The sequence below is a fragment of the Acinetobacter legionensis genome (assembly GCF_048552295.1).
In the GTDB taxonomy this organism is placed as follows: Bacteria; Pseudomonadota; Gammaproteobacteria; order Pseudomonadales; family Moraxellaceae; genus Acinetobacter.
Genome location: NZ_JBIMCW010000003.1, coordinates 57,672 through 274,837 on the forward strand (window position 1 = coordinate 57,672; position 217,166 = coordinate 274,837).

Sequence of the window (217,166 nt, forward strand, 5' to 3'; positions counted from 1 at the left end):
CATCCAAAAGAGCAGCAATCCGCTGATACTCCAACATCTACGCAAGCGGACCAAAGCCGACCTGCTAGTGGTTTAACTTTTAATGAAATGCCAAATGAAGATACCCGCTACGTCACTATAGAAACCGACTCGGTAGATGAAAATGAAACATTACTGTTGGCACTACAAACACGTTTATTAAAAGCCAATTTTGAGTTTATAGAAAAAGACAGTGGTAGCTCTTGGTCTGAAAATGATTGTTCTCTGAATAGGGTGATTCAAGTAAAAGGTGAGGGCATCCGCTCTTATAAGGCAATCAGTAAAGTTAAGTTAGGTGATGAAAAACAATATCGCCCAGATTTTGTTTTGCTGGTTTTTGCTTTTAAGGATGAACAGCTTGCTGAGCAAAGTTTTCAAATGCTTAAGTCTGCTGTCTATTCAGCAGGAGGATACTGTAATGGTAAATCTCCTGAAACCATCGTTAGAAATGGTAATGAAATATTTTACTTTACCACTCGCGAAGAAGCATTTAGATCATATATTGATGATTATGCGAAGTTTATCCATGAGTTTAAACCTGAGCAAATTGATTCAAAAATATAGGATGGTTTAAAGTGACTAGAACAGCTCAGATTTTTATTGTTTTGGCGAGTTTTCTAATCTATGGATGCCAAGCCCAAGTTAAAGTTGATGAAAATTTTATTAAGCAGTTCAGCCCAGAAATACGCCCTCAAGTGATCTCGATATGTGAACAATATGATTCTAATGATCAGGTTCAAGGGATTTATTTTAGTCGCTATGCATTTGGTTTATATACCTTTATTGGAATAAAAAACAACAGATTTGAAGTATTAAGTTTTGATGATGTCAAGAACTCTCCTATAGATAAAGTTTCAGATATTGAATTGCAAACGGGTCAATATATAAAACGAAATGACCAAATCATTTTAAAAACGGAAAAATTGAATAAGTCAGACCCCTTGGCAAATCAAAGTGCAGATTTTGAAAACTTTATATATTTGCAAAACGCTCAGAGTGCATTTTTAATTAAAGATATTGAGGATGTAGCCAGTTCAATGTCATGGTCACAAACGATGGGAAGTGCACGTTCACAATTTAAGAAGATTTATTGTCATATTCAGGATTATCATCATTATAAAGGTGATGAAGAACCATCACCATCTTATCAAGCATTACCTGAACGCTTTAAAGCGCTTGTGTTTGAGCAACCTTTGCATTTGACAATAAAGTCTGCGGAAGACATTTCTAAGTCATTAGAGCGAAATGATGATTCCGAAACAGTAATAGAGCAAACAGTTCAAATTCTAAGTGGAAATACTCAGAAGTTATTTATGAATCAGCCAATCTGTATTATTCAAGGGCAAGGAAAAGGATTGTATGGATACATAAATCAACCGAGTCAGCCCCTTACTAAGGCATGGATGAGTTTTGAGCGAGGTGCGAGTATGGGAATTGCCAGACAAGGGGATATCATTTCAACTTCATACCAAGAATGTAAATCTTTAAACTAAAAATCCATGCGAAATTTAATCTCAACCAAGTGAAAGCCGAATTGGCTTTTTACTGGGCCATGAAGTACACGTTCAGCAGCGGTAAATACAAGTTTATCAATCACAGGAACAAGCTGTCCTTTTTTTACTTCGCCCAGTTCACCACCACGTTTTGCTGAATTACATGTGGAATGCTGTTTGGCCACTTTGGCAAAATCAGCGCCATCATGGATCTTCTTCTTGAGTTGTTCAGCCAAGTCCTTATCTTTGACGAGAATATGTCGAACGATTGCAGTTTTCATTTACTCTTTCCTCGTGGTTTTTGGGGGATGCTCTTCGCGATCTTTAATGGCTGGCATTGTGGGCAAAACACACTGGCTCTTTGTCCTAACTTTAAATTTTCTAAAGTGGTTTCACAGTTAATGCACATCTCACCCGCACGTCCATAAGCCAATAAGGTCTGCTGAAAGTAGCCATTCTCACCCATGGCATTGCTATAGTCTCTTAAGGTTGACCCACCCAAATCAATCGCTTGCTTTAAAATTCGTTTAATTTCGATGACCAATTTTTGAATTTGCGCTTTCGTCAAACTCGAAGCAGGCTGTGCAGGGTGAATCCCTAAATTAAATAAGCTTTCAGTTGCGTAAATATTACCTACACCCACAACAATATGATTATCCATGATTGCAACTTTTGTGCCGACATTTTTATTTTTAAACTTTTCTGCTAAATATTCGGCATGAAATTCATCACTCAATGGTTCAGGCCCTAAAGTATCAATCAATTTTGTTTGGCTTTCCTCATTCAGCCAAATGATACAACCAAAGCGTCGGGGATCATGATAGCGCAGCTGTGTGTCTTCAAATTGAATGATCAGATGGTCATGCTTTCTAAGCGCTTCATGTTCATCACAGATTCTAAAACTCCCTGACATACCCAAGTGCCATAACATGCTATGGGTTTCAAACTCTGCCAAAATATATTTTGAACGACGTGTTAAGCGAACGAGTTTCTGACCTTGAAGTTGTTGAATATCTTCGGGAATTGGCCAGCGTAACCGTGACTCACGTACTTGAACATGAAGAACTTTCTGGTCAATCAGGGGGAGTAAACTGTTTTTTGTTGTTTCAACTTCTGGTAATTCAGGCATGTACTTGTCACATTGGTGTGAGGACTGAATATTGTATGCAAGAATTGGATTGCATTAAAGGGCGGTTCTGTTGAGCCTACGACTTTAGGTTGAAATTATAGAGAGGATCGTTGAATAAGATTGAAATGTTATTCCTAAGCCATTGTTATATAATATAAAGTTTATTAATAAAATAAAGTTTTCCAATTGATAAAAAATATCTGATAGTTATATGTAAAAAAATGTGTAAATTTCTAGTGAATTGTTTGCTGAAATAATTCTTTTTATCTCGATATTTCAGGAAAAATAGTCATTTTAAAGCTGGAACTTTCTATTAAATTTAGATAGTTAAAGTGATTGAGAGTTGGCTGGTTTATCTTTATTCGTTTTGTTCCTGATTAGGCTTTCCCATGAAAAAAATTGCTTATCCTTTATTGGCAATCTCTGTATATAGCATAATGTCTTTTGCCTCAGCTGAAGATGCGTTTAATTTACATGGCTCGACCATGACGGGTGACTGGAATGGGAGTCGGACTGAATTTGCAGAAAAGGGAATCAAATTTGATGGCACGATTGCCATGGACAGTTCATATCTCGCTGAGGGTGGTTATGATGCGCACCAAGCGCCAACATTTGCGACACAATTCGGACTGGGTACAACTTTAGATATGGGGAAGCTGGCGGGTTGGAATGATGTGGCTATTCGTGCTTTAGTTACAGCACGTCAAGGTGAAAGTACTTCACTCAGAGGTATCCAAGCACCAGATGCACCTCAGTGGGCAAACTCGCAAGCCAATTGGGGCCGTGGTAATTCGGGGAGCCGTCTCAGCGAATTATATATAGAAAAGAATTTTAAGGATCAAGGACTAAGCCTGCGTTTAGGTCGTATGGGTTTAGGTACTGAATTCAATACCATGGCTTGTGATTTCCAAGGCAATGCATTTTGTGCAGCACAGATGGGGAAATGGCAAGGTAAGCTTTGGTATAACACACCAGTCTCACAATGGGGCGCACGCTTAAAATATCACATCAATCCTGAACTATTTGCACAAGTGGGGGTGTTTGAATACAACCCTGATAATGCTTTAGAGCGACAAGGCTGGAATTTGGATACAAAGCATGCCGATGGTGTAAATATTCTTTCTGAAGTGGTGTGGTCACCTAAGCAGGGTGTGAATGATTTACCAGGCAGTTATCGTATTGGTACGCTTTACAATACTGCTGATGAGGCTCAAAATCAGTACGATGTTGCTTATAAAGCAGGAACTAAGGCTGAAGATCGTACATACGGCGGTTGGTTTGCGTTTGAACAGCAGTTGACTTCAACTGGGATAGGAAAACGTGGTTTACACAGTTTTGGTAACTTCACCATTCATGATCGTACGACGACAGCCGTAAATGATTCACAGCAACTTGGTCTAAAATACTATGGTCTGTTTGATAGTCAACCAAACGATATTCTAGGTCTAGCTGTAAATCGAGTACATTTGAACGATCGGTATACTAACTATGTGAATAGTGCTCGTTCAGGAACAAATTTAAGACAGTTGAATGAAGATGCAGAGTATAATGTTGAGTTGAACTACTCATATTACCCTGCCAAATGGTTCATGCTTCGTCCTTTAGTGCAGTATGTGGTACATCCTGGTGCAACCAATCAGGTGGACAATGCATTTGTCGTTGGCTTGGGGTCTAAAATTATTTTTTAATACAACTCGAGGACACTTTTATGCAAAGAGTGAAACATCTAAAAATTAATACAACACTACTTTGCTTAACGGTATGTATCACACAGAGCTTATATGCTGAAGTGGAATCTCAAGATTCCACTCAGCAGCATTCTACTCAGCAACTTCCAACCATCAAAATTGAAGCTACACGTTCTGATACCAACATATTAAATACCCCGGCATCGGTATATAGAGTCGATCAACAACAAAATCAAAATAATATTGGGGTAAACCTCACTGAAACACTCAAGGGAATCCCAGGGTTACAGCTCAATAATCGTGAAAATTATGCCCAAGACTTACAACTGTCTATGCGCGGTTTTGGCGCACGCTCAACTTTTGGAGTCCGTGGGATACGTCTTTATGTCGATGGGATTCCTGCGACGATGCCAGACGGACAAGGCCAAACTTCAAATATTGATTTAACGAGTTTAGATCATATTGAAGTGCTAGGTGGGCCATTTTCATCACTGTATGGAAACTCCTCTGGGGGCACGATTCTCACCACGACCAAAGAAGGAACAGGCCGTGATTCGGTAGAGTTAGGTTATTCAGGTGGAAGTAACAATAAAGGCCGTGCTGACATCACCTTACAAGGTGGTGCAGATAAAGCCAATGAACCAAGCTATGTGATCAGTTCTTCTTATTTTGATACTGATGGCTATCGTGATCACAGTGCCGCAAGAAAAGTGTTGAGCAATGCCAAACTCACGTGGGACTTAGATGATGGTTCTAAGATCAATTGGCTGATCAATCATGTGGATATTTCCGCTGATGATCCACAAGGTTTGACACGCGAGCAATGGAAGCAAAATCCTAAACAGGTCAATGACAGTAAAAATATCTATGACGTTCGTAAAGATATTAATCAAACACAAACAGGTATCAATTGGACTAAGCCCCTGAATGATCATCAAGAGCTTTATAGTATGGCTTATATTGGTCATCGTGAAGTGACTCAATACCAGTCCATTCCAAGTTCTGCTCAAAAGAATCCACGTCATGCTGGTGGGGTGATTGATTTCGAACGAGACTTTTATGGCACTGATTTACGTTGGACTGGCAAAGACTTATTACCGAATACACGGATCAGTGTAGGCGTGGCTTATGATGCAATGAATGAAGACCGCCAAGGGTATGAGAATTTTAATGCCAATGGCCAATATGGGGTAAAAGGCAACTTGCGCCGTGATGAACGAAATACTTTATGGAATTTAGATCCTTATCTTCAGGCATCTTGGCAGTTTTTGCCGACTGTACGTCTAGATACAGGGTTACGCTATAGCAATGTTCATTATGAGTCAAAAGATCACTATATTATTGGTTTGAATGGCGATGATAGTGGTCAAACCGATTATAACAAATTGCTTCCATCGGCTGCTTTGACATGGGAAATTACTCCTGAGATCAGCAGTTATCTCAGTTATGCTAAAGGCTTTGAAACACCAACCTTTACCGAAATGGCCTATCCAACACAAGGCACGGCAGGGATTAATTTTGCGCTTAAACCTTCAACCAGTGATAACTATGAGCTTGGTTTAAAAGCACAAAATCGCCTAGGTAATTTTACTGCTGCAGTTTTCCAAAGTAATACTCAAGATGATATCGTTTCTGCGGGGACACTCAATGGACGTGCAACCTATCAAAATGCAGATAAAACACTGCGCCAAGGTGTAGAGCTGTCATGGAATAAAAAGCTGTGGAAGAATTTAACGGCTCAAGCTAGTTATAGCTTGCTTGATGCTACATTTGATGCAGACATTCCCAACAGTGATCCTAAAAAAGTCATCCAAAGTGGCAATTACATTCCTGGTATTGCAAAAAATCAAGCCTTTGTATCTTTCGGTTGGTTGCCTGAGCAGGGCTTTAACGCAGGTGTAGATGTTCGTTATATGGATAAAATCTATGTAGACGATCTCAATACAGATACTGCACCAAGTTATACAGTAACCAGTATGAATGTCGGTTATATCTGGAAAAACAATGATTGGAAAGTGCGTAGTTTTGCTCGAGTCGATAATTTATTCGATAAAAATTATGTTGGTTCAGTCATTGTAAATGATGGTAATAGTCGATTCTTTGAACCTGCTGATGGTATTAACTGGAGTGCAGGACTCAGTATCACTAAACAGTTCTAATTCATTGGGAAAATAATTTATGTCTGCTCAACCAAAGTTATTTGAATCTATTCAATTTGGTTCACTCTCCCTCAGCAATAAAATTATTATTGCACCAATGTGTCAATACTCAGCAACAGATCAGGGTGAAGTGACTTATTGGCATGAACAACAATGGGCAAGTTACGCTTTGTCAGGTGCGAGCTTATGTATTATTGAGGCGACAGCGGTTCAAGCCGAAGGGCGGATCAGTTATGCTGATGTGGGACTTTGGAATGATACCCAACGAGATCAAATCAAAGCTTTACTCAATAAGGTAAAAAGCATTGCTCCAACACCTTTTGCTATTCAGCTTGCGCATGCAGGTCGTAAAGCTTCGACTGAAAAGCCTTGGTTGGTGAAGCAGGGGAAAGGTCAGATTGCGCCTGACCATGAACACGGATGGCAAACTGTATCAGCCAGCGGTATTGCTTTTAGCCCGAATGATATTGCACCGCATGAATTAACCATTGATGAAATTAAAACAATTATTCAAGACTTTGCGCAAGCGGCGATTCGTGCAGTAGATGCTGGTTTTTCATTGATTGAAATTCATGCGGCGCATGGGTATTTACTACATCAATTTATGTCACCACTGTCTAACCAGCGAACTGATGAATATGGTGGAAGTTTTGAAAATCGTATTCGTTTTACATTAGAAGTTTTTCAAGCCATTCGAGCAGTTGTGCCAACTGACTACCCTGTAGGTGTACGTATTTCTGCAACTGACTGGATGGATGCAGAAAATAGCTGGAATGTTGAATCAAGCATTGGCTTATCAAAAGCTTTAGCGCAACTTGGTGCTGCTTATATCCATGTATCTTCTGCGGGATTGCATATTCAACAAGATATTAAAGTGGCTGCAAATTACCAAGTGCCTTTTGCAAATGCGATTAAAAAGCAGGTGAATATTCCTGTAATAACAGTGGGCTTAATTACCGAAGCTGAGCAAGCTGAACAGATTCTTCAAGATGCTGAAGCAGATGCAATTGCATTGGCAAGAGCGATTTTATATGACCCACGCTGGCCTTGGCATGCTGCAGCAAAATTGGGTGCAAAAATCTCGATTGCACCACAATATTTACGTTGTCAGCCGCATGGAATCAAAGATCTGTTCTCAGCATATTGATGGCATAACAGTTTTGATTCACTCATTATTCTTTAAACGTATTTAAACTTAATAAAGATATATTCTAGGATATATCTTTATTTGTATGATCTGGAAAAGGAACGGCTTGAATGATTTTTTCGGTAATTTTTCCAGTATTTTTCCTGTTATTTTTGGGTTTTATATCTGTCAAAATCCAATTGATCTCTAAAGAGCAAATTACTGCAATTGGTGCTTTTGTAATCAAAATTGCATTGCCTGCTTTATTACTTCATGCACTGGCTGCAAAAGATTTACATGAGATTTGGTATCCTGCCTATTTCTTTGTTTATACAGGGGTTACTTTTACTCTATTTATTTTGGCCTTTATTTTAGGGCAAAAGCTTTTTAACAATCATTTTACCCATGCTTCTGTGTTTTCACTTGGCGCATCAATGTCCAATACTGGGTTACTGGGCGCAGCAATTTTGACTTTGCTGATGGGTAGTGAAGCCATGATTTATATTTCACTGATTGTTATCATTGAAAGCGTATTTCTTGTACCGCTGATGTTAACCTTGGCAGAAATAGGGCGACAAAGACAAGCCAATTTAGCCGCTATTTTAAAAACAACATTTCTGACTTTATTAAAAAATCCATTGTTCTTGTCAGTGATGATTGGCATGAGCTGTGCGATCTTCGAAATTCAAATTCCACATGTATTAGACCAAGTATTTGCCTTGTTAGGTCAGACTGCCTCACCTTTAGCGTTATTTATTATTGGTGGTGGAATGGTTGGGATTACGATTCAATCACTTAATCTACAAACCATTTATTTGGTGGTTTCTAAAAATATCTGTATGCCGATATTGGTCTATTTAGGCTTGACTCATTTAACCGACTTGGATCAAAAGATGATTTATGCAGGTACCTTGATTGCTGCTTTGCCTATGCCCTCTATATTTGGAATTTTTGGGCAAGTCTATGGTTTAAATGAAAAAGCACTGACACCATTGATGATTAGTACTTTACTGAGTTTTATTGTGGTGAGTGTTTTGATTGGTGTTTGGTGGTAAAAAATACTCTCTTGCGAGAGTATTTTTTAAGAACTGCTTATTTTTTTGCTGGTGCTTTGGGAGCAGGTGTTTTGCCTTTTTCAGCAATTAGTTTGTTTACAACATCCAAAGACTCTTTTGCCTTAGGCACATTATTTTTAGCAAGTTCTGAGAAAATCTTTTGTGCTTCTGGCAGATTTTGATCAATGATATTGCCATTGGTCAGCATATTTCCGACAGCCATCAATGCTGGAATATATCCTTTTTTAGCTAAATCTTGGATTGATTTTAAACCTTGATTAACTGCTGATGCATTTTTTTTCTTTAAGCCATCGGTGATGTCATACAGCGCTTTCGCATGAATTGCAGGTGCAAAATCTTTTTTCACTAAAGGATCAAGTTTTTGTAAGCCGAGTTTATCAGATGCAGGTGTACCTTCAGAAAATAATAAAACAGCCAATTCCACGGTAGCATCATCAAATCCTTGAGCAGAGGACTTCTCTAAGTATTCACGGACTTTCTTTTCATCTTTGGCTAAGCCCAATTGACCTACTGCATAGCTTTGCGCCAAGACATAGCTTGCAACAGAATAGCCTTTTGCTGAAGCATCTTGATAATATTTCAAAGCTTTCTTATCGTCTTTGGTTGTACCTTGTCCCGTTTGGGTTAAATAGCCTAAGTTATATAATGCTTGCGCATTGCCAGCCTTTGCAAGACGTTCAAGTTCTTGATACGCCGCAGGATAGTTTTTTGCTTGAATTAGCTCTTGTGCTTTGGCAAATGTAGGGTCAATGTTCGCTTTAGCTGTATCTGCTGCAAATGCAGAAATACATGAAAAGCTGAGTAGTGTAGCGAATAGAATTTTTTTCATTTTGACGATATACCTTGTTTTAATTTCAACATAATTCCATTTATGGTGTGAGAACATTGTTGAGGACGTTTTTATCATAATTTGAAAATTATAAATGTAAACATGCCTATTGTATAAGTTAGTGTATTTAAATTTTAATTTATTTATAAATAAGAAAGAATTAAGGATATTTTAACAACATTAAAGCCTAGAGAAATTTTTTATTCTCTAGGCTGTGGGCTGTTATTTTACTGCTTTGAGGAGTAATTCAATTTCGCCTGCTTCACGTGCCCCTGAAATACGGGTGCCATCTTGTAAGAAGAATGTTGGTGTACCATCGACTTCGAGTGATTTTGCTAAAGCAATATTTTTCTCAATTGGGTTCGTACATAACTTGTTTGAAGTCGGTTGTTTCTTATCAATTAAATAGTCTTCCCACGCTTGGTACTGGTTTTTAGAGCACCAGATTTGCTGTGAAATACTTTCAGCATTTGGATGTAAACGGGTAATTGGGTATAAAAATAAGTAAACGGTTAAGTTGTCGATATTTTTTAATTCTTTTTCAAGATGTTGGCAATATGGACAGTCAGGATCACTAAATACGTAGATTACACGTTCACCTTTACCTTTGACATGCTTAATGGCTTGTTTCAAAGGTAATGATTTTACATCAATACTTTTTAGCGCTTGCATACGTTCTTCAGTCAGATTTTTTTGTTCTTTAAGATCAATTAAATTGCCGACAAAGAAATATTTTGCTTCTTCATTGGTATAAACAATACGCCCACCCATATAGACTTCATAAACATCTTTAATTGGTGAGTTTTGTACCGATTTCACCTGAATCTCAGGATATTTGGTTTTTAAGTTTTGCTGTAAAGTCTGAATATCTGCATGTGCAGAAGAAAAGGTAAAAAGACCCAAAGTCAGAAGAGATAACCAGATTTTCATGTTAAAGCTCAAAATAATAATGTGGATATTGTGCACTCAATAAAGATCAAAAATATATTGAGATCATGTAATTGCCAATGCGATATTCAGTTGATACCACGCTTAATTTCGTATTGTATTCTGGATACCATGGCGTGTTAACTCATTTCTGAGTTGTTGGATATATTGATTTAATTCTACTTGTGAGTCACTCCGTAAGCGTAATTGCGTACTAAAATTAAAGATTCTGCTGCGTTTTCCATTACGCTGTAAAATTTGAAAGTGCCCAATATAAGCTCCATTCGCTATTGTCATACGGGTACTAAATTCAACGCATGTGATCTGATCTAAAGGGTACGAGGTCATCATCAAATTACTGACGATCAGTTTATGGTTACGTATATAAAATGGGGCAAAATTTAAATTAAACCGTTTAAATATCCACATCAGCATACTCAAAAAGGCTACGAAAATGATCGGAACAAACAAACCCCAATATTTGTCTGAGCGGTTAGTTGTCTCTACTTCGAGCAATTCTGTGTGTTTGGCTTCAACAATCTTTTGCTCATCAATCCATTGTCGAATATCGTCAGTGCGTGGTTGAGTTCTCAGTAAATTTTGAATCGTTTGTGGGTCGCGAATATGATAAATCGTGGCCTTAACCAGTTGGCTATTTCCTAACTGATCAAAATAGTAAAACGCATTGCCATTTTTCCATACACTGCCATAGTTGTAATTTACATCCCCAAGTTTTTGCCATGAGGAATGAAGTGGTTCAGCTAATTTTAGAATATGGGTGGATTTGGAAGAGGCTGATCCTTTATTGCTGCGATATTCACTGGCTTGTAGATAGAGAAGCTGTGTGCCATCAGAAAAAATCAGCGGTGCGATTTCTTTAAATGCTTTGCCTAAAAATGGACTATCACCTGCGCGACGCATTTTTTTCTTATTCAGATCAAAATAATAAATCCCTGTGTCGTTATAAAACAAAGCATGGTTAATATGATCGCCATGTTTGCTTAAGAGATGATAAGGCGCATATTGAGGATCAAAGGCAAATTCGTTGACATAGACCATACCATCGACAGGATTGAGCAAATAATATTGGTTATTTAAACCGTCTATTTCAATACTATAAAGCTTTCCATTGTCTTTTAAATCGAGCAGGGTGTTATTGTAATAGACGTTTTTTCCATCCGCTCGATAGGCATAGTTACGTTCACCTAAGACAAGTTTGAGTTGGTCTGGATTGGCTCCTGAAAGTAATTTCCCTTGAAAATAGGTGAATGTCCCATTACTTGCCGTATCATTTCCGGAATTGACACGATAAGGCAGATTGCCTGATCCAAGTTTAAAATAGGGGTGGAGATAACTTTGTGGTTTTGAAGCTAGGGCAAAATTTTGTTGCATGATTTGCCATACTTCTCGAAGCGCACTTAAATCTTTATTTCGTTCGGTGGAGGGGGAGCAATACCAAGTGTCTTTTCCAGCAGTAAAATAACCATCGCCAATGGTCTTCACCTGTTGAGGTTGCACACCTTTTAGGATGATATTGCCACAATAGACATGTAGTTTATCTGCACCTAGTTGTCGGTATTGGTAATTATCATTGGGTAAATAAAAACTTTGAATATCTGCTTCTGGGATCAAATAATCACCATTGCTGGGTACAGCGGCATAGATTTGGTTGTTATATTTTTCAAATATCCCAAGTTTTTCTGTAGTCGCAGTAAAAGGAATCTCATCTGAATTTGAGTCAGAAAATCTAAATATAAAACTAAAGCTGAACAGAAGCGCGCATATCACTAAGATAAGCATGAAGGTTTTAAGGATAGAAAATACTTTTAGTGGATTCTGCATCATTTATTTTATTGTTAAATATTGATCGGGTTGAGTTATGGCAATTTAAGGTTGTTTCGTCATCATTTTGATTATGAATTGGTCATACAGATTGATGGCAACGACTTTAGCATTTAAGGCAAATAGGGTTGCATAGCCTCTGTTAAAATTTCAATTAACTCTTCATCCATATAGTGATAATCGTCTGGAATATCCAATACCATGACTTTTTTATGTTGTAACTGGTTGGGGAATTTCTCTTTGATATTTTGTTTATGTTTTTGCTCCATGACAAAAATCATATCTGCCCAAGCAATATCTTTGACAGAAATACGATGTTTGGCGTGTTTACTTGTTCCAGCGGAACGTGTGGAAATGCCATAGCCCACTGCAAAGACACGCTCGGCAGTGGGGCTACGCCATTGGTTACGACTACAAATAAAAAGGGTATTCAATCAGCAGTCTTCCAAAAATCATATTGTGCTTGTTTTCGTCTTTTGGCAGAAGAAATACGTGGATATTCAATTCTTAATTGTTTCGAGCGAGATCTTTTTAACGATCTGTTCCAAAGTAATTTCCAGTCTTTTTCTGGTTTCCAAAGGGTTGAAGTATGTCTGCAATCTCGACCACGGTGTAAATAATTTACCTTACGTCTCCAAGCGCGATTGCGGTTTAATTCATTTTCAAAATATTGTTGTGTAATGTCCATAGATAAAACTCATGAGTTGATCGGGTTCAGCAGCCGCGATAACACATGATTGGGCTATTTTATAAGTATTTATCGGGTTAAACAAGCTGAATGATTTTGATAATGTTTATTTAGAGCCATTTTAAAGGCAATGAAAAGGGTATAATTCTGGCTAAATAGAACGTGCGAGTAGATGATGTTTATTAAAGGCATTAGACGTAATTATGACAAAGTCAGCCAAGATGACAGTATTGCTGATGAAGATAAGATAGATGCTTTGTTGATCAAACTGGGTGGTGAGTTTCTTGTCAGTAAGGATGACCGTGTTTATATTTTTGAAAAGGATGGTCAGACGGCAAAGTTTGATGCAAAACATGCACGAGCATTTCATTTTAAGGATTATTTGTGTAAAGACATGAATAAATTATTTCATGGGTTTTAATATCCATTGAAAATTAGTGAACTGTTCAATTGGGCTATAAAAATATTTTAAGCACTTGGATGAGCCCTCTACCTCTGTATTGATGGTGGTTAGGGCTTTCTAAAGTAATAACTTTTGATGTTGTCATTGTTTATTTTCTTAGTTCTGTTTTTTGATGCGCTGTGTGCCGTAGAATGAGAGTGAATGCTTTAATCCACTGCAAGGATACATTCGGAGCTTGGCTAAAAACAATATAAAACAATGGCTTGTATCTAGATGATCTTTGTATTTTTCTAGCAAAATTATTTGACTATATACTCGTGCTTCAAGTTATATAATATAAAAAAGAAGGCTGTTTTTCCTAAGATTAATCGAGACGTATCTATGATGAAAGTACTGTCAATCTTATTCATAAGTTTAGTTTGTTCAATGGGGATTTTAGCTCAACAGCCAAATCTTGTGCCTCAGCAGGTTAAGTTAAAAAATGGGAAGCGCTTTTCTTTAAATCTTCCAGCAAATTACGAAATTATTCCAGCGGCTGAGGGCTTAAAGCGAGTTCGTTTTTTTAGCAAAGCTCCTGATGGCAGAATGTTTGTAACAGATATGCACGATTTGACTGATAATAAAAAAGGCATCGTTTATATTTTGGATGAATGGAACCCTGAAACGGGAAAATTCGGCAAAATTATTCCTTATATGACGGGGTTGAAGAATCCTAATTCAGTTCAATTTTATACAGATTCTTCAGGACAAGATTGGTTGTATTTAGCGGAAACTAATCAACTGACCCGACGAAAATTTACCAAAGGTGAAATTAAACCAACCGATAAAGCCGAAGTTTTAGTAACTTTTCCTGACTACGGTTTAAGTTATAAATATGGTGGTTGGCATCTAACGCGAACAATTGCTGTGGGTGGGAACGGGAAAATTTATGTTTCTGTCGGCTCAAGCTGCAATGCTTGTACCGAGAAAGAAAAAGTTCGGGCAACAGTATTAGAAATGAATCCCGATGGTTCGCAACAAAAGATTTTTGCTACAGGTTTACGCAATGCAGTCGGTTTGAAATGGGTTGGTAATTTTTTATTTGCCACCAATCAAGGTGTGGATCATTTGGGTAAAAATAAGCCTGATGAAACTTTTTATGCACTCAAACGTGATGCAGATTATGGCTGGGCTTCATGTTATTCGTCGAATGGAAAAATTTTGGCAGATCCAAAATTTAAACGTCCGTCAGCTTGCAAAAATGTATTGCCTCCTTATGCCTATTTCCCAGCGCATTCATCTGCACTTGGTTTTGACTATTTTGATCATCCCGATACGGATGACACCATCAAAAATTCTTTTTTAGTTGCTTTACATGGTTCTACCGATGCCACAATTGGTCATGGCTATAAAATTGTCATTATGCGTAAAGGGCAAAAACTACAGACATTTATGGATGGTTTTTTAGTGGGCAAAAATATCTATGGTCGCCCTTGTGATATTTATCGAGTAGATGAAAATTCATTTTATTTCTCTGATGATAAGAGCGGTGTGATTTATTATGTTCGGCAAAAAGCATCTTCCTAAATTTTGAACTTTTCTAAAAATTTAGGCGTTAGTTAAAAGAACATGGCTGAGAATAAAAAATTCAGGTGAAAGTAAAAATATAAATTGTCGATAAATCTTTGGAAGCAGTATTAGACCGGAAAGTATTCATCTATGAAAATGAAGCTAACCAATTGCTAATGTTAAAGTTGTTTTGATTGACTCAATCATTTTATTCTCTAAATAAACCTACAAGGTTGTAGGTTTATTATTGTAGACAATTTTGAGAAATTACTGCGGTCTCGCCACATCACCACTTAAGCTTTCAGGTAATGCTAAAACAGTCACATCTAACTCTTCTAAAGCATCAGGACGGGCAACCACAAGCGCAATATAACCATTTTCAAATGCTGCACTATTTACCACTTGAACACCTTTATTCAATTGTTCAGCTTGAGCAGGGGCAGAACCTGTACCTTGAATGACATGTAACCATGCTTTTGGTTTTGCCTTAAACCAGAGGCGTGCAATCACTTCCTGACCAAGATAACAGCCTTTGTCATAATTAATTCCTTCACGTTGGTGTAAGCGTAATTCTTGTGGTTGAAATACATGTTCAATAGCTTGATTTATATAAGCCTGACCAGTTTGAATTGCAGCGATTTGCCATACTGAAATATTGGTTTCTGTAGCAGAAAAATCAGTCGTTGAACCATTCAATGTTGGAAAAACTTGTCCAGTTTCTTCAAGCTTCATTTTAGAAAAAGCGCCGTATTTTTTAATATGTTTGGCAAATTCTTCGGCTTGATCTTGAGTCGTAACAATCTCTAAATGTTCAGGATTAATTTTTTTAAGCCATAAGCCAAAATGGATACGACCTTTAAGATCACAAATCGCAGTGTATTGGGTGATATTTTCAGCCAAAGCTTCAACGTTTACAGTCACTTGACCTTGTAGAAATTTGATTGCATCAACACCAATCAAGGTAAATGAGGAGAAAGCTAGATCGCTCATGAATTGCTCGCTTATCTTAAATCTAATACTAAAGAATTAATGTTATTTTCCGCTATTTTTCAAAAAAAAGCAGATTTAGTGCAAATATTTTAATGAAGTTGTTACTAAATATTTCAAAAACCCCTGTTTTTATATCTAAGTGTATGAAATATAAACGATTTGGGAAATGGGTTTTCGACAGTGTACTATGCCAATCATTAGACACGCAGTACAAAATGATGCAAGAGGCACAAAACTAATGAATAACAACTATCGTAAACCACTGCAAGGTACCCAGCTCGAATACTTCGATGTGCGTCAAGCCGTAGAAGACATCCAGCAAGGCGCATATGCAAAACTTCCATACACTTCAAAAGTCTTGGCTGAACAGCTGGTACGCCGTTGTGATCCAGCCATTCTCGAACAGTCTTTAAGAGAACTGATTAATCGTAAACAAGACCATGATTTCCCTTGGTATCCAGCACGTGTGGTATGTCACGACATCCTTGGACAGACGGCATTAGTCGACCTTGCAGGTTTACGTGATGCGATTGCAGATCAAGGCGGTGACCCTGCTAAAGTTAATCCTGTTGTACCAACACAGTTGATCGTTGACCACTCATTGGCGGTGGAATACGGTGGCTTTGATCCAGATGCATTTGAAAAAAACCGTGCTGTAGAAGACCGTCGTAATGAAGACCGTTTTCACTTTATTGAATGGACCAAAACAGCGTTTGAAAATGTCGATGTGATCCCAGCAGGGAATGGCATCATGCACCAAATCAACTTGGAGAAAATGTCTCCAGTGATTCAAAACCGTGAAGGTATCGCATTTCCAGATACTTGTGTCGGTACCGATTCACATACGCCACATACAGATGCGTTGGGTGTAATTTCTATCGGTGTTGGTGGTTTGGAAGCTGAAAATGTCATGCTGGGTCGTGCATCTTGGATGCGTCTTCCAGACATAATTGGTGTGGAATTGGTGGGACAGCGTAAAGCTGGTATCACGGCAACAGATATCGTTTTAGCGCTGACAGAATTCTTGCGTAAAGAACGTGTAGTGGGTGCATATTTAGAATTCTTTGGTGAAGGTGCGGACAGTATGTCTGTAGGAGATCGTGCAACGATTTCCAATATGACTCCAGAATATGGCGCAACTGCGGCAATGTTCTATATCGACCAGAACACCATTGATTATTTAACCTTGACTGGTCGTGAATCAGACCAAATCAAATTGGTAGAAAGTTATGCCAAAGAAATTGGTCTTTGGGCATCAGATATGCAACAAGCAGAATACCCTCGGGTACTTCGTTTCGATCTTTCAACCGTAACACGTAATATTGCAGGTCCATCAAACCCACATGCACGTGTATCAACAGCAGATTTAAAAGAAAAAGGTATTGCAGGCGTGGTTGAAAACCGTACTGATGGTTTAATGCCTGATGGTGCAATCATTATTGCCGCGATTACCTCTTGTACCAATACCTCAAACCCTCGTAATACAGTTGCTGCGGGTTTGTTGGCGCGTAAAGCAAATGAATTGGGCTTAGTGCGTAAACCTTGGGTGAAATCATCATTTGCACCAGGTTCTAAAGCTGCTGCACTTTACCTTGAAGAAGCTGGCGTACTTGAGGATTTAGAAAAGCTTGGTTTTGGTATCGTGGCCTACGCATGTACGACGTGTAACGGTATGTCTGGTGCTTTAGATCCAAAGATTCAGCAAGAAATTATTGATCGTGATTTGTATGCCACTGCGGTACTTTCAGGTAACCGTAACTTTGATGGTCGTATTCATCCTTATGCAAAACAAGCATTCTTGGCTTCACCCCCGTTGGTGGTGGCTTATGCAATTGCAGGCACAATTCGTTTTGATATTGAAACGGATTCATTGGGCAATGACAAAGACGGTAATCCAGTTTATCTAAAAGACGTTTGGCCATCTGATGCTGAAATTGATGCGTTGGTTAAAGAGTCTGTAAAACCAGAACAGTTCCGTAAAGTGTATATCCCGATGTTTGATTTGGGTGTGACAGAAAAATCAGAAAGCCCGTTATACGATTGGCGTCCGCAAAGTACTTATATTCGCCGTCCACCGTATTGGGAAGGGGCTTTGGCTGCACCACGTACATTGTCAAATATGCGTCCACTTGCAATCTTACCTGACAACATCACCACGGATCATTTATCACCATCGAATGCAATTATGATGGATTCGGCAGCGGGTGAATATCTGCATAAAATGGGCGTACCTGAAGAAGACTTTAACTCGTATGCAACGCATCGTGGTGACCATTTGACCGCGCAACGTGCAACTTTTGCCAACCCAAAACTGTTTAATGAAATGGTGGTTCGTTCTGACGGTACCATTAAGCAAGGTTCTAAAGCGCGTGTTGAGCCAGAAGGCGAAGTGATGCGTATGTGGGAAGCAATTGAGATTTATATGAATCGTAAGCAACCACTGATCATCATTGCTGGTAAGGATTATGGTCAAGGCTCTAGCCGTGACTGGGCTGCGAAAGGTGTTCGTCTTGCTGGGGTTGAAGCGATTGTGGCTGAAGGCTTTGAGCGTATCCACCGTACTAACCTTGTTGGTATGGGGGTGTTACCACTTGAGTTTAAAGCGGGCACTGACCGTAAAACCTTAAAGCTTGATGGTACTGAGCTGTATAGTGTGATTGGCAATATTGCACCACGTACAGACTTAACTTTGGTGATTGAGCGTGCCACGGTTGATGGTAAGAATGAAGTGATTGAAGTTCCTGTAACTTGTCGTTTGGATACTGAAGAAGAAGTGCATGTGTATGAAGCGGGTGGGGTATTACAACGCTTTGCACAGGATTTCTTGGAAGGGCAAGTGGCTTAATTGAATTCTATTCTTTAAATCCTCCCCCAACCCTCCTTTGAAAAAGGAGGGAGTTCTTCTCTTTTTAAAGATGAGAAGTATTACTTCGCAGGGGGGGCGATTAAGGAAAAAAGGAATTGAAATTGTTGAAAAAAATCCCTACTGTTCAGTGGGGTTTTTATTTGGGGAATAAAATGTCTTTATTACGAAAAACTCAAAGTGATACGGTAAATTCTGATGAATCAATCACAGCTGAGCGTCTTTTAAACGTATTGTCACAGATGCCTGATGATTTTTATGAGGAAGAAAGAACAGATGAACCACCTCAAGAAAGAGAAGAGCTTTAAATGGTTTGCGCTATTTAATGATTAAGCAGTAGCTCTCAAAAACCATAAATTTCTCTTTTGAAATCATTTCTTGCAAAAATGACACCATCATTTTTAGAAATAGACAGTAGACATACATCAAAATATGGCTATACTTTATTCACCATTTCTAAAACCTATGGAGAACAAAAATGGTTACTGCTGGCGAAAAACCCGGAACAGGCTTCTATTTTTGTGTCCAATGCGGACATCGCACTTACTTAGAAATTGGTACAGATCGTTTACCCCAGTGTACCAAATGCCTTGGCAATCAATTTAAAAAATAAGATTGCTAAGCCGCACAGATAAAACAGATACTCCCTGTTTTAAGCAAAAGCCCTATCCAGTGATAGGGCTTTTTGTTAATTTAATAATAGTTGAAAAGATAACGAGAAAAAGGCAGATAAATCATTATGGAAACAATCCTGAGTTTATGTATTGGCATTGGTTTAAGTGCCGCCTGCGGTTTTCGTGTATTTGTACCGTTATTGGTGATGAGTGTTGCATCACTGATGGGCTGGTTTGAGCCAATGAAAGGTTTTGAGTGGTTAGCGATACCATCGGTATGTATTGGTTTAGCTGTCGCGACTATTTGTGAAATTGGCGCGTACTATATTCCTTGGGTCGACAATGCTTTAGATACTATTGCCACGCCAGCAGCGATGGTGGCTGGAACATTAACCACCATGGCGGTCAGTACAGGTGAAATGTCACAGTTTGCAAGTTGGGCGGCTGCGATTATCGTTGGTGGTGGTACAGCAACAGCTGTACAAATGGGCACGGTTGCGGTTCGTGGTGTATCTACTGCAACGACAGGTGGAATAGCCAATCCTTTGGTGTCTACAGGTGAATGGATTGGGGCAATCGTGGTATCGGTATTATCACTTATCGTTCCTGTATTGGTGGTGATTGTTGGTATTATTTTGATGGTGCTAGCGGTTCGCTGGTTAAGAAAGAAAAAACAAGAAAGCGTTGTTCATCCATTGTAGTTAGTGTGTTTTAGCATTTGTGAAACAAGTGTTTATCAAGATTAAAAGAGGATAATGACTCAATTCAATTGGGTTGAGTCATTAAATTGGATTAAGTGTTTTCTGTTTTTTGACATAAAATTTGATTCACTCTAAATCGAATACAAAGACAAATTTCCCCAACAATAAATCAATAAAAGAGAGATTGATTTTTGCACCTTAAAGGCATACTTTTGTTATGGGATTGATAAAAACATCGTTTTTATGGATTTAATCTCAAGGTCTTTTTAAGAGTATTGGGGGAAACTTTTATGATGGACAAATTTATTATCAATGTAAATGCGCAAGTCAATGGTGTATACGAGGTACACAATGCAAGCAAAGCTTGTGAGCATTTACCTAAGGCGGAAAATCAAAATCTACTGGGATTTTTTGCGACAAGTGAGCTGGCAATTAAACGAGCAAAGATGAATTGGCCTCGTGAAAAAATCAAGGGATGTATTTGCTGTTGTTAAGAAGCTCATAGCCTTTAACCATCACCAATTTTACCTGCAGTTCCATCTTTATGTGGTGGATCTGCATAACATTAAAAGGAATAGAGCGTATATCTATTCAATTGAAATGTATATTTTAAACGTCAATTGTTTGAAGTCACGATGAAAGCTTATGCTGACTCATCGTTTTAAAAATAACTTGGGGATTAAAAGTATGCTGATACTTTTTACTGTTTGATATAAAAATAGAAAAATTAATAAAAACTTCATCAATAAATAATCTGATTTTTGTGATGTGTATTTGATAAAAAGTAATAAATTTTAATGATTTAACATAAATATTTGTTTTAAAACAAAAATATAAATGCTATTAATAGCTCATAATATAAACATCACATGGATAGGTGAGAACAATGAGAAAGTTCGAGGTCGAGATCAATTTGCCTGCACAAGATATCGTATCATTTGAGGTAGAGGACATTGAGCAAATTCGTGCAAAATTTTATGCGATCAATTGGCGCCGTTTATTCCTGACGCAGGGGCAAGTTGAAAATTCTGATATTTCCTTTGCTGTACAGGACACGGAGACAGAACTTTATTTACATATCCAGTTAAATACACACTCGAGTAAAGCAGACCCTGTTTTTCAGATCGATAGCAATATTCAACTGGTTGTTGAAAGTAAAGAATTTTTGGGGCTTTTAACACGTAAAAAGAAATATGATGTGGTGTATAAAAACTTAAACCAATCACAAGTTTCAGAACAGCTCAGCTTATTCCTAAACGGTCAAATCGACGAGATGACAGAACAATATCGACAATTGATGCATAAAAAAATGCTACAAGAGCATCGTTTGGCATAACGACTAGAGATTGACATCTTCTATATAAAATAAGGAAGCTTGAGCTTCCTTCTTGATCTGTAAAAAAGAATAAACGGGCTTGATTGTTTGACCAAGAGATAAAATACACCTAGTGCATATAAAAATTAAATATAGTGATAAATTTTACAATTTGTAATTTAAAATCAATGATTAATTTATAATTTTTTTATTGGAGTCGCTATTAATTTTAAAGAGTGTTGTTACACTACAAATAGATTTTAAGGGTATGCGTTATAAAATAATGAACAAGTTTGAAATTCAAATTCAGTATCCTAATCACGCCGATGAGCGTGAGATGGAGCAAGAGAGCGATTTAGACATTGCTGAGATATTGGCGAAATTTGAAAGTATCAGTTGGCGCCGTCAACGCGTTTTGCAATTACAATTGGATGGTCGAAACACTATTTTTACAGTGTTGAACTCAGCGTCAGAAGCATTTTTAAAAATTACATTAAATGCTTATGCAAAAAGTGAGAATTTTGAATTTAAGATAGAAAGCAATATCAAATTGATTTTCCCACAACGCGAATTGTTTGGCTTGATGACACGAAAAAATAAAGAAGTATTTGCAATCAAACACAGTACACTTGAACAGGTAAAAGCGAGTTTAACTGCATTTTTAAATCAGGATACCCAAGGCTTGGAAGATATTTTGCGTGATAGTAAAACAACCTCGCTAAAAGATGCGCCTTAAGTTAGCAGATTAAAGCGTGTGATCATTGAAATAGAATGACTAAAATGCAAATTTATAAATTTGCATTTTTTTTAAAATTTATGCAATAAAAAATCATTAAATAAGCTTTGTTGAAAAATTTTCTTTATTAAGTAACTTTTAAAGGAAAATTTTCCTAAAAAATAAAAAAATTAATCTATCTTAGGAAAATAATCCCGAGTCGATTTGGCTAATATTTATCTCAAGGATGTAAGGGATCGAAAAGAGTAGATTGCTGCCAGTTGCGTACAACGTGAGTGCAGTACTTACCCACAAGGTCTCGATTCGGCTTAGGACGCTATAAACCATAAGTTTATAGGCAATAGGATTAAAACTTACCAAGTTTTAATAGTTGAAGTAAACCAGAGTTGTTTTCCCACTCATCCTGAAAAATTCGATAAAAATAATGTGAAAATCTCAAATTAGATTCATCAATTAAGCCTATTCAAAACATCAGAAAAATACATTAAAGCAAAATGATTTCATCTCAGCATCCCATTAAAATAAGTTCTATACTTTATTCAAATAATGAAAGATATTGAAACCAAACAATGATAAAGAGTAGTGTAATGAATGATAAAAATGAAAATCATATTTGCTTAATATGTAATCAAACTTTTTCACATGCGAATGTTGTTCCGCTCGGGGCTATACGTAAGGTTATTACTGAAGAAATTGCACGAGATTTTCCCAATTGGTCTGCGCAGGATTATATTTGTAAATTAGATTTAACCAAATATCGTATGCAGTATGTGCAATCTTTGCTTCAATCGGAGCAGGGGGAGGTGTCAAACCTAGAGTATGAAGTGCTTAATAGTATGCAACAGCATGAATTAATAACAAAAAATACTGAAACACAACTTGAAAAAAAATGGACCATTGGGGAAAGGCTCGCAGATAAAATTGCAACTTTTGGCGGAAGTTGGACGTTTTTAATTTGTTTTATGCTCTTTTTAGTTGTTTGGATTTTATTAAACACAGTTGTGATCGTAAAACAACCTGCTGATCCTTATCCGTTTATTCTATTAAATCTTATTTTATCTTGTCTTGCTGCAGTACAAGCACCAATTATTATGATGAGTCAAAACCGTCAAGAAGCCAAAGATCGTATACGCTCCCAAAATGATTATCAAGTCAATTTAAAAGCTGAATTAGAAATCCGTCATTTACATGAAAAAATAGATCATTTACTCATTCATCAGTGGGATAAACTGGCAAAAATTCAGGAAATTCAATTGGATTTATTATCAGAAATGAATAAAAGAGAAGTAAAAAAGGGCGAGTGAAAGATTAAAAATACAGAAAAAGCTTTTGAGCGTTACGGCTCTTTTGAGTTGGTGGCTTTGTTGATAAGAACAGAAATATATTCTCGATTTTTTAAATGAGTTTGCAATAAAAAATCATTTTAGAAATATAAAAGATAAAAAATCCTTAGATTGTGATTGATTTTGGAAAATAATTCTAAATTTCACGAGAAAATCTTAATCTTAGGAAAATAATTCCGAACCGATTTCGTTAATATTTATCTCAAGGATGTAAGGGATCGAAAAGAGTAGATTGCTACCAGTTACGTACAACGTGAGTGTAGTACTTACCCACAAGGTCTCGATTCGGCTTAGGACGCTATAAATCAGAAGTTTATAGGCAATAGGATTAAAACTTACAAAGTTTTAATAGTTGAAGTAAACCAGAGTTGTTTTCCCGCTCATCCTGAAAAATTCCATGAAAATTATACCGTAAAATTCCATTTATTTGATCTCATTAACTTACCGACAAAGCAATTAAGAAATTATCAATAAGAAGCTAAAAATCATACAGATTGTTAAGATGCCGCAGTATAGGTATGCATTAATGTACCGACCTAGAGCAAGCCATAAATGGCAATTCATACAATTATATGAATAGAGATAAGTTTCAATATTTTATTCGCTCACGGCAGAATTTTAATCTGTAATTATTTCATTACTTAAATAACTTCTTTTGGGGATTCCATTAGTAGATCTGCTGCAAGTGAATACTGATCAATAGCCTATAAATATTTTACTTCTAATGTGGTGATTAAGGTTTCTAACAGCAATAACACATCGGCTTTCTTGCGTGCATCAATAAAAAACACAGGTAAATTTAGATCGCGTTCCATCAACCATTGACGGTATTGGTGCGTTGGCTTATTCATATCATCATCGATATGGGTGACTCCAATCACAATGTTTTCACCATACTGTTTAAAAATATTGAGGTAGTATTCAAGTTCATCTAAGGGTGTTGCTAAGCTATGATCAATCAACAAAATCGTACCAATCGCGCCTTTGCATATCACGCCCCACATAAAGTCAAAGCGACCTTGTCCTGGTGTGCCATACAGCCCAACTTTACTGCCATCATCAAGGGTTACTTCGCCATAATCGATTCCCACGGTTGTGTTTAGTTTTTTATGGCTACGATCATCGGTGTTAAATGCTTCTGTTGCTAATACAGGTATTTCTGATAAAGATTTAATCGCTTCAGTTTTACCTGCCCCCATTGAACCAGCAAAAACAATTTTGTACTTCTGAATAATCATCGTAGATTTATCCCTTAAAATTTAAATCGACTTTTTAATTTGTTAAAAAAGCTTTTTAAAATCCCTTTTTCTTCCGTTTGCTCAGTATCACTTGGTGTTTTATCAAATCGACTTTCTTTTGCTGAAATCAGTTCAGCGTTATGGATGGCTAAATTCGCAGCAACAAAGTGTTGCACGGTTGCGACTGGAATGTTGAGTTTGTCTGAGACATGTTGGATTTCTGCCCCAGAAATAAAGCATGCACTTAGTTGTAGCAGTAATTTCTTATCCAACTCATTGGGTTGAATCCAAAATTTGAGACGATAATGTTTATCAGCTTCAGGTACAGTAATTAAATTGGGATTTGTCCAAATCAGGTTAAATAACCAATTTTCTAAATTGAATTGTCGTTTACGTGAAACTTTTATAAAATCCGCAGTGACTGCTGCCGTATAGTGTATCGAGCGATCTGTTTGGTATTCTTCACGAGTTGCTTCAAGCCATGCCAGATGCGCATGATGGTCGATAATCGCAATCGTGCCGAGATGATCATTTAAAATGACTTTACGACTGTCGTGATGGAAAAGCGCTGCAAAAAAATCAATTTCTTTGATTTCAAGTTGATCATCAGCTTCATCATCTGAAATTTGGCTAAGTTCAGATTGTTCTATTTCAGTCTTATGCAGTAATTTGATGTTGACCCAGTTTTTCAGTGTGAATTCGTCATAAATAGGGATGCAGAGTAAATTATCTTCAGCACTTTCTTTATGTTCACTATGTTTTGAAATTTTCAAATAAGGAATATTTTTATTTTGGATAATATTCTGGATATTATTGTTTTCAAAAAACTGCTCATTGATCAAAATACATTTTATATTTTGATCTGAAACACTTGTCCAATTTATACCAATATTGGTTGGTAAAATTTTTCTAAGCCTTATTTTAAGATCGTCAGAGGTGGTTAAACCTAAGCCTGAAATTGCGATATTGATACATTGATTGTTCATAATATCACTTATCTAATATTAAAAAATTAAAGTGTAAACTGTTTTTTAACGGTCGTAATTAGTTTAAGTTAACGCTAGATTTGTTCTTTTTCCAGTAAAATCATTTTTTTAATGTTTAATTGCTTGGCATTTAATCAGTATATTTCTTACATTATTATCCTCCTGTGTAAACTGTTAATTTTTCTTAAAGTTTAGAGAGTTTCATTGCTTTAAATTAACATTAGTTATTATAAAAAATCTATCTCAAAGTTAAATAAATTGCTTAGTTATTTTTATCAATAAAAGCTTAACTTAATAGTAAATTAAATATTTATTATGTTTGTGCATGTTTTATCATTTATAATATTATTACTGTGATTTTAATCACATGAAATGATTAAAATTACTTAAGTATTTTTTACATGAAAAAAAGCGATCATTTCGATCGCTTTTTATAATTTTTGATTATCAAACTAAATTAAGCAAAAAGCTTCGTCGCTGCTTCAAAAAGAATATATAAAACCACAAGTGCTACCACAGGTTCTGCAATTTTAGCCCAAGTTGGATTTGCGGTTTCGGTTACTATGACTTCTTTGTGATCAGTATGAAGATCTACTTTTTGAACATTGACCATTTGATTAAACTCCTTCATCGTTTCATCTAATGATATCTCTTCTTCAGGCACAGGTTGAGAGCCAATCAGTTCGGTTAGTTCGTTTGTTGACCAAACCCAATCTTTTGCCTGACCCGATAGGTGCTCAATTTGCCCAATCACTAATTCTCGAAGACCTCGCTTACCTAAACTTCCTGCTGTTTCAAGTTGCTTTAATTCAGCAAGCTGTAGTTCAAGAATTTCCGTTGTTACGGGTTCAAGTATAGATTTATCTAAACTGGATTTATTCTGAGTAGAGGTGGTGAGGTGTCGAGAAATTTCTTGGCTGTATAACTGATCTTGCGAAAGAATTTCTTGATATAAAGCATCATCATCCTTACGCCATAGCGTAATGAGTTTACCCAAGGTTAAAGCATTGAGTTCTTCAATATGTGCAATACGTTGGGCAGGCTCTAATTGAGATAATAGCTGAGGCTTTTGAATCTTTATCTGCTCAGCAAAGTATTGTACGAGATCAAAAGCCATTCAGTTCTCCTTGTTCTATTCTAAAATTCTTAAACTTGGTTTTTTCTTTGGTGCCTCAGTTTTAGTTTCTACTTCTTCACTTGTATTTGATTCTAAAACATCTTCATCAATTTGCACATTGGCATATTCATCTGGATCAAAGAATAATCCTTGTCCATTTTCACGTGCATACAAGCCTAATACCGCATTTATAGGCACATAAATATCTTTGGATGCGCCGCTAAAACGAGCAGAGAAGGTAATTGCTTCATTGGTCATATTTAACATATGTACAGAATGTGGTGCGATGTTCAATACAATTTGTCCATCTTGTACAAATTGTTGTGGTACATCGGTATAGGGTTTAGTTGCGTCAACAAGTAAGTATGGCGTTAAATTGTTGTCGCAAATCCATTCATATATTGCGCGTGCAAGGTATGGTCGAGTTGGGGTTAAGTTCAATTCTTGTTCAGACATTAAAAAATACTCTATTGATTTGCGATCTAGAATTTTGCCAAAAATTCACTATATCTGTGTTTCTCTTTAAAAGTCATCGACTTTAAAAAAGCAGGGCGGCTAAAAATCCGTTGGCAATATAATAAAATTGGACGAGATTGCTGTTTCGGTAATTCAATTCCCATATGTTTTAACCGTATGAAAATTGGCGCTAACATGCAATCTAAAATTGTAAAGTTTTCAGACATAAAATAAGGATAATGTTGAAACAGTGGGGTCAGGGATACCAAAGTATCTTTTAATTGTTTTTGTGCATTCTTTTTTGCAGCTTCATTAAGTGTATCTGGGTGGCGTAGCATAATGTCTGCAAGTTTAAGCCAATCTTGTTCAAAGCGCCAAATATACTGTCTTTGCTCTGCGCGTGGTGCTGGGGCATCCGCATAAAGTTTGTTTTGTCGATAACGGTCATCTAAGTATTCAGAAATAATACTAGTATTAAACAGCTTTAAATCGTTTTCAATCAGCATAGGTAGTTGATTATATGGATTTAAACTGGCTAAATCTTCATCATCTTCTTCGGCAATGATTAAGGTATGTTTAATTTGTTTTTCTACAAGAAGAAATCTAATCCAATGTGAACGAAAGTCATCCTCGTGGCTATACAATGTAATCCCTTGTTGAGGCGCATTTTCGACAGGCATATTCCAAAAACTAAGTGAAGTGAATAGAGTAGAATACTAAAAATAGACAATAAAATCATCTTAACTTTAATAAGCTTATGGTGGGTATTGCTATCAAATAGATAGGAAACAAGGATAAACCTATGAATTTAATAAATAAGCACAGTAAATTGGCGTTGGCATTGCTGTTAATGATGGGTATTTCAAATACATATGCAAAGATGCAACCTTTGGATACTCAAGTACAAGAGGCTGCCACTGAAGCAATCGAAGCTGCAGGAGCAGAAGTGGCTGGAGGAGGAACCTTATGTAGTGCTGATGAGGCCTGTGATGTTGCGTCTGCTGCTTCTGAAGAAGAAATGTATGGTGGGATCAAACAAGAATATGTTGTAAAAGGTTGTAAGGTGACGATCTACAATGATGGACCCGTGAAAATGGTCAATGTAAAGACCGATAAGCCGTGTAATGCACCGCTTCCGAAAGATCATAAGTTCTCTAAGGAAACTCGAACTTATCAGGAAAATGGCTGTACGATTACAGAATCAAAAGCTGCCGATGGGATTTCTGACGCTGTCATGGACTGCTCTAAACGAGATAAAACAAAATAACTTCAAATAGTTAACCCATAAAAAAACCTCGGCAAATGCCGAGGTTTTTTGTCCGATTCGGTAAACGAATTAACGTTTAGAGAATTGAGGACGTTTACGAGCTTTACGTAAACCAAGTTTCTTACGTTCAACTTCACGAGCATCACGAGTAACGAAACCAGCTTGACGAAGAGCAGGTTTTAAAGTCTCATCAGAAGCGATCAATGCACGAGTAATACCGTGACGGATAGCGCCTGCTTGACCACCGATACCACCACCAGCAACAGTGATGTAAAGGTCAAATTTTTCAGTAACTTCTAAAAGCTCAAGTGGTTGACGAACAACCATACGAGCAGTTTCACGACCGAAATACTGTTCAAGAGTGCGGTTGTTGATTACGAGTTTACCAGTACCAGCTGATAGGAAAACACGTGCAGTTGCGGTCTTACGGCGACCTGTACCATAGTTAGTAGCCATGTGCTGTATCCCTTAGATGTCCAAAACTTGTGGCTGTTGAGCAGTATGAGGATGCTCAGTACCAGCGTACACTTTCATTTTCTTGATCATCGCGTAACCAAGAGGACCTTTTGGCAACATGCCTTTTACAGCACGTTCGAAGATTTCTTCTGGTTTGTGAGCAACTAATTTTTCAAAATTAGTTTCACGAATACCACCAGGGAAACCAGTGTGGCGATAGTATTTCTTATCAAGTGATTTTTTACCAGTCACTTGTACTTGTTCAGCATTGATCACAACGATGTAGTCACCAGTGTCAACGTGAGGCGTATAAGAAGTTTTGTGTTTACCGCGTAAACGACGAGCGATTTCAGTCGCAAGGCGACCTAAAGTTTTGCCAGAAGCATCAACAACATACCAGTCGTGTTGAACTTCAGCTGGCTTAGCGCTGAGAGTTTTCATTAAACCACTACCTATTATAGTTGGTTTGGACTATGGAATCTGTCCAAACAAAAAGGAGTGCGAATTCTATCTGAAAAGAGTTAGAGTCGCAATTGAAATATTGAATTTCAAGCGCATCATTATATTGATAAACGTAGCCAAAAGCAAAGCTTAGTTTGGATAAAATGTTGTAAGGTTTTCTGATTTATATTGGAATTGTGACGGACTTCATGAATAATAAAAGTGATATAAAGAAAATAAGTCAGGCAAAAATGAAAATAATAAATTCAATAAAATTCCTTCTACTGATATTGGGTGGAGGCAACTTAAACCTTAGTTTTGCTCAAGCTGATTTGCTGGATCAGGCATCATCTTTACCGAAACTTCATCCAAGTGCTCCTGTGCATTATCAAAATCAAGCTGATCTTGGAGACAGGATTATCTCTGTTCAATGGATGACGGAAGATTTTTCTACAGAATTAAAAGGCGGTGTGGCTGTCACTTGCCAGCCTTTCGGTATTCAAGCGACTACAAAAGATATTGTTGCAGGCTCAACGATTCCACTTACGCTATATGATCCAGAAAATGACAATAGAGACGAATATAAATTAAAAGGGACTGTTGGTGCGGATGGTATCGCAAGAGTAGTTTTTGACTTGTGTGAACCAGAAGCATTTCATGATTTTATTACAGCGCCAAATGAAAAGGTGATACCGTCTAAAATCGTTGAAAGCAAACTTGCTCAAAAAAATCAAATACAGATCCCGTTTTCTTTAAAGTCAAACCAGTTAAAACAAAGTCAATTAAATAAATCCCAGTTCAATCAATTGAATTCAATAAAAACAGAAGAAAATGAAAAAATAAAACAAGTAGGAACAACCAACGAAGAAAAAGCAGCAAGAAAACAACAGCAAGGAGAACCTGTTACGATTCTGGATGCGAAATGGATGACGGTCGATTTTAGTGAAGAAATTCAATCCGCATATCCTTGCCAAGCGGTTGGATTACTTATTCAAACACAACATATCCCTATTGGTGAGGAAGTCGATGCTGTCGTGCAATGGGGGGATGATGATGATAAAAGCCGAAGTGGCGAATATACAGTCTATGGAAAAGTTGAATCAGACCATCGAGTCAGAATAATCTTTGATCAACATATTGCCCCATCCAAGTGTGGGAAAGAGGTTGAATCGATGTTTGATTTCTCTGAGATTGATCAACAGCAAGCTCAACCAGAAACTCGGCCAGCGTCTAAAAGTCAGCTCTAAAGCATTTTAAGTTTCCATCATCTAAGTCTGATGAAATATAAAAATTGTTTGCAATGGTCTTATATAGGTGGTTTGAGAAATATTTTTGGTTCATTTTTTACGTGATTTAGTTATATTCGATATAAAAAATGAACTTGAATTGGAAATGATAATTTAGAACCGATGTATACTGTCTATGCAAGGTCTATTAAAAGAGTTCTAGATGCTTCCTTTATATATAACCAGTGGTGAGCCTGCTGGCATTGGCCCAGATATTTGTTTAGATTTGGCAGATCGTATTGATGATCGTCCAGTTGTTGTATTGGCTGATATCAATATGTTGAGGGATCGTGCCAAAATTTTAAACAAAAGTGTTCAGCTCATTGAGTATAAAGGACAGACGGAGCGTTTGGCTCAAGGTCAAGTCTATATTGAACATGTTCCTTTAGCTGTAGATGTTATTTTAGGGGAGTTAAACCCACAAAACTCTGCATATGTGATCGAGCAATTGCGTCGAACTGCGTACTATGCGATGCGCGGGCTGAGTGTTGGTGTTGCTACAGCGCCAGTACAAAAGTCAATTATCAATGATGCAGGGATCCACTTCAGTGGCCATACAGAATATTACCAAGAGTTTGCGGGTGTGGAGCGTGTGGTTATGATGCTTGCAACAAAAACGTTAAGAGTCGCTTTAGTGACCACCCATTTACCATTGCGGGATGTTGCAGATGCCATTACCAAACAACGTCTCTATCAGGTGATTGATATTCTGATTCATGATTTAAAAACAAAATTTAAAATTAATCATCCGCGTATTTTGGTGTGTGGTTTAAATCCTCATGCAGGTGAAGGTGGTTATTTAGGTCATGAAGAAATTGATACGATTAATCCTGTACTTGAAAGTTATCGAGCGCAAGGCATAGACATGAGTTTAAGTATGCCTGCTGATACTTTATTTACTGTGGATCATTTAAAAGGTACTGATGCTGTTTTAGCGATGTATCACGATCAGGGGTTACCTGTGTTAAAATCGCAGGGATTTGGCGAAGCCATTAATATTACTTTAGGTTTACCTTTTATTCGGACCTCGGTCGATCATGGTACTGCGCTCTCCCTTGCAGGTACAGGCCTTGCAAAAAGTTCAAGTTTGCATGTCGCTGTCGATTTAGCACTTGATCTAGCTCGTTCGAATTAAGTTGTAAACAACCTTATTTATCACGTTGGATATTTTTTATGTATCAAATTAATGCCTTAAACCCAAAAGATGAAGGGCATCATACGCGCAAGCGTTTTGGACAAAACTTCTTACATGACCAACGTGTGATTGCCAAAATTGTTCGTTCTGTCGCCCCGCGAGCAGGAGAAAATATTGTTGAAATTGGGCCAGGTTTAGCTGCTTTAACTTCGCCTTTAAATGGTGAATGTGATGCTTTGACTGTGCTAGAGCTGGATCGTGACTTGGCAGCAGGCTTACCGGGTCGAGTACCACATCCTGAACGTCTAACTATCATTGAAACTGATGCATTAAAATATGATTTTACTGAATTATTTCAGGAAGGTCGTCCTTTACGTGTAGTCGGAAACCTACCTTATAATATTTCAACACCTTTGCTTTTTCATCTCTTGGAATTTGGTGACAAAGTCAAAGACATGCATTTTATGTTGCAAAAAGAAGTGGTTGATCGTATTACAGCATCTCCAAACACCAAAGAGTATGGTCGTTTGTCAGTCATGATTCAATACTTTTGCAAACCTACTTTCTTGTTTGAAGTACCACCGGGATCATTCAATCCACCACCAAAAGTAACGTCTGCGGTATTTCGTTTAGAGCCATATGCAACTAAACCGATTGTTGCTAAAAGTGAAAAAGCTTTGGCACGTTTAGTATCGCATGTGTTTACACAACGCCGAAAAACATTACGTAATAGCTTAAAAGGCATGTTGGTTGAAGACGGTTTTGAAAATGCTGGTGTAGATCCAATGGCACGTCCAGAAACCTTAACATTGGCTCAGTTTGTTGCATTATCTGACCAAATGGTGGCTTAAATGGCACTGGAAAAAGTTAGATATAATTATGTGATTGGCGACGTACAAGGGTGTTTTGAAGCACTGAAAGCACTACTCAAAGAAATCCAATTCGATGCTGATCAAGATTTTATTTGGTTTGCGGGCGATTTAATCGCCCGTGGTGAAAATTCAGTGGGTGCAATACGTTTTATCAAAAAATTATGCGAACAAGGCAATGCTGCAACAGTCCTTGGTAATCATGATTTAAATCTGCTGGCGGTTGCACGTGGGATTAAAAAGCTCAAAGAAAAAGACCATATTGCTGATGTCATTCATGCTTTAGAAAGTGATGAATTGATTGATTGGTTACGTAAACAGCCTTTGTGCTTATTTCCCAATGAAAAGACGATTTTGACTCATGCGGGTATTCCGAATATTTGGGGTGCGGAAAAGACCGTAGCGTTGGCCAAAGAAGTGGAAGCAGTCTTAGCGCATGATGACTTTACTGTGCTTGATTCATTTCTGAAAGAGATGTATGGCACTGAGCCAGATTTATGGGTAGATGATTTACAAGGTCATGCTCGCTTACGCTGTATTACCAATTATTTAACCCGTATGCGTTTGACCGATGCCCAAGGTCGTTTAGAGTTTAGCTTTAAAGATGCTTTAGATGAGCCGATGCCAGTCGGTTTTCAGCCATGGTTCAAATTTGAATCGCAGACAGCAAAAACTCATCAGATCGTTTTTGGACATTGGGCAGCGTTGCAAGGTGAGCGCATCAATGCTCAAATCCAAAATGTCGATGGTGGGTGTGTTTGGGGGCATCAACTGCTGGCTTATCGACTAGAGGATCAAAAACTTTTCAGTGTAGATAACCCTTTTTTTTGATATGAATAAAGCCACAAGATGTGGCTTTATTTTTTGGCAATGTCACGAGATTCAAGCATAATATCAATGCGCCATTTTAAATGATTTTAATCTTTTAACTGGCGAATTCATCTACCAATTGAAAAGTAAATTATTCTTGTCGAATCCAAGTCTGACTTCGACCAATGAGTGAAATACCAAGATAGCCACGTAAGGTCAGGCGGTTTCCACTTGCATTTAAGCGGGCTTTACCGTGATAAATTTTTCCTCCGCGAGGATCCAGAACTTCGCCACCAATATAGTTGTTTGGATTATTTGGATCAGCTTTTAACTTTTGTAAAATGGTTAAGCCAATAATCGGTTTATTGGTAAAGGGTGCGGGGCAATTGCGGCATTGTGTTAAAACCGTTTCTCCGGGTGCGGGAAAATCTTTAATGATTTTACCGACATAAGTATCATCTTTTTGTTTCTCGATTTGAATATGTGCACGCACATAACCTGTTTTATCATCGACAGTGCGCCATGTGCCAGTAATGTCAGCTGCATGTGTCCAGCTGATCATTCCCAGTAGCATACAACTGAAAATTCCTTTTTTCATAAGCATACCTATTTTCTTTTAAGTTTAAATGTTGTGATCTGTGAATAAGGCCTTATTCACGAATCCAAGTTTGACTACGACCGAGCGCAGACACTCCAACATAACCTCTTAACATCAAGCGATTACCGTTTGAGTTGAGTTTGGCTTTCATGGAATAAATTTTACCTGTAAGTGGATCGATAATTTTTCCACCGACATAGTCTTCATCACTGGTTTGTTTGAGATTTTTAAGAACATCCATACCTAAAATGGGTTTATTGGTATAAGGCGCTGGACAGTCTATACAGGTTTCTTTTGGGGTATAACCAGGACGCGGGGTAATTTTGATGATTTTACCAGTATATGTGCCATTGGCTTCTTTGCGTATTTCAAGCACAGCTTTAGAAGAGCCAGTTTTATCATCGATATTTTTCCAAATACCAGTGATATCTTTTGCCATACTGCTACAGCTTAAAACAGAAAATAATGTCCCTAAGATGAACTTATTAAACCTCATTTATTGATTCCTTATCAAAATGGGGGAAAGAATAGTTCATCTTAAGCTGAATAATTACTCTAGGCAATCATGTGAAAAGTAAAATAAATCACATTTATTTTATAAAAAGTATAAAAGTTGGCAACCAGATGGCTGTGAACACCGCATTTACTGCCATTCCAAAGGCTGCATAACGACCTGCAACCGCTCCACGTTGCCAAGCTTGGGCCGTTCCGATGGCATGTGCAGCCAGTCCTAAAGCCAAGCCAGATGCGCGTTCATCATTAATATTACGTAAAATAATCGATGAAAATGCTGCCCCAATCACGCCCGATAAAATTACGATCAAAATCACTAATGTGACTGGTGAGTGCAGTAAAGTTGCAATATTAATTGCAATTGGCGTTGTCACAGCACGTGTGGCAAAGGCCATAATGGTCGGTTCTGACATATGCAGTAAATAAGCTAAGCTCATAGGTAATGCAACAGCACTGATACTGGCAAAGACCAAGATCCCTACGACAGATTTCAGTGGTAAATCATCATAACGCATTGCGGCTAATGGAATAGCCAATGCCACAGTGACATAACCGAGTAGGTGGCTAAATAGACCATTCATATCGGTATTGTATTTTTCGTAAGGAATTTTAAAGATCATTAAAATTCCAATCACAAAAAACATGCCAATAACCAGAAGCGGAATTTGAGGAAAGCGTTTATTAATTGGTTTCGCTGCCAAGTAGGCAATTAGTGTGATTAAAAAACCAGTGATTACACTTAACATATCAGCCTCCTATAGCCACTTCTTCGCCATTTTTGCATAAATCCAGAGTGGAATCAGTGTACTGACAAACATCACAACCAGGAATAAGGGGATCTCTTTTCCCATACTGACCAGCATGATTAATGAACCCGCACATATCGGTAGGAAAGCAAATCCACTTTCTCTCATTAATTTATTGTTGGTATCGACCAGACGGGCAGGGATTTTCTTGAATCTACGCCATAAAACCAACACAAATAGTAGGCTGAGTAGACCTGTTAAATTGCCCAATTCAGGATGATTAAATTGTGACATCACTAACACAGAAGCTTCACGAAAGAAGATGATAAGTCCTATTGTGAAGATCCATGCTTGCCAATCGATACCTTTTAACTGATCCATGTGTGTTTATTTATAAAAATTGATCTTTCACGTTTTAACCGATTTAGCGCTTTATTTCAAACTCTTCTAACGGTCTTTTAAATTGTTCTGCCTTATTTCCAAGTATTTCAACGAGTGGTATATGTGCCTGATTGATGAGCTGTTCCAGTTTTTGTGGTGCCATGGCAACCACCAATTGTAGGTTGCCTTCATCGTCATAATGTTCAGATTCGATGACGTTAAGATCGTAAAGTTGATTTTTTAACTTACCATAAGCGGGTTTTAATTGTAGTTCAAAACGTTGAATTTGGCCCATCAAACATTCATGTACCGCTTTACGTAACAGGTCTAAACCTTGTTGTGTATGGGCTGAAACATAAACACGCTCAGGTTGGTGCGGTTTGGCATAAATGATTTTGGCTTCTTCTCCGCTTTGATCGATCTTGTTATAAACTCTTAATATTGGAACATCTGCGCCAATTTCATTTAACACCGTTTCTACGGCATCAATTTGTTCCATGACATCAGGACTACTCGAATCGATGATATGTAGCAGTAAAGTGGCTTCTAAAGTTTCTTCCAAAGTTGCCTTAAAGGATTCGACTAAAGAATGAGCTAGATTGCGCACAAAACCAACAGTGTCTGCAAGAACAAGCGTGCCAATACCATCCCAATCTAAACGGCGTAAGGTTGGGTCAAGTGTGGCAAATAATTGATCTGCTGCATAAACATCACTATTTGCCAAAATATTAAAAAGTGTTGATTTGCCTGCGTTGGTATAACCGACTAAAGACACAGTTGGAATATTGGCTTTTTGGCGAGCAGCACGGCCTTGAATACGTGTTTTTCGGACTTTTTCTAGACGATCTTTGAGCTGTTCCATACGGATGCGTAATAGACGTCGATCTGTTTCAAGTAAGGTTTCACCTGGTCCACGTAGACCAATACCACCTTTCTGACTGTCTAGATTGCTACGACTACGGACTAAACGTGATGAAAGGTGATCTAACTGAGCCAATTCAACTTGTAGTTTACCTTCATGGGTACGGGCACGTTGCGCAAAAATATCAAGAATCAAACCTGTACGGTCGATCACACGACATTTTAAAATACGTTCTAAATTGCGTTCCTGAGCGGGCGATAGTGCTTGGTCAAAAATGACCAATTCCACTTCATCTGCCTCAACTTGCTCAGCAATTTCTTCTGCTTTACCTGAACCAATAAAAAACTTAGGGTCGGGTTTAATCCGTTGTACGCTTAAATGCTCTAATATATCCGCGCCCGCAGATTTAGCCAGTAATCGAAATTCTTCTGCATCAAGATCTTCTAAGATTTGAACATTCACACTGACTAAAATGGTTTTTTCACCACCTTGATTTTGATCAAAGTATTCCACAGATTGTAAAACTCAGACATTAGATTAGAAAAATCATTCTAAAGGATATTCTGTGTTAAATCCTTAGCCGTATGCAAAGTATTGGAATAAATTTATAACTATTTGAATTTGTTTTAAAATGTTTATTTATATTTCTCTAGTGATTTTTTAGATGTTCTGAAAAAGCTAGCTGCGTGATTGATACTCCATCTTCTTATAATTTAGGATTGTGCTTATCTGAATATTCATTTAGCAAAGTTAATCAGGGTTAATGTCATCTATGATGAATGCAAGTTGGTTTAGATATGTATACAATAGTGCCAGTTTAATATGAAATACATTTTGTTTAGTGAATATCTATGACTCAACAACAAGCAATCAAAAAGTCAAAACCATCGAAATTAAGCGCTTTATCTAAAGTCTTTTTGTACAGTAAAAAACTGGTATCAGGAACATCTGCTGTTGCAGAAGGCTTTTATCTGGTTTACCGCCATCAACTCTATAAAGATCCCAATAATCCTAAAAATACCCGTTATGTTCAATATTTTTGTCGCCGGCTAAGTGAAGTATTTAATGTTGATGTACGTGTACATGGCGATATTCCTCGTGAACCTGCATTGTGGGTGAGTAACCATATTTCATGGTTGGATATTGCTGTTTTAGGTTCTGGGGCAAGGGTATTCTTTTTAGCGAAAGCTGAAATTGAAAAATGGCCAGTTTTTGGCAATTTGGCTAAAGGTGGTGGAACCCTATTTATTAAACGTGGTTCAGGGGATTCGGTGCGTATTCGAGAGCAAATCGCTGAGTTCTTAAGTAAAGATATTCCAGTTTTGTTTTTCCCTGAAGCAACGACCACCGATGGTTCAAAAGTCAAAAAAGTACATGGTCGGATCTTAGGTGCAGCGATTGAAGCTAAGAAACCCGTACAAGTGTGTGTGATTTGCTATGTAAATCAACATGGGAAATTAGATACCGTGGTGCCTTTTATTGGCGAAACCACATTTGTTGAACATGTTCAAGCTGTGCTGGAAATGCCAAAGGTTGTGGCGCATCTCAAAACCTTTCCTGCGATTGCAACAGAAGGGCATACAGTTGAAAGCCTGACTCAACAAGTGCAAGTGATGATGCAAAAAGGCTTGGAAGATCTACAGAAAGAAGTCCTAACAGATTGACGATCTATTCAAAATGATGTTTCTGACTGTTTTGAATAGCTCAAAAGCTGTCTGCAAGAGTGTGTAGGTTTATAAAATATCTTTATTTTTTATCAGAATAGATAATCATGATTTTTACTCAGCAAGCCAACATATTTGTCTCTGGAGCAGATTCACAACGAGGATTGTTCGAAAAAGCAAAAAATAATAAGTGAGGACGATTGATTCTAGATTCAAAAATACAGTGAAGGCATTATTGTTTCTCAACGATTTTACCAGAGATGGCTATCGCATTTGTCGGCATGGATGCCGCCGTTGGTCAAGGGCGATAAGGATTGCCCCTTTGACAAACATGAGCAAAAACAAAGCACGGCTTTGTTTGCAGCGTAAGTTTTGGCATTGCCCGAGAAAAGTAGAGCATCGCTTATGCAAATTGATCGAAACTTTTCTCAAAATATAAGGCAGTGAATACACCTTATATTATGCGATTTTTCATGAATTGTATTACTTTGCTTATTCAGTGCTTATACCATATCTATGAAACTATTCAGGATTACATAAAGCCCTCAATCGGCAACCAAGAAATCACCTTAATTCCTGCTTTTTGCCACCACTTCATTTTTGGTTCTTTTCTTAAAGTGACAATACCTTGAGGTGTTTCTTTGAGCCAATTGATTTTATTCTGTGAATCTAGAACCAACTTATAAGCATATTTTTTTAAATTATCGTCCATGGTTTTATGTACAGCAATTGCCAACGGTGGACTGTTGATAATGACGCCAATTTCAGTATTTAAGTTGGCTGAACGTGGGTCGAAATTAAATGAACCAATAAATACTTGCTTATTATCCACAGCCATCAGTTTGGCATGCAAGCTAGAACGGCTTAAGCCCTTTAAACTGACTTTGGCTTTCTTTGAGATTTCTTCTGAATTGGCATAGAGATTCTCCTCAGAAACGGCAGGCAGGAACTCATAAAGCTCGACACCATTTTTTAATAAGTTATCTCGATATTTTGCATAAAATGCATGCACCAATGCGACATCATTGGCTTTAAATGAATTGGTCAGGATACGTACTTTGACGCCTTCATCTGCCAGCTCAACCAGTTTCTTTGCGCCTTTTTTTTGCGGAACAAAATAAGCAGAGATCAGATCGACATTTTGAGTTGGGATATCTAAGCGTTTCACCATTTGGAAGTTGAGATGCTGTTCTTTTTTTGCCTTGGCCTGAATTTTATCAGGGGCATCTTTGACCACCTCTGCTTTGACCCAATCAAGTTGAATATTCTGATTGAGCCACTGATCAAAAGCATGCGTACGATTACTTAAATTTAAATAATTTTGAACCGTAATTTCTTGGTAATGGTGGGTTAATTGTTCTTTTAGGCTGTCATAACGTAAGGTGTAGGTACTGTGATTGACAATATTTCTTACCGGATAAGCATAGCTATGATTCCAATATTCATCAAAAGAATGGGTAATATCATCTACCGCTTGGCCTACAAGCATGACATCAACATCTGAAAATTGATAATTGTCACTAACATTGTAATATTGATTACTCATATTACGTCCGCCAATTAATGAAATCTGATTATCAGCAGTAAATGTTTTATTATGCATACGACGATTAATACGTTTTAAATCCAGCACCATATCGATTGGACGAATACTTCTAAAACGGTAAGGGTTAAATAATTTTACTTCTATGTTTGGGTGTTGATCTAAGGCGAGATAAACCCCTTCCATTTGTTTAGCATTATTATCATCGATCAGTAAACGAACTTTAACACCGCGATCTGCGGCTTCAATAATTTTGTATAAAGCCAATGAGCCAATTTTGTCATTGTCCCAAATGTAATATTGCAAATCTAATGTTTTTTGTGCTTTTTCAATCAAATTGATGCGTGCTGCGATTGCTTCCAGCGGATCATACAGAACGTGATAACCAGTTAACTCTGGATTTTGCGCTTTTAATGGGGAAATAATTTGTGCTAAAGGGGTGTCTTTGGTTTCTATATCGTAAGCATATTCGGGTTTAATATTTTCTTGTCGAGGTAGAGTTGAACAGGCAGAAAGGCTGAGTAAGAGGCAAGAACCGATCATCACCCAAAATTTTGACACATGGTGATTGTGAGCTTTTTGCTGTAATTGGGTATTACGATTGATCGTTCTTTGCATAATATTTTCTAAGATTTCTCAGAGCTAGAGTATAATTGCCTGAGGATATATTGACAATTCATTGATGTTTGCTGAAATGCAATCCATTTATGAAATGCCAATATCCCCTTTTCAAAAGATAAATAGAGAGATGACAAGTACATACACAGTACTTGAGAGATTGAATATGTTTCCAACCCTAACCGTTACATCAATTTTTTATCTCTGCTTCATTGTGCTTGCAATATGGGGAATGAGCCAAGCATGGTTAAGTCAATCTAGAACTGAAACGATCCATCCTTTTAAGTCTTTCGTCCATTTACTCGCATTCTACCTATCTTATTTATTAATTCCGTTGTTATTTTTTAGCATTTATGCAGGTTACATCGGAAAATTCTCATTACATGAAAGTATTTTTGTTTTTTTGCTCAGTGCATTACTGATTTATGCTCGTTTTATTGAACCACATACAGTTCATGTTCAGCATATGGGTTATTGTTTGGGACAAGAGAAAACATTTACTCAACCGATTAAAGTTGCGCTGCTTGCTGATTTACATATCGGACTATTTTCTGGACATGAGCGTCAGCTGAAAACAATTGTCAAAAAAATTAATTTAGCTCAACCCGATTTTGTTGTAGTTGCGGGAGATTGGACCTATGAGCCTGAAAATAAATTGGTTGAAGAGTTGGCGATCTTAAAAGAGATTGAAGCTCCTATTTATTCAGTGAATGGCAATCATGATGAGCAATATCCGGGACCACCGATTCAAGGGTTATTGGCAAAAGCTTTAGCAGCCAATAATGTTATGGATATTGAAGGTAAAATTGTTGAATTTGATGATTTTCGTTTAATCGGTGTGGGTGATTTATGGGCAGGTAAAGCGGATATGCGCTATATGCCTGACTTACCTCAAGACAAACCGTGGTTAATTTTGTCACATAACCCCGATACGGTAGATATGGTTCCGCAATTACCTACACGTCCGCTGATGCTGTCTGGGCATACACATGGCGGGCAAGTTGAATTGCCGTGGTTGACCAGCTATGTGATGAAAAAAGTGTCTATCCTCGGTCATAAACGTGGTTTATATCAGCATGAAAATGCCGATGTATTTGTCAGTGTCGGTACCGGTATGGTGGGTGTACCTTTTCGGTTTAGAGTACCACCAACTATTGATATTATTGAGCTGAGTTAATTTTCATACTGATCAATCATGTTTTAAAATCGTAAAAGGCTGCAATCCCAATCAAAACAAGAAACCCAATCAATAACAGCATGCTGCTGGACATATTCTGATGACTCAAGTCTTCCACCCCTGAGGTTTGAACCGAAGCGTAAGTAGGGCTTGTTGAATCATAAGATGAAGACTTTGCTTGTGATGAGGTATTTTGCGTCTGTCCTTGTATAAAGTTTTCGGCAAATTTGGATAAAGCATCTGGTTGAGTCAAATCGATTTGGAATTGTTTTTTGATCTCTTGCCAGTCGGGATGTTGATCATTGATTTCAATGGTTTTACCATCCTGATGGGGCATTTTCACCGTACTAGATGAAAAGTTGAATTGAAAAGATTTGCTTTCATTTTTTATATTTGGTATTTCGCCCGATAAAATTTGAGGGTTTGCTTTAAAAGCATGAAGCGCATCGGGTGATTCATGTAGGATGCGGACTAAATTTTGTGCTGCGGTAGGATCTAGTTGAAGTTGTGCAATAAGGAATTGTTCTGCTGGTTCTATTTGATGGTATTTAAGTAGATCAAGCAATGCTTGTAATTATATTTGATTCAATGGGTAGATGCTTACCCCGAATAATTTAAGTGATGAGAACAAGAGCTTTTAGTCGAAAGGCTTTCTTTTGACTGTTTTAAACTTTATTAGACATTTTGCATTGCATATTCAATCTTATTGCTGTGTTAAATTTTATCGCGGCGTTGCATTTTATTGCTTGATAAAAAATTGATATGCAAGCACAGCAACAATCGCAATAACAATAAGCATAAAAATAGGTAAGCCTTTTTTCTGGGTTTGATCTTCAATACCGACCGGTTGTGTTGTCACGCTGGATGGGCGGGGAATTGAATGAATATTATGTGTCGAATTGACAGCGCTATCACGTGCTTTGGCTTTCATTGCAGCAATGTAGTCAGCAGCCGAATCATATGTTTCACCTTGCGTAAAATGATGCATAATTTCATTCCAGTCAGGATGATGTTCATCTATCAACACTTTTTGATGATCTTGATCTAACACATAGATTTCGCCAGTTTCAAAATTTGACTGAATTGCCTTATAGCGTGGATGCTGACTATCATAAAAATCATCATCGAACTGAAATTGATTGATTGCTAAATGAGGATTTTCAGTGAGCTGTTCTACAAAGTCTTTGGCATCTTTTAGCCCAAGGTTTGAATTTTCCATGACCAGTTTAATCGCTTCAATTTTACGATTTTGTTGAATCAGGACAAGAATGTCTTGTTGTGGAGTTTGCAATTGTATATCACGAGAAATAACACTTTGGGCAGTATCTGAAAATGCAAAGTCGTATGAGTTTTCTGTCAGGTTTTCTACATAATCCTTCGCGTCTTTCAAGCCTAAGTCTGAGTGGTCTTTGACCCATTTAACTGCTTCAACTTTACGACCTTGTTGAATCAGTAAAAGAATTTCTTGTCGTTGTTGTTGGCTAAAGTCTGGCATCATGCACCTGTCATTATTAGTTTAATCGTCAATGAATATAGGTTAACAATAGATATGAGTTTTATTAATCATAGAATTAATTCAATTTTTATTACAAATTGACGTCAAATAAAAGTAGTAATTTGTGTGCGAATGGGCAATATTTTAAAACTGTCATAAAACTTTGATATTGTAAACTCATAATATTTATAACCTTAAAAGAGGGCTTAGCCATGACTCGTGATTTTGAAAAATTCCCAGAAGATGATAACGGTAATCTACTTTGGCAAATGCACGAAGATGGTGATGATTTGGAAGAGGTACATGAAATCGAGTTTTCTGTGTATTTTAAAACACAAGAACTTGCTGAAAAATGTGCAATTTATCTTTTACACGAAGAGCAAAAAGTTTCACTGTATTTGGACGAAGAAGTACAGCCAAATGAATGGGTGATTACAATTTATGTTCATCTTCTTCCAGACTACGAAGACATTGTGGATTTAGAGCAATGGTTTACTAAAATTGCTGAGCAGTTTGAAGGTGAGTATGATGGTTGGGGATGCACAACCTATATATTTGATGATGAAGACGATGAGGAATAGATGACTGATATTGTTTTAAAAGCATATCCTTGTTGATCTGCTTTTTTAAGTTTCAGACTACTCAAACCATACATATGAAAGCTTTATACAGCGCTAAACTTGATTTTCAACAAGAATAATAGTCAAGGATATGAGTATGAGTAACACGGTAAAATTGCATCGCGTTTTTAGTGCACCACCAGAGCGAGTCTATAAAGCATTCTTAGACCCAGACGCGATTGTAAAATGGATGCCACCCCATGGATTTACCGCAAAACTTTACCAAATGGATGCGAAAGTTGGCGGTTCTTATCGGATGTCTTTTACCAATTTTTCTACAGGTTCAACTCATTCATTTGGTGGAACTTACGCGGAGCTTATTCCAAACCAGCGCATACGATATTTTGATCGCTTTGATAATCCCGAATTAGCTGGAGATATTGAAGTGATCATTGAAATAAAAGGGGTGCTTGTCGGAACTGAAGTCAATATTACCCAGTCAGGCATCCCCAAAGTGATTCCTGTTGAAGCCTGTTACTTGGGATGGCAAGAGTCTTTGCAGTTACTTGGGTTATTGGTCAATCCAACCATTCCAGACCAATAAAATAGTGCTAGTGAAATAATGAAAATAATCGTTTTCGAGAGCAAATGGTGCACCGCTATCCTCAACAATAAGTGGGCAATTCAATCATCGATTGTCTAGATTGCGTAAGCAAGTATAAGATAGTGCTATGTTTTTAGTGCAACAGCTAAGGTGGGGCGTGCATATTTATTGTTACTCCAGTATTACCTTGTGAAAGGATATTTCTCATTATTTAGAATCACTTCGGTTAAGTACAACTCCAGTTTGGAAAAATAATGACGATTTATAGTAAGCGGATTTATGATGCTGTTTCAGAAACAGATGGTAAAAGGATTCTCGTTGATCGCTTATGGCCACGCGGTATCAAAAAAGAAGATGCTAAGATTGACTTATGGCCAAAAGACGTTACACCATCTAATCAACTGAGAAAATGGTATCACGAGGATATAGAAAGCCGTTGGGATGAATTTCAAAAACGATATCGGGTTGAATTATCTCAGGTTACAGTATCGTTAGATGAATTGCGGAAACTTACAGCACAAGGTTCTATAACCTTATTAACGGCGGCCAAAAATCAAGGTCGAAATCATGTCAGTGTTTTGCTGGATGTGTTAAATCCTAAAGCTTAGTTTAATGATCGCGGTTGATTTTTAAATTATTCCTTATATTTATTATGGTTTTTAAGTTGATGAAAAATCTTAAAATGCTATGATTGTGATTTGATCCTAAGCTGAGCTTATTATGTCGTTGCCCCATTGTCCGAAATGTAATTCAGAATACACCTATCAAGATAGTGATTTATTGATTTGCCCAGAATGTAGCTATGAATGGAAAGATGGTGAGCAAGTAACAGCAGATGACAACGTGACGATTAAAGATGCTGTTGGAAATATCTTGGCAGATGGCGACTCAGTGACGGTGATTAAAGATTTAAAAATTAAAGGTTCTTCTTCAGTGGTTAAGGTAGGAACGAAAGTCAAAAGTATTCGGTTACTTGTAGACAGTAATGATGGTCATGATATTGATTGTAAAATCGATGGGATTGGTCCAATGAAATTGAAATCAGAATTTGTGAAAAAAGCTTAATTTCTTAGGCTCATACATGATCACAGTATAATGACTGTGATCATTTTTAGTAGCTATCATTTTCTCGAATAATAATTTTTGAGGTTAGTTCTGCTTTGGAGCGAACGCCCAACTTTTTCATTAAATTTGCTTTATGTACTTCTATGGTCCGGTGTGATAGCTCTAATTTCCGGGCAATTTCTTTACAGGTAAACCCATTGACAATCAATTGGGTAATTTCAGATTCACGTTTTGTGAGTTTTTGCTTAGAAGATAACACCTGATCTTTTCGTTCAAAATGCCAGACCATTAATTTAAATGGATCTTCAGGCGTCAATGTTTGCCCATGAGTATGTGTCCAAAAGATTTCGCCATTTTTGTGCTGCATAAAACGCTGATCGGAATAGTAATGGCTTTTTTTTAACAGTAAACTTTGTAATGCATCATTGCCAACTTTTTCATAATCCTCAAGGCTAGGAAAAATTTTCACAATAGATTGCTCGATCAATTCCCCACGCTCATAGCCAAACAAAGTGGCAAATGCAGAATTCATTTCCATCATATGTCTATAACTTAATACAACGATCGGTGCAGGGCTAAAATCAAATGCGATTTTATTATAGTTCATAATAAGCATCCTTACTTAGTATAATAATAAATATAGCGAGCTAGATGGAAATAACAAGTATTAAACCGTTATTTTTTTATAATATGATGAAAATTAAATAGATTATTTTGATATGGCTATGTATATAAATTTAGTATTTTAAATACTATGCAATGTATCACATTTTTTATATTTAACTTTAGTCTATATTTAGGTTTTTAATATAACTAGTTGTATTTGCTTTATTTGTTTTATTTTTAAAACTACTTAAGTAATTAAGGGTGTTGACTGAAAAAAGCAATTGATTCACATTGATGATGAGAAGCCTGTAGGTTATTTAGAATTTTTTATCAAAATAAATCAATATTAATCTTGGCTGCTTATTTTAACTTGTTTATGTAAAAAGAATGAGCTCACCTTAATTAATATAATCAGGATAGATTATCTCTAAGGTGATGAATGGATGACAATACTAAAAATTGGGCGAGGTAGCGATGGAGCACATACAAGGATCAGGTCCTCAACAACAGAAAAAATCTTCACACCGTTTAGCAGGTATATCCAGCATGGTGGGAACGACAATTGAATGGTATGACTTTTTTATTTACGGTGCAGCCGCAGCGTTGATTTTCAATAAATTGTTTTTCCCAAATCTTGATCCATTAACAGGCGTACTGGCTGCATTTGCCACATACGCAGTTGGTTTTATTGGACGTCCGTTGGGAGGTATTATCTTTGGTCATTTCGGGGACAAAATTGGTCGAAAAACAATGTTGCTCACTACCCTGATTATGATGGGGATTCCTACCGTTTTAATTGGCCTATTGCCAACCTACGAAAGTATTGGATATTGGGCGACCTTTTTTCTGGTGATTTTACGCTTTGTTCAAGGTATGGCAATGGGTGGCGAGTGGGGTGGTGCCGTGTTGATGGCTGTGGAGCATGCACCTGAAGGCGGTAAAGGCTTTTGGGGGAGTTTACCGCAAGCGAGTGCCGGTGGTGGTTTAATGTTGGCCTCTATCGCACTGGGGTTGGTTTCACTTTTACCCGAAGCAAGTCTATTTAGTTGGGGCTGGCGTTTGCCTTTCCTTGCCAGCATTTTATTGTTAGGTGTGGGGTGGTATATCCGTGTCAAAGTACCTGAGTCACCAGATTTTGAAAAAGTAAAACAACAAGCACAAGAAGTTAAAGTTCCAGCAATGCAGGTCTTTAAAAATCATCCGCGTGAATTACTCACGATTATCTTTGCCCGTGCTGCTGAAAATGCATGGTTCTATATTGCTTCAACTTTTGCCTTAGCCTATACCACAACCAAGTTAGGTATTCCTCGCCAAGATATTTTGTTTGCAACGATTTGTGGTGCAGGCTTAATCATGGTGATGACGCCATTGTGTGGACATCTATCCGACAAAGTGGGGCAGCGGAATATGTTTATGTTTGGTCTAGTGGTCCTTGCATTGTATTGCTATCCGTTCTTTAGCATGCTGGATACCAAAGATCCTGTGTTGGTCTGGACCGCAATTGTTTTAGCAATCGGCGTGGTGTTTCCGATTATGTATGCGCCACAGTCTCAGTTGTTTGCTCGACAGTTCCCTGCCGAAATTCGCTACAGTGGCATCTCGATTTCAGTTCAATTTGCAGGCGTGTTAGGCGGTGGATTAGCGCCATTGATCGCCACCAAACTACTCAGTATTGGTAATGGTAGTCCTCATTTGATTGTTATCTACATCGTAAGTATGGCGATTTTCGCAATCTTCTGTAGCTTGTTTATGAAGCGTGATGATCTCAGCCTAGCGCGACATCATAAAACGGTTAAAAGCAAATTGTCTGTTTAGAGTAGATGATTGATTTAAAGAAAATCATTGCAATCAATGATCAAATTTACAACACTTAATTTTTAGGAATAAATATGAATATTTCCTTTATTGGTCTTGGGAATATGGGGCTTCCTATGGCTAAAAATTTGCTCAGTGCACAGTGGAAGGTGACAGGCTTAGATTTATCCCCCGAGGCTGTTGCAGCATTTAAATCCTTGGGTGGTGTAGCCGTAGATCACAAGCACGTTCTTCAAGATGCAGATGTTGTGATCACCATGTTACCCAACTCAGAAAGTGTCAGAAATTTTTATCTTGGTGATCAAGGTATTTTAAAAAGTTTAAAAAAGGGTTCGTTGATTATTGATTGTTCGTCGATTGCAGCTTTAACAAGCCGAGAAGTCTCAAAGTTTGCAGAATCTATGGGAGTCGACTGTGTAGATGCACCTGTTTCAGGTGGAACTTTAGCTGCCCAAGCAGCAAGCTTGACCTTTATGGTGGGTGGTTCAAAGCTGCAGTTTGAGCGAGCGAAATCTATTTTAGAGAAAATGGGTAAAAATATTTTTCATGCTGGAGAACATGGTGCAGGGCAGATTGCCAAAGCCAGTAATAACATGCTGCTGGCAATCAATATGATTGGTACCAGTGAAGCTTTGAATCTGGCAATGCGACATGGTTTAGATCCCAAAGTCATGTCTGAGATTATTCAAAACAGTTCCGGGGCAAATTGGTGTGTGGAGAAATATAATCCTGTCCCAGATGTTTTGGAAAATGTGCCTTCAAGTCAAGGTTATATTGCGGGCTTTATGACCGATTTAATGTTGAAAGATTTGGGATTATCCCTAGATGCAGCATCCGAAGTCGATGCACAGGTGAGTTTAGGAACATTGGCTCAAACGATTTATAGTAAGCATAGTCAAAGTGGTCATGGAAAGACCGACTTCAGTAGTATTTTTAATTTAGTTTCAGTCGCAACGTGAAGGAAAAATCAGGATGAGTACTTTAATCGGACATTATATTTCAGGTCGTCATATCACAGAAACTCAACATTCAGGCCCAGTATTTAATCCCTCTACAGGTGAAGAAATAGCACGTTGTGCTTATGGCGATGCAACAGTGATTGATACTGCCGTAAAAGCTGCGACATCAGCAAATGCAAAAAAATGGGCAAAAGCTTCACATGCTACACGCTTGCAAGTTCTTTTTAAATTACGTGAGTTAATGATTGCCAAAACATCTGAATTAGCAGAAATCATTGGTCGTGAACATGGCAAAACTATTGCCGATGCAATCGGTGAAATTGGCCGTGCGATTGAAGGAATTGAATTTGCTTGTAATGCCCCACAGATTACTAAGGGCGAATATGCACGTAATGTTGCTGGCGAAATCGATGTGTTTTCTGTACGTGTTCCTGTGGGTGTGGTGGGCTGTATTACCCCGTTTAATTTCCCCATCATGATTCCTGCTGTTATGATGGCAATGGCTGTGTCTGTGGGTAATTCAATTGTTTGGAAACCATCTGAAAAAGTGCCTTCGGCTGCATTATTTTTTGCAGAGTTATGGAAAGAAGCTGGTCTTCCAGATGATGTATTTAATGTTGTACAAGGGGATAAAACCGCAGTCGATGCATTACTTGAACATCCTGAAATCGCAGCTGTGAGCTTTGTGGGTTCTACACAGATTGGTGAATATGTTTACCAAAAAGGCACCTCACATAACAAACGTGTTGCCGCATTTACAGGCGGGAAAAATCACATGGTGGTGATGCCTGATGCCGATCTTGAAGCGGCTGCAAATGCCTTTGTTTCAGCAGGGTTTGGATCAGCAAGTCAACGTTGTATGGCGGTGTCATTGCTCATTCCCGTCGGTGCTGAAACGGCAGATCGCTTACGTCAACGTATTGTGGAAAAAATCAATGCATTGAAAGTTGGCGCATATAATGATCCAACTGCAGATTTTGGTGCGGTGATTAGTGCGCAATCGCAACAGTCTGTTTTAAAGGCGATTGATCAATGTATTGCAGATGGTGCTGAGTTGGTATTAGATGGTCGTGATTTTAAACATCCAGAGTATTCAAATGGCTATTATATTGGGCCAACTCTATTTGATTATTTGTCTACAGATATGGATTTTTATCAACAAGAGGTTTTTGGCCCAGCGCGAGGAATTTTACGCGTCAATAGTTTAGATGAGGCAATTGCTGTGACCAATAGCCATGAATATGGCAATGGTTCGGTGATTTTTACCCGTGATGGAAAGTCAGCACATCGCTTCTTTATGGAAGTTGAGTCGGGCATGATTGGTGTTAATGTGCCTGTACCACTCCCAGTGAGTTATTTTAACTTTGGTGGTTTGCGACGTTCAAAATTTGGTGAGTCGCATTTATATGGTCCAGATGCCGCTCGTTTCTATACGAAGTTAAAATCTGTTTCACAAAAATGGCCTGATCCTGAAGAACAAGATCAAGCCATTTCTTTGGCATTTAAAATCACTTAATTGATTGAATGCTTATGATCAGCCAGCAGATGCTGGCTTGTTTAGATGTGAGTGAAAGTCAGATATATTGAGTATTGTGTTCTTTATAATGTTGCACTATGAATAAAACGTCTTGAAACATTGCATAGATCAAGGGCTCAAAGCTGCAAGTCGATTGTACTGTGCAGCTTTGTTCATCCCTTAAATATTATTGGCTTGCTGCAATTCCGATTTTTTTAACATTTAATCGTTGTGCGGCTGCCATCACCATTGCTACATCCTTATATTCAGTGAGTTTATCTGGCTGGACTTTAATCGGATCTTGATCTGATTTCTGTGCAACACCAGCAAATAAAACGTCTAGCGCTTGTTTATTTTCAACAGCTTGATCATTCCAAAAGATTTTACCTTGAGGGTCAATACGTAAGGTGACTGGCACAGGTGGCTTCTCATTGGTAGGTGGTGGTGCACCATTGGGCAAGTCAATATTGATCGCATTATTTGGAATTGGGATGGTGATAATAAACATAATCAACAACACCAGCATCACATCAATAAGTGGTGTCATATTGACATCTAACATCACATCATCATCGTCTTTATTGGCACCGACATTCATAGCCATAAGCTGTTCCTTTTCTCGATTATGGTGCGGCAACTGGTGTCGTGACAAAAGCGATTTTGCCGATACCTGCTTGCTTGGTAGCACTGATTACTTCATCAATCGCTTCAAATTTTGTTACTTGATCACCACGAATATGTACTTCTGGTTGTGGGCGTTTTGCTGCTTCAGCCTGTAAACGATTGATCAATGTATTTTTATCTGCGATATACTTTTCGTTCCAAAAAATATCCCCCGCTTTATTGACAGCGATTTGCACATTAATTGGTTTAGTGACATAAGGTGTATTTTTTTCCTCAGGCAATTTGACTGGAACCGTGTGAATTGCAACAGGGACAGTGATTAAAAATATAATCAGTAAAACCAGCATAATATCCACCAAAGGTGTGGTATTAATCGCAGAAATCACATCATCTTCGTCACTGTCTGAATTGACTGTCATGCTCATAACTGATCCCTCATTTATTTAGCATCACTACTGTTTTTGATCTCACCACTGAGTAAAACAGTATGTAAGTCAGAACCAAAAGTACGTACATTATCTAATACTGCTTTATTGCGGCGGGTGAGCCAGTTATAACCAAGTACCGCAGGCACTGCTACAGCGAGACCGATTGCTGTCATGATCAGTGCTTCGCCTACAGGTCCAGCAACTTTATCAATAGAGGCCTGACCCGAAATCCCAATTGCAGTAAGTGCATGATAGATTCCCCAAACTGTACCGAATAAACCTACGAATGGTGCGGTAGAACCAACCGTTGCAAGAAATGCTAAACCACCACTTAAGTGGCTTTGAATTTTATCAATTGCCCGTTGAATCGACATTGTGACCCAAGTGTTAAAGTCGATACGCTCAAGTAGGTTTCCACCATGTTTTTTGGTTGAGTTAATGCCTTTTTCAGCAATAAAACGGTAGGCACTTGCTTCGCCTAGTGTTCCCGCAGCGCCGTCAATTGATGCAGCATCCCAAAATTTGGCTTCAACCTCTTTACCCTGACGTTTAATTTTTGCCTGCTGAATAAACTTGGTTACCATGATGTACCATGTTCCAATCGACATCAGGACCAAGATAAATAGGGTTGATTTAGCAACAATATCACCTTCGCGCCATAGTGCTTCTAAACCGTAAGGGTTGTGTACAGCTTGTGTTGTTGCTGGTTTAGGTGGTGGTGTATGGGCTTCACTTGTTGTTGTATTTGTTGCCGTTACAGTCGCAGGTGTTGCAGTGGTTTCTTCTGCAAATACACCAGATACAGGCAGTAGGGTGCTTACAGTTAAAATGCCAACTGAAGCAAATAGTCGTACAGATTTGAGCGCTTTATTCATCATTTATCTCCAAATTTTTATTTAATTGATTAATTCAGTACAAATTCATAAGGTATGTCATACCAAGAATCTTGAGGTTCACCATTCTTTAATGCAGGTTTAAACTTACATAAACTAAAAGCTTTCGAGGCAGCTTTATCTAAGCTTTTACTCCCACTCGATTTTTTTACTTTGGCCTCTTTAACCTTTCCATCACTACCCACAAATACCGAAATAAGGACCTCACCTTGTTCTTCGTTTTGTAAAGATTCACGTGGGTAATCAGGGGTTTTACAACCCGCTTCTCCACTCGACACACCGCGTGTTTCACCTGTTGGTTTTGCTTTTGCAGGCTCAGGTTTTGGTGTTGTTTCTGGCTTTGGCGTCGGGGTTGGTGTCGGCTCAGGACTTTCTGAGGTCTTAGGCGTTGCTGTGGGTGTAGCCGGCTGCTTTGGTGTTGCTGTCGGTTTTTCCATTGGTTTTTCAGTCTGCTTTGGATCTGGCGTTTTCAAAACTTTCTGCACCAACTTTGGTAGTTCTGGTGGTTTTTCAATGGGTTTAGGTTTTTCTGGTTCAGGTTTTTTGTCCTGAATAATCAGTAATTCAACAGGTTCATCCGCTGGTTTTTCAACTGTTTTAGATAAACCCGTAATCAAGCCATAGAGAATGATTAGATGCAGTAAGATGACTGCTCCAATCCCGATCAGGCGTTTGGAAGAATTATTTTCTAATTCTGAAAAATTCTTGCCCATTGCTACTCCTGAAATGAGAGACAAACAATAAATAGTAAAAGAGAGACGATAAAAAATTCTGTTCAATTCTTTTGTTTGGCTAAGTGAATGAATCAATTACGCAAACACCATGACAAGGCTTAGATAATGTTTGCGAAATGCCCAATTAGAATTTGTAAGTTGCTCTGACGTAATATGCGCGACCTGTTGGGTCTGCATAGCTAGAGTCATAACCGTATTGGAAGTTATCAGTCACGTTGGATGCAGGTGGATCTTGGTCAAAAATATTTTTGATCCCGCCAGTGAGTTCTAAGTTCTTAAATCCGCTATAAGTGCCCGCAATGTTATAAAGGATGTAATCACTGACTCGATGGTTATCATATTTGGCTTCACCAATAGAATTTGAGTCTTTATAACCACGGCTAAATTGTTGCTCAAAGATCATTTTCCAGTTGTCATAACTCCAATTGACATTGGCAACATGTTTCCAGCGAGAATAGACTTGCTGGTTATAATAGCTACCTGTACGGCTGACCCATTCCCCGCCTTTTTCTTCTTGTTTGTCATATTTGATGACATAGGTTCCATCAATACCAAAACCAAAACGCCCTGTTTTAGTTACAGGCGTGAGATAGTTCAAACTTAAATCAACTCCTTGGGTTTTAATTCCACCCATATTGATCAAAGTGGTACTCACATATTTGATCCGCCCATCTGCATCACGGACAAATAAACTTGAATATTTGCTTGGGTCAGCAAAAATAATTGAATCGGTAATTGCATCAATCAGGTTGTCTACTTTGATGTTGTAGTAATCTGCTGTAAATACTAGATTTTTGATTGGCTCAAACACCAGTCCAGCAGTATAAGATGTTGACTCTTCAGCTTTTAAGTCGGGATTCCCACCTTGCATACGCTTAAATTGGACATTACATTCAGTTTGGTATTGTGGTGAAGTTGCAGTACCACCGGGGCAGAGCACAGGGTCATTGTATTTCGAACCTGTAAAGGTTTGGCTTTGCGGTGAGTTGATGTCATATAAGCTGGGTGCACGAAAACCTGTGCTGTATGAGGTACGGAACATCAATTGCTTTAACGGTTCCCAACGTAAAGCAACTTTTGGATTGAAGGTATCGCCAAAATCACTATAGTCATCATAACGTGCTGCGAGCTGCGCTTCTAAATTGGCTAAAATCGGGATATGTAATTCTGTGAATACTGCAGATATATCTCGATCACCCTTACTCACAGGTTTATCTGGATCTATACCGCTACCAGGCACTTGTCTGACGATCTCAGCATTAATTTTTTGATCCCAATTTTGTTTGGTAAAACTACCACCTAAGGCAAATCCAACGTCACCCGCAGGCAGTGTATAGATTGGACGAGATACAGTGACATCAAAAGAGGTTGAGTCTAAGCTGGCTTTATTGGTATCCCCATTGACTTCAAAAGATTTCCAAATATTAGCATCGGCTGAAGGGCCAAATGGATTGAGTGAACCGTCGTTTAAAGCAGCTTGAACTTTACTTTGATTGAGGTAACCCGCATTAAAGCTATCGGTTGCTTCACTTTTTGCATAGGTTAAGCCTGCATTGATATCCCAACCATAGGCTTCACCCTCAATTCCTGCAAATGCACGATGTGAGTCATTGGTTGTTTTGCCTGAACGGTTTCCCCCTTGTGAACGCAGATAGAGTTGTAAATCTCCATTGCTGAGTCCATTCACTGCGGGGACAATACCTTTGCCTGGATAATATTGACTTGTCGAAGGAAGCGTGACTGAACGGCTATATACATCAGGCGCAATCGAAGTAGTAACTTCGTTACGTGAGAAGATATATTCTCCAATCAGATTAAATTTATCTGAAAGTTTAAAGGTTCCGCGGCCAAGTGCTGAAATTGTTTCAACTTCTGGAGTAATTCCAATCAGTGCTTGGGTATTGAGATAACATAAGCCGCCATCTGCAGCGACATTTGGTGTGTTATTACAATTTGTATTGCCGTATGGATTTGCCAAAATATTGTTTTTGGGATCAAAAATATTTGCTGGGAAAGCATTTGCTGAGCTGGCATCTAAACCGAGCTCAGGAATTACACCACCACGGCGACTGATCTTGCGGTCTTTTGCCATGATATTGTTGCTTCTACGATAATCGACCACACCGTAAACATTAAAGCCTTGTTCATCTAGATTGCCATAGCCCCCAAAGATGGAAATATCTTGTTTATCACCACCACTGGCTTCGGGCTGAGTCGCTCCCACACTGATGTTGAGACCTTCAAAGGATTTTTTGGTAATAAAATTGATGACACCACCAATTGCATCGGCACCATAAACCGCTGATGCGCCATCACGGAGGACTTCGATACGTTCAACCATTGCCATTGGAATAATATTAAGGTTGGTGGTTGATGTACTAAATGGGCTATAAGCCAGACGACGACCATTCAATAAGACCAGAGTTTTATCTGTGCCTAATCCACGTAAATTGGCTGATGAACCCTCGGTATTACTTGCACCCACATTTTGAGATGTAGAAAAACCAGCTTGGTTAGAACTGACTTTGGTCAGTGCTTCTTCGACAGTGGTTACCCCTTGTTTGGCTAGATCTTCACCTTTAATAATCGTAATGGGTGAAGCACTTTGAGCTGCAACACCTTTAATTGAAGACCCTGTAACTGTGACTTTGGCTACTTTTGTTGGCTGTGTTTTTTCTTCAGTTTCTGCTGCATGCGCTAGCGATAGCCACATCATACTTAGACTAAGCGTACTCAACTTTAGTAAGGTTTTCCCCATCGTTGGCGATCCCACAGTGCAAACATTTTTGTTTACTTTCATATTTTCAGACATCCGTTTTTTTTTGTACTTAGCGATATTGCTGCATTGCTTTCTAGCAATTCAAGTGCCAACTATCTAATTATATGTTTTAAAAATATACAAAAAAATGATAAGAATTTACGTGACTAGTGTTTAATCTCCTTATTCATCCGTGACTTGATGGTAGAAAAATAAGTTTGGAAGTCGTCTTAATTAATGTTAATACAATATGAAGTTGTGATTAAAAAACACGCTGATGGCTTTAATTATTCTTTATATTTATTTGTTATTTAAAGACTTTAACTATATCTAATGAATCGTATAACTATTAATTATGACTTTGTTTTTATTATTAATTATTTTAAATCAAAAGATTAAGTGAATATTTATAGTGTTTGATAAAATAAGTGATCAATTTTGGAACGTGTGTGTACTTAAATTGTGCATTATGAGTAGTTCTGATAAATGATATCTGAATTTAATATTTAGGCTGGGGTGGAAGATGACGATAGGATGTCAATCATAGATATTCATAGAATTAATGTGATTTTATTACGGTAAAAATAAATAAAATTTAGAAGGGGTAATCGTAGTGGCATGATATTCGCTTTGCATTTAATACTGTTATATCGTTCAATTTTTCACTATTGTTAATTTAACGTTCTGGTTCGGCACCAAAGCAGCAATCTACAGGATGATGGTGTTGCCAGTATTCTGTTTAAATAATTTGATGAATAAAAATACATAGGTGTGAATTTGGAATTCAAGCTTTTACAACTTGCGTTGTTGGTCGGTGCAATGAGTTACGGGGAAATGGCGATTGCGAAAACGCCTGCACAACCGAATAAAATCCTGAATTTGGCTTTTGAAGCACCAGATGATGGTTTCGATATGGTGAAAACCTATAATTTCTATAGTGGGAATATTGCAGAGGCGATATTTGAACCTTTATTAAAATATGATTATCTGGCTCGTCCTGTGGTATTGGTGCCCAATACGGCACAAGCATTGCCAAAAATAGAACAAGAGGGCAAGGTCTATACTTTTAAAATTAAGCCAGGCATTTATTTTACCGATGATGCTGCGTTTAAAGGCAAACGACGTGAGCTGACTGCTCAGGATTATATTTACTCTATTCAACGTGTGAGTGATCCGAAAAACCATTCGCCTACCTATTCTTTTATTGATGGCAAAATTCAAGGTTTAGAGCAAGTAGTTGCCAATGCGAAAAAGACAGGCAAGTTTAATTATGATGCGCCCATTTCAGGGCTTAAAGCTTTAGACAAATACACTCTACAATTCACCTTAACCCGTGCAGATTATAATTTCCCTTATATTTTGGCCTATGTCACTTTTAGCGGAACAGCGCGTGAAGTTGTTGAGTTTTATGGTGATCGTATCGGGCAGCATCCTGTAGGTACAGGTGCTTACCAACTGAGTAAATACGTGCCACGTAGTAAAATTGAGCTGGTGGCAAACCCTGACTATCGTGGCTTTATTTGGAATTATAAATCGACAGGTACGGCATGGGATAACCAACTTGTCAAAGAGATGTCGGGTAAAAAAATGCCTCAAGTCGGTAAGGTTGTCGTGAGTATTATTGAGGAAGAACAGTCAAGGTGGTTGGCGTTTAAGTCAGGCCAATTGGATTTTGACAAATTAACCTCAAATGCGGTTCCTCAGGCTTTAAACGGCACACAATTAAAACCAGAACTTAAACAACAGGGCATTCAACATTTTCCCAATAAAGACCCTGAAATCACCTATACCATGTTCAATATGAAAGATCCGATTGTGGGAGGTTATAGTCTAGACAAAATAGCGCTACGTCGGGCCATTACGCTGGCATACAACCAACAAGAAGCGATTAAGCAACTTTATAAAGGTCAAGCGGTTAGGGCTGAAATGTTGGTACCAGATGGGGTGCAAGGGCACAATGCTCAATATAGAAGTAGTATTGCCTATAACCCGTTATTGGCCAATAAATTACTGGATCGATTTGGTTATAAGAAAGGCAAAGATGGTTATCGAACTTTACCCAACGGGCAGCCGCTTACCCTGAAATATAATACGGAAAATAGCTCAAGCTCAGTCATTCATTCTGAGTTATGGAAGAAAAACTTAGATGCTATTGGAGTGCGTGTTGAATTTAAGGTCAGTAATTTTGCCGATAACTTAAAAGAAGCCATGCAGTGTAAACATATGATTTGGGGTGGGGCATGGATTGCTGATTTTCCTGAAGGAGAAAATTTTGCCCAATTGCTTTATGGTCCGAACTCAGGCAAAGGAAATTTAAGTTGCTATCAATCTAAAGCTTATGATGCACTGTATCAGCAAGCTTTAACTTTACCGCCACAACAACGAACGCCATTTTATGAAAAAATCAGTCGGCAGATAGAGGCAGATAACCCTTGGATTATTCATAGTACCCGTATTCGTAATTGGCTGTTGCAACCACAAGTTCAAGGCTATAAAGCACATCCAATGATCAATACCGTTTGGCAATACCTTGATGTTCAGCCAGCTAAAAAATAACCTGATGAAGTTGAATAAAATGATGAAGGATGATTTAAATCAAAAGTTAAAGCAGATTGGGGTTAGTGCATTATTGGGGGGCATGCTCCTGACAGTCACAATGAATGTATTTGCCAAAAGTCCAGCGGATCCAAATAAAGTTTTACGTTATGTTTTCCCAGTTGCAGAAACGGGTTTTGACCCAGCAGGTACCCAAGATCTTTATTCTGCACATGTACATAATTCAATATTTGAAGGCTTATATACCTATGATTATTTGGCATCACCCGCCAAATTAGTACCACGTACCGCGGTGGGCCTGCCTGAAGTCAGTGCTGATGGTTTAACCTATACTTTTAAAATTCAAAAAGGTATTTATTTTGCCAAAGATCCTGTATTTAAAGGCAAAGCCCGTGAATTAACCGCGCAAGACTATGTTTATTCTTATAAGCGGTTGTTAGACCCAAGTTTGCACTCGCCCAATAGTTGGTTGTTTGATGACAAAATTCTAGGCATGGACAAAGTGCTTGAGCAAGCTAAAAAAACAGGGAAGTTTAATTATGATCTATCAGTTGCAGGGCTTCAGGCGACAGATCGTTATACCTTGGTGATTAAACTGAAACAAGTTGATCAAAACTTCCCAATGCTGTTGGCACATCAACCAGCTGGCGCAGTTGCACGAGAAGTGATTGAACATTATCGTGATCGGTCTGGTTTTGCCATGGCACATCCTGTGGGAACAGGTCCCTATGTCTTGACAAAATGGACACCCGGCTCACGGATTATCCTGAAAGCCAATCCAGATTATCGTGGTTATATTTGGGATTTCAAAGCATCCACACCAGAAGATCAAAAAATTGTAGATACCATGAAAGGCAAAAAAATGCCGCAAATCGGTGTGGTCGATATTCAAGTGATGGAAGAATCACAATCACGCTGGTTATCATTTAGTAAAGATGAAACTGATTTATTTGTGTTGGATGGTGATCTCAGTGTTCAAGCCATCCAAGACGGTCAGCTTAAACCCGAACTTGCCAAAAAAGGGATTCAACTTTCCCGTATTGCCGATCCTTCAATTGATTATTATTACTGGAATATGCAAAACCCTGTTGTTGGTGGTTTGAGTAAAGAAAAAATTGCTTTACGTCGTGCCATGGCAATGGCCTTTTCACCTGATAATCAAATTAAGATTTTGATGAAAGGTGATGCGCAACGATTACAATTCCCCATTCCTTATGGAGTGATTGGGCATGATCCAAACTATAAAACCAGTATTCCTTATTCCGTCAAAGCCGCCAATTTACTGTTAGATCGTTATCATTATAAGGTTGCTGCCGATGGTTGGCGTACCTTGCCGAATGGTAAACCTTTGCTAATTGAATTAACTGTTTATGGAAATAGTACACGTAGTCAGCAAAGTGCTGAATTTTGGAAAAAGACTTTAGACAATATCAAGGTCAAAATGACCACCAAATCCTTGCCTTTTGCGGAAGGTTTAAAAGCAGAAAAACAATGTAAAACCATGTTTAAGGGATCAGCTTGGATTGCAGATTATCCCGATGCAGATAACTTTATGCAGCTATTTTATGGAAAGAATATCCATTCAACCAATAGTGCCTGCATGAAAATTCCTGAATATGATCGCTTATATGAACAAACGCAAAAATTGAAACCGGGTCCTGAGCGTGATGCTTTATACCATAAGATGGCGCGAATATTAGAAGTGTATATGCCGGTACAAATGGCATCGACCCGTTATCGCAATGCTTTGGCGCAACCGCGTGTCATTGGCTTTAAAAAGCATCCGATTATTCCATCGGAATGGATGTATTTTGATATGAAAAAATAAACTCTATCAAAAGCTTAAAAATAAACAGATTGAAATTTGAAAATGAATAAATGAAAAATTGGAGAAAATGAAAATGAAGCGATTTAAATTAACTACACTCTGTATGTTGTCAATGGGTATGGGGCAATGGGCCTTTGCAGAAACTGAGCGCAGTACTTTACCCAAGTTTCAGGCCAAAGATATCCCTGCCCAATGTGATGCAAAAATTACAGACGTTAAAACCAAGTTGGCTGAATTTGCCAAAGTTAAACTCAAAAATAATGCACCTGCTGGAGCAGTATTGGCAAAGTGGGATGAAATTTTTGCAGAGTTTGAAGATTTTTATGGACCAATTAATTTAGCCAGTAATGTTGACCCAAGCGCGGATTTACGTAAAGCCGCAGAAGACTGTGAAGTTAAAATCAGTCAGTTTCAAACTGAAGTGTATCAAGATGGAAAGCTTTATCAGCAAATTAAAAAAATCAAAGCCAGTGATGAGATTGACCGTAAATATCGCCAAGATATTTTAGATGGTTTTGAAGATACAGGGGTACAACTTCCCGCAGAAAAACAAGCACGTTTAAAAGTGATTTTAGATGAATTGACCAAGATTCAACAAGAATATGCCCGTAACATTCGAGACAATCCTGAAAAATTAGAATTTACTCCAGCCGAATTAAAAGGCTTACCAGAAAGCTATATTGCCAATCTAAAGAAAAATGAAAAAGGCAATTACCTGTTGGGTTTTGACTACCCAGAATACCGTCCTTTTATGGAATTGGCAGACAGTGATGATGCGCGTAAACGTTATCAAATTGCTTATACCCGCCGTGGTACTGAAAAGAATTTAGTGTTGCTTAAACAAGCGATTGATTTACGGCATGAACTTGCACAATTATTCGGTAAAGCCAGTTATGCCGATTGGGCATTGAAAAATCGTATGGCCAAAAATCCTGAAACGGTCAATAAATTCCTCAATGAGGTACATAGTACGGTTGCGCCATTAGAGAAAAAAGAAGTGCAAACACTGCGTGAATTTAAGGCTAAAACCTTAAATATTCCTGTGGAAAAAGCGGAAATTAACCGTTGGAGTGAGGGCTATTGGAGCGAAAAATTACGCCAAGAAAAGTACAAAATTGACCAAGAAAAAATGCGGGAATATTTCCCGACCGAAGCATCACAAGATTGGTTATTTGCAATTTCTTCAAATCTATATGGGATTGAATTTAAGCCTGCCAAGGTTGATGTCTGGCAAGATGAAGTTGAATATTACGATGTAACAGATCAGAAAACAGGTCAGCTTTTAGGTGGTTTATATATCGATAAATTTCCACGTGAAGGAAAGTATGGTCATGCAGCGGTGTGGGGCGTTAAGGGGGGCAGTACCCTAACCCAGCGTAAACCGATTTCAGCCTTAGTCACCAACTTTAACCGTAAAGGTTTAAACAGTGATGAACTGGAAACCTTTGTACATGAGTTTGGGCATGCTTTACACGGAATTTTATCAAACACCCGTTATGCCTCACAATCTGGCACCTCAGTCGAGCGAGATTTTGTTGAAGCACCGTCACAGATGTATGAAGAATGGGCACGCCGTAAAGAAACGCTGTCGACCTTAGCCAATTATTGCAAACCCGCCTGTCCGCGTGTCGACGATGAATTGATTGGCAAATTAAAAGCCGTTAAAAACTACGGTCGTGGCTTATTTTATTCTCGTCAAACTTTATATGCGCAATACGATATGGCACTGCATACTGCAGATGCTTTAAAAACCCAGCCTTTAGAGGTATGGAAAAAACTCGAAAATCAAACCGCCTTAGGGTATGTGCCAACTACAGAATTCCCAGGGCAATTTGGTCATATTATGGGCGGATACCAAGTCGGCTATTATGGCTATATGTGGTCTGAAGTGATGGCCTTAGACATGCTTTCTGCTTTTGGCGATAACTTAAATAATCCAGAGGTTGGAGCACGTTATCGTAAAGCAATTTTGTCACAAGGTGGACAAAAGAAAGCAGAGCAGTTGGTGGTTGATTTCTTGGGCAGAGAGCCGGATAACAAGGCATTCTTTCAAGAAATTACCGGTCAACGTGATTAAAAGGAATTAGAACTATGCTGGCATATATCACGCGCCGTATATGGCAAATGATTCCCACTATGTTGGGAGTCGTGTTGCTGATTTTCTTTCTATTTAACTGGGTGGGCGGAGATCCTGCTTATATCCTTGCTGGAAAAATGGCAAATCCTGAACAGATTGAAAATATTCGTCAGCAACTTGGGGTAGACCAACCATATTACGTTCAATTGTGGATTTTTATTAAGCAAATCCTGACTTTTGATTATGGCAATAGTTGGAGTACTGGGGAATCAGTTTCAAACATTATTCTGACCCGTTTGGGTCCATCACTGACCATCATCATTCCACTGACAATTTTACAAACTGTAATTTCAATCATTCTGGCTTTGGCTGTTGCTTCGGTACGTGGTTCGCTGACGGATCGTATGGTGATGTTGTTATGTACCATTGGGATGTCGATCAGTATTTTGGTCTATATCATCGTATTTCAATACGGTCTTGCCTATAAGCTGGGATGGTTCCCTGTACAAGGTTGGAGCGATAGTCTCAGTGAAAATCTATTGCAATACGCACTATTGCCAATCTTAATCATGTTGGTGGTGAGTATTGCACCGACTTTACGTCTATACCGTAGCTTTGTCTTAGATGAAGTCAATCAGGACTATGTGCGTACTGCACGGGCAAAAGGGGTCGGTGAGGGACGTATTTTGGGCGTGCATGTGCTGCGTAATGCATCTATTCCGATTATTACCGATGTGATGTCGAGCCTGCCAGCGTTATTGATTGGAGCATTTTTAATTGAGCGATTTTTTGGTATTCCGGGGATTGGACGAGAAGTCATTATTGCAGTAGAACGAAGCGACTTTCCAGTGATTAAAGCAATCACCGTATATGTTGCTGCTGCGACCATGATTTTTAACCTCATTGCCGATTTGATTTATAAAGTGGTTGATCCACGCGTACAGTTGAAGTAGGTGGGATGATGCTCGGAATTTTATCTAAAAAAGTAGACGTCCAAGACCAACAGACTTCTCCTGGTTTATGGCGATTGGCGATGCGACGTTTAAAAGCAGATCGTATTGCTATGCTGTCGTTATTGGTGTTGCTGTGTTATTTCATCATATTGGTACTCTCCATGACGGGTGTGATTGCATCAAATTGGAATAAAGAAGTCGCCGTGAGTTATGCGCCACCTACATTTATAGGGGCAGATCAAAACACGCAAGATTCTGAAAAAAAAGCCACACCTGTAGCAGCTTTACCTGAAAATCCTGTTGATCCTTTAAAAGATGTGATCAAAGAACTAAATACTGAAATTGCAACAGAACAAACTTCAGGTGGTGAGATTGACTACTACGGTATTCAAGATCCGCTTGCAGAAGATATGAAAGCCATTGATCAGCAATTGGGTGGGCATTTACTTGATCAGCAAAGCGAACTCAAACAAACCTTGCCTTTTGGTGCGGATAAATGGGGACAGGATGTAGTACTAAAAACCATTAAAGGTGCAGAAACGTCTATTATTGTGGGCTTGATCTCGGCATTGCTGGCAGTGGTAATCGGCACATTCTTAGGGGCAATCGCTGGTTATTTTGGTGGTTGGGTCGATGATGTTCTGAACTGGTTTTATAACATTTTTACCTCGATACCTTATCTATTGTTGGTGTTGGCGATTGCTGCTGTACTGCAACAAAAGGGTATTCTTTCCATTGTTTTAATTCTTGGATTAACGGGTTGGACGGGGGTATTTCGTTTAATTCGTGCCGAATATATGAAACATAATTCACGCGAGTATGTACTGGCAGCCAAAGCAATTGGTGTCAGTAATACCCGAAGGATGTTCGTGCATATTTTCCCAAATGTAAGTCATATTGCTTTGGTTCAGATGTCGATCTTGGTGGTTGCATTTATTAAGTCTGAAGTAATTCTAAGCTTCTTGGGCTTTGGTGTACCTGTGGGAGTGGTGTCATGGGGTAGTATGTTGAATGAAGCACAAAGTGAGCTAATTTTAGGCAAATGGTGGCAATTGGTGGCAGCTTCAGTAGCGATGGCCGTGCTTGTGACCGCATTTTCAATGTTTACAGATGCATTGCGTGATGCATTAGACCCTAAACTAAAATAAGGAGCATAAAGATGTCAGAACAACAAGCGACACCTCCTGTGCTACTCAGTGTTGAAAATCTGAGTGTGAGTTTTAAGGGTGAAAATAAGCAATTTATTGAAACTGTAAAAGGCATTTCATTTCAGATTCCTACCAATACCACCGTGGCCTTGGTTGGCGAATCTGGCAGTGGCAAATCTGTAACTTCCCTAGCAACCATGGGTTTATTACCTAAAGGCCAATCTCGTATTGCTGAAAACAGTAAAATTCTTTTTGAAGGCAAAGATTTACTCAGTTTAAACAGCAAACAAATGCGTGCAATATGTGGTAAAGACATTGCCATGATTTTTCAGGAACCGATGTCATCACTTAATCCTGTTTTTACGGTGGGTGATCAAATTGCTGAAATTATGCGTATTCATTTAAACATGGGGCGTAAACAAGCCCGACAACGCACTTTGGAGTTACTCACTGAAGTTGGAATTCCATCCCCTGAAAGCAAGATTGATGCTTATCCCAGTCAACTGTCTGGCGGTCAACAGCAACGGGTCATGATTGCCATGGCAATCGCCTGTGAACCTAAATTACTGATTGCTGATGAACCGACCACAGCATTAGATGTCACCATCCAAAAACAAATATTGGATTTATTGGAGGCTTTACGTAAGCGCCGTCAAATGTCGATGTTGTTTATTACCCATGACTTGGCATTGGTGAGTGAAATTGCTGATGAAGTGATTGTGATGCGTCATGGTGAAATTCGTGAACAAGGTTTAGCAAAGGCTGTTTTAGAACAGCCACAAGATGCCTATACCAAAGCATTATTATTATGCCGTCCGCAACTTTCGCATCGTCCATATCGCTTACCAGTCATTAGTGATTTTATGCAAGTTCAAGATGTACCTGAGACTGAGGCGGTGAGTTTGCCTGAGGTGGATTTTGCGGAGCGTAAGCGAGGTCTTGTTGGCGGTGAAGAAATTATTTTAGATGTACGTGATTTAAAAAAATCATTTTTTAGTCGTAAAGGGCTATTTGGCAAAGATGAATTTCAGGCAGTCAAAGGGGCATCTTTCCAACTGGCGAAAGGTAAAACTTTAGGGCTCGTTGGGGAGTCAGGCTCTGGTAAAACCACCATTGGTTTATTGTTGATGCGCTTGCAACAAGCTTCTGGTGGCCAAGCTTTGTTTCAAGGTAAAGATATTTTGGCAATGTCTGAAAAAGAGTTTGCTCAGTATCAACGTAAGATTCAAATTATCTTTCAGAATCCTTATGCCTCACTTAATCCGCGTTTTACCGTGGGGCAAATTTTGATGGAGCCGATGCAAGTTCATAAAATTGGTGCAAATGATACTGAACGTAAAAAGATGGCTTTGGAATTACTGGAAAGAGTAAGCTTACCTGCGCAAGCCTTTGATCGTTATCCGCATGAGTTTTCTGGGGGACAACGTCAACGTATTGCAATAGCACGCTGTTTAACTTTAAAACCTGAAATTTTAATCTGTGATGAATCCGTCTCGGCACTTGATGTATCGGTTCAAGCACAAGTCCTGAACTTACTTCAAGATCTGCAAGATGAATTTGGCTTAAGTTATATTTTTATCTCACATGATTTGTCTGTGGTGAAATATATTTCGGATCAAATTATGGTGATGAACCACGGTGATATCGTTGAAATCGCCAATTCGGATGAGTTGTATCAGTCACCACAGCATGACTATACCAAACGCTTATTGAGTTCAATTCCGCAAGGAACCAGACAGGTGATTTAGATTTTTACTGTGTAAAAAGCCACTCGATTGAGTGGCTTTTTAGGGTCAATAAATAAGTGTTAAAGACTTAGAATTTTTTAAAACCTTTTGTCACAACAAACGGTTTTTTCTTTTCAGGTTGTTCGCTACGTTCTTGGCGATCTGAACGATCTAAACGTTCGTTTGGATTATAGCGACCTTCTGAACGGTTACGGTTTTGTTGATTGCCATAACGGTTTTCAGAACGGTTGCTATTAAAACTATTACCACGGTTGTCCGCACGGTCATTGTTGTAGCTGTTGCCACCAGAACGTGCTTTATTAAAGCGGTTGTCTGAGCGTTCATTGCGATTGTCAGTACGGTTTTCAGTACGGTTTTGACCATATTGGTTTGCACTTGGCTGAGAATCACGACGATCATTTTGATGGTTGTGAGCTTCTTCACCTTCGCTATCACGACGTTGTTGACGCAGGAATCCACCGCGACGCGCAGCCATAGGTTTGTCTTGCATACGTTCGGTACGACGTTTTGCCATACCAAATAAACCTGTACCTTGACGTGGTTTAAGTTCAACAGCTTTGGTTAAATTATCGATATCAGTTTTATCAAGTTCCATCCAACGACCTGTACGAAGTTCACGAGGCAAAATCACAGTGCCGTAACGAGTACGGAGCAAGCGACTTACTTTTAGACCTTGTGATTCAAAAATACGGCGAACCTCACGGTTACGACCTTCTTTTACAACGACTTGGTACCAGCGATTGATTCCTTCACCACCAATTTCAGAGAAAGATTCAAATTTTGCTGGACCATCATCTAAAACAACGCCATTTGTCATGTTGTTTTTGATTTGAGGCGTTACTTCACCCATGACTCGAACTGCATATTCACGTTCGATTTCATTTGAGGGATGCATTAAACGATTGGCAAGTTCACCATCATTTGTAAAAAGTAATAAACCTGTTGAGTTGATATCTAGACGACCTACCATCACCCAACGGTCATTGGAAATCGGGGGTAAGTTATCAAACACAGTCGGGCGAGATTCTGGGTCATTACGAGAACAGATTTCACCTTCAGGTTTGTAGTAAATCAATACACGACGACGAATTTCGTCTTCAATTTGGAACTGAACTTTACGACCATCGATGCGAAGCTCATCACCTGGTTCAATACGTTCGCCCACTTGAGCAACCTGCCCATTGACACTTACACGACCAGCGGCAATGACCTCTTCCATATAACGGCGAGAGCCCAAACCCACTCGTGCGAGTACCTTTTGCAATTTTTCACTCATGACAGCATAACCTTAGAAATAATCATCAACAGTGCACCTATTTAAGACTTGGCAGCTTGCGCATCCAAAATCATAAAAGCTTCCTTGGCATCCTGTAGGGGAGGCAATTGATCTAAAGACACTAGACCAAAAGCATTTAAAAATTGTGGCGTTGTCACTAACAACGCGGGTCTACCTGGGAGTTCTCGGTAACCAGATTCTTTAATCCAGTTCCAATCAAACAAAGTCCTGAGTATTTGACTATTATTTGTAACCCCTCGTATTTGCTCAATATCAGCACGGGTTACTGGCTGATGATAAGCGATCACTGCAACAGTTTCTAACAGTGATGGCGATAATCGAGTCGGTCGATCTGGCCAAACTTGCGCAATCACGTTGCGGTATTTTGCCCGCACTTGAAAACGATAACCTTGAGCTGTTTCGACAAGTTCGATTGAACGACCATGTTGTAACACAGACAATTGCTGTAAATACTGTTGCAACTGTTGTTTAGAATACTGATTTTGAAATGCTTCTCTTAAGCGAGCAAGCGATACAGGGGCATCACTTGCAAAGATAATCGCTTCAAGTTGCATCAGAACTTCGTGATGTAATTCATCAACATTAAAGGCATTATTTTGATCAATGGTCATGCCGTTGCTCCTTGAATTGCAAGCGGGGCTTCAACACCAGAAGAAATAATTTGGACTTTTTGCTGACGAGTCAGCTCCAAGATTGCCATAAATGTAACCACCATGCCCATTCGACCTTGGTTTGGCTTGAGTAATTCTTGGAAACTGAGAACTTCTCCAGATTCAATCATATATTCGATATAAGCAATGCGTTCTTCAAGAAGTACAGGTTCTTGTTCAATCTTATGGGTTACGGGTTCAGGACGGTTAAAAATGCAATATAAGGCATCTTTTAGCATCTCAACGTCATAACCTTCATACACTTTTGGAATATGACCAATCGCAATATGTGTCGCAAAAGTGTCTCGGTCTAAAACTGGCATCTGGCCTAAACGTTCAGCTGCTTTTTTAATCCGTAAATAGGTTTCTAAGCGATCGATTAGTTCCTGTTTTGGATCTTTTTCAATATGAATAGTTTTTGGTTTTGGCAATAACAAGCGAGATTTTAAATCTGCCAATAATGCTGCCATCACCATATAGTCTGCGGTTAGCTCGATATTTAACGATTTCATACTGTCCATATAAGACAAATATTGTGTTGCAATCGGAGCAATATCTAACTGTAAAAGATCGAAACCATTTTTTTGAATCAGATAAATTAAAAAGTCGAGTGGTCCTTCGAAATGTTCAAGCAGAATTTCGAATGCAGCAGGAGGAATATATAAATCCTCTGGAATTTCTTCTTGCCATTCATCCAATACACGGATGTTGGAAATGGATTCCATAGGATGCTGAGTTGCTTGAGTCATTACAGTTTATTAGCCACGCGAATTTTCAAAGGCATGTTTTATTCGTGTTACCACTCAATAGGCACATAGGAGAGGGTGGTGACGAATTACAAAAAGATATTTGGCTTATTTTAATGGAAAAGTTAAGAGGAATACATTGTTTAATTATAAAAACCATAAAAAAACCTGAAAATAAATAGGGAATATTTTGTTTTATGATGATTAAACTAAGCTAAGTTTATAATTTTTAATGTAAATTTTTATATGCTTTTAATAGAAAATTTATCCATATTTTAATAGCATAATGTGAAGTGGATCAACTTTATATGTTGGGTGGGTTTGAATACTAAGGAGCTTTGTTACTTAGGACTGTCTATAAAGGCTGAGATAGAAATATAATTTTCAATTAATAAAACTGTATTTAAAATGAATTGAGTAAAGGAAATATTCTGTATGAGTACAATTGATTTCAAAGCAGTTCAAATATGAATATCAATAAATATTGAAGTAAGTAGCTAATAAAAAATTGAACGGAATTTTAAAAATTATTAAGTAAAAATTAATAGAATAATGTTATTAAGTTGATTTTTATAATTATATATTTAAAGATATATATTAATTATTAAGATTATTTATAAAAAATATGTCTAACAATATTTACTCTGCTTTGGAGCAGCTTGGCTTATCAGCACAAAAACGTGCGATCCACGTACAATTTTCTAATTCGGCATTGAGCCAACAAGTATTCCTACAACGTATTGATGGAACACATCAAATCAATGAGGGTGTTCGACTTCAGCTCATCTGTCTTGCAACGTCAGCAAGCATTCCTTTAAAAAGCTTTATTGGAACGCAAGCTGCAATTGATATTGTCACAGATAAATCTGAATTAACCCGTATTTCAGGAATTGTGACCCAAGCCGATATTGGCGCATCTGATGGTTCTCTTACCATCTATCGTTTGACTGTAGAAGACCCAACAGCACTTTGGAAACACCGTAGAAACTCTAGAGTATTTATGAATAAGTCGGTTGTGGATGTGATCCAGACCGTGTTCCAAGAATGGGTACAACGCAGCCCACTGTTTGCTTCAAGTCTGACATTAGATAAGAATGGACTGAGCAAAGACTATGATGTGCGCCCATTCATTATGCAAGCATCTGAAAGTGATTTTGACTTCCTGACCCGTTTGATGAGAAGTGAAGGGATTAACTGGTTGATCGATGAAGCACAACTTAAAGTGTCGAGTTCAACAGAACAAATCCAAGCACAAAAGCTTCGTTTAATCGATGACAATTCACAATTTAGTGCCTTAGAACGCCGCAATATTCGCTTCCATAGAAGCAGCGCCGTAGAAAAAACTGATTCAATCACCAATTTTATTGGTCAGCGTTCCATTCAACCGACTTCAGTGTATATCCAACGTTGGCAAGCTGATGTATTGGATATTGATGAAGGCGCTGGCAGTGTCCAAAGTAAACACAGCCATAGTGAAAATTATGACAATGCCAGTTTAGCTTTAGAACAAGCCTGGCACTTTAGTCCTGCATGGATTCAAGACCTTAATGGCGAAGATGGTGCCACGCCATCGGGCAATAGTCAGATTGAAAAGTTTAACCAAAACCTCAGCAACTACTACGATTCACAAGCCAAACAATTTACAGCAACATCAACTGTGCGCGATGCACATGTTGGTTATTGGTTTGAACTAAATGAACATCCTGAGATAGATCAACACTCAGGTGCAGACAAAGAATTTTTAATCACGGCTAAAAGCTTTTATAACCAAAATAACTTACCTAAAGATCTCACCGATCAAGTCACCGCTTTAGTCCAACAAAGCAATTGGCAAACAAGTCAAATCACCAGCAACACGAGTGATGAACGTCAAGCTAGCAATTTAACCATTCAACGTCGTAACATCAGCACGGTTCCAGCCTATAACCCATTACAACACCGACCGATTGCATCACCACAACGGGCCAAAGTAGTAGGGCCAAGTGGAGAAGAAATTCATGTCGATGAATGGGGGCGTATCAAAGTTCGCTTCCTGTTTAGCCGTAATGAAGACAATACCCATGATGGCGGTGCGGGTTCCAATGATAACGATACAGATTCAGCTTGGGTCGATGTCCTGACCCCATGGGCAGGCGAAGGCTATGGGGCGCGATTCTTACCGAGAATCGGTGAGATTGTTGTGATTGATTTCTTTGATGGCAATATCGACCGTCCCTTTGTGGTTGGGCGCATTCATGAAGCGCATCGTCATCCAAGCAAGTTTGATGACAAAGGTAAACTGCCTGATACCAAAAAACTAGCAGGAATAAAAAGTCGAGAGTATAAAGGCAGTGGCTATAATCAACTCAGATTTGACGATACCACAGGTCAACTCAGCAGTCAGTTACAGAGCAGTCATGGGATGAGTCAACTCAACCTCGGTAATTTAAGTCATCCCAAAGAGACAGACACCAGCGAAGGACGAGGTGAAGGCTTTGAGCTGAGAACTGACCAGTGGGGTGCAGTAAGAGCAGGACAAGGTTTACTACTGAGTACTTATGCTCAGGATTCTGCTTCGGGCAATCACCTTGGTGTGACAGCAGGCAAAAATCAATTAGAAAGTAGTCTGAATAACTCTAAAGCATTGAGTGAAGTTGCCAAGAATCAACAGACTGATCCTTTAGAAAACTTAGATCATTTGAAATCGTTTATTTCTGCTTTGGAAAAAGATGACTCAGATGAAGCTAAGAACCAAGCCGAGGCGTTTAAACAGGCGTTAATGATATTGGCTTCACCAAACTCAATTGCGCTTACCAGTAATGAAGATATTCATCTTTCAGCAGATGGGCAAATTAGTCATAGCGCAGGCGACAGTATTAATCTAAGCACTCAAAAGAGCTTCTTAGCGCATGCACAAAACAAGATCAGTTTGTTTGCAGCACAAGAAGGCGCAAGGTTATTTGCAGGAAAAGGTAAAGTTGAAATTCAAGCTCAGGGTGATGGTGCTGATGTCATTGCACGTAAAGACATCCAAATTATTTCAACTGAAGATGCAGTTTATATCATAAGCCCTAAAGAGATTCGACTGGTTGGGGACACTTCTGAGGTAAGGATCAATGGTTCAGGTGTGTTTGCGACAACATCAGGATTGTTTGAGGTGAAGTCGGGGCAGCAGAAGTTTGAAGGAGGAGTACATGTACCTAATTTTAAAGTAAGTTTACCAACACCTAGAACACTTTACAGTAATAAAATTGATTATAACTGGAGTGACAATATTGGTAATGTCAAGGAAATTTTTGTTCTAAATAAACATAATAATTATTTAATAAAATCTAAAATTGATAAATTGAATGATAAAAATAATATGAGTTCTTTACACTTTTATACACCTGAAGAAACTGATTTTATTGCATTAGGGTTTGATTCATCATATGTTTCTTTAGTGCAAAAACGATTAGATGGAGAAAATATAGATGAATTATTAGATGAAGCATTATCGAACGGTGATGATGTTTATTCTGAAGAGGATTTTTAGTAATGTCTGAATTAAAAACAATTACAGTAAAATTCTTTGATAGTTCTGGGAAATATGTAGTCAATTTAAGTGTCAAATCTAAATATAAGGGGTCATCTAAAGAGAATCTTCAGAAAACGAATTCGCATGGCTTGTTTGTATTTCAAGCTTCACCAAATAGAACGATTGAAATTCTTGTTCAACCACCTAATCAGCAAAGTTATACTGTTTTTAAAACAATCAATTCTTCTGTAATATCATCTGAAGATAATCCTATTAGAATTCAATTGCCAAAGACGATTGACGAATATAAACAAAGCAATAGGTCTTCTACGAACAAAGGAATAGTTAGTACTTTATTTAAAGTTGTTGATAGTAATGGAAAAGTTATGGTTAATTTTCCGATTCAATCTAGACCAAAAGGAAAAGGAAACTCTCCAGATAAATATACAAATAGCCAAGGAATAGTAGAAGTTCTATCATCTGCGAATCGAGATATTGAAGTTTTAGTACTTACATCAACTGATCAATTTCAGCTTAAGTTTTCTGGGAACTCAGGAAATGGGATAAAGCAACCAATATTACTCAAACTAAATGAACCATATGATCGCTTTAAAGGTGTTACATTAATAAAAGTATTAGATAAATCAGGACAGCGTTATGCAGTTAATGATGTCGATGTTGAGATGATTTTTAACAATAATCAAAAAAAGAATCTTAAAGTTAAAAATGGACAATTAAAGTTAATTAACTGGGTTGGTCAAAAAATTAAATTAATCATTTTAAAACCAGATGGAACTCCTTTAGGTTCTGTTAGCTTTATGGTCAGAAGAGTTAAAGAGGAATTTATTGATTTACAATTAAGTGTAGATATTTTGAATGGAAGAACAGCAACAAATGATCCTAATATTCCTAGACGTATAGAGGATAGTATTTCAGGAGAAATAATTTCTTTAAGCTTTTTTAAGGAGGTATATGGTTCTCGAAAGTTATTTTGGAAAGAAGGAATGAACGGTAAACCGACACAGAATACAACTCCTGAACAATTTGTACTCGCCTTAAATAAGGGATTACTAAAATATAAAATGACAGACAAGCTTATGCTTTGTCATTTTCTTGCTCAGATCTACCATGAATGTGATCATTTTTATACATTAATCGAGTATGCGAGTGGGAGAGATTACGACATTTCAACTTTTCCTCCATCTGTATGTGATATTCCAAAAAGTAGAGCGTGTAGAAGGCGTAAACAAATAATAAAAGAAGGTAATACTACGCCGGGTGATGGACCAAAATATAGAGGGCGAGGTTTAATTCAATTAACGTGGAAAAGTGCATATATTTTATATAAAAACTATTCAGGACTTGATGTGGTAACAAATCCGGATTTACTTTGTAACGATCTTTTTCATGCTGTTGAAAGTGCTGTATGGGCTTTTAATGAATTTAAAAATGCGGATAATTTGGTTCGGAAAGGATATAGTGACTTAAATGGGACTTATACCAATTCTCATCATTTACAAGTTGTAGATAAAGTAAGCAGAAGGATTAATGGTGGTACAGTAGGTTTAGCTGAGCGGAAAAGTTTATTTTTGAAAATATTAAGAGAAGTTGAGAAAAGAAATGGGTTTAAGTAAAAAAATCTTTTTAACAGTAACTCTTTTATGTCCACCACTAACTTTTGCTGATAGTGATAGCCTAGTAAAGGATAATCATAAAGTTTATTTTAAACAGGGTTCCCTGAAAATTTTCCTATTTGATGATGCTAATTATTGTTTTGATAAAGATGCTTTTTCTGTGGAGAGTTTAACGAATGATAAAAGGAAATATTTGTTTGTAAACTATACAGATGATTGCAATCCTAGTGGAAAGTATCAAATATTCGATATATCAAATAATAAAGCTCATAAGTTTTATTTGAGTCCATTATATGATCCAGAAGTTATAAATGATAAAAAACAAATTATTGAAAGGTTTAAAGATGGCTCTATAAGTTACACACGTATATACAAGTTTAAAAATGATAGATATTCTTTGCAAGAAGAACTAAAAACATTAAGTGATAATCTTAACCTAAGTGTTATTTATTATAATAAATCAACTATTTACTCTCTAAAAGACAATTCAAATCAAACAGTAAAAAATATAAAAATAAATTTACCTAAAGTGTTTTTTCTTGATAAAAATTATATAAAAACAAAGGCTTATATTGTAAAAAATGATAAAGTAACAATAAAGAATATTATTAAAAATAGTGACTCATTATACCTTCATGTTGAATATTATGGAAAAACTAAGACAACAGAAGGATATATTAAATTATCTGATATTTTTTAGGAGTTTAGTCATAATTACGTTTGAGATTCATCATCAAAAAATATTTACCATAACCATATAATTTTAATTGATATTTATCGAGCTGGCTGCTTTTAAGAAATTTAATATTTATAAAGAGGCTATTAAATGATGAGTATAAGTCATTATTAGATGATGATTTTTTGCCAACGGCAGTTACCCAACAGTCCAACAATAGAAAAACTTAACTGATCAATCTAAATAAATACTTTCGATCTTCATTTCTTCTCAATTTCCTAAGCCAAGTAAAAAGCCCAATAGCAACCAACACAATAAAGCCCAACACATTGGCAATCAGATCAGTTTGTTTATATACACTTTTAACAGCATTTTTGATTACTCATCTATTGAGTTTTGATCAAACATCCAAGCCTCACAATCCATTTATTCATGTTACTCACTCTTAAACATGAATTTGGTTCACTTTTTTGTGAAATTATATCATTTTTATTCATGTGCGGATTGCGGTATAAATTACACCAAGCGCTTCACGATAGACAAAATTATCGTTGATTCTGAAATGAACGACTAAGTACAAATCAGAAAATACGGAAAATACTATTGACTGGATAGATCCAAAGATAAATTGGATGGTTCAGAAAGAGCATGAAAAAAATTCAGGTTTATTTCAGAAAATAGGGTATCAGATCATCATGAGTAAAGATTTTACATTTACGATTAAGAGCATTAGTTTCGACGAAAACTATCATCCCTCTAATAATACGCGTATCACAACCAACTTTGCCAATTTAGCAAGAGGTGAGAGTCGCCATGACAATCTGCGCAATACCCTAACGATGATTGACAATCGTTTTAATGCCTTAGCGCATTGGGATAATCCAGAAGCAGATCGTTATTCTGTTGAGTTAGAAATCATTTCAGTTGATATTGATATCGAAGGCAACGGTGAGACTTTCCCTACGATTGAAATATTGAAAACCAATATTGTTGATCACAAAAATAATCAACGTATTGAAGGTATTGTGGGCAACAATTTTTCTTCTTATGTGCGTGATTATGATTTTAGTGTATTGCTGTTAGAACATAATAAAAATAAAGATCAATTTAGCCTGCCAGAAAACTATGGCGAGCTTCATGGGAAGATTTTCAACGCATTTGTAAATTCAAATGCGTATAAAGAAAACTTTAAAAAATCACCTGTGATTTGTCTTAGTGTTTCAAGTAGCAAGGTGTATCACCGTACTGCAAATGTGCATCCAGTATTGGGTGTTGAATATCTACAAGATGAATATTCGTTAACAGATGAATACTTCGGAAAAATGGGTTTGCAGGTTCGTTATTTTATGCCGCCTAATAGTGTTGCGCCTTTGGCATTTTACTTCCGTGGTGATTTGTTGAGTGATTACACTAACCTTGAGTTGATCGGTACTATCAGCACCATGGAAACTTTCCAGAAGATTTACCGACCTGAGATTTACAACGCAAATTCTGTGGCAGGTAAATCTTACCAACCAAGTTTAAAGCATCAGGATTATTCACTAACTCGTATTGTGTATGACCGAGAAGAGCGTGGCCAGTTGGCGATTAAGCAAGGGAAATTTACTGAAGAGCAGTTCATCAAGCCATACAAACATATCCTTGAGCAGTGGTCTGCAAATTACGTTGCTTAATTTACCTAGATAGACAAGATTATTGATTATGAAAATATTATTACCAACTTCAACTGCTGGCAGCTTACCAAAACCTTCTTGGCTTGCTGAGCCTGAAAAACTTTGGTCACCTTGGAAATTACAAGATGAGCAATTAATTGAAGGCAAACAAGATGCTTTACGCTTGTCATTGCAAGAGCAACAACACGCTGGGATCGATATTGTCAGTGATGGTGAACAAACGCGCCAACACTTTGTCACCACGTTTATTGAACATCTGAATGGTGTGGACTTTGAGAAGCGCGAGACTGTACGCATTCGTAATCGCTATGATGCAAGCGTACCAACTGTTGTCGGTGCGGTATCTCGTCAAAAGCCTGTTTTTGTTGATGATGCCAAGTTTTTACGTCAACAAACCAATCAACCGATTAAATGGGCGTTGCCTGGTCCAATGACCATGATTGATACGTTGTATGATGCGCATTATAAAAGTCGTGAAAAACTTGCTTGGGAATTTGCCAAAATCCTCAATGAAGAAGCCAAAGAGTTAGAAGCTGCGGGTGTGGATATTATCCAATTTGATGAACCTGCATTTAATGTGTTTTTTGATGAAGTCAACGACTGGGGTGTTGCGACTTTAGAAAGAGCGCTTGAAGGGCTTAAATGTGAAACTGCGGTGCATATTTGCTATGGCTATGGTATCAAAGCCAATACAGATTGGAAAAAGACTTTAGGTTCAGAATGGCGTCAATATGAAGAAGCATTCCCTAAACTTCAACAATCTAAAATTGATATCGTGTCTTTAGAATGCCAAAACTCTCGTGTGCCAATGGATCTGATCGAATTGATCCGTGGTAAGAAAGTAATGGTTGGTGCTATTGATGTGGCAACCAATACCATTGAGACAGCAGAAGAAGTTGCCAACACATTACGAAAAGCACTTCAGTTTGTCGATGCGGATAAGCTTTATCCATCGACTAACTGTGGTATGGCTCCTTTATCTCGTGAAGTTGCAAGAGGCAAACTTAATGCTTTAAGTGTTGGCGCAGAAATCGTTCGTCAAGAACTTAGCCGCTAGTATTCAACGATATTGTGGTGTAAAAAGGGTGACCTGTTTGGGTGAATGGATATCCAAGACCCAACTGGAAACCCTGATCACAATTTAGAGAACGTCAGTTCTACTGAGAAACTCATCCAGATGCAGTGCCTACATGACGGAATAGCAGGGTAATGCTAAATCTAAAAAAGTACGGTTCAATTTAGGAACAATGAAATGATTGAAGCAACAGACTTTAGAAATGCAATGTCTTTGTTGACCAGTGCAGTCAGTGTCATTACCACGACAGGTTTGTCTGGTCGTTATGGATTTACTGCGTCTGCCGTATGTAGTGTGACGGATTCGCCTCCGACTTTATTGGTCTGTATGAATAAAGCGGCGAGTTCGCATGTGCATTTTGTTGAAAATAAAATTTTAACTGTAAATGTTTTAAGTGCACATCATCAGCATATTTCTAAAGCGTTTTCGTCTAAATTAAGCCCAGAAGAACGATTTAAACATGGCGTTTGGACAGAATTAGAAACTGGCGCACCGGTTTTAGATGATGCTTTGGTGAATTTTGATTGTGAGATTGAGCAAATTCAGGAAGTTGGAACACATACGATTTTTATTTGTCGTATCGTGGCGATTCAACAAAGTGAACATGATCAAAGCTTAGTTTATTTTAATCGTTCTTATCATCATGTTGGGCAGACCGAGGTTGCTTAAAGCCAGTTTGCTTTTGCGTTTACCCCTTATGCCAGAGCTAAAAAATAATAAGGCGTGTTGATCTGTTGAATTGACCGAATAGGCTTGTTTAAAGCAATCATAATCAATTATTTAATTACTTGAAAAATAATAATAATTTTAATTTTTTGCACAAAATATGACATTGACACCCTAAAAATCTCCGATTATTCTTTGCTGGCTGGCCTACATTGCCAGTCGGTTTTAGCAGACCGCTGCCTAAGTGCATTGAAAAAACTTGTTTTTTTGATGTAGACTCGTTCGTCCCCCTTTTGTTGCGGTTGGACGGGAGGGGGACACCTTCGGGTGTAGTGATTCTTAGGTTCAGTCTGCTAACCCTCTTTCGTTCTGCCACCATAATTTTTATACATTGGCAGAATTTTGAATTGTTCAGGAGTTGGCCATGTATTTTATTCATACCCCATCAGATTAGTGTTTAGTACGGTTGAACAGCCTTTGGGTTTTTTGGCATTGGCTGGTTATACCTCAAAATATCAACAATAAAACTTGAGATTCATTCTGGTTACCTTTTGAAGCCGTTGCATGCTTTTTTGCTTATAACAAGATCGAGAGTGACTTTATCTTATTTAATTAAAAAAATGATTTATATGGAAAATATATGTCAAATTTATATATTTCATTTCTAGCTTTAAGGGTGCTCGAGTCCTCCCGAAAACTCTTTAATACATACGGTTTTCATCATGTCGGGATAAACAGTATTGTTGAATCTGCTAAAACTACCAAAGCAACGTTTTATAAATACTTTCATTCTAAAGAAAGTTTGATTGAGAGGAGTTTAACCTTTCAAAAAGCCACACTGAAAGAAGAAGTGTTTGTGCTAATTTATAGGCGGAAAGACCTTACTGTTTTTGAAAAACTTAAGCGAATTTTCTTTTTACATGCCGATGTTGAAGGGCTGTACCATTTATTATTTAAGGCTATTTTTGAAATTGAAAAACGCTATCCCAATGCTTATCAAATCGTGGTTGAATACCGAAGCTGGTTAATTGATGAAATTTATAAATTGCTTTTAACCAGCAATGTGAATGCCTCAAAACAAGATGCACATATGTTTTTGTTTGTGATTGATGGGGCAATGGTTCAGCTTCAGGGTGAAAATAGTGTGGATGATCGAGAAAGGTTAGTGGGGTGTTTTTTGGATGGGTTGGGGTAGTGTTGTTTGGGGGGGAGATATATCGTTATTTATGGTTAATAGGTGTTTTTAAATAGTAAGGCTCATATGGAAAAGTACTATATCAGTTTTTTTAATAAAAAAGTTTGTAATAGTCTACGCTTCTCAACTAGTGATATATCCATTTTAAGATAAAGCAGATCTATCTATCTTCCTTCGTAGTTGGTTCATTCTATATATGCTCTTTAACCTCAATTTTGAGTGGTATAGAAACTTTTTAAACCATCTAATGCTCTTTCTACTTATTAACCTTTAGTACTAATACTTACATAAGTTTTAGTTATCGTTTAACTATAATTTTTTAATCAGTATGATAATGCTATTATTTGATTTAATTTTATAGCCTATTGATAAATAATTTCTTGTTTGATTTTGTTATATTTCATGTATATTTTTATGAGAAGCACTTTATAAGAAAGTCCGATGTATCATCGAACTTTTTTATAAAGATAAAAAATATGTGAATTTTAGTGGTTCGTATTTATAGATTTAAAACATCTTCATCGTTTTTAATAATAGTGTAAAATCTACGTAACAGATAAATTACTCCAGTTCCTAGAAAAGCTATAATCCCTTTTACATATATAGATATTTTTTCCCATCTGGTTTTAGATACTCGATCCCCATCAAAATATGCAACATCAACATCAGCATTGATCTTTAGTATCCCATTGTTCATAGATAGATCAATAGAGCCATTTGTAAGAGAAAGATTATTTATATTGTTTAACTCCACTTTTTCATTTTCTATAAATAAACTTATAAAATTTCCTACGAGAGAAATATTTTTAACTTTTCCGTTATCTATATATGCAGAAAGTTCGTCGGTATTCAAATTAGATCCATTAATCCAACCAGTCAATTCCGATAGTGATAGCTCGGATTCTTTTCCTATTTCTGTAAACGTTATATTTTTAGAAGTTTTGATTATTATAGTTGCTGTAGGACTATCCAAAAATATCTCATCATCTTTTATAGATGCTGGTTTACATATCAAAGGGTCATTAATATTTATTTTTTTATTTGGCTTTATAGTTACTTTTTTATTGATATTTTTTAATAAAATTTCTCTATCTGATATTCCATTTTTTCCTAACAAAGCTATATCAAAACGATAAAAATCTAAATTTTTATCTGATAAAATTTTCATTTCATTTTCATCTGCTAAAAAATATGAAATATAAAACTTATCTTTCTTCTCATTTGCTACTTGTAGTTGTTTTTTTTGTGTTAATTTATCAAATGTAACTGCTGATATGGTATCGTTAAAGCCATTTTTAAAATGAGTATAACCTTCTTTTATCATTATATTGTAGGAATTATTATTAGGGATTTTTATTTTAAATGTTTTTAGATTAATAAATTCTTTAGATTTTTTTCCTGCACAACCATCAAAAAAAAATATTTCTAAATCATTATTTCCGTTATATTTGTAATTTATATCTAAATCATTCATTCCTATGTATTCTAAATTTTTTAGGTATATTTTTTTACCTTTATTAAGACCGAAATTATTTTCACTATTTTCACTACTGTCTGCATTGATGTAGTTAATGGCGAGGTCGGTTTTTATTTCTGCTTTTATTTTAGTTGATGAGCTTTGAAAAACATTAGTAAAAATAAAATATATGATAAGTATTGAAATGAAACATAAAGTAAAGAAAAATAAATTTTTATATAATAAACTGTATTTTATGCTTGGGTTTATAATTTTATTGGAAATCCAAAGGAAAATTGTCATTATTAATGCTAGGAAAAAACCTCCTATAATATTGCTTAAAAAGTTAGCAAAATAATCAAATTCTTTAAAATTTCTTTCATGTAATAATATTGTTAAATCCATGAGAATAAAGCAGATGGCAATAACGAAAGAAAGGTTTAAATAGAATCTAATGCCAGATTGGAATTTTAAAAACTTATAAGTAATAATATAATTTATTGAAAACATTGTAATAAATTCAATAATTGATAAGTTGAATATAAAATCAATAAATTTAATTTTCTCAAATACCTGGTTGGGCATGAATAAGTCATAAAGATTAGAGACATCAGTATTAAAAATATTTAAAAATATAACTTGTAAAATTCCACCAATATGTAAAAAAAATATTAGAACGAATGCTATAAATAGTGACCATAAAATTCTATTTTTATTAATGTTGATATCGTTCATTAAGTCTCTAATTGCATTCATTTTTTTTGCACAGTAAATTTTTTTTGAATTATATATAAATGTCAGAGAGATTGGAAATAAAAAGTGATAACTCAATGATGAAATTATTTTAGGATCATATTTAGAATATTTAACCCCAAAATTTGAAGTTTAACTATTATCGAAAATTTTATATAAGAATGATAATCTAAGAGATCTTTAAAGGTATAACAATATCATGATTCTTCCTCTTTCATTGCTACTCCATGATCTTTAGACTGATCAATGACGTAATCGACACCAAGTACCATTTGCCCAGACTAACTTTTTGCAGCGTCCTTGGCTTCTTCATATCCATCAAATAGCTCATCAGAAAGTGCTTTTTCTCTAGAGTGAGTAGTGATTATTTCTCATTCATCACCAATAAAAATTATTTACGGATTCTAGTAGTTTTACAATCTACCCCATAATTACTCCTTTAAGATTTTAATTTTAAATTACAACACATTAGGATCTATAGATATCAAAAATTAATATTTATAAATTCATATAATTTAAGGTTCTCAGATAAGGAAATGTGATGAAGTTAAAAGATGTTTTTTACTATATTCTTGATAATAATAATGCTTTAAGTGGCTTCAATGCATACATGATAGGAGGCATGAAGACATTGATTCTTTCTTATTCATAAATCCCACCATAAATGATGATGAAATACAAAATAATACTTTGTACTACCATACCCATGTTACAGGCGGAAAAATTAGAAGTTCATCAGGCGAAGAGGATTTTTGCATTGCTGAAAGTGTTGAAGACTTGATTGATCAATTGCCTTCAACTGCTTCTGAGTTGAATTATAGTGTTTATAAGCTAGAAGAGTATGTGTTGGGGGTAAGTAGTGAATATGCATTAAAAGCACTACTTCTTAGATTACCTAACATAGACATTTATGATGTAAATGACTTTAAAGTAGAAGTTATTAAGTTGATTTCAATGCTTAATCCTTAGAATGATAGAGTTATTTTTTATGCAAGTTATTGTAATAGTAGATTTTTTTAAGAAAGTGTATTTTGATGGTTTAATTTTAATAAATTTATCTAAAACAAGTATATAAGTCTAGATTTTGATCCCGATCCTCGGAACAAATTGCAATGCATTCCATAAACTATTAGGAGAAAAAATTGTAGCGAGGTATCAAGCTAACTGCAATTAAAAATTTAAGAATAAAAAATAGAGCCATTAGGCTCTATTTTTTTAATGACAACTTATATGTCACTTCTTACCAGCTCAACGCACCACCAGTTTGATAATCAGTTACACGCGTTTCAAAGAAGTTTTTCTCTTTACGCAAGTCCATCATTTCAGACATCCACTGGAATGGGTTATTTACACCAGCAAACTGCTCAGGTAAACCTAACTGCGCTAAACGACGGTTACAGATGAATTTCAAATACTCTTCCATCATCGCTGCGTTCATACCCAATACACCACGTGGCATTGTGTCACGCGCATATTCGATTTCAAGCATAGTACCTTCAAGAATCATCTGAATGATTTCTTCTTGGAATTCAGCAGTCCACAAGTTTGGATTTTCAATCTTGATTTGGTTAATCATGTCGATACCAAAGTTCAAGTGCATAGACTCATCACGTAAGATGTACTGGAATTGCTCAGCAACACCATTCATCTTGTTACGACGACCCATAGACAAGATCTGGCTGAAACCACAGTAGAAGAAGATCCCTTCAAGTACGCAATAGAATGCAATCAAGTTACGCAGTAAGATTTGATCGTTTTCAGGTGTACCTGTTTGGAAGGTTGGATCACATAAAGACTGAGTATATTTCAAGCCCCAAGCAGCTTTACGAGCAACTGATGGAACTTCACGGTACATGTTGAAGACTTCGCCTTCATCCATACCTAAAGATTCGATACAGTATTGGTAAGCATGCGTATGAATCGCTTCTTCAAATGCTTGACGCAAAATGTATTGACGGCATTCAGGGTTGGTAATGTGACGGTAAATCGCCAACACCAAGTTGTTTGCAACCAAAGAATCCGCAGTAGAGAAGAAACCTAATGAACGCATCACGATGGTACGCTCATCTTCAGTTAAGCCATTTTCAGACTTCCAAAGTGCGATATCGTGGTTCATGTTAACTTCTTGCGGCATCCAGTGGTTTGCACACCCGTCTAGATACTTTTGCCAAGCCCACTCGTATTTGAACGGTACAAGTTGGTTTAAGTCAGCACGACAGTTGATCATGGCTTTATCATCAACTTGTACACGTTGCGCACCCATTTCAAGCTCTTCTAAGCCAGGTGCAACATCTAACTTTTCTAAGGCGTGAGATGCTCTTGCCAACGAATCGGTTGGATTTGTTGATCTTGCTGTATAGGTTCCAGCGGATTGTGTAGTTGCCACATTCTGCGATGACTGCTTTGTATCAGATACCACTTGCGAATCAGTCGTTTTTTTCTGTTCGACGGGCGCAGGCTGGTGAGCTTGTGCAGCTTGTTTCTGTTCATCATCTTCAAAATCGTCCCAACTTAGGATAGACATCGTTGTTCTCTCTTCGTTGTTAATATCTATGTTCGACATCTCACAATGGAAGATGTCACTACTATACGCTTATTCTGTGCAAGCAAAATTAAGTTTTGCCGATAGTTGTTTTGTTCTTGTTCGAAAGAACAGATATCCACACTACTTATTTTGCTTACGCTTTTGCTGCTTACGGATCGCAAAGAATGCATAGACCGCAGGCACGTAAAAAACTAAAAAGGCTAAGATCAGCACGATTACGCCTAACTCATAGTTATGACTTAAATGGAACATTTCTTCGCCTTTTATAATTTCAGATTTTTTGAATCCCCCTAAGTCCCCCTTTTTTAAAAGGGGGACTTTATTCCCCTTGAGGATTGGGAAGGATTACTTACTGACAAGCCTCACAATCTGGATTGTCGATTGAACATGCTTGTGGTACTGGTGCTGCTTGAGCGAAACCATCTTCTTCAGCAGGCGCTTCAGGTTTAGTTTCTTGAGTAACCACAGCCACTGGTGCAGCAACAGTTGTTGCTTTTACTGCGTTTAAAGCACCCGTGTTAATGGTTGATTTTTCCGCAGAGGTTGCACCTAATGCACGGAGGTAATAAGTTGTTTTAAGACCACGTAACCAAGCCATCTTATAAGTGATGTCTAGTTTCTTACCATTTGCACCAGCGATATAAAGGTTCAATGACTGTGCTTGGTCGATCCATTTTTGACGACGTGATGCAGCATCTACGATCCAACGTGTATCTACTTCAAATGCAGTCGCAAAAATTGCTTTTAACTCTTCAGGGATACGTGCAATTTTTTGTACTGAACCCTCAAAGTGTTTCAAGTCGTTAACCATCACAGAGTCCCAAAGACCACGATCTTTTAACGCACGTACCAAGTACGGGTTGATCACTGTAAATTCACCAGAAAGGTTAGATTTTACATAAAGGTTTTGGAAGGTCGGTTCGATAGACTGTGAAACGCCACAAATATTTGAAATGGTTGCTGTAGGGGCAATCGCCATTACATTTGAGTTACGCATACCATCTTTTTGAACTTTAGTACGTAATGTATCCCAGTCCAAACGTTGAGTACGGTCAACTTCAAACATACGCTCTGGACGTGATTTTGCAACGATATCTAAAGAGTCGATTGGCAGGATACCTTGATCCCACAATGAACCTTTGAATGTTGAATACACACCACGTTCAACAGCAAGGTCGCTTGATGTTTGAATCGCGTAGTAGCTGATCACTTCCATTGATTCATCAGCAAAATCTACCGCTGCATCAGAACCATAACCCATACCCAATTCATATAAAGCATCTTGGAAGCCCATGATACCCATACCGACAGGGCGGTGTTTCATATTTGAATTACGTGCTTGTTCAACTGCGTAGTAGTTGATGTCAATCACGTTGTCGAGCATACGAACAGCAGTTTTAACTGTACGCGCTAATTTTTCACGGTCTAATGCGCCACCTTGAACATGTTGTACAAGGTTGATCGAACCTAAGTTACATACTGCGATTTCATCTTTATTGGTATTTAAAGTGATTTCAGTACATAAGTTAGATGAATGCACTACACCTACGTGTTGTTGTGGTGAACGTAAGTTACATACGTCTTTGAATGTGATCCAAGGATGACCTGTTTCAAACAACATTGATAACATTTTGCGCCATAAGTCTTTCGCACGGATTTTCTTATGCAGCATGTTGTTTTCTTTTGCAATGCCTTCGTAGTAAGCATAACGTTCAGCAAATTCACCGCCAGTTAAATCATGCAAATCAGGCGTTTCAGATGGTGTGAACAGTGTCCATTCAGCGTCTTCAATCACACGTTGCATAAACAAATCTGGAACCCAGTTAGCCGTGTTCATGTCGTGAGTACGACGACGATCATCACCCGTGTTTTTACGAAGCTCTAGGAATTCTTCAATGTCCAAGTGCCAAGTTTCTAGGTATGCACATACTGCACCTTTACGTTTACCACCTTGGTTTACTGCAACAGCAGTATCGTTGGCAACTTTAAGGAAAGGTACAACACCTTGTGATTTACCGTTGGTACCTTTGATATATGAGTTCAAGGCACGTACTGGTGTCCAGTCATTACCTAAACCGCCTGCCCATTTAGAAAGAAGGGCATTGTCACGCATCGCACCATAGATGTCATAAAGATCATCTTGAATCGTAGTTAAGTAACAGCTTGACAATTGTGGACGTAATGTACCTGAGTTAAACAGGGTCGGTGTAGACGCCATATAATCGAAGCTAGACAATAAGTCATAGAACTCGATTGCACGATCTTCACGCTGTTCTTCATTTAATGCAAGTCCCATTGAAACACGCATAAAGAACAATTGCGGAAGTTCGAAACGTACATCATTTGAGTGAATGAAGTAACGGTCAAATAAAGTCTGTAAACCTAAATAGGTAAATTGGTTTGAGCGTTCTGGTTTGATTGCAGCTGCCAATTTTGCAAGGTCAAAGTTTAAAAGCTCAGGAGAGAGAAGCTCAAGCTCGATACCTTTGTTTAAATAAGTTTCGAGCGCATCGCCTTCGATAGTATCTGTAGCTAAACCTAAGAATTTTAAACCTGTCGCAACCAAGTCATCACGTAATAGACGTGCAGTTACATAAGTATAGTTTGGTTCTTGTTCGATACGGGTACGTGTCGCCATCATCATCGTGGTTGAGATGTCTGACTGTTTTACACCGTTATATAAGTTTTTAACTGTTTCATCGACAATGGCTTGAACATTGATGCCTTCTAAGCCTTCACTTGCTTTTTCAATCGTGGCTTGAAGTTTGCTCAAATCTAGAGGCTGAAGCTGACCGTTCGCATCTGTGATTTGTAAGGTTGGGTGATGATGAGCACCAGTTTGTTTACGTGCATCAGAACGTTGTTCACGATAGATTACATATGCACGTGCAACTTTTTGTTCACCTGTACGCATAAGCGCCAATTCAACTTGGTCTTGAATTTCTTCAATATGAATTGTTCCGCCAGAAGGTAAACGACGATTAAAAGTATTCATCACCATCTCTGTTAGCTGAGTGATGCGATCATGAATACGGCTTGAATCTGCACTTTGTTGACCTTCTACAGCCAAAAAAGCTTTACCAATTGCTACAGAGATTTTATCTGCATCAAAAGCGGCAACATCACCAGTGCGTTTAATCACTTGTAGTTGACCTGGGGTTGTAATGGCGTTCATTGTCAGCGTAGCTCCATTGTCATCATTGTTATGTTTATGGACCATTTGAATCGTACAAACTGCAAAATTTGTTGTCACGATGTTTGAGGACTAAACACAATACTTAGTGGTTTAATTTAATTTAGAACACAAGATACGGTAATTTTAAGGGTAGATCAATATTGACATTTCAAGAATATTTTATCCGTGAAAAGTAAATTTTTATTTGCATCTTTTTGCCTCAAAGTGTCATTTTTGTTATATGCCTTATGAGACAAGCACATAGCATAGCAAAGACTCAGTAGAGTGCTTATAGATAAGTGTGTGGATAACTAAAAAAACGATAAATTGATGAGACAGAATATGAACAATGAAATATTTTGTATAAAAATTAGTCCAGCTATTGATTGTCTTAGAGAAATTTAAAAATGATGTGTATTGAATTTATAAAACTGCCTACAATTCAATAGTTAATAAAAATATAACAAATTGATACGCTCATGTATCAGTTTGGTGAATGAGGTCTTGTTTACATTGTAAACGTGTGTATATTGCAAAACATAGTGTGTTGAATCTGCGAGCTTTGTAGCAGACTCCAAAATCAAATATAGGGGCAAATAGATGAGCCAAGAAGAAAAGTTACCAAAGATTCTGATTGTTGAAGATGACGAGCGCCTAGCTCGCTTAACTCAGGAATACTTAATTCGTAATGGATTAGAAGTTGGGGTAGAACCAGATGGTAACCGTGCGATTCGCCGCATTATTGCTGAACAACCAGACTTGGTTGTATTGGATGTGATGTTGCCGGGTGCAGATGGTTTAACCGTTTGTCGTGAAGTTCGTCCACATTATCATCAACCGATTTTGATGTTGACTGCACGTACCGAAGATATGGACCAAGTTCTTGGTCTAGAAATGGGTGCAGATGACTACGTTGCAAAACCTGTTCAACCGCGTGTACTGCTTGCGCGTATCCGTGCGCTATTACGTCGTACAGATAAAGCGCCTGAAGATGAAGTTGCACAACGTATTGAATTTGACGATCTTGTGATCGACAATGGCGGTCGTTCAGTGACACTCAATGGTGAGTTGGTTGACTTCACCAGTGCTGAATATGATTTACTTTGGTTGTTGGCATCCAATGCAGGCCGTATCTTATCGCGTGAAGACATCTTTGAACGTCTCCGTGGTATTGAATATGATGGTCAAGACCGTTCGATTGACGTACGTATTTCACGTATTCGTCCAAAAATTGGTGATGATCCTGAAAACCCGAAACGTATTAAAACTGTACGTAGTAAAGGTTATTTGTTTGTTAAAGAGACTGGTCTATAAACGATGGGTCGGTCATCCAAGATGCTTGTCCATCACCGGACAAGCATAAAGAAGGTTAGTTTGCGTGTCTAAACACAGTATATTTTTGCGCATCTATGCAGGATTAGTCATTCTTGTTGTGTTGGTTGCCTTGTTTGGATATTTACTTGTCCAAATAATTAATTATCAACGTGCGCAGGAATATCGTGAGTCTCTCACAGATGGAATTTCATTTGTGATTAGTGAGGGTGTGGCACGTCAGCAAACTGAGCAGCAGCGTCTAGATTGGATTTCAGATGCTTCTGATTTGTTAGAGCTTCCCATTTATTATCTCGAAGCAAGAAAGGTTGATTTATCTCGTACTGAAGAAAAACGCATAGAAAATCAAAAAGCGGTGGTGCGTTATGATGCAGAACAAGGGATTGCTTATCTAGTTTTAGGGATCAGAAACGATCCAAAGCATTATTTATATATCAAAGTCGACCAAATCGGCGAACGCCAAATGAAGGCGCTTCCTGTGTTCATTCTGGATTATTTGGTTTATTATCCCGGTCAAGAACAAGAATATCTTAAAAAAATTCAACAACATTTTTCCTATCATGTAGGTGTTGAAAAGATTTCTCAGCTCAATCTCGATTCAGAGCAAATTGGACGTTTAAGATCAGATCAAAGTGTAATTTTATGGCGTGACAGTGCAACTGTACGTGGTACAACCATTTCGATTGTTTCTCCATTGCCAAATTCGCCTACAGATGTCTTGGTGCTGGGACCTGTTCCAATGTTTAACTGGATGCCTGTTAAATTGGCTGCTGGAATAACATTGTTGAGTATGTTCTTGCTGTGTTTGGGGGTTTATGGCTTGATTGTGCCAATGCAACGCAAGTTGAAACAGGTGAATGAAGCCTTGGATGTGATGAGAACAGGGGATATGTCGCAACGTGTACCTGTTGAAGGTTATGACGAGATGGCAAGTCTGGCCACCAGTTATAACAGCATGTCTGATCATATACAGCGTTTGATTGAAGCACAGCGTGAGTTAATGCGTGCCGTATCGCATGAGTTACGTACACCTGTAGCGCGAATCCGTTTTGGTATGGAAATGCTGGCAGACGAAGATGACCATGAGTATCGTTTGCAACAGGTCGAGATGATTGATAAAGACATCGAAGCGTTAAATACACTGATTGATGAAATCATGACTTATGCGAAATTAGAGCAAGGTACACCTTCTTTAGATTTTGAAAAAATTGTATTGATTGATGTATTAAAGCAGGTTGCAGTAGAAACAGAAGCATTAAAAACCCAAAAGATTATCCACCTCAACCCACTTTCATCTGATGTGATTGTCGATGCAGAACGTCGTTATTTACATCGAGTTGTACAAAACTTGGTGGGGAATGCGATACGTTATTGTGATCATCAGGTCAATATTAGTGGTGGTGTTAATCACCAGACTAGTATGGCTTATGTCTGTGTGGAAGATGATGGCCCTGGGATTCCAGAGGAAGACCGTAAACGTGTATTTGAGGCATTTGCACGTTTAGATGATAGCCGTACCCGTGCTTCAGGTGGTTATGGTTTAGGACTTTCAATTGTGAGTCGTATTGCGTATTGGTTTGGTGGGACGATTGAAGTCGATCAAAGCTCAGATTTGGGTGGTGCAAGATTTACCATGTCTTGGCCGGTAGAGCGCTTTAAAAAGAAAAAAGTTTAGACGTTAAATCGTGCCATTAAAATATATGATTAAGATTTATTCGATTTATTTTATCAGTCATCTTTAAAGCCATCATTTAAGATAAAACTACTTTCATCCTTTCCTTTATTCAGAGGAAGGGATGGGGCTTTCAATATGATTTAATTTTCTATAATTATTTTTGATTTATAGTTAAACCACCTAATTATTTATACCAGTGATTTTTATCGGCTGATTGATCAGAAATGAAGCTTATGTTTTTGTATATACTTTTAGAAACTATTGGTTATCAATTGGTTTGCTGTACTTTTGAATCATAGAGGGTTGTTCTATCGTGTGGCGACATGGATGTCTCTCCTTGTGCCGAGGAATACGGGGGGGTATAGGACGAACCCCTTGCTTATGAGCAAAAACAAAGCACTGCTTTGTTTGTGGCGTAAGGTTTGGCATCCCCTACGCAAAGGTATTTAAACTTTGAATGTAATATGAGGTATTGCAAGCTTTTTTATAATTAAAAAATTTTTTATGTAATTGATTTATTTAGAAAATATTAATTAATGGAAATTCTATTCTAGTGCTTGAGTTTTTTGACAGGCTGACTATATAAAAAAATCTATTGTTAAACTCAATAAAAAAACCACCGAAAATTTTCGGTGGTTTTTTATGTCTGGCTGTTGCTCAGTCTAGATCCTATTGTTGAAGCGTTGCATCAGGCGCAATGATTGGCTTGCTGTCTCGCAATGCTTGTAATGCATCATGATTAAAATCAATCAATAAGCTGTTTTGTTCAGCGTCAATTTTATAACTGCTAATGATTTTTTGATCACCTTGAATGGTGTCAATACGATATTCATCCGCGATATTTAAAATCCCTTCTAGATTTGTCGTGGTTGCGGCAAGATCTTGGCGGAAAAGCTCATACACATCTCTTAGATCAAAAATGGCATTTTGTGCATCAACGTGTTTTTTGACATAATTTTCAATATGACGAATCAGTAATTGTGCAAATAAAAAATAGTTTGGCTTGCTGCTGAATTCCATCTTGTTTTACCCCTAAATTTTTGATTTAAAGTTGTTCATATTGAATAGCATATACATAAAAGTGGTTCAATGTGTATAGGCTCTGTAGACAATTCGTCTAAGTTTGCGACAACGAACACCTTTTTCTATAATTGGGTGCTAAATATACAATTTACTGATTTAAGCGACGATAAGTTATTCACCTTTCAACTGGCTTTAGTTTTGGAAAACTTGGGTTTGTTGTATATGCGAAAAATGACATGATCGACAGTGCTGACTGTTTTGAAAATTCAAATCAGAAAATCATAAGAGGGCACAAGGTAGGTCAAAAGTAGGCATTGGGCATTTGGCGTTGGATGGTTTAAAGCGGGTTATTTCATTGAAATAAGTTAGTTTTGATAATAGTGAAGTATAAAAAATTATAAATAACTTTGTAATATTTAAAAATTATCACAATAAGATAATTTTTATCACTTGATTGATCTAATGTGACTATTTTACCACATAGAATGTAACAAAATATTTTAGATGGTAAATCCTTATATTTGTAGAAATTAGCCAATTAAATCGCAGAAATACATGCATAAATCATGGCTTTTACTTGGGCTGAATCGGATTAAGCTACTGATTTGTCATTTTTAATTCATGATTAAAAAATAAACTTCGGAAAAACTAATAAGAATAGGGATAGAAATTTGATAAAACGATAAGTCAGCGCTGTATCGCTGTGAATCAGGAAAAAATATGGTTTTTGTCTAAAAAATCATCCGAAAGACTTAGAGCTATTAACTAGCAACAGATGACATCAATCGGGTACAATTGACCAGATTTATTTTGTGTTTGGTGTATTTGCAAGGCCAATACATACATTCTTTGTTAAATAATAGGCCTGCCAGGAGTTATCCCCGCATGAGTGCCATTACTCCATACGATTGGGCAATCATTGCCTTCGTGATCGGCGTGACATTTTTATGTGTCTTTATGCTCACCGTTCCTTTGCTCCTTGGGGGTAAATCATGGGGACGTGCGAAGCAAGAGCAATTTGAATCAGGTGTGGTTAGTGCTGGTGGTGCACGTATCCGCTTGTCTGCGAAGTTCTACCTTGTTGCAATCTTCTTTGTTGTATTCGATTTGGAAGCCCTCTATTTATATGCATGGGCGACATCTGTACGTGAAGTAGGTTGGGTTGGGTTTTCAGCTGCAGCTGTATTTATTTTAGTTTTACTCGTTGGTTTGATTTATGAATTATCTACAGGTGCATTGAACTGGTCACCTTCAGATAAACGTAAAATCGCAGGGATTAAACCTAAAATTGGTTCACCAAATATGGACCTTGCAGAAATTACTCGCTTCAATTCAATTGAAGAGTTGGTGATGGATCCTACAGGAACTATTCCAGCTCAATCTTCTGGTCGTGTGAAAGATAAAACACCGACCATGTCTCTGAACAAGGAGTAACTCGGGAATGAAATATACTTTAACCCGTGCGAATCCAGAAGCTGAACAATATCCGCTTCAAGATCGTCAAATTGTGACAGATCCACTTGAAGAAGAAGTGAATAAAAATGTGTTCATGACTCGCTTAGAGGATGTGGTACACACAGCTGTAAACTGGGGCCGTAAAAACTCAATATGGCCTTTTAACTTTGGTACATCTTGCTGCTACGTTGAATATGCAACCACGTTAACCGGTGTGCATGACTTGTCTCGCTTTGGTGCCGAGGTTATTCGTGCTTCGCCACGTCAGGCAGATTTGATGATTGTTGCAGGGACTTGCTTTGTTAAAATGGCGCCTGTAATTCAACGTTTGTATGAACAAATGCTTGAGCCTAAATGGGTGATTTCAATGGGTGCTTGTGCAAACTCTGGTGGTATGTACGACATCTATTCTGTTGTACAAGGTGTGGATAAAATCATTCCTGTTGACGTGTACGTTCCAGGTTGCCCACCACGTCCAGAAGCATTGATTCAAGCCTTGATGTTATTGCAAGACCAAATTCAATTAGAACGTCGTCCGCTCTCTGCGGTAATCGGTGATGATCTTCAGCCAGTGTATAAGCCAAAGATGATGCCAGAACGCGACCGTAAGAACGCTGAACGTATTGCAGTGAAAAACTTACGCTCTATGGATGAAATTGAGTAATTTTTTCTGATGAATATTTGACATATCTGATGGATATGGTCATCAGGGAATTTGACAGAATTTGTATTAAATAGGAAGCCAAGCCAATGGCTGAAACTGAAATTGCTATGCCAGAATCGACTCCAGTTGATTCCCGCCCAGCATTTGCAATTGTAGAAGATCTCAAAGCCAAATTTGGCGAGAACTTTTACGTGCAACCGACGTTTGAAGATTTTCCGACGGTCTGGGTTGAGCGCGCACATGTACAAGAAGTTCTAATGTACTTGCGTAAAGTACCACGTCCTTATGTGATGCTGTTTGACTTATCTGCGGTCGATGAACGTTTGCGTAACAACCGTGATGGTTTACCTGCATCTGATTTCACAGTGTTCTATCACTTACTTTCATTAGAACGTAATAGTGATATTCGTATCAAAGTGGCGTTGAGTGAGAACGATATTAACGTTCCAACGGCGACCAATATTTGGCCAAATGCCAATTGGTACGAGCGTGAAGCTTACGATATGTTTGGGATCAATTTCGAAGGGCATCCAATGCTTCGTCGTATCTTGTTGCCAACCTATTGGGAAGGTCATCCACTGCGTAAAGAATATTCTGCACGTGCGACTGAATATACACCGTATATGCAAGACAAGGCTAAACAAGATTTCGAACAAGAACATCTTCGTTTCGTTCCAGAAGATTGGGGTCTAACACGCGGTAACGCGGATGAAGACTTTATGTTCTTGAACTTAGGTCCTAACCATCCATCTGCGCATGGTGCATTCCGTGTGATTTTGCAGCTTGATGGCGAAGAAGTGAAAGATTGTGTGCCTGATATTGGCTATCACCACCGTGGTGTGGAAAAGATGGCTGAACGTCAAACTTGGCATTCATTTATTCCATATACAGACCGCGTTGACTACTTAGGTGGTTGTGCGCAAAACATGCCTTATGTCATGGGTGTTGAACAACTTGCAGGGATTACCGTTCCTGATCGTGCACAATGTATCCGTGTCATGATGTCTGAATTATTCCGTATCAATAACCATTTATTGTATATCGGTACTGCGATTCAGGATGCTGGTGGTATGACACCAGTATTCTATATGTTTGCGGATCGTCAAAAAATCTATGACGCAATTGAAGCGATCACAGGTTTCCGTATGCACCCAGCATGGTTCCGTATTGGCGGGACAGCACATGACCTTCCAAACAACTGGCAAAAACTGATTCGTGAAATTCTCGAATGGATGCCAAAACGTTTGAAGGAATATCATACTGCTGCGCTGAAAAACTCAGTATTTGTGGGGCGTACCCGTAATGTTGCGCAATACGATGCTAAATCGGCATTGGCTTGGGGTGTAACAGGTACAGGTTTACGCGCAACAGGTATTGATTTTGATGTTCGTAAATATCGTCCATACAGTGGTTATGAAAATTACGACTTTGAAGTGCCGTTAGAGTATGAAGGCGATGCTTACGCACGTGTGATGGTTCACTATCGCGAAATCGAAGAGTCATTAAAAATCGTCAAACAGTGTTTGGATAATATGCCTTCTGGTCCTTATAAAGCGGATCATCCATTGGCAGTTCCACCACCAAAAGATAAGACTTTACAAGATATTGAAACTTTGATTACGCATTTCTTGAGCGTGTCATGGGGTCCTGTAATGCCAGCTGGTGAAGCCTCTGTAATGGCAGAAGTGGTGAAAGGTGCATCTAACTATTACTTGACTTCAGATAAGTCAACGATGAGTTACCGTACACGTATTCGTACACCTACTTTTACCCACTTGCAGCAAATTCCTTCCGTGATTAACGGCAGTCTTGTATCTGACTTGATCATTTATTTAGCGACAATTGACGTCGTTATGGCTGACGTGGATCGCTAAGGGGTAAACGCATTATGATGATTTTGACTGATAAAAAGCCACGTGTGAATGTTGAAGGGATTCTGACTAGCGAAGAAATCCATGAAATTGAACATCACATGGGTCACTACCCATACCCACGTGCAGCGTCTTTGGATGCTTTAAAGTGTGTACAGCGCCGTAATGGTTGGGTGGATGACGCGCAGTTACATGCAATTGCTCAATTATTGACAATTACAACTGCGGATTTAGAAGGTGTTGCAACATTCTATAACCGTATATACCGTCAGCCTGTAGGTCGTCACGTAATTTTATTATGTGATTCGATTGCATGTTTCTTGATGGGTGCGGAAACTTTAGCAGAAGCTTTCCAACGTGAACTGGGTATCCAATTTGGTCAAACGACAGCTGATGGTCGTTTTACTTTATTGCCGATCTGCTGTCTAGGGAACTGTGACAAAGGTCCAACCCTGATGATCGATGAAGATACACACGGTTTGGTTGAAGTGACTTCTGTGAAACAGTTATTGGAGAAGTATGTATGAATACCGAACCAAGACCAATTTATGGCGAAGGAAACCCTGAAACTCACCCATTAACATGGCGTTTGAGTAAACAGGAATTTGTTCGTAGTGCTGATGACTATGAAGCTTTAGAAGGCTATGCAGGCTTTAAAAAAGCGCTTTCTATGCCACCTAAAGACGTTCTTGAAGTCATTAAAGCAGCGACTGTAAAAGGTCGTGGTGGTGCAGGTTTCCCAGCAGGGATTAAATGGTCATTGATGGCACCCAATGATGGTGGTCCTCGTTACCTAATCTGTAATGCCGATGAAATGGAACCGGGAACATTCAAAGACCGTTTATTGATGGAAAAACTTCCACATCAATTGATCGAAGGGATGTTGATTGCAGGTTATACCCTAGAAGCGACTCAGGGTTATATCTTCATTCGCGGTGAATACATTGAAGCTGCACAATACTTAAATGAAGCTTTAGAACAAGTGCGTGCTAAAGGTTATTTGGGTGACAACATCTTAGGCACAGGTTGGAATTTTGACCTGCATGTGCATACCGGCGCGGGTCGTTATATCTGTGGTGAAGAAACTGCATTGATTAACTCACTCGAAGGTCGTCGTGCAAACCCACGTACTAAGCCGCCATTCCCACAAGTTGCAGGTGCATGGGGCCGTCCGACTATCGTAAACAACGTAGAAACCTATAACAACTTACCAGCAATTATGTTGCGTGGGCCTGAGTGGTATATCGGTTTGTCTGCGGGTAAATCTAAAGATCCAGGCACTAAAATTTATGGTGCATCAGGTAAAGTGACTTTCCCTGGTCTTTGGGAATTACCGTTTGGTACGACTGCACGTGAAGTGATTGAAGACTATGCTGGCGGTATGCGCGATGGTCTTAAACTGAAAGCATGGTTACCGGGTGGGGCATCGACTGACTTCTTGGCTGCTGAACACATTGATCTTCCAATGGATTCAGAAAGCATTATGAAAGCTGGTTCTCGTCTAGGTACATGTTTGTTAATGGTCGTTGATGAAACCCAGTGTATGGTTTCTGCAACGCGTAACTTAGAAGAATTCTTTGCACGTGAATCATGTGGATTCTGTACGCCATGCCGTGATGGTTTACCTTGGGCGGTCAAAGCACTTGTCGCAATTGAGAAAGGTGAAGGGAAGATGGAAGACATTCAACATCTTCAAGAACTGACTCGCAAATTGTGGATTGGTAAAACATTCTGTGCTCACGCGCCAGGTGCGATGGAACCATTGATGGGTGCACTCAAATATTTCCGTAGCGAGTTTGAAGCTAAAGTGACAGATCGTCCTGTAGCCCAAGCCAGCCACGTAGAACAAGTTTAAGGAATTCGACTATGGCTACAATTCATGTCGATGGAAAATCGTATGAAGTCAATGGCTCGGAAAACTTGCTACAAGCATGTTTGAGTCTTGGCATCGACATCCCATATTTTTGTTGGCATCCAGCTTTAGGTTCTGTCGGTTCTTGCCGTCAATGTGCTGTTACTCAATATGCGAATCCAGAAGATACTCGTGGTCGCTTAGTAATGTCATGTATGACTCCTGCATCTGACAATACCTTTATTTCGATTGAAGACAAAGAAGCAAAAGATTTCCGTGAATCGATTGTGGAATTCTTAATGACCAACCACCCACACGACTGTCCAGTCTGTGAAGAGGGTGGTCACTGTCATTTACAAGATATGACAGTAATGACGCAACATGATCGTCGTCGTTATCGTTTTACCAAACGTACGCATCACAACCAAGAGTTGGGTTCTTTCATTGCACATGAGATGAACCGTTGTATCGCATGTTACCGTTGTGTTCGTTACTACAACGATTATGCCGGTGGTACAGACTTTGGTGTTTATGCCAATGCATCACGTGTCTACTTCGGTCGTCCAGAATCAGGCACTTTAGAGTCTGAGTTCTCTGGTAACTTGACTGAAGTGTGCCCAACAGGTGTATTTACCGATAAAACCCATTCGGCACGTTATAACCGTAAGTGGGACATGCAGTATGCGCCTAGCGTATGCCAAGGCTGTTCTTCTGGTTGTAACATCTCTCCGGGTGAGCGTTATGGCGAATTACGTCGTGTAGAAAACCGTTTCAATGGTGACGTTAACCAATATTTCCTTTGCGATAAAGGTCGTTTTGGTACGGGTTATGTGAACCGTGAAGATCGTCCACGTCAGCCGCAATTCCGTGCTGCAACAGAAGTTAAAACTGTTTCTGTTGATGTGGCACTGGATTCAGTGATTGAAAATGTTCAAGGCAAAAAAGTCTTGGGTATTGGTTCTCCACGTGCATCATTAGAATCAAACTATGCGTTGCGTGAGTTGGTTGGCCAAGAAAATTATTCAACAGGTCTTTCTCAAAAAGAACAGAACTTGGTTGAACTTGCTGCATCGATTATGCAAGCTGAGGGTGTTTATAACCCAAGTATGCGCGAAATCGAAAGCTATGATGCAGTCTTGATCTTGGGTGAAGATTTAACGCAAACTGCACCACGTATGGCACTGTCTGTTCGCCAAGCTGCGAAAAACAAAGCCAAACAAATGGCTGCAGACCGCCGTACCCAAGATTGGTTAGCTGAACCTGTAAAACGTATTGGTCAGGATGCAAATTCTCCAATCTATATCTTGGCTGCAACACAAACACGTTTGGCTGATATTGCTGAGGGTGAAGTTGTTGCTTCTCCAAACGATATTGCACGTTTAGGTTTTGCGATTGCTGCGGGTGTAAACGGTGATGCGATTCTTGGTTTAGATGATGATGCTAAAGCATTTGCACAAACCATTGCGGATACGTTAAAAGCTGCGAAAAAACCATTAATCATCTCGGGTACGAGCTTACAAGATGCTGCCATCATGGAAGCTGCTGCACAAGTTGCACAAAACCTAGGTGGAAATGCAGGCTTAACATTGACAGTTCCAGAAGTGAACTCAATGGGTATGGCTTTGTTTGGTGGTTTAAGCTTAGAACAAGCATTTGCTCAAGATTATGAGTCAATCATTATTGTTGAAAATGATTTGTTCCGCCGTTTACCTGCTGTACAAGTTCAGGCTGCTCTAGACAAAGCGCAAAGCGTGATTGTGCTTGATCACTCTGAAACTGAAACCGTAAAAGCAGCGGATGTTGTCTTGTCTGCTGCAAGCTTTGCAGAAGGCGATGGAACAGTGGTCAGCCAAGAAGGTCGTGCGCAACGCTTCTATCAAGTTTATGACCCAAGCTATTACAAACCAGAATATGCCATCAAAGAATCTTGGCGCTGGTTACATGCGATTGAAACGGGTGTGAAAGGTAAAGCGATCTCGTGGACATTGCTGGATGACGTAATTGAGTCTGTGGTCAAAAATGTTCCAGTTCTTGAAGCAATTCAAGATGTTGCACCTGATGCGGGTTACCGTGTTCATGGCTTGAAAATTGCCCGTGAACCACGTCGTTACTCTGGTCGTACTGCAATGCGTGCACCATTAAACGTACATGAGCCGAAACAACCTGTCGATGTCGATTCCGCATTAACATTCTCTATGGAAGGTTATGTTGGACCGCAAAATGCATCGTCATTGGTTCCATTTGCATGGGCACCGGGTTGGAACTCACCACAAGCTTGGAACAAATACCAAGATGAAGTGGGTGGTCATCTTAAAGGCGGTGATTCAGGCGTTCGTTTATTTGATCGCTTAGTAAAACGTCCTGCACGTAGCTATGTGGCGCCAACTGCGGTTGTGGCAAATCCAGAGAGTTTCCGTCTGGTTCCAATGCATCATATTTTCGCTTCAGGTGAATTTACGATTAAAACACCGGTGATGGAATCGCGTATTCCAGAAGCGACTTTTGCCGTGGGCGAGCAAGATGCAGCACGTTTAAATGTTCAAGATGGGCAACAACTGACAGTTAAAGCAGGCGAAACGACGATTAGTCTTCCTGTGCATGTGATTGAATATTTACCAACAGGTTATATCGGTTATCCAGTCGGCCAAGCACCAACAGTTTCACTTGCTGAACCTGTATCTGTAACGGTAGGAGTGTAATCATGAATGAATCTTTACGCGCACTACCGACATGGGCACAAGACTGGCCAATCGCTTATTCAGTGATTCAAGCCATCGTAATTTTGTTGGTTGTGGTTTTACTGGCCGCTTTGATGTCATTTATTGAACGTCGTTTGCTGGGCTTATGGCAAGACCGTTATGGACCAAACCGTGTTGGTCCTGGCGGGATGTTCCAGATCGTTGCCGACATGTTGAAAATCATGTTCAAAGAAGACTGGACACCAAAGTTTGTAGATAAGTTAACCTTCCGTTTAGCACCAGCAGTGGCAATGGCGACTGCAGTACTGTCATTCATGGTTATTCCTGTTTCACCTTACTTAGGTGTTTCAGACATGAGTATCGGTCTATTGTTTTTTATGGCAATGGCAGGTATTGCAGTATATGCGGTGTTATTTGGTGGTTGGGCATCCAACAACAAATATGCACTATTAGGTGGTCTACGTTCAGCAGCACAAACCATTTCTTATGAAGTCTTTTTAGGGATTTCATTGATGGGTGTGGTGGCAATTGCGGGTTCATTTAACTTGCGTGAAATCGTAGAAGCACAACGTGATGTATGGTTTGTGATTCCACAATTCATTGGTTTCATGATCTTCGTGGTTGCTGGGGTTGCGGTAACGCATCGTCATCCATTTGACCAACCAGAAGCTGAACAAGAATTGGCAGAAGGTTACCATGTCGAATATGGTGGTATGAAATGGGGGATGTTCTTCGTTGCTGAATACGTCAACATCATTCTAATTTCTGCACTGATCGTGACTTTATTCTTTGGCGGTTGGTTAGCACCATTTAATTTAAATATTCCATTCATTCCAGATGCGTTCTGGTTCATTGCGAAAACAGCATTCTTTGTAATGATGTTTGTCTTGGCACGTGGTTCTTTAATGCGTCCACGTTATGACCAAGTGATGAATTTTGGTTGGAAAGTGTGTTTACCACTTGCATTGGTCAACCTTTTGGTGACTGGTGCTGTGATTCTGATGAATCAGGCCTAGGACAGCAGGGAGTACAAAATGTATAAAATTCTAGCTGGCGTAGGATCAATTGTTCGTTCGTTGTGGATGGTGTTTAGCCATGTCACACGCAAACGCGATACGATTTTATATCCAGAAGTGCCAGCCGAACAAATCGTACCTCCACGCTATCGTGGTCGTATCGTATTAACACGTGACCCAGACGGTGAAGAGCGTTGTGTTGCGTGTAACTTATGTGCGGTTGCATGTCCTGTTGGTTGTATTTCATTGCAGAAAGCTGAAAAAGATGATGGACGTTGGTATCCAGAATTTTTCCGCATTAACTTCTCACGCTGCATTTTCTGCGGTATGTGTGAAGAAGCATGTCCAACAACTGCCATTCAGTTAACACCAGATTTTGAGTTAGGCGAATATGTCCGTCAGGATCTTGTTTATGAGAAAGAAAACTTACTCATTTCAGGACCAGGTAAATACCCAGACTACAATTTCTACCGTGTAAGTGGTATGGCAATTGATGGTAAAGAAAAAGGTCAAGCGCAACGTGAAAGTGCGCCTGTAGATGTACGGAGCTTATTACCATGATGTGGCCATTTTATTTAATGGCTCTTGTGGCCATTGTTTCGACGATTCGTGTTGTGACCAACACCAATCCAGTACATGCTTTATTAAGTTTGATCGTTTCTTTACTTGCTGTTGCAGGGATCTTCTTAATCATTGGTGCACCATTTGCAGCTGCACTTGAAGTGATTGTTTATGCGGGTGCGATCATGGTGTTGTTCGTATTCGTAGTAATGATGCTCAACCTTGGTCAACATACAGTTGATCAAGAGCGTAAATGGTTGACTTCAGATGCTTGGGCTTATCCAGCACTCATGAGCTTCTTAATCGGCTTATGTTTGGTTTGGGTATTAGGTTCAGACTACACGCAATCTGGTGCAGTACTTGGAACTCAAGTGATTGGACCTAAAGCAATTGGTCAAGCACTCTTTACCCACTATTTATTATTGGTTGAAGTTGCCGCAATGTTATTGCTTGCAGCATTGGTTGCAGCATTCCACTTAGGCAAACGTGAACCGAGTGCAGCAGAGGATAAACAGTAATGGGCAACATTCCTTTAGAACATGGTTTGATCGTCGCAACTATCCTTTTTGCACTGGGTTTTTACGGTGTAATGGTGCGACGCAACCTATTATTTATGTTAATGAGCCTTGAGATCATGATGAATGCAGCAGCATTGGCATTCGTTGTGGCAGGAAGTGCATGGGCACAACCTGATGGTCAAATTATGTTTATTTTGATCCTCACACTTGCTGCGGCAGAGGCTTGTATCGGTCTAGCGATCGTCCTCCAGTTCTATCATCGCTTCCATCATCTGGATGTAGATGCTGCTAGTGAGATGCGCGGATGAGTTATTTATATTTAACGATTTTATTTCCGCTGATTGGCTTTGCACTTTTAGCGGCAGGACGTAATAAACTTCCTGAAAATGTAGCAGCAATTATTGGTGCGGGTTCTGTTGGCCTTTCTGCTTTATTTGCATTGATTGCAGGCATGGACTTTGTTAAGCAGGGTTCAGTTGCGCAAGCACAGCATTTATGGACTTGGTTCAATGTAGGCGGTTTTGCACCGGGTGTAAGTTTGCATCTTGACGGCTTGTCATTATTAATGATGGGCATGGTGACAGGTGTAGGTTTCCTGATTCACATCTTTGCAACTTGGTACATGCGTGGTGAAGAAGACTTCGCACGTTTCTTCTCATACTTCAACTTATTCGTTGCAAGCATGTTGGTGCTTGTATTGGGTGACAACTTAGCGTTGTTATTCTTAGGTTGGGAAGGCGTAGGTCTGTGTTCTTACCTGTTGATTGGTTATTACTACCAAAACCCTGCAAATGGTTTTGCGGCAATTAAAGCATTTACAGTAACGCGTGTTGGTGATGTATTCTTACTGATCGCATTGTTCTTGCTTTACCAACAATTTGGTACTTTACACATCGGCACGATTGTTGCCAATGCTTCACAAGTTCTGGCACTTGATCATAACTTGGCATTGATCACGTCATTGATGTTGTTCTTGGGTGCAGCTGGTAAATCTGCGCAAATCCCATTACAAACATGGTTGGCAGATGCAATGGCTGGTCCGACACCAGTATCTGCATTGATCCATGCTGCAACAATGGTTACCGCTGGTATCTACTTATGTTGCCGTATGTTCTCTGTATTTGAAATGACACCAGAAGTGATGCAGTTCATTTCGATTACAGGTGCTGTAACATTGTTGGTTGCTGGCTTTGCGGCTTTGGTTCAAACAGATATCAAACGTATTCTGGCTTACTCTACCATGAGTCAGCTCGGTTATATGTTTATGGCTGTGGGTGCAGAAGCGTATCAAGCAGGTCTGTTCCATATGCTTGCACATGCATTCTTTAAGGCATTATTGTTCTTGTCTTCGGGTGCAGTGATCTTGGCTTACCATCATGAACAAAACATCTTTAAAATGGGTGGCTTGTTCTACAAAAACAAATTCTTATTTGCTTGCTTCGCGATTGGTGGTGGTGCACTTGCTGCAATTCCATTTATTACGATCGGCTTCTTCTCTAAAGATGCAATCTTGGGTGCTGTTTGGGCGCAAGGTCAATCTGTGGCATTGTATAACTCATTGTATTGGGTGGGTGTTGCGGGTGCATTCTTAACTTCGATTTATACATTCCGTTTAATTTGGGTTGTATTCTTTGGTGAAGAAAAAACACATTATCACGAAATCAAAGGTGCAACGTATTGGGCGCCTTTAGGTATCTTGGCTGTTCTTTCAACAGGTTTGGCTTACTTCTTAAAAGCGCCAGTGATGAACATTTTAAATGCAGCACATATCCCAGCATTTGAAGTTTCTCAAGCGATTGAAGAAGGGATGCATGGTGCAGAACACCTTGCAGTCGGTATCGCATTGGTCGGTTTAGCTGTAGGTGTGGTGTTATTTGCTTTCGCTTATAAAGCGGTGCAAGGTTTTGCAGCCACTTCATTTGGTGCTGGACTTGCAAATATCTGCCGTAATGCATTTGGTTTCGATTCTTTATACAACCTTGTATTTGTTCAACCTTATTTACTCATTGCGAAAATTTTAGGTCGTGACCCAGTTGATGGTTTATGGCTGTTATTACCTGCAATCGTAAATAGTGGAAATAAATTTACAAGTACCCGTCAAACAGGTTCATTACGTGAATATGCATCAAGTATGTCACTCGGTGTGGTGGTATTGCTGATGATCTTGATCGTGATTCAGGTAGTGGGGAAATAAGATGGAAATCACAAACAATTGGATTTTACCCGCACTGATTCTTGTACCTTTTATTGCAGGTTTCGTGTGTTGGTTGGTCGATAAACTTGATAAACATTTGCCACGTTATATCGCATTAGTCGGTATGCTCGTTACATTGGGCTTAACACTGATTTTGTGGAAACAAGGTGGCTTTAGCTATGAGTTGGGGGCGAAGACTCCAACTTGGGCAGCAGAATTTTATTTACCTTGGATTAAATCACTCGGTATTAACATTCATTTGGCTGTAGATGGTCTTTCATTGCTGATGGTGGGCTTGACTGCATTACTGGGTGTACTTGCAGTGGGCTGTTCATGGGGTGAAATTCAAAAGAATGTCGGCTTCTTCCATTTAAACCTTTTATGGTCTTTGGGTGGGGTAATCGGGGTTTTCCTTGCAATTGATATGTTCTTGTTCTTCTTCTTCTGGGAGATGATGCTGGTCCCTATCTACTTCTTGATCGCACTTTGGGGTCATAAAGGCGCAGACGGTAAATCACGTGTTTATGCTGCAACCAAGTTCTTTATCTACACCCAAGTCGCTGGCTTAATCATGCTCATCGGGATCTTAGGCTTAGTGGTCTATGGTTCTCAGATGTCAGGTACGATTAGCTTCGACTATAACTACTTACTTGCTGTTGCAAATACTTTAGATGCTCAGGCACCACATATTGCCTATGCGTTGATGATCTGTTTCTTTATTGGTTTTGCAGTCAAGTTGCCAGTATTCCCATTACACGGTTGGTTACCAGATGCCCATGCACAAGCACCTACAGCAGGTTCTGTAGACTTAGCGGGGATCTTGATTAAAACTGCTGCGTACGGTTTATTGCGCTTTGTATTGCCATTCTTCCCAGCAGCATCTGCACAATTTGCCGATATTGCGATTATTTTAGGTTTGATTGGTATTTTCTACGGCGCTTGGTGTGCTTTCCAGCAAACAGATATGAAACGCCTGCTTGCTTATACTTCTATTTCGCATATGGGTTTCGTATTACTTGCACTTTATGCCGGTAATATTCTGACATTCCAAGGCTTAATGATCATGATGTTGGCACATGGCTTGTCATCTGCTGCATTGTTCATTATGTGTGGTCAAGTGTATGAACGCTTACATACCCGTGACTTACGTTTGATGGGTGGTATTCGTGGTCAATTCCAGTATTTACCATTCTTCTTGATGTTCTTTGTCTCTGCACTTGTGGGCATTCCAGGTTTAGGTAACTTTATTGGTGAATTCCTGATCTTGATGGGTTCATTCGCTAAGTTCCCTACATTTACCATCATTGCTGCTATTAGCTTGGTCTTTGCTGGTCTTTATGGCTTGATTCTGATCCACAAAGCTTTATTTGGTACGCCAAATGAAGAACAGAAAAAGCATTATGAAAGTCCATTAAAAGACTTGAATGTACGTGAAACAGTAATTCTATTGATCTGTGCATTTGGCTTATTATGGTTAGGTGTATATCCACAAAGCTTCCTTGATATTTCTCACTCAAGTATGGCGTGGTTATCAAATAGCTATATTCCAGTTCAAGAAGTTGTTGATGCGGCACAACAAGTCGTATCTCAACAAAATGTGGAGATCCAATAGTCATGAACTTCACTATGTCATTTTCGGGTCTCATGCCTTTAGCACCAGTTTTTATTGTTGCTTTAACCGCTGTAGTGGTGATGATCCTAACCTCGATCAAGCGTAATCATAATTTGATTGCAACTGCATCGGTGGTGGGTTTAAACCTTGCTGCAATTGATATTTTATTCATGATGTTTGGTGGTTCATTTGCACCATCAAATGTGATGAACATGTTTGTGGTTGATCCATTTACATTGTTTTATCAATTTATTGCAGTAGTTGCTGCACTCGCATGCTGTACGTTATCTCACGCTTATATTGAAACGTATAAAGATAATCGTGAAGAGCTTTATATCTTGATGTTGATCTCTGTAACAGGGGCAATGTTAATGGTGGCAAGTTCTCACTATGCGTCGTTCTTTATTAGTTTGGAGCTTTTGTCAATTCCTGTGTATGGCTTATTGGCATATACGCATCAGCGTGGAAAATCGCTAGAAGCTGGCGTAAAGTATTTGGTACTTTCTGCAACCGCTTCAGCAATTTTGTTGATGGGTATGGCATACGTTTATGCTTATACAGGTACATTGTCATTTACTGACTTCCCAGGTTTGTATGGAAATCAGTTAGCACAAGTGCAACAAATTGCATCTTTGGCTGACTTTATTGAACAGTTAAAAGGTTTCCTTGCTCAACCAATGATTTTGTTGGGTTCAGGATTAATCGTGATTGCGATTGCGTTTAAATTATCATTGGCGCCATTTCATAAATGGACACCAGATGTTTATCAAGGTGCGCCTGCGCCAATCGCTACTTATCTTGCAACTGTTGCTAAAGTCGCAACGATTGGTTTATTAGTACGCTTTATTTTAAGTTCAGGTTTCATTCTTGTACCGTCTATCGTGACTGTATTAACAGTGATCGCTGTGCTTTCGATTTTAGTCGGGAACTTCCTTGCATTACGCCAAGTCAACTTAAAACGAATTTTAGGTTATTCATCAATCGCCCATTTTGGTTATTTATTGATTGCTTTGATTAGTTTAGGTTATGCAAGTTTAGGCAGCGTAAGTGTCTATGTGGTGACTTATACCTTAACTACGATTGGTGCTTTTGGTGCTGTCGCGTTAATGTCGAGCCCATATAACAATGTTGATGAAGCTGAGTCTCTTGCGGATTACCGTGGTTTATTCTGGCGTCGTCCAGTACTGACTGCGACATTAACAGTGATGATGCTTTCTCTTGCAGGGATTCCATTAACCGCTGGTTTCATTGGTAAGTTTATGGTGGTGATTGCTGCTGTAACCACAGAACATTGGTTCTTGGCTGCTATGGTAGTGGTGGGTAGTGGTATTGGTTTGTATTACTACTTACGTGTGATGATCGTGATGTATATGACGCCACCAGATAATCCTCGTATTGATGCTGTTGATCACTGGGGACAAAAAGTGGGTGGTCTTATGGTGCTCGGTGCTGCTGCTTTGGTATTGATCATTGGTGTTTATCCAGATCCAATCATCAGCTTGGCGTTGAAATCAGAAATTTTATCTCCTTTACATTTCTTGATGAGCCAGCAACACTAATCGCAATAAAATCCTGCTATTAACAAAAAAAGCCCTCATTCATTGAGGGCTTTTCTTATCTCAGATATAAAAAACATTTATAATAATGGAAATTTACTTTTATCCTTTTAGGTGTCCTCCCGTGTCTATTCAAGAAATTCGTCATCCACTTATTCGTCATAAATTAGGTTTATTACGCCGTGCTGACATTAGTACTAAGAATTTCCGTGAACTTGCTCAAGAAGTAACTATGCTTTTAACTTATGAAGCAACCAAAGATTTACCTGTGTGTGATCACGAAATTGATGGTTGGAACGGTAAAGTCACAGTGGACAGAATTGCGGGTAAAAAAATCACTGTAGTGCCAATTTTACGTGCTGGTATTGGCATGTTAGAAGGTTTTTTAAATCTTATTCCAAGTGCAAAAGTTTCAGTTCTCGGTTTAGAACGGGATGAAGAAACCTTGGAAGCACGTACTTATTATAAAAAATTGGTTCCAGATGTACAAAATCGTTTAGCTATGATTATTGACCCGATGTTGGCAACTGGTTCATCTTTGGTTGCTGCGATTGATGTGTTGAAAGCAAGTGGTTGTAAAGATATCCGTGTTATGGTGTTAGTTGCAGCACCTGAAGGCATTAAACGTGTGGAAGCAGCTCACCCAGATGTGACGATTTTTACTGCTTCAATTGATCAAGGTTTAAATGAACAGGGATATATCGTGCCAGGTCTAGGAGATGCTGGTGATAAAATTTTTGGCAGTGTGCAAAAAGATTAAAATTTAGTATGATCAAAGGAGGCTATAGGGGCCTCCTTTTTTAATTATAAGAGAATAAAAAATGTTCAGAAAAGGGACAGTAACCTTTTTCGATAATGATTTAGGGCAAGGTCTAATTGAATTAAATGATAATCATCAACAAGTTGTTTTTAAATTAGAAGATTTTTCAAATCAATCCATTCTTCCCCAAATTGGCGAGCGGATTAAGTGTGTTGTTTTAGAACAATATGGTGCAACCTTAGCTAAATTTATTGTGCGGTTTGATTATAAAAATTATGAGAACGATCAAAATAAGTTACCTAATACGCGTCTCCATTCAGAAAATGGCTATGAACAAATTACAACTATTCGAAAAGCGCTTAAAAAGAGAAGGTTGGTAGCTGATAACGATTTAGCTAATATCAAAACACAAACTCAAACAGAGCAATTGGTTTCAGTAGAAGCTATTCCAGCTATTGACTTAGTTGTAGAGGAGCAACAAGTAATCTTTGTCGAGCCCATACAAACTCTAATTAGTAATCCTATGATAGAAGAAGGTAGCATAAATTTATACCAAAACAATCAAATTGAGCCTGTAGCGCAAACACAAGTTGACCTTTCTATTAAAGTTATCCAAAATACTGAATCCCAAGACGAAATTCATACAGTTAATAACATTAAAACCACTGAAGGAATTTGTGAGGTTATGCTTTCTGATTTGGGAGAGGCGTATCAAAATATTGAAATTGCGGGGGGACTCTAAGAAACAAGAGTTGGTTAAGCCTGTAGAGATGTTGGTAGAGGGGCAATGTTTTAAAGAACAAGATTTATATTTTGATAGGCAAATGAATCAGCAGTTGCTTGAAAAAAATATGCGTTTAAATGCGATCCAAAATTTAATTCAAAAGTTAAAAGTTAAATTTTTATACTCAAAACGCAAACAGCCTATAAAGAAAATTAGACTTGAAAAACGTCTAGCATTGAATTCTTGGGTGGTGACCGTTGCTGTAGTGATATTCATTGGGGTAAGTTCTGTAATGTATGCAAAAGATCGTTATAGGCAGTACAAAATCGAAACTGAAATGAGATTTCAACAATATCAACAACAACAAAAGGACAAGATTAAACAGCAAAAACGCAAGGCATATTCACACTAAACATCTGAAACGAGTTGAATTTATTGTGGTTCAAACTTATTTTAAAAGAGAAGTTTTATGTTTTATTTGGGGCAAATCATTGAATATCATCATGATAAAGGTTACGGACTTTTATTGGATCATAATTCAGCGCAATCTGTCGTATTCTACATCGCTGATTTTCCAAAACTAGGTGGTCAACCGAAAAAAGGGGAAACTATAAAGTATGTAATTATCAATGAGCAAGGAACATTAAAAGCACATCAAATGATTCGTTTGGATGTAGCGATGAGTAATGAATTAAAAAATAAAAACATCAATATTGATAAGCAAAAAAATATATTAAGACGAAGTAAAAGTGAAGGACAGAAATTTGGTTTTATGTCTGTGGTAATTTTAGTGATTGTTTTTGGCTTCGTTTATTTTAGTTTTGCGACATGGAATCAATACCAAACCTATCAGGATGAACAGCATAATAAACTTACCTTGTTAGAACACCAGCAGCAACAAATTATTGAGCAACAACGCAAAGAAACTGGTTATGTCAAACCAGTAAAGTTTAGTGAAAAATCGCAAAATGCTTTAATAAATGGTGATCATAACCTAGTAAGGACTGAACATGCTCAGGTAACAGTGCAATCTAACGCAACTGTAGCGACATCATCAATGGTAAAATCGCCTTATCAATGTGATGGTCGGACACATTGCAGTCAAATGACATCCTATGATGAAGCTGTATTTTTTATTAAAAATTGTCCTAATACGCAAATGGATGGCGATCATGATGGTCAGCCATGCGAAAGACAATTTGGTAAATAACTTTATTAAGCTAAAAATTATATAAAAGCTCCAAGAGGAGCTTTAGTTTTATCCGTGTTCACAGAATTTTAAGAAGGCTCTTAAACCAGGACCTTGGTACTTTTGACGATGTACAAGCATGTACAAAGGACGTGCAAGTTGCCAAAAAGGAGTCTTTAAAATTACCAATTGCCCTTTGTCCAGCAAAGGCTGAATGGCTAATTTAGAAATACATGACATTCCTAAACCACCTGCGACAATTTTTAAAATCGCTTCATTATGACCCAAAGTTAAGCGGATATTGGCATCTTCTAGGTCTTTTAGAATGGCATTGTCAAAAACTTCACGTGTGCCAGAACCTTCTTCACGCAAAATCCATTCAACATGTTGAAAGTCAGACTGTTTTAATTCACGATGTAAATTTGCAAGTGGATGATTAGGTGAACAACATACCGCAAGTTCGTCATCTCGCCAGTGAATACATTGAAGTTGTGGTAAGAAGCATGAACCTTCAATCAATGCTAAATCCAGTTGGAATTGGTTGACGGCTTCAATCATTTGGCGGGTATTGCCAACTTGGAGTTGCAAATGTGCTTGAGGTTGAACTTGTAAAAAGTTTGCCATTAAGTCGGGCATTAAATAATCACTGATAGTCAGTGTTGCACCAATGCGTAAATCAATACTTTGTAATTCGCCTTTGGCTGCTTGTTCAAAAGCTTCACAGCGGCCTAAAATTTCTAAAGCTTGGGGAAGTAAGAAGCGACCAAGATCATTGAGCTGTAAGCGCTTACCAAGACGATCGAAAAGGGGGGCTCCCAGCCCATCTTCTAAATCTGCCAAAGCCATACTTGCCGCACTTTGAGTCAACCGAACCGCATCACTTGCTTTAGTCACGGTGCCTTCTTGAGCGACAGCAACAAAAACCGCCAACTGGCGTAAAGTCATTCGCATAAGTAGAGCCTTAACATTTTAATATTCATAGATTATATAGTCATGCTACCATGAGGACTATGTTTCATGCCACGAAGAAATCATGTCAATTGAAAAATTTAGCATAGAAAAGGTTTTGTCTGTTCAGCGTTGGACCAATACACTTTTCAGTTTCACCATGACTCGACCTGCTCATTTTAAGTTTACCGCTGGGCAATTTGCTCGCATTGGTTTAAAAGTGGGTGATGAATTGGTGGTAAGGGCATATTCCGTGGTTTCATCCCCGTTTGATGAAACACTCGAATTTTTTTCAATCGTTGTTCCTGATGGTGCATTTACCTCCAATTTACAGCATTTACAAGTCGGTGATGAGCTTTATTTGGAAAAAATCCCCTATGGATTCTTAACTTTAGCACGTTATCAATTGCCGTTGCCTAAAGATTTGTGGTTGTTGGCAACGGGCACAGGTTTAGCGCCTTTTATTTCGATGCTACAAGATTTTGAAACTTGGTCAAAGTACGAAAAAATCAACTTGGTGTATAGCGTAAGAACTGAATCTGAATTGGCTTATGTCGATCGGATCCAAGAGATTGCCCAGCTTTTTGGGGAGGGACATACAGGTTTTAAATTTATCCCGATTGTTACGCGTGATCCCAATGCCACCTTGCATGATCGCTTACCAATTTTGATTGAAAATGGTGAATTGGAAAAAGCCGCTGATTTAAAATTCAATACAGATACCACTCATGTCATGCTATGTGGAAACCCACAAATGGTGGATGACACCAAAGCCGCATTAAAATCCCGTGGTTTAACGATGAATCGTCGGGGTGAAGGTAATATTGCTGTAGAGAATTATTGGTAAATCACTTGTCGGCATCAGCAATTTTATCAATCGTTTTCGATGAGAGAAGCGACTAAGCGTCTTCTCTTTGATTGTTTCATGCCAGAACCTAACACTTTTTAGCTAAAAGATGATTACTGAGTGAGAGGTGTATATGCAGTTAATCGCTCGGTTGAATAAGCTGTTGAATCAACATGTGTATCTTGATTGAGCATCAATTGTCTTAATAACTGTGCAGAAGCAGGCCCCATACATAAGCCATTACGGTAATGTCCAAAATTTGCCCATAAATTGTTCAGTTTAGGCATTTTTCCTATATATGGAATGCCTGTCGGTGAACTGGGACGTAATCCTGCCCATTGCTTAACAATAGGGAAGTTTGTCAATTCAGGGACCATCTCGATACAGGCTTTATAAATATTTTGCTGTGTTTGTACATTTGGACGCTTATCAAACCCGATATTGTCCATGCTTGAACCACATACGATATGACCATCTAGGCGTGGGATCAAATACATGACATTGTTCATACACATGGTGGGTAGCCAGTTTTCAGGGGTTTTAAATAACATCATTTGTCCTTGAACTGGCTCTACTGGGATCGAAAGCTGTAATTGTTCTGCCCAGCAATTTGACCATGCGCCTGTGGTAATCACAAATTGATCTGCGAAAAAACGTCGCCCATTGGTACTTTCAACAGACTGAATTTTTTGATTTTGAATATTAAATTTTTCGATCCATGTATTTTCATACACTTCAACTTGAGGGTGTTGTTTGAGATAGCTGATCAGTGATTTAAGAAGTCTTGGATTTCTAACATTGGCTAAATGTGGAAAATAAATTGCATGTTGAAATTGTGCTGAAATATGTGGGTTGATGGTTTCAAGCTGCTCTCTTTGCAGGTATTCACAATGCTGCATCGGTTCTTGATGTTGGTCTTTATAACCGAGTCCAAGCTCAAAATCTGCTTCGTCAAAAATTAGCATTCCAGTTTCATGGATTTGAAAGTCTATCCCTGTTTTAGGCTGTAGTTTCTCATTCCATTGTTGGTAAAGTTGTTTGCCATGTTGTGCCAGATGATTGACTTCATTTGGATATCTCCATGGATACATGGGTGACAAAATACCGCCACCCGCCCATGAAGCAGCATGTCCAGCATGTTGTTGATCGAACAGAGTGATGGTGCAACCTTGTTCAACAAGTTCAAGCGCGCTGAGTAAGCCACTTACTCCTGCACCGATAATGGCGATATGCATTGTGTATTCTGTACCAATTTAGAATTTTAATCCCCACCTACAAAAGCAATACTGCTTATCTTTTGAAAGAGGGGACTTTCCTTCCACGACCGAATCAGTAATGGACACTTCCCTTTCTAAAAGGTAAGGAACAATGAATTCAGTAAGGAAGGAATGTTTTACTTCATCTCTTTTAATTGACGTGCTGCATCTTCTGCATAATAGGTCCAAATACCATCTGCACCTGCACGACGGAAGCACATCAATGATTCCATGATCACGCTTTCTGATAACCAGCCATTTTGGATGGCTGCAGCAAGCATGGCATATTCACCACTGACTTGATAAACAAAGGTTGGGACACCAAAGGTATCTTTAACTTCACGTACCACATCCAAATATGGCATACCTGGTTTAACAATCACCATGTCTGCGCCTTCTTGAATATCGAGGGCGATTTCATGCAGTGCTTCAGCACGATTACCGACATCCATTTGGTAGTTATACTTATTACCACCTTTTAGGTTGGATGATGAGCCAACTGCATCGCGGAAAGGACCGTAGAAACTAGACGCGTATTTTGCAGAGTACGCCATGATACTGGTATAAATAAAATCGTTACTTTCTAAAGCTTGGCGGATTGCACCAATACGGCCGTCCATCATGTCACTTGGCGCGATCACATCTGCACCTGCTTCAGCATGGCTTAAGGCTTGTTTGATCAGGCATTGGACTGTTTCATCATTTAACACATAACCTGTATTGTCAATAATACCGTCCTGACCATGGGTGGTATAAGGATCTAATGCACCATCGGTGATGAGCACCATCTCAGGCAGTTCTTTTTTTAGCAAACGTAAAGTATTTTGAACTAAACCGTCTTCATGCCACGCTGCTTCTGCTGTTAAACTTTTGTCTTGTTGTGGTGTAACGGGGAATAAGGCAAGTTTTGATACACCAAGTTCTAATAGTGTTTCTGCTTTTTTCAACAATAAGTCTGCTGACAATCGTTGAACATTTGGCATACTTGGTACATCTTGGCTTTGGTTTTGTCCCGGAAGCACAAATACTGGATAAATGAGATGATCTGCTGTGAGTTGAGTCTCTCTTACCATTGCTCGAAGCTTATCGTTTTTACGGATACGGCGCATACGTGTAGCTGGAAAAGCAGGACGATTGAACGTATAAGTCATAACAATCTCGATGTTCAGTATTAAACTAGGCATATATTGTAGCCCTTTCATATATTTTTTGGGAAAAAGCTGAAAATTTTTCTCAATATTGGTTTCGAAATGATGATGAGTGATTCTTCTAAAATTGATTCTGCGCCTAGCGAATCGCAAAAAAAGTGGACTGGTAATTTACATTTAGGCGCGAAAGCAGATCTAAATGTGGTGCTTAACCAACTCACTAAAGCGTTTAATGGTTCGCCTTATTTTTCACATAACAATATGCAAATGCGTGTTGTCAATGATGAGATTGAAGGCTACATCGAAATGAAACCGTATTTGATTGGCAATGTCGCATTTCAAATTTTACATGGTGGTGTGGCCGCGACATTGCTGGATAGTATTGGTGGAATTGTGGCAATGGGGGAGCTATATAAACGTGCAGAGCCAGATCAATTGCCAGACACGTTAAAGAAAGTTTCTCGTTTAGCGACAGTTGATATGCGTGTGGATTATCTTGCACCTGGGCGCGGTGAATATTTTATTGCCAAAGCTGAAACCTTGAGAATGGGGCGTAAAGGTTGCACCATGCGTATGACCATGCTCAACAATGAAGGTAAGGCGATTGCGACAGCTATTGCTTCTTATGCTTATTGATTAAGTTGAAAAGTGTACTAATCAGTACACTTTTGTATTCTTTGTGTCAATATAAGCCAGCAAAATAGATATTTTGTTGGCTTATTTTTTTTCAAAAAAATATGAATATCAATAAGATCATCCTATTTTATAAAGATAAACTATAGAGTAATATTTTTATTCTCATAATATGATTTTTACCTGTAAAATTGAGCACCACAATTTTAAGAAGTTGACTTATTCAACCATCAAGCAATGTCATATAGATATGATTAAGCAGTTTTTCAGTTTATATCTCCAAAATGCAAAGATGTTTTGACAAGTCCAAGTAAGCTAGGAACATGCGATGACTGACGCGCAAACGACGAATGCCTCTCCAAATGATGAAAATCAAGCGCAAGCGGATTTGGAAGCCAAACAAAAACGTAAAAAAATGCTGAAGATTTTTGCCATTATTGTTGTTGTAGCTGCAATTCTATATGCAATTTGGGCTTTTATTTTTGGCAATATTGTTGAAACAGACAATGCCTATGTCGGTGCTGAAACTGCTGAAATCACTTCGATGGTCAGTGGACAGGTTGCTGAGGTTTTGGTCAGTGATACTCAACAAGTGAAAAAAGGCGATGTGCTTGCAATTATTGATAATCGTGATGCAAAAATCGCTGTTGCAGAAGCTGAAGCAGCGTTGACCAAAGCCAAGCGTCAATATACGCAAAGCTCGGCAAATAGCAGTTCATTGTCCTCACAGATTTTAGTCAGTGCAGATGATATTAACAGTGCTAAAGCACAAGTGGCGCAAGCTGATGTGGCGTATCAACAAGCACAACAAGAGTTTGCACGCCGTCAGCAGTTAAGCGCGACAGGTGCAATTTCTAAAGAAGAATTTAGCAAAGCACAAAGTGCTTTAAACAATGCCAAAGCAAATGTCGATGTGGCAAAAGCAGCATTGGCGCAAACGGAATCTAAACGTAAAGCTGCACAAAGTAATTTAGATGCCAATGAAGCTTTAATTCGGGGTACCTCACAAAGTTCAACCCCTGATGTATTGGTGGCTCAAGCCAAACTTGATCAAGCACTTTTAGATTTACAACGTACAGAAATTAAAGCGCCGTTAGATGGTGTGATTGCCCGCCGTAGTATTCAAGTCGGTCAGCGTATTGCACCAGGGACAAGTCTGATGAAAGTGGTTCCTTTGGCTGAACTTTATGTGGATGCAAACTTTAAAGAAAGTCAGTTGCAAAACGTGAAAGTTGGTCAGAAGGCAACCCTCACTTCAGACCTCTATGGGAAGAAAGTAGAGTATCACGGTACGGTGATCGGCTTTTCTGGTGGTACAGGTTCAGCATTTGCGTTGATTCCTGCACAAAATGCGACAGGTAACTGGATTAAAGTGGTTCAACGTCTACCTGTACGTATCAAACTCGATCCTAAAGAGTTGGCTGAGCATCCATTACGTGTGGGTTTATCCATGAATGCTGAGGTTGATACCTCTTCAGCGAAGTAATCACTTATGAATACAGCAACGTTTCAAAGTGAGCTTAAAGGTGGGCGTTTACTTCTTGCCGCCTTCTTTTTAGCACTTGCCAATTTTATGGTCGTACTGGATATGACCATTGCCAATGTTTCTGTGCCTCATATTACTGGAAGTTTAGCAGTATCAAGTTCTCAAGGGACTTGGGTGATTACTTCCTATGCTGTTGCTGAAGCCATCTGTGTACCTTTAACGGGGTGGCTCGCAGGACGTTTTGGTGCTGTTCGGGTATTTACCATCAGTCTGATTGGCTTTACCACATTTTCAATTCTTTGTGGCTTATCCAATAGCTTGGCGATGTTAGTGATCTGCCGGATCGGACAGGGTTTATTTGGTGGTCCAATCATGCCACTCAGTCAAACTTTGTTGATGCGTATTTTCCCACCCGAAAAGCATTCTCAAGCAATGGGGATGTGGGCAATGACGACCGTTGTTGGACCGATTCTAGGTCCTATTTTAGGCGGTACGATCAGTGATAACTGGTCATGGCATTGGATTTTCTTTATCAATATTCCAGTGGGTGTGATCTGTGCTGTTGGGGTGATGCGTCTATTAAAAGTTGCTGAAACACCGATTGCTAAACTTCCGATTGATACCATTGGCTTAACGCTACTGATCATTTGGATTGGCGCATTACAGTTAATGCTCGATTTGGGGCATGAGCGGGATTGGTTTAATAACAGCTTTATTTGTATTTTGGCTGTGATTTTGGTAGTTGGATTTATCGCCTTTTTCATCTGGGAATATTATGAAAAACATCCTATCGTCAATATACAAATTTTCCGATACCGTGGTTTTACTATAGCAACAATCTCATTGGCTTTTGCCTTTGCAGCATTCTTTGGCAGTATTGTGCTCATTCCACAATGGTTACAGATTAACTTGGGCTATACCGCATCTTGGGCAGGTTATCTGACTGCGACGATGGGCTTTGGTAGTTTGATGATGTCGCCAGTGGTTGCCAAACTTGCGACTAAATACGACCCCAGAGCCTTGTCGAGTTTTGGTCTGATGATTTTAGGTGGCGTTACATTAATGCGTTCATTTTGGACCAGTGATGCTGACTTTATGGCGCTGGCGTTACCACAGATTATTCAAGGTTTCGCGGTACCGTTCTTCTTTATCCCACTGTCTAATATTGCTTTAGGTGTGGTACGTCCAGATGAAGTGGCTTCTGCTGCAGGTTTGATGAACTTTATGCGAACTATGGCAGGGGCTATTGGTGCATCTATTGCGGTGACCATTTGGGATGATCATACCAAGCTGGCACGTAGTGAAATCGTGTCGACTATGCATGTTGAGGAAACTCAACGTAACTTGGTCAACAGTGGCTTTAGTCCTGAAATGGCTTTAGGCACCATTTCAAATTTGGTCGATAAAGAGGCTTTAACACTTTCGGTCAATCATGTATTTTTGATCTTTGCGATGATTTTTATTTTCGCAGGATTGATTATTTGGTTATGTCCAAAACCGAAAGGGAATGTCGGCGCAGGACATGCGCATTAGAACTCAAGTTGTATAGAAGCCTGCTGAAAAGTGGGCTTTTTTATCGCTGCAATTAGGATGAAGCAAGACTATTTTTTGCTATTTTATCTATTGATCAAGATCAGGGTATAATACAGCGATTGTGTACCGCGATGAGTAATATGTATGAAGCCTGAATTCCAACAAGGAAAAATTAAACAATACGATGCCGATAGAGGCTTTGGCTTTATTGGTGGACTTGAACAAGATATTTTCTTTCATATTTCGGATTTTCCGCTTGCAGAGGGTGAGCCAAAGCGAAATGAAAGAGTTAAATTTATCGTTGTTGAAAATAACGGCAAGTTAAAAGCAACCAAAATTGAACGCGTTGAAGATCAATCAGCAAAGGCCAAAAAGACCCGAATTGTTGAAAACAATAAGTCGATTACCAATAATTTGTTGTCTAATTTTAGAAAGTAATAGGTATAGATTCAGGCCATTTTATTTTTGGGTTATTGGATCGTAGTTTTTTAGATAAATCCCTTTAATTGACGGGATTTTATATGAGGGAATTGGTTTTTTAATATAAAAATATTCCTTTGTGCTGCTAAAATCGCAGTTTCCCTCTTTTTTGAAGAGGGGAATGTTGCGAATTTTATGATGGTATTGGATTCGCAATATTGCTTGCTGAAAATGAAGTGCAAGAACGGGCAATTGGAAAAGATTAAATAAATTTAAAAAGAAGAACAGCAATGAAACCTGATAACAAAAACTTAAAACAACTGTCTCGTGATCTTAGGAATAATATGACGGATGCAGAATTGTTGCTTTGGTCAAAGTTACGACGCAAGCAAATTTTAGGTTTACAGTTTTATCGTCAGAAACTGATTTTAAATTACATCGTCGATTTTACTGTCCCGCTATAAATTTGGTGATTGAATGCCATAGTGGGTAGCATTATACAGATGAGGGTTTAGAAGCTGATCGTATCCGTGATGAAGCATTGACTCAGCAAGGCTTAGTTATCTTAATATTTGATAATGGAAGAATTTTGCTGGAAATTGATAGGGTGATTTCGAAGGTTTTTGATGTGGCGAGTCAGCATTTGGAATCCCCCTAAATCTCCCTTTGATAAAGGGGGACCTGCCGTGAATTGGATGATGGTCTTCGATTCGAGCTATTCCCTCCTTCTTGAACTTCGTTTTAAAGTAATACTTTAAACTTGTTCAGAGACGAGCTTTCACGTAATTCAATCGAGACGTGCAGTTCCCCTCTTTGAAAAGAGGGGTTAGGGGAGATTTAAATAAATCTAAGCAATCGAATCATCCAAATTCGGTGCTAACCAACGTTTGGCTTCATCCAAAGTCCAATTCTTACGCTTTGCATAATCTTCTAGCTGATCCAACGCAATTTTACCCACGTTAAAGTATTCAGACTGTGGGTTGGCATAGTAGAAACCACTGACACTTGATGGTGGCCACATTGCAAAACTGCTGGTCAATTGCGTACCAATCTTATCCGTGGTGCCTAACCAATCAAACAAAGATGCTTTTTCAGAATGCTCAGGACAAGCTGGGTAGCCCGGTGCAGGGCGAATACCGACATACTTTTCTTTAATTAATTCTTCATTCGACAGTTGCTCATCGGCTTGATAGCCCCAGAACTCTTTACGAATACGCTCATGCAAATGTTCAGCAAATGCTTCAGCAAAACGGTCACCTAAGGACTGAGCAAGAATGGCAGAATAATCATCACCTTTGGCTTTGTACTCATGCGCCATTTCTTCCGCACCAAAAATTGAAACGGTAAAACCACCCAAGTAGTCTTCGGCTTGTGCTTTGGTTGCAACAAAATCAGCCAAAGACAAATTAGGTTTACCTGTAACTTTATCTGATTGCTGACGAATATGATGGAAGGTATGGGTTACAGATTGACCATCTTCATTAAAGACCTCAACAGAGTCTGCGGCTGAACGGTTTGCAGGATAAATCCCAAAAACGGCACGCGCATCGAAACGCTTATTGTCAATAATGTCTTTGAGCATCGCTTGAGCTTGATTATACAAATCAGTCGCAGCTTCACCGACCACGTCATCTTGTAAAATTTTCGGGAATTTACCCGCCAAACTCCAAGAAATAAAGAATGGCGTCCAGTCAAAATATTCTACTAACGTATCAAGAGGGTAATGGGTTAAGGTTTGCAAACCAATAAAGTTAGGTTTTACTGGTGGATTGGCGGAAAAGTCAATTTTTAGACCATTTTCAATGGATTCTGTATACGACAATTTAGCTGCTTTTGGTTGCTTATTGGCAATACGTTCACGTACTTTTTCATATTCAGCACGATGTTCATCCACAAATTTAGGCTTCATTTCGGGAGACAACAGGGTGGTTGCAACACCCACCGCACGAGAAGCATCGGCAACATAGATCACTGCATCATTTGAGTATTGAGGATCAATTTTTACTGCAGTGTGTGCTTTCGATGTAGTTGCGCCACCAATCAACAGTGGAATTTTAAAACCCTTGCGCTGCATTTCTTTTGCAACAAACACCATTTCATCAAGCGATGGGGTAATCAAACCTGATAAGCCGATAATATCGACTTTTTCATCAATTGCAGTCTGTAAAATTTTCTCGCAAGACACCATGACACCAAGGTCAACAATGTCATAACCATTACACCCCAGTACAACACCGACAATGTTTTTACCAATATCGTGTACATCGCCTTTTACAGTCGCCATCAACACTTTACCTTTGGATTGGCTGCCTGTTTTTTCGGCTTCAATGTACGGGTTTAACCATGCTACGGCTTGTTTCATTACCCGTGCAGATTTAACCACTTGAGGTAAGAACATTTTACCTGAGCCGAATAAGTCACCGACCACATTCATACCGTCCATCAATGGACCTTCAATCACATCAAGTGGACGTTTGGACTTTAAGCGGGCTTCTTCAGTATCTTCATCGATAAAGCTGGTAATCCCTTTGACCAATGCATATTCAAGACGCTTTTCAACAGGTTCATTACGCCATTCAAGGTTTTCAACCTGTTTTTGGGCAGCACTTTGACCACGGTACTGTTCAGCAACTTCAAGCAATTTTTCTGTTGCATCTTGACCGCTGTCACCTTGATTCTGGTTGAGAATGACATCTTCAACAGCGGCTTTCAGCTCCTTAGGAATATCATCATAGATGGCCATTTGACCCGCATTGACAATTCCCATGGTCATGCCTTGTTTGATGGCATAGTAAAGGAATACAGAGTGAATGGCTTCACGAACAGGTTCATTGCCACGGAAAGAGAACGACACGTTAGACACACCACCAGAAATCATGGCATGTGGTAAGTTTTGTTTAATCCAGCCGGTTGCTTCAATAAAGTCCACAGCATAGTTATTGTGTTCTTCAATCCCCGTTGCAACAGCAAAAACGTTCGGATCAAAAATAATGTCTTCCGCAGGAAAACCAACTTCATTGACCAACACATCATAAGAGCGCTTACAGATTTCACGTTTACGTGCGGCAGTATCTGCCTGACCTGTTTCATCAAATGCCATCACAATGACAGCTGCACCATATTGGCGACACAAACGTGCTTTATGGACAAACTCATCATAACCTTCTTTTAAGGAAATGGAGTTAACAACAGGTTTACCTTGTACACATTTTAGACCTGCTTCAATGATTTCCCATTTAGAGGAGTCAATCATGATTGGTACTTTAGAGATTTCAGGCTCAGATGCAACCAGATTTAAGAAATGTACCATCGCGTTTTGCGAATCGAGCATTCCTTCATCCATATTGATGTCAATGATTTGTGCGCCTGAAACTACTTGTTGTAATGCAACATCGAGTGCTTCTGCAAAGTTTTCTTCACGGATTAAACGGAGGAATTTTTTAGAACCAGTGACATTGGTACGTTCACCAACATTGACAAACAATGAGTCGTCATAAATATTAAATGGCTCTAAACCACTGAGGCGACATGCAGGTTTGATGTCTGGAATTTTACGCGGTGGGATGTCTTTGACCGCATTATAAATGGCACGAATATGGTCAGGTGTGGTACCACAACATCCACCAGTGATATTGATTAAGCCACTTTCAGCAAATTCTTTTAAGAAGGCTGCTGTTTCTTCTGGTGTTTCATCATAGCCACCAAATGCGTTTGGTAAGCCAGCGTTTGGATGCGCTGAAACAAAAACATCCGCAACATCTGATACAGTTTTGACATGTGGACGCATGGCATCTGCACCTAAGGCGCAGTTAAATCCAATTGACAATAAATCGCCGTGACGAACAGAGTTCCAAAATGCTTCTGCAGTTTGTCCTGTTAAGGTACGACCAGAAGCATCCGTAATTGTGCCTGAAATCATCAGCGGTAATTCACGGCCAAGTTGTTTAAAGACTTCTTTTACCGCAAAAATTGCTGCTTTACAGTTTAAAGTATCAAACACAGTTTCAATAAGAAGGATGTCTGCACCACCTTCAATTAAAGCATGTGTGGCTTCAATATAATTTTCTTTGAGTTCATCAAAGGTAATGTTGCGAAACGCTGGATCATTCACATTCGGTGAGATCGAGCAGGTACGTGATGTAGGCCCCAATACTCCAGCAACAAAACGTGGTTTGTCAGGGGTTGAGTATTTTTCACAAGCAGCTTTGGCAAGTCGGGCTGCTTCAAAGTTGATCTCATGGACTAAATCTTCCATGTGATAGTCAGACATTGAAACACGTGTACCGTTAAAGCTATTGGTTTCAATAATGTCAGCACCAGCATCTAGGTAAGCTTCATGGATGCCTTGAATAATTTGGGGTTGAGTTAACACTAAAAGGTCATTGTTACCTTTTAAGTCAGATGCCCAATCAGCAAAACGCTCACCACGATAATCAGCTTCTTCCAGTTTATGGCGTTGGATCATAGTTCCCATCGCACCATCAATAATTAGGATGCGTTGGGCAAGAAGCTCTTTTAACGTGGTAAGCGTGGACATTAAAACTCTCAATAAAATCGGATTTTAAAAATAGCCGATATGTTATCAGAATGTAGACTTTCAAGGTACCAGTCTTGATGTACTTCCTGATTATAGATTTTTGATCTGTAAAATTATAAAAAATCATTGGGTTAGGTTTTTTTTTGATCTTTTTATATCATTGGTATTTACAATATACTAGGTTTTGTTCGTAATCATTTTATGTATCGATTGAAAAGTAAATGATTGATCGGCGTGTTAGCGCAAGGTTTTTAAAATGTGTGGGATATTGTTCAGATGATCTATTTATTGGTCTGGCACATTTAATTTAAGACGATTCGTTGAAGATATAGGATACTTTTTTAGTGTAGGGCAATTGTTGGCGTTAAACTTGCTTGGATTAGGTAAGCGGGATTTATTGGAACATATGTAAAAATAAAGTTAAAAGTATGTTTGTTTTTTCATCAATTTGTCATAAATTTCATGAAAAATAGCAATACCAAATGATAAATAGTTCAAATTGATCTGAAATATTACAAATATTATTTCAGATTAAAATAAAATATTTTGCTCAAGTTATATTGGTTTTATTGGTTTAAGATACTAATTATAAATAATAAAAATATTAATTTAGTCGCTTATGTAGCGAAACACTGAGGTGAAATAATTATAAATTTCACTTCATATGACCTCTATTTGTCATATAATTGTCACAATTTAATTGAACAATAAGCGCATTCTAATATTCGCTAACTTTCTGCATGAATTCGAATTTACCTCCCGTCACAGATTCTGCACAGTCACCTAAACCCGTTCAATCGACGAATGTGCACGTCCCTACACCGAAATTTTTTATGCCGGTGTTTCTGACGATTATCATTGCTACCTTAATCTACATTGGGGTGCAAGTTAGTGCAGATTTAGCACATGTTCCACCGTTAAGCCTCTATTCAGTGATTCTTTTAGCGACAGCGTTGTTTATCGCTTTGGGTTTTGAGTTTGTAAATGGTTTTCATGATACAGCCAATGCTGTAGCAACCGTGATTTATACCAATGCATTGCCTGCGCCTGTAGCAGTCATGTGGGCAGGCTTTTGTAACTTCCTTGGGGTAATGGTTGCCAGTGGTGCAGTTGCGTATGGAATTATTGCATTGCTTCCTGTTGAACTGATCATGAATGTAGGCAGTGGCGCTGGTTTTGCTATGGTTTTTGCCATGCTAATTGCGGCGATTCTGTGGAATTTAGGCACTTGGTTCTTAGGTATTCCAGCATCAAGCTCTCACACCTTGATTGGCTCAATTTTGGGTGTAGGCATCATGAACTACATTTTGCATGCTTCAACGGGTGCAAGTGGTGTAGACATGGATCAAGTGCTTAAAGTGGGTAAAGCATTACTGTTTTCTCCTTTGATTGGTTTTGCATTTGCAGCAATTGTATTTTTGATTGTTAAAAAAATATTTAAAAAGCAACTTGAGTTGTTCCAACCCCCTGAAGGCAATAAACCACCACCACCATTGATTCGTGCGGTTCTGATTTTCACCTGTACAGGTGTGAGCTTTGCACATGGTTCAAATGATGGTCAAAAAGGTATGGGGTTAATCATGTTGATTTTGATTGGTATTGTGCCTTTGGCTTATTCGTTGAATAGAGGATTAGACCAACAGCATTTACAGTCATTCTCACAATTGTCTGGTCAAACTGCGACGGCAATTTATGCACAGCATGCCGATATTCCAGATGAACAAGCGCGTGTAACCATCACTAAATTTATCCAAACCAAAGAAATGAATCCTGAAGTTGTTCCAGCATTGGCCAGTTTGACTGATCATTTGGGCGAGCGTGTTGGTAAATTTGGTGATCTCAAAGATATTCCAGAAGCTGAAGTATCTTCATTACGTAATGATATGTACTTAAGCACCACGGCTTTTAAACGCTTGGATAAAGCAGATCAACTTCCAAAAATGGATGAAGCTCAAGGCAAAGTGGTAAAAGAGTATCGCAAAAACTTAGATTCTTTCCTCCAATATATTCCAAACTGGGTAAAAGTTGCTGTGGCATTGGCACTGGGTTTAGGAACAATGGTGGGATGGAAACGTATTGTGGTTACTGTGGGCGAGCGTATTGGTAAACATCATATGACCTACGGTCAAGGGATGTCTGCTGAGCTTGTGGCAATGTCGACAATCGCTGCTGCAGATGGCTTTGGTTTACCCGTTTCAACGACTCATGTACTCAACAGTGCGGTTGCAGGAACCATGGTCGCCAATAAAACTGGATTGAATTTTGCAACAGTCAAAACGATTCTTTCTGCATGGATTTTTACCTTACCTGCAACGATTTGTTTATCAGGTGGTTTATTCTGGCTATTTTTAAAAGTATTTTAATTTAAAAGTTAGAGATGGCGATTGTTTTTAAAAACTGAATGATCGTTATTATCTGAATTTAAAAGAAAAAGAGTGCACTTTGGTGCACTCTTTTTCTTTTGGATAATGGAATTTTAAAATATGAATAACACAATTTCACCATTGAAAAAAACTTATAAAAAAATTAAGGTGTGTTTGTAAATCAAACTTGAGAACAATGAGCATGTATTTAAGAAAATCACTTTGTGCTGCTGTATTACTTGGAATGTCTTTACCTGTATTTGCACAGGGAATCGTATTAAATAATGAAGATCTTCGCACAGATTTGAACTGGTTAAATCAACAAGGTGTGATACAAATCAGTACATCGACTTGGCCGATGAGTGGGGATGAAATTCAACGTGCCTTATCTCAAGCAAAAGTTTTAAACAATACTCAACAAAAAGTTATTGATTCAATTCAAAATGCCTTAAAAGCAGATAATCAAACTGCAAAATTAGGTTTATTTGCCGAAACTGATCAAAAAAATATTCCTCAAGCTTTTGGGGATAGTGCAAAAGCACAATATGTGGGTTCATTAGAATTCAATGCGGGTGGCGAGAATTGGGATGCAAAGCTTCGTGTCAATGGTGAAAAAGATCCGCAAATTGACAATGGTCAAGATGTCAATGTGGAAGGTTCATATATTGCTGGGAAGTTATGGAATCAATGGGTTATTGCGGGTCAAATCCCAACATATTGGGGGCCGGGACATGATGGTAGTTTGATTCGTGGTGATGCCAGCCGTCCTGTGTATGGCTTTACTGTACAGCGTGCTGAACAAAAGGCTTTTGAATCTAAATGGTTGTCTTGGATTGGTCCTTGGCAATATCAAGCATTTGCTGGACAGTTAAATGATTATACGGCTGTACCTGATGCACGTTTAATGGGATTGCGCTTAACTGCTCAACCTTTACCTTATTTGGAAATCGGTGCATCACGCGCTTTCCAAATTGATGGAGAGGGTCAACCAGGAAGTGCAAAAGCTTATTGGAATGCTTTTATTGGAAAAGACAATGAGTGTGCAGATAGCACTTGTACGGGGGTGGGTAATCCATCCAATCAGCTTGCTGGATTTGATGCGCGTTTAAATCTTCAGTCTTTGCTGAATGTTCCTATGAGTTTTTATGGGCAATATATTGGTGAAGATGAAGCGGGTCTATTACCATCTAAAAAAATGTATTTAGCTGGTGCTGACTATTCATCAAGCTTTAAAAATTTACCATATCAGCTTTATGTTGAATGGGCGAATACAGAAACAAATGGTGATCCATTAGGTGTTTCTTATAGTCACCATGTCTATAAAGATGGTTATTACCAACAAGGTTTCCCATTGGGACATGCAATGGGTGGTGATGGTGAAATGATTTCTGTCGGTGGTGATATTCGTTTTGATGTGATGAATCGTTTATCTGGTCGTGCACTGTATGCCAAAGTTAACCAATCTGCTGCTCTCTTTGGTGATAAGCAAATCAACTTAGCCTTCCCAGAAAAAGACAAAATTAAAGCATTAGATTTAACTTGGACACATTATATTAAACCGACCATGCCATTAAAAATTAATGGTTGGGTCAGTGATTCTGATCTACATGGCAATGATGCAGGTGCTTCTGTAGGAATCGAAATTCCTTTAGATAAAGCATTATTCGGCCATTAAGACCTGAGTTATCGGCTGTATATATCTAATTTTAAGCATATACAGTTTGATAAGTTGGGACTAAGCTAAAATCGCTTCTTTAAATTCTAGAAGCGATTTTTAGTTTTTGATTGTTGATTGAATTATTTGCTACACAGATCTTTAATATTTTTAAAGGCTGACTTGAAAAAGGTGAGCCTTTTTTATGTTTAGGCTTGATCTTTTTCAAGCGTGAGCATTTGACGGTCATTATTAAATGAATTACATCTATTAGGGTCTGTTGACATTTCATAAATGGCTTGCGTTGTAGGTTAAAATTGAGCAGGCAAGGCATGAAACGAAGAGAATAGCGAGACTATTTACGAGTTTCATAACGCAGACTGAGATAATTTTAGCCACAACCCTGAGCAAGAACAAAGCACTGCTTTGTTTGCAGCGCAAGGCGCAGCGGGGGGACTAGAGTGTTTTTTGCTGCTACATCGTTACGAACTATTTATTTAGAATGACTAAATTTCATATTTCGTGCCTTGTATCATCTAAAAATCACTCGTAGTCGCAAACGTAGACGAATTGTCAACAGACCCTAGTTATGTTAATACCTTTTTATATTGGATAAATCCTGTTTTACTCGCAATACGATCATAAAGGTGTTGGGCGCTAATATTGTATTCTTGAGTGAGCCAATAAACACGGTCAAACTTTGTTGCGCAGACCAGATAACAATGCTCAATTAATTGTCGTGCTAAACCTCGATTCCTAAAAGCTTCATCCACAAATAAATCTTGTAGATAACAATAGGGTAAATCTGTCCACATGCTCATATGTGCAATCAAATGTACAAAGCCAACTACTTGACCATTTACGTTGATGGCAAAACCAAACATATCAGCTTGTTCAGGATTTGTGATTCGCTTCCAAGATAATCTTATTTGTTCATCACTGAGTTGTGATTTATAAAATGTTAAATAGCCGCGCCAAAGTGGAAGCCATTGCTCAAAATCAATTTGTTCTAGTGCAATAATTTGTGTGGTCATGCCGATCTCTTGTTGTTGCTTATGATGTTTTTATATATGAATATAAAAAAACAAGCAAAAGGGTTGAGGTGTAAATCACTATAATGAATATAAATTTTAATATGTGTAATAAGTACACGTTTTTGTGAGCTGGTGCTGTCAATGCCTATATCTGAGGAAAGTCTTACTCATCTAAAACAGCTTGAAGCTGAGAGTATTCATATCATCCGTGAAGTTGCTGCTGAGTTTGAAAATCCAGTGATGCTTTACTCAATCGGGAAAGACTCAGCTGTCATGCTGCATCTTGCTTTAAAAGCATTTTATCCTGCTAAACTTCCTTTCCCACTGTTGCATGTTGACACAGGCTGGAAATTTAAGGATATGATTAAATTCCGTGACAACATGGCAAAAGAACACGGTTTTGATCTGATCGTGCATCAAAACAAAGAAGGTAAAGATGCAGGCGTAAATCCATTTGATTATGGTAGTTCAAAATATACCGATATTATGAAAACCCAAGGCTTAAAACAGGCTTTGGATAAGTATCAGTTTGATGCTGCATTTGGTGGTGCACGCCGTGATGAAGAAAAGTCACGTGCAAAAGAACGTGTTTATTCTTTTCGTGATTCTAAGCACCGTTGGGATCCTAAAAACCAACGTCCAGAGCTTTGGAATCTTTATAACGGTAAAGTCAATAAAGGCGAGAGTATCCGTGTATTCCCATTGTCAAACTGGACTGAGTTAGACATTTGGCAATATATCTACCAAGAAAGTATTCCTTTGGTGCCTTTGTATTTAGCAGCTGAACGTCCAGTTGTTGAACGTAGTGGTACGTTGATCATGGTGGATGATGAACGTATGCGTTTAAAAGAAGGTGAAGTTCCACAAATGAAATCGGTACGTTTCCGTACTTTGGGCTGTTACCCGTTGACAGGTGCGGTTGAATCAACGGCAACGACACTGCCTGAAATTATCCAAGAAATGCTTTTAGCCACAAGCTCTGAACGTCAAGGTCGTATGATTGACCATGATGAAGCGGGTTCGATGGAAAAGAAAAAGCAAGAAGGCTATTTCTAAGGATTTTTTATATGAATCCCCCCTAATCCCTCTTTATAAAAGAGGAGGGAACTCCAGCAACAAAATGGAGGAAAGTCCTCTGCTATCAAAGGAGCTTTTAGGAGGATTTAAAGATATAGCAAGAGATTTCAAAATATTGTGGAGCTTTGAGCAATGTCTCATCAATCAGAATTAATTAGTCAAGATATCTTGGCATATTTAAAACAGCATGAAAATAAAGACCTATTACGTTTTTTGACATGCGGTAATGTGGATGATGGTAAATCAACGTTAATTGGTCGTTTACTTTACGATTCAAAATTGATTTACGAAGATCAATTACAAGCAGTCACCCGTGATTCGAAAAAAGTGGGTACAACAGGTGATGCACCTGACTTGGCCTTGCTTGTCGATGGTTTACAAGCTGAACGTGAGCAAGGTATTACCATTGATGTGGCATACCGTTATTTTTCTACTGAAAAGCGTAAGTTCATTATTGCTGATACACCAGGACATGAACAATATACCCGTAACATGGCCACAGGTGCATCTACCGCAGATCTTGCAATCATCTTGATTGATGCCCGTTATGGCGTACAAACGCAAACTCGTCGTCATACTTTTATTGCGAGCCTATTAGGTATTCGTAATATTGTGGTTGCGATTAACAAAATGGACTTGGTTGAATTCTCTGAAGAACGTTTCAATGAAATTCAAGTTGAGTACAATAATTTTGTCAATCAATTGGGTGAGCGTAAACCTGCCAATATCATCTTCTCGCCAATTTCTGCATTGAATGGCGATAACGTTGTAAATAAATCCGCAAATACGCCGTGGTATCAGGGTAAAACCTTGATGGAAACATTGGAAACTGTTGAAATTACACATGATGTAAGCAAACATGAGTTCCGTTTTCCAGTGCAATATGTGAACCGTCCTAACCTCGATTTTCGCGGTTTCTGCGGTACAATTGCTTTAGGTGAAGTGAAAGTTGGCGATGAAATTGTGGCTTTACCTTCGGGCAAGAAATCAACAGTGAAAGAAATAGTCACTTTTGATGGTAACTTAGCGCATGCTATAGCAGGTCAGGCTGTAACTCTAACGTTAAATGATGAAATTGATATTTCGCGTGGTAATGTCTTGGTCAAAGCAGGTGAGCAACCGCTCATTTCACGTTCTGCTCGTGCGACAGTCGTATGGATGACTGATCAGCCATTAGTGTTGGGCAAACTTTATAATGTGAAGTTTGGTACACAAACCATTCCGGCTAAGGTTGCGAAGATTAACTATCGTACCAATGTCAACACATTGGAAAAAATGCAAGTTGAACAGCTTGATTTAAATGCCATTGCAGATGTAACGATTGAGTTTGATGCACCAGTGGTATTTGACCGTTATCATGACAGTCGTTATACGGGTTCTTTTATCTTCATTGACCGTTTAAGTAATGTGACTGTTGGTGCGGGTATGGTTGAAGCTGCGGTTGAATGGACTGCACACAATGAACCTGTCACTGCTGAAGCACGTGCTGCACGTTTAGGTCAAAAACCTGCTGTGGTTGCTGTATCTGCTCAAGTACTTGAACATTCGCAAGCTCTTGAAAGCTTGCTGATTCAACAAGGTGTTGTTGCGATTGCAAAAGCAGGTTTATCAAGCGATCAAGTTGCATTGCTTCGTCAAACTGGTGTTGTGGTGGTGACGAATGTTGAACAAGGTGCTGATGTAGTATTTACTCAAGAAGCAGTTGAAGAATTGGCTGAAAAAATTGTGGAATTGGTTCGTCTTTAACAGATTGGATTGATTGAGAGAAACCCACCATAAGGTGGGTTTTTCATGCAAAAAATTTAATATATATAAGATAATACTAATCAACATTATATAGATTAAAGCATTTTGAATTTTGCGTTATTTAATACTTAGAGCGTGTGTTTTGCTATAAATAAAGGGATTTTTAAATTACTATTCTCAGCAACAGTCGATGAGTACTTTTTGCAACGCTCAGCTAAATTTATTTAAAACTAATGAGCGGCACGGCTGTGTAAGCTGTAAGATAAGAAGAATTAACATTTATGGAATGTGATCAAAACAGACTTACAACAGCACAAGTAATAAAATTTAGTTTTAAATCAAGTTAAGATTTAATAGTAGGTCATGTAATGAAAATATTTTTCCTGATAGGAATGACAAGCGTGTTGACAGCATGTGCTTCAAACCCACCGAAGAAAATACCTGAGCCGACCAAAGAATGCCATAATTATCATGCAATGATGACGGCACCTATGGATCCGATGGCAATGCAACGTTTAAAACAAACTTGTGAAGAGTCCGAACAACAAAAATAATTTAATGATCAATCATGTGCCGATCATTATAAAAAATGCGCTAATTCTATAGGCTTAGCGCATTTAATTTTTATATAGTTGCGAATATTATAGTTAAAAAGCATGTTGCGTTTTTAAAGTCAAATACGCTCGTAAATCTTTTGGATAGTCTTGAATTAGTGCTAAAAACAGCGCTTGATTACCTTGATATAAAGCACGAGTGGCTTCCTCATAATTTGGCATATTGCCTGACATTGCTGACATAAAACGATCAGTTGCCTGTTTTGCCAACATTTTATTGCTTGCTGAATTAGGGTTATTTAACTCTTGGTCAATCAATTTTCGAATCACAGCAGATGCACTAGAACTTTGTTGATCTAACCAATCCCAATGCTTTTGCTGCAAAGTGATTTCACGAGAAATCACCCCTAATTTAGGACGGCCAACTTTTTTAACCGCTTCAGGTTTAGCATAACGTTGTTGAATATCTACTGTAGATCCGATGGTATTAACATCAATGGCTTGGCCCGTTTGATCATTAAAAATCAACACAGGTGTGGAGGTGTTTTGTTGAGTCTTAATGGTTAATGCTACGTTTAACAAAGAATCAGTGATTAAACGCTCATTGCCAACAAAGGCAGAGTAGGTGTTTTCAGTATTCATTTTAAAACCTTTGAATATTTTTATCAGGGTAAAACTAATTCGTGTTTGAATATTATCAGGGTAAAATTAAATTAGCAAACAAAAAATGATCAATATAGTTTTTTGATGCCAAAAAACGGTAATAAAAAAGCATGTAAATCTTTAAGAATTAAATGCTTAATTGTCAAAAATATAACGATTAAAAGCGATAACCTATTTTTAAATCATAAGTGAGCGCATGGTGATCTGTAATTAACAACATAGTTTGTTTTTTTCATCTTTGTTTTTATGTCTTTATCCGTTTGGTGCCATTTGTATAAATATTTGAAAATTATATTTTTGTAAGGATACCCACGATATTTTGTAGACATTGGTGGTGAAATATTTGCACATGCACTGGTTTATGTTCAAATACAGAAAACATGAAAAGTAATGAATGGAATAGGAAAGAAATTATGTCTACAAATAATATGCAACAGGTCATTATTACAGAACCTGGTGGTATAGAAAAACTGGCTTATGAAACGGTAGAAATTCCTCAACCCAAAGTAGATGAAGTTTTGATTAAAGTCCATGCATTTGGGATTAATCGCCCCGATATTTTACAGCGTCAAGGCTTATATCCTATGCCAAAAGGGGTGACACCTGTTCCTGGTTTGGAAGTTGCTGGAGAAGTGATTGCAGTGGGCGAAGATGTTACTTTATTTACTGTGGGCGATAAAATTTGTGGATTAACCAATGGTGGTGGCTACGCAGAATATTGTGTCGTGCCAGAATCTCAAACCATTCATATTCCTGAAGCTGTAAGTTTTGTTCAAGCTGCAGCAATACCTGAAACTTTCTTTACGGTATGGGCCAATGTTTTTCAAATGGCACATGCCAAAGCAGGTGAAACACTATTGGTACATGGTGGTACAAGTGGTATTGGTACAACCGCATTAATGTTAGCGCAATCATTCGGTTTGAAAAGCTTTGCAACTGTAGGTTCAGATGAGAAAGTTCAAGCTATTCGCAATTTGACTGATGCAATTAATTATAAAACTCAGGACTTTGAACAGGTCATTACTGAAAAGACCCAAAATGAGGGTGTTGATATTATTCTTGACATGGTTGGGGCGCCTTATCTAGATCAAAATCTAAATCTACTCCGTAGAGATGGGCGTTTGGTCTATATCGCATTTTTGGGCGGTGCAAAGGCCAAAGAGGTAAAATTGGGACAGATTATGATGAAACGCCTCACTATTACCGGTTCAACTATGCGTGCACGTACAACTGCTGAAAAAGCTGAAATTGCCAAAGGTTTGATGCAACATGTCGTCCCATTGTGGGCAAAAGGGGAATGTTTACCAATGATTTATAAAACATTTAAGTTTGATCAAATTCAGGCTGCGCATGCATGTATGGATACAGGTGAGCATATTGGTAAAGTTGTGGTGGAAGTGATTTAAGATAAGTTTTCTATTTAACTTTGTGATTAAACTATTTCTCTAAAAGTTGATTCTCATTATTAAAGAATTAGCACTACCTCGTATTAGCTTGAAAAGTTTACATAGTTTTGCGTAGGCGATGGCTCGCTTTTCGTAGGGATTGTCAAACCTTGCGCTGCAAACAAAGCAGTGCTTTGTTTTTGCTCATGTTGAGCGAGGGGTATAGGGCGTACCCCTCGCTCAACCGCGACATCCATGTCGCTAAGCTATCGATACACTATGTATGATTAAATGATGAAAAAATGTTCAATTTATATTTAATTCATTAAATTGATTGATATTCACAGGGTCATTTAAATTTTTTTATAAACCTTTAAGCGATTCTTAAAAATTAAATTTTATTCGAGTGGTTAAAAGCCTGCTAATACGATCTTACCAATGCTTTTACCTGACTCAATCAGTGTATGAGCTTGGGATATATGTTCAACATTGATTTGACCGAGGTTTTGTCCCAAAGTGGTTTTGAGTCTTTGGTCATCAACTAATTTTGAAACTTTATTTAAGATATCACCTTGGCGGCTGAGATCTTTGGTCAGGAATGTAGAGCGAGTAAACATCGATTCCCAATGAACTGAAACAGACTTAACTTTAAACGGGTTAATGATAAAGTTTTCAGGATCATCAATTAAACCAAAATGACCTTGGGGTGCGATCAAATTTGCAATGGCTTGTGTATATCGCCCTGTACCGTTAATTGAAAAAATATAATGAGGTAGCCCAATATTCAAGTCTAGGATTTGCTGTTCTAAAGGTTGGCTATGATCCACAATATAATCTGCGCCAATTTCAGTCAGCCATGCTTTAGATTCAGGGCGGGAAGCTGTAGCAATCACTGTAAATTCAGTCAGTACTTTTAACAATTGAACTGTAATAGAGCCAACACCTCCTGCAGCGCCAATGACTAAAATCACAGGTTTTTCAACTTTGGTGTCTTGGATTTTTAAACGGTCAAATAACATTTCATATGCGGTGAGCGACGTTAAAGGCAACGCTGCGGCTTCTGCATCACTCAATGATTTCGGTTTTAATCCAACGATACGTTCATCAACCAATTGGAATTCAGCATAAGAGCCTTGTCTTTGGTTTGAACCCGCATAAAAAACTTCATCACCCACTTTAAAATTTTGAACATTTTCTCCGATTGCTTTCACAATTCCAACCGCATCATGACCCAAAATTTTCCAAGTATCATTTTCTGGCGAAGTACGCTGTCGCATTTTGATATCGACTGGGTTGATTGAAATGGCTTTAACCTCAATCAGTAAGTCATGACCAGTTGCAACTGGCTGTTCGATTTCGATTTCGGAAAAAACATGGGCTTCTGAAATTGCGAATGGTTTTTTATAAGCAATAGCTTTCATAAGGTTTCACTTTTTATTGGCATATCAAATCAATAGCAAAAAATCCTCAATTAAGAAAGAAAAAAATTGTCAGTTTATGCTTATTGATAAGATTTTATCAAATGATCTTACTCAAGAAATTTGGACAGTAACAAGCGTATACGCAAGATAAACAATTGCCAGTATATGTAAAATGGTAGAGTCAACCAATTTTCATGATTCAAGGTGCGGTTAAATGTTTGTCGTCCCTTTTGATAAGCCGCAGGGTAGCAAAATATATTCAAACCACCTAATTATTTATACAGGCGATTTCTATTAAGTCATAGATCATAAATGATGCTTATGTTTTTATATGAACTATTAGAAACCATTGATTATCGATTCATTTTTTGTACTTTTGAATCCTAGATGATTATCCTAGCGCGGGGCGACAGGGATGTCGCCATTGAGCGGTGGTGTAGGATGTACCCTCGCCCAATATGAGCAAAAACAAAGCACTGCTTTGTTTGCAGCGCAAGGTTTGACAATCCCTACGAAAAGCGAGCCATCGCCTACGCAAAACTATTTAAACATTGATTTAATTAAAAATATTATTTAAGAGCAATTATATTCTTTTGGCTGAGCTTTTGACAGGTTGACTATATGAGTAAAACTGTTGCCAGCACAAGGACAGAGGTTAAGGTTGTTGAGCAAAATAAAAATAGATAAGATATAAGGCAGAATAAAAACTAATACAGGCAAGTAGGGCTAAAACAGCATTAAAATATTATCCTTTATTGTTATTTGATCAGCTAGAGATACATCGCCGCAGATTAACATTATCTCTGACTTAATTTTAAAATTGTGCGAAAATAGGATTTCTATTTATTTTTGTTTTAGGACTCCCATGACAGATTCTTCTGCTTCATTAAGTGATATTGAAATTTTAGACATTCTTCAGTCGATGAAATCGGATGAATTGAATGTTGAAGCACAAAAAATCATTCGTGATGGTGGAAAAGCTGGGCGTCAAGAAGCACATAAACAGGCATTGGTTGCTTTACATCAAAGCTTTGAAGACAAATTTGTTGAAGCTGTGACTTTGGCTTTAAATTTAAATGAAGCGCAGGCCAAGAAAATTCGTTATAAGAAAGATCGAATCCGTATTTTAAAAGCAAAAGGTATCGATTATTTAGCTCTTGATGGGGCAGAAACCGCTCAAGTGTTATCACAAGTTGCTCAAGCGATTATTCGTGAAGATGCAATCGTGACGCGTGACCTGCATAATATTTTTCCTTTCTGGAAAGAAGGCTGGCCAATGGTGCAGTTTGATAGCGCTTATAAAATTTTAGAAGATGATATTTCAATTCATTATCAAGCATTGCTTGATGTATTGATTCATGCTTAATTGGATTTGATTCTAAATAAATCATTATTTTAAATAGATGATGAAAATAATCTATTTAAAATGAAAAAAGCCGATATTTATATCGGCTTTTTTCTATTAGTGTAGTGTTGAATAGAGTGGGAATACACCGAGCAGCATGGCTGCAACAAGCATTACCAAACAGGTAAGAATCGCCCATTTAATAGTGAACTTTTGATGCTGTCCAAATTCGATACCAGCCAATCCACATAATAAATATGTTGAAGGAACCAATGGTGAAAGTAAGTGTACAGGTTGGCCGACAATTGAAGCACGCGCCATTTCTACAGGTGTAATACCATAATGACTTGCCGCTTCAGAAAGAATCGGTAACACTCCATAATAGAAAGCATCATTCGACATAAAGAAGGTCAAAGGCATACTAATCACAGCAGTAATGGGCGCTAAAAAAGGACCCATACTTTGTGGAATAATCGCCACCAATTCTTTAGACATCGCATCAACCATGCCTGTCCCTGAAAGAATCCCAGTAAAAATCCCTGCAGCAAAAATAATACCCACAACGTTTAGAGCACTACCTGCATGATGAGCAACTAAAGATTTTTGCATATCGACATCTTTATAGTTGACCACCAATGCAATACAAAGTGCAATCATAAATAAGATCGGTAAAGGCAACACGCCTTTCACCAAACAAATCATAAGGACAACTGTCAATAAACCATTGAACCATCTTAAATGTGCACGATTTGCTTCTGGATTACTTGAAATTTGAATGTCATCACCATGACTAACATCAAGTTCAATAATACCTAAGCGTTTACGTTCCATACGGCCATACATAAAACCGACAAAGTAGAGCCAAAGAATAGCAGCGAGCATTGGTAAAACCATTGGCACAAAGATTTCACTGGCTTCTACATGCAGCGCGCTTGCAGCACGTGCCGTTGGTCCACCCCACGGGGTAAGGTTCATGATTCCGCTTGCCAGCATCATTAAACAAGCCATGATCAATGGGCTCATACCTAACTTTTTATAAAGTGGGAGCATTGCTGCTACACAAATCATGTAGGTGGTAGAACCATCGCCATCAAGAGAGACGATGAGTGTCAGGGTAATGGTACCAATAACGACTTTAAGTGGATCACCTTTGACCAGCTTCAAGATAAATTTTACAGAAGGATCAAACAATCCCGTATCAATCATGATGGCAAAATAAAGAATTGCAAAAAGTAGCATTACGCCTGTTGGTGCAAGTTTTTTTACACCATCAAGCATCATTTCACCGAGCTGTTTGATTTCTAAATGCCCAAGGCTGTCGAAATAGAAGCTAAGACCGTAAGCGATTAATGCAAATAAAATTGGAATAAGTGTGAGTGCTGCAAGAGCAGTCATTCGTCTAGACATAATTAAGTACATAAAGCACAAAATCATGCCCAAACCTAATACGGTTAGCATAGTTCGATCCTTGAATGAGACTTTGGTAACAGAAGTCTTTTAATTTTTTAAGCAGAAGCATGCTAATAGTTATTGGATTAAATTAAAATATCCTTGTAGAAATACTGAATTCAGTACTATTTTTTAAATAAATAGAGTATTCAAAACAGATATTTAAAAATGAATATTATAATTGCACCAAAATGGTTATAAAATTTAAGATATTGATTTATATGTTTATTATATTTTATGATTTTAAAAACTGTATTCATGTTAATTTTCATATTTTTAAAATTTATAAATCAAAAGGCTATAATCTAATCAATAGCGTTCTGGATCTTGCAATATTAAAGCGCCACTTTTCATAAAAAAAGCTTAGCAAGGTGATTGCTAAGCTTTAAATGAGCTAAAGAAGCTTATTGTGAAGAGTCTTCTGATGTCGAGGGTTCTGCTTTTTCAAGTAAGCGTGTGACAAGTAGCTGGTCAATTTTAAAATGATCAACATCGACCACTTCAAATTTATAACCACCAAAAATCACGGTGTCAGCTGGTTTAGGAATTTTTCTTAACTGATACATCATAAAGCCTGCCAGTGTCTCGTAGTTCTCTTCATCTGGCATCTCATCAATTGCTAAAGCATGCTTCATGTCTTCAATTGGTGTACTACCATCAATTAACCATGAGTTGTTATCACGTTTAATAATTTGTAGTTCTTCATCCATTGGTGTAACCCAGTCACCCATCACAGTGATCATGATATCTGACAGGGTAATAACGCCAACGACAAGGGCATATTCATTAAATACGACTGCAAATTTTTCTTTGCTAGATCTGAAGCGATCAAGGACTTCAGATAGTGTTAATGTGTCAGGAATGGTCAATACTGTACGAATAGTTGACTCATGTAACTGATTAATTTTCTGGTTATTGAGAATACGAACTAGAATATCTTTGGCATCGACATAACCAATCACTTGGTCAATGGTTTCGTTGCAAACAAGGAACTTAGAATAAGGGTATTCAGCTAGCTTTTGGCGAATACTTTCTTCTGGTTCTTTTAAAGTAAAAAACACTACGTTTTCACGTGGGGTCATACTGGATGGAACATTACGTTCTTCAAGTTCAAATACATTTTCAATAAAGTGATGTTCTTGCTTTTGTAAAACACCCGCTTGTGCACCTGCATCCATCACCGCTGAAATATCATCAAAGGTAATATTGTCTTCACGCGTTGTATTGACTTTAAACAAGCGGAATAACAAGTTAGCAACAGCATTGATAAACCAAGCTAATGGTTTACATACCACGATAAAGATCTGGATGGGATTGATGACTGAAACTGCAATTTTTTCGGGTGCAATCATCGCCATACGTTTTGGCATTAAATCGGCAAAAAGAATAAAAAGTGAGGTGACTAAAGTAAATGAGAGGACAAAACTGATGGTTTCAGTCCAATTTCCGACATAGAAACGAGAAACAAATTCAAGAAAATAAGGGCGAAATGCACCTTCACCTAAAATACCGCCAAGAATAGCAACAGCATTTAAACCGATTTGGGATGCGGCAAAGAAATCGGCAGAGTTTTGCTGTAAGTCTAGGACTTTTTGTGCTCGCTCATCGCCAGATTCGGCAAGAATTTTGAGTTTAACTTTACGCGCACCCGCAAGTGCGATTTCAGTTAAAGATAAAAAACCAGCTCCTGCGATGAGGACAGCGATGATTAGGATATTCTGGAACAGGCTCACGAATCCACCTATGGATCATCATTATTATGAGATATTTTTAACACATAAAAGGGGGTGGTAGTGAGTAACACACTACCGATCTAGAATTAGTATAAGCTTGAAATGATAAGAATTTAACAAAATTCCTATTAATATTGAGAAAAATGCGAATTATTTTGCATAAATTCACGATTTTCTTCTTCAATCATTTGACGTGCAACATAAAGAATCAATTGGCGTAACCAACGATGTGCAGGATGATGATGAAGTAAAGGACACCATGCCATTTTTAATTCAAATTCAGGAATATAAAATGGCGGATCTTTAATGAGTAAATTTTGGCTTTTGGCTTGTAAACGTGCGATACGGGTTGGTAAGGTCGCAATTAAATCGACATTTGAAGCCAATAATGCAGGCATTTGATAATGACGCGTAAAGACTGAAATTTTACGCTTTTGACCAATCCGCTCTAAAGCTTGATCAATCCAACCTAATCCTGCTTGTTTTTCAGGATTCACACCAAAACCAACACCCATCCCTGTTTTTGATACCCAGATATGTTGTGCATCTAAATAACTTTTAAGATTTAAAGTACTTGAAGCTGGATGTTTGTTATTGAGTAGACAAGAGAAACTGTCACGCCACACTAAAACTTGGTGAAAACTTTGTGGAATTTCATTAAACCGGTTGATGGCTAAATCAACTTTTCCTTGTTCCATGTCACGATATGACACGTCACTTGGTGTTAAAAAGTCGAGAACAACATTCGGTGCTTCAGAGCGCAAGGCTTTGACTAGACGAGGAACAAGTGTTGCTTCGGCATAATCAGAGGTCATAATACGGAATACACGGTTTGACGTATAAGGTCGGAACTCAGTACGAGGTTCCAAAATCATGGATAAATCAGACAGTGCGTCACGGATGCGGGGTTGTAATTCTAAAGCACGTTCTGTTGGTGTCATACCTTCAGAAGAACGAATTAAAAGAGGGTCATTAAATAAATTACGAAGACGACGTAAAATATTACTCATTGCGGGTTGGGTAACGCCAAGCTGTTCAGCAGCACGAGTCACATTTTTTTCACGTAAAAGAACGTCAAGGTAAATTAAGAGGTTGAGATCGACCCGCTCCAGATTCATAAAAAAAATACCGAAAATAAAATTTAGAAATCACAGAGGATTATGCCATAAGGAAATGCTTTTGTGTAAAAAGTAGATAAAAAAACAGCAGACGATTTATTGTTGTAGAGGAATCAAGAATTGTTGTCTTAGTTTTAAATTGAGATGCATGTTTGAATAAATCCTCATTTTGCTATTATATGTGAAGATAAGCAGATTTTTAAGCAACAACATTGTTTATCAATCGATGAATCACCCAATTATGCTTTGTCCGATTCTTGATCATTCAGGGTGTTTTTATATTAAAAAAATGCAGTTTTGGTTTTTTTGTTACAAGCTCAGACTTAAGTCTAATAGAGATAAAATTATCAAATTGACTGATATTTAAGCAATGTATAGGTAGTTGTTAATTATTAAAAATTATATAAATTAATTGTTTATCGATTTTTGGTTTAATTATAATATGACTTTGATCTACATATTTTTTAAATAAATACTGAAAATTAACTCAGAATATTGGATTAATTTGAGGACTCAATCTAAGCTAAGACCATAACAACGAAGTGTTCTAAATCTGAACAAACAAATACCGAGTGGATTTAGCTCTTCGATTGATGAAATCCTAATATCATTACAGGAACATATCATGACTACATACCAAACAGCGATTGATGCAATCCGTGAATTAAAAGCAAAATTCGGAAGCACATGGCGCGATATTAGCCCAGAAGATGCTGCGCGTATGCAACTGCAAAACCAATTTAAAACTGGTTTAGATATCGCTAAATATACAGCTGCGATCATGCGTCGTGATATGGCTGAATATGATGCTGATTCTAGTAAATACACTCAATCTTTAGGTTGCTGGCATGGTTTCATTGCGCAACAAAAAATGATTGCAAACAAAAAATATTTCGGTACTACAAGTAAACGTTATATCTACCTTTCTGGTTGGATGGTTGCTGCACTTCGTTCAGAATTTGGTCCACTTCCTGACCAATCTATGCACGAAAAAACTTCTGTACCTGCTCTAATCGCTGAAATCTATACATTCTTACGTCAAGCTGATGCGAAAGAACTTAATGATTTATTCCGTGCGCTTAAAAAAGCAAACGAAGCTGGTGATACAGCTAAAGCTGCTGAAATCACTGCACAAATCGATGGTTTCCAAACTCACGTTGTGCCAATTATTGCGGACATCGATGCAGGTTTCGGTAACGAAGAAGCAACTTATTTACTTGCGCGTAAAATGATTGAAGCCGGTGCATGTGCACTTCAAATCGAAAACCAAGTATCTGATGCTAAACAATGTGGTCACCAAGCTGGTAAAGTAACAGTTCCACATGAAGACTTTATCTCTAAAATCCATGCATTACGTTATGCATTCTTAGAAATGGGTCTTGATGACGGTATTATCGTTGCGCGTACTGACTCTGAAGGCGCTGACTTGACTCAAAAAATCCCAGTGGTTAAAGAGCCAGGTGATATTGCTTCTCAATATATTAGCTACTTAGATACAACTGAAATTGACATTGCAGATGCTCAAGAAGATGAAATCTTGATTAAACGTGATGGTAAATTACACCGTCCTAAGCGTTTAGCTTCAGGCCTATATCAGTTCCGTGAAGGTACTCAAATTGACCGTGTTGTACTTGACTGTGTGTCTAGCTTACAAAACGGTGCAGATCTTCTTTGGATCGAGACTGCGACTCCAAACGTTGAAGAAATTGCACACATGGTTAACCGTGTACGTGAAACAGTTCCAAATGCGAAGCTTGTTTATAACAACAGCCCATCATTCAACTGGACTTTAAACTTCCGTCAACAAGCTTACGATCGTTGGGTTGCTGAAGGTAAAGATGTTTCTGCTTACGACCGTGCTAAATTAATGAGCGCTGAGTACGATGCTTCTGAATTGGCTGCTGATGCTGACTCGAAAATCCGTACATTCCAAGCAGATGCTTCTCGTGAAGCGGGTGTATTCCATCACTTGATTACACTTCCGACTTACCATACTGCTGCGCTTTCTACTCATGAGCTTGCACAAGGTTACTTCGGTACTGAAGGTATGTTGGCTTATGTTGCTGGTGTACAACGTAAAGAAATCCGTGGTGGTATCGCTTGTGTTAAACACCAAGCGATGGCGGGTTCTGACATCGGTGATGATCACAAAGAAATCTTCTCTGGTGACAATGCACTTAAAGCGCATGACGATGCTAAAAACACAATGAACCAATTTGCTGCTCACTAAGCATTGACTTGATTCAAAAACCCAGCGCAAGCTGGGTTTTTTTATGAAAGGTTATTAGAGTCTGTAGAATTAAATACTTCAACTTCAGACATATCAAACAGGAACTACATTTAAATATAATTATCCAGTGCTGATATACAGGAGTGATTTAAAGTAAATCATAAAAGCAATGCGTATTTACAAAGCATATGGTTGTTTGACATAAATAAAATTAAATGATGTTTAAACGTGATTAAAGATCAAATAAAATAGTGTAATTTTAGAAAAGTTAATTTGTTCATATGAAATTATGCTGACTGACTTAATTGTTTATATGGATGTTTTTAATATTTTTTTGTAGGAAATAGTATAGAACATTGAGATATAGACATTGATAAAATGGGATATATAAACTAAAAAACGCCCAATGAAGTTCATTAGGCGTTTACAGATCAGCAATATTTCAAGACTACATTGCTCGTTGGTTGAAGTGCTTAAGCAAACTTCGCTAATACTTCTAAGAAACCTTCTTTTTGACGCGGGTACTCTGCAATCACATCATGAATACGTAGACCTTCTGGATTAGTTGCGTTGATATTTCGACCAGCAGCAACAAACTTAGTCAATAAGCGTTCATAGTCAAAAGGACGCATATGTTTAAAGGCATGATAAAGTACATGAAAATCAGTATTAGTACCTTCAGGAGGAAGTTGATCTAAGTAGGCAAAAACACGCTCGTCTGACCATTCTTCATTGAACGTTGCTGGCTGTGAAAGTGCCATAACAGCATCTCCTCAAATAAAATAATTCTAAATTAAATGATTAATTTACAACATTATATCAACCTTATTTATCTTTTATTTTATAAGGATAAATACAATCTTTAGCTGAAAAAAATCTAAAACAAAAAGGGCAAAATATATTGCACGAGAAAAAGTAACCCTTTTTAACTCTGCCCTATATTTTGCCCTGAATCAATCCGCTTGACTAATCAATAATGAAATTATCGTTCTTCAGGTAAATTGATATTCATTTCCAACATTTCAATGTTGGCTTCAGAACGAACTTGCATTTGAATATGCTGTTCATCCACGCCACGGACATAACGATTAACCACTTGCATGATTTCTTTTTTCATTTGGTCAATCTTGTCTTGGCTTAAACGTTTGCCCAAACCGTTTTCAGAAGCAACAATAACTTTTAAGCGATCTTTAGCAGTTTGGGCGCTAGATGGTTTGTCATCATTGCTAAAAAGTTTACTCCAAAATCCTGCCATTTCTACGCTCCAAATAACCGTGCTAACCAACCCTTAGGTTTCACTGTAATATGTCGATAAGGACGTTCCTCACCCAAGAAACGCGCAACTAAATCATCATATGCTTGCCCAGCAGATGCTTCTTGGTAAAGAATGACAGGTTTACCTTCATTCGATGCCTGAAGTACGCTAGGGCATTCTGGAATGACGCCTAAAGTTGGTACACGTAAGATATCTTTTGAGATATCATCAATGGTCAACATTTCTTGTTTATCGGCACGTTCAGGGTTAAAACGCGTAATACATAAATGTTTACGAATACGCCCTTCGTTGTTTTCTACTTTTTTCGTCTTACTGTCGAGCATACCAATAATACGGTCTGAATCTCGAACAGAAGAGATTTCTGGGTTTGTTACAATAATCGCTTCATCTGCATGATACATGGCTAAAATTGCACCACGCTCAATCCCTGCAGGTGAGTCACAGATAATATAATCGAATTCTTGTGCAAGCTCATCGATTACACGAGCAACACCATCATCGCTCAGTGCATCTTTATCACGGGTTTGCGATGCAGGTAAAATATATAAATTTTCAATATCTTTATCGCGAATTAGCGCTTGCTGTAAGCGCGCTTCGTTATTGATGACATTTACAAAATCATATACGACACGGCGTTCACAGCCCATGATCAAATCTAAATTACGCAAACCCACATCGAAATCAATCACAACAGTTTTATGACCTCGTAGGGCTAATCCTGTTGCAAAAGATGCACTCGTCGTAGTTTTACCTACGCCACCTTTGCCTGATGTAACGACAACAATTTTGGCCACCGAATCCACTCCTGTTATGGTCATTTTACCCGATTAAACGAGTTTTATATGGTGTTTAATTTATACCTTAAAATTGCAAAGCTTCAAACACTAGCTCTTGCTGGTCATTCAAGTAAATATGTACAGCTTTTTTAATTACATCTTGAGGAATGTCATCTGCTACACAATATGTTCCCGCAATAGAAACCAATTCGGCTTCTAGTGAATGACAAAAAATTCTTGCACTGGTGTTACCACCTGCGCCTGCAATGACTCTACCACGAACACTGCCATAGATATGTATATTTCCTGAAGCAATCACTTCTGAACCACTGTTAATACCAGCATTCAGTATGATGTCTCCATGATCTTGAACCAAACATTGCCCAGTTCTTAAAATTTCATCATGATATGAAGTGACATGACTCAATGTTTTAGACGCATCTACGCTTACATTTGGTGTCGCTACAGCGGGTGCTTTTACTGGAGTTTCAACCACTTGTTCTTTCGTCGGTTTAATCCGTTGCAATGGACGATCGGCAGGCAAGACTGGGAATTGAATTGCACGTGCTTGGTCACCCAATAAACCATCAATCACAGCCATAGGCTGTAAATCTAGGCTGATAATGAGTTGAATCAGGGCAATAAGCTCTTGTTCAACTGTGGTATCAATAATGACCAAAGCCCCTTGATAAGAGGTCTCACTCATCATTGAAGTTAATTGCTGGCGGATGGCATCATGATCATTAGTATCGAAGGTTAATCGGGTAAAATTAACCATTCTGCCTGTAATCCGTATATCAGCCATAATTATTCCTTAAAAGGCATGTGACCTAAATTTTTCTATCTAAGCGTCAAAAATTGTGAAATAGGGCAAATGCTAGAACATATTGAATGATTTCTCTAGCAAAGATACAAATATTTTCAATGAATTGCTTATTCTTTGAATCACTCATCTTTTACTTGATCATTTTTTTCTAATTCAAGCTGCCATTGTTTTACTTTCACTTGTTTCCTTAACGATTCTAAACTTTCATAGACTATAGATTCAACTAGTTCTTCAAGTTTTTGATTTTCAATATTTAATTGGCTTAATTTGGTTGAAATTAATTGATAGGTCGCGTTTGGATTTTGTAGATTGCCTTGAGTAAACGGTTGCACCAATCCTTGCGTAATATTCTCACCTAGCTGTTGCCCAATATTTTGAATCTGATTTTCAATCATACTGCCTGCAATTGGGATCATGCGCAATAACTGGGTCAATTGCGGGGTGTCCTCAATCGCTTGACGTACAATCTGTCCGACATTATGGGTAATCACATGACTTTGTGCTTTTAGTTCAGTGGCCAAAGATTCTTGTAAGACTTCAGCTAAAGTTTGTGCAAAACGATCTCTATGGTGATCAATTAAATCATGAATGATTTTTTTATGGCTTGAGCTGGTGTCTAATTCTTGTTTAATTCCATCAATGACGGTAATCACAACACGATCTGATAATTCTTCCATCAGTACTCGATAATAAAACAGCACACGTTTTAGAATGTTATCGGGAATAACCTTATAACCTAACTCATGAAAATGATAAGCAATAATACCGACGCGAATTAAACGTAAAAAACGTAAATAAGGAATAATCGCTAAAATCTCATACCAGTGAATAAATGGAAAGAAGAACCAACGCGCATGGTGTTTGTTGATAATAGCGATGAGCCAGCGAATGCCTAATTCAACAATCAAAAAGGTAATAAACCAGCTTTCAGTTTTAATCACCCACGGATGCAGATCTGTTTTGTAATACTGTAAAACTTGCGGTAGATGAATTTCATTGAAAAGCCAGTCACCAAAATTACTCATTAAAAAAGCATTGGCACATAAACAGAATAGGTTGAAGACGATGATAAACATCATAAAGATGTCATAACCAAAAGCGATCCACCATCCTCGTGACATATCGTTTTTCGTTTCTGTACTGTTTTCGAGTGGTGGAACTTGCTCTGTCATATCCATCCTATTCTGTAGTTTTTTCTTCAATTGAAAGTTAGTGATTATATTTTTGTTTTATGGTGCTAATCAGTTGATCTTTTTCACTCCATAAATCATCAACCCAGTTTTGAAAGCGTTCGCGATATTCTGCATCATCTTCATAATTGCCGCCCAGTACCCATTCAGGAATCTCAATTTTACGCATATTAACTGCAATTCGAGGTACTTCACCTAACCAAAACTCACCATAACCGGGTGCACCATCTGGATACACAATGGTCATATCCACCAGAGCGTCAATCTTATCACCTAAGATATTTAAGGCGAGAGCAAGTCCACCGGCCTTAGGTTTAAGTAAATTGGTAAAAGGGGATTGCTGTTGAGCATGTTTTTTTGGGGTAAAACGTGTTCCTTCAAGGTAGTTGAGCAATGTAAAAGGCTGGCTTAATAACTGTTCACAGGCTTTACGTGCTTCTTCCATATCACGTGTTTTGAGATCAGGGTTCTTTGCAATCTGCTCTTTTGTATGGCGTTTCATCATCGGAAAGCCAAGAATTTTAAATGCTTGCCCAACAAATGGTATAAAGATCAGTTCCCATTTGGTGAAAAAGCGGGTGAGAGGCATGCGTGTTAGACCAAAATATTGGTTTACGGTAGTATCGACCCAACTTTGATGGTTACAGGTCATTAAATAACGACCTTGCATATTTAAATCCAAGTTGTCATCAACAGTAATGTCCCATTGTGTTTCGGGAAGAACATGATCAATCAACCAATTATTTACACTTAACCAACTATTGGTGATATTGATATTGGTTTCATCCACCTTTTTTGACTTTTTAAATAATTTGGTCAAGCCTAAAGCTAAAACAGGTGGGCCGTGAAAAAAAGTACTGCCAGTAATCACTGAGCCAACGGTTAAACCTTTCGTAATTTTTTTTAAAATAGGTTGCTTCTGCTGTTGAGATGACATAGAACAGTCCTAATGATTTATTGTGAGTGCCAGTTCAAGCGACTAGATATTTTTTACTGCTACGTTGCGAAATAATGTTTATCATTATTTAGAATGAATAAATTTCGTATTTCTTGCCTCGTATCACCTAGAAATATACATAATCGCAAACATAGACGAATTGTCCACAGCCCTTAAATATAATCGTTACAATGCAATTTAAAAAGACACATTTAATGACTATGTACAAATTATGATGATCACTTTTGTAAATTTCATTGTAAATATTACAAAATGTAAAAAAATACGTGATTGTTAACAAAACGCCTATAGTGGTGCTTTGTTTTTTATACCAAAATTAAGCTAACAAAAAACACAACTTGGAGGCATGCAATGCGTGCACTATTAATTACAACACTTACAGCAGGGGCTTTAGTACTTTCTGGCTGTCAATCAACTGGTAATAACATTGGTGGTATGGAGTACGACAAATCTGCTATTGGCGGTTTGATCGGTGCAGCAGCGGGCTATGGTTTGTCTCGTGGTAATGCAAACTCATCTGCACAAAACAATCGTGCAGCAGCAATAGGTGCGCTTTTAGGTGCGGGTACTGGTCTTTATTTAGACAATAAAGAGAAGAAATTACGTCAGCAAATGCAGGGTACTGGTGTAGAAGTTAACCGTAATCCAGATGGTTCTGTAGCTTTAGTTATGCCAGGTAGCATTACATTTGATACCAATAAGTCATCAATTAAACCGAACTTCTACGGTACGTTGAATAAAGTTGCACAAACTTTAATGGAAGACAACAAGAGTGTAATTCTTGTGACTGGTTATACGGATAATACAGGGAATGACTCAATTAACATTCCATTATCTCAAAACCGCGCATACTCAGTTGCTAACTACCTTAAAGGTAAAGGCGTACAAAGCCGTATTGATACCCAAGGTTATGGTTCGCAAAATCCAATCGCAGATAACTCAACTGCTGCGGGTCGTGAACAGAACCGTCGTGTAGAAATTAGTATTTATGCGACAAACTAAGAAATCGTAATAAAAGTAGCGAATTTTTTAGCTAAAAGTGTTGAAGAGGAATCATAGTTCGCTATGATTCCTTTTTTTTATTTTCCAAATTTTTGCTTAAATTTTATTAATCTTTTTAAGCATGAGATTAAGGTTTTTATCATTAATACGAGCGTTGATTCGAGGATAGTCTCTCTTCTTGCTGCAGTGTGTTAACCGTTATTATGGCTTTGGGTGATAGCTTTTGGTTATGCTTTCGCCATTTGATCACAGGTTAACTGAATAACAACAGCTCAGAGCAAAATAGAGTATTGAAACAAGACGGTTTGAAACTAAAGCATAATTTAACTGAAATTATTTTTATCTGGTTTTTATATTTGAAAAATTCAAATTAAGCATTTTGCAACTCTACTTTAGATGACTATAATCGAGCTCGAAGTTTTTAGAGGATGAACAATGTCGAAAGCAAGTCAACTAAATGACAAGCAACTTGAAGCCATGAAATATACTCAAGGACCCTTGTTAGTACTTGCAGGGGCGGGTTCAGGTAAAACCTCAGTAATTACAAGAAAAATTGCGTATTTGGTTCAACAGTGTGGGATTCCTGCACATCGAATTACTGCAATGACCTTTACCAATAAAGCTGCACGTGAAATGAAAGAACGTGTCGGTAAGTTGTTGGGTAAAGAAGAAGGGAAAGGGCTTTCGGTTTCAACCTTTCATACCTTTGGTTTAAATTTATTACGAATTGAGCTGAAAAATACCCCACTGAAAAATAATTTCTCAATCCTTGATGCCGATGACTGTAAGCGTATTCTTATGGATTTGATGCATCGTGATAATTTATCGGGCGCTGAAAGCAAAGAATTGATTGCTAAAGCCATGAAAAAGATTTCAGATTGGAAAAATGATTTGATTGTGCCTGAACAAGCACATACGACTTGTGAAACACCAGAAGATGTGCAGTTTGCCCACTTGTATCAATTATATGAGCGAAATTTACGTGCTTATAATGCCGTAGATTTTGATGATCTGATCGTGATGCCAACACGCCTCTTACAAGACAATGCAGAAGTTCGTGATCGTTGGCAAAACCGAGTTCGCTATCTACTTGTGGATGAGTATCAAGACACCAATACCGCGCAATATATTTTGGTGAAATTATTGGTCGGTGTGATGGGGCAGTTCACCGCTGTAGGTGATGATGACCAATCCATTTATGCATGGCGTGGTGCAAAGCCTGAAAATATGGCATTGCTCAAAGAAGATTTCCGCAATTTAAAAGTGATTAAGCTGGAGCAAAACTACCGCTCTACCAGTCGTATTTTAAAAGCCGCGAACCATGTCATTGAAAATAACCCACACATTTTTGATAAAAAGTTGTGGAGTGATAAAGGCCATGGTGAAGTCATTCGAATCATCACCTGTCGTAATGATGATGATGAATCTGAACGCGTAGTAAAAGACCTGCTCACGCATAAATTGATGAATGGCAAAAACTGGAAAGATTATGCGGTGTTGTATCGCGGAAATTTCCAAGCACGTGTATTGGAAACTCAGCTACGTCAAATGCAGATTCCATACAAGCTCTCTGGTGGTCAATCTTTCTTTGGTCGTGCAGAAATTAAAGATGTGATGAGCTACTTGCGTATCATCATTAACCCTGAAGATGACAGTGCTTTCCTACGTATTATCAATACGCCTAAACGTGCAATTGGCCCAGTAACACTTGAAAAGTTAGGTCTTTTTGCCCAAGAAAATCATTTATCACTGTTGGCTGCGGCAAGTGATCAACGCTTAACTATGGTGATGCCAAAAAAGGCCACCACACAATTGGCTGAGTTTGCTGGCTTTATCAATGATTTCACTCGTGAATTGTTAGATGACGATGAACCTGTTCCTAAAATTCGTCAAATGATGAATGATGCAGGCTATATCGATTATTTACGTGAAACTGCGGCAACGCCTGCACAAGAAAAAACCAAGATTGATAATGTGGAGATGCTCTATACCAGTATTCAAAGCTTAATCAACCGTGCTGAAGATGTAGATGAAAAGAACATTGAAAGTGTGATTCGTAAAATGGTGTTGTTGGATATGCTTGAGCAACAACAGGAAGATGAAGACACCGATAAGGTCAACCTGCTGACATTACATGCATCTAAAGGTCTGGAATTTCCATTTGTTTATATTATGGGCTTAGAAGAAGAGCTTCTGCCACATAAGAACTCCATTGCTGCGGAAACGATCGAAGAAGAACGCCGTTTAATGTACGTGGGGATTACTCGTGCACAACAAGGTTTGACCTTGACTTTGGCTGAGCAGCGTAAAAATGGTGGACAAATGAAGCAAATGACGCCAAGTCGCTTCTTAGATGAATTGCCACAAGATGAGCTTGATTGGCTAGGGCGTAAGAAAAAAATAGCTGAACATGTCGATCCAAAGCAACAAGCACAGCAATATTTACAAAACTTAAAAGCGTTATTAAAACGTTAATTTTTAAACCAGTTCTTTTTTTTTCTTTCGATTTGATTTTGAACAGATCGAAAAAAATAAAAAAACTTTTAACAGCTTTATTTAACCAAGGATTTCAATATGAAAGTTCAAGTAAAAGTACTTGATCAACGTTTAGGTCAAGAATGGCCAATGCCAACATATGCAACATCAGGTTCAGCAGGTTTGGACTTACGTGCATGTGTAGAAGAAGCGATTCAGATTGAACCTGGTCAAACTGTTTTAGTTAAAACAGGCATGGCCATTTATATTGAAGATACTAATTTTGCTGGTCTAGTTTTACCACGTTCGGGCTTGGGCCATAAGCATGGGATCGTATTGGGCAATTTGGTTGGGTTAATTGATTCAGATTATCAAGGTGAATTAATGGTTTCTGTATGGAATCGTGGTCAAACCAGCTTTACTTTAGAGCCTGGTGAGCGTTTAGCGCAATATGTATTAGTGCCTGTAGTTCAAGCGCAATTTGATATTGTAAATGAATTTGAAGCGACTGAACGTGGTGCGGGTGGTTTTGGTCATACTGGGAAAAACTAGATTTTTCTATAATTTTTAAAGCCTGATTTATCAGGCTTTTTTAATATTATATTGATTTGTAACAAAAAGTATGTATAAAGCCTTGTATGAAATTGAATATATTATCAAGAGTTTTTAGTATATTGCATTTGACCTGATATAAATATTTTCATATAAATGAATTGACTGCTAATCATTAGAGAGATGAAGCTAACAAAATAAAGGGTTGAGCAAATAGAAGTTTTGCTTATGAAAAAGATGAATGATTTTCCTTTTCAACTTTTCCGCGCCTATGATATCCGTGGAAAAGTTGAAATGATGCCCCCAGAATTGATTCAGGCAGTGGCATATGCTTTAGTTAATCAACTGATTGAAAAGGGTCAATCAAAAATAACCTTGGGTTATGATGCACGATTAAGTAGTCCTGCGTATGCTCAAATTATCAAACAGGTATTTCAAAATAACCACATTGAAGTTACTGAAATAGGCTGCTGTGCGACCCCACAATTGTACTTTGCCGCAAGAAATACGCAGGGCAATGGCATTATGGTGACAGCAAGTCATAATCCAAAAACTGACAATGGTATTAAATGGATTATGCAGTTTGAGCCACCTTCTCCTGAAATGATTCAAAACATTGGAATTCAAGCAAAAAATTATCTGCAAAATAAGCAGTCAGCATGGATTGATACAGGAGCTATTGTTGAAAGGGCAACTCATCAAATAAAGTCTGAATTTTGTTTATCCTATCAGTCCGCGTTATTAACAGATATTCAATTAACCCGACCACTCAAAGTCGTGATTGATGGTTTAAACGGTTCCGCAGGCTTTTGTGCCAATCTTGTTTTAAAAAAATTGGGCTGTGAGGTGATTGCATTACGTTGTAATGCTGATGGAAACTTCCCTGATCATGCACCAGATCCTTCACAAGCTTCACATTTAGAATTACTACGACAAAATGTACTCAATCATCAGGCAGACATTGGTATTGCTTTAGATGGTGATGGTGATCGTGTGGTTTTGTTGGATGAAAATGCACATATTATTTCAGCAGATCGACTTTTAGCACTGTTCGCGCAAATCTGTTTGAAAGATCATCCACAGCATGAAATCGTGTTTGATGTGAAATGTTCATCTATGGTGCGTCAAGTGGTTGAGCGTTTAGGCGGTCAAGCCAAGATGATTCGAACTGGCAGCAGTTTTTTACGCAAATACATGTCGCAATCTAAAGGCCAAGCTGTCTTTGGTGGTGAGTACGCAGGTCATTATGTCTTTAATGATGGGCGAGGATTTGGCTATGATGATGGGTTATATGCTGCTTTACGTGTGATGGAGTACTTAAGTTATTTTCCTCAAGCCACATTGTCTGAAATCTTAGCGTGTTATCCCGATCGTTTCTATACCGAAGATACCTATATCAGTACCCATTGTACTGATCCGAAAATTGTTTTGAACGAGATTGAATATCTCAGTCAACAGTTTGGTGCTGAACTGAGTAAAATTGATGGCATACGCCTTGATTTTGAACACGGGTTTGGCATTATTCGAGCATCAAATACGGGTGAATATTTTACAGTACGGTTTGATGCTGATGACCCAATTTGTTTAAATGAAATTCGTCAGACATTTGCGTCTATGCTTCGTGACCGTTATCCTATGATCGCCAAAGATATTCTACAGGCACACTGATTTCTTAATTTATCCATATTCATCAGTCTAATTCCTACAGCTCACTAAGGAGAGGCGAATGCCACATCAGCATACTGGCATCGACAAAGCGCAAATATTGACAGAGGCTTTGCCATATATTCAACGATTTACAGGTAAAACACTCGTTGTAAAATATGGTGGCAATGCAATGACTGATCCTGCTTTGGAAAGTTCATTTGCTCGTGATATCGTTTTACTCAAGACTGTAGGTTTAAATCCGATTGTCGTACATGGGGGTGGTCCACAAGTAGATTCATTACTTAAACAGTTAGGTCGTGAGTCTGATCGAATTGATGGAATGCGGGTGACGGATCCAGCAACCATGGAAGTAGTCGAGATGGTTTTAGGCGGCAGTGTCAATAAATCCATCGTTAACTTGATTAATCAACACGGTGGACGTGCTATTGGTTTAACAGGGAAAGACGGTAATTTATTACGTGCTCAAAAGCTCTTGATGGAAAAAACGCTTGCAGATGGTACAGTCACACAAATTGACTTAGGTCTTGTGGGAGAAGTGATCGGGGTTAAAACTGATGTCTTGGAAATGTTTACCCAGAGTGATTTTATTCCAGTGATAGCGCCTTTAGGTGTAGATGAAGATGGTCAAACTTATAATATCAATGCTGATTTAGTTGCTGGTAAAGTGGCAGAAGCTTTAGGGGCGGAAAAATTGATTCTATTGACCAATATCTCGGGTGTTTTAGATGAAAATAAAAACCTCCTTACTGGTTTGAGTACTCAAGAAGTGGATCGTCTTATTGAAACCGGAGTGATTTACGGGGGGATGATCCCCAAAGTGGGGTGTGCGTTAGATGCGGTTAAAGGTGGGGTTGTTAGTGCACATATTGTGGATGGGCGTGTACCCCATGCAACGCTCTTAGAAATCTTTACAGATCATGGTGTAGGAACATTAATTACCAACCGTGGCAAGCCTCATAAATAATTTTTAATTTATACGTTAATTTCTTTGAAAGCCAATGTGAAAGCATTGGCTTTTTATTTTACCGACACTGTTTCAAATTAACTACTCATTGCGTGTTTTTAAACGGTCATTTTTTCGTCATATAAGTGTCATCGGGATTGCCTAGTGTAAGTAAAAGCTCAAGGAGTCGAAAATATGTTCGCAAAATTAAATCAGTATCGTCAGAACTTCCAGAACTTAAATTTACCTTTACCAAAATCTAAAAAAGCACAATCACAATATAAATTTGAATGGGTCGAAGACCTGAAACAACTCAAAGAAGTACAAAAATTTCGTGCAGTACAGTTCGCAGATCAATTTGGCATTACATTTGAAAATGGGTTAGATCAAGACTTATATGATCTTGATTGTGAACATGCAGTATTACGTGATAAATGGAGCAATGAAATTGTTGCTTATACACGCTTGAAGTTAATTCAAGGGCATGAGCTTGCACGTAGTTATAGTGCACAAGAGTTTGATCTTTCTCAGCTTTCACATTTATCTAATATTGTAGAAATTGGCCGTACTTGTGTGCATCCGCGCTATCGTAATGGGCGTGCCTTGTCGATGTTATGGTTAAATCTAGTTCCGACAGTGCTGTGGAAAATGAAAGCAAAACATTTAATAGGGTGTGTCAGTATTCGTCTAGAAGACAATAAGGCCCGTGCTTATTATACGCATCAGCATTTGAAGAAAATGACTAGCAAACAGTCGATTGATATAAAGGCAAATTCTGCTTTTGAACCGTGTCATCCAGAGTACAGCTTTCCACAAGATGAACGAATTCCGAAGTTATTTGATGTCTATTTGAAAATGAATGCTCGTTTATCTAAACAGGCTTATCATGATGAGGCATTTAATTGTTTAGATTATTTTGTCTTTTTAGATGTCAATGAAATTGCCAAAAACTTTGTTTTAAAGAAAATGGTTAATCGCTGAGTGTCCGAAAAAATAAGGATACTTTGACTTAGATATCCTAAAATTACCCCAAGCATTTTGTTGTTCTGTGTGAAGTCATTAGTCTAATATGCATCTGTTTGCAGTTATTTTCAGTTATTGAGATTTGCAAGCAGGTGCGTAGTCATGCACAATATTCTTATAAATAAAATGCTGTATGAATACACTATGTGCCAATTGCTTGGAATGAACTGCGCTGCTCCCACTGATATTACCTTTTCGTTTCGTGGGTTTTCTCAACGCGCAGGAATAACCTCTGATCATTCTGATGGGTTTGGTATTGCTTTTTTTGAAGATAAAGCATGCCGTTTATTTGTTGATAATCAATCTGCTGTCTTGTCACCAATTGCTGAACTGGTGCGTAACTATCCGATCAAATCTCGTAATGTTATTGCGCATATTCGCAAAGCAACCCAAGGTAAAATCACCTTAGAAAACTCTCATCCATTTATTCGTGAGCTATGGGGGAGACAGTGGATTTTTGCACATAATGGTGATTTACATAACTTTCATCCGCATTTATCGGGGCGTTTTACCCCTGTAGGCAGTACAGATAGTGAGTTGGCATTTTGTTATTTGCTTGAACAATTAGTTTTAAGATTTGGTTATTTTGAACCGAGTTTAAATGATGTTTTTGCCTTGCTTGAAGAAATCTCACCTAAAATTGCAGAATATGGCACTTTTAATTTTTGCCTCTCCAATGGACAAGCATTGTTTAGTTATGCGACAACTAAGCTGCATTGGATTGTACGTGAGTATCCATTTACATATGCACGCTTAGTCGATATTGATGTTGATATTGATTTTAGTCAATTTACAACAAAAGAAGATCGTGTTGCCGTGATTACCACAGAGCCGTTGACTCAAAATGAAGTTTGGACCGCATATCAGCCTGGTGAGATGATTTTATTTAAAGATGGTCAAGCGATAAAAGCCGCAACGACCCATGTGGAAAGACTTGCTCGTGAGGCCGCTGATCCAAGTTTGGTTAGAGTCACCAAGGCAGATCAATATTAGTTTGATCTGAATGAATTCATGTGAAGATTGGGGGAGGCGTAATTCGTTAACTCCATATTTTTTAGAATCTAAGTCATTGTAAAAATAAATTTAATTTATAGTCAACCTGTCAAAAACTCAGACATAAGAATATAATTTCTCTTAAATAATACTTTTAATTAAATCGACTGTATGAGTAAATAAAATTGTTTGATTATAAAAAGCTTACACTGCACATCTTACATTCAAAGTTTAAATACCTTTGCTTAGGTGATGCCTCGCTTTTCGTAGGGATTATCAAACCTTGCGCTACAAACAAAGCAGTGCTTTGTTATTGCTTATGTTAGGCGAGGGGTACGTCCTGTACCTCGCCCAATGGCGACATCCATGTTGCCATACGGTAGGATCACGATCTAAGATTCAAAAAAAATGAATTGATAACCAACATTTTCTAAATGTTCATACAATACATAAGCTTCATTTATGATCAATGGCTTGATGCAAATCACTTGTATGAATAATGAGGTGGTTGACTATATGGGATTGTCATCTTTGATAATTAACTAAGTATTTTGATGTTGTTACAATAAACAGAGGATGATTAAATAATAATATTTAATTATATTCTTTATATAATTTTTGATGTAATGATACCGTTATAATTATTTAAATATCATATTAAATAGTCTTAATAAAATTTATATTTCAACTCTTTTAAAGTGAGTCATGAAATAAGAGGAATAATAATAGTATCTATAAAATATTTTTACTTGAATAAAGAAAGTATTTAAAAATACAACAAAATCACAAAAGAATATTTATTCTGATTTTGACAAAATTATCTTAGTTTTTTAACGAGAAATCGTATAAAAATAAAATTTGAAGTGATTGTAAGAAAAATCGATTACACAATTATAATCATTTATTCATGCTTAATAATAAATATAGACAATCAATAAAATCATTTAAATTTAATAATTGGTTAAAAAATATCTTACTCTTTTAGTGCGGATTAAAATATTATCCAAGTATAAACAATAACTTAATTTATTTCATAGTTTTTTTAATGAATCCCGACTAATACAGTTTATTTTTATTTAGAGAGATAGCCGTTAATATGGTTGCTTAAGGTCAAGACATTATTTTAGGGTGATCGTATGAAGATGAGATGGATTCCAGAATATAATACGGGTATCGATGTGATCGACGATCAACATAAAAGGATTTTGGATTACATCAATGAAATTGATGAAATCGGTATGGCAACGGATCGTGCTCGTATCAAGCAAATTCTTGATAATATTATTGACTATACGCAATCACATTTTACCTTTGAAGAAAGCTTACAAGAAGAGGCTGGTTATAAATATCGTGTTCCTCATAAGCGTGTACATGACCTGTTTATTAAACGTATAGAAAGTTATCGTACCAGTTTTGAAGAAGGGCATTCTATAGAAAAAGAATTACATGAGGTGTTGTCTAAATGGTTAATTAATCATATTCAACACGATGATGCAGATTATGTGGGGGCTGTAAAATTAAATATGATGGGGATCATTAAAGAAAACGAAAAGAAAAAAGGAAAAAATTGGTTTGCAAGATTTTTTTCGTAATTTACAGACATTTTATGATTGTGAAATTATGGAAATCACCAGCTCTCTAACTAAAAAAATTCAGAGGGGATAAAAAGAAATAACAAAGATTATAACAATATCTAGCGCAGCAAATCATCGAGGGGTGATTTGCTTTTTTCTTTTAAACTTTGATTTTCAGCATCGACAAAGGCAAAATAGTAGAACTTTTTACGAAACACCTCATGCAGGATTATTCTATGTCACGATGGTTATCGCCGCTCATGGCATTTTGTTTATCATTTATAATTATCGCAGGCTTAGCACCAAGTCTGGATATTCAAATTGATCGACAAATTGATTTTTGGATATTGTGGTTAGTGTCAATGCTCGTGTTGGCATTGCCGATTACTTATTTAGAAGTTGCATTAGCAAAGCGTTCTAAAACAACTGCACTCAATGCCTTGTCTAGCTTAACTCGTGATGCTGATGCATCACAATCGTGGCGTATTGTTGGCTGGCTGGCTGTTATTTTTATTCCGTTCTTAGCGGGTGGGATTTTATCGAATATCAGTCAAAGTACTGTGCAAATGGTGAATTTACCGATACAAAGTCATCTATTGTTTGCTGGTGCCGCTGTCATGGCTTTTGCTTTGTCATTTGCACCTCGTCAAATTTTAGTGGGTTTGATCACGGTAGGCGTGCTGCTTTCTTTAATTCTTGCACAAGTCTTTGGTACCCATTTACAGACTTGGCATGTTACCCCTTTAGAATTTAAAGAGTGGGGCAATGCTACGATTTTAGCCCTTGTGGCCACAGGGCTCGGTTTAGGTTTGTATTGGCAAACCAGCTTGTTAAATGTCCAACAGAATAATGAGGCGTCTAAAACAGCTTTACCTATTTGGATTGCGCAACTGGTTGCTGTGATTGCCTTTAGTTTTTTTGCAGCTTCAGCACAAATCCCTGCGTATACTTTATTATTTACTGCAGTCATTTCAGCCGCGCTATTATTACAACTAGGCAAAGAACAGTTAGCTCAACGCCAAGTCGCAATACTTATTCAATTTGTAGTGTTATTGGTGGCATTATTCATTTGGGCAATTCCAAATATGGTCGTGGTGTTTAATCCATTACTGATGATTTGGGGCTTGGTCATTTGCTTGATTTATTCAATCTTTGTGGGTTGGATTATGAAAATCAGCCATCTACGTAAAGCGATCAATTTTAGTTCTGAAGCGTTTTATAATATTTGGCGTATTGCGGTACGAATTATTTTACCTTTGAGCATTGTGTTGGCATTGGTATCCTATATTGGACAGTTAATTTAAGGGTCAAGGTGAATCTCGTGGCAAAAATTTGGGTGGCATATGCTGCCGAAAAGCAACAATTTCACATTGAGTTACAATTTTCTCAAGGCATGACGATTGCTGATGCAATTGCGCAAAGTGGATTGGTGCAACAAGTAGAACTGCCTGAAAATTTTAGTTTTGGTATCTTTGGAGTGAAAATAAAACAACAATCACATGTATTACAAGCAGGTGATCGTGTTGAAATTTATAGACCTTTAACGATTAATCCAAAAGATATTCGTCGCAATCGCGCAAAAGCAAATCCTGTCGGACGTTACTGCCGTGGAAATCGCTATCAACAATTGTTATTTAAATAAGGCGTTATTTACAATAATCGCTTTAAACAATTGAATGCATATGAAAAACCCCTCACTGAGGGGTTTCTTTTTATCGCAAAGTGTCTATAGTGGGGGCGCATTCAATATTGCTTCTTTAGAAGCAGGTAAACCAGGTTGAGACTCAGGAATGGTTTCTAAACCTTCAATTTTGTTTACGACACCTGATTGATCAAAATAAACCTTTAAATGTTGGCCATGTGCTGCGGGAATCTTCGCTTTTTTCGCGTAAGTTCCTGGGATATAGTTGTAAATGTAATCCCATCGTCCTGGATTCAATGGATCTGAGACTGTTGGGCTACCCAACAAGAATTGTACTTGTTGGTAGGTCATACCGACTTGAATTTTTGAAGCTTGAGCTTGGGTTAACGGTGTTCCTTGAGGAATATCGACTTTGTATACTCCAAATACAGAACAACCACCAAGTAAAGAAGCGACGAATAACGTCAGCATGATTTTTTGCATTTTGCTACACTATCCCAAATTAATTATGATGCAATTGATCCAAGGATAGATCATACTGCATCTCAACTCTGTTGCATATTCCAACTTAAAATTTGTTGAGAGACCTTTTTATATGCCTATTTCAAATCAAGATTTACGCAAAGCTGGACTTAAAGTTACCCTACCACGAATCAAGATTTTGGAATTATTAGAAAATTCAAGACAACACCACTTGAGCGCGGAAGACATTTATAAAACATTACTCGAACAAGGTGAAGATGTCGGTCTAGCGACCGTATATCGTGTGTTAACACAATTTGAAGCTGCTGGAATCATTCAGCGCCATCATTTCGAAAACAATCATTCTGTTTTTGAAATAATGCAAGAAGATCATCATGATCATTTGGTTTGTCAAAATTGTAATAAAGTCGTTGAATTTACTAATGAAACCATTGAACAAGAGCAACATTCAGTAGCTGAGAAACACGGCTTTCAGTTGACTGGACATTCTTTGAATCTTTACGGTTATTGTGATGAACCTGGATGTCAGGAAGCTTATCGTAAGCGCTAGAATCACATAAATACAACAAATGAAGGGGGGCTTATTTAAGCCCCCCTTTTTTTATACGCTCTTTTTTTGATTTGGGACTATTGTCCATCAAAGGTGAGTTTACTATTTGCATTAAGTAGTTGTGCACCACCTTCTTCATCCAATTTGATTTGTAGACGTAAATCATTTGGAGAGTCAGCATGTTTAAGTGCATCTTTATAGGTAATTTGTCCTGCTTTATAAAGGTCAAATAAAGCTTGGTCAAAAGTTTGCATACCCAATTCACGAGAGCGTTTCATCAAATCCTTAATCTCATGCACATCACCTTTACGGATTAAGTCTGAAACCAATGGTGAGTTGATTAGAATTTCAATTGCAGCACGACGTGAATTACCATCAGGTGTTGGGATTAATTGCTGTGCTACCATCGCTTTTAAATTGAGCGATAGATCCATAAACAACTGGCTATGACGATCAGACTCAAAGAAGTGAATAATCCGATCAATTGCTTGGTTTGCGTTGTTGGCATGCAGTGTGGCAAATACTAAGTGTCCCGTTTCAGCAAAGGCTATGGCATAGTCCATGGTTTCACGAGAACGAATTTCACCAATCAAGATCACATCTGGCGCTTGGCGCAAAGTATTTTTTAGCGCAATTTCAAAAGAATCTGTATCGATTCCCACTTCACGTTGCGTAATAATGCATCCTGCATGTTCATGCACAAATTCAATCGGGTCTTCAATGGTGATGATATGACCTTTAGAGTTTTGATTACGATAACCAATGATAGACGCAAGCGAAGTTGATTTACCTGTCCCTGTTGCTCCGACAAAGATGATAATTCCACGTTTGGTCATTGCCAGATCTTTGAGGATAGGTGGTAATTTAAGCTCATCCATAGTTGGAATTTGAGTTTCAATACGACGCAAAACCATACCTGGCATATCACGCTGCTGAAAGGCACTCACACGGAAACGAGCAGTTTTATCGCGATTGGTAATGGCAAAGTTACATTCACGCGTCTCAGCAAATTCTTTACGCTGCTTTTCACTCATAATTGAGTTAAGCAGTTGCATAATAATTTCGCCGTTTAACTTGGTTTTTACTACAGGAACAATTTGACCATTAATTTTCATTGATGGTTCAACATCGGCAGTAATAAATAAGTCTGATGCTTTTTGCTCAATCATCATATTGAGCAAGTCATTAAAATCCATCTTTTTTAAACCTCAATAATCCATTTTATAAAAATGATTCTGGTTGTTTTGCTACATTTCTTGCAACTTGAGGACTAATAATACCTTTGGCAACCAGTGTTTTTAAACTTTGATCTAAGGTGGTCATACCATAGTTTGCACCCGTTTGAATTGCTGAATACATCTGTGCAACTTTGTTTTCACGGATTAAGTTACGAATTGCAGGAATACCAATCATAATTTCATGTGCGGCAACCCGTCCTCCACCATTCTTTTTAAGCAGTGTTTGCGAAATGACGGCTTGTAATGATTCTGACAACATGGCGCGTACCATATCTTTTTCTTCAGCAGGGAATACGTCAATGACACGGTCAATGGTTTTTGCCGCAGATGTGGTATGTAGCGTGCCGAAAACCAAGTGACCTGTTTCTGCAGCAGTTAATGCAAGGCGAATGGTTTCAAGGTCTCGCATCTCACCGACCAAGATAATGTCAGGGTCTTCACGTAACGCAGAACGCAGTGCTTCATTAAAGCCATGTGTATCACGATGCACTTCACGCTGGTTGATGAGGCACTTCTTAGATTGGTGTACAAATTCGATTGGGTCTTCGACTGTTAAAATATGGTCATAGCGACTGTCATTGATAAAGTCAATCATAGAGGCCAATGTGGTTGACTTCCCCGAACCTGTTGGGCCTGTTACAAGAATCAAACCACGTGGTAATTCACAAAGATCTTTGAAGATTTGTCCTAAACCTAAATCTTCCATGGTCAGAACTTTGGACGGAATGGTACGGAATACAGCACCAGCACCGCGATTTTGATTGAATGCGTTTACACGAAAACGGGCAATACTTGGAACTTCAAATGAGAAGTCTGTTTCTAATTGTTCTTCAAAATCACGACGTTGTTTATCATTCATGATGTCATAAACCAGTCTGTGAACTTCTTTATGTTCCAATGCTGGTAAATTGATACGACGGACTTCCCCATCGACACGAATCATCGGTGGCATACCGGCTGAAAGGTGTAAGTCAGATGCACCATTTTTGACGGAAAACGCCAATAATTCTGTAATATCCATAATGTCCCCGAATAAAAATCTATTTGCCTAGGGTGTAGATTATTCATCATGCTTGTGCTTAAGCGTGTTTTCTGGGTTACTAGGCGCGAAGTACGAAATTTAGTTATTCTAAATGATGAGATACATCGTTTCGCAAGCTAACACGTAGCAGTCAAAAACATCAAAGTCCCACAGAGTTGTAGTTAAAATTATTTCAAACTGTGTTGTGAAATTTGAAAATAGGCTTACTATTCTCTTCATTTCATTCCTTGTTTGCTCAATTTTAGCCTACAACGCAAGCTATTTATAAACGATCTACACACCCTCATTATTTTGTAGAATAATAAGGCCTTTCACTCAGCATAACCAACAATTTCATTGCTTGGAAGCTGAAATTTTTATGAAATGAGAACCTTGTCAATGAATGATCTAAATCAAGCTCGAAATCATATACTCACGCAAATTCAGCAGGCCTGTTTGACAGCAAATCGAGATGTGAGTCAGGTACAGTTGTTGGCAGTTTCCAAGACACATCCAAGTATGCTCTTAAAAGAAATGTATGCTACGGGGCAGCGGGCTTTTGGCGAGAATTATTTACAAGAAGCGCTCGAAAAAATTGAAGATTTAAAAGATTTAGAGATCGAATGGCATTTTATTGGTCATGTGCAGCGCAATAAAACCAAGCATCTTGCTGAAAAGTTTGCGTGGGTGCATGGTGTTGATCGTTTTATCATTGCAGAGCGTCTCTCAAATCAACGAGAAGTTACTCAAAAGCCATTAAATATTTGCTTGCAAGTGAATATTGATGCACAAGACAGTAAAGATGGTTGTCAGCCTGATGAAGTTGCAGATCTGGTAAAACAAATTAGTCAATTAAAGAATTTAAAGTTGCGTGGTTTAATGGTGATTCCTGCACCTGATCATCCGCAAGCATTTAGTGATACAAAGCAATTATTTGATCAGGTTAAAGTTCATCATGCGCATGCTGAAGATTGGGATACGTTAAGCATGGGGATGTCTGGAGATATGGTGGAAGCCATTGCCGCAGGGTCAACCATGGTACGTATCGGGACAGCTTTGTTTGGTGCACGAGATTATTCAAATAAACATTAATCATGGTATGACGTATTTTGGAAGATTATTGCGCTTACCCTAATTTATAGCATTTCCTAAAAGCTAATTTATAGGATTATAGGGTTGGTATAGCCGCACCTTACCTTGAAAATTTAAATAAATTTATGTAGGCGATGCCTCTCTTTTCAGGGATGGATGCCAAATCTTGCGCTGCAAACAAAGCCCTGCTTTGTTTGTGCTCATGTTGGGTAGGGTACGCTCCACTCAACAGCGACATCCATGTCATCACACGATAGATCGCTCATGTATGACTCAATAAGACAAAAAAGCAGCTAAATTTGTATGAAGCTTACTATAATGAGTGGTTTAAGTTTATTTTAATTTTGATTTAATGCTGTAAACGTATAAGGCATCGATAATTCTAATCCGTAGAGATTGTTGATGACTATTTTTCATGTACTTATTCTTGCCATCATACAAGGGTTTGCAGAACTGCTGCCTGTATCCAGTTCAGCGCACGTGATTGTGGCTGAAAAATTGATGGGTTTTGACCCATCAGCGCCCGATATGACGTTTTTATTGGTGATGCTACATACAGGAACCATGTTTGCGGTCATTGTGTATTTTTGGAAGTCTTGGCGCACAACCTATTTTTCGTCATGGGATCGTTTTAAAAAACAAGCATGGTTTGTGATTGTTGCAACATGCATCACGGGCGTACTTGGATTAGCGTTGCAATCGATGATCAAACATGTATTTTTTGCTGGGGCAAACCACTTTGAAATTGAGCAATTGTTTAGCAACTCAAAATTAATGGCTGCTGCTTTAGCTTCTGCTGGTGTATTGATTATTTTATCTTCTCGATTAGATCGCGGACAGGTTGGTGATGTGACGATGAAAAGTGCGGCATGGATTGGCGCTGTTCAGGCTTTATGTTTGCCGTTTCGTGGTTTTTCACGTTCAGGTGCAACAATTTCAACAGGATTATTTTTAGGTGTCGCTCGCCAAAAAGCGGAAGAGTTTAGTTTTGCCTTGGCAGTGGTGTTAACCCCAGCGGTGATTGTAAAAGAACTTTATCGATTGCTACATGCCGAAAATTTTCAAAATATCCATTTAGCTCAACTGCTTTTACCCAGTATGTTTGGGATGCTGTTTAGCTTTATTGCAGGTCTTGTTGCTTTAAAATGGCTATCGAGTTGGCTTGAACATGGTCGTTGGCATTTCTTTGGTATTTATTGTCTGATTTTCTCTGGTGTCGTTTTACTCATTGGTTAAATCTAGGCTTTCAAACACTGACTTTTCAATATGTCACTTTAAATCTAAGCGTTCAATCCCATGTAAAATATTGAACGCTATGGGTCATTTTTCCTATTAATATTAGACTTCTTTGCTTAAGTCGAGTACAAAAATAATGCGGGATTATATGTATAGCGAATGATTTTTAAGAGTGATAGGGAAGTTTATGTCTGCATATTATCAATTAATTCAGCGTCATATCGATAAACAGGGTGTAGTGACTGCACATTATCAATCGACAGATCATGCTCAAGGGGCTTGGAATGCACATGAGCAACATATGGCACCAGCGACAGGGGTTATTTGTGCTGAATTAGAGCAGTTTTCACCTCGAAATGATGTTCGAATTGGTCGTATAAGTTTAGATATTCTTGGATTAATTGCAGGTGGCGAATTTTATATTCGGACAAAAGTAATTCGAGCTGGCAAGACCATTGAACTGATTGAATCCGAAATGGTCACACAAGGTAAAATAAGTATTGTGGCGAGAAGTTGGCGCATGATGATCAGCAATAGTCAAAGTGTTGCAGGCTTAGAGGATCAATCTATTGGTACACCGGAACAGTTACCGATTTGGCATGAAATACGTCAATGGTCTGGTGGATATATTCATTCGATTGAAGCAAGGACTGAGCAACGTCGACAGGGAGCTGGTATTGTATGGCTTAGCAATACTTTGGATATGGTTGAAGGTCGACCGACATCGGCATTTGTGAAGTTAATGGGAATGATCGATACTGCAAATGGTGTTGTGGCGAGACAAACAGCACCTTTTAATTGGGGCTTTCCAAATCTAGATTTACAAATTCATTTATATCGTTTGCCCCAAGGTCAATGGCTAGGCTTAGAAACCGTACAACAGTATGGTGAAGATGGTATTGGTTTAACCAGTTCCATCTTACATGATATTTATGGGCCATTTGGACGTAGTGAACAGATTCTCACTTTAAGACCTATACATGTTGAGTAATTGCATGGATGAAATCAAAAACTGTATTTCTACATACCGTTTTTGATTTCTGTTGGTATTTATTGAATAGTAATTAGCTTTTTTACATTGGCTTAGATAAATCGCTATAAAAAACAATTCTATGTGTAGGTAAAATGAATCTGATGAGTATCCGTTTAGGCATTTGGAATTTACTTTAAGGCAAATTATTCAGTTAAATTTTTTAAAATATACTCAACAATATTAGATGTAATATGATTGTCGATTTGACTATACTGATTTGAATAAAATTTAAAAACTGGAAATAGAATATGTATAAATCCAAACTATTATTATGGTTATGTCTTTGTGCTTTAATCAGCGCTTGTAGTACTGCAAAATATTCTTCAACGCAGGATGCTACTTCACAAGAAATCGAATCTGCACCATCACCTACCTCAGCAACAGCTAAAGCTGCACCAGCGCCTATCTCCAATCAAAATCGAGTAAAGTCCGAAGAGCGTTTGGGAACGAAATGGGGAGATGATGTGAGTTCATATGTGACTCAGGTTGATTTAAAACGTTTGAGTAGTAATCCTATTGATGAAACTCAAATTCGTTATGCCAGTAAGCAATTTTCAGGACGCAGTATTAATAGCATTTCTTTAGCTGCTGGAAAAATTAGCTTTTCTGTTGTGGATGATCGTGGGCGAATTTTACCATTGTATCGCGATGGAGAGCGTTATTATCTCTCTGCCCGTGATGGACAAAGCTATCAATTGCGTTATGCCAATACCAGTAGCCAAACCTTTGAAGTTGTTGCAAGTGTCGATGGTTTAGATGTTCTTAATGGAAGTAAAGCTTCACGTTCAAATAGTGGTTATGTGTTAAGACCATATAGCTCATTCGCGATTGAAGGTTTTAGGAAGAGTAATTCATCTGTAGCTTCATTTATTTTTAGTAAGCCAAATGATGCTTATGCTGCCAACACTACCAGTGGTTCTATTCAAAATACTGGTGTGATTGGTACAGTGGTGTATGAGTTAAAAGCACCAAAATACGATCTACCCAAAAAATCTAAGGATAATTACGCACCTGCGCCTAATGCCTTTCCTGCGGATTAATTAAAAATATTAAGACGAAAGGGGGGATGTTATTATCCCTCTTTTTAGATGTTATAATGTTACATAATTGCAATAATTTAAAAATAGCACAGTCAAAATAGCTACGATATTATGACTTTGATAATAATCTACGTAACTTATAAACTTTAAAATAGGTTTTATAATGAAAAATATAAATATATTTCTCTGCCTTTTTTTGTGTATTTTTCTAGCTGCATGTTCGAAAAAAACAGATGAAAGCGTATCTCAATCCCAAACTGAAGCGACCAGTGCAGATGCTGCCGCTGAAGCAGCCAACAATCAAGTTGCTGCTGATGAAAAGTTAGGCACAAAGTGGGGTGATGAAATTGATTCCCATGTGACCGAAGTGCAATTAAAGCGCAAATCTGATTCACCTCTTGCTGAAACTATCGTGCAATATGCAGATAAAAGCTACAAAGGTAAAACGGTCAATTCAATTTCTATTGCCGAAGGAAAAGTGAGTTTTTCTGTTGTAGATGATCGTGGAAACCGAATTCCAATGTATCGTGTTGGACAAAGCTACTATTTGTCAGGGCGTGAAGGGCAAAGCTATCAACTTCATTATGAAAATAACACAGCTAAAACGTTTGAAGTGGTTGCCAGTGTTGATGGTGTAGATGTCATTGATGGCAGTGAGGCTTCCAGAAGCAATTCTGGTTATGTATTACATGCACATGATTCATTGAAAATTGAAGGTTTCCGTAAGAGTGAATCTGCTGTTGCTTCCTTTACATTTAGTAAGCCTAAAGATGCATATGCTGCGAATTCAGAGAATGGTTCAATTCAGAACGCTGGTGTAATTGGTACGGTTTTATATGAGTTGGAAGCACCAGAAGACGAGTCTAAACCCGTGAATAAATATGCACCTCCACCAAATGCATTTCCCGCAGATCGTTAATTTATTCGTTTGTAATAATAATAGGCATTCTTAAAATAAAGAATGCCTATTATTAAACTTAATGAAATTAAATGAAAACTATAAAGAGTTTTAATCCAATGAAATTACTAAAAATATACACTGTAATCTTAATGGGCATGGTGTCTACGCAAGTATTTGCAAATCCTATTGAAGATCAATATAAAGTCCTTATTAAACCTCAGCCCAGTTATGCCAAATTTCAAGAAAACTTTGATACGATCCTTGGTAAAATTGAAGAAATAACGGAACGTGTAACTCAAATACAGGACAAATCTGAGCTTTATCCTATGTGTGTTGCAATACAAAGCTCAATCACTGCTATGAAAAATAATCAAAAATATAAGGCTCAATATGATCGTGACTATAAGCAGTTTGATACGACATTTGATGAAACTTTAGCAGAAGCCACACAAGGCTTGAGTGATAAAAAAGAAATTTGTGATCAAGCTAAACAAGCGTATTTAGAACATAAATAAATACGATGAGTTTATGTTTTAGAGGAGGGTGGCCTCCTCATTTATTCTAACTCACCACTTCAAGCGTACTTGCACCCGCCCCTAAAGGGCGTACCTGAATTTGCACAGGAATACGTTCATGCATTTCCTGTATATGTGAAATCAATACAACTTTACGCCCTTGATTTTGCAGTTGATCTAATGCATTCATGACCATATGTAATGAAGATGCATCCAATGTACCAAAACCTTCATCGATAAAGAGAGATTCAATTTTCATTGAACCTGATGCCATATTGGCAATTGCCAAAGATAAGGCAAGGGCAGTCAAGAATGACTCACCTCCTGAAAGTGAGGCAACCGAACGGGTTTCACCATCCATATCATGGTCAATGATGGCAAGGCTGAGTGAATTATCTAATCGTTTTAAGGTATAACGTTGAGACAACATCGCCAATTGTTGGTTGGCATGTTCGAGTAAAATATCCAGATTATACTGTTGTGCATAATCACGGAATTTCTTACCCGTCGCATCTCCCATTAAGTCTGAAATTTTGCCCCAGCGATGTTCTTCCTGTTGTACTTGTTGAATCTGATCAGCAAATTGCTTTTGCTTAGCAACATTTTGTTGATGCAATTCAAGTTTGAGTTTTAACTGATCGCGGATTTCAAATTGGGTTTTTAGCGTATTCGCATTATTCAAAATCAATTGTTGTAACTGTTCAAAATCAATTTCGGGTTGATGAAGCGTATGTTCAGTTAATTGCTCTTGTATGGTGTTAAGTGCTGAATTGGCCTCATTTAACATTCGTTCAGCATGTTGCAGTTGTTGGCGAATCTGTTGTTCTTGTACCGCTGTGATTTGAGCCAAAAGCTCTAAATCATCAGGCTGAAAAGCTGGATGCTGAGTAAGCCATTGCTGAATATCCTGATTCACTAGATTGAGGTTATTCTGATTGTGTTGTTGCTGAGCGTTGAGTTGTTCGAGCTGACTTTTTTCTTGCTCAAATTGATTGCGTAATTGATTAAAACTTTGCTTTTGTTGTTGGTAAAGCGTCTGAATTTTTTGGTATTCATGGTCATACTGCGTTAACCATTCATTTGGCTTAACTTCGGTTAATCCCGTCATATTTTGAATGAGTTGATTTGCCAATTCTGTGTTTTGTTGCCCTTTCAGTTTTATCTCGTTCAAGCTGTGAGCAGTTTCAGAAATGTGTTTGGCTGTATTCGCTATATTGAGTTGAGTTGTATTGAGTTGCTGTAGATATTGATCATGCTGTTTCGACAATAACTCAAGCTGTTCAAGCTGTTGTGTACGCGTATTTAATTGGCTCAAGATATATTGTGCTGTGGTGATACTGTACTGTTGCCATGCATTTTTTTCACGATCAGCTAAGCAACTGACAATATGTTGTACCTGATTGTGTAGGTTATTGGCATTTTGCAATAAATGTTCAGTGTGTTGAATGCTTTGACTTAATTGTTGCTGAATTTTGATGCTTTGAATCCATTGCTTAGATTGTGCTTCCAATTGTTGAATATCAAACTGATATTGCTGGGTAAGTTGCTCCAATTGTTGCTTAATTTCAGATTGTGTATGAGTTAAGTTCAGCGGGATTTGGGTTGATTGACCTTGTTCAATACATAGCTGTTGTATGACGGTTATTTTTTCAGTCACATTTTGAAGAGTGGTCTTAAGTTGTTGCTGTTCGACACTCAATTTGGTCAAGTTTTGTTGAGCCGCTTGCCAAAGGTTAAAGGTTTGTTGTTCTTTGAGCGTGGCTTGTTGTTCCTGTTGCTGTTGTAGCTCAAACAGTACTTTAGATATAGCAGAATCATCAAGGTGATAGGGATGGGTCGTGCTTCCACAAACAACACAAGGTTGACCATCTATTAATTCAGCTCTTAAATGTTCCACATTTTCAGCATGTAATAAGCGTTGTTGTTGTAAAACCTCTTGCAGTTTTAAACGGGCTTGTTTCGCCGTTTGGAAATCTTGTTCAGCCTGTATTGTGGTTTTTTCAAGTTGTTGAAATTGTTCCGAGCAACGTTTCAATCGGTCATTAAGCTGCTGAGATTCAATCTTTAATTCAAAAAACTGGGCTAATTTTTGCTTTAAGGTAGCCAATTGGTTGAGTTGGCTCAGTTTAAATTCACGTTGTTGGCGCGTTTGTTCAAGCTGAGTTTCAAGTTGCTCCGCAGTTCCAAATTGATGAATTGAGTCTTGTAATTGTGTTTTTTGCTCAATTAATTTCGTTTCAGCCTGAGACAGGTTCCCTAATTGATTTTCAATAGATTGATAGTGCTGAATAAATTGGGTTAACTGTTGCACATGTGCAGTTAAACCTTTATCCAAACTTGAGAACTGCTGAGAGTCTGCAAGTTGCTGATTTAAAAGATTTCGTTTTTCTGTAATCTGCTGAATATGATGTTCAAGTTGTTGTTGTTGATTGAGTAGTGGGGTTTTAGACGATTCTAAATCATTTAATCTGGTCTGAATTTTCTTAAATTCGACCCCAATAAAATCCCGCTCCTGAATACATTTCCGTACTTCACTCAAAGATTCACGATGGGTATTTTCGAAATTTTGCTGAACAGTTAAAGCCGTTTCAGTTTGGAGAAAACGGGTCTTTTCAGTGTCAAATTGAACTTGTAATGCATCAAAAAGCTGTTGTTGTTTTTGAGTTTGTGGTGCGAGTTGCTGTTCGGTTTTTATCAGTTGTTGCTTTTGAAAAATACTAGAACGAATCTCTGAGAATATTTCTAAACGATTTAAACGTTCACGCTCAGGGATTAAGCCTTGTTGCGCTTGTAACTGTGTATTAAGCAACTGTTGCTTAACGACAATTTCATTATTCAGTTTTTGTTTACGCTCAAACCATTGCTGTTGTTTTTCAAGTTGCGATTTTTCATCTTCAAGTTTTTTATAGTCTTGATTGATGTGTTGGAATTGCATCTGTAATTCAGCGGCATCTTCCTCAGCGAGGAGTTCAATATGACCGAGAAGGTTTTCCAAATCCTTACGTTTTGATGCCACCAATTTGGTTTTTTCGTAGGCCAATTGACCGACTTTTCCAAAAATGGATGAATTGGTTAAATACTCAAGTAATTCACCACGTTCATTGTCACGTGCTTTTAAGAAGGCTGTAACTTCGGACTGTGCCAAAAGAACTGCACGAGTAAATTGCTCAAAACTCAGTTGGGTAATTTTATAGATCGCTGATTCAACGGCTTTGGCTTTATCTGCGACTACCGTTCCATCAGTTAAGCATTTTAAATAGCGTTGGACACTTTGTAGTTTTCCATCTACTTTTTCACGGGAACGTTTAAGTTCCCAGCGTGCCAAATAATGCTTTTGATCTTGTGCCACAAAACATAATTCAGCAAAGCCGTGTGAGGTACCACGGCGGAGTACAGTCAGTGGTGAGTTGGTTAAAAGTTCAGAGCCATCAACATCCTGTAATTTACCATCACTGTCTTTTAAACGTGGGATTTTATTAAATAGAGCAAGGCACATGGCATCCAAAATGGTTGATTTTCCTGCTCCTGTTTTTCCAACAATCGCCACTAAACCTGCTGAAGCTAAAGGTTCAGATTCAAAATCTATAAAATGTTCACCCGAAAGAGACGCGAGATTTTTGAGTCGTATAGATAAAATTTTCACGGCAAACTCCTATGCGTCATGTTCATTTTCAAGCGTTTTTTCGGCTTCTTGTAATAAGCTTAAAAAGTCTTTCAAGACAGCATCATCATTGGTATAGCCATTTTTTTCCCAAAGTTGTTGAAAGAGTTTTTCTGGTGTCGGTGGTTCTAAATTGATTGAAGTAATTTCATCACTATTTTTTTCTGATGAGAAGTATTGTCTTGAGATGCGAACTAAGCGGTAACGGTTTTTGGGTAAAGCATCTTCAAATTGTTGGCGCAAATTGGGCGGAGGTGGAACATCTGTATGGTATTCAATATCGACATATTCACGCTGATCAATATTTTCAATTTCACCGCTTGCTAATGCCTTTAATTTGGCTAAAACTTCGTTCAATTCCCCTTTAATTTTATGTAGTTGTACACTACGGGGAATAAATACACTTTCAAATGAAACCCGTGACTCATCTATTTTAAGCGGGTCAATATTCACGTCGACAATTTGGTGTTTATAGTTGATTTCACTAAAGGATAAGGGAATAGGTGAACCACTATAACGGATATGTTCCTTACCAACTTTTTGCGGTTTATGTAAATGCCCGAGTGCAACATAATCAATGCTATCTTCAAACAATGTGGTAGAAAGTGCTTCCTCATTGCCAATGATAATAGGCCGTTCAGAATCAGAGGTTTCTCCACCTTGCATATGGGCATGTGACATTAGAATGAGTGCTTGATTATCTGTTTTTCTTTTTCGTGCTTCAGAAATCACCTGTTGATGTAAATAGGCAATGGCATTTTGACTGTTATTGGTTTGTTCGTTAAAACCTGTAATTTCGGCTGGGCGCAGAAACGGTAAGCTTAGGCACCAAGCAATAATATTTTTTTGTTCATCATAAATTGGAATCAGTAAACGATCCAAATCAATTTGACCAAGCTCGTTTTTATGAATCACACCGACGGTTTTGGCGTGATATTTTTCAAGCAGGGGCTCAACTTGTTCAATGCGATAACCTGAATCATGATTACCTGCAATCATTAAGGTTTGCATATGTGGAGCAAGCTGATGTGCATTGGCTAGGAATTGATAGAGTTGTTTCTGCGCAGCAGATGCAGGATTGATGACATCGAATATATCGCCTGCAATTAATAGGGCATGGGGTTGCTTTTCTTTGATTTGAGCTAATAACCACGCTAAAAATTGCTCATGTTCATACTGGCGAGAATGGTTATAGAAGAATTGTCCAAGATGCCAGTCTGAAGTATGAAGAAAGCGTACAGTCATTAGTTGGATAAGCCTTACAGAATTTAAAATTAAGGTAGCACAAATTGAATGCTTAAATCAGCTGTAAGGCCTTAATCACTTAATATGATCTGTATTTTTTATAAAAATTCTTAAAAAATACTCGCTATCTTTTTCTCAACTGTTTCATGCAGCCGAATATAGACAGGTTTTTTCGAACATTTATTTAGATTTTTAATTATTGAATGTTATTTTGCATTGGGATCAACTTGGACTAATCCAAAGGTATTATGATCTGCATCTAAAAAATATCCTTGCCAACATTTATTGGGAATAGCAAATTTCTCCATTGCTACTTGTCCACCCAAAGCTAAAATCTTTTCAGCAGTTGTATCAAAATCTTCAACTTCAAAAGAACAGGTAAAGGCATTGGTTCCACAATGGGTGGGTGGTGTTTGAGCTGGACGCTCCAATAAGCCACCATGTATGTTGGCTGTTTCAATTTGAAAATATTGAATGGGTAGACCTTCAACTTTGCGAAATTTCCAACCGAAAGCTTCATGATAAAATTTAACTTCACGCTCAGGATTTGAAGACTGAATTTCAAAGTAGCTTAGTGCGTTCATTGTTATTGTCCAATTTTAAATGTTTTGATTAAGATAATAGAATTTGCAAAGTTGTGATGTATAAATATTGAAAATGAAAGAATGAGGCAGTTAAAAGTGATGTGTTATGGATAAAGAAAAATTACATGAATTACGCGCAAAAATTACCATTTCAATCGCAGATGCTTGCGCTTTATTAAAACAATATGATGAGATAGCACATTGCATACAAGTTTATCATTAGCAGAATATTGAAAAAATTTGTGCAGCAACAGATTGTGATGCGGAACTTGTACAAGAATATTATGATGATCCTAGATATCATCCCAATCTTGAAAAAATCATTCAAAAAATTAATGAATTTAATCAACGTACAATCAAATTGAGTATAGATGAAAATCCAAAATATGTTGATAAAGTGGGTTTCTTTATTTGGGCAGAAGATGAAAATTTAGAGAGGATACAAAATAAAGGCAATAGAACTTATTTTATTCCGCAAGATGATTTTGCTTATGTCATTAAAATATTTAGATATTTATTTCCGTTGTTTAGCCCACTGAGAAATGAATTTGAGTGTAGTTTTGATCCTTGTTCAGATAACTATTTCGATCAAAATGCCATACAAGGCATTATCTTAAAAATTAGAGATCTACATTTTAACGATAGCAAAGTGATGAATTTTTTAGGAAAACTGGTCTGTTGTTTAGAGGAAAAAATGCAAATAGGGACTTATGTCATTATTTTTGGAAACCAATAAATGAAATTGAAACGGCAATTAGAAGTCGATCTGAAGTAATTTAGTGATGTCGATAAGTGAAGACAAAGCTTTTAAGCTTATTGCGTAAATCCCTTTGATTAATCTTTCTAAAGTTTTCATTGTTTGCTGTTATCCAATTAATACAAAGCGCTTAAGTGGTTTCCCTTGGATACTCTAAAATTCGAGGAAAATGGAAATCATAACTTTGTAGTGCAAACTTATACAATTGAGCAGGGCGTTTGCCCGCAATCTTAGATTGATCTGTTTCCTCAACTGCGCCAGCTTCAATCATACGCCGTCTAAATGACTTCTTCTCTAAACTTTGTCCCAAAATAATTTCATAAATCTGCTGTAACTCAGTCAAAGTAAACAGTTGAGGCATTAAACTGACGGGTAAGGCTGTATAACGTGCCTTACTACTTAAACGGTCAACAGCCATATCTAAAAGCTCTAAATGATCAAAAGCCAAGTCTAATTTTTTTGCCTCAGCAATTGAAATCCATTCACTATATTCATTTTGTTCAGTGGCAATCTGTTGAAACGCTTTGAAATCGATCAGGGCAAAATATAAAGCTGTTACAGCCCACCCACGAGGATCACGTGTTGCATTGCCAACCGTCGCAACTTGTTCCAAATGCGGTGATTGAAGTCCAGTTTTTTCAACCAATTTACGATGTGCTGTTGTCATCAAATCTTGATCTTTAGACAAATCGACAAAACCACCTGGGAGTGCCCATTTATCTTTTTGTGGGAAATTGGAACGTTTAATCAATAAAACTTGTAGCTGACCTGCATTAACAGAAAAAATCGCCATATCTACTGTAAGTAATGGGGATTCATAATCCTTTTTATTATAGTTGGAGAGAAATTCCTGTTCGGAGTTAAAGGTCACTGTAAGGCTCGCTTAATTTTATTAAAGTAACGGATTGTCTTGGATTATTACAGGGTGGAAGAGATTCGCCAAGTAGAAAATATGTTGAGTAAAATGAGATTGGCAATGGTGCAGCCTAAGCACAGAAACCTTGCAATAAAAAGCAAGGTTTCTGAAAATGATTGTTATAACTGATTTGCCAATCGCTCCCGAATTTCATTCAAACGACACGCTCGAATCAATTGCCCATTTTCAAACACTGTTTTTAACTGACCTTGTTGCTCTTGTTCCATGGTTTGCTGATCAAATAACACAAATCCGTCTTCAGTTTTTTCTACACGAAGTAAACCTTTAGCGGATTTCTTTATACCAGAATCAGTGATTGGATCTTTAAACAATTCACGTGGAACACCATTGACTTGTCCCCAAGTGGCTTTAACTGCAAAACCAAATGTGTCACGCGTTAAATAGTTATAAGTATAACTACCGATACCAAATACCAGATTATTTGAAGCATAGCCCTTAGCTTCTAGCCCTTGAAGAATATTTAAAGCACGTTCCAAAGTAATCGAGTCACCATAAATCAAACCAACACGCTCATTTAAAACTTTATAGCCTTGATCTGTTTCGGTTCCGCCAAAGATTTCCCATAAACATTGCACAGCGCCTTTATAAGCTGGACTACCCATTTCAGCTTCTGAGTCACCGCAAATGATTTTTACAGGATCACCAGAGTCAGGACGAAAAACCAATTTAGCCAAACCTAAAGCATTTGGCTGGCGAGCTAGAATTTCGTCTTTTAACTCCACAGTAAATTCTGTAATTACTCGCCAAAAATCCCAAGTATCCGATACGATACTGACCATACCTGATGGATAAAGCTCAGTGATTAAACGTCTAAAAGTTTCAATTTCATTGTCTTCACTGCCCATACACATCACACTATGTTCGGTTGCGGGAACCGAAACACCTACAATGCCTTCCGCATCGTAATATTCTTCTGCATAATCAATCGCTGAAACCGCGTCTGTACCGATAAAGCTGGTTAAATGTCCTACACCATTTTGTGTGGCATCATAAATCCCACTCATTCCGCGACTACTAAAATCATGCCCTTGTACAGCAACGAAGTCTAAAGGTACACCTGTTTTAATCGCATATGTTGTCAGTAAGCGTTTGTATTCAAATGCAATCGTTGCTGTAGTACAACTTTTCCATAATTCAGCGCTGAGTACTGTTTCTAAGTAGTTGGTTAACCAAAAGAACTCAGGCAGGGTATTTACAATAGTGAGGACAGGTACTTTTATATTGACACGACTGCCTTCTTCTAATGCTTTTATCCGAATCGGTAAATAGCCTAAGTCATATAAAGCTTCAATATGATCGACAGGAACTGCACCTTCGCCCAATGCGTTATCCATTCTACGTTTATATCTAGCAATGACTTTTGCCTTATCTTGTTGGAAAAAACCTTCATTCCAAGTTTCAATCAAAAAGTGTTTGATAAAGCCTTGTAAGCCAAAGAACACGATTTTATCGTCGAAGTCAGGCAACATTTTCGCTAAACCAGAAGAGCGTGGCGTGAAATTGGCATAAACATATTCTGTGCCAACAGGATACTGACGTCTGTGATCTGCTTTATAAAAGTCAATTGCATTCAGTGGATTGATTTTTAAGCTCATTGTTATTCTCCAAAATAATTAAAATGAATTGAAACGACTAAATGAAATGACGTTTAGATTTGGATGTTCAGTTTGAGGAAAGCTCGTCGTGGTAAAAATTTGGTCAACCAAGCCTTCAAATACGTGCATACCTTTACTAAAGATCCCGTGAGTCACATATAAAATCACATGTTGGCAATTTAATTTTTTTAACTCTTGTGCAATACCAATAAAAGTTGCACCACCATCACAAATATCGTCCGTGATCACAGCTGTTTTGCCCGTTAAATCAGTTGCGTTGACTTGAGCATTCTGAATTTTTCCTGTGACGGCATCACGTTTTTTTTCACAGTAGACCATTTCGATTTCGTGATCTCGTAAGCTATTGATGACTTTGGCAATCATTTTGGTCCGTTGTTTTGCACCTGCATCTGGACAGATTAAAACGGTGTCTTGAGCAATTAAAATGTCTTGTAACTTTGAATTTTGCAGAATGATTTCACTGGGTTGAACATTCTCAATCTCAAAAAAATGGGTATTTTCATTTAAAAGTTTTTCAGTAACACAACTATGTGCATCCCAAACTTTGATTGATTTACGTTGTTGTGGAAATTGTTCAGTATTGATATTTAATAATTTTGTCATTAGTTCTAATGAGAATGCCTGTCCTATCGCACAGATTCGATCTTGGCGTGCGTATGGAAAATAGGGGATTTCCAAATCAATTTCTAAACCTTGATTGAGTAATACATTTTCAATTAACAAGTAATCCATCAAATCTTGCGTGTTACTGATTTTGGCTTGAATCTGAATTTGCCCTTTCAACGTTTTTAACGTATCTGCTGAAATTTGAACATGTCGTTCACCACCCGCAAACTGGATATTTTGAATAGGGATAATATTGTTGTTTGAATCTTTGACTTGGATAGACATGTTGCTTATACCTATAAAGTGGCTTATTGCCAATAAATATATAGTGTCATAAAGCCTATTTAATTATCAATATTACTTTACAAAAGATTACAAACCTGGGTATTAGATGCTTTTTGATTGGATTTTTATTTAAGTCATTGTTTTATTTTGTAATATTTGGTGTGTGAGAGCGTGCTGATTTTTAATGCTGTCTGTTATTCGAGATTTAACAGGTTTTAATCCCTAGACATTTATTATGTAAGAAAAAGCAGGGGATCGCTAAAAGACGATAGCTATATAAAAGACAGCTACGATAAAAAGCCCTTACTATAAGAAAACATGTACTTTAAAAAGTCAGGAGGGATGATTCATTCGTTGAAATATTCATGTTCAACTGATACAGAACAATAAATCTTTTAAAAATCAAAAAATGCTCATGTGGAGTAAATCATATTGTTATTGAAAGTTCCTTCTCCACCTTTCGAGAAGGTTAGGATGAGGAACTTTTATGTTGAACTCAGTTTTTAAAAGGGCTTTTGAAAGAAGCCGAATAAAAATATTTTAAAATGATTTAAATTATTGAAGGCTGTTAAATAAAGTCGCTCTAATCCAAGAACACGCTAAAGTTTTCAACAGATTCACGCGGGGTAATAAATGTATTTACAATATGGTCTGGATCGGCATAACCCAACACAACAGCACAGACTAACTCCTCATCATCAGGTGCATTGAGTACCTCTAAGACTATACGATGAAAATGATTCCATGCAGCTTGAGGACAACTGTCTATACCACGTGCTTTTGCTGCAATCATGACATTTTGCACCATCATGGAAATGTCCATTTTAGCGCCTGTTCCCATAATTTTATTTACAGTAAAATACAACACAATAGGTGCATCAAAAAGCTGATAATTCCTTAAATGTTGCGCCGCCATTTTTTCTTTTTCGCTTTTTTGAATCGCCAAAAGTCCATACAGCCCCCAACCATTTTCACGACGACGATCAATAAACGGTGAAATCCAAGTGGTCGGGTAGTATGAAAAACTTGCTGTATGCTGTTCGGCGAGTTCTGGTCGGGTAAATAATTCGATTTGTGCAGCACATACACGGTCAATCATTTCTTGTCGCTTATTACCAGTAACTACATATACTTTCCACGGTTGGGTATTTGCTCCAGATGGTGCACGACATGCGACATTTAAAATATCTTTAATAATGGCTAAATCGATAGGTTTATCCAAAAAAGCACGCACTGAATGACGGCTTGTAATTACTTGATCTATTACTTGAACCTGTTCGAAAAACATAAAAATCCTTTATTGGTCTAGTTTTCAATCAAATAAACTATATACGATAGTCGTAGAGGGGTTATATTCATTTTTTGAAATTTTAGCTAAGCCTTAGATTATATAATGATTATAGAAATACTAATCTGAAAAAAGAATTGAAATTAAAGTCTTATTCGATAAAACTGATTTAATAAAGGGGTTGAGTTACGCTAGATTACAAAGGTGTAAGAATTATACACAAATTGTTACTTTTGGGTTTTAACTTAGTTTCAACGCTTTCATAATTTAATAGCAAGCATATATGTGCAAAGTTTTTTTTATGTGGTGTCTGAGAAACTACTGAAGAAAACAAGAAAAATTGATTTTTTAGCAAAGTATTGGGGTTAAAAGATCAAATTGTACGGATGCACATCATAAATAAGGCTAGGAGTATTTAATGAGTCTATTCACAAATCGCAAGTCATTGATCGTCAAAAGTTTAGCATTAACAGTAACAGCTTTGATGGTAAATACAGCTCAAGCTGCTACTGACAGTCAAGAGATTCAACAATTACGCAATGAAGTTCAAGAATTAAAAGCACTTCTTCAGCAACAACAACAGCAAGTGAGATTAGTTGAATCTAAAGTTCAAGCAGCACCATCTTCTTCATCAGTTGGCTTAAAGTCTAAGTCTGGTGCAGATATCAATATTTATGGTTTTGTTCGTGGTGATGCCAACTATATCATTGAAGGCGGTGATGACGACTTCAACAAAATTAGTTCAACTACTGGAGAAGCGAAAGACAAACTCCGCGCGACAGCAAAAACAACACGTATTGGTTTAGATTTTAATACGCCAGTAGGTGATGCTAAAGTTGGTGGTAAAGTTGAAGTTGACTTTGCAGGTAACGGTGTAAATGAAAACCTTCGTATTCGTCATGCTTATTTAACCTATAACAACTGGTTATTCGGTCAAACAACATCTAACTTCCTATCTAGCCATGCGCCAGAAATGATTGACTTTGCAACTAACGCAGGTGGCGGTACTACACGTATTCCACAAGTACGTTATGCATACAATCTGGCACCAACTACAAAATTATTGGTTGCTGCTGAAGAAGGTAATAGTGCTGGGGCTACAGGTACAGCAGTTAAATATAGTCTTCCTGTGTTAACAGGTAAAATTACACAATCATATGCTGATGGCAACGGTAATGCGTCTGCACGTGTTTTAGTGGAAAACTATAAAGATAACAATGCTGGTAAAGATAAGACGGGATGGGGTGTTGCACTTGGCACAGACTTTAAAGTTGCGGATCCTTTAAAACTTTTTGCTGATGCATCTTATGTGGTGGGCAATAGCAATTACCTATACGGCAGTAACAATGCTTATGCTATTGTAAATGGCGATATTGAGCAGAATGAGTTCACTGCACTTCAAGTGGGTGGTACATATAAAATCTTACCTAATTTGCGTTCGACTTTAGCATATGGCGCATTGTTTGCTGACAACGGTACAGATTTTGCGAAAGCAAACCAAAACGCGAATGAAAAAATTCAACAAGCTTGGTTAAACGTGATCTATTCTCCAGCGAAACCGATTGATTTAGGTATCGAGTATATCAACGGTAAGCGTGAAACTTTCGCGGGTCAATCTTATAAAGATAACCGTGTAGGTTTAATGGCGAAATACAATTTCTAATTCCAGCTTAGAAATTTATTAATCCCAAAAACCGAGGAATGCTCCTCGGTTTTTTATGCATGAGTATTTATAAAAGAAATAGATAAGAAAAAAATATAATTTAAAATGATAGCTAAAATTGTAAAAACGTAAGACATTTGCTTAAAAAAATGCATAATTAACCCACTTTTTTTCTATGTTCATATTATCGTATAGATAAATGACCTGTTTTGGCCTGTTCTTGTAAAGCGAATGACTTATGAGAACTGTATTTCTCATTGTTTGATGAAATGATCTTTTATCAATAATAGGAGTAACATCATGACCATTTTCTTTTCTAAATTTTTGCAGCATTGCAATTCTGTTTATATCTAATCGCTAATGTATTTATCGCGATGAGCCTTTTTGATTTTCAATGTTGAAAATCTGCTTTTTATTTTAATTTTTTGTTGTATATATCAGGCAATTAGGTAATCACTAAATCTGAGTGATTTTAAGTCTGCTACTATTATGGAATAGCATTTCTATACCTATACAACAAAAAATCTAGCCAAAGAATGGACAATTACTTATGGAATTTTCTTTTAATGCCTTCTATACGTTGATTGCAGCAGTCATCGTATTGTTATTAGGTCGTTTCCTGGTCAATAAGATTGATTTTCTCCGTAAATATAATATTCCAGAACCTGTTGCTGGGGGACTTGTTGCCGCAATTTTGTCTTTACTCATCCATAATTTTTGGGGTTATAGCATTACCACGAGTAGTGAATTACAAACCAGTTTCATGTTGGTATTTTTCGCTTCGATTGGTTTAAGTGCAAATTTTGCAAAATTAAAAGAAGGCGGTTTTGGTTTAGTCATTTTTTTAATTTGTGTTGCTTCATTTATTGTCGTACAAGACTTTGTTGGGATTGGGTTGGCAACAGTCATGGGGCTAGACCCACTGATTGGTCTGATTGCAGGTTCAATTACGCTCACAGGTGGACATGGTACAGCAGGTGCTTGGGGTGAGATTTTAGAAACCCAGCATGGTATACAAGGTGCTTTAGCGTTGGGTATGGCGAGCGCAACGTTTGGTTTAATTATTGGTGGGATCATCGGTGGTCCATTAGCCAAGTTGCTGATTAACCGTTATCAGCTATCGAACCCAAAAACACAAAAAGAAGTGGATGAGACCAATCAACAAGCCGTTTCTGATCTTGGGGAATATGTTCCATTTGAGTATCCACACCAAGTCCGTTTGATTACTGCAGATAATGCGATTACAACATTGGGACTTTTTGCAGCATGTCTGGCTTTTGCTGAATTCATGACCGGTTACAGTAAAGGGCAATGGTTTGAGCTACCAACATTTGTTTGGGCATTGGCTGGGGGCGTTATTCTTCGTAATGTACTTGAAGGCATTTTAAGAGTTAAAATGTTTGATCGCGCGATCGATGTATTTGGTAATGCAGCACTCTCACTCTACCTTGCGATGGCTTTACTTTCATTAAAACTTTGGCAGTTAGCAGATTTAGCAGGACCATTGGTGATTATTCTGAGTGCACAAACATTAACGATGGCTTTATATGCCGCCTTCGTGACATTCCGTGTAATGGGAAAAAATTACGATGCAGCTGTATTGGCAGCAGGGCATTGTGGTTTTGGTATGGGTGCTACACCAACAGCTGTTGCAAATATGCAAGCCATTACCAATATGTATGGCCCTTCACATAAAGCATTTTTGATTGTTCCACTTTGTGGTGCATTTTTTGTCGACTTAATTAATGCAACAGTGATTCAATTGATTCTAAAATTTATCGCTTAATTTATGTTTAGATTTAAAAAGCCAGTGATATCACTGGCTTTTTAAATGAAATTTAGCAAGGCATAATGAATAAATAAAAGACTAGGAATACTGATAAAAATTGAAATTTTAAGTTCTAAACTCAACAGCATTAAACAGGTGGTGACGATATCTAATGGATTTTCCATGCTTTTTTGTAGCATAGGGATAATCACAGACAGGACAAATCCAACAACTGCAGCATTGATGAGTATCACAGAATTTTGAATATAAGGATTCACAAGTTGCTTAGACCAGTAAGGCAAAGCTAAAAAAACAAAGAAAAAAGAAGGTAAAAAGATCAACAGTGTTGTTATGACAGCATTTACAATGGGAAAAGTTGTAAGGGGCAAATATGCACCAAGATAACTGGCAAAGCTAAAGAGTGGTCCTGGCATAAATTGCGCAAGTGTGTAGCCTAATTCAAAATCTTGTTTGCTGATTAGGCCTGTATCGACAAAATCTTGCTGAAGCATGGGAAGAACCACATGGCCACCACCAAAGACTAAAGCACCTGTTTTATAGAAACTAAAACTGGCTTGAAATAGTAGCTTGTTGGAAAAAAGCATTGCTAAGCACAGGGCAAAAAAAATTGAAACAAATCCAATCAACCAGATTGATTTGTGATCATAAGAGCTCGGTAATACATTAAAATTTGCCTGCTGATTACCACTAGCAAAAACATTTGAATCCTTTTGAATGTATTTAAATCGTGTCATTAAAATGGCTAAAATAGCACTACCAAGGATAATCGCAAGTTGTAGCCATGCATTTGAAAATAAGAGTAGCAACACAGTACTGACCAGCATTAAGGTAAATTGTAGTTTGGTTTTACAATAGCTTTTAAACATCTGTAAAAAAGCAAAGACTATAATTGCTAAGATGATTGAGTGAATTGTTGAAAATAAGGCTAGATTAAAAACTGGATGCTGCTGAATGAATCTTGCTAAGCCAAACATTAGCAGTGCTGATGGGAGAGTAAATCCAATCCAAGCGACAATTGCGCCTAAATATCGATGTTGTAAACAACCTATAGCCATGCCCATTTGACTACTACTTGGGCCAGGGAGCATTTGGGTGAGTGCAAGCAGTTGATCATATTGCTGCTCATTTAACCAATTTCTTTTCTCTACAAAAGCTTGTTTAAAGAACACTAAATGCGCCGCTGGACCGCCAAAACTACTACAGCCTAATTTTAAAAAAATCCAAAAAATTTCAAAAAGTGTGGGCATATTTTTAGGATTATTTTAGACATTGATTTTTAAAATCTAATCGAAAATCATGACAGAATAAATAAATACAACAGCAAATCATTGCAAATTATGCTTAGATACAGGCGAATTTAGATTGTGCCATGATCTGAGAGTATATGTCATTGTTAAAGAAAATCTTTGCTTCTTTGTTTTGTGGTTTGTTACTAACTGCATGTGCACACTCACCCGAAAAAAAATCGCAAGCTGGTATATTGGCATCACAACAGGTTTTGGAAGCCTCTTCGCGATTGGACTATACTTTTTATCAATACAAACAATTATCAAAGAAAAAACCTGTGATTGCCTTGGTCTTGGGCAGTGGAGGCGCGCGTGGATATGCACACATTGGTGTAATTGAAGTGTTGGAGCAACATGGTATTAAACCTGATTTTATTGTTGGAACAAGTGCGGGAAGTATTGTTGGTTCAATTTATGCCAGTGGAAAATCGCCTGAACAACTACGCCAAATTGCACTCAATATGAAAGTGGGTGATGTACGCGATTTTAAAATTGGCATGAAAGGTTTTTTTGATGGGCAAAAAGTTGAAGATTATGTCAATAAGCAAATCAATCAAATGCCTTTGGAAAAAATGAAAATACCTATGTATGTTGTTGCTACAGAATTACAAAATGGTGAAAAGACGATTTTTAATTATGGTAATACAGGTCAGGCTGTGAGAGCTTCTGTATCTATTCCAAGCATGTTTATTCCTACCAAAATTAAAGGTAAGGAATATGTTGACGGTGGTTTAGTAAGCCCTGTACCTGTGAATATTGCCAAAGAATTAGGTGCAGATATCGTGATTGCGGTGGATATATTGGCACAACCTGTCAATACTGAAACGAGTAATGTCTGGGGGCTATTTAACCAAAATATCAATATCATGCAAAATAGATTAGCGGCTGAAGAATTAAAAAATGCAGATATTGTGATTCAGCCAGATTTGCGTGAAAAAGCACATATTTTTGATGTAAAAGGTCGTCAGGATACTATGCAAGCTGGAATGGATGCAGCTAATCAACGTATGCATGATCTAGAAGTGGTTATTGCCAGTAAGAAAAGTATTGAAACTGCTCAACAGCAATTTCAAGTCCAGAACTAAGATCAACAGTTAGAAGTACTTTAAAATCCAACACCAAGTATTCGGATCAGAAAAAACCTAAATATAGAAATATCGTAGCAAACATGTTGAATAAATAGAAAATGATTGATAAACCAATAAGATATACTTCAAATAAATGACAGTGTTCATAATCATAAATTGAGAGAATGGTCAATTGCCGAATTAAACATGTTTTTTAGTTGAAAAGATATATAATAATAGACTTAAATCTCCTGCCAAAATAGAGTCTAGAATACGATGTCTCCATTAGATCAAATGATCCCAGCTACAGATGACCAGTCAGAATTAACCATGTCCGTTTTGATGACCCCAGATATGGCAAACTTTTCAGGTAATGTACATGGTGGAACCATCCTTAAGCTGCTTGATCAGGTCGCTTATGCATGTGCAAGTCGTTATTCAGGTAGTTATGTGGTAACACTTTCAGTCGATAAAGTGAATTTCAAAGAACCAATTCATGTGGGTGAAATGGTCAGCTTTCTTGCCAGTGTAAACCATGTTGGTCGTACTTCAATGGAAATCGGGATTCGTGTTGAAGCACAAAATATTCAAAAACGTACAGTACGTCATACTAACAGTTGCTATTTCACCATGGTGGCTGTAGATGAAAATGGTAAACCACAACAAATTCCAGCTTTAAATCTGGATAATGATTGGAAACGCTGTCGTTTTGAAGCGGCTGAGCAGCGTAAAGTGGCACGTTTACAAGAAAATCATCATCCTTCTTGTAGTATTTATAAAAAAGCTTCAAATAGTTAATTGATTTAAGTTTCCCCCCTCGTTGCCAATGAGGGGGCGCTTTAGATAATCTCAAAATTAAAATGAAATGTAGTCAGCGTGATGCGCTATATTTGCCAGCACTAAGCGATTGACATTTAAACAAATGGTTAACCTTTCAAAAAAATCAAACACAAGAATATAATTTCTTTTAATTAATATTTAAATCAAATCAATTGTATAGCGGAATAAATTGTTTGATTTTAAAAAAGCTTACAATGACCCACACTACATTCAAAGTTTAAATACCTTTGAGTAGGCGATGCCTCACTTATGTAGGAGATGCCAAACCTTGCGCTGCAAATAAAGCATTGCTTTGTTTTTGCTCATGGAAGAGGGCTATACCTGTACCCCCCGCCCAACGGCGACATCCCTGTCGTCCCACGGTAGGATCACCATCTACGATTCAAAAGTAAAAAAACGAATTGATAACCAACAGTTTCAAAATTTCATACAAAAACATAAGCTTCATTTATGATCAATGACTTGATGCAAATCACTTATATGAATAATTAGGTGGCTTTGACAATAAATTCAAACGATAAAAATTTGATAAAGACAGTTCCACACTTTTAATTGACTTTGTTAAGAACACGTCCATCTACCGTCATGCTCCACATCCCATTGGCAGTTTGTTGCGGTGCTTGAGAAACTTTAAACTCAGTTGAAAGTGGTCCAATGCCAGCACTAAAGTTATTGCCTTCAAATTTAGAAAGTGGTGCAGATACAGATGAGCTTGAATTAGGTTGTTTATTGCTATATTCAACGCGTCCTTCAGGCGTAATCATCAAATTTACACTGCCATCCTCACTTTGCCATGTGCCTGAGTAGTTTTGTTTGTCTGTCGGTAATGGTTTGCTACATGCAACAAGTAGGGTGCTGATGACGCCTAAACCGATCAGTTTTTTTAACATTTTAAATTCCTCGTAAGTCTGGATATGTCAGGTTTTAATTATAAATTTACAAACTGATTTAAGTGCAAAAGAGTATATATGAATTATTCAAAAATCCTCTCTATACTAGAGTTGAGCAAAATGAAGCGATACAGGCATTGAGTTTTTAAACTTTAGGTTAATATTTTTTGAAATCTTAAAATATGGAATCTATTTATATGAAATAAAAAAATTAATTCTTTTTAGGATCAAAAATTACAAATCAGAAAGAATATAAAGTTATCAAATTTCTTTTCTAATAATAAGAAAGCCAGATTTCGATATGTTGGGTCTAATTGTTTAAAGACAGCAAAGATCAAGTAAAAGACATTAGAAAAATAAAAAGACTAAATCGCAGCATGATCTAGTCTTTTTATTCAGATTGTCTTTTTAGACAACCCAATTGCTAACTCGGGAGGAGTATTAAATCTTATTGACCTGCTTGAGGAGCAGAAGTCGCTGGAGCTTCAGCAGCGCTTTCAGTCGCAGGTTGAGCTGTAGGTTGACCGGCAGCTTGAGTATCTTCAGCTGCAGCTGGTTGTTCTTGAGTTGATACAACAACTTGTTCAGCTTCAGTTGCAGCTGTATCAGTAGCAGCAAAAGTTGAGAAAGCTGTGAAAGCAAGTGTAGTAGCTAAAAGTGTTTTAACGAGTTTCATTTTGGCATCCTTAATTCATTGAATTGATCGTATAACGACCTGTGAGAGCGTCAGTTGTTAAATGCGTTGCTGATCACAGGGAGTAATGTCATGCTAAGTGCAGATGAAAAAATGGGCAACCTAAGCAACAAAGCGTAACAGGATGGGTTACATGTTTAAAACAAATCATTGTATTATGTTGTTTTTTTGTGATCTATTTACTTTTACCCATAGGTAAAAGTGTATGGAAATATGAAAAGTTGATTAAAAAACACACTGCATTGTTACTTACACTTAACATTCATTATGCAATCTTTATGAATGTGGTATTGGAGTTTTGGATTGTTTTTGTAAATTTAATTTAAAAAATAGATGTTAAACCTGAAACTATTGGCAATTTTTCAGTAATAATAAGAAGAGTCGCAATATCTATCTATTTCTTTCATTTAATATGCTGGGTCGATCCTTTGAAGATTTTAAGCCAAAAAACAGTCAAAACTCATATTATTTCTGGTTTTTTAGGGGCTGGAAAGACCACCTTATTACAGCATTTGCTTCAACAGAAGCCAGAAAATGAAACTTGGGCGGTTCTGATGAATGAGTTTGGACAGATTGGTGTGGATCAGCAATTGTTACCACAAGACTCAGGTTATGAAGTAAAAGAATTACTCGGTGGTTGTTTATGTTGTGCAGGACAATTGCCTATGCAAATTGCCTTGTCTCGATTGATTTATGATAAACAACCCGATCGACTATTTATAGAACCTACAGGCTTAGGTCATCCCGCTCAACTTTTGGCACAATTGACTGAACCGCAATGGCAAGCGCAAATTGATATGCGTGCGTTGGTGACAGTAATCGATGGGAGTCGCTTACAGGATTCTGAATGGGTGAATCAAGCGCATTATCAAGATCAGTTAAAAGCTGCACAAATTGTTGTGGTTTCGCATGCAGATAGCATGTCTGCGTCTGATCATGAGGTATTAAACCAGTTTAAGAATGATTACTTTGCTTATATTCAAACTTGGGTATTGGCAGAGCAGGGTAATCTTGATATTCAACAGCTGGATCTATCACATCAAGGGGGGGAGAGAAAAGTTGTACCGCTGATTCAAGTGCAAAAGCAATTTAACCCCGATGAAGTACTGCCTGTGGTTAAACAATTACCTTATCACTATGTTGAAACGGCTAATGGGTATACTGTTGCTGGTTGGAAATTTTCAAAGCGTTGGCAATTCGATTTTTATGACTTGTTAGATGTCTTGTGTGAGCAAAAAGACTGGTTGCGCATCAAAGGGATATTCAATACCAATCAAGGTTGGATGACATTTAATTTTAATCCTGAAAATTTGAATTATAAATCGGGTGAAGAAAGCTTGGATAATCGGATCGAACTCATTAGCCAGCACAATCGTGATTGGGAAAGTTTAGAAACGGCTTTGTTGAATTGTCGAATTGATCAGGCGGAAAAAACGCAGTAATCCTTTTGAAAATCTTATAGACTGTGCGCCATATTTAAGAACTTTTTGGAACTTTCATGGCATTAAAAGCAACAATTTATAAGGCTGATCTGAATATTGCCAATATGGATGTGCATCAATATGGTGATTATCAATTCACGATGGCATTACATCCGTCTGAAACGATTGAACGTTTGATGGTACGTGTATTGGCATATGCTCGCTTTGCAGATGAACGTTTGGAATTTACCAAAGATTTATTTGAAACTGATGAACCTGCTTTATGGGAGAAGGATTTAACCGGACAGTTGATTAAATGGATTGAAGTTGGTTTGCCTGACGAAGACAAAGTTAAAAAAGCGGCAGCGCGTTGTAAAGAAGTGGCTGTGATCGCCTATGGTTCAGCCGTTGCAGAATGGTATAAAAGAAGTTCTAAACTCAAAACATTGTCAAATGTTCAGGTATGGCAATTGTCTGAGGCGACGACAACAGCAATTCAAGCTTTATGTCAACGCACCATGCAATTGCAATTAAATGTTATGGATGGTGAGTGGACCTTGATTGGTGATGATGCTCAAGCTGTGATTGAATGGACACAGTTACAGTAAGCATTGTTGTTCAATAAAAATTGACAAGAAAAGCAAGCGAATCGCTTGCTTTTTTTTACTCAAATTTCGTATACCTAGAGTGATAAAAATAGCTATGTAGAAAATCAATGAATAATGACATCTACCACTTACTTATGGCTTTGGCGATTGGTGCAATTATTGGAGCAGAGCGTGAGTATCGCAGTAAGTCGGCAGGATTGCGAACTATGATTATGGTGAGTTTAGCATCCTGTTTATTCACCATACTTTCAATTAAAATTGGAGTGCAAAATCCTGATCGTTTGGCTGCAAATATTCTGACTGGCTTGGGCTTTTTAGGTGCGGGGGTTATTTTTAAAGATGATAATAGAATTTCTGGGATTACTACAGCAACAACGATTTGGATGGTGGCAGCTTTAGGTATGGCCGCAGGTGCTGGTTATGAATATTTAGCATGTGTTGGTACAGTACTGGTATTGGTTGTTCTCGTATTTCTTGTCTATTTTCAAGAGAGAATTGAAGCCATTCACCAATCGCGTAACTATAGAATTTTATGTGATTATCAACAAGAAACTTTAGATAAATATGAGGAATTATTTAAACAATACCATATGAAAATTTTACGTGGCGTGCAAAATAAAACTGAAAAACAGATTGTTGGGCGCTGGGTGTTAATAGGATCTGCTCAAAATCACAAAAAACTCACAAACTATTTGCTTTTAGATCAAGAGATTAAAGAGTTAAGCTTTTAAAACAAGAAAAAGTGTGCTTGATTTATTCAATTTTTTATTCATCAAATTTTCAGCTTAGCGATTTAATCTAACGAAATGTATAAGTATTGGAGTAAACCGATGCGAGATCCTTATGAGCGAGTTATTCATTTTAATCAGTCGCGAGATGAGAAATTTCTAGCAATTAAATATAAATTAATGGCGAGCAGTGCTTTCCGCTTTTTTCGTGGTTCATGTCATTTATATTATGAAGATTTAGCAAGCCAACAAACATGGAAAGATCAAACCATCACTTGGATCTGTGGTGATTTACATATCGAGAATTTTGGTAGTTATCGTAGTCGACATCAAGTGGTTTATTTTGATTTAAATGATTTTGACGAGGCAATTTTGGCCTATCCAACGTGGGATGTGTCCCGTTTTATTTGCAGTATATTTCTGGCTGGCAAAGAGCTGAATATCGGAGACGATGATTTAAAATCTATCGCGGAACAACTGGTAGATGAGTATTTAAATGCACTTCGAATAGGGAAAGCTTATGCAGTAGAAAAAGAAACCGTCGATGGTATTTTAAAGAAATATATTACAACAGTTTCTGAGCGTGATCCTGTGGCATTTATTGAATCGCGTTGTTCTTTAGATAAAACAAGTGAGCGGCGTTATTTGGTGATTGATCAGAAAAAATATTTTAAAATAGAGTCCAAAAGCTTATATACAGCACTGATAAAAACATTTTCTGAGGATTTAAAAACACTCAAGGCGAAAAATCAATCAAATTTTCAAGTATTAGATGTCGCATTCCGTATTGCGGGGACAGGAAGTATTGGCTTAAATCGCTATGTATTCTTAGTCTATGATAGTGAAAATAAAACCCATACTTTATTCGATATGAAACAGGCTCAAGCTTCCTCTTTGAGCTTGTCTCCATTTCTAAAAATACAACAACCAAAATGGGATGATCATGCGCAACGCATTCAATTCATTCAAACACTCATGCAGTATCAAATACCGGCTCAGTTATCACGGCTAGACTTTCAAGGACAAGCGTATATTGTCAAAGCATTACAACCTGAACAAGATAAAATTGATTTTAAACAATGTGTAGATAAACCTAAAAAATTTACCGATGCCTGTTATAACATGGCTCGATTAATTGCTTATGCTCAATTACGTTCAACAGGGCGTAAAGGTTCTTCAACAGCAGATGAATTAATCAATTTTGCAGAACAAGCAGAACTTTGGAAAACGCAGTTGTTGAAATACACGTATAATTACGCCCAACAAGTTGAGCAAGATTATCAAAGTTTTTGTAAAAGTTATGCTGAATATCGTAATGAACAAAAGACAGTGATGAGTAAAGCTTTGCATAAACCCGAATGATGAATAGGAATAATGTATGTCAAATGAATTAGAAATTATTGACTTAAAAGTTGGTGAAGGTAAAGAAGCAGTAAAAGGTGCTTTGATTACAACCCATTATACTGGCTGGTTGGAAGACGGAACCAAATTCGATTCTTCAATTGATCGCGGCAATTACTTTGAAACAGTGATTGGAACAGGGCGTGTAATCAAGGGCTGGGATCAAGGTATTATGGGAATGAAAGTGGGCGGTAAACGTAAATTGATCGTTCCTGCACACTTGGCTTATGGAGAGCGTAAAATGGGCAAAATTATTCCAGCAAATTCTAATCTGATTTTTGAAATTGAACTGTTTGATGTCAAAACGCGTGATTAAATCTGCTAAATGTCTGGATTGACTCAGCCATCACTCTTCAAACATAAAAATAGAGGTCAATTGATCTCTATTTTTTATGTTTAATGCAGCATCTATTGACTACACGATGTTGTACTAACAATGTTGAGAGGGGCTTTTTGACTTCTGTATATTTTACTCAGATAAAATATAACCCGAATTCGACTTTATAAGTTTATTATTTATCTAATAGTGTGATTTTAAACACAATAGTTTTATTTTTTTGTTTATTATTTACTCAATGCTTAACAATCATCTACAATACTTTTGTCTTAAAAGTGTTTAAATATCACAAATAAATAATTCTGCTCAGAGTTATTTTTTAAGGTTCGTTTCAGTTTTATTCTTTTAAATCATCGTTGTAAAACCTCTGGCTTAATTCGTCTTGAAAAAGGATTTTAGTATTTCAATATTGATGTACTACGGACGGATTCAGATTTAAAAACAATGATGATCGAGTATTTAAATATATGCTAAGCCGTTACTTTTCTCCTTCAGCGATGATATGCGTAACACTATTGTTTTCGTCCTTTTATAATAGTGCAATGGCAGAAGTAGACCAAGTTGCTACTGAAACTCCAATAGAGCACGAATTACCTAAAATTGATTTAAATACGCTGACTATTATTGGTTATCATGAAATTACGCCGAACCATGATGCAGTGATTCCAGATTATGCTGTCACCACGAAACAGTTTGAGCTGCATTTAGATTGGCTGCAAAAAAATGGCTATAATTTTGTCAATGTCGACCAAATTATTAAAGCCAACGAAGGTAAATATAAACTACCCACCAAACCTGTATTGTTGACTGTAGATGATGGTTATCAATCTTTTTATCAATATGCATATCCTGTCATTAAACAACGTAAAATTCCTGTTGTACTCGCTGTCGTTGGCTCATGGTTAGAACCTAAAGCCAATGAAATGGTTCAATTTGGTGATGAAAAATTAGCACGTAAAAAACTTTTGACTTGGGATGAACTTAAAACCATGCAAAAAAGTGGCTATGTAGAAATTGGTAGCCACAGTTATAATTTACATCGTGGTATTTTAGGCAATCCTCAGGGCAATTCTGAGCCTGCCGCCGTCACACGCGAATACGATCCAAAAAGTAAAACCTATGAATTTGATAAAGTCTATGCAGATCGTATTTTTAGTGATTTGAAAAAAAATAATAAATTATTGCAATCACATGGTTTAAAAGCACCACGTGTGATGGTGTGGCCATATGGTCGTTATAATATGGAAGCGGTTGCTTTGGCTAAAAAGGTGGGTATGCCCATCACCATTAGCTTAGATGATGGTCCAGACCATATTGAGAAATCGTTAGGCCATTTGAACCGCATTCTTGTCGAAGGCAATATGACTACGGATTCTCTAGCACAAGAAATCCAAAGTCGTCAGATGAATTTTACTGACAATAACCGTCCACAAAAAGTCATGCATGTGGATTTAGACTATATCTATGATCCAGATGAAGCGCAGCAAGAGAAAAACTTAGGACATCTGTTAGACCGTATTCGTGAAATGAATGTCACTACGGTATTTTTACAGGCATTCGCTGATCCAGATGCGAATGGGTCAGCTGATATGGTGTATTTCCCAAATCGTTATCTACCAATGCGTGCAGATTTGTTTAACCGTGTTGCATGGCAGATTCAAACTCGGACCCATGTGAGTCGTTTATATGCGTGGATGCCTTTATTGGCTTGGGACTTACCAACTTCAAATCCTGCGTCTAAAGATGTGGTGGTGACTCAGCAAGCCAAAGACAGTGATCATTTAAATATGGGATATCATCGTTTAAGTCCATATTCACCAGAAGCACGTAAAGTAATTGAAGGTTTATATCAGGATTTAGCAAAATCGACGACGTTTGATGGCATCTTGTTCCATGATGATGCAACACTTTCAGATTATGAAGATGCTAGTCCAGAAGCGATTAAAGCTTATCAAAAAATTGGTTTACCAGCGGATTTAGAAGAAATTCGTAATGATGATGCAAAATTGCAAAAATGGACTGATTTTAAAACCAAGACCATTGATAACTTTGCAATGGATTTAGCGCAAAAGGCGCGTTATTACCAACCATTCTTACTGACTGCACGTAACTTATATGCCCAAGTTGCACTTTCAGCATATTCGGAAAACTGGTATGCCCAGTCTTTAGAGCAATCGATTAAAAATTATGACTTTACTGCAATTATGGCAATGCCGTATATGGAACAGGCACCAGATGCAACTAAGTTTTATAAAGATTTAGTACAAAACGTGAAGAAACAACCAAATGGGATTAAAAAGACGATTTTTGAATTACAAGCAGTGAACTGGCGTAATAATCAAAAGATTCCAACATCAGAAATTGCTCAAACGATCCAGTCTTTATACCAACAAGGTGTGATGCATGTGGGGTACTACCCCGACGATCCAATTGAGGATCACCCAAATACTGCTGAAATGCGTAAAGTATTTGATTCTAAACCACAACGATTGGTTCCTTAAGGTCTGATATGAGCGCATTTCAACACCTGTGGCAATCAGTATTAAACTTTATCTTCTATTATCCATTATTTATGTCGTATTTATGGATGATAGGTGCTTTAATTTTCTATTGGAAAGAACGTAAAGAGCCCCCATATACTCAACCGCCAACATTGGAAGAATATCCTTTAGTTGCTGTGCTTGTGCCATGTTTCAATGAGCAAGATAATGCGGATGAGACCATTAGTCATGCATTAAAGTTGAATTATCCAAACTTTGAAGTCATTGCGATTAATGATGGGAGTTCTGACAATACCGCAGAAATCTTAAATGAGTTGGCTTTGAAGTATGACAAGCTGCGAGTCGTACACTTGGCTGAAAATCAGGGTAAAGCCATGGCTTTACAAGCAGGTAGTCTGCTTACCGATGCTGAATTTTTAATTGGTATTGATGGCGATGCGTTACTTGATCCATATGCTGCACAGTGGATGATTCGTCATTTTCTCAATAATCCTACAGTTGCAGCTGTGACAGGAAATCCACGTATTCGTACCCGTTCTACTTTACTTGGACGGATTCAAGTTGGTGAATTTTCATCAATTGTTGGTATGATTAAACGCGCACAACGTACTTTCGGGCGTTTATTTACAGTTTCTGGTGTAATTACTGCTTTTCGTAAAAGTGCTGTACATGAGGTAGGCTATTGGTCACCGAACATGTTAACAGAAGATATTGATATTACATGGAAATTACATCGTGCGGGTTGGGATGTAAAGTTTGAACCCAATGCCTTGGTGTGGATTTTAATGCCAGAAACCTTTGATGGTCTATGGAAGCAGCGCTTACGTTGGGCCATGGGTGGCGCTCAAGTTTTAATTAAGAATTTTGATGTATTATTTAAACCGAAACTTAATTTTCTATGGCCTTTGATTATTGAGCTGATCCTCACCTTAGTTTGGTCATATTTAATGCTGATTATGGTGATTTTCTGGATTTTGCATTTGGTGTTACCTTATGCGGGATTCCCTGCAATGAGTTCTCCATTATTACCTATGGGAACAGGTATTTTACTCGGTACAACTTGTTTACTGCAGTTCGCAATCAGTAAGTGGATGGATAGTCGTTACGAATCGAGTTTAGTGAAAAACTATTATTGGATGATTTGGTATCCCTTTGTATTTTGGTTGATTACAGTAACGGCAAGTATTGTTGCATTTCCAAAAGTTCTTTTACGTGGAGAAAGTAAAAGGGCACGTTGGGTCAGTCCCGATCGTGGTATGCGACATGATGACTAAGATGTTAGTCAAAATAAGTTTTGAGATACGAATATGAAAACAAATTCTTTGATTATTGATTTACGTAAGCAGTTACCGTGGCATCGTCGTTATTTCTCCACGACAATGACGGCAATGCTATGGGCATTTTGGTTGTTGCTTTGGAGACCTATTGTTATCTTGGTGGGATATCTTTCACTTGAGAAACCACAACTAGTACATTACTTTTTTAATGCTTTTGCAAAAGCATTAGAAAGCGGATTGTTTGCGTTGATTGCTTGTGCAATTTCTTTGTGGCTATGGAGTAACTTTGTTCCAGCAAAGACCAAAAAGGAAGCAGAAGCTAAATCTACACAAGAATATGCTGATCATTTCAATTTGGATATGGATGATCTTTTACATTCTCGTCAGCAAAAAATCGCTACAGTTCATCATGATGCTGATGGTCGAATCACATATATTGACTAATGGTTTAGTCGGCAAAAGTCCCACAGGTTGGGGCTTTTGTTTTCAAAGGGAAACTTAGATGTCCGCAAAAATAAACTCGGCAGAAAGTATTCGAGGTTTAGCTTGTTTAGCTGTCGTATTTTCTCATCTTGCAATGAGTTTTTTTCCATATTTACATCATTTTGATCCCAATGAGAAAACAGACTTGGCTTGGGTGTATGCCATACATCATTTGCCTTTTGGTTTTCTCTACTCAGGTGATGCGGCTGTTTTTGTATTCTTTGTCTTAAGTGGCTTTGTACTCAGTTATGCGATCTTAAAAAGCCCTCAAAAATTTCATGCAAAAATTAACAATATGATGATTAAACGCTATCCACGTTTAATGATCCCAGCGCTGACTTCATGCGTCATCATTTGGTTGGTCTTTAAAGTCATTCATATTGATAGTAGTCATGTGGGTGCTTGGTTACATGCATTTACGATACAAGATTTTAGTTTTAAACATGCATTATATGAAGGAACTATAGGTGCATTTTTATTCTCGGAAAGTGATATAAACTGGGTGTTATGGACGATGACGATTGAGCTTATGGGCTCATTTGCATTATTTTTTCTACTCTATTTGTATCATTATAAACATAGTGCCTTTTGGCTAGGATCACTTTTAATCCCTTGTTTTGCATTTCTTTGGCGTGGGCAAGGTTTCAGCTTTGGGATTTCCAGCTTTATTATTGGTATCTATATCTATCTGTATGCCAAACCACTTTCGAATGTTGTAGCCATTCCTATGTTATTGATTGGCCTATATTTAGCGGGTGCACATAATACCAGCGCAGCCTATAGCTGGGTGCATCATATTTTAGGGGAGAATACTTATGATTATAGTAATTTCATTGCTGGGATTTTAATTGTTTACAGTGTTTTGATGAGTCCATTATTGTCTAAAGGCTTAGACCACCCGATTTTAGTCTGGTTAGGAAAGTTATCTTTTTCCATTTATCTATTACATCTAATGATGTTGTATTTAATCTGTATTCCGCTATTTAACTTATTTTTAAGTTGGCATTGGAGTTATTCTTTCGCTGTAATCTGCTCAGGATTAACTGCGATTGCAGTCACTTTGATTGCTGCAAATTTTTATAGTGATTATGTCGATCAGTTCGCTATTAAGGTCAGTAATAAAATTGCCGACAAGGTTTTAAATTAGTACTTCAAGACTCGGATACAATTTGCAAATATTGTTTACAATTTAAGATGTATTGAGTTGTTTTTTAGACATTAAAAAATTGATAAATATCGTGATTTAATCAAGTATGGGCGACTCATTTTTAGCATGGATCGCTTATATGCATCTGTTCAAATCCATTGTTATTTCATTGATTGCAATGAGTCTTCAATTTGCTCAAGCAGCACCATTAAATGCTCAGCAAGCACTGACCGATGCACCGCCAATGAGTTTATTTGAATCGTGGAATACACCCATTGTGCCCTTTAAAATTTTTAATCATGTCTATTATGTTGGTACTGAAAATTTATCTTCAGTACTGTTTGATACGGGTGATGGTTTGGTTTTAATTGATAGTGGGATTGATCAATCGGCAGTGCAGATTAAAGCCAATATTGAAAAATTAGGTTTTAAAATTACAGATGTAAAATATCTACTCAATAGTCATGCCCGTTTAGATCAAGCTGGTGGTTTTGCTAAGTTAAAACAATGGAGTGGTGCTCAATTGGTCGCAAGTGCTGCAAATGCCGAAATGCTAGAAAATGGGGGCGTGACTGATTTTGCTCTAGGTAAGCAATTGCCTTTTCCTTCTGTAGCTGTAGATATCATCATTAAAGATGGGCAACAATTAAAGCTCGGTCGTCAAATCTTTACAGCACATGCGACGCCCGGCCATTTACCAGGCGCAACCTCTTGGACGACAGATATCCGTTACTACTTTAAAAACTATAAAGTCATCTATGCCGACAGTTTATTTACTGGCGGTTATTATTTGGTAAACAATATCAACTATCCAAATCTAGTTTCAGACATACGACATACATTTAAAACTTTGGATGCAATCCATGCAGATATTTTCCTTGCCAATAAAGCTGATCGTTTCTATATGAAGCAGAAATTAGCCAAATTGAATGTGGGTAATAAAAAAGCATTTATTGATCAGACGGGTTTACAAAATTATGTAGCAAAGGGGAGAGTTGAATTTGAACAAGAATTACAACAGCAACAACGCTTAGCGCAGTTTAAAACATTGCAATAATTAATTTAAAATAAAACATGCTTTATGTATTATATGGCGTGTTTTATTTAAAATATTGCTATAATTCAGGTAAAACTGATCATTTATTTTGAATGATATATAACAGATAACGGCTTATACTAAAATATTGAAAATACAATATTTCAAACAGTTATTATTCATTTGTAGTGTCGTGCTCACTTCATCTATATATGCACAAGAATTTCAACAACTCAATACTCAAACGAAGCTTGCAAAACAATGCCATAAAGATGACGAAGACATATTTTCACCTCAAAACTATCAATTGGGCTCGATAAAAGTCGTATTAAAAACTTATTCCTGTATTGGTAAAAAGCAAGTTCGAGAGCAATATTTTTCAGCGTATGGGATACAGCTGGGTGCTAAAAAATCATTATATTTAGTCGATCAACTGGCGGATGCAAGTGGTTATGTTAGTGTTAAATTAGAGCAAGTAGATGCAGATACCATTGTGTTTGACAGTATGTATGAACGTGGCGGCGATTTAGTGATTATGTAGATGCAAGATTTACAAAATATCTATCATGTGAAAGTTCATTATATGGCTTCAGATGAAGGCGCGGTAAAGTTGTATAGTAAAAATAATCAGATTTTATTCAAAAAATTGATTTAAAAGCGCTTAAAGATGATCAGCCGATATATGAAAATATAGGAAAACCCATAATATTCAAAAAGGTGCCAGACAAAGGGATCGTATTTGCTTCAGGTGATCTAAAAGCATTACAAAATTAAAATAAGAGATCTAGTTTATCGATATAGAGAAAACAATTGTTACGTTTAAGCTGGGTATCTCTAGTGAGATAGTTATACAATTTATAGGGTAAACTATTAAAAAAACAATCAAAATACTCAGCTTTAAACTTAGCTCATGAGTCTGAACTGGGGCGTATTATATGCTTGAGATTACGCTATGTTGAAATTTATCCTAGTCGTGTTATTTTTGATCACGTTATATGTGTTATGGCGATGGGTTGCTAAACAAAAAATTAATGCAGCTTTTGAAGAACAACGACAAGCGTTATCTGAATTGGTTCAGAATCCTCAAGAAGAGCATGATCTACCCGAAAAAACCAAACTGATTAAACAGATGATTGCAGAAGAGCGACAAAAGGCGGGTTTAACCCAAGTAAAAAAGGTATTAAGCGCTACAGTTCAAGTAGAGCAGCAGAGTTTAGTCGAAGACCAATATGCACTCGCCAAGCAGATCACTGATGAAGACCAACGTTTATTTGATTCAGCTGCGCAACTTTTTTTTGAACAAGCTTTACAGACCAAAGACTTTTCTCAAGCAGGGCATATTCAACATGATGTACTCAGTCAAATGCCTATGAATACACAAAGTCAGATTGGTTCTTTTGATTTTGGTGAATGGTCTATTTTTTGGAGCTATCATGAACAATCACTTGAATACTATGTCGGACGTTATGGGGTATTCTATGCTCATGTTGATCATCAAGGTATAGAACATAAAGCCGAATTTAAAGATCGTTATTGATTTTCTATTAGGCTGCTTAACTCTTTTAGTCGAAATATTGTGGAATTGATTTCACAATCTAAATGTGCAAATCCTGAAGCTAACCCCAAAGCGCCATAAGTAAGACTTCCCGTAAGTTCATTACATTGAGCATCACGATAATTAAGCCAAGCCTTCGGGACTAGCGTGTTTTTTGCCGCTACGTGTTACCTTGCGAAACGATGTTTCTCATCCTTTAGAATGACTAAATTTCATATTTCGTGCCTAGTATCGCCTAAAAAACACTCGTAGTCGCAAACGTAGACGAATTGTCAACAGACCCTATCATTTTCGCTTTATCTGTTTTTAATTGCTGCTGCATACATTGATAAGCTTGTTGTTGATCTTGTTGATTACATTGCGCATGAGCTGTATTGAATAGGCTTATAAAAAGCAAAGCTAAAAAACTATATTTGATCTTTTTTATCATTTAATTTTCACCAAGAAGTTGCAAATCAGTCGAGTATTATATAGAGAGTAGTTGAGAAATTCGTTGCTTCACTTGATTTAAATAGAACAAGTCATCGTTCAGTCGATACATTAAAATAGCACCCTCATAATCGGCCACGCTTATTTTTGCCAAAATTTGTGCATCGGTTTGATTCATTTTTTGTTGAAATAATTGATACAAGGCATTTTGCCAATCTTGGAAAATTTCACGGATTTTTTCCAAGACTTCTAAAGAAATATGGCTGGCCTCTAAGGACAGCATCCCAACTAAACAGCCTTTTATTTCATAACTAAAAAAATGAACAGCTTTATCATGGATGATTTGAAATTGTTGATTTGCATCCACTACAGCAAAATCTTCGAGTTTAAACAACGATTGATTTAAATAAAGATGAGTGTGCGCTAAGATCTGCATCAATAAGGCTTGTTTGTTGGGATAATAATAATAAAACGATGCTTTACTGAGTCCACATGCTTTTGCCAACATCTCCATACTTGTCCCTGCATAACCATGTGCTTTAAATTGCAAAGCACAGGTATTTAACATGTGTTCAGGTGTAAGTTTTTGTGGGCGCATAGATGACCTTGCTGCTTATGGGCTTAAAATTAATTGTGGATGAATGTCTCAAAAATATTTAACATTTTATCCCAAATTGGCTCTGAGCCTTGACGAAAATATCCCATATGTCCAATCTGTTTTAAACCAAACTCGTCTGCTGATATGTTGATATAGTGCATGGGCGCATTTTTATAGTGTTGCATAAAAGCATAACGAGAATTTGGCAATGCCCAATCATCATCTAAAGCGGCTACTGCATAAATTGGCGTTTTAATTTGGGCATATTGCTCATGCAAATTTTTTTGCTCAGGATCTGCAAAAAAATAAGTTGGATTTTTACACCATCTACGCCATTGTTGATAGACCCCTTTAGGTAAATCTGCACCCATATTGAGTTTACTCCAAGGCAAGTAACCTGTAATTGCCACCATAGGTGGAAAGATAATATTCCAAATTACCTGAACTTTAATTTTTTCTTTCAATGGCATATAGCCATGCCAGCCAGCACCTGTGCCAAAACAAAACATTGCGCTTACTTTGGTATGATTCGGTGTTAGCCCTAAAGCTTGTCCGCCGTAAGAATGTCCAACTAAAAATAGGGGCATGTCTTGTTTAAAACTGTAGTCAATTGCACCTGCTAAATCTAATTTTCCCCAATCGAGGTATGACATTTTAAAACCTTTTAATTGCCGTGGAGCAGATTTGGCCACCCCACGATAATCAAAAGTGAGTACCTGATAGCCCAATTGTGCAGCATATTCAGAGAAGCGGCGATAAAATGCTTGAGGAACTCCTGTTGCACTGGAAACAACAATTTTTGCTTTGATTGTATTGACTGGCGTGTAAAGTATGCCAGCCAGTACATAACCATCCAGTGCCTTAAAACTAATGGCCTGACTGGTAAAACTATTGCCATTCAAGTGTTGGACCTCAGTTGAGTACTTTAAATTTTGCATGATTGTTCCCACAGTTATTAGATTATCGCCGTATATCACTATGATTGGTTTACTTACCTTTAAACTGTGGTGCTCGACGTTCAATCATTGCTCTTACACCTTCTTGCGCATCCTCAGAGGCAAGTAAAGGGCTAAGTAGATTTTGTAGGTTTGCAAATGCGACTTCAGGACTATGTAAAAAGGCTTGATGAGCCGAATGCAGTGCCGCTTTGACGGCAAGTGGTGCAGCATTGGCAATACGTTCAGCCAATTCTATGGCACGCGTTAACTGTTGGTTATCCTCAACAACTTCAGTCACTAAATTCATTTCATAGGCTGTTTGTGCATAAAATAAATCACCAGTTAACACATATTTCATAGCTTTTACCCAGCCAGCAGCTTGGATGAAACGTACCGTTGCACCACCAAAAGGTAAAATACCGCGCTGTACCTCAATTTGGGTAAATTGAGTATTTTTGTTGGCAATAACAATGTCAGAATTCAACATTAATTCTATACCAGCGGTATAACAATAACCCTGTACCGCGGTTACCAATGGCTTTGTTCTTTGACGCCCAACAGTTCCCCAAGGGTTCACAATATCATTGCTAAAATTAAAAACACCATCGGCTAATTTTGGTTGTAACTCAACCAAGTCCAATCCTGCAGTAAAATGATCCCCATGGGCAAAGACCACCGCACAGCGTAGTTCTGGATTATTTTCATATTCAGTTAAAGCCAGTGATAGGTCGTGAATCATATGACTATCAAAAGCATTGCGTTTATCTGCACGGTCTAGGCCAACTAAAAAAATATGACCACGGATTTCACGACTGACTTTTCCTTGTAGATTTGACATTTGTTATTCTCTCATTGGTTGTTTTATAAGTTTTTAAACGATCGTTAGAAAACTGTCAATGATTTTAGAGTGACTAAACCGTTTACATCGGTATAGCCTATTTAAGGCGTTGAAGGATCGCTGCATTGTGTATGTTATTTGGCGCTTTGGGGGGAGTACCTATAGTTTTTATAAGAATTTAACTAGACATAAAAATCTGCTCATAAGCTTAAATGCCTAGCTAAATTTATCACTAGGCATTTAATTTAAAGAGATTTAAACCTGAAGGATTACTTTTTAAACTTGGTTAAAAGCTTTTGGATCGGCAATTTATCACTTGCATACCCATAAATTGCAGCAAAAGGTAAGGCTGTGCGAGCAAGATAGGCGACACGCCATAAACCACCATGATTGGCACCCTCCATCATCAATTCTAATGGATGTCCCATCTTAGTTTCTGGATTTGCAACAGACTTCGGATTTCTTAAGTCATGGATCCAAAGCGCTGCCATAATTGAATTGGTTGTTTCAGGGCGGAATGCTTCTACATCAAACAAACTTGCACCGTTAAACGCTGCTTTAAGCAAAGGATTCTTGGTGACCGAATGTGTCGTCGTGGATGGTGCAATATTGATACTGACATGTTGCCCTTGATGTCGTGCTAAAGTTGCACGCCACTGTTGAATGCGTTTTGCCAAGGCATAATTAGGGCCTTGTTCAACCACAAGACAATCAGCAATCCCATAGAATTTACCATTGTCAGAGGCAATCAGTTGTTGATCATTGTGCTTAAAGAATTGTTTTAAGGAGAGAATTGCAATCCCTTTGCTGAATACGGTTTCAAATTTTGATCTATGTTTGAACTTTTTGTTTGAACCTTCAATCACTTCTTCAGGTACTGCATAAACATCTGTAGGCGTACACATATACATCAATGATGAATCATTCTTGTGTTCACTGACATGGCTCATAATCGTGTCCATTGCCATGGATACACGGACATGTTTTTCACCATCTAAATAAGCAATTGAGGCCAAATCTAATTTGTGTGGATTATCACAAAGCCATTGTGTAATTTCTGGAATTTGGGTTAGTAAATTTGCCCCAAGTTTACTTTTTAATTCTTCAATATTATGGGTGTTGGCGATTTTTTGAAAACTTGGTGCGTGCAGTGTAGCATTGCCATTTTCAATGATTTTAAGAATTCTTTCCCAAACGCGTTCATTGGGCAGATCAACGGCAACAATATTGGCTTTCCATTTCGATAACCATGTTAATGGGCCTGCCTCTGAGGCTGCGCCAAATAAAACTAAGGTACGATCCGATAAATCAAACCATTCGGGATGAGCAATCACTTCTCTCAGTGCTTCTGCATGACTGGCTTCAATAATGCCAGTTTCTTGCCACTTTTGAATTTGCTGATATAGCGCTTCGCCTTGCAGTTTTTGCCCATGATAGGGCACATACCACTCTACCTCAGCATCTGACTGACCTTTAAAACTAACGCTTTGAATCTTGTCTAGTACTGGAACTGTACCAATATCTTTTAAAGAATAGCGTTGTCCATCTCTAAAGAAATCAAAACTATGTTGGGCTTTGTGTAAGCCTTGCTTGGCTATAGTGATGGCGTTTTGACTTGAACGAATCCCATGTTCGACCAATGCCTTAAAATAAACTGGATAATTTTTACGCCAATTTTTTTCATCTAAAGCTTGCTGTGCGCTGAGATGATCAACCAAGGACAGTGCTTCTGCAATGATTTCTTTACCGACTTGCGAGCTGCTACTTTTTTGAGTCTTTGGATGAACTGGAAACTGTAAACCATCAATTGAACTGGACATGCAAAATATCTCGTTTTATTTCATCATTAATATACAGATGTATACATTATCCATGCCATATTCAATACTTGGGTGGCATTTTATGACAAAATTCAGATAAATTGGTCGTATAAATTAAATAAATCAGTGATAAAAATATCTAAAATTAAGCTTAGTATTTCATTTATAGAAAGTTTCATTATTGTCATTTTGTTCGTTTTAAAGCTCAATTTGTTGATAAGCTAAAATGCAGTAAATATCTATTTGTGTATGATTTATATCCATTTATTATGTGTATATGTTATGTTGAAATTTGCGTAGATTATATTTTTTACATCTTTTTAAGTTAATTCCGACAATTTTAGTTGATTTTCACTCATTCAGCCTCATCTTCAGTTAAAATACCGACTTCAGCTTGAGGATAGAGTTATGTCGACTGAGAACACCAATACTGCGGTTGCAGAAGAAATTCCAAATTTATTGATTACTCCCAATGCGCAAGAGTATTTAAAAGATCTTTTGGAGAAGCAAAATACTCCAGGAATTGGCGTTCGTGTATTTGTTGAAAATCCAGGTACCCCACGTGCTGAATGTTGTATGGCATACAGTGCACCTGATGAAATTGCTCCAACAGATTACAAACAAGATTATCCTGATTTCCCAGCATTTATTGATACACCGTCGATTCCATATCTGAAAGATGCTGTAATTGATTACAACAAAGACCGTTTCGGTGGGCAGCTCACTTTCCGAGCACCTAACTCGAAAGTACCACGTGTTGGTCCAGATGCCTCTATGGAAGAACGAATTACCTATATTCTTCAGGCAGAGATTAATCCTGGATTGGCAGGGCATGGCGGAAACTGTGCACTAGTAGAAGTAGTAGAAGATGAAGAACATGGTTTAACTGCGGTATTAAAATTCGGTGGGGGTTGTCAAGGCTGTTCTGCGATTGATGTAACGTTAAAACAAGGTGTAGAAACTACGCTTAAAGAGCATATTCCTGAACTAGGTCGTGTGGTCGATCAGACTGATCACAGTCAAGCAGAAGGTGCTTATTTCAAATAGTCTGTATATCAATGTAGATATTTTACTGTTGTTCAAAACCTCCGGATTTCGGAGGTTTTTTTATGGTTGTCACATAGCTAAATTTTATTTTTGTATTTTTAAATATTGATAAGCTTAAATGAATCTTAAAAAATAGAATAAAAACTTAAAGATATACTCATAAACGTCCAAATAATAACCGAATAGTTAATAAAAATGAGAATAGTTATTAATATTGTTTATAATGCTGTGGTGTTTTATTACACATTGTATCTAAATCTTCATTGTCTATTCATTGCTGAGCCTCTTTGGAATACCTTATGTCTACTAACCGTATCATCCAATCTGCGTTATCTCTCTCCATTATCACCGTTATGATGGGTACTGCCTATGCAGCAGATTCACAAGAACCTTCTAATAAAACTAATTCTCAGTCTACAGAGTCAACTAAATTAGAAACAATTGTTGTGACAGCAAGTGGTTTTGAGCAAGAGGTGAAACAAGCTGCCGCATCTATTTCTGTATTGACTCAAGAAGACATTAATAAAAAAGCGTATAGAGATATAACTGATGCACTCAAAGACGTTCCTGGGGTTGTCGTAACAGGTGGTGGCAGTTCAAGTGATATCAGTATTCGTGGTATGGGAAGTGCTTATACGGTTTTTTTGATTGATGGTAAAAAGGTCAATACACGTTCAGTTCGACCAAATAGTGATAACTCGGGTATTGAGCAAGGTTGGATGCCCAGTATTGAAAGTATTGAACGTATTGAAGTGATCCGTGGCCCGATGTCTGGTTTATATGGTTCAGATGCCATGGGCGGTGTGATTAATATTATTACCAAAAAAGTCGCAGATACTTGGACAAGTTCGGTTAAGTTAGATACGACACTACAAGAAAATAGAGATTCTGGGGATATCCATCAAGCAAATCTGTATGTTTCTGGTCCTTTAATCCGTAATTTACTTGGTTTAAAGGCGAATGGAACATTCTCACAACGCAATGAAGATGACATCATTGGTGGCTATAATAAGCAACGTATACGTGCAGGTGGCGCAACACTGAGTTTGACGCCAAGTACTGAGCATACCATTGACCTCGAATATCAGCGATCAATTCAAAACCGTGATCAAACTGTAGGTAAAACAATTGCAAATGTACCAGGGCGAAATGGTAAGCTCCCAACAGACTCATATACAGATTATTATCGTACCGAATATAGTTTGACTCATCGTGGTGAAATTGGCGATTTAAAGACACATTCTTATATTCAACGTGAGGAAAATGAAAATCCATCACGTAGCATGGAAGCAATCAATACAACATTTAATACTTTGAACCAAATCAATCTGGGTTCCCATGCTTTAAGCTTTGGGGGAAGTTATTTAAAAGAAGAGCTTGAGGATTTTGGCAATCAGTTAGTCATTGGTGGCTCAAAATTAACCAATTTAGACCGCTATAGCTGGGCATTATTTGCTGAGGATGCGTGGAATATTGTAGAGCCATTCACGGTAACGGCTTCATTACGCTATGACAAAGATGAAAATTTTGGTGATCATTTTAGCCCGAAAGTCTATGGTGTTTGGACCTTAAATGATAATTGGATTGTCAAAGGTGGGGTATCAACAGGTTATAAAACTCCGGCCTTACGTGCCACTGTTGCAGGGTGGGGACAAGCAACAGGTGGTGGTCAGTCGAGTGGTATGATTGTAGGTAATCCAGATTTAAAACCAGAAACAAGTATTAATTATGAAGCATCAATTAACTGGGATAATAATGACAATTTAGATGCAGGTTTTACCGTATTTAATAGTGAATTTAAAGATAAAATTACTGAAATTCGTACCTGTCAAGGAGACTCTGGAACTATGGGATGTTCTTGGTTAGGTCAAAACTTTGACTTTATCAGTCAACGTATTAATGTCGATAAAGCAAATATGCGTGGTATAGAGGCAACTCTGGGTTGGGCAATCACGCCAGATGTTCGTTGGGCAACAAATTATACATTTACAGATACCGAACAAAAGAGTGGTGCATTTAAAGGTAAGCCATTAAATGAAATGCCGAAACATATGTTTAATACCACATTAGATTGGCAAACAAATGATCAAGTTGGGATGTGGAGCCGCTTAAATGTAAGAAGTAAAACTTCTGACTATTTAAGTCGCACATCTATGGGGGATGGTAGACCAGCGTATGCAATGATTGATGTTGGTCTAAACTATAAACCTTCTAATGCCTTACAGTTTAATGCTGGTATTTATAACTTATTTGATAAAAGCATAGATACAGCGACTTATAATTATGTACTGGATGGCCGCCGTTACAATTTGGGTTTAATTTATAAGTTCTAAAGCTAGATTAAATTGCATTAAATCTGTTTAGTTATGAAAAAGGCGCTTTATACGCCTTTTTCAATATTTAGAATCTTTAAAGTTTCATCGGAATAATAAAATTTTTCCAAATAGATCCGTGCACGACTTTTTAAGTGTTGAGAAGCAAGCATCTGTTGAATAACAGGTTCAAGTAACTGTTGTAATTGATTTTGAATCAATGCTTCATCAATGTTGATATCACTTAAAATTAAATCAAAAGGTCGCTCTTCATTACGTATATACCAAGTCAGTACACCATCATGTACTTGTTTCTTTAAATAATCTGTTTGGCGAATATGTTCCCATATCTCATGCCCCATACCCACAGTTTTAGGTAAGTCGTTAATTTCAACATAATTACGCAATACAGCAATCGGTACTTTTTTAATTTTATGCCATAAATTGGCTTGAAAATGATAAAGTTTATTGTCATCAAATTGTTGATTAATGACTTGTTCACTCAACTGGCTAATTTTAATAATATTTTTTTGCAGATAATGCTTAACCGTATCATCTAAATTAGTGTCGGTAACCGATTCTAAAACTGATTTCCCCATCTTCATAAAACGTCCCACCCCCGGGACTTTTTTATTCATGACCGAATTATCAATATAATCTTGGATAGAGTGATGAATCAGTTGGGTTAACATACTTGAAAAGGCTGGATTATTGACAACACGTTTGATCAAGGCTTGACGATGACGTGATTTACTTGCGACATATTGGGCAATTTTATCAATTGTGGTGACTGGAATAATATCTTCAATTAAGGTTTCATCGTTACTTGGATGAATCAATGCAAAACGAATATGTTCAGCGATTTGCTCAATGAGAAAGTTATTTGCAGGCGTTGCTAAAATTTGCTTTAACAATAAATCATGGATTTGTGCAAAAGACCAAATTTGTTTTAAAGGCTGTTTTCTAAACCAGTGATAAAATTCAGTAAACTCAATTTTAATCGTATCTATCTGTGAAAACTCTTGGTCTAAAAAGCCAAGTTGGGCTTCGATCAATTGTTCAATAAGTTGATTTTTCATTTTTTGAGCTCAATTTGTCCATGTGTTTGATCAGACAATGGATTTTGCAAGGGCTGTACCTTATTTAAAAAGCTTAAATACTGATCTGCAACTCGTTCAGGTGCTTCGAGTAGGGGCATGTGTCCAACATGTTTTAGAATAATCGGTGTTTCAGCACGTTTTAATACCGACTTTAATTCATTTGCAACATCTGCATTTACAATCTGATCTTGTTCACCCCAAAGAATCATGGTGGGTGCCTCAATGTTTTTTAACATTGTGGTAAAGGTTGCAGGGGTATATAGTCGATTGAGGGCATCAATTTGATTGATAATTTTGGCAGTGTCTTGAGATTTAGCAATAAATAACTTTTCTTGTTCATCTTTAATTACACGGGCAGTAAAAGGTGGATTAAACATCACCTTTTTCATTACAAAATCCAAATCGCCTTTTTGGGTGATCAATAACTGTTTTAGATAGATAGGATTTCTTAGATAATTGGTGTTTGTCGACTTAAAAATACCGCCAGTACTCATCAAGAATAAGCTTTTAGTATCAAAAGGGTACTGCGAAGCATAAAACATTGCAATGGTTCCACCCAATGAGTGTCCTGCAATATTTAAATTATCTTGAATATGTGCGGCTTCAATAAAGCGTCTAAGTTGCTCTGTTACATTCGGCACAGATAAATCAAAATTGGCTGGGACTTGGGTAGTTCCAGCAGAAGGTAAGTCTGGAATAATGACATGATAATAAGGGGTTAATGACTGCGCAATATCATTCCATGTATCACGGCTGCTGGCTAAGCCATGAATCAGTAAAACAGTAGGTTTATCTTTAGACCCACCTTCACTATAAGACCAAATAACATCACCTACACGCAATGTTTTAGAACTTAAGCCTGCCCAAGCACGTTCTTCTTGTACAATTTTTAAATAATCCACATATTCTGGTGTACTAGCGGTTGCATTGTGGCTAGTTAAAAACAATACACCGATCGCAGTCAAACTTAACAATATGCTGTTTAAAAAATGAAGAGTTTTTTTATGGGACAGTTCAGACATGCATAGGGTTCCGAGTAAAAGACTAGGCATTATATAAAGTAAAAATATTATTCATGATCATAATTTTTTCAACATTTGCCGAGAAAGTCTTATTTGTAAGTTTTTTGCCATACTTTAAGCTTCTAACTCAACTAATATAAAGATTATTTTGTAGTTTGGTTAAATAATTTTATTGAAAATGTGAGTTATGTCCACATATTGTTTAAGTTTTGGTAGATAAACCATGCATAACAAAAATTGTAACAGAGTTTATTTTTAGTCAGTGACTTTCAAATTTTACGGCATTAAAATAATGCAAATCTCCACACAATGGAACGAAGACATGCTAACCGCTCAAGAAGCTTTAGAACGATTAAAACAGGGTAATGAACGTTTTGCACATGGTGAAACAAATCTGACTAAATTTTTGACGCATCAGCAACGATCTGAAATGATGGACAATCAAGAGCCATTTGCAATTATTTTAGGCTGTTCGGATTCACGTGTCCCAGCAGAAATGGTTTTTGACCAAGGTTTTGGCGATTTATTTGTGATTCGTGTTGCAGGTAATATTGTTGCGCCATCGCAAGTGGGGAGTGTGGAATTTGCCGCAGATAGTTTTGGTTGTCCATTGGTTGTTGTTTTAGGGCATAGCCATTGTGGTGCGATTCATTCAACGATTGAAGCACTTAAGAATCCCAACACACCTCCTTCTGCAAATCTCATGTCAATTGTGAATCGTGTACGTCCGTCAGTTGAAATTTTAATGCAAACTGAATTGAAAGATGATTTAGAAAAGTTATCTATGCATGCAGTGAAATCAAATGTTTTTGCCTCTGTTAATCAATTGCGCCATGGTTCAGCTGTTTTAGAAAACTTAATTGCAAAAGGTAAATTGAAAGTCGTTGGTGCTGAATATTCTCTAGAAACAGGTGAAGTTTCTTTTTATGATTTTTAAAAATTTAAATTTCTAAGATAAAAAATCCCACTTAGAGTGGGATTTTTTATCAGTATAGATTCTTAGAATCTATAACCCATTTTTAAACCATAAGCGATTGCATTGTTATCTTTAAATTCTGCAACATAGGCATCACTACCTGCTTGAGCACCCGTTTGTGCTTTAGCATCGCCTAACCAGAAGTATTTAACACCACCAGCAATGAAAGTCGCAGGTGTAGGGCTATATTGAACACCTAAACCTACATTCCAATAACCTTCTGTTGGGCCTAAAGTTGAAACTGGGTTACCAGCACCTGAGTCCCAACCCACTGAGACATTACCTGCCCATTGGTCATTAATTTTACGACCGAGACCAGCTGTCACTGTATATTGATCATCAGAATATTCAACGAGGTTAAATCCGTTTGGACGACCAACAATTGGACCAACTGCTTCAGAAACTTGACCAAACTTTAATGGGCGGATTGAAAAGTCTTTCCAGTTCACCCAACGAAGATTTGCAAATGCAACTGTATTTGCCATGATCCCTGATTGTAAATCAATGTTGACCGACTGTGGTGTCGTAATTGTCGTTTTACCATTTGAAGCGGCAATTGCTTGTGCAGCAGCAGCTCCGCTATCACCGAGTAATGCTAATGCTCCAAGCGTAGGAATCGATTCATTAATATTGACATCATGATCGATTTCAGAGCGGTAAGTTACCGATGCTTTTAAGGCAATATCTGGAATTTGATAAGCAGCACCTGCTAACCAACCTACACCGCCAGTTTCTTTGATGTTAGCATCATAGCCATTGTATAAACTATATGCTTGACCACGAAGGCTTACATTTCCTTTAATGGTTTGGTATACACCACCACCAAAGAAGTTCAAGTTAGCTATAGGTTGAAAACCAAAAATCATTGAAATATTTTGGGTGTCAACTTTAACTTCAGTACTGCCTTTACCCAGTGTACTATTAGCCCCTGCAATACCTTTATCTACAGCTTGTGTTACGCCTGTTGTGATCAAAGCCATTGCATTTGCATTTCCTCGAATTTGCGTTGCAATTTGATCAATTACAGCTTGAGGTGGTGTTGGAGAACCAGTCATCGCAATTGCTTGCTGTGTTGCTCGGTCAACAACTTGTGAATTTACATTTTTAGCAATAGTACTAGCACGAAGCGCTGTCAATCTATCTTGAGGTAATACCGTATCGCCATTAGAAGAGACAAATGCATTTTCACCAGAGTATTTTGCATCCGCGCCAAATGGTTGGTCATACAATAGACCGAATGATACTTGATCAGTGAGTTGTAATTTAATAGCGGCAGATGGAAAGTAATAATCCCCACCCATATCATCAATTTCACGATATGGTTTAGGTGTATCGCCAGCTTCTCGGCCTTCAACAGTCGGGTCTAAAACTGAAATACCAGCTTCAAAATAATTATTAGGTTGAAGGAATGCCGAAATAGATTGGCCTGAGCGATCCATTGCTGCGGCAAAAACACCAGTCATTGGCAAACTTGCAGCAATTATCGCGATTGATAAATTTTTTAATTTCATTTTAATTTTTCCCTAATATAATAAAATGAATACTTTGAAGTACTTAAGTTTTGAATGAGAAATAATTTTGATACTTAAATAATCAACTCAAAGTTACTTCTATTTACAAAATAGCATATAAAAAATAAGAGTAAATACTCTAGAGGGTGAATTAGTAAAAAAAAAATGAACTATGTAGTTTTTTTTGATTTGCGAGAATATAGAAAAATATATAAAGATGTGATTATTTAGAGGGATATTACAAATTTATAGATATAAAACAATAAAATTTAGATATTTAAGTAATTGATGGATTGAGTGAAATTTAAACAATTAATTGGAGTGAAATATAAATTTATCAGGTTATATAAATCGCTTTATATTAAATTTTTATAAAAAAGAGACCTTCACTTCTTGCTTTTTCAATAGTGCGCCCTGCGGGACTTGAACCCACGTCTGTCACTTAGGAGGCAACTGCTCTATCCAGTTAAGCTAAGGGCACAATAAGTCAATAATTTACCGTATATACATATGAAAAAAAAGCTATTATCTAAATAATAGCTTTGCGTTGGATTTATTTTTCTTCAGTCTTTATTTCATTTGGATTTAAAATATCAAACAAGACTAACATCAGTGTAATCCATACGGGAATCATCAATACTGACTCTTTAAATCCTTGATCCCACATGATATATAAAACGATACCAATAAAAATAATTACAACGAAATTACTAACAGGTGCCCAGAGTGCGGGGTATTTACTGGTTTGATTGGTCAAACGTAGAGCGCGCTTAAACTTCAAATGGGTGAGTGTAATCATAAGCCAGTTTAAAACTAAAGCACCAACGACCACATACATCAAATGACTTAAGGCATCTTCTGGTAAATAATAATTTAAAGGTACACAACCCAAAATTAAAAATGCAGAAAGTAATACCGATGGAATTGGAACACCATGTTTATTGGTTTTAGTAAAGATTTTAGGTGCATTGCCTTGTTTTGCTAAACCATAAAGCATACGGCTATTGGCATACATACCACTGTTATAAACAGATAGTGCCGCAGTTAAGATAATAAAGTTAACCAGATGAGCTGCCCATGCAATCCCAATCATACTAAAGACCATAACGAATGGGCTTTTATCTAAACCACCAAAATTCAATTGGTTCCATGGAACTAAAGACAAAAGAATAATCATTGAGCCTACGTAGAAGATGAGAATACGAGGAACGACTTGATTAATTGCTTTAGGAATCGTTTTTTCTGGGTCTTTGGCTTCGGCAGCAGCCATACCAACTAATTCAATACCACCAAAACCAAACATAAGGAAAGCCAGCATATAAAATAAGCCGTCAAATCCATTTGGAAAAAAACCGCCATGTGACCATAAGTTTGAAAAAGCAATACCTGAACTTACATCTGCGGTCAGAACTAAATAGATACCAAACACAATCATTGCAACAATCGCAGTGACTTTAATAATGGATAACCAAAATTCTGATTCACCGTAAAACTTTACATTTCCTAGATTTACCAGTGTAATCACAACAAAGAAGAACAGTACAGATATCCAATTGGGAATTTCAGGCCACCAATAATTGATGTATTTGCCAACAGCAGTTAATTCAGTCATTGCAACTAGGACGTAAAGCATCCAATAGTTCCAACCTGTTAAAAACCCAGGAAATTTACCCCAATATTTATTGGCGAAATGGCTAAAAGAACCAGCTACTGGTTCATGTACAATCATTTCTCCAAGCTGACGCATAATTAAAAAAACGATCAAACCACCAATGGCATATCCCAAAATAATGGATGGCCCAGCTTTTTCGATCACATGTGCTGAACCTAAGAACAATCCTGTACCAATTGCGCCACCCATGGCAATCAATTGGATATGACGATTCTTAAGTCCACGCTGTAATTGTGTAGACTCGTTGCTCAATGTGTACAACTCTATTTATGCGAATTTAATTATTGTAATAGATTGGTTACTTTTAGCCTAGTATACGATGGATGTATGGGAAGGAACTATGAAGTCAAAAAATAGGATTTTTAATTTTTTTGTTAATTTTCAATAAAATAATCATAAGTAATAATTTTCAAACCATATTTAAACTGTTTAACTTTTAATCTTTGTGCCAAGATTTATTGAATATTTGAGTTAATTTATCAGTATTTTCATTCCAAAAAGGGTACTATAAAACTGAATGATGATTCATTATTTGATACAACAAAGAGAATTTAAAGGAATACGAAAAAATGAGTTCTGCACCACAAATCAAAATCCCAGCAACCTATATGCGTGGTGGTACTAGTAAAGGTGTCTTTTTTAAGCTTGATGACTTACCTGAACGTGCACAAATAGCAGGGCAATCACGTGATCAGTTATTACTTAGAGTCATAGGTAGTCCAGATCCTTATGGAAAGCAAATTGATGGGATGGGTGGGGCAACCTCAAGTACCAGTAAAACAGTTATTTTGGCTAAAAGTTCGCAACCTAATCATGATGTTGACTATCTTTTTGGGCAAGTGTCTATTGATAAAGCGTTTGTAGATTGGAGTGGTAATTGCGGTAATTTAACTGCAGCTGTTGGTTCATTTGCAATTAGTAATGGTCTTGTTGCTACTGATCGCATTCCAGAGAATGGCATTTGTACGGTTCGGATTTGGCAAGCCAATATTCATAAGACAATTATTGCTCATGTTCCTATTACACAGGGTCTAGTTCAAGAGACGGGTGATTTTGAATTGGATGGTGTCACTTTCCCTGCTGCAGAAGTTCAAATTGAATTTTTAGATCCCGCCGATGATGGTGAAGATGGTGGAGCCATGTTCCCTACAGGTAATGTCGTTGACAACTTAGATGTGCCTGAAATTGGTACATTTAAAGCAACTTTGATCAATGCGGGTATTCCTACAATTTTCTTAAATGCTGAAGAGATTGGCTACAACGGAACTGAACTACAAGAAGATATCAATAGTGATGTCGCTGCATTAGCACGTTTTGAAAAAATCCGTGCGTATGGTGCTGTAAAAATGGGTTTAATCAAAGACATCAGTGAGGCGATAAATCGTCAGCATACTCCTAAAGTTGCATTTGTATCCAAAGCTAAAAGCTATACCTCTTCGAGTGGTAAACAAGTGAGTGAAACGGACACAGATTTATTGGTACGTGCATTATCAATGGGTAAATTACATCATGCCATGATGGGAACAGCTGCAGTCGCAATTGGTACGGCAGCAGCAATTCCAAATACCTTAGTGAATTTAGCCGCAGGAGGTGGTGAGCGTGAGGCGGTACGCTTTGGACATCCATCTGGAACACTTCGTGTAGGGGCACAGGCTTTGAACGAAAAAGGGCAATGGGTTGTCAAGAAAGCAATGATGAGTCGTAGTGCACGTGTATTGATGGAGGGCTGGGTTCGGGTGCCAGCAGATAGTTTTTGATAGATTTATATACGTTCTAATTTCTACTTAAGTAATTTTTACGTTGAAATTTTAATAACCTTGCGCTCGCAAGGTTTATTTTTTTGTGATTTATATCAATAAAAGTACTAATTTTGTATTGTGTGTGGCAAAATGTTTGCAGTATTTTATCATACTTACTTTATGAGATAGCAATTTTGATTATTTGCTGTTGTAAAAAATTAATACATTAAATGCTGATTTCAATAGATTAAAATTTATTGGCTTCGAGGTGGCGTATGGAACAAGAGTCTAAAAAACTACGAGATAGCCTTGAAGACATCAAAGTTTTTGAATATTTACAAGACATCGATAAATTACATCTGGTTTCTTTTATTTCACAAATTCCTTTGCCTATTGCATTATTTGATCAAGAAGCACGATTTTTGGGGGTAAATCAAAAGTTTGCAGATATTTATGAAAGTGACGCACTTTATCTATTTGACAAGTTACTGAATACATTTTCAACTGTAGTCTATACACATTTTCATGAAGCAATGCGTTATTTTGCAAAGAAAAATAACTATTTTGAACAAGAATTCTATGTAAAAGGAAAATTTTATCTTTCTTATTTTAAAGCAATACGTAATCAATATGATGAGATTGAACGAGTTGTGGTGGTTTGCTCAGATATAACGCGTTTGAAGCGTCGTGAAAATGTACTTTTGCAAAATAATAAAAAATTGCATGATCATCTCTATTTAGACTTTGTCACAGGTTTACAAAATGCTTTTGCTTTTGAGCATTATTTAAACAGAGTTTGGCAAAAAAGCCATGAAACGTATCTATCATTCCTGAAAATTGATTTAGATAACTTCAAGCGATTTAATCAATTGAATAGTTATACGGCAGGTGATGAGGTCTTAATACAGTTAGGTTCTGTATTAAATGAAGCGATTGCTCAAACTGAAGAAGCCGAAATTTTTCGCTTAAATTCAGCAAGTTTTATTATTGTGATTGAACACCTAACAGAGTGGGCTGTTGTAAAGAGGTGGATCAGGAAATTTGAACAACACTTATAAGTGATATTTTGCTCCCCAAATGATGTTATAAACATCAATATATGGAGTATTTTATGGCACG

Annotated in this window: 189 protein-coding genes, 1 tRNA gene and 4 pseudogenes (1 of these 194 only partly in view); 117 read left to right on the forward strand and 77 right to left on the reverse strand. The window is 37.7% G+C overall.

Annotated elements, in window-relative coordinates:
- Positions 1 to 582 carry the 3' portion of a hypothetical protein gene (locus ACG916_RS03385; protein ID WP_336953351.1) on the forward strand. It extends 57 nt beyond the left edge of the window, so the window shows 582 of its 639 coding nt (coding positions 58-639); the start codon falls outside the window, past its left edge; the stop codon is at positions 580 to 582.
- A gap of 11 nt (positions 583 to 593) precedes the next feature.
- Positions 594 to 1,511 (forward strand): hypothetical protein, encoded by a 918-nt coding sequence (locus ACG916_RS03390; protein ID WP_419328060.1) that lies wholly within the window; start codon positions 594 to 596, stop codon positions 1,509 to 1,511.
- Here ACG916_RS03390 and ACG916_RS03395 read toward each other — a convergent pair.
- Together ACG916_RS03395 and mutM are read right to left on the reverse strand one after the other, a co-directional pair.
- Positions 1,508 to 1,792, reverse strand: coding sequence for a peptidylprolyl isomerase (locus ACG916_RS03395; RefSeq protein WP_004819160.1), 285 nt, complete (start codon positions 1,790 to 1,792; stop codon positions 1,508 to 1,510). The two genes, ACG916_RS03390 and ACG916_RS03395, sit on opposite strands and share 4 nt — an antisense overlap.
- Positions 1,789 to 2,640 (reverse strand): bifunctional DNA-formamidopyrimidine glycosylase/DNA-(apurinic or apyrimidinic site) lyase, encoded by an 852-nt coding sequence (gene mutM / locus ACG916_RS03400; RefSeq protein WP_336953349.1) that lies wholly within the window; start codon positions 2,638 to 2,640, stop codon positions 1,789 to 1,791. The genes ACG916_RS03395 and mutM overlap by 4 nt, the downstream gene beginning before the upstream one ends.
- A 389-nt stretch (positions 2,641 to 3,029) precedes the next feature.
- Here mutM and ACG916_RS03405 point away from each other — a divergent pair, with 389 nt between their 5' ends.
- The 4 genes from ACG916_RS03405 to ACG916_RS03420 all read left to right on the forward strand — a co-directional run bounded on the left by ACG916_RS03405 (position 3,030) and on the right by ACG916_RS03420 (position 8,668).
- Positions 3,030 to 4,328: a carbohydrate porin gene (locus ACG916_RS03405; RefSeq protein ID WP_419328059.1), complete on the forward strand. Its 1,299-nt coding sequence runs from the start codon at positions 3,030 to 3,032 to the stop codon at positions 4,326 to 4,328.
- A gap of 20 nt (positions 4,329 to 4,348) precedes the next feature.
- The gene (locus ACG916_RS03410; protein WP_419328058.1) at positions 4,349 to 6,487 is read left to right on the forward strand and encodes a TonB-dependent receptor domain-containing protein; all 2,139 of its coding nucleotides are present in this window, start codon (positions 4,349 to 4,351) and stop codon (positions 6,485 to 6,487) included.
- A 19-nt stretch (positions 6,488 to 6,506) separates the two neighbouring features.
- Positions 6,507 to 7,634, forward strand: coding sequence for an NADH:flavin oxidoreductase/NADH oxidase (locus ACG916_RS03415; RefSeq protein WP_419328057.1), 1,128 nt, complete (start codon positions 6,507 to 6,509; stop codon positions 7,632 to 7,634).
- A 110-nt stretch (positions 7,635 to 7,744) separates the two neighbouring features.
- Entirely contained in the window at positions 7,745 to 8,668 is a 924-nt protein-coding gene (locus ACG916_RS03420; RefSeq protein WP_336953345.1) for an AEC family transporter, read from the forward strand.
- 37 nt (positions 8,669 to 8,705) lie between these two features.
- Here ACG916_RS03420 and ACG916_RS03425 read toward each other — a convergent pair whose 3' ends face one another.
- From ACG916_RS03425 to ACG916_RS03445, 5 genes are all read right to left on the reverse strand, one after another.
- Positions 8,706 to 9,518 carry a tetratricopeptide repeat protein gene (locus ACG916_RS03425; RefSeq protein ID WP_336953344.1) on the reverse strand — a complete coding sequence of 271 codons (813 nt, stop codon included), beginning with the start codon at positions 9,516 to 9,518 and terminating at the stop codon, positions 8,706 to 8,708.
- 222 nt (positions 9,519 to 9,740) lie between these two features.
- The gene (locus tag ACG916_RS03430) at positions 9,741 to 10,448 is read right to left on the reverse strand and encodes a DsbC family protein (RefSeq protein WP_419328056.1); all 708 of its coding nucleotides are present in this window, start codon (positions 10,446 to 10,448) and stop codon (positions 9,741 to 9,743) included.
- Positions 10,449 to 10,550: 102 nt separating this feature from the next.
- Positions 10,551 to 12,290 (reverse strand): DKNYY domain-containing protein, encoded by a 1,740-nt coding sequence (locus ACG916_RS03435; protein ID WP_419330043.1) that lies wholly within the window; start codon positions 12,288 to 12,290, stop codon positions 10,551 to 10,553.
- A 110-nt stretch (positions 12,291 to 12,400) separates the two neighbouring features.
- A complete protein-coding gene (locus tag ACG916_RS03440) occupies positions 12,401 to 12,721 on the reverse strand; it encodes a low molecular weight protein tyrosine phosphatase family protein (RefSeq protein ID WP_004722986.1) in 321 nt (106 codons plus the stop codon).
- Positions 12,718 to 12,975 (reverse strand): hypothetical protein, encoded by a 258-nt coding sequence (locus ACG916_RS03445; RefSeq protein WP_239046415.1) that lies wholly within the window; start codon positions 12,973 to 12,975, stop codon positions 12,718 to 12,720. Before ACG916_RS03445 ends, ACG916_RS03440 begins: the two co-directional genes overlap by 4 nt.
- Before the next feature lie 175 nt (positions 12,976 to 13,150).
- Here ACG916_RS03445 and ACG916_RS03450 point away from each other — a divergent pair, with 175 nt between their 5' ends.
- Together ACG916_RS03450 and ACG916_RS03455 are read left to right on the forward strand one after the other, a co-directional pair.
- Positions 13,151 to 13,396 (forward strand): hypothetical protein, encoded by a 246-nt coding sequence (locus ACG916_RS03450; RefSeq protein WP_004722984.1) that lies wholly within the window; start codon positions 13,151 to 13,153, stop codon positions 13,394 to 13,396.
- A gap of 363 nt (positions 13,397 to 13,759) precedes the next feature.
- Positions 13,760 to 14,944: a PQQ-dependent sugar dehydrogenase gene (locus ACG916_RS03455; protein ID WP_419328054.1), complete on the forward strand. Its 1,185-nt coding sequence runs from the start codon at positions 13,760 to 13,762 to the stop codon at positions 14,942 to 14,944.
- A gap of 249 nt (positions 14,945 to 15,193) precedes the next feature.
- Here ACG916_RS03455 and ygfZ read toward each other — a convergent pair whose 3' ends face one another.
- On the reverse strand, positions 15,194 to 15,916 hold the full coding sequence (gene ygfZ / locus ACG916_RS03460; protein ID WP_419328053.1) for a CAF17-like 4Fe-4S cluster assembly/insertion protein YgfZ: 723 nt from the start codon (positions 15,914 to 15,916) through the stop codon (positions 15,194 to 15,196).
- Between the two features lie 238 nt (positions 15,917 to 16,154).
- Here ygfZ and acnD point away from each other — a divergent pair, with 238 nt between their 5' ends.
- The 8 genes from acnD to ACG916_RS03500 all read left to right on the forward strand — a co-directional run bounded on the left by acnD (position 16,155) and on the right by ACG916_RS03500 (position 23,449).
- Positions 16,155 to 18,761 carry a Fe/S-dependent 2-methylisocitrate dehydratase AcnD gene (gene acnD, locus ACG916_RS03465; RefSeq protein WP_419328052.1) on the forward strand — a complete coding sequence of 869 codons (2,607 nt, stop codon included), beginning with the start codon at positions 16,155 to 16,157 and terminating at the stop codon, positions 18,759 to 18,761.
- A 122-nt stretch (positions 18,762 to 18,883) separates the two neighbouring features.
- Positions 18,884 to 19,087: a hypothetical protein gene (locus ACG916_RS03470; RefSeq protein ID WP_419328051.1), complete on the forward strand. Its 204-nt coding sequence runs from the start codon at positions 18,884 to 18,886 to the stop codon at positions 19,085 to 19,087.
- 170 nt (positions 19,088 to 19,257) lie between these two features.
- Positions 19,258 to 19,392 carry a zinc ribbon-containing protein gene (locus tag ACG916_RS03475; protein ID WP_004722968.1) on the forward strand — a complete coding sequence of 45 codons (135 nt, stop codon included), beginning with the start codon at positions 19,258 to 19,260 and terminating at the stop codon, positions 19,390 to 19,392.
- A 126-nt stretch (positions 19,393 to 19,518) separates the two neighbouring features.
- Entirely contained in the window at positions 19,519 to 20,094 is a 576-nt protein-coding gene (locus ACG916_RS03480; protein ID WP_151956807.1) for a DUF4126 domain-containing protein, read from the forward strand.
- 290 nt (positions 20,095 to 20,384) lie between these two features.
- Positions 20,385 to 20,588, forward strand: a complete 204-nt coding sequence (locus ACG916_RS03485) for a hypothetical protein (RefSeq protein WP_419328050.1) — start codon at positions 20,385 to 20,387, stop codon at positions 20,586 to 20,588.
- A gap of 392 nt (positions 20,589 to 20,980) precedes the next feature.
- A complete protein-coding gene (locus tag ACG916_RS03490; protein WP_419328049.1) occupies positions 20,981 to 21,430 on the forward strand; it encodes a hypothetical protein in 450 nt (149 codons plus the stop codon).
- Positions 21,431 to 21,677: 247 nt separating this feature from the next.
- On the forward strand, positions 21,678 to 22,145 hold the full coding sequence (locus tag ACG916_RS03495; protein ID WP_419328048.1) for a hypothetical protein: 468 nt from the start codon (positions 21,678 to 21,680) through the stop codon (positions 22,143 to 22,145).
- 587 nt (positions 22,146 to 22,732) lie between these two features.
- A complete protein-coding gene (locus ACG916_RS03500) occupies positions 22,733 to 23,449 on the forward strand; it encodes a DUF1003 domain-containing protein (RefSeq protein WP_419328047.1) in 717 nt (238 codons plus the stop codon).
- Between the two features lie 743 nt (positions 23,450 to 24,192).
- On the opposite strand, the gene ACG916_RS03505 is transcribed toward ACG916_RS03500, so the two are convergent.
- The 5 genes from ACG916_RS03505 to ACG916_RS03525 all read right to left on the reverse strand — a co-directional run bounded on the left by ACG916_RS03505 (position 24,193) and on the right by ACG916_RS03525 (position 27,965).
- Complete coding sequence (locus ACG916_RS03505; protein WP_336953331.1) at positions 24,193 to 24,726, reverse strand: GTP-binding protein; 534 nt, start codon at positions 24,724 to 24,726, stop codon at positions 24,193 to 24,195.
- A gap of 14 nt (positions 24,727 to 24,740) precedes the next feature.
- Positions 24,741 to 25,712 (reverse strand): hypothetical protein, encoded by a 972-nt coding sequence (locus tag ACG916_RS03510; protein WP_419330045.1) that lies wholly within the window; start codon positions 25,710 to 25,712, stop codon positions 24,741 to 24,743.
- Positions 25,713 to 26,169: 457 nt separating this feature from the next.
- Positions 26,170 to 26,829, reverse strand: a complete 660-nt coding sequence (locus ACG916_RS03515; protein WP_419328045.1) for a hypothetical protein — start codon at positions 26,827 to 26,829, stop codon at positions 26,170 to 26,172.
- Between the two features lie 15 nt (positions 26,830 to 26,844).
- Positions 26,845 to 27,285, reverse strand: coding sequence for a ClpXP protease specificity-enhancing factor (locus ACG916_RS03520; RefSeq protein ID WP_004722950.1), 441 nt, complete (start codon positions 27,283 to 27,285; stop codon positions 26,845 to 26,847).
- A gap of 26 nt (positions 27,286 to 27,311) precedes the next feature.
- Entirely contained in the window at positions 27,312 to 27,965 is a 654-nt protein-coding gene (locus ACG916_RS03525) for a glutathione S-transferase N-terminal domain-containing protein (RefSeq protein WP_419328044.1), read from the reverse strand.
- 122 nt (positions 27,966 to 28,087) lie between these two features.
- On the opposite strand from ACG916_RS03525, the gene ACG916_RS03530 reads away from it, so the two are divergent.
- The gene (locus ACG916_RS03530; RefSeq protein ID WP_419328043.1) at positions 28,088 to 28,552 is read left to right on the forward strand and encodes a hypothetical protein; all 465 of its coding nucleotides are present in this window, start codon (positions 28,088 to 28,090) and stop codon (positions 28,550 to 28,552) included.
- A gap of 69 nt (positions 28,553 to 28,621) precedes the next feature.
- Here ACG916_RS03530 and rpsI read toward each other — a convergent pair whose 3' ends face one another.
- Positions 28,622 to 29,008 carry a 30S ribosomal protein S9 gene (gene rpsI, locus ACG916_RS03535; protein ID WP_004647927.1) on the reverse strand — a complete coding sequence of 129 codons (387 nt, stop codon included), beginning with the start codon at positions 29,006 to 29,008 and terminating at the stop codon, positions 28,622 to 28,624.
- Between the two features lie 12 nt (positions 29,009 to 29,020).
- Positions 29,021 to 29,449, reverse strand: coding sequence for a 50S ribosomal protein L13 (rplM, locus tag ACG916_RS03540; RefSeq protein WP_004722943.1), 429 nt, complete (start codon positions 29,447 to 29,449; stop codon positions 29,021 to 29,023).
- Positions 29,450 to 29,700: 251 nt separating this feature from the next.
- Between rplM and ACG916_RS03545 the strand changes: the two genes are divergently transcribed.
- The 4 genes from ACG916_RS03545 (at position 29,701) to ACG916_RS03560 (ending at position 33,570) form a co-directional block, all read left to right on the forward strand.
- Complete coding sequence (locus tag ACG916_RS03545; RefSeq protein ID WP_419328042.1) at positions 29,701 to 30,696, forward strand: hypothetical protein; 996 nt, start codon at positions 29,701 to 29,703, stop codon at positions 30,694 to 30,696.
- 202 nt (positions 30,697 to 30,898) lie between these two features.
- A complete protein-coding gene (gene pdxA / locus ACG916_RS03550) occupies positions 30,899 to 31,870 on the forward strand; it encodes a 4-hydroxythreonine-4-phosphate dehydrogenase PdxA (RefSeq protein WP_419328041.1) in 972 nt (323 codons plus the stop codon).
- A gap of 38 nt (positions 31,871 to 31,908) precedes the next feature.
- Positions 31,909 to 32,721 carry a 16S rRNA (adenine(1518)-N(6)/adenine(1519)-N(6))-dimethyltransferase RsmA gene (gene rsmA, locus ACG916_RS03555; protein WP_336953320.1) on the forward strand — a complete coding sequence of 271 codons (813 nt, stop codon included), beginning with the start codon at positions 31,909 to 31,911 and terminating at the stop codon, positions 32,719 to 32,721.
- Positions 32,722 to 33,570 (forward strand): symmetrical bis(5'-nucleosyl)-tetraphosphatase, encoded by an 849-nt coding sequence (locus ACG916_RS03560; RefSeq protein ID WP_419328040.1) that lies wholly within the window; start codon positions 32,722 to 32,724, stop codon positions 33,568 to 33,570.
- Between the two features lie 130 nt (positions 33,571 to 33,700).
- Here ACG916_RS03560 and ACG916_RS03565 read toward each other — a convergent pair whose 3' ends face one another.
- From ACG916_RS03565 to hflX, 5 genes are all read right to left on the reverse strand, one after another.
- Positions 33,701 to 34,147 carry a DUF2147 domain-containing protein gene (locus ACG916_RS03565; RefSeq protein WP_336953316.1) on the reverse strand — a complete coding sequence of 149 codons (447 nt, stop codon included), beginning with the start codon at positions 34,145 to 34,147 and terminating at the stop codon, positions 33,701 to 33,703.
- Positions 34,148 to 34,199: 52 nt separating this feature from the next.
- Entirely contained in the window at positions 34,200 to 34,643 is a 444-nt protein-coding gene (locus tag ACG916_RS03570) for a DUF2147 domain-containing protein (RefSeq protein WP_336953314.1), read from the reverse strand.
- Positions 34,644 to 34,737: 94 nt separating this feature from the next.
- The gene (locus ACG916_RS03575) at positions 34,738 to 35,406 is read right to left on the reverse strand and encodes an LrgB family protein (RefSeq protein WP_336953312.1); all 669 of its coding nucleotides are present in this window, start codon (positions 35,404 to 35,406) and stop codon (positions 34,738 to 34,740) included.
- A 9-nt stretch (positions 35,407 to 35,415) separates the two neighbouring features.
- Positions 35,416 to 35,787 carry a hypothetical protein gene (locus ACG916_RS03580; protein WP_034610058.1) on the reverse strand — a complete coding sequence of 124 codons (372 nt, stop codon included), beginning with the start codon at positions 35,785 to 35,787 and terminating at the stop codon, positions 35,416 to 35,418.
- A 43-nt stretch (positions 35,788 to 35,830) separates the two neighbouring features.
- Positions 35,831 to 37,162 (reverse strand): ribosome rescue GTPase HflX, encoded by a 1,332-nt coding sequence (gene hflX / locus ACG916_RS03585; RefSeq protein WP_336953311.1) that lies wholly within the window; start codon positions 37,160 to 37,162, stop codon positions 35,831 to 35,833.
- 338 nt (positions 37,163 to 37,500) lie between these two features.
- Between hflX and ACG916_RS03590 the strand changes: the two genes are divergently transcribed.
- Entirely contained in the window at positions 37,501 to 38,313 is an 813-nt protein-coding gene (locus ACG916_RS03590) for a lysophospholipid acyltransferase family protein (RefSeq protein ID WP_336953310.1), read from the forward strand.
- Between the two features lie 532 nt (positions 38,314 to 38,845).
- Here ACG916_RS03590 and ACG916_RS03595 read toward each other — a convergent pair.
- Entirely contained in the window at positions 38,846 to 40,474 is a 1,629-nt protein-coding gene (locus ACG916_RS03595) for a phospholipase D family protein (RefSeq protein ID WP_336953309.1), read from the reverse strand.
- Positions 40,475 to 40,640: 166 nt separating this feature from the next.
- Here ACG916_RS03595 and ACG916_RS03600 point away from each other — a divergent pair, with 166 nt between their 5' ends.
- Positions 40,641 to 41,651, forward strand: a complete 1,011-nt coding sequence (locus ACG916_RS03600) for a metallophosphoesterase (RefSeq protein ID WP_419328039.1) — start codon at positions 40,641 to 40,643, stop codon at positions 41,649 to 41,651.
- 16 nt (positions 41,652 to 41,667) lie between these two features.
- On the opposite strand, the gene ACG916_RS03605 is transcribed toward ACG916_RS03600, so the two are convergent.
- On the reverse strand, positions 41,668 to 42,216 hold the full coding sequence (locus ACG916_RS03605; protein WP_419328038.1) for a hypothetical protein: 549 nt from the start codon (positions 42,214 to 42,216) through the stop codon (positions 41,668 to 41,670).
- A 174-nt stretch (positions 42,217 to 42,390) separates the two neighbouring features.
- On the reverse strand, positions 42,391 to 43,149 hold the full coding sequence (locus ACG916_RS03610) for a ribosomal protein L7/L12 (RefSeq protein ID WP_419328037.1): 759 nt from the start codon (positions 43,147 to 43,149) through the stop codon (positions 42,391 to 42,393).
- Between the two features lie 209 nt (positions 43,150 to 43,358).
- Here ACG916_RS03610 and ACG916_RS03615 point away from each other — a divergent pair, with 209 nt between their 5' ends.
- The 4 genes from ACG916_RS03615 to ACG916_RS03630 all read left to right on the forward strand — a co-directional run bounded on the left by ACG916_RS03615 (position 43,359) and on the right by ACG916_RS03630 (position 45,375).
- On the forward strand, positions 43,359 to 43,727 hold the full coding sequence (locus tag ACG916_RS03615; protein WP_336953304.1) for a ribonuclease E inhibitor RraB: 369 nt from the start codon (positions 43,359 to 43,361) through the stop codon (positions 43,725 to 43,727).
- A 136-nt stretch (positions 43,728 to 43,863) separates the two neighbouring features.
- Positions 43,864 to 44,310, forward strand: coding sequence for an SRPBCC family protein (locus ACG916_RS03620; protein WP_336953303.1), 447 nt, complete (start codon positions 43,864 to 43,866; stop codon positions 44,308 to 44,310).
- A gap of 254 nt (positions 44,311 to 44,564) precedes the next feature.
- Positions 44,565 to 44,918 carry a DUF488 domain-containing protein gene (locus ACG916_RS03625; RefSeq protein WP_419328036.1) on the forward strand — a complete coding sequence of 118 codons (354 nt, stop codon included), beginning with the start codon at positions 44,565 to 44,567 and terminating at the stop codon, positions 44,916 to 44,918.
- Positions 44,919 to 45,030: 112 nt separating this feature from the next.
- Entirely contained in the window at positions 45,031 to 45,375 is a 345-nt protein-coding gene (locus tag ACG916_RS03630; RefSeq protein WP_336953300.1) for a zinc ribbon domain-containing protein YjdM, read from the forward strand.
- Between the two features lie 46 nt (positions 45,376 to 45,421).
- Here ACG916_RS03630 and ACG916_RS03635 read toward each other — a convergent pair whose 3' ends face one another.
- A complete protein-coding gene (locus ACG916_RS03635; RefSeq protein WP_336953299.1) occupies positions 45,422 to 45,982 on the reverse strand; it encodes a LuxR C-terminal-related transcriptional regulator in 561 nt (186 codons plus the stop codon).
- Positions 45,983 to 46,455: 473 nt separating this feature from the next.
- Here ACG916_RS03635 and ACG916_RS03640 point away from each other — a divergent pair, with 473 nt between their 5' ends.
- From ACG916_RS03640 to ACG916_RS03650, 3 genes are all read left to right on the forward strand, one after another.
- Positions 46,456 to 47,796 (forward strand): MFS transporter, encoded by a 1,341-nt coding sequence (locus tag ACG916_RS03640; RefSeq protein WP_336953298.1) that lies wholly within the window; start codon positions 46,456 to 46,458, stop codon positions 47,794 to 47,796.
- Between the two features lie 74 nt (positions 47,797 to 47,870).
- The gene (mmsB, locus tag ACG916_RS03645; RefSeq protein WP_336953297.1) at positions 47,871 to 48,755 is read left to right on the forward strand and encodes a 3-hydroxyisobutyrate dehydrogenase; all 885 of its coding nucleotides are present in this window, start codon (positions 47,871 to 47,873) and stop codon (positions 48,753 to 48,755) included.
- A 13-nt stretch (positions 48,756 to 48,768) separates the two neighbouring features.
- Positions 48,769 to 50,271 carry a CoA-acylating methylmalonate-semialdehyde dehydrogenase gene (locus ACG916_RS03650; protein ID WP_419328035.1) on the forward strand — a complete coding sequence of 501 codons (1,503 nt, stop codon included), beginning with the start codon at positions 48,769 to 48,771 and terminating at the stop codon, positions 50,269 to 50,271.
- A gap of 187 nt (positions 50,272 to 50,458) precedes the next feature.
- Here ACG916_RS03650 and ACG916_RS03655 read toward each other — a convergent pair whose 3' ends face one another.
- The 5 genes from ACG916_RS03655 to ACG916_RS03675 all read right to left on the reverse strand — a co-directional run bounded on the left by ACG916_RS03655 (position 50,459) and on the right by ACG916_RS03675 (position 55,750).
- On the reverse strand, positions 50,459 to 50,875 hold the full coding sequence (locus ACG916_RS03655) for an ExbD/TolR family protein (RefSeq protein WP_419328034.1): 417 nt from the start codon (positions 50,873 to 50,875) through the stop codon (positions 50,459 to 50,461).
- 19 nt (positions 50,876 to 50,894) lie between these two features.
- Positions 50,895 to 51,320: an ExbD/TolR family protein gene (locus ACG916_RS03660; protein ID WP_336953294.1), complete on the reverse strand. Its 426-nt coding sequence runs from the start codon at positions 51,318 to 51,320 to the stop codon at positions 50,895 to 50,897.
- Between the two features lie 14 nt (positions 51,321 to 51,334).
- Positions 51,335 to 52,201 (reverse strand): MotA/TolQ/ExbB proton channel family protein, encoded by an 867-nt coding sequence (locus ACG916_RS03665; RefSeq protein ID WP_419328033.1) that lies wholly within the window; start codon positions 52,199 to 52,201, stop codon positions 51,335 to 51,337.
- A 26-nt stretch (positions 52,202 to 52,227) separates the two neighbouring features.
- Positions 52,228 to 52,929 carry an energy transducer TonB gene (locus ACG916_RS03670; protein ID WP_419328032.1) on the reverse strand — a complete coding sequence of 234 codons (702 nt, stop codon included), beginning with the start codon at positions 52,927 to 52,929 and terminating at the stop codon, positions 52,228 to 52,230.
- Positions 52,930 to 53,074: 145 nt separating this feature from the next.
- Positions 53,075 to 55,750 carry a TonB-dependent receptor gene (locus ACG916_RS03675; RefSeq protein ID WP_336953290.1) on the reverse strand — a complete coding sequence of 892 codons (2,676 nt, stop codon included), beginning with the start codon at positions 55,748 to 55,750 and terminating at the stop codon, positions 53,075 to 53,077.
- Between the two features lie 723 nt (positions 55,751 to 56,473).
- Between ACG916_RS03675 and ACG916_RS03680 the strand changes: the two genes are divergently transcribed.
- From ACG916_RS03680 to ACG916_RS03705, 6 genes are all read left to right on the forward strand, one after another.
- Positions 56,474 to 58,264, forward strand: a complete 1,791-nt coding sequence (locus ACG916_RS03680; RefSeq protein ID WP_419328105.1) for an ABC transporter substrate-binding protein — start codon at positions 56,474 to 56,476, stop codon at positions 58,262 to 58,264.
- An 82-nt stretch (positions 58,265 to 58,346) separates the two neighbouring features.
- The gene (locus ACG916_RS03685; RefSeq protein WP_419328104.1) at positions 58,347 to 60,092 is read left to right on the forward strand and encodes an ABC transporter substrate-binding protein; all 1,746 of its coding nucleotides are present in this window, start codon (positions 58,347 to 58,349) and stop codon (positions 60,090 to 60,092) included.
- 67 nt (positions 60,093 to 60,159) lie between these two features.
- Positions 60,160 to 62,169, forward strand: a complete 2,010-nt coding sequence (locus ACG916_RS03690) for a M3 family metallopeptidase (RefSeq protein ID WP_419328031.1) — start codon at positions 60,160 to 60,162, stop codon at positions 62,167 to 62,169.
- Between the two features lie 14 nt (positions 62,170 to 62,183).
- Entirely contained in the window at positions 62,184 to 63,122 is a 939-nt protein-coding gene (locus tag ACG916_RS03695; protein WP_004722891.1) for an ABC transporter permease, read from the forward strand.
- Positions 63,123 to 63,130: 8 nt separating this feature from the next.
- Entirely contained in the window at positions 63,131 to 64,270 is a 1,140-nt protein-coding gene (locus ACG916_RS03700; protein WP_419328030.1) for an ABC transporter permease, read from the forward strand.
- 11 nt (positions 64,271 to 64,281) lie between these two features.
- Entirely contained in the window at positions 64,282 to 66,018 is a 1,737-nt protein-coding gene (locus ACG916_RS03705) for an ABC transporter ATP-binding protein (RefSeq protein ID WP_419328029.1), read from the forward strand.
- 382 nt (positions 66,019 to 66,400) lie between these two features.
- Here the strand turns inward: ACG916_RS03705 and rluB are convergent.
- The 3 genes and pseudogenes from rluB to ACG916_RS03720 all read right to left on the reverse strand — a co-directional run.
- Positions 66,401 to 67,294, reverse strand: a pseudogene (gene rluB / locus ACG916_RS03710) (23S rRNA pseudouridine(2605) synthase RluB); the annotation flags it as partial.
- Between the two features lie 41 nt (positions 67,295 to 67,335).
- Positions 67,336 to 67,926, reverse strand: a complete 591-nt coding sequence (scpB, locus tag ACG916_RS03715) for an SMC-Scp complex subunit ScpB (protein WP_336953283.1) — start codon at positions 67,924 to 67,926, stop codon at positions 67,336 to 67,338.
- Positions 67,923 to 68,714 carry a segregation and condensation protein A gene (locus ACG916_RS03720; protein ID WP_336953281.1) on the reverse strand — a complete coding sequence of 264 codons (792 nt, stop codon included), beginning with the start codon at positions 68,712 to 68,714 and terminating at the stop codon, positions 67,923 to 67,925. Before ACG916_RS03720 ends, scpB begins: the two co-directional genes overlap by 4 nt.
- A 622-nt stretch (positions 68,715 to 69,336) precedes the next feature.
- Here ACG916_RS03720 and ACG916_RS03725 point away from each other — a divergent pair.
- The 7 genes from ACG916_RS03725 to ACG916_RS03755 all read left to right on the forward strand — a co-directional run bounded on the left by ACG916_RS03725 (position 69,337) and on the right by ACG916_RS03755 (position 79,126).
- Positions 69,337 to 72,225: a type VI secretion system Vgr family protein gene (locus ACG916_RS03725; protein ID WP_419330047.1), complete on the forward strand. Its 2,889-nt coding sequence runs from the start codon at positions 69,337 to 69,339 to the stop codon at positions 72,223 to 72,225.
- A gap of 2 nt (positions 72,226 to 72,227) precedes the next feature.
- On the forward strand, positions 72,228 to 73,841 hold the full coding sequence (locus ACG916_RS03730; protein ID WP_419327547.1) for a glycoside hydrolase family 19 protein: 1,614 nt from the start codon (positions 72,228 to 72,230) through the stop codon (positions 73,839 to 73,841).
- Positions 73,828 to 74,541, forward strand: coding sequence for a hypothetical protein (locus ACG916_RS03735; protein WP_419368184.1), 714 nt, complete (start codon positions 73,828 to 73,830; stop codon positions 74,539 to 74,541). The genes ACG916_RS03730 and ACG916_RS03735 overlap by 14 nt, the downstream gene beginning before the upstream one ends.
- Positions 74,542 to 75,212: 671 nt before the next feature.
- On the forward strand, positions 75,213 to 76,190 hold the full coding sequence (locus tag ACG916_RS03740) for a DUF1852 domain-containing protein (protein ID WP_034610135.1): 978 nt from the start codon (positions 75,213 to 75,215) through the stop codon (positions 76,188 to 76,190).
- A gap of 28 nt (positions 76,191 to 76,218) precedes the next feature.
- Entirely contained in the window at positions 76,219 to 77,247 is a 1,029-nt protein-coding gene (locus tag ACG916_RS03745; protein ID WP_419327549.1) for a methionine synthase, read from the forward strand.
- A gap of 195 nt (positions 77,248 to 77,442) precedes the next feature.
- On the forward strand, positions 77,443 to 77,934 hold the full coding sequence (locus tag ACG916_RS03750) for a flavin reductase (protein WP_004722874.1): 492 nt from the start codon (positions 77,443 to 77,445) through the stop codon (positions 77,932 to 77,934).
- 637 nt (positions 77,935 to 78,571) lie between these two features.
- Positions 78,572 to 79,126 (forward strand): TetR/AcrR family transcriptional regulator, encoded by a 555-nt coding sequence (locus ACG916_RS03755; RefSeq protein ID WP_419327550.1) that lies wholly within the window; start codon positions 78,572 to 78,574, stop codon positions 79,124 to 79,126.
- Positions 79,127 to 79,625: 499 nt separating this feature from the next.
- On the opposite strand, the gene ACG916_RS03760 is transcribed toward ACG916_RS03755, so the two are convergent.
- Complete coding sequence (locus ACG916_RS03760; protein ID WP_419327551.1) at positions 79,626 to 81,317, reverse strand: hypothetical protein; 1,692 nt, start codon at positions 81,315 to 81,317, stop codon at positions 79,626 to 79,628.
- Positions 81,318 to 82,025: 708 nt separating this feature from the next.
- Here ACG916_RS03760 and ACG916_RS03765 point away from each other — a divergent pair.
- The gene (locus ACG916_RS03765) at positions 82,026 to 82,304 is read left to right on the forward strand and encodes a hypothetical protein (protein ID WP_419327552.1); all 279 of its coding nucleotides are present in this window, start codon (positions 82,026 to 82,028) and stop codon (positions 82,302 to 82,304) included.
- A gap of 271 nt (positions 82,305 to 82,575) precedes the next feature.
- Here the strand turns inward: ACG916_RS03765 and ACG916_RS03770 are convergent, their stop codons facing one another.
- The 3 genes from ACG916_RS03770 to ACG916_RS03780 form a co-directional block, all read right to left on the reverse strand.
- Positions 82,576 to 83,859, reverse strand: a complete 1,284-nt coding sequence (locus ACG916_RS03770; protein WP_004722861.1) for a ribonucleotide-diphosphate reductase subunit beta — start codon at positions 83,857 to 83,859, stop codon at positions 82,576 to 82,578.
- Between the two features lie 141 nt (positions 83,860 to 84,000).
- Complete coding sequence (locus tag ACG916_RS03775) at positions 84,001 to 84,132, reverse strand: preprotein translocase subunit YajC (protein WP_004722859.1); 132 nt, start codon at positions 84,130 to 84,132, stop codon at positions 84,001 to 84,003.
- A gap of 97 nt (positions 84,133 to 84,229) precedes the next feature.
- On the reverse strand, positions 84,230 to 87,100 hold the full coding sequence (locus tag ACG916_RS03780; RefSeq protein ID WP_419327632.1) for a ribonucleoside-diphosphate reductase subunit alpha: 2,871 nt from the start codon (positions 87,098 to 87,100) through the stop codon (positions 84,230 to 84,232).
- 555 nt (positions 87,101 to 87,655) lie between these two features.
- Between ACG916_RS03780 and bfmR the strand changes: the two genes are divergently transcribed.
- Together bfmR and bfmS are read left to right on the forward strand one after the other, a co-directional pair.
- On the forward strand, positions 87,656 to 88,369 hold the full coding sequence (gene bfmR / locus ACG916_RS03785; protein ID WP_004722855.1) for a response regulator transcription factor BfmR: 714 nt from the start codon (positions 87,656 to 87,658) through the stop codon (positions 88,367 to 88,369).
- Positions 88,370 to 88,433: 64 nt separating this feature from the next.
- On the forward strand, positions 88,434 to 90,062 hold the full coding sequence (gene bfmS, locus ACG916_RS03790) for a sensor histidine kinase BfmS (protein ID WP_336952955.1): 1,629 nt from the start codon (positions 88,434 to 88,436) through the stop codon (positions 90,060 to 90,062).
- Positions 90,063 to 90,731: 669 nt separating this feature from the next.
- On the opposite strand, the gene ACG916_RS03795 is transcribed toward bfmS, so the two are convergent.
- The gene (locus tag ACG916_RS03795) at positions 90,732 to 91,082 is read right to left on the reverse strand and encodes a hypothetical protein (protein ID WP_336952954.1); all 351 of its coding nucleotides are present in this window, start codon (positions 91,080 to 91,082) and stop codon (positions 90,732 to 90,734) included.
- Between the two features lie 888 nt (positions 91,083 to 91,970).
- Between ACG916_RS03795 and ACG916_RS03800 the strand changes: the two genes are divergently transcribed.
- The 17 genes from ACG916_RS03800 (at position 91,971) to ACG916_RS03880 (ending at position 109,777) form a co-directional block, all read left to right on the forward strand.
- Positions 91,971 to 92,519, forward strand: coding sequence for an NADH-quinone oxidoreductase subunit A (locus tag ACG916_RS03800; protein WP_004722844.1), 549 nt, complete (start codon positions 91,971 to 91,973; stop codon positions 92,517 to 92,519).
- 7 nt (positions 92,520 to 92,526) lie between these two features.
- On the forward strand, positions 92,527 to 93,204 hold the full coding sequence (locus ACG916_RS03805; protein WP_004722842.1) for a NuoB/complex I 20 kDa subunit family protein: 678 nt from the start codon (positions 92,527 to 92,529) through the stop codon (positions 93,202 to 93,204).
- 86 nt (positions 93,205 to 93,290) lie between these two features.
- Positions 93,291 to 95,078, forward strand: coding sequence for an NADH-quinone oxidoreductase subunit C/D (nuoC, locus tag ACG916_RS03810; RefSeq protein ID WP_419368185.1), 1,788 nt, complete (start codon positions 93,291 to 93,293; stop codon positions 95,076 to 95,078).
- Positions 95,079 to 95,092: 14 nt separating this feature from the next.
- Entirely contained in the window at positions 95,093 to 95,602 is a 510-nt protein-coding gene (gene nuoE / locus ACG916_RS03815; RefSeq protein ID WP_004722839.1) for an NADH-quinone oxidoreductase subunit NuoE, read from the forward strand.
- Positions 95,599 to 96,930, forward strand: coding sequence for an NADH-quinone oxidoreductase subunit NuoF (gene nuoF / locus ACG916_RS03820; RefSeq protein ID WP_004722838.1), 1,332 nt, complete (start codon positions 95,599 to 95,601; stop codon positions 96,928 to 96,930). The genes nuoE and nuoF overlap by 4 nt, the downstream gene beginning before the upstream one ends.
- 11 nt (positions 96,931 to 96,941) lie before the next feature.
- Positions 96,942 to 99,626 carry an NADH-quinone oxidoreductase subunit NuoG gene (gene nuoG, locus ACG916_RS03825; protein ID WP_004819329.1) on the forward strand — a complete coding sequence of 895 codons (2,685 nt, stop codon included), beginning with the start codon at positions 96,942 to 96,944 and terminating at the stop codon, positions 99,624 to 99,626.
- A gap of 2 nt (positions 99,627 to 99,628) precedes the next feature.
- Positions 99,629 to 100,642: an NADH-quinone oxidoreductase subunit NuoH gene (gene nuoH, locus ACG916_RS03830; RefSeq protein ID WP_336952951.1), complete on the forward strand. Its 1,014-nt coding sequence runs from the start codon at positions 99,629 to 99,631 to the stop codon at positions 100,640 to 100,642.
- 18 nt (positions 100,643 to 100,660) lie between these two features.
- Complete coding sequence (gene nuoI, locus ACG916_RS03835; RefSeq protein WP_004722835.1) at positions 100,661 to 101,203, forward strand: NADH-quinone oxidoreductase subunit NuoI; 543 nt, start codon at positions 100,661 to 100,663, stop codon at positions 101,201 to 101,203.
- Positions 101,203 to 101,721, forward strand: coding sequence for an NADH-quinone oxidoreductase subunit J (nuoJ, locus tag ACG916_RS03840; protein ID WP_336952992.1), 519 nt, complete (start codon positions 101,203 to 101,205; stop codon positions 101,719 to 101,721). Before nuoI ends, nuoJ begins: the two co-directional genes overlap by 1 nt.
- Positions 101,721 to 102,029 (forward strand): NADH-quinone oxidoreductase subunit NuoK, encoded by a 309-nt coding sequence (gene nuoK, locus ACG916_RS03845; RefSeq protein ID WP_004722831.1) that lies wholly within the window; start codon positions 101,721 to 101,723, stop codon positions 102,027 to 102,029. The genes nuoJ and nuoK overlap by 1 nt, the downstream gene beginning before the upstream one ends.
- Positions 102,026 to 103,915, forward strand: coding sequence for an NADH-quinone oxidoreductase subunit L (gene nuoL / locus ACG916_RS03850; protein ID WP_336952950.1), 1,890 nt, complete (start codon positions 102,026 to 102,028; stop codon positions 103,913 to 103,915). Before nuoK ends, nuoL begins: the two co-directional genes overlap by 4 nt.
- A 7-nt stretch (positions 103,916 to 103,922) precedes the next feature.
- On the forward strand, positions 103,923 to 105,527 hold the full coding sequence (gene nuoM, locus ACG916_RS03855; RefSeq protein WP_336952990.1) for an NADH-quinone oxidoreductase subunit M: 1,605 nt from the start codon (positions 103,923 to 103,925) through the stop codon (positions 105,525 to 105,527).
- A 2-nt stretch (positions 105,528 to 105,529) separates the two neighbouring features.
- Positions 105,530 to 107,086, forward strand: coding sequence for an NADH-quinone oxidoreductase subunit NuoN (gene nuoN / locus ACG916_RS03860; RefSeq protein WP_336952948.1), 1,557 nt, complete (start codon positions 105,530 to 105,532; stop codon positions 107,084 to 107,086).
- 121 nt (positions 107,087 to 107,207) lie between these two features.
- Complete coding sequence (gene upp, locus ACG916_RS03865) at positions 107,208 to 107,843, forward strand: uracil phosphoribosyltransferase (protein WP_004722821.1); 636 nt, start codon at positions 107,208 to 107,210, stop codon at positions 107,841 to 107,843.
- Positions 107,844 to 107,904: 61 nt separating this feature from the next.
- Positions 107,905 to 108,585 carry a hypothetical protein gene (locus ACG916_RS03870; RefSeq protein ID WP_419327553.1) on the forward strand — a complete coding sequence of 227 codons (681 nt, stop codon included), beginning with the start codon at positions 107,905 to 107,907 and terminating at the stop codon, positions 108,583 to 108,585.
- On the forward strand, positions 108,563 to 108,979 hold the full coding sequence (locus ACG916_RS03875; RefSeq protein ID WP_419327554.1) for a hypothetical protein: 417 nt from the start codon (positions 108,563 to 108,565) through the stop codon (positions 108,977 to 108,979). Before ACG916_RS03870 ends, ACG916_RS03875 begins: the two co-directional genes overlap by 23 nt.
- 57 nt (positions 108,980 to 109,036) lie before the next feature.
- Complete coding sequence (locus ACG916_RS03880; protein WP_419330049.1) at positions 109,037 to 109,777, forward strand: excalibur calcium-binding domain-containing protein; 741 nt, start codon at positions 109,037 to 109,039, stop codon at positions 109,775 to 109,777.
- Positions 109,778 to 109,825: 48 nt separating this feature from the next.
- On the opposite strand, the gene gigC is transcribed toward ACG916_RS03880, so the two are convergent.
- A complete protein-coding gene (gene gigC, locus ACG916_RS03885; protein ID WP_336952945.1) occupies positions 109,826 to 110,707 on the reverse strand; it encodes a LysR family transcriptional regulator GigC in 882 nt (293 codons plus the stop codon).
- Between the two features lie 82 nt (positions 110,708 to 110,789).
- On the opposite strand from gigC, the gene ACG916_RS03890 reads away from it, so the two are divergent.
- A complete protein-coding gene (locus ACG916_RS03890; protein WP_419327555.1) occupies positions 110,790 to 111,551 on the forward strand; it encodes a ferredoxin--NADP reductase in 762 nt (253 codons plus the stop codon).
- Between the two features lie 113 nt (positions 111,552 to 111,664).
- On the opposite strand, the gene thiO is transcribed toward ACG916_RS03890, so the two are convergent.
- Positions 111,665 to 112,786: a glycine oxidase ThiO gene (gene thiO, locus ACG916_RS03895; protein ID WP_419327556.1), complete on the reverse strand. Its 1,122-nt coding sequence runs from the start codon at positions 112,784 to 112,786 to the stop codon at positions 111,665 to 111,667.
- A gap of 158 nt (positions 112,787 to 112,944) precedes the next feature.
- Complete coding sequence (gene hemB, locus ACG916_RS03900) at positions 112,945 to 113,958, reverse strand: porphobilinogen synthase (RefSeq protein ID WP_171500326.1); 1,014 nt, start codon at positions 113,956 to 113,958, stop codon at positions 112,945 to 112,947.
- Positions 113,959 to 114,057: 99 nt separating this feature from the next.
- Here hemB and ACG916_RS03905 point away from each other — a divergent pair, with 99 nt between their 5' ends.
- From ACG916_RS03905 to ACG916_RS03925, 5 genes and pseudogenes are all read left to right on the forward strand, one after another.
- Positions 114,058 to 114,591, forward strand: a complete 534-nt coding sequence (locus ACG916_RS03905; protein WP_419327557.1) for a thioesterase family protein — start codon at positions 114,058 to 114,060, stop codon at positions 114,589 to 114,591.
- Between the two features lie 325 nt (positions 114,592 to 114,916).
- On the forward strand, positions 114,917 to 116,074 hold the full coding sequence (locus ACG916_RS03910) for an HlyD family secretion protein (RefSeq protein ID WP_004819348.1): 1,158 nt from the start codon (positions 114,917 to 114,919) through the stop codon (positions 116,072 to 116,074).
- A gap of 6 nt (positions 116,075 to 116,080) precedes the next feature.
- Positions 116,081 to 117,607, forward strand: a complete 1,527-nt coding sequence (locus ACG916_RS03915) for a DHA2 family efflux MFS transporter permease subunit (RefSeq protein ID WP_419327558.1) — start codon at positions 116,081 to 116,083, stop codon at positions 117,605 to 117,607.
- Positions 117,608 to 117,751: 144 nt separating this feature from the next.
- Positions 117,752 to 118,045, forward strand: coding sequence for a cold-shock protein (locus ACG916_RS03920; protein WP_004819352.1), 294 nt, complete (start codon positions 117,752 to 117,754; stop codon positions 118,043 to 118,045).
- A gap of 272 nt (positions 118,046 to 118,317) precedes the next feature.
- Positions 118,318 to 118,685, forward strand: a pseudogene (locus ACG916_RS03925) (endonuclease domain-containing protein).
- Positions 118,686 to 118,874: 189 nt separating this feature from the next.
- On the opposite strand, the gene metH reads toward ACG916_RS03925, so the two are convergent.
- A complete protein-coding gene (gene metH, locus ACG916_RS03930) occupies positions 118,875 to 122,564 on the reverse strand; it encodes a methionine synthase (protein WP_419327559.1) in 3,690 nt (1,229 codons plus the stop codon).
- A 740-nt stretch (positions 122,565 to 123,304) separates the two neighbouring features.
- On the opposite strand from metH, the gene ACG916_RS03935 reads away from it, so the two are divergent.
- Complete coding sequence (locus ACG916_RS03935) at positions 123,305 to 124,927, forward strand: inorganic phosphate transporter (RefSeq protein WP_336952934.1); 1,623 nt, start codon at positions 123,305 to 123,307, stop codon at positions 124,925 to 124,927.
- A 202-nt stretch (positions 124,928 to 125,129) separates the two neighbouring features.
- Positions 125,130 to 126,602: a capsule assembly Wzi family protein gene (locus ACG916_RS03940; RefSeq protein WP_234622535.1), complete on the forward strand. Its 1,473-nt coding sequence runs from the start codon at positions 125,130 to 125,132 to the stop codon at positions 126,600 to 126,602.
- Between the two features lie 566 nt (positions 126,603 to 127,168).
- Here the strand turns inward: ACG916_RS03940 and ACG916_RS03945 are convergent.
- Entirely contained in the window at positions 127,169 to 127,615 is a 447-nt protein-coding gene (locus ACG916_RS03945; RefSeq protein ID WP_336952932.1) for a GNAT family N-acetyltransferase, read from the reverse strand.
- A gap of 147 nt (positions 127,616 to 127,762) precedes the next feature.
- Between ACG916_RS03945 and cysD the strand changes: the two genes are divergently transcribed.
- The 3 genes from cysD (at position 127,763) to ACG916_RS03960 (ending at position 130,992) form a co-directional block, all read left to right on the forward strand.
- Positions 127,763 to 128,671 (forward strand): sulfate adenylyltransferase subunit CysD, encoded by a 909-nt coding sequence (gene cysD, locus ACG916_RS03950; protein WP_419327633.1) that lies wholly within the window; start codon positions 127,763 to 127,765, stop codon positions 128,669 to 128,671.
- A 153-nt stretch (positions 128,672 to 128,824) separates the two neighbouring features.
- Entirely contained in the window at positions 128,825 to 130,438 is a 1,614-nt protein-coding gene (gene cysN / locus ACG916_RS03955; protein WP_419327560.1) for a sulfate adenylyltransferase subunit CysN, read from the forward strand.
- Between the two features lie 401 nt (positions 130,439 to 130,839).
- A complete protein-coding gene (locus ACG916_RS03960; RefSeq protein ID WP_419327635.1) occupies positions 130,840 to 130,992 on the forward strand; it encodes a hypothetical protein in 153 nt (50 codons plus the stop codon).
- A 93-nt stretch (positions 130,993 to 131,085) separates the two neighbouring features.
- Here ACG916_RS03960 and ACG916_RS03965 read toward each other — a convergent pair whose 3' ends face one another.
- On the reverse strand, positions 131,086 to 131,634 hold the full coding sequence (locus ACG916_RS03965) for a DUF2239 family protein (RefSeq protein ID WP_419327561.1): 549 nt from the start codon (positions 131,632 to 131,634) through the stop codon (positions 131,086 to 131,088).
- A 434-nt stretch (positions 131,635 to 132,068) separates the two neighbouring features.
- Between ACG916_RS03965 and ACG916_RS03970 the strand changes: the two genes are divergently transcribed.
- The gene (locus ACG916_RS03970; protein WP_419327562.1) at positions 132,069 to 133,061 is read left to right on the forward strand and encodes an NAD(P)H-quinone oxidoreductase; all 993 of its coding nucleotides are present in this window, start codon (positions 132,069 to 132,071) and stop codon (positions 133,059 to 133,061) included.
- Between the two features lie 83 nt (positions 133,062 to 133,144).
- On the opposite strand, the gene ACG916_RS03975 is transcribed toward ACG916_RS03970, so the two are convergent.
- Positions 133,145 to 133,297 (reverse strand): hypothetical protein, encoded by a 153-nt coding sequence (locus ACG916_RS03975; protein ID WP_419327563.1) that lies wholly within the window; start codon positions 133,295 to 133,297, stop codon positions 133,145 to 133,147.
- 153 nt (positions 133,298 to 133,450) lie between these two features.
- Entirely contained in the window at positions 133,451 to 134,461 is a 1,011-nt protein-coding gene (locus ACG916_RS03980; protein ID WP_419327564.1) for a zinc-binding alcohol dehydrogenase family protein, read from the reverse strand.
- 415 nt (positions 134,462 to 134,876) lie between these two features.
- Here ACG916_RS03980 and ACG916_RS03985 point away from each other — a divergent pair, with 415 nt between their 5' ends.
- Together ACG916_RS03985 and ACG916_RS03990 are read left to right on the forward strand one after the other, a co-directional pair.
- Positions 134,877 to 135,038, forward strand: coding sequence for a hypothetical protein (locus ACG916_RS03985; RefSeq protein ID WP_419327565.1), 162 nt, complete (start codon positions 134,877 to 134,879; stop codon positions 135,036 to 135,038).
- 288 nt (positions 135,039 to 135,326) lie between these two features.
- Positions 135,327 to 135,827 carry a hypothetical protein gene (locus ACG916_RS03990; RefSeq protein ID WP_336952925.1) on the forward strand — a complete coding sequence of 167 codons (501 nt, stop codon included), beginning with the start codon at positions 135,327 to 135,329 and terminating at the stop codon, positions 135,825 to 135,827.
- A gap of 96 nt (positions 135,828 to 135,923) precedes the next feature.
- On the opposite strand, the gene ACG916_RS03995 is transcribed toward ACG916_RS03990, so the two are convergent.
- From ACG916_RS03995 to ACG916_RS04005, 3 genes are all read right to left on the reverse strand, one after another.
- A complete protein-coding gene (locus tag ACG916_RS03995) occupies positions 135,924 to 137,264 on the reverse strand; it encodes a CitMHS family transporter (RefSeq protein WP_004722773.1) in 1,341 nt (446 codons plus the stop codon).
- Between the two features lie 395 nt (positions 137,265 to 137,659).
- Positions 137,660 to 138,988 (reverse strand): polyamine export protein PaeA, encoded by a 1,329-nt coding sequence (gene paeA / locus ACG916_RS04000; RefSeq protein WP_336952922.1) that lies wholly within the window; start codon positions 138,986 to 138,988, stop codon positions 137,660 to 137,662.
- Positions 138,989 to 139,116: 128 nt separating this feature from the next.
- Positions 139,117 to 140,106: a LysR family transcriptional regulator gene (locus ACG916_RS04005; protein WP_336952920.1), complete on the reverse strand. Its 990-nt coding sequence runs from the start codon at positions 140,104 to 140,106 to the stop codon at positions 139,117 to 139,119.
- Between the two features lie 625 nt (positions 140,107 to 140,731).
- Here ACG916_RS04005 and ACG916_RS04010 point away from each other — a divergent pair.
- Complete coding sequence (locus ACG916_RS04010) at positions 140,732 to 142,336, forward strand: isocitrate lyase (RefSeq protein ID WP_056514634.1); 1,605 nt, start codon at positions 140,732 to 140,734, stop codon at positions 142,334 to 142,336.
- Between the two features lie 473 nt (positions 142,337 to 142,809).
- On the opposite strand, the gene ACG916_RS04015 is transcribed toward ACG916_RS04010, so the two are convergent.
- From ACG916_RS04015 to yihG, 6 genes are all read right to left on the reverse strand, one after another.
- A complete protein-coding gene (locus ACG916_RS04015; RefSeq protein ID WP_336952916.1) occupies positions 142,810 to 143,097 on the reverse strand; it encodes a PA4642 family protein in 288 nt (95 codons plus the stop codon).
- Positions 143,098 to 143,318: 221 nt separating this feature from the next.
- The gene (gene minE, locus ACG916_RS04020; RefSeq protein ID WP_004722763.1) at positions 143,319 to 143,591 is read right to left on the reverse strand and encodes a cell division topological specificity factor MinE; all 273 of its coding nucleotides are present in this window, start codon (positions 143,589 to 143,591) and stop codon (positions 143,319 to 143,321) included.
- Positions 143,592 to 143,593: 2 nt separating this feature from the next.
- A complete protein-coding gene (minD, locus tag ACG916_RS04025; protein WP_336952914.1) occupies positions 143,594 to 144,406 on the reverse strand; it encodes a septum site-determining protein MinD in 813 nt (270 codons plus the stop codon).
- A 67-nt stretch (positions 144,407 to 144,473) separates the two neighbouring features.
- Positions 144,474 to 145,193 (reverse strand): septum site-determining protein MinC, encoded by a 720-nt coding sequence (gene minC, locus ACG916_RS04030; RefSeq protein ID WP_336952912.1) that lies wholly within the window; start codon positions 145,191 to 145,193, stop codon positions 144,474 to 144,476.
- A 140-nt stretch (positions 145,194 to 145,333) separates the two neighbouring features.
- The gene (locus tag ACG916_RS04035; protein ID WP_419327566.1) at positions 145,334 to 146,386 is read right to left on the reverse strand and encodes a preprotein translocase subunit SecA; all 1,053 of its coding nucleotides are present in this window, start codon (positions 146,384 to 146,386) and stop codon (positions 145,334 to 145,336) included.
- 37 nt (positions 146,387 to 146,423) lie between these two features.
- Entirely contained in the window at positions 146,424 to 147,341 is a 918-nt protein-coding gene (gene yihG / locus ACG916_RS04040) for a 1-acylglycerol-3-phosphate O-acyltransferase, YihG family (RefSeq protein ID WP_336952910.1), read from the reverse strand.
- A gap of 372 nt (positions 147,342 to 147,713) precedes the next feature.
- Between yihG and ACG916_RS04045 the strand changes: the two genes are divergently transcribed.
- From ACG916_RS04045 to ACG916_RS04090, 10 genes are all read left to right on the forward strand, one after another.
- Positions 147,714 to 148,364, forward strand: a complete 651-nt coding sequence (locus ACG916_RS04045; RefSeq protein ID WP_336952908.1) for a YiaD family glycine zipper/OmpA-like lipoprotein — start codon at positions 147,714 to 147,716, stop codon at positions 148,362 to 148,364.
- Between the two features lie 435 nt (positions 148,365 to 148,799).
- Positions 148,800 to 150,839: a UvrD-helicase domain-containing protein gene (locus ACG916_RS04050; RefSeq protein WP_336952905.1), complete on the forward strand. Its 2,040-nt coding sequence runs from the start codon at positions 148,800 to 148,802 to the stop codon at positions 150,837 to 150,839.
- A gap of 99 nt (positions 150,840 to 150,938) precedes the next feature.
- The gene (dut, locus tag ACG916_RS04055) at positions 150,939 to 151,391 is read left to right on the forward strand and encodes a dUTP diphosphatase (protein ID WP_336952904.1); all 453 of its coding nucleotides are present in this window, start codon (positions 150,939 to 150,941) and stop codon (positions 151,389 to 151,391) included.
- Between the two features lie 228 nt (positions 151,392 to 151,619).
- A complete protein-coding gene (locus ACG916_RS04060) occupies positions 151,620 to 153,059 on the forward strand; it encodes a phosphomannomutase/phosphoglucomutase (protein WP_419327567.1) in 1,440 nt (479 codons plus the stop codon).
- A 58-nt stretch (positions 153,060 to 153,117) separates the two neighbouring features.
- Positions 153,118 to 154,023 carry an acetylglutamate kinase gene (gene argB, locus ACG916_RS04065; RefSeq protein WP_336952902.1) on the forward strand — a complete coding sequence of 302 codons (906 nt, stop codon included), beginning with the start codon at positions 153,118 to 153,120 and terminating at the stop codon, positions 154,021 to 154,023.
- Positions 154,024 to 154,197: 174 nt separating this feature from the next.
- Complete coding sequence (locus tag ACG916_RS04070) at positions 154,198 to 154,983, forward strand: GNAT family N-acetyltransferase (protein ID WP_419327568.1); 786 nt, start codon at positions 154,198 to 154,200, stop codon at positions 154,981 to 154,983.
- A gap of 186 nt (positions 154,984 to 155,169) precedes the next feature.
- Positions 155,170 to 156,018 carry a class II glutamine amidotransferase gene (locus ACG916_RS04075; RefSeq protein WP_336952988.1) on the forward strand — a complete coding sequence of 283 codons (849 nt, stop codon included), beginning with the start codon at positions 155,170 to 155,172 and terminating at the stop codon, positions 156,016 to 156,018.
- Between the two features lie 1,136 nt (positions 156,019 to 157,154).
- Entirely contained in the window at positions 157,155 to 157,610 is a 456-nt protein-coding gene (locus ACG916_RS04080; protein ID WP_004819397.1) for a bacteriohemerythrin, read from the forward strand.
- A gap of 218 nt (positions 157,611 to 157,828) precedes the next feature.
- Entirely contained in the window at positions 157,829 to 158,896 is a 1,068-nt protein-coding gene (locus ACG916_RS04085) for a hypothetical protein (RefSeq protein WP_336952899.1), read from the forward strand.
- Between the two features lie 8 nt (positions 158,897 to 158,904).
- The gene (locus tag ACG916_RS04090) at positions 158,905 to 159,234 is read left to right on the forward strand and encodes an RnfH family protein (RefSeq protein ID WP_336952898.1); all 330 of its coding nucleotides are present in this window, start codon (positions 158,905 to 158,907) and stop codon (positions 159,232 to 159,234) included.
- A gap of 84 nt (positions 159,235 to 159,318) precedes the next feature.
- Here the strand turns inward: ACG916_RS04090 and ACG916_RS04095 are convergent, their stop codons facing one another.
- Positions 159,319 to 159,717: an outer membrane protein assembly factor BamE gene (locus ACG916_RS04095; protein ID WP_004722739.1), complete on the reverse strand. Its 399-nt coding sequence runs from the start codon at positions 159,715 to 159,717 to the stop codon at positions 159,319 to 159,321.
- A gap of 112 nt (positions 159,718 to 159,829) precedes the next feature.
- Between ACG916_RS04095 and fur the strand changes: the two genes are divergently transcribed.
- Positions 159,830 to 160,267, forward strand: coding sequence for a ferric iron uptake transcriptional regulator (fur, locus tag ACG916_RS04100; protein WP_336952896.1), 438 nt, complete (start codon positions 159,830 to 159,832; stop codon positions 160,265 to 160,267).
- 77 nt (positions 160,268 to 160,344) lie between these two features.
- Here the strand turns inward: fur and ACG916_RS04105 are convergent, their stop codons facing one another.
- A complete protein-coding gene (locus ACG916_RS04105) occupies positions 160,345 to 161,463 on the reverse strand; it encodes a PilT/PilU family type 4a pilus ATPase (protein ID WP_336952895.1) in 1,119 nt (372 codons plus the stop codon).
- Positions 161,464 to 161,488: 25 nt separating this feature from the next.
- Entirely contained in the window at positions 161,489 to 162,526 is a 1,038-nt protein-coding gene (locus ACG916_RS04110) for a type IV pilus twitching motility protein PilT (protein WP_336952893.1), read from the reverse strand.
- A gap of 399 nt (positions 162,527 to 162,925) precedes the next feature.
- Here ACG916_RS04110 and ACG916_RS04115 point away from each other — a divergent pair, with 399 nt between their 5' ends.
- The 6 genes from ACG916_RS04115 to ACG916_RS04140 all read left to right on the forward strand — a co-directional run bounded on the left by ACG916_RS04115 (position 162,926) and on the right by ACG916_RS04140 (position 168,343).
- On the forward strand, positions 162,926 to 163,618 hold the full coding sequence (locus ACG916_RS04115) for a YggS family pyridoxal phosphate-dependent enzyme (protein WP_336952892.1): 693 nt from the start codon (positions 162,926 to 162,928) through the stop codon (positions 163,616 to 163,618).
- Positions 163,619 to 164,020: 402 nt separating this feature from the next.
- On the forward strand, positions 164,021 to 164,854 hold the full coding sequence (locus ACG916_RS04120) for an undecaprenyl-diphosphate phosphatase (protein WP_419327569.1): 834 nt from the start codon (positions 164,021 to 164,023) through the stop codon (positions 164,852 to 164,854).
- Between the two features lie 187 nt (positions 164,855 to 165,041).
- Positions 165,042 to 165,845, forward strand: coding sequence for a thioesterase family protein (locus ACG916_RS04125; protein WP_419327570.1), 804 nt, complete (start codon positions 165,042 to 165,044; stop codon positions 165,843 to 165,845).
- 290 nt (positions 165,846 to 166,135) lie between these two features.
- The gene (locus tag ACG916_RS04130) at positions 166,136 to 166,927 is read left to right on the forward strand and encodes a hypothetical protein (RefSeq protein ID WP_419327571.1); all 792 of its coding nucleotides are present in this window, start codon (positions 166,136 to 166,138) and stop codon (positions 166,925 to 166,927) included.
- A 163-nt stretch (positions 166,928 to 167,090) separates the two neighbouring features.
- On the forward strand, positions 167,091 to 167,846 hold the full coding sequence (locus tag ACG916_RS04135; protein ID WP_419327572.1) for a hypothetical protein: 756 nt from the start codon (positions 167,091 to 167,093) through the stop codon (positions 167,844 to 167,846).
- Between the two features lie 71 nt (positions 167,847 to 167,917).
- Complete coding sequence (locus ACG916_RS04140; RefSeq protein WP_336952885.1) at positions 167,918 to 168,343, forward strand: hypothetical protein; 426 nt, start codon at positions 167,918 to 167,920, stop codon at positions 168,341 to 168,343.
- 46 nt (positions 168,344 to 168,389) lie between these two features.
- On the opposite strand, the gene ACG916_RS04145 is transcribed toward ACG916_RS04140, so the two are convergent.
- From ACG916_RS04145 to ACG916_RS04155, 3 genes are all read right to left on the reverse strand, one after another.
- Positions 168,390 to 171,986, reverse strand: a complete 3,597-nt coding sequence (locus ACG916_RS04145; protein ID WP_419327573.1) for an SbcC/MukB-like Walker B domain-containing protein — start codon at positions 171,984 to 171,986, stop codon at positions 168,390 to 168,392.
- A gap of 9 nt (positions 171,987 to 171,995) precedes the next feature.
- A complete protein-coding gene (gene sbcD / locus ACG916_RS04150) occupies positions 171,996 to 173,249 on the reverse strand; it encodes an exonuclease SbcCD subunit D (RefSeq protein ID WP_419327574.1) in 1,254 nt (417 codons plus the stop codon).
- Positions 173,250 to 173,455: 206 nt separating this feature from the next.
- Positions 173,456 to 173,833, reverse strand: coding sequence for a VOC family protein (locus ACG916_RS04155; protein ID WP_419327575.1), 378 nt, complete (start codon positions 173,831 to 173,833; stop codon positions 173,456 to 173,458).
- A 361-nt stretch (positions 173,834 to 174,194) separates the two neighbouring features.
- Between ACG916_RS04155 and ACG916_RS04160 the strand changes: the two genes are divergently transcribed.
- Positions 174,195 to 174,569 (forward strand): hypothetical protein, encoded by a 375-nt coding sequence (locus ACG916_RS04160; RefSeq protein ID WP_419330050.1) that lies wholly within the window; start codon positions 174,195 to 174,197, stop codon positions 174,567 to 174,569.
- 151 nt (positions 174,570 to 174,720) lie between these two features.
- Here ACG916_RS04160 and ntrR read toward each other — a convergent pair whose 3' ends face one another.
- From ntrR to ACG916_RS04180, 4 genes are all read right to left on the reverse strand, one after another.
- Positions 174,721 to 175,461: an ADPR responsive transcriptional repressor NtrR gene (gene ntrR / locus ACG916_RS04165; RefSeq protein WP_419327577.1), complete on the reverse strand. Its 741-nt coding sequence runs from the start codon at positions 175,459 to 175,461 to the stop codon at positions 174,721 to 174,723.
- Positions 175,462 to 175,625: 164 nt separating this feature from the next.
- Positions 175,626 to 177,122, reverse strand: a complete 1,497-nt coding sequence (locus ACG916_RS04170; RefSeq protein WP_419327578.1) for a nicotinate phosphoribosyltransferase — start codon at positions 177,120 to 177,122, stop codon at positions 175,626 to 175,628.
- 18 nt (positions 177,123 to 177,140) lie between these two features.
- Positions 177,141 to 178,034 carry a phosphoribosyltransferase family protein gene (locus ACG916_RS04175; RefSeq protein WP_419327579.1) on the reverse strand — a complete coding sequence of 298 codons (894 nt, stop codon included), beginning with the start codon at positions 178,032 to 178,034 and terminating at the stop codon, positions 177,141 to 177,143.
- A gap of 583 nt (positions 178,035 to 178,617) precedes the next feature.
- Positions 178,618 to 179,322, reverse strand: coding sequence for a nitroreductase (locus ACG916_RS04180; RefSeq protein ID WP_336952876.1), 705 nt, complete (start codon positions 179,320 to 179,322; stop codon positions 178,618 to 178,620).
- A gap of 418 nt (positions 179,323 to 179,740) precedes the next feature.
- Between ACG916_RS04180 and ACG916_RS04185 the strand changes: the two genes are divergently transcribed.
- Both ACG916_RS04185 and gltS read left to right on the forward strand, forming a co-directional pair.
- Entirely contained in the window at positions 179,741 to 180,985 is a 1,245-nt protein-coding gene (locus ACG916_RS04185) for a DcaP family trimeric outer membrane transporter (protein WP_336952875.1), read from the forward strand.
- 550 nt (positions 180,986 to 181,535) lie between these two features.
- Entirely contained in the window at positions 181,536 to 182,771 is a 1,236-nt protein-coding gene (gltS, locus tag ACG916_RS04190) for a sodium/glutamate symporter (protein ID WP_336952874.1), read from the forward strand.
- 41 nt (positions 182,772 to 182,812) lie between these two features.
- Here gltS and chrA read toward each other — a convergent pair whose 3' ends face one another.
- The gene (chrA, locus tag ACG916_RS04195; RefSeq protein WP_419327580.1) at positions 182,813 to 184,021 is read right to left on the reverse strand and encodes a chromate efflux transporter; all 1,209 of its coding nucleotides are present in this window, start codon (positions 184,019 to 184,021) and stop codon (positions 182,813 to 182,815) included.
- Positions 184,022 to 184,266: 245 nt separating this feature from the next.
- Here chrA and ACG916_RS04200 point away from each other — a divergent pair.
- Positions 184,267 to 185,145 (forward strand): annotated as a pseudogene (locus ACG916_RS04200) (patatin-like phospholipase family protein); the annotation flags it as partial.
- A gap of 258 nt (positions 185,146 to 185,403) precedes the next feature.
- Positions 185,404 to 185,925, forward strand: a complete 522-nt coding sequence (locus ACG916_RS04205) for an acyl-CoA thioesterase (RefSeq protein WP_336952872.1) — start codon at positions 185,404 to 185,406, stop codon at positions 185,923 to 185,925.
- Between the two features lie 590 nt (positions 185,926 to 186,515).
- On the opposite strand, the gene ACG916_RS04210 is transcribed toward ACG916_RS04205, so the two are convergent.
- Both ACG916_RS04210 and ACG916_RS04215 read right to left on the reverse strand, forming a co-directional pair.
- A complete protein-coding gene (locus ACG916_RS04210; RefSeq protein ID WP_419327581.1) occupies positions 186,516 to 186,857 on the reverse strand; it encodes a hypothetical protein in 342 nt (113 codons plus the stop codon).
- Positions 186,858 to 187,305: 448 nt separating this feature from the next.
- The gene (locus tag ACG916_RS04215; RefSeq protein WP_004722685.1) at positions 187,306 to 187,533 is read right to left on the reverse strand and encodes a hypothetical protein; all 228 of its coding nucleotides are present in this window, start codon (positions 187,531 to 187,533) and stop codon (positions 187,306 to 187,308) included.
- A 446-nt stretch (positions 187,534 to 187,979) separates the two neighbouring features.
- Here ACG916_RS04215 and ACG916_RS04220 point away from each other — a divergent pair, with 446 nt between their 5' ends.
- The 12 genes from ACG916_RS04220 to ACG916_RS04275 all read left to right on the forward strand — a co-directional run bounded on the left by ACG916_RS04220 (position 187,980) and on the right by ACG916_RS04275 (position 200,027).
- Complete coding sequence (locus ACG916_RS04220) at positions 187,980 to 188,993, forward strand: CobW family GTP-binding protein (RefSeq protein WP_419327582.1); 1,014 nt, start codon at positions 187,980 to 187,982, stop codon at positions 188,991 to 188,993.
- Positions 188,994 to 189,049: 56 nt separating this feature from the next.
- Complete coding sequence (locus ACG916_RS04225; RefSeq protein WP_004722682.1) at positions 189,050 to 189,580, forward strand: YaeQ family protein; 531 nt, start codon at positions 189,050 to 189,052, stop codon at positions 189,578 to 189,580.
- Positions 189,581 to 189,687: 107 nt separating this feature from the next.
- A complete protein-coding gene (locus ACG916_RS04230) occupies positions 189,688 to 190,311 on the forward strand; it encodes an MgtC/SapB family protein (RefSeq protein ID WP_419327583.1) in 624 nt (207 codons plus the stop codon).
- Between the two features lie 99 nt (positions 190,312 to 190,410).
- Positions 190,411 to 191,670 carry a DUF2252 domain-containing protein gene (locus ACG916_RS04235; protein ID WP_419327584.1) on the forward strand — a complete coding sequence of 420 codons (1,260 nt, stop codon included), beginning with the start codon at positions 190,411 to 190,413 and terminating at the stop codon, positions 191,668 to 191,670.
- 16 nt (positions 191,671 to 191,686) lie between these two features.
- Entirely contained in the window at positions 191,687 to 192,025 is a 339-nt protein-coding gene (locus ACG916_RS04240) for an FKBP-type peptidyl-prolyl cis-trans isomerase (protein ID WP_004722677.1), read from the forward strand.
- Positions 192,026 to 192,513: 488 nt separating this feature from the next.
- A complete protein-coding gene (gene pgaB, locus ACG916_RS04245) occupies positions 192,514 to 194,547 on the forward strand; it encodes a poly-beta-1,6-N-acetyl-D-glucosamine N-deacetylase PgaB (RefSeq protein WP_419327585.1) in 2,034 nt (677 codons plus the stop codon).
- An 8-nt stretch (positions 194,548 to 194,555) separates the two neighbouring features.
- Positions 194,556 to 195,821, forward strand: coding sequence for a poly-beta-1,6-N-acetyl-D-glucosamine synthase (gene pgaC / locus ACG916_RS04250; RefSeq protein WP_336952860.1), 1,266 nt, complete (start codon positions 194,556 to 194,558; stop codon positions 195,819 to 195,821).
- Positions 195,822 to 195,854: 33 nt separating this feature from the next.
- Positions 195,855 to 196,268, forward strand: coding sequence for a poly-beta-1,6-N-acetyl-D-glucosamine biosynthesis protein PgaD (gene pgaD / locus ACG916_RS04255; protein WP_336952859.1), 414 nt, complete (start codon positions 195,855 to 195,857; stop codon positions 196,266 to 196,268).
- A 58-nt stretch (positions 196,269 to 196,326) separates the two neighbouring features.
- On the forward strand, positions 196,327 to 197,454 hold the full coding sequence (locus tag ACG916_RS04260) for an acyltransferase family protein (RefSeq protein WP_419327586.1): 1,128 nt from the start codon (positions 196,327 to 196,329) through the stop codon (positions 197,452 to 197,454).
- Positions 197,455 to 197,593: 139 nt separating this feature from the next.
- On the forward strand, positions 197,594 to 198,511 hold the full coding sequence (locus ACG916_RS04265; RefSeq protein WP_419327587.1) for an HARLDQ motif MBL-fold protein: 918 nt from the start codon (positions 197,594 to 197,596) through the stop codon (positions 198,509 to 198,511).
- A gap of 172 nt (positions 198,512 to 198,683) precedes the next feature.
- A complete protein-coding gene (locus tag ACG916_RS04270; protein WP_336952853.1) occupies positions 198,684 to 199,031 on the forward strand; it encodes a hypothetical protein in 348 nt (115 codons plus the stop codon).
- A 411-nt stretch (positions 199,032 to 199,442) separates the two neighbouring features.
- A complete protein-coding gene (locus tag ACG916_RS04275) occupies positions 199,443 to 200,027 on the forward strand; it encodes a hypothetical protein (protein ID WP_419327588.1) in 585 nt (194 codons plus the stop codon).
- Here the strand turns inward: ACG916_RS04275 and ACG916_RS04280 are convergent.
- From ACG916_RS04280 to ACG916_RS04300, 5 genes and pseudogenes are all read right to left on the reverse strand, one after another.
- A pseudogene (locus tag ACG916_RS04280) lies at positions 200,021 to 200,170 on the reverse strand (lysozyme inhibitor LprI family protein); the annotation flags it as partial. The gene ACG916_RS04275 and the pseudogene ACG916_RS04280 overlap by 7 nt on opposite strands.
- A gap of 341 nt (positions 200,171 to 200,511) precedes the next feature.
- Complete coding sequence (locus tag ACG916_RS04285) at positions 200,512 to 201,072, reverse strand: TetR/AcrR family transcriptional regulator (RefSeq protein ID WP_336952847.1); 561 nt, start codon at positions 201,070 to 201,072, stop codon at positions 200,512 to 200,514.
- A gap of 29 nt (positions 201,073 to 201,101) precedes the next feature.
- Complete coding sequence (locus ACG916_RS04290; RefSeq protein ID WP_419327589.1) at positions 201,102 to 202,010, reverse strand: alpha/beta hydrolase family protein; 909 nt, start codon at positions 202,008 to 202,010, stop codon at positions 201,102 to 201,104.
- Positions 202,011 to 202,059: 49 nt separating this feature from the next.
- Complete coding sequence (locus ACG916_RS04295; protein WP_419327590.1) at positions 202,060 to 202,848, reverse strand: crotonase/enoyl-CoA hydratase family protein; 789 nt, start codon at positions 202,846 to 202,848, stop codon at positions 202,060 to 202,062.
- A gap of 269 nt (positions 202,849 to 203,117) precedes the next feature.
- Positions 203,118 to 204,668 (reverse strand): hypothetical protein, encoded by a 1,551-nt coding sequence (locus tag ACG916_RS04300; protein WP_419327591.1) that lies wholly within the window; start codon positions 204,666 to 204,668, stop codon positions 203,118 to 203,120.
- Between the two features lie 408 nt (positions 204,669 to 205,076).
- Between ACG916_RS04300 and nfuA the strand changes: the two genes are divergently transcribed.
- Together nfuA and ACG916_RS04310 are read left to right on the forward strand one after the other, a co-directional pair.
- A complete protein-coding gene (gene nfuA / locus ACG916_RS04305) occupies positions 205,077 to 205,715 on the forward strand; it encodes a Fe-S biogenesis protein NfuA (RefSeq protein ID WP_004819478.1) in 639 nt (212 codons plus the stop codon).
- A gap of 299 nt (positions 205,716 to 206,014) precedes the next feature.
- Complete coding sequence (locus ACG916_RS04310) at positions 206,015 to 208,048, forward strand: ligand-gated channel protein (protein ID WP_419327592.1); 2,034 nt, start codon at positions 206,015 to 206,017, stop codon at positions 208,046 to 208,048.
- A gap of 47 nt (positions 208,049 to 208,095) precedes the next feature.
- Here the strand turns inward: ACG916_RS04310 and ACG916_RS04315 are convergent, their stop codons facing one another.
- Both ACG916_RS04315 and ACG916_RS04320 read right to left on the reverse strand, forming a co-directional pair.
- Complete coding sequence (locus tag ACG916_RS04315; protein ID WP_419327593.1) at positions 208,096 to 209,106, reverse strand: hypothetical protein; 1,011 nt, start codon at positions 209,104 to 209,106, stop codon at positions 208,096 to 208,098.
- Entirely contained in the window at positions 209,103 to 210,149 is a 1,047-nt protein-coding gene (locus ACG916_RS04320) for an alpha/beta fold hydrolase (RefSeq protein ID WP_336952835.1), read from the reverse strand. The genes ACG916_RS04315 and ACG916_RS04320 overlap by 4 nt, the downstream gene beginning before the upstream one ends.
- 322 nt (positions 210,150 to 210,471) lie before the next feature.
- Between ACG916_RS04320 and ACG916_RS04325 the strand changes: the two genes are divergently transcribed.
- Positions 210,472 to 211,086 carry a carbonic anhydrase gene (locus ACG916_RS04325; RefSeq protein WP_336952987.1) on the forward strand — a complete coding sequence of 205 codons (615 nt, stop codon included), beginning with the start codon at positions 210,472 to 210,474 and terminating at the stop codon, positions 211,084 to 211,086.
- Positions 211,087 to 211,148: 62 nt separating this feature from the next.
- Here ACG916_RS04325 and ACG916_RS04330 read toward each other — a convergent pair whose 3' ends face one another.
- From ACG916_RS04330 to ACG916_RS04340, 3 genes are all read right to left on the reverse strand, one after another.
- A complete protein-coding gene (locus tag ACG916_RS04330) occupies positions 211,149 to 212,636 on the reverse strand; it encodes a long-chain fatty acid transporter (RefSeq protein ID WP_336952833.1) in 1,488 nt (495 codons plus the stop codon).
- A 408-nt stretch (positions 212,637 to 213,044) separates the two neighbouring features.
- Positions 213,045 to 213,117, reverse strand: a tRNA-Arg gene (locus ACG916_RS04335).
- Between the two features lie 72 nt (positions 213,118 to 213,189).
- The gene (locus ACG916_RS04340) at positions 213,190 to 214,560 is read right to left on the reverse strand and encodes an amino acid permease (protein WP_336952831.1); all 1,371 of its coding nucleotides are present in this window, start codon (positions 214,558 to 214,560) and stop codon (positions 213,190 to 213,192) included.
- A 317-nt stretch (positions 214,561 to 214,877) separates the two neighbouring features.
- Here ACG916_RS04340 and prpF point away from each other — a divergent pair, with 317 nt between their 5' ends.
- Together prpF and ACG916_RS04350 are read left to right on the forward strand one after the other, a co-directional pair.
- Entirely contained in the window at positions 214,878 to 216,065 is a 1,188-nt protein-coding gene (prpF, locus tag ACG916_RS04345) for a 2-methylaconitate cis-trans isomerase PrpF (RefSeq protein WP_419327594.1), read from the forward strand.
- 257 nt (positions 216,066 to 216,322) lie between these two features.
- On the forward strand, positions 216,323 to 217,105 hold the full coding sequence (locus ACG916_RS04350) for a sensor domain-containing diguanylate cyclase (protein ID WP_419330052.1): 783 nt from the start codon (positions 216,323 to 216,325) through the stop codon (positions 217,103 to 217,105).
- Positions 217,106 to 217,166 lie beyond the last annotated feature (61 nt).

What these genes read in the sequence shown, in the direction of transcription:
- nuoI (WP_004722835.1), top strand. Translation starts at nt 100,661, where the DNA reads ATGTATAAAATTCTAGCTGGCGTAGGATCAATTGTTCGTTCGTTGTGG.
- ACG916_RS04180 (WP_336952876.1), bottom strand. Translation starts at nt 179,322, where the DNA reads ATGTTTTTCGAACAGGTTCAAGTAATAGATCAAGTAATTACAAGCCGT.
- ACG916_RS03395 (WP_004819160.1), bottom strand. Translation starts at nt 1,792, where the DNA reads ATGAAAACTGCAATCGTTCGACATATTCTCGTCAAAGATAAGGACTTG.
- ACG916_RS03725 (WP_419330047.1), top strand. Translation starts at nt 69,337, where the DNA reads ATGTCTAACAATATTTACTCTGCTTTGGAGCAGCTTGGCTTATCAGCA.
- ACG916_RS03545 (WP_419328042.1), top strand. Translation starts at nt 29,701, where the DNA reads ATGAAAATAATAAATTCAATAAAATTCCTTCTACTGATATTGGGTGGA.
- ACG916_RS03940 (WP_234622535.1), top strand. Translation starts at nt 125,130, where the DNA reads ATGTATTTAAGAAAATCACTTTGTGCTGCTGTATTACTTGGAATGTCT.
- prpF (WP_419327594.1), top strand. Translation starts at nt 214,878, where the DNA reads ATGAGTTCTGCACCACAAATCAAAATCCCAGCAACCTATATGCGTGGT.
- nuoC (WP_419368185.1), top strand. Translation starts at nt 93,291, where the DNA reads ATGGCTGAAACTGAAATTGCTATGCCAGAATCGACTCCAGTTGATTCC.
- gltS (WP_336952874.1), top strand. Translation starts at nt 181,536, where the DNA reads ATGGAATTTTCTTTTAATGCCTTCTATACGTTGATTGCAGCAGTCATC.
- ACG916_RS04185 (WP_336952875.1), top strand. Translation starts at nt 179,741, where the DNA reads ATGAGTCTATTCACAAATCGCAAGTCATTGATCGTCAAAAGTTTAGCA.
- ACG916_RS03780 (WP_419327632.1), bottom strand. Translation starts at nt 87,100, where the DNA reads ATGGTCCATAAACATAACAATGATGACAATGGAGCTACGCTGACAATG.
- ACG916_RS03595 (WP_336953309.1), bottom strand. Translation starts at nt 40,474, where the DNA reads ATGCAAAGAACGATCAATCGTAATACCCAATTACAGCAAAAAGCTCAC.
- mmsB (WP_336953297.1), top strand. Translation starts at nt 47,871, where the DNA reads ATGAATATTTCCTTTATTGGTCTTGGGAATATGGGGCTTCCTATGGCT.
- ACG916_RS04035 (WP_419327566.1), bottom strand. Translation starts at nt 146,386, where the DNA reads ATGACAGAGCAAGTTCCACCACTCGAAAACAGTACAGAAACGAAAAAC.
- ACG916_RS03415 (WP_419328057.1), top strand. Translation starts at nt 6,507, where the DNA reads ATGTCTGCTCAACCAAAGTTATTTGAATCTATTCAATTTGGTTCACTC.
- ACG916_RS03445 (WP_239046415.1), bottom strand. Translation starts at nt 12,975, where the DNA reads ATGGACATTACACAACAATATTTTGAAAATGAATTAAACCGCAATCGC.
- gigC (WP_336952945.1), bottom strand. Translation starts at nt 110,707, where the DNA reads ATGCGAATGACTTTACGCCAGTTGGCGGTTTTTGTTGCTGTCGCTCAA.
- ACG916_RS04235 (WP_419327584.1), top strand. Translation starts at nt 190,411, where the DNA reads ATGCGAGATCCTTATGAGCGAGTTATTCATTTTAATCAGTCGCGAGAT.
- ACG916_RS03740 (WP_034610135.1), top strand. Translation starts at nt 75,213, where the DNA reads ATGAGTAAAGATTTTACATTTACGATTAAGAGCATTAGTTTCGACGAA.
- ACG916_RS03805 (WP_004722842.1), top strand. Translation starts at nt 92,527, where the DNA reads ATGAAATATACTTTAACCCGTGCGAATCCAGAAGCTGAACAATATCCG.
- nuoF (WP_004722838.1), top strand. Translation starts at nt 95,599, where the DNA reads ATGAATACCGAACCAAGACCAATTTATGGCGAAGGAAACCCTGAAACT.
- ACG916_RS04350 (WP_419330052.1), top strand. Translation starts at nt 216,323, where the DNA reads ATGGAACAAGAGTCTAAAAAACTACGAGATAGCCTTGAAGACATCAAA.
- ACG916_RS03910 (WP_004819348.1), top strand. Translation starts at nt 114,917, where the DNA reads ATGACTGACGCGCAAACGACGAATGCCTCTCCAAATGATGAAAATCAA.
- ACG916_RS03635 (WP_336953299.1), bottom strand. Translation starts at nt 45,982, where the DNA reads ATGAACTATAATAAAATCGCATTTGATTTTAGCCCTGCACCGATCGTT.
- ACG916_RS04045 (WP_336952908.1), top strand. Translation starts at nt 147,714, where the DNA reads ATGCGTGCACTATTAATTACAACACTTACAGCAGGGGCTTTAGTACTT.
- ACG916_RS03615 (WP_336953304.1), top strand. Translation starts at nt 43,359, where the DNA reads ATGACTCGTGATTTTGAAAAATTCCCAGAAGATGATAACGGTAATCTA.
- ACG916_RS04330 (WP_336952833.1), bottom strand. Translation starts at nt 212,636, where the DNA reads ATGAAATTAAAAAATTTATCAATCGCGATAATTGCTGCAAGTTTGCCA.
- argB (WP_336952902.1), top strand. Translation starts at nt 153,118, where the DNA reads ATGCCACATCAGCATACTGGCATCGACAAAGCGCAAATATTGACAGAG.
- ACG916_RS04115 (WP_336952892.1), top strand. Translation starts at nt 162,926, where the DNA reads ATGAATGATCTAAATCAAGCTCGAAATCATATACTCACGCAAATTCAG.
- ACG916_RS03425 (WP_336953344.1), bottom strand. Translation starts at nt 9,518, where the DNA reads ATGAAAAAAATTCTATTCGCTACACTACTCAGCTTTTCATGTATTTCT.
- ACG916_RS03945 (WP_336952932.1), bottom strand. Translation starts at nt 127,615, where the DNA reads ATGACCACACAAATTATTGCACTAGAACAAATTGATTTTGAGCAATGG.
- ACG916_RS03985 (WP_419327565.1), top strand. Translation starts at nt 134,877, where the DNA reads ATGTCGCCATTGAGCGGTGGTGTAGGATGTACCCTCGCCCAATATGAG.
- ACG916_RS03915 (WP_419327558.1), top strand. Translation starts at nt 116,081, where the DNA reads ATGAATACAGCAACGTTTCAAAGTGAGCTTAAAGGTGGGCGTTTACTT.
- ACG916_RS04050 (WP_336952905.1), top strand. Translation starts at nt 148,800, where the DNA reads ATGTCGAAAGCAAGTCAACTAAATGACAAGCAACTTGAAGCCATGAAA.
- ACG916_RS04240 (WP_004722677.1), top strand. Translation starts at nt 191,687, where the DNA reads ATGTCAAATGAATTAGAAATTATTGACTTAAAAGTTGGTGAAGGTAAA.
- ACG916_RS04070 (WP_419327568.1), top strand. Translation starts at nt 154,198, where the DNA reads ATGTTCGCAAAATTAAATCAGTATCGTCAGAACTTCCAGAACTTAAAT.
- nuoL (WP_336952950.1), top strand. Translation starts at nt 102,026, where the DNA reads ATGAGTTATTTATATTTAACGATTTTATTTCCGCTGATTGGCTTTGCA.
- ACG916_RS04110 (WP_336952893.1), bottom strand. Translation starts at nt 162,526, where the DNA reads ATGGATATTACAGAATTATTGGCGTTTTCCGTCAAAAATGGTGCATCT.
- yihG (WP_336952910.1), bottom strand. Translation starts at nt 147,341, where the DNA reads ATGTCATCTCAACAGCAGAAGCAACCTATTTTAAAAAAAATTACGAAA.
- ACG916_RS03505 (WP_336953331.1), bottom strand. Translation starts at nt 24,726, where the DNA reads ATGATTATTCAGAAGTACAAAATTGTTTTTGCTGGTTCAATGGGGGCA.
- pgaB (WP_419327585.1), top strand. Translation starts at nt 192,514, where the DNA reads ATGCTAAGCCGTTACTTTTCTCCTTCAGCGATGATATGCGTAACACTA.
- ACG916_RS03525 (WP_419328044.1), bottom strand. Translation starts at nt 27,965, where the DNA reads ATGCCTGTCGAAAATGCGCCTCAACAAGGGATTACATTGTATAGCCAC.
- ACG916_RS03430 (WP_419328056.1), bottom strand. Translation starts at nt 10,448, where the DNA reads ATGAAAATCTGGTTATCTCTTCTGACTTTGGGTCTTTTTACCTTTTCT.
- pdxA (WP_419328041.1), top strand. Translation starts at nt 30,899, where the DNA reads ATGCTTCCTTTATATATAACCAGTGGTGAGCCTGCTGGCATTGGCCCA.
- ACG916_RS03750 (WP_004722874.1), top strand. Translation starts at nt 77,443, where the DNA reads ATGATTGAAGCAACAGACTTTAGAAATGCAATGTCTTTGTTGACCAGT.
- minE (WP_004722763.1), bottom strand. Translation starts at nt 143,591, where the DNA reads ATGGCAGGATTTTGGAGTAAACTTTTTAGCAATGATGACAAACCATCT.
- ACG916_RS03435 (WP_419330043.1), bottom strand. Translation starts at nt 12,290, where the DNA reads ATGATGCAGAATCCACTAAAAGTATTTTCTATCCTTAAAACCTTCATG.
- ACG916_RS04175 (WP_419327579.1), bottom strand. Translation starts at nt 178,034, where the DNA reads ATGTCTATCCAAGTCAAAGATTCAAACAACAATATTATCCCTATTCAA.
- ACG916_RS03480 (WP_151956807.1), top strand. Translation starts at nt 19,519, where the DNA reads ATGGAAACAATCCTGAGTTTATGTATTGGCATTGGTTTAAGTGCCGCC.
- ACG916_RS03620 (WP_336953303.1), top strand. Translation starts at nt 43,864, where the DNA reads ATGAGTAACACGGTAAAATTGCATCGCGTTTTTAGTGCACCACCAGAG.
- chrA (WP_419327580.1), bottom strand. Translation starts at nt 184,021, where the DNA reads ATGCCCACACTTTTTGAAATTTTTTGGATTTTTTTAAAATTAGGCTGT.
- dut (WP_336952904.1), top strand. Translation starts at nt 150,939, where the DNA reads ATGAAAGTTCAAGTAAAAGTACTTGATCAACGTTTAGGTCAAGAATGG.
- nfuA (WP_004819478.1), top strand. Translation starts at nt 205,077, where the DNA reads ATGTCGACTGAGAACACCAATACTGCGGTTGCAGAAGAAATTCCAAAT.
- thiO (WP_419327556.1), bottom strand. Translation starts at nt 112,786, where the DNA reads ATGCATATCGCCATTATCGGTGCAGGAGTAAGTGGCTTACTCAGCGCG.
- ACG916_RS04230 (WP_419327583.1), top strand. Translation starts at nt 189,688, where the DNA reads ATGAATAATGACATCTACCACTTACTTATGGCTTTGGCGATTGGTGCA.
- nuoH (WP_336952951.1), top strand. Translation starts at nt 99,629, where the DNA reads ATGAATGAATCTTTACGCGCACTACCGACATGGGCACAAGACTGGCCA.
- ACG916_RS04060 (WP_419327567.1), top strand. Translation starts at nt 151,620, where the DNA reads ATGAAAAAGATGAATGATTTTCCTTTTCAACTTTTCCGCGCCTATGAT.
- ACG916_RS04125 (WP_419327570.1), top strand. Translation starts at nt 165,042, where the DNA reads ATGTCTGCATATTATCAATTAATTCAGCGTCATATCGATAAACAGGGT.
- mutM (WP_336953349.1), bottom strand. Translation starts at nt 2,640, where the DNA reads ATGCCTGAATTACCAGAAGTTGAAACAACAAAAAACAGTTTACTCCCC.
- scpB (WP_336953283.1), bottom strand. Translation starts at nt 67,926, where the DNA reads ATGACCATTGATCAAAATAATGCCTTTAATGTTGATGAATTACATCAC.
- ACG916_RS03735 (WP_419368184.1), top strand. Translation starts at nt 73,828, where the DNA reads ATGGGTTTAAGTAAAAAAATCTTTTTAACAGTAACTCTTTTATGTCCA.
- minC (WP_336952912.1), bottom strand. Translation starts at nt 145,193, where the DNA reads ATGGCTGATATACGGATTACAGGCAGAATGGTTAATTTTACCCGATTA.
- ACG916_RS03420 (WP_336953345.1), top strand. Translation starts at nt 7,745, where the DNA reads ATGATTTTTTCGGTAATTTTTCCAGTATTTTTCCTGTTATTTTTGGGT.
- ACG916_RS04130 (WP_419327571.1), top strand. Translation starts at nt 166,136, where the DNA reads ATGTATAAATCCAAACTATTATTATGGTTATGTCTTTGTGCTTTAATC.
- ACG916_RS04135 (WP_419327572.1), top strand. Translation starts at nt 167,091, where the DNA reads ATGAAAAATATAAATATATTTCTCTGCCTTTTTTTGTGTATTTTTCTA.
- ACG916_RS03580 (WP_034610058.1), bottom strand. Translation starts at nt 35,787, where the DNA reads ATGGATCAGTTAAAAGGTATCGATTGGCAAGCATGGATCTTCACAATA.
- ACG916_RS03565 (WP_336953316.1), bottom strand. Translation starts at nt 34,147, where the DNA reads ATGAAAAAAGGAATTTTCAGTTGTATGCTACTGGGAATGATCAGCTGG.
- ACG916_RS03575 (WP_336953312.1), bottom strand. Translation starts at nt 35,406, where the DNA reads ATGTTAAGTGTAATCACTGGTTTTTTAATCACACTAATTGCCTACTTG.
- nuoK (WP_004722831.1), top strand. Translation starts at nt 101,721, where the DNA reads ATGGGCAACATTCCTTTAGAACATGGTTTGATCGTCGCAACTATCCTT.
- ACG916_RS03660 (WP_336953294.1), bottom strand. Translation starts at nt 51,320, where the DNA reads ATGAGCATGACAGTCAATTCAGACAGTGACGAAGATGATGTGATTTCT.
- ACG916_RS03775 (WP_004722859.1), bottom strand. Translation starts at nt 84,132, where the DNA reads ATGTTCCATTTAAGTCATAACTATGAGTTAGGCGTAATCGTGCTGATC.
- ACG916_RS04265 (WP_419327587.1), top strand. Translation starts at nt 197,594, where the DNA reads ATGCATCTGTTCAAATCCATTGTTATTTCATTGATTGCAATGAGTCTT.
- ACG916_RS03475 (WP_004722968.1), top strand. Translation starts at nt 19,258, where the DNA reads ATGGTTACTGCTGGCGAAAAACCCGGAACAGGCTTCTATTTTTGTGTC.
- ACG916_RS03800 (WP_004722844.1), top strand. Translation starts at nt 91,971, where the DNA reads ATGAGTGCCATTACTCCATACGATTGGGCAATCATTGCCTTCGTGATC.
- nuoE (WP_004722839.1), top strand. Translation starts at nt 95,093, where the DNA reads ATGATGATTTTGACTGATAAAAAGCCACGTGTGAATGTTGAAGGGATT.
- ACG916_RS04310 (WP_419327592.1), top strand. Translation starts at nt 206,015, where the DNA reads ATGTCTACTAACCGTATCATCCAATCTGCGTTATCTCTCTCCATTATC.
- ACG916_RS03410 (WP_419328058.1), top strand. Translation starts at nt 4,349, where the DNA reads ATGCAAAGAGTGAAACATCTAAAAATTAATACAACACTACTTTGCTTA.
- ACG916_RS03730 (WP_419327547.1), top strand. Translation starts at nt 72,228, where the DNA reads ATGTCTGAATTAAAAACAATTACAGTAAAATTCTTTGATAGTTCTGGG.
- ACG916_RS04140 (WP_336952885.1), top strand. Translation starts at nt 167,918, where the DNA reads ATGAAAACTATAAAGAGTTTTAATCCAATGAAATTACTAAAAATATAC.
- ACG916_RS03890 (WP_419327555.1), top strand. Translation starts at nt 110,790, where the DNA reads ATGTCAATTGAAAAATTTAGCATAGAAAAGGTTTTGTCTGTTCAGCGT.
- ACG916_RS04275 (WP_419327588.1), top strand. Translation starts at nt 199,443, where the DNA reads ATGTTGAAATTTATCCTAGTCGTGTTATTTTTGATCACGTTATATGTG.
- acnD (WP_419328052.1), top strand. Translation starts at nt 16,155, where the DNA reads ATGAATAACAACTATCGTAAACCACTGCAAGGTACCCAGCTCGAATAC.
- ACG916_RS03665 (WP_419328033.1), bottom strand. Translation starts at nt 52,201, where the DNA reads ATGATGAATAAAGCGCTCAAATCTGTACGACTATTTGCTTCAGTTGGC.
- ACG916_RS03450 (WP_004722984.1), top strand. Translation starts at nt 13,151, where the DNA reads ATGTTTATTAAAGGCATTAGACGTAATTATGACAAAGTCAGCCAAGAT.
- ACG916_RS03690 (WP_419328031.1), top strand. Translation starts at nt 60,160, where the DNA reads ATGAAAATGAAGCGATTTAAATTAACTACACTCTGTATGTTGTCAATG.
- ACG916_RS04080 (WP_004819397.1), top strand. Translation starts at nt 157,155, where the DNA reads ATGAAGATGAGATGGATTCCAGAATATAATACGGGTATCGATGTGATC.
- fur (WP_336952896.1), top strand. Translation starts at nt 159,830, where the DNA reads ATGCCTATTTCAAATCAAGATTTACGCAAAGCTGGACTTAAAGTTACC.
- ACG916_RS03520 (WP_004722950.1), bottom strand. Translation starts at nt 27,285, where the DNA reads ATGTCTGAACAAGAATTGAACTTAACCCCAACTCGACCATACCTTGCA.
- ACG916_RS03495 (WP_419328048.1), top strand. Translation starts at nt 21,678, where the DNA reads ATGCGTTATAAAATAATGAACAAGTTTGAAATTCAAATTCAGTATCCT.
- ygfZ (WP_419328053.1), bottom strand. Translation starts at nt 15,916, where the DNA reads ATGAGCGATCTAGCTTTCTCCTCATTTACCTTGATTGGTGTTGATGCA.
- ACG916_RS03685 (WP_419328104.1), top strand. Translation starts at nt 58,347, where the DNA reads ATGCTCCTGACAGTCACAATGAATGTATTTGCCAAAAGTCCAGCGGAT.
- ACG916_RS03655 (WP_419328034.1), bottom strand. Translation starts at nt 50,875, where the DNA reads ATGGCTATGAATGTCGGTGCCAATAAAGACGATGATGATGTGATGTTA.
- nuoN (WP_336952948.1), top strand. Translation starts at nt 105,530, where the DNA reads ATGAACTTCACTATGTCATTTTCGGGTCTCATGCCTTTAGCACCAGTT.
- ACG916_RS03695 (WP_004722891.1), top strand. Translation starts at nt 62,184, where the DNA reads ATGCTGGCATATATCACGCGCCGTATATGGCAAATGATTCCCACTATG.
- ACG916_RS03630 (WP_336953300.1), top strand. Translation starts at nt 45,031, where the DNA reads ATGTCGTTGCCCCATTGTCCGAAATGTAATTCAGAATACACCTATCAA.
- sbcD (WP_419327574.1), bottom strand. Translation starts at nt 173,249, where the DNA reads ATGACTGTACGCTTTCTTCATACTTCAGACTGGCATCTTGGACAATTC.
- ACG916_RS04260 (WP_419327586.1), top strand. Translation starts at nt 196,327, where the DNA reads ATGTCCGCAAAAATAAACTCGGCAGAAAGTATTCGAGGTTTAGCTTGT.
- ACG916_RS03455 (WP_419328054.1), top strand. Translation starts at nt 13,760, where the DNA reads ATGATGAAAGTACTGTCAATCTTATTCATAAGTTTAGTTTGTTCAATG.
- ACG916_RS03965 (WP_419327561.1), bottom strand. Translation starts at nt 131,634, where the DNA reads ATGAATACTGAAAACACCTACTCTGCCTTTGTTGGCAATGAGCGTTTA.
- pgaD (WP_336952859.1), top strand. Translation starts at nt 195,855, where the DNA reads ATGAAAACAAATTCTTTGATTATTGATTTACGTAAGCAGTTACCGTGG.
- ACG916_RS04205 (WP_336952872.1), top strand. Translation starts at nt 185,404, where the DNA reads ATGTCTCCATTAGATCAAATGATCCCAGCTACAGATGACCAGTCAGAA.
- ACG916_RS03675 (WP_336953290.1), bottom strand. Translation starts at nt 55,750, where the DNA reads ATGAAAGTAAACAAAAATGTTTGCACTGTGGGATCGCCAACGATGGGG.
- ACG916_RS03560 (WP_419328040.1), top strand. Translation starts at nt 32,722, where the DNA reads ATGGCACTGGAAAAAGTTAGATATAATTATGTGATTGGCGACGTACAA.
- rsmA (WP_336953320.1), top strand. Translation starts at nt 31,909, where the DNA reads ATGTATCAAATTAATGCCTTAAACCCAAAAGATGAAGGGCATCATACG.
- ACG916_RS03935 (WP_336952934.1), top strand. Translation starts at nt 123,305, where the DNA reads ATGAATTCGAATTTACCTCCCGTCACAGATTCTGCACAGTCACCTAAA.
- ACG916_RS03975 (WP_419327563.1), bottom strand. Translation starts at nt 133,297, where the DNA reads ATGGATGTCGCGGTTGAGCGAGGGGTACGCCCTATACCCCTCGCTCAA.
- ACG916_RS03650 (WP_419328035.1), top strand. Translation starts at nt 48,769, where the DNA reads ATGAGTACTTTAATCGGACATTATATTTCAGGTCGTCATATCACAGAA.
- ACG916_RS03990 (WP_336952925.1), top strand. Translation starts at nt 135,327, where the DNA reads ATGACAGATTCTTCTGCTTCATTAAGTGATATTGAAATTTTAGACATT.
- nuoG (WP_004819329.1), top strand. Translation starts at nt 96,942, where the DNA reads ATGGCTACAATTCATGTCGATGGAAAATCGTATGAAGTCAATGGCTCG.
- ACG916_RS03770 (WP_004722861.1), bottom strand. Translation starts at nt 83,859, where the DNA reads ATGTCTATCCTAAGTTGGGACGATTTTGAAGATGATGAACAGAAACAA.
- metH (WP_419327559.1), bottom strand. Translation starts at nt 122,564, where the DNA reads ATGTCCACGCTTACCACGTTAAAAGAGCTTCTTGCCCAACGCATCCTA.
- ACG916_RS03905 (WP_419327557.1), top strand. Translation starts at nt 114,058, where the DNA reads ATGATGATGAGTGATTCTTCTAAAATTGATTCTGCGCCTAGCGAATCG.
- ACG916_RS03485 (WP_419328050.1), top strand. Translation starts at nt 20,385, where the DNA reads ATGATGGACAAATTTATTATCAATGTAAATGCGCAAGTCAATGGTGTA.
- hemB (WP_171500326.1), bottom strand. Translation starts at nt 113,958, where the DNA reads ATGACTTATACGTTCAATCGTCCTGCTTTTCCAGCTACACGTATGCGC.
- ACG916_RS03920 (WP_004819352.1), top strand. Translation starts at nt 117,752, where the DNA reads ATGAAGCCTGAATTCCAACAAGGAAAAATTAAACAATACGATGCCGAT.
- ACG916_RS04300 (WP_419327591.1), bottom strand. Translation starts at nt 204,668, where the DNA reads ATGTCCAGTTCAATTGATGGTTTACAGTTTCCAGTTCATCCAAAGACT.
- ACG916_RS04170 (WP_419327578.1), bottom strand. Translation starts at nt 177,122, where the DNA reads ATGAGCTTAAAAATCAATCCACTGAATGCAATTGACTTTTATAAAGCA.
- ACG916_RS04120 (WP_419327569.1), top strand. Translation starts at nt 164,021, where the DNA reads ATGACTATTTTTCATGTACTTATTCTTGCCATCATACAAGGGTTTGCA.
- ACG916_RS03570 (WP_336953314.1), bottom strand. Translation starts at nt 34,643, where the DNA reads ATGAGGTTTAATAAGTTCATCTTAGGGACATTATTTTCTGTTTTAAGC.
- ACG916_RS04210 (WP_419327581.1), bottom strand. Translation starts at nt 186,857, where the DNA reads ATGTTAAAAAAACTGATCGGTTTAGGCGTCATCAGCACCCTACTTGTT.
- bfmR (WP_004722855.1), top strand. Translation starts at nt 87,656, where the DNA reads ATGAGCCAAGAAGAAAAGTTACCAAAGATTCTGATTGTTGAAGATGAC.
- ACG916_RS03870 (WP_419327553.1), top strand. Translation starts at nt 107,905, where the DNA reads ATGTTCAGAAAAGGGACAGTAACCTTTTTCGATAATGATTTAGGGCAA.
- ACG916_RS04085 (WP_336952899.1), top strand. Translation starts at nt 157,829, where the DNA reads ATGTCACGATGGTTATCGCCGCTCATGGCATTTTGTTTATCATTTATA.
- rplM (WP_004722943.1), bottom strand. Translation starts at nt 29,449, where the DNA reads ATGAAAACTCTCAGCGCTAAGCCAGCTGAAGTTCAACACGACTGGTAT.
- ACG916_RS03610 (WP_419328037.1), bottom strand. Translation starts at nt 43,149, where the DNA reads ATGATGCCAGACTTTAGCCAACAACAACGACAAGAAATTCTTTTACTG.
- ACG916_RS03995 (WP_004722773.1), bottom strand. Translation starts at nt 137,264, where the DNA reads ATGCTAACCGTATTAGGTTTGGGCATGATTTTGTGCTTTATGTACTTA.
- ACG916_RS03880 (WP_419330049.1), top strand. Translation starts at nt 109,037, where the DNA reads ATGTTTTATTTGGGGCAAATCATTGAATATCATCATGATAAAGGTTAC.
- ACG916_RS04095 (WP_004722739.1), bottom strand. Translation starts at nt 159,717, where the DNA reads ATGCAAAAAATCATGCTGACGTTATTCGTCGCTTCTTTACTTGGTGGT.
- ACG916_RS03640 (WP_336953298.1), top strand. Translation starts at nt 46,456, where the DNA reads ATGGAGCACATACAAGGATCAGGTCCTCAACAACAGAAAAAATCTTCA.
- ACG916_RS03530 (WP_419328043.1), top strand. Translation starts at nt 28,088, where the DNA reads ATGAATTTAATAAATAAGCACAGTAAATTGGCGTTGGCATTGCTGTTA.
- ACG916_RS03980 (WP_419327564.1), bottom strand. Translation starts at nt 134,461, where the DNA reads ATGAAAGCTATTGCTTATAAAAAACCATTCGCAATTTCAGAAGCCCAT.
- ACG916_RS04155 (WP_419327575.1), bottom strand. Translation starts at nt 173,833, where the DNA reads ATGAACGCACTAAGCTACTTTGAAATTCAGTCTTCAAATCCTGAGCGT.
- ACG916_RS04105 (WP_336952895.1), bottom strand. Translation starts at nt 161,463, where the DNA reads ATGGATTTTAATGACTTGCTCAATATGATGATTGAGCAAAAAGCATCA.
- ACG916_RS03625 (WP_419328036.1), top strand. Translation starts at nt 44,565, where the DNA reads ATGACGATTTATAGTAAGCGGATTTATGATGCTGTTTCAGAAACAGAT.
- ACG916_RS04285 (WP_336952847.1), bottom strand. Translation starts at nt 201,072, where the DNA reads ATGCGCCCACAAAAACTTACACCTGAACACATGTTAAATACCTGTGCT.
- ACG916_RS03720 (WP_336953281.1), bottom strand. Translation starts at nt 68,714, where the DNA reads ATGACTCAAGCAACTCAGCATCCTATGGAATCCATTTCCAACATCCGT.
- nuoJ (WP_336952992.1), top strand. Translation starts at nt 101,203, where the DNA reads ATGTGGCCATTTTATTTAATGGCTCTTGTGGCCATTGTTTCGACGATT.
- ACG916_RS04015 (WP_336952916.1), bottom strand. Translation starts at nt 143,097, where the DNA reads ATGGCACTTTCACAGCCAGCAACGTTCAATGAAGAATGGTCAGACGAG.
- ACG916_RS04225 (WP_004722682.1), top strand. Translation starts at nt 189,050, where the DNA reads ATGGCATTAAAAGCAACAATTTATAAGGCTGATCTGAATATTGCCAAT.
- ACG916_RS04315 (WP_419327593.1), bottom strand. Translation starts at nt 209,106, where the DNA reads ATGAAAAATCAACTTATTGAACAATTGATCGAAGCCCAACTTGGCTTT.
- ACG916_RS03755 (WP_419327550.1), top strand. Translation starts at nt 78,572, where the DNA reads ATGTCAAATTTATATATTTCATTTCTAGCTTTAAGGGTGCTCGAGTCC.
- ACG916_RS03510 (WP_419330045.1), bottom strand. Translation starts at nt 25,712, where the DNA reads ATGAACAATCAATGTATCAATATCGCAATTTCAGGCTTAGGTTTAACC.
- ACG916_RS03490 (WP_419328049.1), top strand. Translation starts at nt 20,981, where the DNA reads ATGAGAAAGTTCGAGGTCGAGATCAATTTGCCTGCACAAGATATCGTA.
- ACG916_RS04325 (WP_336952987.1), top strand. Translation starts at nt 210,472, where the DNA reads ATGCTAACCGCTCAAGAAGCTTTAGAACGATTAAAACAGGGTAATGAA.
- ACG916_RS03670 (WP_419328032.1), bottom strand. Translation starts at nt 52,929, where the DNA reads ATGGGCAAGAATTTTTCAGAATTAGAAAATAATTCTTCCAAACGCCTG.
- rpsI (WP_004647927.1), bottom strand. Translation starts at nt 29,008, where the DNA reads ATGGCTACTAACTATGGTACAGGTCGCCGTAAGACCGCAACTGCACGT.
- ACG916_RS03795 (WP_336952954.1), bottom strand. Translation starts at nt 91,082, where the DNA reads ATGGAATTCAGCAGCAAGCCAAACTATTTTTTATTTGCACAATTACTG.
- ACG916_RS03590 (WP_336953310.1), top strand. Translation starts at nt 37,501, where the DNA reads ATGACTCAACAACAAGCAATCAAAAAGTCAAAACCATCGAAATTAAGC.
- ACG916_RS04290 (WP_419327589.1), bottom strand. Translation starts at nt 202,010, where the DNA reads ATGCAAAATTTAAAGTACTCAACTGAGGTCCAACACTTGAATGGCAAT.
- ACG916_RS03760 (WP_419327551.1), bottom strand. Translation starts at nt 81,317, where the DNA reads ATGAACGATATCAACATTAATAAAAATAGAATTTTATGGTCACTATTT.
- ACG916_RS03405 (WP_419328059.1), top strand. Translation starts at nt 3,030, where the DNA reads ATGAAAAAAATTGCTTATCCTTTATTGGCAATCTCTGTATATAGCATA.
- ACG916_RS03970 (WP_419327562.1), top strand. Translation starts at nt 132,069, where the DNA reads ATGTCTACAAATAATATGCAACAGGTCATTATTACAGAACCTGGTGGT.
- ACG916_RS04320 (WP_336952835.1), bottom strand. Translation starts at nt 210,149, where the DNA reads ATGTCTGAACTGTCCCATAAAAAAACTCTTCATTTTTTAAACAGCATA.
- ACG916_RS04075 (WP_336952988.1), top strand. Translation starts at nt 155,170, where the DNA reads ATGTGCCAATTGCTTGGAATGAACTGCGCTGCTCCCACTGATATTACC.
- ACG916_RS04005 (WP_336952920.1), bottom strand. Translation starts at nt 140,106, where the DNA reads ATGAATCTGGAGCGGGTCGATCTCAACCTCTTAATTTACCTTGACGTT.
- ACG916_RS04295 (WP_419327590.1), bottom strand. Translation starts at nt 202,848, where the DNA reads ATGTCAAATCTACAAGGAAAAGTCAGTCGTGAAATCCGTGGTCATATT.
- ACG916_RS03515 (WP_419328045.1), bottom strand. Translation starts at nt 26,829, where the DNA reads ATGGCTTTTGATCTCGTACAATACTTTGCTGAGCAGATAAAGATTCAA.
- ACG916_RS03705 (WP_419328029.1), top strand. Translation starts at nt 64,282, where the DNA reads ATGTCAGAACAACAAGCGACACCTCCTGTGCTACTCAGTGTTGAAAAT.
- ACG916_RS04010 (WP_056514634.1), top strand. Translation starts at nt 140,732, where the DNA reads ATGACTACATACCAAACAGCGATTGATGCAATCCGTGAATTAAAAGCA.
- ACG916_RS04215 (WP_004722685.1), bottom strand. Translation starts at nt 187,533, where the DNA reads ATGAAACTCGTTAAAACACTTTTAGCTACTACACTTGCTTTCACAGCT.
- ACG916_RS03700 (WP_419328030.1), top strand. Translation starts at nt 63,131, where the DNA reads ATGCTCGGAATTTTATCTAAAAAAGTAGACGTCCAAGACCAACAGACT.
- ACG916_RS03745 (WP_419327549.1), top strand. Translation starts at nt 76,219, where the DNA reads ATGAAAATATTATTACCAACTTCAACTGCTGGCAGCTTACCAAAACCT.
- cysN (WP_419327560.1), top strand. Translation starts at nt 128,825, where the DNA reads ATGTCTCATCAATCAGAATTAATTAGTCAAGATATCTTGGCATATTTA.
- ACG916_RS03600 (WP_419328039.1), top strand. Translation starts at nt 40,641, where the DNA reads ATGTTTCCAACCCTAACCGTTACATCAATTTTTTATCTCTGCTTCATT.
- pgaC (WP_336952860.1), top strand. Translation starts at nt 194,556, where the DNA reads ATGAGCGCATTTCAACACCTGTGGCAATCAGTATTAAACTTTATCTTC.
- ACG916_RS03500 (WP_419328047.1), top strand. Translation starts at nt 22,733, where the DNA reads ATGAATGATAAAAATGAAAATCATATTTGCTTAATATGTAATCAAACT.